This window comes from Rhodopseudomonas sp. NSM (assembly GCF_052445935.1).
In the GTDB taxonomy this organism is placed as follows: domain Bacteria; phylum Pseudomonadota; class Alphaproteobacteria; order Rhizobiales; family Xanthobacteraceae; genus Rhodopseudomonas.
The window spans coordinates 1-227,738 of sequence record NZ_JBQTCH010000001.1 but is presented as its reverse complement, the minus strand read 5'-3'; the positions used below and the strand labels follow the sequence as shown (position 1 = coordinate 227,738).

At 66.1% G+C, this 227,738-nt stretch carries 205 protein-coding genes, 1 other RNA gene, 1 pseudogene and 1 riboswitch; of the genes and pseudogenes, 121 read left to right on the top strand and 86 right to left on the bottom strand.

Features of this window, described 5'->3' with window-relative positions; genetic code table 11:
- Positions 1–152 precede the first annotated feature (152 nt).
- From ACTZWT_RS01035 to ACTZWT_RS00920, 24 genes are all read left to right on the top strand, one after another.
- Positions 153–572, top strand: a complete 420-nt coding sequence (locus tag ACTZWT_RS01035) for a YciI family protein (protein ID WP_444767868.1) — start codon at positions 153–155, stop codon at positions 570–572.
- A gap of 220 nt (positions 573–792) precedes the next feature.
- Positions 793–1,500: a TetR/AcrR family transcriptional regulator gene (locus ACTZWT_RS01030; RefSeq protein ID WP_444767867.1), complete on the top strand. Its 708-nt coding sequence runs from the start codon at positions 793–795 to the stop codon at positions 1,498–1,500.
- Between the two features lie 141 nt (positions 1,501–1,641).
- A complete protein-coding gene (locus ACTZWT_RS01025; protein ID WP_444767866.1) occupies positions 1,642–2,106 on the top strand; it encodes a DUF2852 domain-containing protein in 465 nt (154 codons plus the stop codon).
- Positions 2,107–2,262: 156 nt separating this feature from the next.
- Positions 2,263–2,730, top strand: coding sequence for a carboxymuconolactone decarboxylase family protein (locus tag ACTZWT_RS01020; RefSeq protein WP_444767865.1), 468 nt, complete (start codon positions 2,263–2,265; stop codon positions 2,728–2,730).
- Positions 2,714–3,613, top strand: a complete 900-nt coding sequence (locus tag ACTZWT_RS01015) for a sigma-70 family RNA polymerase sigma factor (RefSeq protein ID WP_444767864.1) — start codon at positions 2,714–2,716, stop codon at positions 3,611–3,613. The genes ACTZWT_RS01020 and ACTZWT_RS01015 overlap by 17 nt, the downstream gene beginning before the upstream one ends.
- 295 nt (positions 3,614–3,908) lie before the next feature.
- Positions 3,909–4,622 carry a protein TolQ gene (tolQ, locus tag ACTZWT_RS01010; protein WP_011440705.1) on the top strand — a complete coding sequence of 238 codons (714 nt, stop codon included), beginning with the start codon at positions 3,909–3,911 and terminating at the stop codon, positions 4,620–4,622.
- Between the two features lie 36 nt (positions 4,623–4,658).
- A complete protein-coding gene (locus tag ACTZWT_RS01005) occupies positions 4,659–5,132 on the top strand; it encodes an ExbD/TolR family protein (protein ID WP_444767863.1) in 474 nt (157 codons plus the stop codon).
- A 49-nt stretch (positions 5,133–5,181) separates the two neighbouring features.
- Positions 5,182–6,153: a cell envelope integrity protein TolA gene (locus ACTZWT_RS01000; protein ID WP_444767862.1), complete on the top strand. Its 972-nt coding sequence runs from the start codon at positions 5,182–5,184 to the stop codon at positions 6,151–6,153.
- Positions 6,154–6,223: 70 nt separating this feature from the next.
- Positions 6,224–7,558: a Tol-Pal system beta propeller repeat protein TolB gene (gene tolB, locus ACTZWT_RS00995; RefSeq protein WP_444767861.1), complete on the top strand. Its 1,335-nt coding sequence runs from the start codon at positions 6,224–6,226 to the stop codon at positions 7,556–7,558.
- A 187-nt stretch (positions 7,559–7,745) separates the two neighbouring features.
- Positions 7,746–10,079 (top strand): putative bifunctional diguanylate cyclase/phosphodiesterase, encoded by a 2,334-nt coding sequence (locus ACTZWT_RS00990; protein ID WP_444767860.1) that lies wholly within the window; start codon positions 7,746–7,748, stop codon positions 10,077–10,079.
- 149 nt (positions 10,080–10,228) lie between these two features.
- Positions 10,229–10,969: an N-acyl amino acid synthase FeeM domain-containing protein gene (locus ACTZWT_RS00985; protein ID WP_444767859.1), complete on the top strand. Its 741-nt coding sequence runs from the start codon at positions 10,229–10,231 to the stop codon at positions 10,967–10,969.
- A gap of 323 nt (positions 10,970–11,292) precedes the next feature.
- Positions 11,293–11,790, top strand: coding sequence for a peptidoglycan-associated lipoprotein Pal (gene pal / locus ACTZWT_RS00980; RefSeq protein ID WP_444767858.1), 498 nt, complete (start codon positions 11,293–11,295; stop codon positions 11,788–11,790).
- 167 nt (positions 11,791–11,957) lie between these two features.
- Positions 11,958–12,956 carry a tol-pal system protein YbgF gene (ybgF, locus tag ACTZWT_RS00975; RefSeq protein WP_444767857.1) on the top strand — a complete coding sequence of 333 codons (999 nt, stop codon included), beginning with the start codon at positions 11,958–11,960 and terminating at the stop codon, positions 12,954–12,956.
- Between the two features lie 53 nt (positions 12,957–13,009).
- The gene (gene tilS, locus ACTZWT_RS00970; protein WP_444767856.1) at positions 13,010–14,050 is read left to right on the top strand and encodes a tRNA lysidine(34) synthetase TilS; all 1,041 of its coding nucleotides are present in this window, start codon (positions 13,010–13,012) and stop codon (positions 14,048–14,050) included.
- A 210-nt stretch (positions 14,051–14,260) separates the two neighbouring features.
- Complete coding sequence (gene ftsH, locus ACTZWT_RS00965) at positions 14,261–16,177, top strand: ATP-dependent zinc metalloprotease FtsH (protein ID WP_444767855.1); 1,917 nt, start codon at positions 14,261–14,263, stop codon at positions 16,175–16,177.
- Positions 16,178–16,310: 133 nt separating this feature from the next.
- Positions 16,311–17,423, top strand: coding sequence for an Acg family FMN-binding oxidoreductase (locus tag ACTZWT_RS00960; RefSeq protein ID WP_444767854.1), 1,113 nt, complete (start codon positions 16,311–16,313; stop codon positions 17,421–17,423).
- A gap of 106 nt (positions 17,424–17,529) precedes the next feature.
- Positions 17,530–18,270 (top strand): AzlC family ABC transporter permease, encoded by a 741-nt coding sequence (locus ACTZWT_RS00955; protein ID WP_444767853.1) that lies wholly within the window; start codon positions 17,530–17,532, stop codon positions 18,268–18,270.
- The gene (locus ACTZWT_RS00950; RefSeq protein WP_322516320.1) at positions 18,267–18,584 is read left to right on the top strand and encodes an AzlD family protein; all 318 of its coding nucleotides are present in this window, start codon (positions 18,267–18,269) and stop codon (positions 18,582–18,584) included. Before ACTZWT_RS00955 ends, ACTZWT_RS00950 begins: the two co-directional genes overlap by 4 nt.
- 195 nt (positions 18,585–18,779) lie before the next feature.
- A complete protein-coding gene (locus ACTZWT_RS00945; protein ID WP_444767852.1) occupies positions 18,780–19,454 on the top strand; it encodes a TetR/AcrR family transcriptional regulator in 675 nt (224 codons plus the stop codon).
- Positions 19,455–19,602: 148 nt separating this feature from the next.
- On the top strand, positions 19,603–21,096 hold the full coding sequence (locus ACTZWT_RS00940) for an FAD-linked oxidase C-terminal domain-containing protein (protein WP_444767851.1): 1,494 nt from the start codon (positions 19,603–19,605) through the stop codon (positions 21,094–21,096).
- 172 nt (positions 21,097–21,268) lie between these two features.
- A complete protein-coding gene (locus ACTZWT_RS00935; RefSeq protein WP_444768440.1) occupies positions 21,269–22,510 on the top strand; it encodes an FAD-binding protein in 1,242 nt (413 codons plus the stop codon).
- Positions 22,507–23,820 (top strand): glycolate oxidase subunit GlcF, encoded by a 1,314-nt coding sequence (gene glcF / locus ACTZWT_RS00930; protein WP_444767850.1) that lies wholly within the window; start codon positions 22,507–22,509, stop codon positions 23,818–23,820. Before ACTZWT_RS00935 ends, glcF begins: the two co-directional genes overlap by 4 nt.
- Positions 23,821–23,892: 72 nt before the next feature.
- On the top strand, positions 23,893–24,810 hold the full coding sequence (locus ACTZWT_RS00925) for a hypothetical protein (RefSeq protein WP_444767849.1): 918 nt from the start codon (positions 23,893–23,895) through the stop codon (positions 24,808–24,810).
- 424 nt (positions 24,811–25,234) lie between these two features.
- Entirely contained in the window at positions 25,235–26,230 is a 996-nt protein-coding gene (locus ACTZWT_RS00920) for a TorF family putative porin (protein WP_444767848.1), read from the top strand.
- Between the two features lie 1,426 nt (positions 26,231–27,656).
- Here ACTZWT_RS00920 and ACTZWT_RS00915 read toward each other — a convergent pair.
- Positions 27,657–29,408, bottom strand: coding sequence for an ABC transporter ATP-binding protein/permease (locus ACTZWT_RS00915; RefSeq protein WP_444767847.1), 1,752 nt, complete (start codon positions 29,406–29,408; stop codon positions 27,657–27,659).
- A 269-nt stretch (positions 29,409–29,677) separates the two neighbouring features.
- On the opposite strand from ACTZWT_RS00915, the gene ACTZWT_RS00910 reads away from it, so the two are divergent.
- Positions 29,678–30,088, top strand: coding sequence for an META domain-containing protein (locus ACTZWT_RS00910; RefSeq protein WP_444767846.1), 411 nt, complete (start codon positions 29,678–29,680; stop codon positions 30,086–30,088).
- 196 nt (positions 30,089–30,284) lie between these two features.
- Here ACTZWT_RS00910 and ACTZWT_RS00905 read toward each other — a convergent pair whose 3' ends face one another.
- From ACTZWT_RS00905 to groES, 4 genes are all read right to left on the bottom strand, one after another.
- On the bottom strand, positions 30,285–31,820 hold the full coding sequence (locus ACTZWT_RS00905; protein ID WP_444767845.1) for a phytoene desaturase family protein: 1,536 nt from the start codon (positions 31,818–31,820) through the stop codon (positions 30,285–30,287).
- A gap of 332 nt (positions 31,821–32,152) precedes the next feature.
- Positions 32,153–33,343, bottom strand: coding sequence for a hypothetical protein (locus ACTZWT_RS00900; RefSeq protein ID WP_444767844.1), 1,191 nt, complete (start codon positions 33,341–33,343; stop codon positions 32,153–32,155).
- 341 nt (positions 33,344–33,684) lie between these two features.
- Positions 33,685–35,340, bottom strand: a complete 1,656-nt coding sequence (groL, locus tag ACTZWT_RS00895; protein WP_444767843.1) for a chaperonin GroEL — start codon at positions 35,338–35,340, stop codon at positions 33,685–33,687.
- 32 nt (positions 35,341–35,372) lie between these two features.
- On the bottom strand, positions 35,373–35,669 hold the full coding sequence (groES, locus tag ACTZWT_RS00890; RefSeq protein ID WP_322517904.1) for a co-chaperone GroES: 297 nt from the start codon (positions 35,667–35,669) through the stop codon (positions 35,373–35,375).
- Between the two features lie 296 nt (positions 35,670–35,965).
- Here groES and ACTZWT_RS00885 point away from each other — a divergent pair, with 296 nt between their 5' ends.
- Both ACTZWT_RS00885 and ACTZWT_RS00880 read left to right on the top strand, forming a co-directional pair.
- Positions 35,966–36,484: a hypothetical protein gene (locus tag ACTZWT_RS00885; RefSeq protein WP_444767842.1), complete on the top strand. Its 519-nt coding sequence runs from the start codon at positions 35,966–35,968 to the stop codon at positions 36,482–36,484.
- A gap of 41 nt (positions 36,485–36,525) precedes the next feature.
- Positions 36,526–37,734 (top strand): MFS transporter, encoded by a 1,209-nt coding sequence (locus tag ACTZWT_RS00880; RefSeq protein WP_444767841.1) that lies wholly within the window; start codon positions 36,526–36,528, stop codon positions 37,732–37,734.
- A gap of 81 nt (positions 37,735–37,815) precedes the next feature.
- On the opposite strand, the gene ACTZWT_RS00875 is transcribed toward ACTZWT_RS00880, so the two are convergent.
- Entirely contained in the window at positions 37,816–38,595 is a 780-nt protein-coding gene (locus tag ACTZWT_RS00875; protein ID WP_444767840.1) for a protein phosphatase CheZ, read from the bottom strand.
- 295 nt (positions 38,596–38,890) lie between these two features.
- On the opposite strand from ACTZWT_RS00875, the gene ACTZWT_RS00870 reads away from it, so the two are divergent.
- On the top strand, positions 38,891–39,676 hold the full coding sequence (locus ACTZWT_RS00870) for a L,D-transpeptidase (protein ID WP_444767839.1): 786 nt from the start codon (positions 38,891–38,893) through the stop codon (positions 39,674–39,676).
- Positions 39,677–39,749: 73 nt separating this feature from the next.
- On the opposite strand, the gene ACTZWT_RS00865 is transcribed toward ACTZWT_RS00870, so the two are convergent.
- The 6 genes from ACTZWT_RS00865 to ACTZWT_RS00840 all read right to left on the bottom strand — a co-directional run bounded on the left by ACTZWT_RS00865 (position 39,750) and on the right by ACTZWT_RS00840 (position 45,971).
- Complete coding sequence (locus ACTZWT_RS00865) at positions 39,750–40,589, bottom strand: DUF2076 domain-containing protein (protein ID WP_444768439.1); 840 nt, start codon at positions 40,587–40,589, stop codon at positions 39,750–39,752.
- A gap of 118 nt (positions 40,590–40,707) precedes the next feature.
- A complete protein-coding gene (locus ACTZWT_RS00860; protein WP_444767838.1) occupies positions 40,708–41,619 on the bottom strand; it encodes a ChbG/HpnK family deacetylase in 912 nt (303 codons plus the stop codon).
- Positions 41,616–42,659: a glycosyltransferase family 2 protein gene (locus ACTZWT_RS00855; RefSeq protein ID WP_444767837.1), complete on the bottom strand. Its 1,044-nt coding sequence runs from the start codon at positions 42,657–42,659 to the stop codon at positions 41,616–41,618. The genes ACTZWT_RS00860 and ACTZWT_RS00855 overlap by 4 nt, the downstream gene beginning before the upstream one ends.
- Before the next feature lie 110 nt (positions 42,660–42,769).
- Positions 42,770–43,747 (bottom strand): ATP phosphoribosyltransferase, encoded by a 978-nt coding sequence (gene hisG, locus ACTZWT_RS00850; RefSeq protein WP_444767836.1) that lies wholly within the window; start codon positions 43,745–43,747, stop codon positions 42,770–42,772.
- A complete protein-coding gene (locus ACTZWT_RS00845) occupies positions 43,744–44,901 on the bottom strand; it encodes an ATP phosphoribosyltransferase regulatory subunit (RefSeq protein WP_444767835.1) in 1,158 nt (385 codons plus the stop codon). Before ACTZWT_RS00845 ends, hisG begins: the two co-directional genes overlap by 4 nt.
- A gap of 317 nt (positions 44,902–45,218) precedes the next feature.
- Positions 45,219–45,971, bottom strand: coding sequence for a 16S rRNA (uracil(1498)-N(3))-methyltransferase (locus ACTZWT_RS00840; RefSeq protein WP_444767834.1), 753 nt, complete (start codon positions 45,969–45,971; stop codon positions 45,219–45,221).
- 545 nt (positions 45,972–46,516) lie between these two features.
- On the opposite strand from ACTZWT_RS00840, the gene ACTZWT_RS00835 reads away from it, so the two are divergent.
- The gene (locus ACTZWT_RS00835) at positions 46,517–46,915 is read left to right on the top strand and encodes a hypothetical protein (RefSeq protein ID WP_444767833.1); all 399 of its coding nucleotides are present in this window, start codon (positions 46,517–46,519) and stop codon (positions 46,913–46,915) included.
- Positions 46,912–47,862 carry a 4-hydroxybenzoate octaprenyltransferase gene (gene ubiA, locus ACTZWT_RS00830; protein ID WP_444767832.1) on the top strand — a complete coding sequence of 317 codons (951 nt, stop codon included), beginning with the start codon at positions 46,912–46,914 and terminating at the stop codon, positions 47,860–47,862. The genes ACTZWT_RS00835 and ubiA overlap by 4 nt, the downstream gene beginning before the upstream one ends.
- A 75-nt stretch (positions 47,863–47,937) precedes the next feature.
- Here ubiA and ACTZWT_RS00825 read toward each other — a convergent pair whose 3' ends face one another.
- The gene (locus ACTZWT_RS00825) at positions 47,938–48,462 is read right to left on the bottom strand and encodes a DUF6101 family protein (RefSeq protein ID WP_444768438.1); all 525 of its coding nucleotides are present in this window, start codon (positions 48,460–48,462) and stop codon (positions 47,938–47,940) included.
- Between the two features lie 296 nt (positions 48,463–48,758).
- Between ACTZWT_RS00825 and ACTZWT_RS00820 the strand changes: the two genes are divergently transcribed.
- From ACTZWT_RS00820 to ACTZWT_RS00785, 8 genes are all read left to right on the top strand, one after another.
- Complete coding sequence (locus ACTZWT_RS00820) at positions 48,759–50,156, top strand: TldD/PmbA family protein (RefSeq protein WP_444767831.1); 1,398 nt, start codon at positions 48,759–48,761, stop codon at positions 50,154–50,156.
- The gene (locus ACTZWT_RS00815; protein WP_444767830.1) at positions 50,143–50,958 is read left to right on the top strand and encodes a 3'(2'),5'-bisphosphate nucleotidase CysQ; all 816 of its coding nucleotides are present in this window, start codon (positions 50,143–50,145) and stop codon (positions 50,956–50,958) included. The genes ACTZWT_RS00820 and ACTZWT_RS00815 overlap by 14 nt, the downstream gene beginning before the upstream one ends.
- A 35-nt stretch (positions 50,959–50,993) precedes the next feature.
- Positions 50,994–51,239 carry a DUF4170 domain-containing protein gene (locus ACTZWT_RS00810; RefSeq protein WP_444767829.1) on the top strand — a complete coding sequence of 82 codons (246 nt, stop codon included), beginning with the start codon at positions 50,994–50,996 and terminating at the stop codon, positions 51,237–51,239.
- A 16-nt stretch (positions 51,240–51,255) separates the two neighbouring features.
- Positions 51,256–52,602, top strand: a complete 1,347-nt coding sequence (locus ACTZWT_RS00805; RefSeq protein WP_444767828.1) for a 3-deoxy-D-manno-octulosonic acid transferase — start codon at positions 51,256–51,258, stop codon at positions 52,600–52,602.
- Entirely contained in the window at positions 52,595–53,620 is a 1,026-nt protein-coding gene (gene lpxK / locus ACTZWT_RS00800; protein ID WP_444767827.1) for a tetraacyldisaccharide 4'-kinase, read from the top strand. Before ACTZWT_RS00805 ends, lpxK begins: the two co-directional genes overlap by 8 nt.
- 127 nt (positions 53,621–53,747) lie before the next feature.
- Entirely contained in the window at positions 53,748–54,752 is a 1,005-nt protein-coding gene (locus ACTZWT_RS00795) for a glycosyltransferase family 2 protein (protein WP_444767826.1), read from the top strand.
- On the top strand, positions 54,749–56,107 hold the full coding sequence (locus ACTZWT_RS00790) for a hypothetical protein (protein WP_444767825.1): 1,359 nt from the start codon (positions 54,749–54,751) through the stop codon (positions 56,105–56,107). The genes ACTZWT_RS00795 and ACTZWT_RS00790 overlap by 4 nt, the downstream gene beginning before the upstream one ends.
- The gene (locus ACTZWT_RS00785; RefSeq protein ID WP_444767824.1) at positions 56,104–56,829 is read left to right on the top strand and encodes a class I SAM-dependent methyltransferase; all 726 of its coding nucleotides are present in this window, start codon (positions 56,104–56,106) and stop codon (positions 56,827–56,829) included. The genes ACTZWT_RS00790 and ACTZWT_RS00785 overlap by 4 nt, the downstream gene beginning before the upstream one ends.
- A 7-nt stretch (positions 56,830–56,836) precedes the next feature.
- Here the strand turns inward: ACTZWT_RS00785 and ACTZWT_RS00780 are convergent, their stop codons facing one another.
- The gene (locus ACTZWT_RS00780) at positions 56,837–57,064 is read right to left on the bottom strand and encodes a DUF2093 domain-containing protein (protein ID WP_444767823.1); all 228 of its coding nucleotides are present in this window, start codon (positions 57,062–57,064) and stop codon (positions 56,837–56,839) included.
- Positions 57,065–57,257: 193 nt separating this feature from the next.
- Here ACTZWT_RS00780 and ACTZWT_RS00775 point away from each other — a divergent pair, with 193 nt between their 5' ends.
- Positions 57,258–58,085, top strand: a complete 828-nt coding sequence (locus ACTZWT_RS00775) for a dienelactone hydrolase family protein (protein ID WP_444767822.1) — start codon at positions 57,258–57,260, stop codon at positions 58,083–58,085.
- Positions 58,086–58,095: 10 nt separating this feature from the next.
- Here ACTZWT_RS00775 and xseA read toward each other — a convergent pair whose 3' ends face one another.
- A complete protein-coding gene (gene xseA / locus ACTZWT_RS00770) occupies positions 58,096–59,715 on the bottom strand; it encodes an exodeoxyribonuclease VII large subunit (protein WP_444767821.1) in 1,620 nt (539 codons plus the stop codon).
- 233 nt (positions 59,716–59,948) lie between these two features.
- Here xseA and purD point away from each other — a divergent pair, with 233 nt between their 5' ends.
- The 6 genes from purD to ACTZWT_RS00740 all read left to right on the top strand — a co-directional run bounded on the left by purD (position 59,949) and on the right by ACTZWT_RS00740 (position 64,407).
- Positions 59,949–61,232: a phosphoribosylamine--glycine ligase gene (purD, locus tag ACTZWT_RS00765; RefSeq protein ID WP_444767820.1), complete on the top strand. Its 1,284-nt coding sequence runs from the start codon at positions 59,949–59,951 to the stop codon at positions 61,230–61,232.
- Positions 61,233–61,366: 134 nt separating this feature from the next.
- The gene (locus tag ACTZWT_RS00760) at positions 61,367–62,269 is read left to right on the top strand and encodes an alpha/beta fold hydrolase (protein WP_444767819.1); all 903 of its coding nucleotides are present in this window, start codon (positions 61,367–61,369) and stop codon (positions 62,267–62,269) included.
- A 145-nt stretch (positions 62,270–62,414) separates the two neighbouring features.
- The gene (locus ACTZWT_RS00755; protein WP_011440761.1) at positions 62,415–62,714 is read left to right on the top strand and encodes a putative quinol monooxygenase; all 300 of its coding nucleotides are present in this window, start codon (positions 62,415–62,417) and stop codon (positions 62,712–62,714) included.
- A gap of 24 nt (positions 62,715–62,738) precedes the next feature.
- Entirely contained in the window at positions 62,739–63,038 is a 300-nt protein-coding gene (locus ACTZWT_RS00750) for a putative quinol monooxygenase (RefSeq protein WP_444767818.1), read from the top strand.
- A gap of 36 nt (positions 63,039–63,074) precedes the next feature.
- Complete coding sequence (locus ACTZWT_RS00745; protein ID WP_444767817.1) at positions 63,075–63,689, top strand: urease accessory protein UreE; 615 nt, start codon at positions 63,075–63,077, stop codon at positions 63,687–63,689.
- Positions 63,676–64,407, top strand: coding sequence for an urease accessory protein UreF (locus ACTZWT_RS00740; RefSeq protein ID WP_444767816.1), 732 nt, complete (start codon positions 63,676–63,678; stop codon positions 64,405–64,407). The genes ACTZWT_RS00745 and ACTZWT_RS00740 overlap by 14 nt, the downstream gene beginning before the upstream one ends.
- A gap of 190 nt (positions 64,408–64,597) precedes the next feature.
- Here the strand turns inward: ACTZWT_RS00740 and ACTZWT_RS00735 are convergent, their stop codons facing one another.
- Positions 64,598–66,169, bottom strand: a complete 1,572-nt coding sequence (locus tag ACTZWT_RS00735) for an AMP-binding protein (RefSeq protein WP_444767815.1) — start codon at positions 66,167–66,169, stop codon at positions 64,598–64,600.
- Positions 66,170–66,276: 107 nt separating this feature from the next.
- Here ACTZWT_RS00735 and ACTZWT_RS00730 point away from each other — a divergent pair, with 107 nt between their 5' ends.
- Together ACTZWT_RS00730 and ACTZWT_RS00725 are read left to right on the top strand one after the other, a co-directional pair.
- Entirely contained in the window at positions 66,277–67,239 is a 963-nt protein-coding gene (locus ACTZWT_RS00730) for an NAD(P)H-dependent flavin oxidoreductase (RefSeq protein ID WP_444767814.1), read from the top strand.
- 78 nt (positions 67,240–67,317) lie between these two features.
- Complete coding sequence (locus ACTZWT_RS00725) at positions 67,318–68,370, top strand: alcohol dehydrogenase (RefSeq protein WP_444767813.1); 1,053 nt, start codon at positions 67,318–67,320, stop codon at positions 68,368–68,370.
- On the opposite strand, the gene mobA is transcribed toward ACTZWT_RS00725, so the two are convergent.
- Entirely contained in the window at positions 68,371–68,997 is a 627-nt protein-coding gene (gene mobA / locus ACTZWT_RS00720; protein ID WP_444767812.1) for a molybdenum cofactor guanylyltransferase MobA, read from the bottom strand.
- Positions 68,998–69,116: 119 nt separating this feature from the next.
- On the opposite strand from mobA, the gene ACTZWT_RS00715 reads away from it, so the two are divergent.
- Positions 69,117–69,365 (top strand): sulfurtransferase TusA family protein, encoded by a 249-nt coding sequence (locus ACTZWT_RS00715; protein WP_444767811.1) that lies wholly within the window; start codon positions 69,117–69,119, stop codon positions 69,363–69,365.
- Positions 69,366–69,428: 63 nt separating this feature from the next.
- A complete protein-coding gene (locus tag ACTZWT_RS00710; protein WP_444767810.1) occupies positions 69,429–69,737 on the top strand; it encodes a DUF6496 domain-containing protein in 309 nt (102 codons plus the stop codon).
- 282 nt (positions 69,738–70,019) lie between these two features.
- Here ACTZWT_RS00710 and ku read toward each other — a convergent pair whose 3' ends face one another.
- Positions 70,020–70,904: a non-homologous end joining protein Ku gene (gene ku / locus ACTZWT_RS00705; protein ID WP_444767809.1), complete on the bottom strand. Its 885-nt coding sequence runs from the start codon at positions 70,902–70,904 to the stop codon at positions 70,020–70,022.
- Between the two features lie 131 nt (positions 70,905–71,035).
- Between ku and ligD the strand changes: the two genes are divergently transcribed.
- The gene (gene ligD / locus ACTZWT_RS00700; RefSeq protein WP_444767808.1) at positions 71,036–73,786 is read left to right on the top strand and encodes a DNA ligase D; all 2,751 of its coding nucleotides are present in this window, start codon (positions 71,036–71,038) and stop codon (positions 73,784–73,786) included.
- Positions 73,787–73,802: 16 nt separating this feature from the next.
- Here ligD and ACTZWT_RS00695 read toward each other — a convergent pair whose 3' ends face one another.
- Entirely contained in the window at positions 73,803–73,967 is a 165-nt protein-coding gene (locus ACTZWT_RS00695; protein WP_444767807.1) for a DUF3309 family protein, read from the bottom strand.
- A 170-nt stretch (positions 73,968–74,137) separates the two neighbouring features.
- On the opposite strand from ACTZWT_RS00695, the gene ACTZWT_RS00690 reads away from it, so the two are divergent.
- Positions 74,138–74,449: a polyhydroxyalkanoic acid system family protein gene (locus ACTZWT_RS00690; RefSeq protein WP_444767806.1), complete on the top strand. Its 312-nt coding sequence runs from the start codon at positions 74,138–74,140 to the stop codon at positions 74,447–74,449.
- A 212-nt stretch (positions 74,450–74,661) separates the two neighbouring features.
- Here ACTZWT_RS00690 and treY read toward each other — a convergent pair whose 3' ends face one another.
- The 6 genes from treY to ACTZWT_RS00660 are packed head-to-tail and all read right to left on the bottom strand — an operon-like array spanning position 74,662 to position 88,705.
- Positions 74,662–77,451 carry a malto-oligosyltrehalose synthase gene (treY, locus tag ACTZWT_RS00685; protein ID WP_444767805.1) on the bottom strand — a complete coding sequence of 930 codons (2,790 nt, stop codon included), beginning with the start codon at positions 77,449–77,451 and terminating at the stop codon, positions 74,662–74,664.
- Positions 77,451–79,214 carry a malto-oligosyltrehalose trehalohydrolase gene (gene treZ, locus ACTZWT_RS00680; RefSeq protein ID WP_444767804.1) on the bottom strand — a complete coding sequence of 588 codons (1,764 nt, stop codon included), beginning with the start codon at positions 79,212–79,214 and terminating at the stop codon, positions 77,451–77,453. Before treZ ends, treY begins: the two co-directional genes overlap by 1 nt.
- On the bottom strand, positions 79,211–81,286 hold the full coding sequence (glgX, locus tag ACTZWT_RS00675) for a glycogen debranching protein GlgX (RefSeq protein ID WP_444767803.1): 2,076 nt from the start codon (positions 81,284–81,286) through the stop codon (positions 79,211–79,213). The genes treZ and glgX overlap by 4 nt, the downstream gene beginning before the upstream one ends.
- Positions 81,287–81,288: 2 nt before the next feature.
- The gene (gene glgB, locus ACTZWT_RS00670) at positions 81,289–83,439 is read right to left on the bottom strand and encodes a 1,4-alpha-glucan branching protein GlgB (RefSeq protein ID WP_444767802.1); all 2,151 of its coding nucleotides are present in this window, start codon (positions 83,437–83,439) and stop codon (positions 81,289–81,291) included.
- Positions 83,436–86,738, bottom strand: coding sequence for a maltose alpha-D-glucosyltransferase (gene treS, locus ACTZWT_RS00665; protein WP_444767801.1), 3,303 nt, complete (start codon positions 86,736–86,738; stop codon positions 83,436–83,438). Before treS ends, glgB begins: the two co-directional genes overlap by 4 nt.
- 11 nt (positions 86,739–86,749) lie before the next feature.
- Positions 86,750–88,705, bottom strand: a complete 1,956-nt coding sequence (locus ACTZWT_RS00660; RefSeq protein ID WP_444767800.1) for an alpha-1,4-glucan--maltose-1-phosphate maltosyltransferase — start codon at positions 88,703–88,705, stop codon at positions 86,750–86,752.
- Positions 88,706–88,892: 187 nt separating this feature from the next.
- Here ACTZWT_RS00660 and malQ point away from each other — a divergent pair, with 187 nt between their 5' ends.
- Together malQ and ACTZWT_RS00650 are read left to right on the top strand one after the other, a co-directional pair.
- On the top strand, positions 88,893–90,869 hold the full coding sequence (gene malQ / locus ACTZWT_RS00655; RefSeq protein WP_444767799.1) for a 4-alpha-glucanotransferase: 1,977 nt from the start codon (positions 88,893–88,895) through the stop codon (positions 90,867–90,869).
- Positions 90,859–92,664, top strand: coding sequence for a glycoside hydrolase family 15 protein (locus ACTZWT_RS00650; RefSeq protein ID WP_444767798.1), 1,806 nt, complete (start codon positions 90,859–90,861; stop codon positions 92,662–92,664). Before malQ ends, ACTZWT_RS00650 begins: the two co-directional genes overlap by 11 nt.
- Before the next feature lie 11 nt (positions 92,665–92,675).
- On the opposite strand, the gene ACTZWT_RS00645 is transcribed toward ACTZWT_RS00650, so the two are convergent.
- From ACTZWT_RS00645 to pip, 8 genes are all read right to left on the bottom strand, one after another.
- Positions 92,676–93,488: a Cof-type HAD-IIB family hydrolase gene (locus ACTZWT_RS00645; RefSeq protein WP_444767797.1), complete on the bottom strand. Its 813-nt coding sequence runs from the start codon at positions 93,486–93,488 to the stop codon at positions 92,676–92,678.
- 4 nt (positions 93,489–93,492) lie between these two features.
- On the bottom strand, positions 93,493–93,981 hold the full coding sequence (locus ACTZWT_RS00640) for a gluconokinase (RefSeq protein ID WP_444768437.1): 489 nt from the start codon (positions 93,979–93,981) through the stop codon (positions 93,493–93,495).
- A gap of 28 nt (positions 93,982–94,009) precedes the next feature.
- Positions 94,010–94,756 carry a 6-phosphogluconolactonase gene (pgl, locus tag ACTZWT_RS00635; RefSeq protein ID WP_444767796.1) on the bottom strand — a complete coding sequence of 249 codons (747 nt, stop codon included), beginning with the start codon at positions 94,754–94,756 and terminating at the stop codon, positions 94,010–94,012.
- Positions 94,753–96,267, bottom strand: coding sequence for a glucose-6-phosphate dehydrogenase (zwf, locus tag ACTZWT_RS00630; protein WP_444767795.1), 1,515 nt, complete (start codon positions 96,265–96,267; stop codon positions 94,753–94,755). Before zwf ends, pgl begins: the two co-directional genes overlap by 4 nt.
- Positions 96,264–97,301: a phosphogluconate dehydrogenase (NAD(+)-dependent, decarboxylating) gene (gnd, locus tag ACTZWT_RS00625; protein WP_444767794.1), complete on the bottom strand. Its 1,038-nt coding sequence runs from the start codon at positions 97,299–97,301 to the stop codon at positions 96,264–96,266. Before gnd ends, zwf begins: the two co-directional genes overlap by 4 nt.
- 63 nt (positions 97,302–97,364) lie before the next feature.
- On the bottom strand, positions 97,365–100,217 hold the full coding sequence (locus ACTZWT_RS00620) for a bifunctional transaldolase/phosoglucose isomerase (RefSeq protein WP_444767793.1): 2,853 nt from the start codon (positions 100,215–100,217) through the stop codon (positions 97,365–97,367).
- 229 nt (positions 100,218–100,446) lie between these two features.
- Positions 100,447–101,118 (bottom strand): hypothetical protein, encoded by a 672-nt coding sequence (locus ACTZWT_RS00615; RefSeq protein WP_444767792.1) that lies wholly within the window; start codon positions 101,116–101,118, stop codon positions 100,447–100,449.
- A gap of 12 nt (positions 101,119–101,130) precedes the next feature.
- Entirely contained in the window at positions 101,131–102,120 is a 990-nt protein-coding gene (gene pip, locus ACTZWT_RS00610; protein WP_444767791.1) for a prolyl aminopeptidase, read from the bottom strand.
- Positions 102,121–102,242: 122 nt separating this feature from the next.
- On the opposite strand from pip, the gene ACTZWT_RS00605 reads away from it, so the two are divergent.
- From ACTZWT_RS00605 to ACTZWT_RS00585, 5 genes are all read left to right on the top strand, one after another.
- Positions 102,243–102,500: a DUF6894 family protein gene (locus tag ACTZWT_RS00605; protein WP_444767790.1), complete on the top strand. Its 258-nt coding sequence runs from the start codon at positions 102,243–102,245 to the stop codon at positions 102,498–102,500.
- A gap of 69 nt (positions 102,501–102,569) precedes the next feature.
- Entirely contained in the window at positions 102,570–103,967 is a 1,398-nt protein-coding gene (locus tag ACTZWT_RS00600; protein ID WP_444767789.1) for an amidase family protein, read from the top strand.
- A gap of 16 nt (positions 103,968–103,983) precedes the next feature.
- Entirely contained in the window at positions 103,984–104,460 is a 477-nt protein-coding gene (locus ACTZWT_RS00595; protein ID WP_444767788.1) for a glutathione peroxidase, read from the top strand.
- Positions 104,460–104,729, top strand: a complete 270-nt coding sequence (locus ACTZWT_RS00590; protein ID WP_444767787.1) for a DUF3297 family protein — start codon at positions 104,460–104,462, stop codon at positions 104,727–104,729. The genes ACTZWT_RS00595 and ACTZWT_RS00590 overlap by 1 nt, the downstream gene beginning before the upstream one ends.
- Positions 104,730–104,984: 255 nt before the next feature.
- Complete coding sequence (locus ACTZWT_RS00585) at positions 104,985–106,760, top strand: B12-binding domain-containing radical SAM protein (RefSeq protein WP_444767786.1); 1,776 nt, start codon at positions 104,985–104,987, stop codon at positions 106,758–106,760.
- A gap of 2 nt (positions 106,761–106,762) precedes the next feature.
- Here ACTZWT_RS00585 and ACTZWT_RS00580 read toward each other — a convergent pair whose 3' ends face one another.
- Entirely contained in the window at positions 106,763–106,993 is a 231-nt protein-coding gene (locus ACTZWT_RS00580) for a hypothetical protein (RefSeq protein WP_444767785.1), read from the bottom strand.
- On the opposite strand from ACTZWT_RS00580, the gene ACTZWT_RS00575 reads away from it, so the two are divergent.
- Positions 106,962–107,615: a glutathione S-transferase family protein gene (locus ACTZWT_RS00575; RefSeq protein WP_444767784.1), complete on the top strand. Its 654-nt coding sequence runs from the start codon at positions 106,962–106,964 to the stop codon at positions 107,613–107,615. The genes ACTZWT_RS00580 and ACTZWT_RS00575 overlap by 32 nt on opposite strands.
- An 807-nt stretch (positions 107,616–108,422) precedes the next feature.
- Here the strand turns inward: ACTZWT_RS00575 and ACTZWT_RS00570 are convergent.
- The gene (locus tag ACTZWT_RS00570; protein WP_444767783.1) at positions 108,423–108,716 is read right to left on the bottom strand and encodes a GIY-YIG nuclease family protein; all 294 of its coding nucleotides are present in this window, start codon (positions 108,714–108,716) and stop codon (positions 108,423–108,425) included.
- Positions 108,717–108,829: 113 nt separating this feature from the next.
- On the opposite strand from ACTZWT_RS00570, the gene ACTZWT_RS00565 reads away from it, so the two are divergent.
- From ACTZWT_RS00565 to ACTZWT_RS00550, 4 genes are all read left to right on the top strand, one after another.
- On the top strand, positions 108,830–109,177 hold the full coding sequence (locus ACTZWT_RS00565; protein ID WP_444767782.1) for a hypothetical protein: 348 nt from the start codon (positions 108,830–108,832) through the stop codon (positions 109,175–109,177).
- A 148-nt stretch (positions 109,178–109,325) separates the two neighbouring features.
- Positions 109,326–110,255 (top strand): SMP-30/gluconolactonase/LRE family protein, encoded by a 930-nt coding sequence (locus ACTZWT_RS00560; protein ID WP_444767781.1) that lies wholly within the window; start codon positions 109,326–109,328, stop codon positions 110,253–110,255.
- Between the two features lie 159 nt (positions 110,256–110,414).
- On the top strand, positions 110,415–111,029 hold the full coding sequence (locus ACTZWT_RS00555; RefSeq protein WP_444767780.1) for a GNAT family N-acetyltransferase: 615 nt from the start codon (positions 110,415–110,417) through the stop codon (positions 111,027–111,029).
- A 111-nt stretch (positions 111,030–111,140) separates the two neighbouring features.
- Positions 111,141–111,425, top strand: coding sequence for a hypothetical protein (locus tag ACTZWT_RS00550; protein WP_322517841.1), 285 nt, complete (start codon positions 111,141–111,143; stop codon positions 111,423–111,425).
- A 257-nt stretch (positions 111,426–111,682) separates the two neighbouring features.
- Here ACTZWT_RS00550 and ACTZWT_RS00545 read toward each other — a convergent pair whose 3' ends face one another.
- From ACTZWT_RS00545 to ACTZWT_RS00535, 3 genes are read right to left on the bottom strand one after another with little or no spacing between them, the layout of a single operon-like run.
- Complete coding sequence (locus tag ACTZWT_RS00545; protein ID WP_444767779.1) at positions 111,683–112,675, bottom strand: PDR/VanB family oxidoreductase; 993 nt, start codon at positions 112,673–112,675, stop codon at positions 111,683–111,685.
- Positions 112,676–112,685: 10 nt separating this feature from the next.
- Entirely contained in the window at positions 112,686–113,441 is a 756-nt protein-coding gene (locus ACTZWT_RS00540) for a GntR family transcriptional regulator (protein ID WP_444767778.1), read from the bottom strand.
- Between the two features lie 3 nt (positions 113,442–113,444).
- Positions 113,445–114,488 carry an aromatic ring-hydroxylating dioxygenase subunit alpha gene (locus ACTZWT_RS00535; protein ID WP_444767777.1) on the bottom strand — a complete coding sequence of 348 codons (1,044 nt, stop codon included), beginning with the start codon at positions 114,486–114,488 and terminating at the stop codon, positions 113,445–113,447.
- A gap of 268 nt (positions 114,489–114,756) precedes the next feature.
- On the opposite strand from ACTZWT_RS00535, the gene ACTZWT_RS00530 reads away from it, so the two are divergent.
- Positions 114,757–115,008 (top strand): hypothetical protein, encoded by a 252-nt coding sequence (locus ACTZWT_RS00530; protein WP_444767776.1) that lies wholly within the window; start codon positions 114,757–114,759, stop codon positions 115,006–115,008.
- A 147-nt stretch (positions 115,009–115,155) separates the two neighbouring features.
- Here the strand turns inward: ACTZWT_RS00530 and ACTZWT_RS00525 are convergent, their stop codons facing one another.
- From ACTZWT_RS00525 to ACTZWT_RS00515, 3 genes are all read right to left on the bottom strand, one after another.
- Positions 115,156–115,998: an AAA family ATPase gene (locus ACTZWT_RS00525; protein WP_444767775.1), complete on the bottom strand. Its 843-nt coding sequence runs from the start codon at positions 115,996–115,998 to the stop codon at positions 115,156–115,158.
- A gap of 105 nt (positions 115,999–116,103) precedes the next feature.
- Entirely contained in the window at positions 116,104–116,358 is a 255-nt protein-coding gene (locus ACTZWT_RS00520; RefSeq protein WP_444767774.1) for a GlsB/YeaQ/YmgE family stress response membrane protein, read from the bottom strand.
- A gap of 109 nt (positions 116,359–116,467) precedes the next feature.
- Positions 116,468–118,402 (bottom strand): sensor domain-containing diguanylate cyclase, encoded by a 1,935-nt coding sequence (locus tag ACTZWT_RS00515; protein WP_444767773.1) that lies wholly within the window; start codon positions 118,400–118,402, stop codon positions 116,468–116,470.
- A 170-nt stretch (positions 118,403–118,572) separates the two neighbouring features.
- On the opposite strand from ACTZWT_RS00515, the gene ACTZWT_RS00510 reads away from it, so the two are divergent.
- The 3 genes from ACTZWT_RS00510 (at position 118,573) to sseA (ending at position 121,292) form a co-directional block, all read left to right on the top strand.
- Positions 118,573–119,748, top strand: a complete 1,176-nt coding sequence (locus ACTZWT_RS00510) for a vWA domain-containing protein (protein ID WP_444767772.1) — start codon at positions 118,573–118,575, stop codon at positions 119,746–119,748.
- 147 nt (positions 119,749–119,895) lie between these two features.
- Positions 119,896–120,321 carry a rhodanese-like domain-containing protein gene (locus tag ACTZWT_RS00505; RefSeq protein ID WP_444767771.1) on the top strand — a complete coding sequence of 142 codons (426 nt, stop codon included), beginning with the start codon at positions 119,896–119,898 and terminating at the stop codon, positions 120,319–120,321.
- 113 nt (positions 120,322–120,434) lie between these two features.
- Complete coding sequence (sseA, locus tag ACTZWT_RS00500; RefSeq protein WP_444767770.1) at positions 120,435–121,292, top strand: 3-mercaptopyruvate sulfurtransferase; 858 nt, start codon at positions 120,435–120,437, stop codon at positions 121,290–121,292.
- Positions 121,293–121,305: 13 nt separating this feature from the next.
- On the opposite strand, the gene ACTZWT_RS00495 is transcribed toward sseA, so the two are convergent.
- Positions 121,306–122,295, bottom strand: coding sequence for a hypothetical protein (locus ACTZWT_RS00495; RefSeq protein WP_444767769.1), 990 nt, complete (start codon positions 122,293–122,295; stop codon positions 121,306–121,308).
- Between the two features lie 457 nt (positions 122,296–122,752).
- Between ACTZWT_RS00495 and ACTZWT_RS00490 the strand changes: the two genes are divergently transcribed.
- Entirely contained in the window at positions 122,753–123,964 is a 1,212-nt protein-coding gene (locus tag ACTZWT_RS00490; protein ID WP_444767768.1) for a L,D-transpeptidase family protein, read from the top strand.
- A 93-nt stretch (positions 123,965–124,057) separates the two neighbouring features.
- On the opposite strand, the gene ACTZWT_RS00485 is transcribed toward ACTZWT_RS00490, so the two are convergent.
- Positions 124,058–124,267: a hypothetical protein gene (locus ACTZWT_RS00485; protein WP_444767767.1), complete on the bottom strand. Its 210-nt coding sequence runs from the start codon at positions 124,265–124,267 to the stop codon at positions 124,058–124,060.
- A 233-nt stretch (positions 124,268–124,500) separates the two neighbouring features.
- Here ACTZWT_RS00485 and ettA point away from each other — a divergent pair, with 233 nt between their 5' ends.
- Positions 124,501–126,150 carry an energy-dependent translational throttle protein EttA gene (gene ettA, locus ACTZWT_RS00480; RefSeq protein ID WP_444767766.1) on the top strand — a complete coding sequence of 550 codons (1,650 nt, stop codon included), beginning with the start codon at positions 124,501–124,503 and terminating at the stop codon, positions 126,148–126,150.
- Positions 126,151–126,180: 30 nt separating this feature from the next.
- Here the strand turns inward: ettA and ACTZWT_RS00475 are convergent, their stop codons facing one another.
- Positions 126,181–126,441 carry a BrnA antitoxin family protein gene (locus ACTZWT_RS00475; RefSeq protein WP_444767765.1) on the bottom strand — a complete coding sequence of 87 codons (261 nt, stop codon included), beginning with the start codon at positions 126,439–126,441 and terminating at the stop codon, positions 126,181–126,183.
- Positions 126,425–126,727 carry a BrnT family toxin gene (locus tag ACTZWT_RS00470; protein WP_444767764.1) on the bottom strand — a complete coding sequence of 101 codons (303 nt, stop codon included), beginning with the start codon at positions 126,725–126,727 and terminating at the stop codon, positions 126,425–126,427. Before ACTZWT_RS00470 ends, ACTZWT_RS00475 begins: the two co-directional genes overlap by 17 nt.
- Positions 126,728–126,825: 98 nt before the next feature.
- On the opposite strand from ACTZWT_RS00470, the gene tam reads away from it, so the two are divergent.
- From tam to ACTZWT_RS00455, 3 genes are all read left to right on the top strand, one after another.
- A complete protein-coding gene (gene tam / locus ACTZWT_RS00465; RefSeq protein ID WP_444767763.1) occupies positions 126,826–127,596 on the top strand; it encodes a trans-aconitate 2-methyltransferase in 771 nt (256 codons plus the stop codon).
- A 119-nt stretch (positions 127,597–127,715) separates the two neighbouring features.
- Positions 127,716–128,309 (top strand): TIGR00645 family protein, encoded by a 594-nt coding sequence (locus tag ACTZWT_RS00460; protein WP_444767762.1) that lies wholly within the window; start codon positions 127,716–127,718, stop codon positions 128,307–128,309.
- 29 nt (positions 128,310–128,338) lie between these two features.
- Positions 128,339–129,544 carry a lytic murein transglycosylase gene (locus ACTZWT_RS00455; RefSeq protein ID WP_444767761.1) on the top strand — a complete coding sequence of 402 codons (1,206 nt, stop codon included), beginning with the start codon at positions 128,339–128,341 and terminating at the stop codon, positions 129,542–129,544.
- A 113-nt stretch (positions 129,545–129,657) separates the two neighbouring features.
- On the opposite strand, the gene ACTZWT_RS00450 is transcribed toward ACTZWT_RS00455, so the two are convergent.
- The 3 genes from ACTZWT_RS00450 to ACTZWT_RS00440 form a co-directional block, all read right to left on the bottom strand.
- Positions 129,658–129,942: a hypothetical protein gene (locus ACTZWT_RS00450; protein WP_322517819.1), complete on the bottom strand. Its 285-nt coding sequence runs from the start codon at positions 129,940–129,942 to the stop codon at positions 129,658–129,660.
- 222 nt (positions 129,943–130,164) lie between these two features.
- A complete protein-coding gene (locus ACTZWT_RS00445; RefSeq protein ID WP_444767760.1) occupies positions 130,165–130,467 on the bottom strand; it encodes a hypothetical protein in 303 nt (100 codons plus the stop codon).
- Between the two features lie 39 nt (positions 130,468–130,506).
- Entirely contained in the window at positions 130,507–130,845 is a 339-nt protein-coding gene (locus ACTZWT_RS00440) for a hypothetical protein (RefSeq protein WP_444767759.1), read from the bottom strand.
- 18 nt (positions 130,846–130,863) lie between these two features.
- Between ACTZWT_RS00440 and ACTZWT_RS00435 the strand changes: the two genes are divergently transcribed.
- A complete protein-coding gene (locus tag ACTZWT_RS00435; RefSeq protein WP_322517816.1) occupies positions 130,864–131,067 on the top strand; it encodes a (2Fe-2S)-binding protein in 204 nt (67 codons plus the stop codon).
- Positions 131,068–131,205: 138 nt separating this feature from the next.
- Positions 131,206–131,685, top strand: coding sequence for a bacterioferritin (gene bfr, locus ACTZWT_RS00430; RefSeq protein WP_444767758.1), 480 nt, complete (start codon positions 131,206–131,208; stop codon positions 131,683–131,685).
- A gap of 145 nt (positions 131,686–131,830) precedes the next feature.
- Here bfr and ACTZWT_RS00425 read toward each other — a convergent pair whose 3' ends face one another.
- The 4 genes from ACTZWT_RS00425 to ACTZWT_RS00410 all read right to left on the bottom strand — a co-directional run bounded on the left by ACTZWT_RS00425 (position 131,831) and on the right by ACTZWT_RS00410 (position 133,891).
- Positions 131,831–132,394: a hypothetical protein gene (locus ACTZWT_RS00425; RefSeq protein WP_444767757.1), complete on the bottom strand. Its 564-nt coding sequence runs from the start codon at positions 132,392–132,394 to the stop codon at positions 131,831–131,833.
- Positions 132,395–132,482: 88 nt separating this feature from the next.
- Entirely contained in the window at positions 132,483–132,929 is a 447-nt protein-coding gene (locus ACTZWT_RS00420) for a DoxX family protein (RefSeq protein WP_444767756.1), read from the bottom strand.
- Between the two features lies 1 nt (position 132,930).
- Positions 132,931–133,176 carry a DUF2188 domain-containing protein gene (locus ACTZWT_RS00415; RefSeq protein ID WP_444767755.1) on the bottom strand — a complete coding sequence of 82 codons (246 nt, stop codon included), beginning with the start codon at positions 133,174–133,176 and terminating at the stop codon, positions 132,931–132,933.
- A 91-nt stretch (positions 133,177–133,267) separates the two neighbouring features.
- The gene (locus tag ACTZWT_RS00410) at positions 133,268–133,891 is read right to left on the bottom strand and encodes an SOUL family heme-binding protein (protein ID WP_444767754.1); all 624 of its coding nucleotides are present in this window, start codon (positions 133,889–133,891) and stop codon (positions 133,268–133,270) included.
- Positions 133,892–134,036: 145 nt separating this feature from the next.
- Here ACTZWT_RS00410 and ACTZWT_RS00405 point away from each other — a divergent pair, with 145 nt between their 5' ends.
- Complete coding sequence (locus tag ACTZWT_RS00405; protein ID WP_444767753.1) at positions 134,037–134,303, top strand: DUF2277 domain-containing protein; 267 nt, start codon at positions 134,037–134,039, stop codon at positions 134,301–134,303.
- A 15-nt stretch (positions 134,304–134,318) separates the two neighbouring features.
- Here ACTZWT_RS00405 and ACTZWT_RS00400 read toward each other — a convergent pair whose 3' ends face one another.
- From ACTZWT_RS00400 to ACTZWT_RS00390, 3 genes are all read right to left on the bottom strand, one after another.
- Positions 134,319–134,957, bottom strand: a complete 639-nt coding sequence (locus ACTZWT_RS00400) for a collagen-like protein (RefSeq protein ID WP_444767752.1) — start codon at positions 134,955–134,957, stop codon at positions 134,319–134,321.
- Between the two features lie 56 nt (positions 134,958–135,013).
- Positions 135,014–136,195: a cytochrome P450 gene (locus tag ACTZWT_RS00395; protein WP_444767751.1), complete on the bottom strand. Its 1,182-nt coding sequence runs from the start codon at positions 136,193–136,195 to the stop codon at positions 135,014–135,016.
- A 140-nt stretch (positions 136,196–136,335) separates the two neighbouring features.
- A complete protein-coding gene (locus ACTZWT_RS00390; protein ID WP_444767750.1) occupies positions 136,336–137,361 on the bottom strand; it encodes a hypothetical protein in 1,026 nt (341 codons plus the stop codon).
- A gap of 1,108 nt (positions 137,362–138,469) precedes the next feature.
- Between ACTZWT_RS00390 and ACTZWT_RS00385 the strand changes: the two genes are divergently transcribed.
- The 3 genes from ACTZWT_RS00385 (at position 138,470) to ACTZWT_RS00375 (ending at position 141,651) form a co-directional block, all read left to right on the top strand.
- Positions 138,470–138,895 (top strand): hypothetical protein, encoded by a 426-nt coding sequence (locus tag ACTZWT_RS00385; protein WP_444767749.1) that lies wholly within the window; start codon positions 138,470–138,472, stop codon positions 138,893–138,895.
- Positions 138,896–139,367: 472 nt separating this feature from the next.
- On the top strand, positions 139,368–140,147 hold the full coding sequence (locus ACTZWT_RS00380) for a glycosyltransferase family 32 protein (protein WP_444767748.1): 780 nt from the start codon (positions 139,368–139,370) through the stop codon (positions 140,145–140,147).
- Positions 140,148–140,358: 211 nt separating this feature from the next.
- Complete coding sequence (locus tag ACTZWT_RS00375; RefSeq protein ID WP_444767747.1) at positions 140,359–141,651, top strand: flavin-dependent oxidoreductase; 1,293 nt, start codon at positions 140,359–140,361, stop codon at positions 141,649–141,651.
- Here ACTZWT_RS00375 and ACTZWT_RS00370 read toward each other — a convergent pair.
- Entirely contained in the window at positions 141,648–143,129 is a 1,482-nt protein-coding gene (locus tag ACTZWT_RS00370; RefSeq protein ID WP_444767746.1) for a hypothetical protein, read from the bottom strand. The genes ACTZWT_RS00375 and ACTZWT_RS00370 overlap by 4 nt on opposite strands.
- 401 nt (positions 143,130–143,530) lie before the next feature.
- Between ACTZWT_RS00370 and ACTZWT_RS00365 the strand changes: the two genes are divergently transcribed.
- Positions 143,531–144,043 carry a hypothetical protein gene (locus ACTZWT_RS00365; protein WP_444767745.1) on the top strand — a complete coding sequence of 171 codons (513 nt, stop codon included), beginning with the start codon at positions 143,531–143,533 and terminating at the stop codon, positions 144,041–144,043.
- Between the two features lie 310 nt (positions 144,044–144,353).
- On the opposite strand, the gene ACTZWT_RS00360 is transcribed toward ACTZWT_RS00365, so the two are convergent.
- The 6 genes from ACTZWT_RS00360 to ACTZWT_RS00335 all read right to left on the bottom strand — a co-directional run bounded on the left by ACTZWT_RS00360 (position 144,354) and on the right by ACTZWT_RS00335 (position 151,102).
- The gene (locus tag ACTZWT_RS00360) at positions 144,354–145,688 is read right to left on the bottom strand and encodes a YaaC family protein (RefSeq protein ID WP_444767744.1); all 1,335 of its coding nucleotides are present in this window, start codon (positions 145,686–145,688) and stop codon (positions 144,354–144,356) included.
- Between the two features lie 196 nt (positions 145,689–145,884).
- A complete protein-coding gene (gene thiC / locus ACTZWT_RS00355; protein ID WP_444767743.1) occupies positions 145,885–147,825 on the bottom strand; it encodes a phosphomethylpyrimidine synthase ThiC in 1,941 nt (646 codons plus the stop codon).
- A 180-nt stretch (positions 147,826–148,005) separates the two neighbouring features.
- A complete protein-coding gene (locus ACTZWT_RS00350) occupies positions 148,006–148,614 on the bottom strand; it encodes a thiamine phosphate synthase (protein ID WP_444767742.1) in 609 nt (202 codons plus the stop codon).
- The gene (locus tag ACTZWT_RS00345; protein ID WP_444767741.1) at positions 148,601–149,383 is read right to left on the bottom strand and encodes a thiazole synthase; all 783 of its coding nucleotides are present in this window, start codon (positions 149,381–149,383) and stop codon (positions 148,601–148,603) included. Before ACTZWT_RS00345 ends, ACTZWT_RS00350 begins: the two co-directional genes overlap by 14 nt.
- 406 nt (positions 149,384–149,789) lie before the next feature.
- The gene (gene thiS / locus ACTZWT_RS00340; RefSeq protein WP_444767740.1) at positions 149,790–149,987 is read right to left on the bottom strand and encodes a sulfur carrier protein ThiS; all 198 of its coding nucleotides are present in this window, start codon (positions 149,985–149,987) and stop codon (positions 149,790–149,792) included.
- Entirely contained in the window at positions 149,978–151,102 is a 1,125-nt protein-coding gene (locus ACTZWT_RS00335; RefSeq protein ID WP_444767739.1) for an FAD-dependent oxidoreductase, read from the bottom strand. The genes thiS and ACTZWT_RS00335 overlap by 10 nt, the downstream gene beginning before the upstream one ends.
- A riboswitch (TPP riboswitch) is annotated at positions 151,090–151,227 on the bottom strand. It overlaps the preceding gene by 13 nt.
- 139 nt (positions 151,228–151,366) lie before the next feature.
- On the opposite strand from ACTZWT_RS00335, the gene ACTZWT_RS00330 reads away from it, so the two are divergent.
- Positions 151,367–152,866 (top strand): hypothetical protein, encoded by a 1,500-nt coding sequence (locus tag ACTZWT_RS00330; protein WP_444767738.1) that lies wholly within the window; start codon positions 151,367–151,369, stop codon positions 152,864–152,866.
- A gap of 8 nt (positions 152,867–152,874) precedes the next feature.
- On the opposite strand, the gene ACTZWT_RS00325 is transcribed toward ACTZWT_RS00330, so the two are convergent.
- Together ACTZWT_RS00325 and ACTZWT_RS00320 are read right to left on the bottom strand one after the other, a co-directional pair.
- Complete coding sequence (locus ACTZWT_RS00325; RefSeq protein ID WP_444767737.1) at positions 152,875–154,185, bottom strand: ATP-binding protein; 1,311 nt, start codon at positions 154,183–154,185, stop codon at positions 152,875–152,877.
- A 26-nt stretch (positions 154,186–154,211) separates the two neighbouring features.
- Positions 154,212–154,934 carry a response regulator gene (locus ACTZWT_RS00320; protein ID WP_444767736.1) on the bottom strand — a complete coding sequence of 241 codons (723 nt, stop codon included), beginning with the start codon at positions 154,932–154,934 and terminating at the stop codon, positions 154,212–154,214.
- 168 nt (positions 154,935–155,102) lie between these two features.
- Between ACTZWT_RS00320 and ACTZWT_RS00315 the strand changes: the two genes are divergently transcribed.
- Both ACTZWT_RS00315 and ACTZWT_RS00310 read left to right on the top strand, forming a co-directional pair.
- Positions 155,103–155,654 carry a hypothetical protein gene (locus tag ACTZWT_RS00315; RefSeq protein WP_444767735.1) on the top strand — a complete coding sequence of 184 codons (552 nt, stop codon included), beginning with the start codon at positions 155,103–155,105 and terminating at the stop codon, positions 155,652–155,654.
- A gap of 229 nt (positions 155,655–155,883) precedes the next feature.
- Complete coding sequence (locus ACTZWT_RS00310; RefSeq protein WP_444767734.1) at positions 155,884–156,435, top strand: PRC-barrel domain-containing protein; 552 nt, start codon at positions 155,884–155,886, stop codon at positions 156,433–156,435.
- Positions 156,436–156,598: 163 nt separating this feature from the next.
- On the opposite strand, the gene ACTZWT_RS00305 is transcribed toward ACTZWT_RS00310, so the two are convergent.
- Together ACTZWT_RS00305 and ACTZWT_RS00300 are read right to left on the bottom strand one after the other, a co-directional pair.
- Positions 156,599–158,134, bottom strand: a complete 1,536-nt coding sequence (locus ACTZWT_RS00305) for a DUF4403 family protein (protein ID WP_444767733.1) — start codon at positions 158,132–158,134, stop codon at positions 156,599–156,601.
- 237 nt (positions 158,135–158,371) lie between these two features.
- Positions 158,372–159,088: a L,D-transpeptidase gene (locus tag ACTZWT_RS00300; protein ID WP_444767732.1), complete on the bottom strand. Its 717-nt coding sequence runs from the start codon at positions 159,086–159,088 to the stop codon at positions 158,372–158,374.
- A 269-nt stretch (positions 159,089–159,357) separates the two neighbouring features.
- On the opposite strand from ACTZWT_RS00300, the gene ACTZWT_RS00295 reads away from it, so the two are divergent.
- Both ACTZWT_RS00295 and ACTZWT_RS00290 read left to right on the top strand, forming a co-directional pair.
- On the top strand, positions 159,358–160,806 hold the full coding sequence (locus ACTZWT_RS00295) for a tryptophanase (RefSeq protein WP_444767731.1): 1,449 nt from the start codon (positions 159,358–159,360) through the stop codon (positions 160,804–160,806).
- Positions 160,807–160,987: 181 nt separating this feature from the next.
- Complete coding sequence (locus ACTZWT_RS00290) at positions 160,988–161,188, top strand: DUF3606 domain-containing protein (protein ID WP_444767730.1); 201 nt, start codon at positions 160,988–160,990, stop codon at positions 161,186–161,188.
- A gap of 94 nt (positions 161,189–161,282) precedes the next feature.
- Here the strand turns inward: ACTZWT_RS00290 and ACTZWT_RS00285 are convergent, their stop codons facing one another.
- Both ACTZWT_RS00285 and ACTZWT_RS00280 read right to left on the bottom strand, forming a co-directional pair.
- A complete protein-coding gene (locus ACTZWT_RS00285; RefSeq protein WP_444767729.1) occupies positions 161,283–162,119 on the bottom strand; it encodes an arsenite methyltransferase in 837 nt (278 codons plus the stop codon).
- Between the two features lie 94 nt (positions 162,120–162,213).
- Positions 162,214–162,531, bottom strand: coding sequence for an ArsR/SmtB family transcription factor (locus tag ACTZWT_RS00280; protein ID WP_444767728.1), 318 nt, complete (start codon positions 162,529–162,531; stop codon positions 162,214–162,216).
- 111 nt (positions 162,532–162,642) lie between these two features.
- On the opposite strand from ACTZWT_RS00280, the gene ACTZWT_RS00275 reads away from it, so the two are divergent.
- The 4 genes from ACTZWT_RS00275 (at position 162,643) to arsB (ending at position 165,256) form a co-directional block, all read left to right on the top strand.
- Positions 162,643–162,999: an ArsR/SmtB family transcription factor gene (locus ACTZWT_RS00275; protein ID WP_444767727.1), complete on the top strand. Its 357-nt coding sequence runs from the start codon at positions 162,643–162,645 to the stop codon at positions 162,997–162,999.
- On the top strand, positions 162,992–163,519 hold the full coding sequence (locus tag ACTZWT_RS00270; protein WP_444767726.1) for an arsenate reductase ArsC: 528 nt from the start codon (positions 162,992–162,994) through the stop codon (positions 163,517–163,519). Before ACTZWT_RS00275 ends, ACTZWT_RS00270 begins: the two co-directional genes overlap by 8 nt.
- Entirely contained in the window at positions 163,519–163,944 is a 426-nt protein-coding gene (arsC, locus tag ACTZWT_RS00265) for an arsenate reductase (glutaredoxin) (RefSeq protein ID WP_444768436.1), read from the top strand. The genes ACTZWT_RS00270 and arsC overlap by 1 nt, the downstream gene beginning before the upstream one ends.
- Positions 163,945–164,203: 259 nt before the next feature.
- On the top strand, positions 164,204–165,256 hold the full coding sequence (gene arsB, locus ACTZWT_RS00260) for an ACR3 family arsenite efflux transporter (RefSeq protein ID WP_444767725.1): 1,053 nt from the start codon (positions 164,204–164,206) through the stop codon (positions 165,254–165,256).
- Here arsB and ACTZWT_RS00255 read toward each other — a convergent pair.
- The gene (locus ACTZWT_RS00255) at positions 165,253–165,891 is read right to left on the bottom strand and encodes an HAD-IA family hydrolase (RefSeq protein WP_444767724.1); all 639 of its coding nucleotides are present in this window, start codon (positions 165,889–165,891) and stop codon (positions 165,253–165,255) included. The two genes, arsB and ACTZWT_RS00255, sit on opposite strands and share 4 nt — an antisense overlap.
- Before the next feature lie 242 nt (positions 165,892–166,133).
- On the opposite strand from ACTZWT_RS00255, the gene ACTZWT_RS00250 reads away from it, so the two are divergent.
- A complete protein-coding gene (locus tag ACTZWT_RS00250; protein ID WP_444767723.1) occupies positions 166,134–169,598 on the top strand; it encodes an autotransporter outer membrane beta-barrel domain-containing protein in 3,465 nt (1,154 codons plus the stop codon).
- A gap of 54 nt (positions 169,599–169,652) precedes the next feature.
- On the opposite strand, the gene ACTZWT_RS00245 is transcribed toward ACTZWT_RS00250, so the two are convergent.
- Positions 169,653–169,889 carry a hypothetical protein gene (locus tag ACTZWT_RS00245; RefSeq protein WP_444767722.1) on the bottom strand — a complete coding sequence of 79 codons (237 nt, stop codon included), beginning with the start codon at positions 169,887–169,889 and terminating at the stop codon, positions 169,653–169,655.
- Between the two features lie 213 nt (positions 169,890–170,102).
- Here ACTZWT_RS00245 and ACTZWT_RS00240 point away from each other — a divergent pair, with 213 nt between their 5' ends.
- Together ACTZWT_RS00240 and ACTZWT_RS00235 are read left to right on the top strand one after the other, a co-directional pair.
- Positions 170,103–172,058 carry a methyl-accepting chemotaxis protein gene (locus ACTZWT_RS00240; RefSeq protein WP_444767721.1) on the top strand — a complete coding sequence of 652 codons (1,956 nt, stop codon included), beginning with the start codon at positions 170,103–170,105 and terminating at the stop codon, positions 172,056–172,058.
- A gap of 117 nt (positions 172,059–172,175) precedes the next feature.
- A complete protein-coding gene (locus tag ACTZWT_RS00235; protein ID WP_444767720.1) occupies positions 172,176–173,438 on the top strand; it encodes an extensin family protein in 1,263 nt (420 codons plus the stop codon).
- Here the strand turns inward: ACTZWT_RS00235 and ACTZWT_RS00230 are convergent.
- Positions 173,435–174,088 (bottom strand): TetR/AcrR family transcriptional regulator, encoded by a 654-nt coding sequence (locus ACTZWT_RS00230; protein ID WP_444767719.1) that lies wholly within the window; start codon positions 174,086–174,088, stop codon positions 173,435–173,437. The genes ACTZWT_RS00235 and ACTZWT_RS00230 overlap by 4 nt on opposite strands.
- 178 nt (positions 174,089–174,266) lie before the next feature.
- On the opposite strand from ACTZWT_RS00230, the gene ACTZWT_RS00225 reads away from it, so the two are divergent.
- Both ACTZWT_RS00225 and ACTZWT_RS00220 read left to right on the top strand, forming a co-directional pair.
- Positions 174,267–175,499 carry an HlyD family secretion protein gene (locus tag ACTZWT_RS00225; protein WP_444767718.1) on the top strand — a complete coding sequence of 411 codons (1,233 nt, stop codon included), beginning with the start codon at positions 174,267–174,269 and terminating at the stop codon, positions 175,497–175,499.
- 133 nt (positions 175,500–175,632) lie between these two features.
- The gene (locus tag ACTZWT_RS00220; RefSeq protein WP_444767717.1) at positions 175,633–177,216 is read left to right on the top strand and encodes a DHA2 family efflux MFS transporter permease subunit; all 1,584 of its coding nucleotides are present in this window, start codon (positions 175,633–175,635) and stop codon (positions 177,214–177,216) included.
- A 7-nt stretch (positions 177,217–177,223) separates the two neighbouring features.
- Here the strand turns inward: ACTZWT_RS00220 and ACTZWT_RS00215 are convergent, their stop codons facing one another.
- From ACTZWT_RS00215 to ACTZWT_RS00205, 3 genes are all read right to left on the bottom strand, one after another.
- The gene (locus tag ACTZWT_RS00215) at positions 177,224–177,814 is read right to left on the bottom strand and encodes a DUF5680 domain-containing protein (protein WP_444767716.1); all 591 of its coding nucleotides are present in this window, start codon (positions 177,812–177,814) and stop codon (positions 177,224–177,226) included.
- 119 nt (positions 177,815–177,933) lie between these two features.
- An RNA gene (gene rnpB, locus ACTZWT_RS00210) (RNase P RNA component class A) lies at positions 177,934–178,409 on the bottom strand.
- A 70-nt stretch (positions 178,410–178,479) separates the two neighbouring features.
- Complete coding sequence (locus tag ACTZWT_RS00205; protein ID WP_444767715.1) at positions 178,480–179,346, bottom strand: N-acetylmuramoyl-L-alanine amidase; 867 nt, start codon at positions 179,344–179,346, stop codon at positions 178,480–178,482.
- A 499-nt stretch (positions 179,347–179,845) separates the two neighbouring features.
- On the opposite strand from ACTZWT_RS00205, the gene rsmH reads away from it, so the two are divergent.
- From rsmH to murB, 12 genes are all read left to right on the top strand, one after another.
- A complete protein-coding gene (gene rsmH / locus ACTZWT_RS00200; protein WP_444767714.1) occupies positions 179,846–180,859 on the top strand; it encodes a 16S rRNA (cytosine(1402)-N(4))-methyltransferase RsmH in 1,014 nt (337 codons plus the stop codon).
- On the top strand, positions 180,859–181,239 hold the full coding sequence (gene ftsL / locus ACTZWT_RS00195; protein WP_444768435.1) for a cell division protein FtsL: 381 nt from the start codon (positions 180,859–180,861) through the stop codon (positions 181,237–181,239). Before rsmH ends, ftsL begins: the two co-directional genes overlap by 1 nt.
- Positions 181,236–183,002, top strand: a complete 1,767-nt coding sequence (locus tag ACTZWT_RS00190) for a peptidoglycan D,D-transpeptidase FtsI family protein (RefSeq protein ID WP_444767713.1) — start codon at positions 181,236–181,238, stop codon at positions 183,000–183,002. Before ftsL ends, ACTZWT_RS00190 begins: the two co-directional genes overlap by 4 nt.
- Positions 183,003–183,233: 231 nt before the next feature.
- Positions 183,234–184,706, top strand: coding sequence for a UDP-N-acetylmuramoyl-L-alanyl-D-glutamate--2,6-diaminopimelate ligase (locus ACTZWT_RS00185; RefSeq protein ID WP_444767712.1), 1,473 nt, complete (start codon positions 183,234–183,236; stop codon positions 184,704–184,706).
- Entirely contained in the window at positions 184,703–186,142 is a 1,440-nt protein-coding gene (locus ACTZWT_RS00180) for a UDP-N-acetylmuramoylalanyl-D-glutamyl-2,6-diaminopimelate--D-alanyl-D-alanine ligase (RefSeq protein WP_444767711.1), read from the top strand. Before ACTZWT_RS00185 ends, ACTZWT_RS00180 begins: the two co-directional genes overlap by 4 nt.
- A 10-nt stretch (positions 186,143–186,152) precedes the next feature.
- Positions 186,153–187,238 carry a phospho-N-acetylmuramoyl-pentapeptide-transferase gene (gene mraY, locus ACTZWT_RS00175; protein WP_444767710.1) on the top strand — a complete coding sequence of 362 codons (1,086 nt, stop codon included), beginning with the start codon at positions 186,153–186,155 and terminating at the stop codon, positions 187,236–187,238.
- A gap of 181 nt (positions 187,239–187,419) precedes the next feature.
- On the top strand, positions 187,420–188,820 hold the full coding sequence (gene murD / locus ACTZWT_RS00170) for a UDP-N-acetylmuramoyl-L-alanine--D-glutamate ligase (protein ID WP_444767709.1): 1,401 nt from the start codon (positions 187,420–187,422) through the stop codon (positions 188,818–188,820).
- A gap of 353 nt (positions 188,821–189,173) precedes the next feature.
- On the top strand, positions 189,174–190,316 hold the full coding sequence (gene ftsW / locus ACTZWT_RS00165; RefSeq protein WP_444767708.1) for a putative lipid II flippase FtsW: 1,143 nt from the start codon (positions 189,174–189,176) through the stop codon (positions 190,314–190,316).
- A 4-nt stretch (positions 190,317–190,320) separates the two neighbouring features.
- Positions 190,321–191,421 carry an undecaprenyldiphospho-muramoylpentapeptide beta-N-acetylglucosaminyltransferase gene (gene murG, locus ACTZWT_RS00160; RefSeq protein ID WP_444767707.1) on the top strand — a complete coding sequence of 367 codons (1,101 nt, stop codon included), beginning with the start codon at positions 190,321–190,323 and terminating at the stop codon, positions 191,419–191,421.
- Between the two features lie 131 nt (positions 191,422–191,552).
- Positions 191,553–192,959, top strand: coding sequence for a UDP-N-acetylmuramate--L-alanine ligase (murC, locus tag ACTZWT_RS00155; RefSeq protein WP_444767706.1), 1,407 nt, complete (start codon positions 191,553–191,555; stop codon positions 192,957–192,959).
- Between the two features lie 17 nt (positions 192,960–192,976).
- Positions 192,977–193,456, top strand: a complete 480-nt coding sequence (locus tag ACTZWT_RS00150) for a DUF6653 family protein (protein WP_444767705.1) — start codon at positions 192,977–192,979, stop codon at positions 193,454–193,456.
- Entirely contained in the window at positions 193,456–194,385 is a 930-nt protein-coding gene (murB, locus tag ACTZWT_RS00145) for a UDP-N-acetylmuramate dehydrogenase (RefSeq protein WP_444767704.1), read from the top strand. Before ACTZWT_RS00150 ends, murB begins: the two co-directional genes overlap by 1 nt.
- 4 nt (positions 194,386–194,389) lie before the next feature.
- Here murB and ACTZWT_RS00140 read toward each other — a convergent pair whose 3' ends face one another.
- Positions 194,390–195,223, bottom strand: a complete 834-nt coding sequence (locus ACTZWT_RS00140) for a bestrophin-like domain (RefSeq protein WP_444767703.1) — start codon at positions 195,221–195,223, stop codon at positions 194,390–194,392.
- Between the two features lie 275 nt (positions 195,224–195,498).
- Here ACTZWT_RS00140 and ACTZWT_RS00135 point away from each other — a divergent pair, with 275 nt between their 5' ends.
- The 8 genes from ACTZWT_RS00135 to recN all read left to right on the top strand — a co-directional run bounded on the left by ACTZWT_RS00135 (position 195,499) and on the right by recN (position 206,587).
- Complete coding sequence (locus tag ACTZWT_RS00135) at positions 195,499–196,818, top strand: glycosyltransferase family 87 protein (RefSeq protein WP_444767702.1); 1,320 nt, start codon at positions 195,499–195,501, stop codon at positions 196,816–196,818.
- A 105-nt stretch (positions 196,819–196,923) separates the two neighbouring features.
- Entirely contained in the window at positions 196,924–197,913 is a 990-nt protein-coding gene (locus ACTZWT_RS00130) for a D-alanine--D-alanine ligase family protein (RefSeq protein WP_444767701.1), read from the top strand.
- 272 nt (positions 197,914–198,185) lie between these two features.
- Positions 198,186–199,190, top strand: a complete 1,005-nt coding sequence (locus tag ACTZWT_RS00125; protein WP_444767700.1) for a cell division protein FtsQ/DivIB — start codon at positions 198,186–198,188, stop codon at positions 199,188–199,190.
- Positions 199,187–200,512, top strand: coding sequence for a cell division protein FtsA (gene ftsA, locus ACTZWT_RS00120; protein ID WP_444767699.1), 1,326 nt, complete (start codon positions 199,187–199,189; stop codon positions 200,510–200,512). Before ACTZWT_RS00125 ends, ftsA begins: the two co-directional genes overlap by 4 nt.
- 94 nt (positions 200,513–200,606) lie before the next feature.
- On the top strand, positions 200,607–202,397 hold the full coding sequence (gene ftsZ, locus ACTZWT_RS00115) for a cell division protein FtsZ (protein ID WP_444767698.1): 1,791 nt from the start codon (positions 200,607–200,609) through the stop codon (positions 202,395–202,397).
- Between the two features lie 346 nt (positions 202,398–202,743).
- Complete coding sequence (gene lpxC, locus ACTZWT_RS00110; RefSeq protein WP_444767697.1) at positions 202,744–203,706, top strand: UDP-3-O-acyl-N-acetylglucosamine deacetylase; 963 nt, start codon at positions 202,744–202,746, stop codon at positions 203,704–203,706.
- Positions 203,707–203,983: 277 nt separating this feature from the next.
- A complete protein-coding gene (locus tag ACTZWT_RS00105; protein WP_444767696.1) occupies positions 203,984–204,889 on the top strand; it encodes an outer membrane protein assembly factor BamD in 906 nt (301 codons plus the stop codon).
- Positions 204,890–204,901: 12 nt separating this feature from the next.
- The gene (gene recN / locus ACTZWT_RS00100) at positions 204,902–206,587 is read left to right on the top strand and encodes a DNA repair protein RecN (RefSeq protein WP_444767695.1); all 1,686 of its coding nucleotides are present in this window, start codon (positions 204,902–204,904) and stop codon (positions 206,585–206,587) included.
- A 173-nt stretch (positions 206,588–206,760) separates the two neighbouring features.
- Here recN and ACTZWT_RS00095 read toward each other — a convergent pair whose 3' ends face one another.
- Positions 206,761–207,048 (bottom strand): GIY-YIG nuclease family protein, encoded by a 288-nt coding sequence (locus tag ACTZWT_RS00095; RefSeq protein WP_444767694.1) that lies wholly within the window; start codon positions 207,046–207,048, stop codon positions 206,761–206,763.
- A gap of 145 nt (positions 207,049–207,193) precedes the next feature.
- Here ACTZWT_RS00095 and ligA point away from each other — a divergent pair, with 145 nt between their 5' ends.
- Positions 207,194–209,338 carry an NAD-dependent DNA ligase LigA gene (ligA, locus tag ACTZWT_RS00090; RefSeq protein WP_444767693.1) on the top strand — a complete coding sequence of 715 codons (2,145 nt, stop codon included), beginning with the start codon at positions 207,194–207,196 and terminating at the stop codon, positions 209,336–209,338.
- 184 nt (positions 209,339–209,522) lie between these two features.
- Here ligA and ACTZWT_RS00085 read toward each other — a convergent pair whose 3' ends face one another.
- Together ACTZWT_RS00085 and ACTZWT_RS00080 are read right to left on the bottom strand one after the other, a co-directional pair.
- Positions 209,523–210,809, bottom strand: coding sequence for a multidrug effflux MFS transporter (locus ACTZWT_RS00085; RefSeq protein WP_444767692.1), 1,287 nt, complete (start codon positions 210,807–210,809; stop codon positions 209,523–209,525).
- 340 nt (positions 210,810–211,149) lie between these two features.
- Complete coding sequence (locus ACTZWT_RS00080) at positions 211,150–212,979, bottom strand: aminopeptidase P family protein (protein WP_444767691.1); 1,830 nt, start codon at positions 212,977–212,979, stop codon at positions 211,150–211,152.
- A gap of 176 nt (positions 212,980–213,155) precedes the next feature.
- On the opposite strand from ACTZWT_RS00080, the gene ACTZWT_RS00075 reads away from it, so the two are divergent.
- Positions 213,156–213,353 (top strand): hypothetical protein, encoded by a 198-nt coding sequence (locus ACTZWT_RS00075; RefSeq protein ID WP_322517744.1) that lies wholly within the window; start codon positions 213,156–213,158, stop codon positions 213,351–213,353.
- 3 nt (positions 213,354–213,356) lie between these two features.
- Here the strand turns inward: ACTZWT_RS00075 and ACTZWT_RS00070 are convergent, their stop codons facing one another.
- The gene (locus ACTZWT_RS00070; protein ID WP_444767690.1) at positions 213,357–214,247 is read right to left on the bottom strand and encodes a 50S ribosomal protein L11 methyltransferase; all 891 of its coding nucleotides are present in this window, start codon (positions 214,245–214,247) and stop codon (positions 213,357–213,359) included.
- 369 nt (positions 214,248–214,616) lie between these two features.
- On the opposite strand from ACTZWT_RS00070, the gene ACTZWT_RS00065 reads away from it, so the two are divergent.
- Positions 214,617–214,925 (top strand): hypothetical protein, encoded by a 309-nt coding sequence (locus tag ACTZWT_RS00065; RefSeq protein WP_444767689.1) that lies wholly within the window; start codon positions 214,617–214,619, stop codon positions 214,923–214,925.
- A 157-nt stretch (positions 214,926–215,082) separates the two neighbouring features.
- On the opposite strand, the gene ACTZWT_RS00060 is transcribed toward ACTZWT_RS00065, so the two are convergent.
- Complete coding sequence (locus ACTZWT_RS00060) at positions 215,083–216,693, bottom strand: phytoene desaturase family protein (protein ID WP_444767688.1); 1,611 nt, start codon at positions 216,691–216,693, stop codon at positions 215,083–215,085.
- Between the two features lie 287 nt (positions 216,694–216,980).
- Between ACTZWT_RS00060 and ACTZWT_RS00055 the strand changes: the two genes are divergently transcribed.
- Entirely contained in the window at positions 216,981–219,263 is a 2,283-nt protein-coding gene (locus ACTZWT_RS00055) for a spermidine synthase (protein WP_444767687.1), read from the top strand.
- A gap of 130 nt (positions 219,264–219,393) precedes the next feature.
- Here ACTZWT_RS00055 and ACTZWT_RS00050 read toward each other — a convergent pair whose 3' ends face one another.
- A complete protein-coding gene (locus ACTZWT_RS00050) occupies positions 219,394–220,155 on the bottom strand; it encodes a L,D-transpeptidase (protein WP_444767686.1) in 762 nt (253 codons plus the stop codon).
- Between the two features lie 261 nt (positions 220,156–220,416).
- Here ACTZWT_RS00050 and ACTZWT_RS00045 point away from each other — a divergent pair, with 261 nt between their 5' ends.
- Complete coding sequence (locus tag ACTZWT_RS00045) at positions 220,417–220,764, top strand: hypothetical protein (protein WP_444767685.1); 348 nt, start codon at positions 220,417–220,419, stop codon at positions 220,762–220,764.
- 106 nt (positions 220,765–220,870) lie between these two features.
- Here ACTZWT_RS00045 and ACTZWT_RS00040 read toward each other — a convergent pair whose 3' ends face one another.
- Together ACTZWT_RS00040 and ACTZWT_RS00035 are read right to left on the bottom strand one after the other, a co-directional pair.
- Positions 220,871–221,632 carry an ABC transporter permease gene (locus tag ACTZWT_RS00040; RefSeq protein WP_444768434.1) on the bottom strand — a complete coding sequence of 254 codons (762 nt, stop codon included), beginning with the start codon at positions 221,630–221,632 and terminating at the stop codon, positions 220,871–220,873.
- 2 nt (positions 221,633–221,634) lie between these two features.
- Positions 221,635–222,555, bottom strand: coding sequence for an ABC transporter ATP-binding protein (locus ACTZWT_RS00035; RefSeq protein WP_444767684.1), 921 nt, complete (start codon positions 222,553–222,555; stop codon positions 221,635–221,637).
- Positions 222,556–222,794: 239 nt separating this feature from the next.
- On the opposite strand from ACTZWT_RS00035, the gene ACTZWT_RS00030 reads away from it, so the two are divergent.
- Both ACTZWT_RS00030 and ACTZWT_RS00025 read left to right on the top strand, forming a co-directional pair.
- Positions 222,795–223,472 (top strand): hypothetical protein, encoded by a 678-nt coding sequence (locus tag ACTZWT_RS00030; RefSeq protein WP_444767683.1) that lies wholly within the window; start codon positions 222,795–222,797, stop codon positions 223,470–223,472.
- 2 nt (positions 223,473–223,474) lie between these two features.
- Positions 223,475–224,542 carry an XRE family transcriptional regulator gene (locus ACTZWT_RS00025; protein ID WP_444767682.1) on the top strand — a complete coding sequence of 356 codons (1,068 nt, stop codon included), beginning with the start codon at positions 223,475–223,477 and terminating at the stop codon, positions 224,540–224,542.
- 92 nt (positions 224,543–224,634) lie between these two features.
- Here the strand turns inward: ACTZWT_RS00025 and ACTZWT_RS00020 are convergent.
- Together ACTZWT_RS00020 and ACTZWT_RS00015 are read right to left on the bottom strand one after the other, a co-directional pair.
- Positions 224,635–224,853: pseudogene (locus ACTZWT_RS00020) on the bottom strand (hypothetical protein); the annotation flags it as partial.
- Between the two features lie 146 nt (positions 224,854–224,999).
- Positions 225,000–225,290 carry a type II toxin-antitoxin system HicB family antitoxin gene (locus ACTZWT_RS00015; RefSeq protein WP_444767681.1) on the bottom strand — a complete coding sequence of 97 codons (291 nt, stop codon included), beginning with the start codon at positions 225,288–225,290 and terminating at the stop codon, positions 225,000–225,002.
- Positions 225,291–225,370: 80 nt separating this feature from the next.
- Here ACTZWT_RS00015 and ACTZWT_RS00010 point away from each other — a divergent pair, with 80 nt between their 5' ends.
- Positions 225,371–226,153, top strand: coding sequence for a hypothetical protein (locus ACTZWT_RS00010; RefSeq protein ID WP_444767680.1), 783 nt, complete (start codon positions 225,371–225,373; stop codon positions 226,151–226,153).
- A gap of 1 nt (position 226,154) precedes the next feature.
- On the opposite strand, the gene ACTZWT_RS00005 is transcribed toward ACTZWT_RS00010, so the two are convergent.
- Positions 226,155–227,738: ATP-dependent helicase (locus tag ACTZWT_RS00005; RefSeq protein ID WP_444767679.1), on the bottom strand; the 1,584-nt coding region annotated here is incomplete at its 5' end.

The window sequence follows — 227,738 nt, the reverse complement described above, 5'->3', positions numbered from 1 at the left end:
GCGCGGCCCAGCGGGCCTCGAAGGATGAGCCGCAAGCACCTTGGCCGCATCCTTCGAGGCGCGCAAGAGCGCGCACCTCAGGATGACGACTCCGCACTCGAGAATGCCGCGTTGCTTCAATCATTCGATCAAGTGTTCAAAGGGAACCGACTATGCGATTCATGATGCTGATGATCCCGAAGGGCTACGAGACCGCCGCGCCGGGCACCATGCCCGACGATGCCGCCGCGATCGCGGCGATGATGAAATACAACGAGGCGCTGCAGCAGGCTGGCGTGCTGATCACCTGCGACGGCCTGCATCCGCCGTCGATGGGCGCGCGCGTCAGCTTCGCCGGCGGCAAGCCTCTTGTCACCGACGGACCGTTCGCCGAGGTCAAGGAAGTGCTCGGCGGCTACTGGATGATCGACGTCGCCTCGCGCGACGAGGCGATCGCCTGGGCCAGGCGCTGCCCGGCCGGTCCGAACGAGATCATCGAGATCCGGCAGGTGCAGGAGCTCGCGGACTTTCCGGATGAGATCCAAAGCGAGCTCGCCGGGTTCGCGGAGATGCAGTCCGCGGCGCGCGGGTGAGCCGAGTTCCGTGACTGGAACCCGGGGCTGGGGAGGCCCGCCTCGGGTTAGCCGCAATAAAATCGCTGCGGCAGTGGCAGCCGCAAGTTTGCCCCAGGTTTGCCGCAAGCAAAGCCGCCGAAATCGCCCCCGTTTCGGTCACGTCGAAGCGCCGTCGGCGTGCGCCGGCGTCCCGATCCGTTAGTGACCTTTACACCGCCCTCATGTAAAAGCCCTTCACATGAGCTGGCGCAAGGAAGAGCGCCGCGCCGAGCGCGGCTATCATCACGGCAATCTGAAAGAGGCGCTGCTGCAGGCGGCGCTCGGGCTGATCGCCGAGAAGGGGCCGGCCGGCTTCACTTTTGCCGATGCCGCGCGGATGGCCGGCGTCAGCCCGGCCGCGCCGTATCGGCACTTCCGCGATCGCGAGGAATTGCTCTCGATCATCGCCCAGCGCGGGTTCGAACTGTTCGAGCAGGTGCTCGCCAAGGCCTGGGACGACGGCCGTCCCGACGCGATCACCGCCTTCATGCGGGTCGGGCCGGCCTATCTCGCCTTTGCACGCAACGAGCCGGCCTACTACTCGGCGATGTTTGAATCCGGCGTGCCGGTCGACGCCAATCCGCTGCTGATGACGGCGTCGGAACGCGCCTTCAACGTCATCCGCGCCGCCGCCGAACGGCTCGCCGCGCTCACTCCGGCCGGAGTCACAAGACCGCCGGCACTGATGATGGCGCTGCACATCTGGTCGATGTCGCACGGCATCGCGTCGCTGTTCGGCCGCGGCGACGCCGCGCGGCGCAAGCTGCCGATGGCCGCCGAAGAACTGCTGGAGGCCGGCGTGCTGATCTATCTGCGCGGTCTCGGATTTCCCGCCGACCTCCGGTCGCAGCCGGAAAAGCCTGCAGAACCAAAGCGTTCTGGCCCGTGGGGCGCGGCCCCGCAATAGCCGCGCTCACCGCGATGTGAGTGCCGCGCGAAATTGTCGCCCCGACCGAATCCCGCTCCGCCTTGACAAAACCAGAGATTGGCTTAGGTATGTAAATGTTATTTACATTCACGCCGGCGGTTGCCGGTCATGGAGAGGCATATGGCGAACGCCGCTGACTACAATCGATGGGGCCCGACCCAACAGCGCTATCAGCCCGCGCCGCGGTCGTCCTGGAGCCCGGGTTGGATCCTGCTGACGGTGGCTGGCTTCATCGTCTGGTGGCCGATCGGGCTTGCACTTCTCTTCTACACACTCTGGAGCAGAAACATGGGTTGCTGGGATCGTGGGAGCCGCTTCTCCAACAAGATGGAGCGGATGCAGGACAAGATGGAGCGGATGCGCGAGCGCATGGACCGCGGCGGCTTCGGCTTCGGCCCGCCGTCGAGCGGCAACCGCGCCTTCGACGAGTACCGGATGGAGACGCTGCGCCGGCTCGAGGAAGAGCAGGTTCAGTTCAAGGACTTCCTGGATCGTCTGCGCCACGCCAAGGACAAGGAAGAGTTCGACGCCTTCATGGCGCAGCACCGCACCAAGCCGGCGCCGGACGCGCCGCAGCAGGGCTGATCGTCCCTTCGAATCTGTGACTTCCATCGCCATTGCCGCCCGCCTGAGACCCAGGCGGGCGGCTTCGTTTCGGGGTGGTCGAAAAATCTCCTCGCGACAATGTCACGCCACGCCGCGCCGTCTCGTCCTATCCTGATCCAACCGCAGGAGACGACGATGAAGCCCCGCCTGAACCCCGCCGCCGCCGCGCCCGATGCCTACAAGGCGATGGTCGCGCTCGAGACCACCATCAAGGCCAGCGGCCTCGAACCGGGCCTGATCGAGCTGGTGAAGATGCGCGCCTCGCAGATCAACGGCTGCGCGTTCTGCCTCGACATGCACAGCAAGGATGCCCGCGCCCATGGCGAGACCGAGCAGCGGCTGTATCTGCTCGACGCCTGGCGCGAATCGCCGGTCTACAGCGATCGCGAACGCGCCGCGCTGGCGTGGACCGAAGCGCTGACGCTGGTCGCGCAGACCCACGCGCCGGACGCGGACTACGCGCTGCTGACGCAGCACTTCAACGCGGCCGAACAGGCCAATCTCACCATGCTGATCGGCGCGATCAACACCTGGAATCGGATCGCGATCGGCTTCCGCCTGATCCATCCGGTCGCGGCCGCCGTCCATGCCAGGGCCTCCTGAGCCCACCATCAGCGACGACGCCGCAGCGAGCTTCGCGCCGCTGCGCGCGCGGCTGATCCGGGTCGCCTATCGCATGCTCGGTTCGGTCGCCGAGGCCGAAGACGTGGTGCAGGACGCTTACTTGCGCTGGCACCGGACCGATCGCGCCGAGGTGCGCGATCCCGCGGGGTTCCTCACGCGCGTCGTCACTCGGCTTTGCCTCGACGTGCTGAAATCGGCGCGGCTCAGGCGCGAAACCTATATCGGACCATGGCTGCCCGAGCCGCTGATCACCGCGCAGCCCGACGAGGACGGCGATGATATCACGCTGACGCTGATGCTGGCGCTGGAGCGGCTGTCGCCGCTGGAGCGCGCGGCGTTCCTGTTGCACGACGTGTTCGGCCTCGGCTTCGACGAGATCGCCCGCACCCTCGATCGCGACGTCGCCGCCTGCCGCCAGCTTGCCGCCCGCGCCCGCGGCCATGTCCGCGCCGAGCGGCCGCGCTTTCCGATGTCCGATGAGCGTGGCCAGGCCATTGCCGGGGCGTTCTTCGAGGCGTCGCGCAGCGGCGATCTGAAGGCGCTGACCGCGCTGCTCGCCGACGACGTCGTGTTCTACGGCGACGGCGGCGGCAAGCGGATCGCCGCGCGCAATCCGATCACCGGCATCGCCCGGGTGACGCGGTTGTTCGCCGGCCTGGCGCGGAAGTATCATCCGTCGATGTCCACGCTGGTCGCGGCCCGGTGGATCGACGGGCTGCCCGGGTTCATTTCCCGGGAGGCCGATGGGCTCCAGACCACGGCGCTGGCGGTCGAAAACGACCGGATCGTCGCGATCTATGTGGTCCGCAATCCCGACAAATTGCGCCATTTGCCGACGCCCGCGGTTCCCTCTCTGCAGTGATCGCGTCGCGGTGTGCCCGAGCCGCTTCGCCCGCGATCACGGGCATTTTCCCGAGCATCGTAACCCCTTCTTAACCCTGATTAGCGTTTGGTTAGGGGCGTCAAGAATGCACCTGCAGCCCTCGTTTTGACACGTTGGCAGGGGATTGAGGGCCCGGCTTTTGGACCGGCCATCCCAACTGACAACGCGAAACTCCGGCTGTGGCGCTTCTTGCCAGAACGGCGCGTGGCTGCGGGGAACCGGGGCCGGCGCCAGATAGGCTGCCGCCGCACCCTTGCGTGAGAGGATAACCGACATGAACCCGGCCGACGTGACTCAGTCAGCCATGCCGCTGGTGTCCGCCGACATGTCGCTGATCGGACTGTTCTGGCAGGCCCACTGGATCGTCAAATCCGTGATGCTGGGGCTGATCGGCTGCTCGGTCTGGGTCTGGGCGATCGCGATCGACAAGCTGATCCTTTATTCCCGCACCAAGCGCGCGATGGACCGCTTCGAGCAGGCGTTCTGGTCCGGTGAATCGATCGACGATCTCTACCGTACCCTGTCGGCCAAGCCGACGCATTCGATGGCCGCCTGCTTCGTCGCGGCGATGCGCGAGTGGAAGCGCTCGTTCGAAAGCCATTCACGCTCCTTTGCCGGCCTGCAGATGCGGATCGAGAAGGTGATGAACGTCTCGATCGCGCGCGAAGTCGAACGGCTGGAGCGACGGCTGCTGGTGCTGGCGACGGTCGGCTCCGCCGGCCCGTTCGTCGGCCTGTTCGGCACCGTCTGGGGCATCATGTCGAGCTTCCAGTCGATCGCCGCATCCAAGAACACCTCGCTGGCGGTGGTCGCCCCCGGCATCGCCGAGGCGCTGTTCGCCACCGCCATCGGCCTGATCGCCGCAATTCCGGCGACAATTTTCTATAATAAATTCACGTCCGAAGTGAACCGCCAGACCCAGCGTCTGGAGGGTTTCGCGGACGAATTCTCGGCCATCCTGTCGCGGCAGATCGACGAGCGCGCATGAGTCGGACGAAGGTGAGCGCAAGGTGAGCACCAGACCATGTCGATGAACCTAGCGTCAGGCGGCGGGGGTGGCGGCAGACGCCGCCGCGGCAAGCGCCCGGTGATGGCGGAGATCAACGTCACGCCGATGGTCGACGTCATGCTGGTGCTGCTGATCATCTTCATGGTCGCGGCGCCGCTGCTCACCACGTCGATCGACATCGACCTGCCGGTCGCCCGCGGTGGCGCGCAGATTCAGTCGAACACGCCGCCGCTGACGCTGTCGGTGAAGCGCACCGGCGGCGGCTGCAACTCGCAGGTCGAGCTCTATGTCGGCGACAGCCCGGTCGCGCCGGCGGAGATGGAGGCGAAGATCAAGGCGATCCGGACGACGCGGTCGGAGACCGACAACGTGGTCTATCTTCGGGGCGACAAGGACGTCTGCTATACCGACATGATGAAGCTGCTCGGCCAGATCCGGACCGCCGGCTTCAAGGCCAATATCGTCATCGTGCCGGAGCAGGGCTCCTGAGCGGGGAACCAGCGGGCGCCGTCGTGGGGATGGAGCGGGAATTCTGAAGGTGAAGATCGACAAGACATTGGCGGCGTCCGTGGCCTTGCACGTTCTCGTGCTCGGCGGGGCCATGCTGTCGTTCTCGTCGAAGGCCTTCGAGCTCGAGCCGCAGGATTCCGTCGCGGTCGATACGATTTCGGAGGATCAGCTCGCCAAGGTGATGGCCGGGATGCGCTCCGGCAAGAAGGAGAATCCGAAGCCGCTGGTCGAGAAGGTCGCCGAGGCCAAGCCGGTCGAGGACACCGTCGGCAAGATCGATGACAAGAAGCCCCCGGTGGTCACCGACACCTCGCCGCCGCCGCAGCCCAAGACCGAGGAAAAGCCGGTCGAGAAGAAGCCCGAACCGCCGAAGCCGGTGGTGAAGGAAGAGCCCAAGAAGGAAGAGCCGAAGAAGGCCGAGAAGAAGCCCGAGCCGGCGAAGGAAGAAGCCAAGGAAGCGGAAAAGAAACCGGAGCCCAAGGTCGATCCGATCGCCGAGGCCTTGAAGAAGGAAGAAAAGAAGAAGCCGCCGCAGACCGAGGCCGCCGCCAAGCCCGAGCCGCCGAAGCCGAAGGCCGAGCGGGTGTTCGATCAGTCGAAGATCGCGGCCTTGCTCGACAAGCGCGATCCGACCCGGCAGGCGGTCGCCGGCGACGCGCTGAATTCCAACGCGGCGCTGGGGCTGTCGAAGGGCAGCGCGGCGAACAATTCCGCGACCTGGGGCGCGATGTTCCAGTCGCAGGTCGAGCGCTGCTGGAAGAAGCCGTATGGCGGCATCGAGGCGCAGCGCGCCGAAGCCGCCTTCGTGATCCGGCTGAAGCGCGACGGCACCCTCGAGTCGATGCCGCAGCCCGAGGGCCACCCGGCGACGCCTTACCTGCGCGTGTATCAGGAGAGCGCGCTGCGGGCGATCATCGAGTGCCAGCCCTACAAGCTGCCGCCGGCGTTCTTCGACGAATGGAAATACTTCGCGCCCGTGTTCACCGACCGGCGGACCTGATGCGAAGCTTGCTGACGATCGCCGGCGCTCCGCCGCGTGCGACATCTGACTGACCGATGGATTGCCGAACATGCCGCTCCACCTGAATCGCAGACAAATGATCCTTTCCGCCGCGACGGCGGCAGGCGCGCTGGCGCTCGGACCGGCGCGCGACGCGTTCGGCCAGGCCAGGGTGCAGATCACCGAGGGCAACGTCGCGCCGCTACCGATCGCGATTCCGAATTTCGTCGCAGGCACGCCGTCGGACAACGAGGTCGGCGGCGGCGTCAGCCAGGTGATCACCAACAATCTGAAGCGCAGCGGCCTGTTCGCGCCGATCGACCAGGCCGCCTATGTCGAGAAGATCACCAACATCGACGTGCCGCCGCAATTCAAAAGCTGGACCAGCATCAACGCCCAGGCGCTGGTGACCGGCCGGATGACTCGCCAGCCCGACGGGCGGCTCAAGGCCGAGTTCCGGCTGTGGGACGTCGCCACCGGCCAGCAGCTCGCGGGTCAGCAATATTTCACCTCGCCGGAATACTGGCGCCGGATCGCCCACATCATCTCCGACCAGATCTACGAACGGCTGACCGGCGAGAAGGGATATTTCGACAGCCGCGTCGTCTTCATCGACGAGAGCGGTCCGGCGGACCGCCGCATCAAGCGGCTGGCGCTGATGGACCAGGACGGCGCCAATGTCCGCTATCTCACGCGCGGCAGCGATCTGGTGCTGACGCCGCGTTTCTCGCCGTCGACGCAGGAGATCACCTACATGGAGTTCGGGCAGGGCGACCCGAAAGTGTACCTGTTCAACATCGAGACCGGGCAGCGCGAAACCGTCGGCAACTTCCCCGGCATGTCGTTTGCCCCCAGATTTTCGCCGGACGGCCAGCGCATCATCATGAGCCTGCAGCAGGGCGGCAATTCGAACCTGTTCGTGATGGATTTGCGCTCGAAGTCGACGACGCGGCTGACCGACACCCCGGCGATCGACACCTCGCCGTCCTATTCGCCGGACGCCGCCCGGATCTGCTTCGAATCCGACCGTGGCGGCAAGCCGCAGATCTACGTGATGCCAGCCAGCGGCGGCCAGGCCCAGCGGATCTCGTTCGGCGACGGCAGCTACTCGACGCCGGTCTGGTCGCCGCGCGGCGACTACATCGCCTTCACCAAGCAGGGCGGTGGCCAGTTCGCGATCGGCATCATGAAGCCGGACGGCTCGGGCGAGCGCATCCTGACCTCGGGCTTCCACAACGAGGGGCCGACATTTGCACCGAACGGCCGGGTGCTGATGTTCTTCCGCGATCCCGGCGGCAATGCCGGCCCGTCGCTGTTCACCGTCGACGTCTCCGGCCGCAACGAGTTGCGGGTCCCGACTCCCGGTTACGCCTCGGACCCGGCCTGGTCGCCGCTGTTGTCGTAAATCGTTAAGGTTTCGTTGGCGACCGGGCGGCGACCGTTCAGCTCGTCGGCAGCGCGCGCGCAACGCCCTATGAAGCCGAAGAATTTCCGGGTTTCGATGAGACCGGTAACGACTCGCTAATCATCTTCACTCAGAAAGAGTTCATCTGCTCGGGTTATAACGGGGCTGAAAGGACCGCTTGCGCCTGATGCAGCTTGCCAGTCAAAAACGAGACGCCGATCCCGAGATGTCGCCGGCGATTCACGCCGGGCTGGTCGACTCGTTGTTCATGAATCCGGCGCCGATGATCATCGGAGCGTTCGGGCCCGGCATCGCGGCGTCCGTGATCGGTTTCGTCACCGGCAATATCTGGAACTGGCTGTTCGTTCCCCTGTTCGTTCTGGTCGGTATCGCGCGCGCATGGCAGATGCACCGCTACCGAAAGCGGAACGCACCCCTTTCTCAGCACGATGCCGATGTCTGGGAGCACCGATACCGCCTGGGCGCGATCAGTCATGGTATCGCGCTCGGCCTGTGGTCGTTGGTGGTCCTGTTGGACATCCACGACACCGGCGCGCACATGCTCTGCATCACCACGGTGGTGGCCTACACATCGGCAGGCGTCGGCCGCACCTTCGGACGGCCCAAGATCTTTCATCTGCAAGTGTTGTTGAGCTGCGGACCGCTGATCATCGCGATGATCACGGTGGGCGGCATCTACTATCTGGCATTGGCGCTGCTCAGCACGGTGTTCTTCATCGCCATCAGGCATGTGACATCGAGCTTGCAGCGGATCTATCTCGACGCCTGGATCGGGCGGGAGAGAGAGGCGGCGCTGGCGCACCAGTTCGATACGGCCCTGAACAACATGCCGCACGGCCTGTGCATGTTCCGCGGGGACGGCCGGCTGGCCGTCATGAACAATCGCTTCGCTGAAATGATGAGACTGGGCAATGCGCTCGCCGAGGGCTCGCCGAGCGCGACCGAGATCGTCGCGACCTGCGTGACGGTGGGCGCAATTTCGGCTTCGAGCGGCCGCTTGATCCTGTCCGAGATCGACAACTCGCTGGCCGGTGAAATCGTCACCGTCGGCGACGAGCCGGCGCCGCGCTCGTTGTCATGGACGTTCCAGCCGATGCCCGGCGGGGGCACGGTTGTGCTGGTCGAGGACATCACCGAACGCCGCAACGCCGAAGCGCGCATCGTGCATCTGGCACGTTACGACGAACTCACCACCTTGCCGAACCGGGTGCAGTTCCGCGACGAAATCGAACGAATTCTCTCGGCCGAGCACGGCCACGGCACGACGCGAATGTCGGCGCTGCTGTTCGTCGACCTCGATCAGTTCAAACAGGTCAACGATACCCTCGGCCATCCGCTCGGCGACCGGCTGTTGTGCGCGGTCGCCGACCGGCTGCGCGACATGCTGCGGCCCGAAGACTTCGTCGCGCGGTTCGGCGGCGACGAGTTCGTGGTTTTCCAGCAGAACATCCGGTCCAACGAGGACGCCGCAGTGCTGGCGCGGCGGATCGTCGAGCGGCTCAGCGACCGCTATCTGATCGACCATCACGTCGTCGAGATCGGGGCCTCGATCGGCATCGCGACGACCTCGCCGGGCATTCGCGCCGACATCCTGCTGAAGAACGCCGACATGGCGCTGTATCGCGCCAAGGCCGACGGCCGCGGCACCTTCTGCTTCTTCCGCGAGGAGATGGCCCACACCGTCGAGGCGCGCCGCATTCTCGAGCTCGATCTGCGCAAGGCGCTCGCCAACGAGGAATTCGAACTTTACTACCAGCCGCTGGTCAATCTGAAGACCGGCCGGATCACGACGTGCGAGGCGCTGCTGCGCTGGAATCATCCGGTCCGCGGCACGGTCTCGCCGATCGACATCATTCCGGTTGCGGAAGACATGGGCCTGATCGTCGATCTCGGCCGCTGGATCCTGCGCAAGGCCTGCATGGAATGCATGATGTGGCCTCAGCAGGTCAGCGTGGCCGTCAACTTCTCGTCGCAGCAATTCCATCAGCGCGATATTCTCAACGAGGTGCGCTACGCGCTCGAGGTTTCGGGCCTGCCGGCCAGCCGGCTCGAAATCGAGATCACCGAATCGTCGCTGCTACGCAATACGCAGTTCACCCATGACGCACTCGCGCAGTTGCATGCCGAGGGCGTCCGGATCGCGCTCGACGATTTCGGCACCGGTTACTCGAGCCTGAGCTATCTGCACACGTTCCCGTTGCAGAAGGTCAAGATCGACCGCTCCTTCCTCGAGGGCATCGACAGCGACCGGCCGCTCACGCTGCTGCGCGGCGTGGCGCGGTTGAGTGCCGATCTCGGAATGTCCGTCGTCGTCGAGGGCATCGAGACCAACGAGCAACTGGAACTGATCAGTGCCGACGGGACGGTCACCGAAGCGCAGGGCTATTTGTTCAGCCGCCCGGTTCCCGCGGCGCGCGTCCGGAAACTTCTGACGGCCTCGCATGGCCAGCGTCAGAAGGACGGCAAGGTCCTCTCGATTCCTCTCCGCTCCATCGCCTGACCACAGCCGCGGCGCCTCTGCCTCAATACAACCTTAGATTTCGCAGAGATGATTAACCCTAACGTTTCAAATGCTTTGCTTCATCGTTAAGGGTCCGTTAACGTTCGCTTATACGATCTTGCGTGCGGTTTTGGGGTAGGGGAATAGACATGGATGCCGCCCGGCAGGAACAGCAGGAGGGCCGCGTTGCCGTCCGCCGACGTGAACTGCTCGACAAGGTTGAGTACCGGCTTGCCGAGTCGGAAGCGGAGCGAGCCGCGATCTACCGGCTGCGTTACCGCGCCTATCTGAAAGAGGGCGCGATCGAGCCCAATCCCCTCGGCATCGTCACCGATCGCTACGACGACCTGCCGAATTCGTGGATATTCGGGATTTTCTTCGAGGGAGAACTGACCAGTTCCCTGAGAATCACGTTGGCGACGCCGGAAAATCAGGCTTGCCCGTCGATGGACGTGTTTCCGGATCTGCTGGAGCCGTGGCTGGCCAGCGGCAAGGTGATCGTCGATCCGACCCGGTTCGTCTCGGATCCTGATCGAACCAATCGCGTGCCCGAGCTCGCTTACCTGACCTTGCGTCTGGCCTATGTGGCCTGCGAGCATTTTCGTGCCGACATCGGGTTGGCTTCGGTGCGCGCGGAGCACCAGGCGTTCTATCGCCGTGTCTTCATGAGCGCGGTCTGCCCGCCGCGGGTCTATCCCGGCCTGAAGAAACCGATCGGGCTGATGGAAATCGATTTCCCCGTCACGCATATGAAGGTGTTTGCGCGCTATCCGTTCTTGCGCTCGACGTCGTTCGAACGACACAAGCTGTTCACGCGGACGACGGCGCGACCGGCGTCGCTCCGGCTCGCCGAATCTCCGCTCGCGACGAGCGGCCACCAGCACGTCTAGATCAGCTGGCATTCCTGAATTCCGGAGAGCCGGGGGCAATGCTGAGCCGATCGGGCGCGGTCGGGTCTGCCCACAGCGGATTGCGATCCGCATCCATTGATGCGCGGCAGCTGCCGAGGTGTCGTTGGAGGCACGGATTTGCGAGGCCCGCCTTCACCGTCGCGCCACATTTACACCCCATTAACCATTGCGATTGCTTTTCGCCGATCGGGGGCTTTTGATCGGAGCCGGCAAGGTCTCGTCAAGGTTGACGGAACGTTCGCTTAACCATCGCCCTGTAGACCGGATGACAGTCCGAATATCGCGAGCGTGGAGGCTCCGGAATGAAACATCAGAAGCGAATCCTCCAGGGATTGAAGCTGGCCGCGGTGCTCGCGGTGGCCCTGTCGATGGGGGCTTGCGCCAATAACAAGACCGGTCTCGGTGCCGACGGCGCGATGGCCAACGCGGCGACCCCGGGCAGCCAACAGGATTTCGTGGTCAATGTCGGCGATCGCGTGTTCTTCGAAAGCGATCAGACCGAACTGTCGCCGCAGGCGGTCGCGACGCTCGACAAGCAGGCGCAGTGGCTGCAGAGCTACAACCGTTACTCGTTCACGATCGAGGGCCATGCCGACGAGCGCGGCACCCGCGAATACAACATCGCGCTGGGCGCGCGCCGTGCGCAATCGGTGCGCAACTATCTCGCCTCGCGCGGCATCGATCCGTCGCGGATGCGGACGATTTCCTACGGCAAGGAACGTCCGGTCGCGGTCTGCAACGACATCTCGTGCTGGTCGCAGAACCGCCGCGCGGTCACCGTGCTGAACGCCGGCGCCTGAGCGCGCTCGGGTTCGATGTGATGGAGCGGCGCCTTCGGGCGCCGTTGCTGTTTGGAATCGTGTCGGCCTGCGACCGTCGGCCATCGCTCCAGTCACATTTTTGGCGTAGTCCGGGGATCAATCCGGCGCTACTAATCTGGCGCGCCATCCCCAACCGTCGGGCCCCAATGTCACCCATTCCTGCCCTTTCTGCGCGCAGCCTCGCGGTGTTCGCGTTGCTCGCTTTCGCCGCTCCCGCGCTGGCCCAGCAATATGGCGGCGAGGTCGATCCCGAAATCCGCATCCAGCAGCTCGAGGAGCGGCTGCGCACACTGACCGGCCAGAACGAGGAACTGCAATACCGCAATCGCCGCCTGGAAGACCAGGTCCGGCAATTGCAGGGCGGTGCAGGGGCTCAGCCGGCCGCACCCGGCAACGCCGCCGCGCCGCCGGCGGCCGCTGTGCAGCAACCGCCCGTCTATAGCCAGCAGCCGCAACCGCAGGCGCCGGTCTACGGCCAGCAGCCACAGGCGCCGATCGTGCAGGACCAGGCGGTCGCGCCTCCGGCGACCGGCCGCCGCCGGGGCGATGCGTTCGATCCGAGCCAGAACCCGAATGCGCCGGGCGTCCCGCGTGCGCTCGGTGGCGGACAATTGCCTGTTCCGGCCGAGCAAAGTGGGGTGGCGGGCGCGCCGCTCGACCTGTCGAACAATCCCGGCGGTCGCTATCCCGACGCCGGCGCGCCGCCGCAGCAGGCGCCGCGCGGGGCGGGTGGGTCAGGGCTGACCACGCTGCCGCCGTCGGCCAGCCCGCGCGACGAGTTCGATCTCGGCATCGGCTACATGCAGCGCCGCGACTACGCGCTCGCCGAAGAGACGATGCGCAACTTCGCGAGCAAATATCCCAACGACGCGCTGACGCCGGATTCGCAATACTGGCTCGGCGAGAGCTTCTTCCAGCGCCAGATGTATCGTGACGCCGCGGAGGCTTTCCTCGCGGTCACGAGCAAATACGACAAGTCGACCAAGGCGCCCGATGCGCTGCTGCGGCTCGGCCAGTCGCTGTCGGCATTGAAAGAGAAAGAGGCCGCCTGCGCCGCTCTGGGCGAGATCGGCCGCAAATATCCGAAGGCATCGGCCGGCGTGAAAAAGGCGGTCGACACCGAGCAGAAGAAGCTTAAGTGCTAGGCTGACGAGAGCCCCGGCCGAGCCGGGGCCTCGAGCCGAGGCTTGCGCTGCCGATGTCCGGGAATGACGAAGCGCCGATTTCGGCGCGTGAGGCTTCGGGCCTTTTCGCCGACTGGAAGGCGGTCCCCGCGATCGTGCTCGCGGTGTCCGGCGGACCGGATTCGCTGGCGCTGATGTGGCTCGCCGCGCGCTGGCGCAAGGCGCTGAAGCGCGGGCCCGCGCTGTTCGTCGTCACCATCGACCATGGCCTGCGGCCGGAAGCGGCCCGCGAGGCGCGGTCGGTCAAGGAGTTCGCGCGCACGCTCGATCTGCCGCATCGGTCGCTGCGCTGGACCGGCGACAAGCCGGCGACGGGACTGCCGGCAGCGGCGCGCGCGGCGCGCTATCGGCTGCTGGCCAAGGCGGCGAAGGCGGTCGGCGCGGCGCATATCATGACCGCGCACACCCGCGACGATCAGGCCGAGACGGTGCTGATGCGGCTGTCCCGCGGCAGCGGCATCGCCGGGCTGGCGGCAATGGCACGCGAGACCCGGCGCGAAGGTGCGGTGCTGATCCGTCCATTGCTGGACGTCTCCAAACGGCAGCTGATTGCGACGCTGACCAAAGCGAAGATCGACTTCGCAACCGACCCCGGCAATATCGACCCCCGCTTCACCCGCCCGCGGCTGCGCGAGCTGATGCCGCTGCTGGCCGCCGAGGGGTGCGATTCGCGCAATCTTGCGAGGTTTGCCGCCCGCGCCGCCCGCGCCGACGCTGCGCTCGAGCTGCTGGTCGATGGTGCGGAGCAGTTCCTGGCACTGCGCAGTACAGGACATTCAGAGCAGATCTACGATGCCTCGGCATTCTCTGCGCTGACGGCGGAAATCCGGATTCGGTTGTTGCTACGTGCGCTCGGGCGCGCTGGCCGGGAAGGCCGGCCCGAGCTCGGCAAGGTCGAGGCTTTGGCCGCCGCGCTTGAAGCCGCCGCGGCAAAGCGGGCGCCGAAACCGGGGCAAATCAAGCTGAAACAGACGCTTGCCGGGGCCGTGATCACGTTGACACGGGATTGCCTCGAAATTGCCCCAGCGCCTCCACGGCGACGAAATGCCGGCTGATCACGCCGCACCGGAGCTTAACCACCCCTGGAGAAGGCTGGGCTCTCCCGGATTTGAGCCGTCAGAACGTCGGAATGCGCTAAATAGTCCTGAATGGTTCTCTTGGCAGGCGGCCGTGTGACACCTAGATTGTGAATTGGCCGGTCCGAGGACAGTCTCGCCGCACCCGGGCCAAGGGATCGCGATCCGCGCGACCGATAAGGAAGATCGATGAACGCCAATCTGCGGAATTTCGCCCTCTGGGTCATTATCGTCTTGCTGCTTTTGGCGCTGTTTACGCTCTTCCAGAATCCCGGCCAGCGCGCCGCATCGCAGGACATCTCGTTCTCGCAGCTGCTCAGCGAGGTCGATCAGAATCACGTGCGCGACGTGGTCATCCAGGGCCAGGAAATCCACGGCACCTTCACCAACGGCTCGACCTTCCAGACCTACGCGCCGAACGATCCGTCGCTGGTTACGCGTCTCTACAACGGCAAGGTCGCGATCACCGCGAAGCCGCCGGGCGACAACGTCCCGTGGTTCGTGTCGCTGCTGGTGTCGTGGCTGCCATTCATCGCGCTGATCGGCGTCTGGATCTTCCTGTCGCGGCAGATGCAGGGCGGCGCCGGGAAGGCGATGGGCTTCGGCAAGTCGCGCGCGAAAATGCTCACGGAAGCCCACGGCCGCGTGACGTTCGAAGACGTCGCCGGCGTCGACGAAGCCAAGCAGGACCTGCAGGAGATCGTCGAGTTTCTGCGCGACCCCGGCAAATTCCAGCGCCTCGGCGGCCGCATTCCGCGCGGCGTGCTGCTGGTCGGCCCGCCCGGCACCGGTAAGACGCTGATCGCGCGTGCGGTCGCCGGCGAAGCCAACGTGCCGTTCTTCACCATCTCGGGTTCGGACTTCGTCGAAATGTTCGTCGGCGTCGGCGCCTCCCGTGTGCGCGACATGTTCGAGCAGGCCAAGAAGAACGCGCCCTGCATCATCTTCATCGACGAAATCGACGCGGTCGGTCGTCATCGCGGCGCCGGTCTCGGCGGCGGCAATGACGAGCGCGAGCAGACGCTCAACCAGTTGCTGGTCGAGATGGACGGGTTTGAAGCCAATGAGGGCGTGATCCTGATCGCGGCCACCAACCGGCCCGACGTGCTCGATCCCGCGCTGCTGCGTCCCGGCCGCTTCGACCGTCAGGTCGTGGTGCCGAACCCGGACGTCGTCGGCCGCGAGCAGATCCTCAAGGTGCATGTTCGCAAGGTGCCGCTGGCGCCGGATATCAACCTGAAAACCATCGCGCGCGGCACCCCGGGCTTCTCCGGCGCCGACCTGATGAACCTCGTCAACGAAGCGGCCTTGATGGCGGCCCGGCGCAACAAGCGCATGGTCACTCAGGCTGAGTTCGAGGACGCCAAGGACAAGGTGATGATGGGCGCCGAGCGCAAGTCGCTGGTGATGACCGAGGAAGAGAAGATGCTGACGGCCTATCACGAGGGCGGTCACGCCATCGTCGGCCTCAACGTCATCGCCACCGACCCGATCCACAAGGCCACCATCATTCCGCGCGGCCGTGCGCTCGGCATGGTGATGCAGCTTCCGGAGCGCGACAAGCTGTCGATGTCGCTGGAGCAGATGACCTCGCGCCTCGCCATCATGATGGGCGGCCGCGTCGCCGAAGAGCTGGTGTTCGGCCGTCAGAAGGTGACTTCGGGTGCGTCGTCCGACATCGAGCAGGCGACTCGCCTTGCCCGGATGATGGTCACCCGCTGGGGCCTGTCGGAAGAGCTCGGCACGGTGTCCTACGGCGAGAACCAGGACGAAGTGTTCTTGGGTATGTCGGTGTCACGCACCCAGAACGCCTCCGAAGCGACGGTCCAGAAGATCGACGCCGAGATCAAGCGGCTGGTCGAGGAAGGCTACAACGAGGCGACCCGCATTCTCACCGAGAAGCGCGCCGACCTCGAAGCGCTCGCCAAAGGCCTGCTGGAATTCGAAACGCTGACCGGCGACGAGATCACCGATCTCATCAACGGCAAGAAGCCCAACCGCGAATCGGTGCTGGAACCCTCGGGACCGCGCACCTCCGCGGTGCCGCCCGCCGGCAAGCCGCGACCGCGGCCCGATCCGGGCCTGGAGCCGCAGCCGCAGGCGTAATCGCCGGGCGACCGGTCGAGTTGAAACGCGGCCCTGACGGGCCGCGTTTTTGTTTGGTGTCGACGTCATTGACCAGAGACAATTCCGCCCGGATAGAGCTGTGCTGTTGTGCAGCCCCAGCGCGGAGCATGCGATGAACCGCCGGTCGATCGTGATAGGAGGCGTTGCAACTGTTGCAACTGTTGCAGCCGCTGCCACTGGCGCCGTGCTGTGGTCGAGGCAGGGCATCGGTCAATGGCGCGAAGCCGCAGCGGGGATTCGGCGGCCGTTGAACGCGGACCTCTCCGGCACGGCGGCGCTTGCCGAACTGGTCCGCTGTGCCACGCTCGCGGCGAGCAGCCACAACACCCAGCCGTGGCGCTTCGCACTCGGCGACTCCGCGCTCACCATCGTTCCGGACTTTTCCCGACGCTGTCCGGTGGTTGATCCGGATGACCATCATCTGTTCGCGAGCCTCGGTGCCGCCGCCGAAAACATCGTGCAGGCAGCAGCGGTGTTCGGTCTGTCCGCGACAGTGCGGTTCGCCGATGAAGGCGACGACGGTCGGGTGAGGATCGATCTCGCGCCGGGTGCCTCCGCGGCCTCGCCACTGGCGGCGGCAATCGTCGGACGCCAATGCTGCCGCGGCCTGTACGACGGACGTGGTATCGCCCCGGCCGATCTGGATTTGCTCGCCGCGGCCGGGCGCGGCGACGGCGTCGATATCGTGCTCTTGACCGAGCGTCCGGCGATCAATGCCGTTGCTTCGCTGATAATTGCCGGCAACACGGCCCAATTCGCCGATCCGACGTTCCTTGCCGAATTGAAGCACTGGCTTCGCTTCGGCTATGCCGACGCGGTCGCGACCGGCGACGGGCTGTTTTCCCTGACGTCAGGCAATCCGGCGTTGCCTGCGCCGGTGGGTCGCGCGCTGTTCGACTACGTCGTTTCGGCGGCATCCGAGAACGCCAAATGTCGCGCTCAGATCGCCAGTTCGGCGGGCCTTGCGGTGTTCGTCTCGGAGCGCGACGATCGTCGGCATTGGCTCTCGGCCGGGCGCGCCTACCAGCGCTTTGCGCTACGCGCCACTGCGATTGGTATCAAGCAGGCGTTCCTGAACCAGGCCGTCGAAGTGCTGCCGCAGCGGCGGCGCCTGGCCGAACTTCTCGGTCTCGGCGCGCGACGTCCGGATTTCGTCGTGCGCTTCGGTTACGGAGCCGATATGCCCTGGTCGCTGCGGCGACCGGTTGCCGAGGTAATTGCGTAGCGCGTCGCACTTGCCGACGTCGTGCGACCGCATAGCCCCATGAGCGCCGATGACTTGACGTGGACGCGCGCAGCCATCAGGCAGGGCTCGCAAGGCGGACCCCATCATGACGACTCATCTTCCCAAGGCGCCGGCCTATTGGTCGCGTGACGCGATCTGGCCTGGCATCGTCGCGATCGGGCCGATGCTGCCGGGCACGCTGGCCTTCGGCATGGCGTTCGGCGCGCTGTGCGCGCAGAAGAACTTCTCGCTGGCCGAAGTCGAAGTGATGATGGCGACGGTCTATGGCGGGCTGTCGCAGTTCGTCGCGGTGCAGTCGTGGCCGGCGACGCTGACGCCGTCGACGATCGCGACGCTGGCGCTGCTGACCACGACCGTCAACATCCGCTTCTTCCTGATGACCGCGTCGATGCGGCCGTGGTTCGGCACGCTGCCGGCCTGGCAGGCCTATCCGGCGATGCTGCTGGTGACCGACGGCGGCTGGCTCGCCGCGATGCGCTATCGCGAGCACGGCGGCGCGAACGCATGGTTCTACGTTGCCGGCGGCATCGTTCTGTATTTCGTCTGGCTGGTCTCCGCGATACCCGGCTATCTGCTCGCCGAACAATTGTCCGATCCGAAGAAATTCGGGGTCGATCTGGCGATGCCGGCGTTCTTCGCCGCGATGCTGGTGCCGGCCTGGAAGGGACCGCGTCGTGCGATCCCATGGGCGGTCTCCGGCGTGGTCGCGCTGACCGTGCATTGGCTGATTCCGGGCTATTGGTTCATCATCGCCGGCGCGCTTTGCGGCGCGCTGAGCGCCGGGCTGATGGACGAGCCGCCGCCGCGTCCCGAGCGCGCGGCATGAGCGAGTTCTTGCGCAGCGACGTGATGATGGCGTTCGCCGTGATGACGGCGGTCACGGTCGCTTCGCGGCTCGGCGGCTTCTGGCTGATGCGCTATGTCGACGTCACGCCGCGGGTGCGGCGGATGCTCGACGCGCTGCCGGGGTCGATCATTGTCGCGGCGGCGCTGCCGGTCGCGGTCAATGGCGGGCCCATCGTGATGTTTGCGCTCGCCGCGGCGATGGCGGTCAGCATCATCCGCCGCAACGACTTCATCGCGGTGATTACCGGTATGACCGTAGCGGCACTGGCAAGAGCGCTCGGCTTCGGCGGGTAGTTGCGTTCTCACTGTTCACTTCATTGCGGTAGCGGCCTGGCTGTAAGGGCTTGCCTTCGTCTCTGAATAGGTGTTCACTTTTTTCACTGATTTGGGGCCGGCGCTTTCGACGTGCCTGTTCCCAAGATCTTGATGAGCGGCCACTTTCCGACCCCGTCCGGAGTCGGGAGCGCTCGATCCCGAGACGAGAGCGCCATGGTTTATCGGCGGACCAATCAGGTCGTGAAGCGACTGGCTGCACGCCGCAGCGCCATTCTTGCTGCCGCGCGCGAGACCGCAGTCGAAGGCGGGATGGCGGCGGTGCAGATCGCGCCGGTCGCGAACCGCGCCAGCGTCGCGGCTGGAACCGTTTACCGTTACTTCCCGTCCAAAGCCGATCTGATCTCCGAACTGATCGCGGACGTGTCCCGCGACGAACTTGCCGCGATCCGGCGCGCCGCCGACGCTGCGCCGGGCCCGTCTTCGGCGCTCGCAGCTGCCGTGACGACGGTCGCGGTGCATGTGCTGTCGCATCGCAAGCTTGCCTGGGGGATTCTTGCCGAACCGGTCGATGTCGACGTCTCCGCGTCGCGGCTCGCCAGTCGGCAAGAGATCGCGGGCGAGATCGAATCCCGGATCAGCGCCGCGGTGCGCGCGGGGCATCTGCCGGCGCAGGACACTGCGCTCGCCGCGACTGCTCTGCTTGGTGCGGTGCATGAATCGCTGGTCGGGCCGCTGGCGCCCGACAATCTCGACGACCCGGCCAAATTGCGCGATGCGGTGCAAACCGTGACGCTGCTGGCGCTCCGCGCCGTCGGGGTGATGGATGCCCGCGCCCGCGGGCTTGTGGTGCAGGCAGTGGTGCCGACCCGCATTCTGGTCGGCGCCTGAGACTTTCCGACGGCCGAAACCGTTTGCCGAATGGAATTGCTCTCAGTAAGGGTTGAGAGCGTATCCCGAACCCAGAACCGTTGTTCCGCAGTTGCGGGATACGCGCCAGCCACGCTCGATCTCGGCGGGCCGCGCAGGAGTATCTCGCATGACGATTCTGATGCCGGAGCCCGACCAGGCCGTGCTGGCGCGCCGCGACGAGATCGTCGCGGGGTTACGCAGGATCGTGCCGGGCGAGGGCGTGATCTCCAGCGCCGCCGAAATGAAGCCCTATGAGTCCGACGGGCTGATGGCGTATCGGCAGCCGCCGATGGTGGTAGTGCTGCCGAGCACGACCAAACAAGTTTCCGAGGTGCTGCGCTATTGTCACCAGAACGGCATCAAGGTGGTGCCGCGCGGCTCCGGCACGTCGCTGTCCGGCGGCGCGCTGCCGCTCGCCGACGGCGTGCTGCTCGGCCTCGGCAAGTTCAAGCGCATTCGCGAGATCGATTTCGACAACCGCGCCGTCGTGGTCGAGCCCGGCGTCACCAATCTGGCGATCAGCCAGGCGGTCGATCACATGGGCTTCTACTACGCGCCCGACCCGTCGTCGCAGATCGCCTGCTCGATCGGCGGCAACATCGCCGAGAATTCCGGCGGCGTGCATTGCCTGAAATACGGCATGACCACCAACAACGTGCTCGGCTGCGAGATCGTGCTGATGACCGGCGAGATCCTGCGGATCGGCGGCAAGGCCGCGGAGTGCGCCGGCTACGATCTGATGGGCGTGATCACCGGCTCCGAAGGGCTGCTCGGCGTCATCACCGAAGTCACCGTCCGCATCCTGCGTAAACCCGAGACCGCGCGGGCGCTGATGGTCGGCTTCACCGACGTCGAGGCCGCCGGCCAATGCGTCGCCGACGTCATCAGCGCCGGCATCATTCCGGGCGGCATGGAGATGATGGACCGGCCCGCGATCCACGCCGCCGAGGCCTTCGTCCATGCCGGCTATCCGCTCGACGTCGAGGCGCTGCTGATCATCGAGCTGGACGGGCCGCAGGTCGAGGTCGACGAACTGATCACCCGCGTAGAGGCGATCGCGCTCGGCTGCGGCTCGACCACCTGCCAGATCTCGACGTCGGAACAGGAGCGGCTGCTGTTCTGGTCCGGCCGCAAGGCCGCGTTTCCGGCAGTCGGCCGGATCTCGCCGGACTATCTGTGCATGGACGGCACCATCCCGCGCGCGCAACTGCCGCTGGTGCTGCGGCGGATGACGCAGATGTCGGAAAAATACGGGCTGCGCGTCGCCAATGTGTTCCACGCCGGCGACGGCAATCTGCATCCGCTGATCCTGTACGACGCCAACAAGCCCGGCGAGCAGGACCGGGCGGAGGCGTTCGGCGCCGACATCCTGCGGCTGTGCGTCGAGGTCGGCGGGGTGCTGACCGGCGAGCACGGCGTCGGCATCGAAAAGCGCGATCTGATGCCGGAGATGTTCTCCGACATCGATCTCAATCAGCAGCAGCGGCTGAAATGCGCGTTCGATTCCGAAGGCCTGCTCAATCCCGGCAAGGTGTTCCCGACGCTGCATCGCTGTGCCGAACTCGGCCGCATGCATGTGCACGGCGGCAAATTGCCGTTCCCGGATATTCCGCGGTTTTGAACCTGGTAGTTTGATGGTCGATGGACGAAGCACAACCTTTCTACGTCATTGCGAGCCAAGCGAAGCAATCCAGGAGCTCCGTGCACCGGGCCGCTGGATTGCTTCGTCGCGTCGCTCCTCGCAATGACGTGGCGTTGGCTATCTGAAATCCAATGAAGGACGCATGTCGCCCGTGGATACGCTGAAAGTACGCGACGCGCAGGAGGTCGAGGACGCGGTGCGCGCCGCGATCGCGGGCGAGCAGCCGCTCGAGATCATCGGGCACGGCACCAAGCGGCGGGTCGGCCAGCCGATGGCGACCAATGCGGTGCTGGAGCTGTCGGCGCTCAACGCCGTCGTCGGCTACGAGCCGAACGAACTGATCATCACCGTGCAGGCCGGTGCGCCGGTCGCCGATGTGCTGTCGCTGATCGATTCGAAGAATCAGCAATTCGCCTTCGAGCCGATGAACACATCGCTGCTACTCGGCACGGTCGAGACCGAAGGCACGATCGGCGGCATGATCGCCGCCGGGCTCGCAGGCCCGCGCCGGATCAAGTCCGGCGGCGCGCGCGACCATCTGCTCGGCGCGCATGCGGTGTCCGGTTTCGGCGAGAGCTTCAAGGCCGGCGGCAAGGTGGTGAAGAACGTCACCGGTTACGATTTGTGCAAGCTGCTGGCGGGTTCGTGGGGCACGCTGGCGGTGATGACCGAGGTGACGCTGAAGGTGACGCCGCGGCCGGAGAGCGAACGCACGCTGGTGCTGCGCGGGCTCGACGACGTCACCGCCAACAGGGCGATGACGCAGGCGGTCGGCTCGCCCTACGACGTCAGCGGCGCGGCGCATCTGCCCGGCTCGGCGCTGCGCACCACCGGTGGCGCGCTCGCCGACCTCGCGCAACCCGATCAGGCGCTGACGCTGCTGCGGCTGGAGGGCATCACCTCGTCAGCGAGTCATCGCGCCCAGTCCCTGCGCGAGGCGCTGAAGAGTTTTGGCGCGACCGAGTTGATCGAGGACGAAGCCTCGGCCGCGCTGTGGCGTGCGGTGCGCGACGTCGAGCCGTTCGCCGCTTCGGGCCCGCGCGCGTTGTGGCCGGTCTGGCGGATCGTCTGTCCGCCGGCGTCGGGCGGCGCGTTCGGTCAGGCGCTGCAACGCGAGAGCGGCGGCGAGGTTGTTTACGACTGGGGCGGCGGCTTGATCTGGGCGGCGCTGCCGCCGGCGGCAGATGCGCAGGCTAAGGCGCTGCGCCAGCGCGTCGCCGCGATCGACGGCCATGCCTCGCTGATCCGCGGCAGCGACGAGGTTCGCGCGCGGATCGACGTGTTCCATCCGCAGCCCGGCGGATTGGCCGCCCTCGGGCAACGGGTCAAGAACAGCTTCGATCCCCGGAACGTTCTCAATCGCGGCCGGTTGTCGCGAGGACCCGCAGTATGAAAACCGAATTCAGCCTCACCCAGCTCGCCGATCCGGACATCGCCGAGGCCGACAAGATCCTGCGGGCCTGCGTGCATTGCGGCTTCTGCACGGCGACGTGCCCGACCTATGTGCTGCTCGGCGACGAACTCGACAGCCCGCGCGGCCGCATCTACCTGATCAAGGAGATGCTGGAGAGCAATGCGCCGCCGACGGCGGACGTGGTCAAGCATATCGACCGCTGCCTGTCGTGCCTCGCCTGCATGACGACGTGTCCGTCCGGCGTGAACTACATGCATCTGGTCGATCAGGCCCGCGCCCGTATCGAGAAGGACTACACGCGGCCGTTCTGGGACCGGATCGTCCGCGAGGCGCTGTCGTGGATGATGCCGCATCCGGGCATGTTCCGGCTCGGCATGCGGGCGGCGCGGATCGTGCGCCCTTTCGCCAAGCTGCTGCCGGGCTCGCACGATCTCGCCCACCCGACGTTCCTGAGCCGGGTCAAGGCGATGCTGGCGCTGGCGCCGAAGCATCTGCCGGAGCGCGGACCGGACTCCGGGACCACGTTCCCGGCGATCGGGCCAAAGCGCGGGCGTGTGGCGCTGCTGCACGGCTGCGCCCAGCAGGTGCTGGCGCCGCGTATCAACCGCGCCGCGATCAATCTCTTGACCCGCCACGGCATCGAAGTGGTGCTGGCGGCTGACGAGGCCTGCTGCGGTGCCCTGATCCATCACCTCGGTCGCGATACGCGCACGCTGGAATACGCCCGCACCAACATCAAGGCCTGGCTCGCCGAGATCGACCGCGGCGGCCTCGATGCCATTCTGGTGACGACGTCGGGCTGCGGCACGGTGATCAAGGACTACGGCTTCATGCTGCGCGAGGATCCGCAGTTCGCGGCATCGGCCGCGAAGGTCTCGGCGCTCGCGAAGGATATCAGCGAGTATGTCGGCGAGTTGCAGCTGTCGGCGCCGCAGTCCCACGGCAATGTGGTCGTCGCGTATCACTCCGCGTGTTCGCTGCAGCACGGTCAGAAAATCACGCGGCTGCCCAAAGAATTGCTTTCCAAGACCGGATTCGTGGTGAAAGATATCCCCGAGAGTCATTTGTGTTGTGGTTCGGCGGGCACGTATAACATCCTCCAGCCTGACATCGCGACCAGATTGCGTGACCGCAAGGTCGCCAATATCGCTTCCGTCAAGCCGGACATGATCGCCGCTGGCAACATCGGCTGCATGGTGCAGATCGCCAGCGGAACGGAAGTCCCTGTAGTGCACACGATTGAACTTCTCGATTGGGCGACAGGCGGTCCCCGGCCTGCGAGTACCTGACTGCGCTGCAGGCCTGCTGGCGGAGAGCGTGATTGCCGAACCACAGGCGATCCGCACAACAGGAGGACGACAATGGCGAAAAGCACGAAGTCCAAGAAAACCAAGGCGGACAAGAAGGTCAAATCGAAAAAGGACAAGTCGAAAAAGGCCAAGCTTCCGTTGATGGCGAAGAAGTCCAAGAAGGGCGCCAAGTCGGCTTCGACCAAATCCGCAAAGACGAAATCCGCAAAGACGTCTGCCAAGAAGGCGGTGAAGGCCGGTTCGAAGAAGGCTTCGGTCAAGAAAGCTGCCAACAAGAAAGCTCCCAACAAGAAAGCCGGCAAGACCCAGAAAGCGACCAGGCCACCGGCGAAGAAATCCTCGGCCAAGACCTCGAAGAACGCTGTCGCCAAGAAGCCGCTAGCCAAGACACCGCTAGCCAAGACACCTCCAGCGAAGAAAGCGGTCGCCAGGAAGTCCGCCAAGGCTGCCGCGCCAATGGCGGCGCCGTCGGCAAACAAGATGCCGCCGAAGAAGGCCTCACCCAGGAAGGCTTCTCTCAGCCGGGCCGCGCCGAAAGCGAGCCCTCCGGCCGAAATGCTCGACCAGATCGACGCGGCTGCGCCCGCCGAAGCCGCGGCGCTCGCCGAAGCCGCTGTGCCGGCGAAGCCCGCCAGGCCCCGCAAGCCGCGCGCCAGCAAGCCTGCCGCGCCTGCTGCGCCCGAGGTGGACGAGGCGACGTCCGCGTCTCTGTCGTCGGAGACGAGCGAGGTCGAATCCTTCGAGGCTGACGCGCCTGAAGCCGAGCCGTCCCGGTCTCCGCCGCCCGATCCGTCCTTCGAGGAGGTCGTCGACGACGTCCCTGCCGAGCCGTTTCCGGCGCCCACAGTAACGAGCCATGAGGACAATACGCCGGTCGAATCCGTGCCGCCGTCCGATGGGGACGATGCCGACATCGAGGGTGATCGCGACCACCCCCATCCGCATCACAGGGCGCCCGATTCGATGTGACCTGCGACCACCCCGCGTTCAGGTCAAGATGATCCGGCAAGGCCGCGGCAACTGCTGCGGCCTTTGTTTTTGGGGCCGAATCCGATCGAAGCGCATTTCGGACACTTCGAAGCGACGGCGAATCGGTGAATGCGGCCCTCGCCACCATCCGTCACATCTCTGTCGCATTATCCGAAAGTGTTGCAGCGACAGCCAAATTCCGGGACGAGCGCTCAGAGTGAGTCGCAAAATAGTGCCGAAATTGCCACACTCTCGAACTACTCGTAACTGGAAGTGCGGATTTGCTTAAAAAAGCGGCAGCTGCATGTGTTTTTTGCTTCACGGTTCCCACTCGCCGCCGCAGATTGTGCGGGAGTTAACTAGCAGGTCGATATCGCGTCTCTGGACTCCGGGTCGGGCTGGTTTCAAAGCGATGGGGAACATCATGAAGAAGACAATTCTGTCGGTCGCGGCTGTGCTCGCTGTCGGCGTCACCTCGGCCTCCGCCGCCGATCTGCCCGCGAAGGTTTATACCAAGGCTCCGCCGATCGTGGCGTTCGATCCCTGGGATGTCGCGTTCGGTTCGGCGATCATGAGCGACTACGTGTTCCGCGGCATCACCCAGTCCAACCACAAGCCGTCGGTCAACGCCTATTTCGAGCCGCGTTACAACGTCAACCCGAACCTGCAGCTCTACGTCGGTAGCTCGTTCTCGAGCATCTCGTTCCCGAACCGCGCCGCTGCTGAAGTCGACATCTACGGCGGTATCCGGCCGACCTTCGGCGCCTTCGCGTTCGACTTCGGTGTGTTCGGCTACCTGTATCCGGGCGGAACCTGCCAGTACGGCGGCACCGGCGTCGATTTCGCCGGCAATTTCCAGGGCGCCGATTGCGCTGCCAACTTCATCACCAACGGCAACGTGATGAAGAAGGACGCGAGCTTCTTCGAAGGCTACGCCAAGGTGATGTGGACCGCGAACGAGATGTTCTCGTTCGGCGCCAACGAATACTACTCCCCGAACTTCCTGAACACCGGCGCCTGGGGCAACTACGCGTCGGTGACGGCCAAGTACACCGCGCCGGGTACTTATTTCGGCGGCGGCGTCGGCATGTACATCTCGGGTGAATACGGCCATCAGTGGTTCGGCACGTCCGACTCGTTCTACGGCGTTCCGGCTTCGCCGTTCGGCATCAAGTACGCCGACTACAACACCTGGAACGTCGGCATCGGCTTCAACTACAAGGTGTTCACGCTCGACCTGCGCTACTCGGACACCGACCTGTCCAAGGCGAACTGCAACGCCTTCACCAGCGACTACACCGCCACCCCGAGCGGCGACTTCTCCCCGATCAATCCGTCGGGCGTCGGTTCGAAGTGGTGCGGCGCCACGTTCATCGCCAAGCTGTCGGCTGACCTGACGCTGATGAGCAACATCAAGTAAGCTTTCCCCTTCCGGGGTACGACGGGCGGCAGAGCAATCTGCCGCCCGTTTTGTTTTGCGGAAGGGTCGATCGTCTGCCGACACGTCTCTCGTCCGCCAAGCCGTGTGGCGCTAGGCCGTTGCAACTTGCACCGATGACCTTCTCCGGCGGAGGATTCAGAATCGCAGGGCGTGCGTAGTGAGCGCACGACGAACCAACAAGCGCTCTGGGACTGGGTCGCCCGCCTGCGCGGGCGATGACGGCGGTGGGTCGGGCGAGCGCTGCGACCATCCCGACACCGCGATCCTGAGCCCTGCTACCATCCCGACGCCGTCATCTTGAGCCCCTGCCACCATCTCGACGCCGTCATCCTGAGGCGCTCGCCCGACAGGGCGAGCCTCGAAGGATGCGGAGACGCGGACCGTGCGCGCGGCGCATCCTTCGAGGCTCGCTGCGCTCGCACCTCGGGATGACGCGGCGTCAGTTGCGGTGCGGTGAAATACATACTGAGGTCATCCCCTGCGCATGCGGGGGATCCAGTATTCCAGAGTGTTCGCGGCGAGCGCACGGCGGATCAACGAGCGCAGTGGAATACTGGGTCGTCCGGTCAAGCCGGACGATGACGTGGCTGGGTGGCGCGAGCGCGCTGCCCCATCGCGACGTCCGCTTCAATTGTCAAACAGCCACGGCGATTTGGTCTCGCGGCGCCTAAGCGTCCGAGGTTTGCACCCGTCGCTGTCACAGCGAGGGGTGGGGGGGCGCGCCGAAAGGCGCGAAGGTGGTGAGTGTCGCGATGGCTTGCGACCATCGCGCAACGCCTGATCGGCGCGCCCACCGCGGCGGTTTTGGGCATCGGGACCGTTCTTCCGGGGACACAGCGGTGCGGGATCTCCCCGGCCTTGCTGCGCCCGTCCAGCCACGAAAGCGGCAGCCGCTCGTAGTAGCGGCGGACGGTGACCTCTGCCTCCCGGACGCGTGCTTGCGAGGCACGACGCGCAGGACGCCGCGTCCGTTCGACTCCGCCGGCCGAGCCGGCATTGCCAAACTATCATCGGGGCCGGTTGCCCAGCCCGTCCGATCTGTCCCGCTATCCGACGCCTCGCGAAGCGCCCCTCACGGACAGGACAGTGCGGACTATAATCATAATAGGATTATTGTCAAGAGGACTTCCACCTTCACGACTGTCATCACCCGCGCAGGCGGGCGATGACGGGGAGGGAGCGGACGTTGCTCCATCCCCTTGCTCCAGGCCGCCCGCCAGATCCGCCTCGTCGTGAGGAGGGAGGTTGTGCCCGTCGCCCATGGTTCGAGACGCATCGCTGCGCGATGCTCCTCACCATGAGGGCCGAGATTGTGCCTCCTCATGATTCGAGACACACGGGTCCGCTGCGCCGCGCGGGGCTTCTCACCATGAGGGCCGAGGCCGACGGCGTTGTGTGCTGGACGTCAGCTCGCCGCCGGCGCGGCCGTCCTCACCTTGTCCTGTAACGTGAAGCGGTCGCCGGAGCGGGTCAGGATCGCGTCGCGGTCGTGGAAGGCGTTGAGCGTCGAGCGATGGCCGATCGAGACGATGGTGGTGTCGGGCAGCTTGTGATCGAGCAGCCGATACAGCGCGGCTTCCGACGGCTCGTCGAGCGAGGCGGTTGCTTCGTCGAGAAACAGGTAGCGCGGCGCGTGCAGCAGCGCCCGCGCGAGGCCGAGCCGCTGCTGTTCGCCGAGCGACAGCGTCCGGTTCCAGTGGCCGTGCTCGGCGAGCCGGTCCGCCAGCGCCGGCAGCCCGACCTGCTTCACGACGTCGGCCACCTGCGCGGCGGTGAACGCCTCGGTCTCCGCGGGATAGACGATCGCGGCCTGCAGTTCTCCGACCGGGAAGTAGGGCCGCTGCGGCAGCATCATGATGGTGGCATCGGCCGGGATCGCGATCGCGCCCGAGCCGAACGGCCAGATCCCCGCAATGGCGCGGAACAGCGTCGACTTGCCGGCGCCCGACGGCCCGGCGATCAGGGTGCGCTGCTTGCCGCTGATCCGGAAATCGTCCGCACGCATCAACGGCTGGCCGGCGGGCAAAGTCAGTTCGAGGTCGTCGAGATCGATCGCATCGCCGGCTTGCGCGACCACGCGGCTGATGCCGGGATTGGCGCGCTGTGCGGTTGCGTTCCGGATCGCGACCTCGAAGCCGTCGAGCCTCGCGACCACCGATTGCCATTCCGCCAGCGTGCGGTAGGCGGTGACGAAGAACGACAGCGAGTCCTGAACGCTGCTGAATGCCGACGCGGTCTGCATCAGCCCGCCGAGCTGGACCTTCCCGGCGAAATAGGCGGGAGCGACCAGGATATAGGGGAAGATGATCGAGGCCTGCGAGTAGCTGGCGGTGAATGCCGTGAGCTTCTTGGTGCGAGTCATGATCCGCATGAAATTGTCGGCGACCAGCCCGAACCGCGACGACAGCTTGCCGCGTTCCGCAGGCTCGCCACGCAGTAAGGCGATCTGTTCGGAATTCTCGCGAGCCCGCACCAGGTTGAAGCGGAAGTCGGCCTCGAAGCGCTGCTGGCGGAAATTCAGATCGGCCAGCGGCGAGCCGATCCAGTGCGTCAGCAAGGTGCCGATGGCCGCGTAGATCAGCGCGCCCCACACCAGATAGCCCGGGATCGGAATGTCCCGACCGAACACGTGGAGCGGCGCTTCATTGGAAAGGCCCCAAAGGATGATGACGAACGAGAACAGCGTCACCACCGAATTCAGCAGGCCGATGCCCAGCAGCAGCGTGCGCTCGACGAACATCTGGGTGTCTTCGGCGATGCGCTGATCCGGGTTGTCGGCCGCGTCGCCCTGCAACTGCATCTGGTAGTGGTTGGCGTCGTGCAGCCATTCGCCGAGATAGCGTTCGGTCATCCAGCGACGCCAGCGGATCTGCAGCCACTGGTTCAGGTAGAGCTGATAGACCTTGATCGTGATGAAGATCGCCGCGAGCACGCAGAAATAGCCCAGCTGATAGGCGAAGACATTGTAGTCGCGCTCCTGCAGCGCGTTGTAGAAGACGTTGTTCCAGCGATTGAACAGCACCGCGAGGCCGACCGCGGCGAGTTCGATGACGACCACCGTCGCCAGCAGGATGCGTCCCATCCGGCCGTCTTCGGATTTGAAATACGGCACTGCGATGCGCCAGACGGTCGCCAGGGTCGATCGTATATTGGTCACGGATGAGCTTCTCCGGGTGCGAAGCCCTCGTCTGGAGGGCCGTTCGACAGAATGCAGGTTGACGACCTACGGCGCGCGCCCACTTGTCGCACCCTAGCATGATGGCCGCAGCGCGGAACCGGGTCCGCCCGGTTTCGCGCGTTTGTGAGTATCCGCAGGCCCCGGTTCACCTGATCGCGCGCGCTGTCGCCGATGCGGACCGATCACTGGCCAAGCCGGCCGCATCCGCGATAGACAGCACCATCGTCTCGAACAACAGCCGAGGAAAGATGCGTCCTTCACTGCTGACTTGCGCCGCACTGGCGGCAGCTCTCGTCGCCGCCGTCCCGGGCCCCGCGAAGGCTCAGTCGACCGGCGAATTTCCCTTCGGTCTCGAAATGACGCTGGAAGCGCCCCCGAAGCCGGGCTCGAAGCGGATTCCGAATCTCGAGATCGGCGACAAGGGCGAGGTCCGCCTCGAACTGTGGTGCAAGGGCGGCAGCGGCCAGTTCTCGGTCGCCGGCAACAGCGTGATCTTCGTGGCCGGCGCGCTGGAGGATCGCAATTGTCCGCCGGATCGCGCCGAAGCCGACGACGCGCTGATCGCGGCGCTGACGGCGGCGACCGGCTGGGCGCGGCAGGGCGACTACGTGACGTTCTCGGGCGGCGAGACGCTGCGGTTCCGGCTCAACAGCAATTAGAGCAGTTCTGCTTTTGACGAAATCAGAGCTCGCGATCCGATTGCCGCCGTCATCCTGAGGTGCCTGCCGGGCCGCGCTATGCGCGGCGCGGCGGGCCTCGAAGGATGGGCCGCAGGCACCTCGGGCCGCATCCTTCGATGCGCGCTACGCGCGCACCTCAGGATGACGATCCTGCACTTGAGAAGGCCGCATCGCTTCAATCAGTCGATGAAGCGCTATAACTCTTCGGGCCGTCGCGCAGGATGATGTCGGCGCATGCCGCCGCGGATTGCACGACGCCGCTGTAGCCGCCGACGCCCGCATAGGCCGAGGCGAGATACAGCCCCGGCAGAACCGTGCGCGGCGAACGATACGGCGCGCCGCCGTCGTCCGGCGGCAGCGGCGCGAAGCCGTAGACCGAGCCTTGCGGCACGTTGAGATATTGCTGCACCGACAGCGCGACGTTGAACGACGCCGCGGTCACCGCGCTTGCGATGCCGGGATAGATGCGGTCGAGGTGATCGACGATCGCCTGCTGCCAGCGGCCGCGCTTGGCGCGGTAGTCGTCCTGATCGAGGCCGCTCCAGTTCGCGATCTGGTCGGGGCCGACCACCGACAGCACAAAAGGCGGCGACGGCACGCCGGAGTCGATCGCGGCGTAGTCGGCGATCGCCAGCGGCGGCATCCGCTCCGCTGGCTCGCCCGCCATCAGCGCCTTGCCGTCGGCGTAGTCCGCGAGGTTGTTCATCCAGTCCGGCAGCAGCTGCGTCGAGTAGCTGGTGACGCCGAAGTCGCGGGGCGGCTTCGACAGGCCGAGCGTCAGCGCGAACAGCGACAGCGACAGCGCACGGCCGGCGTAGCTCTCGTTCAGTCGCCGGCCTTGCGCATCGGGCATCAGCGCCGCGAGCGCGCCCGGCGCGGCGTTGCCGATCACGGTGAGCGCGTCGACCGATTGCGGATCGCTGCCGTCGCGCGCGGTGTGGGTGACGCGATGGATCGCGCCGGGCTCGCCCATCTCGATGCCGCTGACGGCGCGTCGCAGGATCACTTCGCCGCCGTTGGTGCGGACGGCGCGGGCGAGCGCGCTCGACAGCCGCTGCGAGCCGCCCTGCACGTAGCGCGCGCCGGTCAGCAGGAAGCTGCCCTGCATCATCGCGAACGGCACCCACCACAGCGTGGCGGGGTCGTCGTGGAAGTAGGAGAGGTTGCCGGCGATCGCGCATTTGAGCGCTTCGTTGTCGCCGAACAGCGCCCGCAGCTTGTCGGCCAGCGACGACGACCAGTCCGGAAACTCCGGCGCCAGCGCGAACACGGCGTCGAGGCCGCCGTCGCCCGCCGCCGAAGCCAGTCGCTGCATCTCGCCGAGGAATTGTTCGATGCCGCCGCGGGCGTCGGGGAACCGCGCCAGCAGCGCGTCGCGGGCGCCGGCGAAATCATCCGGCAGCACGAAAGGCTGCGCGAGCGGGCCGCCGCGCATCTCGTACAGCGCGCCGGCGGGAACGAACTGGACTGTGTCGCGTACGCCGGCGCGGCCCAGCGCCGCGTGCTTGGGATCGCGCGGATGCTGCGGATCACCGGTGACGTGCAGCGAGCCTTCGACGAACAGATCGCCGACCTTGTAGCTCGACGCCGCACCGCCGACCGAATTGCCGCGCTCCAGCACCAGCACCTTGCGGCCTTCGCGGGCGAGGATCGCGCCCGCGGTCAGGCCGCCGAGGCCGGCGCCGATCACCACTACGTCAAAGCGCGTCATTCAACCGAACATCCTGCCGCCGGAGGGAAGCGCTTCATTGCCGCAATGCAGCGGCATGTCAAATCGCGCTCCTGCGGCAACGGTGGCCTCTCACCTCTCCCCGCACCGCGCGGGGAGAGGTCGACCGGCGAAGCCGGTCGGGTGAGGGGCGAGGCAGTGCCGATCCAGCAGCGTCGGTATCTGCGGGGAGGCCGCAGCCCCTCACCCCAGCCCTCTCCCCGCGAAGAGCGGGGCGAGGGAGCAGGCTGCGGCCGTCGAGAGGTGGTCACGAAGCGCCAGACTTGGCCGTGGCCTTGCTGTGACTGTATTCTTGGCGTGAGGAGCGGGACGTATTACTGCCAGGTCGCGCTCTCGGAATCCCAGCGCTGGCCCTTCAGTTCCTTCGCCAGCGCCGCGACTGCGCCGCCATCGCTGCGCGGTTCGGCTCCCTCTTCGCCGGCGGCGTCGTCATTGAGGTTGAGGCGGGGGCCGGCACTCTCGTCGGAGATGGTATCCGAGGGATTGCCGAGCCACAGCATCAGCTTGTCGGTCGGGCCCGGCCGGTCGGCGCTGACCATCGCCTCGACCTCGATGGTCTCGGTGAGCTGCAGCGCAGGCACCAGACCGCTCGGCCGCTTGAAAGTGAGCTTCAGCTTGCCGGTATCGTCGTTCCAGGCCGACGCGGCCAGCGTCGCGCCCAGCGTTTGCGACAGCACGCCGGCGACGGTGGTGGCGAGCTTGTCGCGGGCGACCCGGTCGCCGTCGCGCCAGCCGGCGGCGGGGAACAGGATGGTGCGGTCCATCTCGATGATGCCGTTGGTCCAGCCCGCCGCGAGCACGCCCGGGAACGTCTTCGCTTTGGCGATCACCGCTGCGGCGCGCGCCGGGTCGGTGGTCAGATTGATCACCAGCGTGCCGGCGCGCAGCGCGTCGCAGCCGACGCTGAGGCTCGACAGCGCCACCTGCAGATTCTGCCCCTTCAATGTCTTCAGGAAGTCTGATGCGGCTTCGAGATTGACCCGCACGCCGACCGCTTCCGGCGACACTTCGGTGAAATCCTTCGGCGCCGTCGCGATGCTGTCGTCGGCCGCCTGGGTCTCCAGATATTCCTTCTCGCTCAGGTCCGAATTGTCGCTCGACGTGACCTCGTGAACCGTCGTGCCGATGCTGATCTCGCCGGTGAAGTCGACGGTTTCGCCGCTCGGCTTGCGGGTCAATTTCACCAACACCGGCGCCTTGTCGCCTGTCGTCTGCGCGGTTCCGGTGAGGCTCTGGCCGCTGACCTGAAGATTGGCGACGAAGCGCTCCTTGTGGTCCGATCCCCTGGCCGGCGAGTAGCAGACGTCGAGCACCGCGCCGGTCACCGCCTTGCCCTGCCGGGTTTCCTTCAGGATGACATCGGCGCCGTCCAGGAAGCCGTCGAGGGCGGTGAAGTAGCGCGTCTCGCTGGCCGGCGCTGCCGCTTTCGGTGCGAGCTTGGTCTGGGCGACAGCGAGATCGGTCGCAGGCAGCAGCATCAGCAGGCTGAACAGGAGCGCGCGCATCGGGGACTTTCCTCGCAGGAATGGCAGCTTTCGCAGCCTTGTTGATTCGAATTGAATCCGAACCAAGGCTGACTAGCAAATCGCGGAGCCCGCGCCAAAAAACAAGCGCTAAGACACCTACGGCCGTCATCCCCGCGAATGCGGGGTTCCAGTATCCCGGAGCGCTTGCCGTTGAATTCCGCCGCACTGGAATACTGGGTCGCCCGCTTTCGCGGGCGATGACGGCTGAGAGAGTAACGACCGCCGTGCCATCGCGCGGTCTTGGCCATCGTAGCCCACAAAACAACAAGGCCGCCCGGAGGCGGCCTTGCGTGAGCGTTATCCGTGGGAGAGGCGGGGGCTCAGAAGCCCATGCCGCCCATCCCACCCATGCCGCCCATGCCGCCGCCGCCACCCGGCATCGCCGGGGCGGCTTCGCGGGGCAGCTCGGCGACCATGGCTTCGGTGGTCACCAGCAATGCTGCCACCGACGAGGCGTCCTGCAGCGCGGTGCGGACCACCTTGGCCGGATCGAGGATGCCCTTGGCGAGCATGTCGACATATTCCTCGGTCTGGGCGTCGAAGCCGAACGTCTCCGACTTGTTCTCGAGGATCTTGCCGACCACGATCGAGCCTTCGACACCGGCGTTCTCGGCGATCTGGCGGATCGGAGCCTCCAGCGCCTTGAGCACGATGTTGATGCCGGCCTGGACGTCGGCATTGTCGTTGTTGATGCGGCCGACCGCCTTCTTGGCGCGCAGCAGCGCGACGCCGCCGCCCGGCACGACGCCTTCCTGCACCGCGGCGCGGGTCGCGTTCAGCGCATCCTCGACACGGTCCTTCTTCTCCTTGACCTCGATCTCGGTGGCGCCGCCGACGCGGATCACCGCGACGCCGCCGGCGAGCTTGGCGAGGCGCTCCTGCAGCTTCTCACGGTCGTAGTCCGAGGTGGTTTCCTCGATCTGCGCCTTGATCTGCTGAACGCGGCTCTCGATGTCCGGCTTCTTGCCGGCGCCGTTGACGATGGTGGTGTTCTCCTTGTCGATCACCACCTTCTTGGCGCGGCCGAGCATCTTGAGCGTGACGCTCTCGAGCTTGATGCCGAGTTCTTCGGAGATCAGCTGACCGCCGGTCAGGATCGCGATGTCTTCCATCATCGCCTTGCGGCGATCGCCGAAGCCCGGCGCCTTGACGGCGGCGACCTTGAGGCCGCCGCGCAGGCGGTTGACGACGAGCGTCGCCAGCGCTTCGCCTTCGACGTCCTCGGCGATGATCAGCAGCGGCTTGCCCGACTGCACCACGGCTTCGAGCACCGGCAGCATCGACTGCAGGCCCGACACCTTCTTCTCGTGCAGCAGGATGTAGACGTCGTCGAGTTCGACGGTCATCTTCTCGGCGTTGGTGACGAAGTACGGCGACAGGTAGCCGCGGTCGAACTTCATGCCCTCGACGATGTCGACTTCGGTCTCGAGCGACTTGTTCTCTTCGACGGTGATGACGCCTTCGTTGCCGACCTTCTGCATCGCCTGGGCGATCATCTTGCCAATCGGCGCGTCGCCGTTGGCGGAGATGGTGCCGACCTGGGCGATCTCGGCCGAGGAGGCGACCGGACGGGCGCGCTTCAGGATGTCCTTGACCACGGCCTGGACCGCGATCTCGATGCCGCGGCGCAGATCCATCGGGTTCATGCCGGCGGCGACGGCCTTGGCGCCTTCGCGCACGATCGCCTGGGCCAGCACGGTCGCGGTGGTGGTGCCGTCACCGGCGAGGTCGTTGGTCTTCGAGGCGACTTCGCGCAGCATCTGCGCGCCCATGTTCTCGAACTTGTCGTCGAGCTCGATCTCCTTGGCGACGGTGACGCCGTCCTTGGTGATGCGGGGAGCGCCGAAGCTCTTCTCGATCAGCACATTGCGGCCCTTGGGGCCGAGCGTGACCTTGACCGCATTGGCGAGGATGTCGACGCCGCGCAGCATCCGATCGCGCGCGTCTCCACCGAATTTGACGTCTTTGGCTGCCATTCAATTTGCTCCTGATGTCTGTTGCGAGGTGATCAGCCGACCACGCCCATGATGTCCGACTCCTTCATGATCAGGAGTTCCTGGCCGTCGAGCTTGATCTCGGTGCCCGACCACTTGCCGAACAGCACGCGGTCGCCGGCCTTGACGTCGATCGGGATCAGCTTGCCGGCTTCGTCGCGGCCACCCGGGCCGACGGCGACGATCTCGCCTTCCTGCGGCTTCTCCTTGGCGGAGTCCGGAATGATGATGCCGCCCTTGGTCTTGGTTTCCGCGTCGATGCGCTTCACCACGACACGGTCATGGAGTGGACGAAAATTGAGCTTAGCCATCGGTGATCCTGTGCTGTTGCTGGAGGAGGTCGGCGTCGACTGCCGGGCCTGGTGCGCGGTTCAGGTTGTTGTCCGCGTTGTTGGCAATCGCGCTGCGAGAGTGCTAATTGTGGTTCCGGAATATGGCGTGGCGCTTGTTCTGTCAAGTTGAGGGCTTAATAGCTTGGTGAGGCGGATGTAGGATTCTCCGAAATCGGATCGGGGCACCGGCATCGTCGCCGACCGCATTGCCTGCCGCGGCATTTTGCGCTTGTGTGCCGCAAGGGCGCATGGGGATGTTCTCTCGGGGAGACGGTATGATCATGACAAGCAACGCACGCGCGCCGGTGAACCTGGCGATTGCGTCTCTGATGGCGCTGGGCCTCGGTGCGTGCGGCAGCTTCGGTGGGTTCGGCGGACTGGGCGGCTCGCAGCCGGCCGAGGTCGCAGAGCCTGCGCCGCCGCCGGAAGTGCCGGCGACGATTCGCGCCGATGAGATCGTCGGCCGCTGGGGCCTGGCGTCGTTCCAGAATCCGGCGGACCGTGCGCGCACCGAAAAGGCGGCGTTGTCGCAGTGCAAGAATCCCTACGTGATCGGCGCCGGCGCGAGCGGCGGTGTCGTCATGCATCTCGCCGATCAGGCGACGCCGCAGGAACTGCGGCTGAAGGGATCGCCGAGCGGCAAGAACTACATCGGCCCGGCCGGCCCGATCGGCGATCAGGATCGCGAAATCCTGTCGTTCGACGGTCGCACGCTGGTCACCCGGTTCATCGACAAGGATGCCGCGACCCGGTACGGTAACATGGTCTATGTGCGGTGTTCGCCGCGCGCCTGATATCCGACCGACCGATCGAGCCGAGCTGACGCCATGCCTTCATGACCGCGCTGCGTAATCTCGGGTTCGGACCCGGACGCGCGGTCGTCGTGCTGGCGATCACCCAGATCCTGTGCTGGGGAATCCTGATCTATCCCCCGGTGCTGACGATGCCGCATCTGACCGCGGATCGCGGCTGGTCGCTGGCTTTCGGCATGGCGGGCTTTTCGCTGGCGCTGGTGATCTCCGGGATCATGTCGCCGATCGTCGGCGGCCTGATCGACCGTCACGGCGGCAATGTCGTGATGGCGCCGGGTGCGCTCGCCGGCGCGCTCGGCCTGGCGCTGCTCGCCACCACCGATGCGCGGCCGATGTACTTCGTCAGCTGGGCGCTGATCGGCCTCTCGATGTCGTCAAGCCTGTACGATCCGGCGTTCGCGACGCTGGCCCGGCTGTTCGGCAGTTCGGCGCGGCGGCAGATCACCTTCGTCACCTTCGCCGGCGGCTTTGCATCGACGGTCGGCTGGCCCGCGACTCATCTGTTGCTCGAGCATGTCGGCTGGCGCGGCACCTATCTGGTGTTCGCTGCCGTGATGGCCTTCGTGGTCGCGCCGCTGCACGGCTTCGTATTGCCGCGGAAACCGTCCCCATCGCACGGCGCGGTCGTGTCCGGGCCGCATCCGGTGCCGGAAGAGCCGTTGCGGCCCGAAGGGCGGCCGTTTTTGTTGCTGGCGATGGCGTTCGCGCTGCATGCGCTGATCCTGTCGGGCGTCACGTCGAACCTGCTGTCGATGTTCGAACGCGGCGGGCTGAGCGGCGCCATGGTGGTGACGCTGGGCGCGCTGTTCGGTCCGGCGCAGGTGGTGGCGCGGCTGATCGATTTTCTGCTGGCCGGTCGCACCCATCCGCTGTGGATCGCGCGCGGCGCCATCGCGTTGATGGCGGTGTCGTTCGCGATGCTGGCGTTCTTCGGGGTGTCCGCGCCGGTCGCGGGGCTGTTCTGTATCGCCTTCGGCGCCGCCAACGGGGTGATGACGATCGCGCGCGGCAGCCTGCCGCTGCTGATGTTCGGCCACGCCGGCTATGGCAGGGTGATCGGGCGGATCGCGCGACCGGCGCTGTTCATTCAGGCATCGGCGCCGTTCGTGGTCGCGGCGGCGGTGGAGCGGTTCTCCGACGCCGCGGTGATCGAGGTCGGCATGGTGGCGGCGCTGGCCGGACTGGTCTGCTTCCTGCTGATCCGGCCGCCGCGGGCGGCGTCGCGGCGCTGAGAACCTGTCAGCAGCAAAGCAAAACGCCCCGGTCCTGATCGGAACGGGGCGCTTCGAAATGCCGGCGAGCGGTGCGGGCGATCAGTTGAACATCGCGTCGATGTCGTCCTGCGAGGCGTGGCCTTCGTCGTCGAGCTTCGGCCCGTTGAGCAGCCTGTCGTCGCCTTCGCGGTGGTCGACGATCGGCGGAGCGTGGGCCTTGATCGCGTCGACGCCGCCCCAGATGTCCATCATCGCGATGATGTGATGTTCGATGAACTTCATCGTGGTCATCACCTTGCTGATGCGCTGGCCGGTGAGGTCCTGGAAGTTGCAGGCCTCGAAGATCGCGATGACGCGTTCCTGAATCTCTTCGCTCAGCGCCTTCTGCTGATCCACCGACGTGACCTTGCCGAGCGCGGTCGCGGCCTGGTCGATCGCTTCGGCGGCTTCGAGGATCTGCTGGGTGGCTTCCTCGGTGCCGCCGACGACGGCGCCGAGTTCGCCGTTGACCTTGGCCATCTCCTCGCCGTTGAAGCTCTTGGTGTGCAGCACCGCGATCTCGCGCTTGGTCTGGTCGATCGCGTTGTGGATCAGGTCGAGTTCGACCCTGAGCTTCTCGAACTGTTCGATCTGGGCGCGGTAGGTCGCCAGCAGCGCCTTGGCTTCCGCGGCCTCCGCGGCTGCAGCGACGTTGATCTGCTGCGTGCCGCTGCCGGTGGCGACCGCGCCGCCGCCGCCGACGATCTGGGAGCGTATCTCGCGCAGCTCTGCCATGATGTCGTGGTGAGTCGGCCCCGCCTCGCTGTCGATCGGTGCGAGCGGGGGCGCGCTGCCGAGCGTGAGTTCTTCGATCCGGAAGCGCTTGCGTGGAAGTGACATCGGCTCATCCCGTTTTCAGGCAATTACTTGTTTGTAGTGCCATCTGTTTAACGGTGCGTTGCCAGTCCGGAACTCACCGGGGAATCGCCGGGACGCCGCCGCAACGCCGGGTTAACCATGCGTGCCGCGACTTCACCGAAAATAAACGCTGTCTTCGAGAACAGCGCTGTTTGCCGACGTGGTGAATCCACGCGGGGGCTGTTGTTTACCAAACCGATCCGGTTTTGGTTTCTGATCAGTTGCGTTCACCGGCGCCTTCGGGCGCGCCCACGACGAAACAGTTCAGAGTACGTCGATGTTCAGGAAAACCACCCTCGCATTGCTGACCAGCGTGTCATGTCTCGCCGCCGCGCTGCCGCGCGCGGCGGCCTATGAGACGTCACCCGTCCCCGAGCCAACGGTGATCTACGGGGCCCGCCAGGCGCCGCAGCCCGTGCCGGTCCGCACCGCTTCGGCACAACGCTCCAATATGGGCGGCGGCTTCATCGAATTCCTGTTCAGGGATGGCGGCGAGCCGCCGCAGTCGGGTTACTACGAGCCGCCGCCGTCCTACGAGCCGCGGCGCCAATATCTGCCGCCGATGGATCCGCAGGTCATGCGTCAGCCCGAGGCGATCGATCCGGCGCGCCCGGCGTTCGATCCGCGGTACGAGAAGCAGATCGTCGATTACCAGGGCAACGAGAAGCCGGGGACCATCGTGGTCGATACGCCGAACAAGTTCCTGTACCTGGTGCAGGGCGACGGTCGGGCGCTGCGCTACGGCATCGGCGTCGGCCGGCCGGGCTTCACCTGGTCCGGGGTCAAGACGATTTCCGCCAAGCGCGAATGGCCGTCCTGGACGCCGCCGAAAGAAATGCTGGCGCGCCGTCCCGATCTGCCGCGGCACATGGAAGGCGGCCCGGACAATCCGCTCGGCGCCCGGGCGATGTATCTCGGCTCGTCGCTGTATCGCATCCACGGCTCCAACGAACCGTGGACGATCGGCACCAACGTCTCGTCCGGCTGCATCCGGATGCGCAACGAGGACGTCATCGACCTCTATGGCCGCGTCAATGTCGGCGCGCGGGTGGTGGTGATCTGATCGCCGCCGCTGTCACGATAACGGCCGCCCGTGGGCGGCCGTCTTGCTCGGGGGAGTGGCGAAACTGATCGGTTCAGGCGAAGTCGCTGTCGCCGCCGTCGTCGAAGCCGTCCGAGTCGAGATCCATGTCGTCCTGGTCGTAGCCGGCGTCGGCCATGCGATCGTTGTCCGATCCCGGATCCATCACGCTCTGGCGCGACGCGGCATCATCAACCCCGCCGCGCTGCGAGCCGATGTCGCCCAGGCCCGCCTGCTGCGCGAGATTGCCGCCGGAGGAGTCACTGCCCCACGGACTTGCGCTGGCGCCGCCGAGGCCGGACTGATCGGCCATGCTTTGCTGTCCGCTGCCGCCGCCCATCATCCCGCGGATGCTGGAGAGCAGCAGCGAGCCGCCGACCACGCCGGCTGCGGCCGCCGCGGCGGTGCCAAGGAAGGAGCCGCCGCCGCCACCCATCGGCGAGGCCGCACCACCGCCGAACGGACCACCGAATCCGCCGCCCTGCTGCGGCGCGTATTGGCCGGGTGCCGGCTGCTGTCCCATCTGCTGTTGACCCAGCACCTGTCCGGTATTCCAGGCCGGCCGGCCGCCGCCAGTGCCGGGAGGCGGCACGTTCGGCACCGAACCGCGCTGCTGATTCTGACCGAAGATCGTGTCCCGCATGGTGTCGAGGAAGCCGCCGCCGCGATGAGAGTCGGCTTCGCCGTCGCTTTCCAGTTCCTGAATGCGCTCATGCGCCCGCTTCAGCGCCTCGTCCTGCACCAGCACGGTCTGCACCAGGCTGTAGATCGCGTTCGGCGCAATCCGCTGGCCCTGGGCGATTGCCGCGGCTGCGTCGGGATCGCGCGGGGCGGATTCGAGACGGGCGAGCCTTTCGAACAGATCGTCCACAAGCTGGCGTTCTTGCGGTGTCATGATGATCTCCCTGAGCAGCCGTGACCTCACGCGACGCGCGATCCGCCGAATGCGGCGCAGCGGGCGTGAGCCTCGAAAATGTAGGGAGGGTTTGGGCCGCAATAAGTCCCGGCCGGGATTAATTTTCTGTATGCGACAGAACGACCTGTGCCGGAGTGACCGCGGGCATGCTCGCCCAGGCCGCTTTGTTCGCCAACGTCACATTGTGCTGCGCGAGCAGCGGCAGGAAGCGGTCGCTGGCGAGAAACGCGTGCTCGCGTTCGCGCTGATCGGTGAACGGATCGAGACTGATCAGCACATCATCGACGAAGCCGGGATGACACATCACCAGCCCGCCGTCGGGCAGGCCGTCGAGAAACGACGTCAGCAGTTTTTCGAAATCGGTCTCGCGGGCAAAATCATAGGCGCCGGCGAATCCCGGATTGAAGGCGAGGCCGGCTTGCGCGGCGCGTCTGCGAAACGGGGCGCTCAGCACATCGAGCAGCAGCGGCTTCGGCGCGCCGAGCCGTTGCGCCAGCGGCTGCGCGCGGCCGCATTGCCGGACCCAGGCGTTCGGCGCGAGCGCCTTCACCACGCCGACGAAGGCGTCGCGGACCTGCGGAAACAGCTGCACGTGCTGATGGCCGTCGACATAGTCCGGCATCCGTCCGAAGCGCTCGGCGAAGGCTTCGAGCTGCGCGGTCAATTCCGCGGCGATCAGATGCGGGTCGTGCCGGCGCAGCAGGCTGCCACGCAGCTTGCGGCCGAGCGGCAGGAAGATCCCGCCATGCAGCGGCCGATAGTGCATCGTCAGGGGCGAGAACGGCGCGGTCAGTGTCGCGTGCAGGCCGACGGCGCAGGCTGGATTGGCGGCGGTGGCGTCGAGCAGCGCGCGGACGTCGTCGCGACTGATCGCCGGGGCCACCATCATCACCGACGTGGCGTTGATACGCCGGCGCTCGATCAGGTCGATGATGGCGCGGTTGACGCCGGGGCTGATGCCGTAATCGTCGGCGCACAGCCAGATCCGCCGCGGCGCAACTCCGCTCATTCGGCGGCGGACTGCTTGGCCGGGCCGACGTCGGCGGTCGGATCGGATTGCCGGACGCTGTGCTCGGCGACGAAATAGATCGGCCGCGCCTTCAGCTCGGACAGGATCTTGCCGATATACTCGCCGACGATGCCGATCATCAGCAGTTGCACGCCGCCGATCGTCATCATGCCGACCATCAGCGACGGATAGCCGGGCACCGACTTGCCGCCGACCCAGGTCTCCCACAGGATCGACAGTCCGAACAGGAACGCGCCGAGCGCCAGCGCCGCGCCGAGCAGGCTGGCGATCCGCAGCGGCGCCACCGAGAACGAGGTCAGGCCTTCGATCGACAGGCCGATCAGCCGGCCGGCGCTGAAGGTGGTGAAGCCGTGGGTGCGCGGCGCCGGCTCGTAGTCGACCCGGAACTGCCTGAAGCCGATCCAGCTCGCCAGCCCCTTGAAGAAGCGGTTGCGCTCGGGCAGCAGCTTCAGCGCCGCCGCCGCGCGCGGCGACAGCAGGCGGAAGTCGCCGGCGTCTTCCGGGATCTTCTGCCGCGCGCCCCAATTGATCATCGCGTAGAAGCCGCGCACCGCGGCGCGGCGCAGCCGCGGCTCGTTGTCGCGATGCGCCTTGGCGGTGTAGACGACGTCGTAGCCGTCGTCGATCCAGTGCGACACCAGCTTCTCGACCAGCTCCGGCGCGTGCTGGCCGTCGCCGTCCATGAACAGCACCGCGCCGCGGCGGGCGTGGTCGAGCCCCGCAAGCAGGGCTGCTTCCTTGCCGAAATTGCGCGACAGCGACACCACCTGGACGTCGATGCCATTGGCCGGCAGGTTGCGGGCGATGCTCAGCGTCGCGTCCGCGCTGCCGTCGTCGACATAAACCACTTCGCAGGCCAGCCCGTAGCGCTGCCGCAGCGTGGCCGCGAGCGTCGAGAGCCGGTTGTGCAGCGCCGGCAGTCCGGCGGCCTCGTTGAACACCGGAACCACGATCGACAGTCCCAGCGCAACGGAGCTCGCACCGGCATTCAGGCCTGACAGGTCACTCCCCAGTCTCATCGGTCGGTTCCGGCTTCGCTTGCTGTGTTGTTAGTTTACGCGCTCTGCTGACTGCATCATATGGTGGCGACGCGGCGCTGTCGCCACGCCGGCGGAACCATAACCCGGCATTATTGCCGCAGGAATGCTGCAAGTTTGCTGAACAGCGGATTGTCCTTGTCGAACACGTAGTCGAGCGAGGCGACCGACACCGTGTCGGCGCCGTGCTGGCGCAGGAAACTGCCGAGCCCGTAGAGCTGTGCCGGCGGGCAGTGCAGCGTCAGCATCCCCGACGAGGTCGGGCCGCCGAACGGCGACACCACGCCGAACCGGCTGTGCGCCTCGGCGAGCAGCGCGTCGTTGCAGCCTGCGAAACGGGTGCGGACTTCCTTGTATTTGGTGGCGCGCGCGCGCGAGGCGATCTGGTCGAGGATCACCCGCGCGGTCTCGCGCGCCTCATTCGACCAGTCGGCGTCGCGCGAGGCCACCAGATTGGCCTGGCTGCGCAGCATGATGCCGTCGTCGAGCACCTTGAGGCCGTTGGCGGCCAGCGTCGCGCCGGTGGTGGTGATGTCGACGATCATCTCCGCGGTGCCGACCGCGGGCGCGCCCTCGGTGGCGCCGGCGCTTTCGACGATGCGGTAGTCGACCACATTGTGCGCTGCGAAAAAGCCGCGCGTCAGGTTGATGTATTTGGTCGCGACCCGCATCCTTCGATTGTGCTGGGCGCGAAAGCCGGTGGTGACGTCGTCGAGATCCGCCATGGTACGCACGTCGATCCACGCCTGCGGCACCGCGACCACGACATTGGCGTAGCCGAAGCCGAGCCCGTCGATCATCAGCACGCGGCGGTCGGCGTCGGCAATGCTCTCGCGCAGCAGATCTTCGCCGGTGACGCCGAAATGCACCGCGCCGCGCGCCAGATTGGCGGCGATCTCGCTGGCCGACAGATAGGCGACCTCGACATTGTCGAGGCCGGCGATGCTGCCGCGATAGTCGCGGGCGCCGCCGGACTTCGACAGCGCGAGGCCGGCGCGGGCGAAGAAGGCTTCGGCGTTTTCCTGCAGACGGCCCTTGGACGGGACCGCCAGAATGAACGGCGCGGTCATGACGCGCTCCCAATGTTGGCGGGGCCGGACTGAATCATCGCCTCGATCCAGATCGAGAAGCCGACCGCGGGGATCGGGGCGCTCGCGCCGAGCTGGCTCATCAGCCCGTCATAGCGGCCACCCGCGACCAGCGGATCATCGCCATTGCCGGCGCGGTGCAGCTCGAATTCGAACCCGGTGTAGTAATCGAGGCCGCGGCCGAACGAGGTCGAGAACCGCGTCTTCGTCAGGTCGATGCAGCGCGCGGCCATGAAGCCGATCCGGCTTTCGAACTGATCGATCGCCGCATCGATCGCAAGCTGAGCGTCGGCGGCGAGCGCGCGGAGCTGTTGCAGCGCGTCGTTCGGATCGCCGCTGATGGCGAGGAAGCGCTGGATCTTCTGCAGCGCGTCGCGCGGCAGGGCGCCGCTCTTCAGCGTCGACTGTTCGAGGAAGCGGTCGGCGATCTCGGAGACCGCGCGGCCGCCGAGCGTGGTGGCGCCGGCGATCGACATCAGGTCGGTGACCAGCGCCAGCGCCGCCTTGCGGTCGGAGCCGGCCAGCGCCGCCAGCACGCCCTCGTATTCGTTGGCGCTCGAGGTCGCGAGCGTCAGCCGTTCGATGTCCTGCGCCAGGCTGGCCTGGCGGTTGAAGTCCTTCATCAGCCGCCGCCGCCACACCGGATACAGCCCGAGCGCATCGATCAGCGCCGAGAACAACGCGACGTCGCCGGTGCGGATGTCGATTTCAGTGAGGCCGAATGCGGAAGTTGCTTCCAGCCCGAGCGCCAGCATTTCGGCGTCCGCCGCGGCGCGGTCCTGGCGGCCGAAGGATTCGATGCCGGCCTGCAGGAATTCGCTCGGCTTGCCACTGCGCTGCCGGAACACCGGGCCGAGATAGCAGAACCCGGCCGGCTCGCCGGCGCCGGGCGAAGCGAGATAGTCGCGCGCGACGGGAATCGTCAGGTCGGGGCGCAGGCACAGCTCTTCGCCGCTGGAATCGGTGGTGAGGTAGAGGCTTTTGCGGATGTCCTCGCCGGAGAGGTCGAGGAACGGGTCGGCCGGCTGCAGGATCGCCGGCTCGGCCCGGACATAGCCGGCCTGGCTGAACGATTGCAGCAGCGCCTCCGCCCACTCGGCGGATCCGGTCGCGCGAGCGGCGGCGGTCTTGGTCATGGTCGAAATTCCTGCAATCCCGGGCAGGGGAGGGGCAAAAGGGTTGTCGGCGCAGCCCTTAACACGGCCGGATGACAGATTCGACCGTCATCAAAGAGGTGCGTGAAGGCCGTTCGGGGCCAATGGTTGAATGCCACTCTTCTCTGTCGTCCCCGCGCAGGCGGGGACCCATACGCCGCAGCATCTCGATGGAAGCCCGGTGGCAGAGGCCTTTCTGCACCTGAAAAGCCAGGGGTTATGGGTCCCCGCCTGCGCGGGGACGACTCGTTGCGGGTGTCGCGGCTGAACATTTGATTCATATGCGATAGCCCGACTGGCTACCCCGTCCAGTCACCCGCCACTGCCTGCACCAGCGCCAGTGCCGCGACTGCGGCGGTGTCGGCGCGCATGATGCGGGGGCCGAGCGCCAGCTGGAGGATGTTCGGCTGCCGCAACAAAAGCTCGCGTTCGTCGGCGGCAAAGCCGCCTTCGGGCCCGACCAAGAGGTCGATCCCCTGCGCCGCCGCGGGGCGGGCGGCCTGCAGTGCGGCGACCGGATCGGCGACCTCGGCGTCCTCGTCGCAGAACACCAGCAGGCGACTGCTTTCGGCCCGCGCGGCGAGCCAGCGCTCCAGCGCGACCGGTTCCTCGACACCGGCGAGGCTGAGGATGCCGCATTGCTCGGCCGCCTCGATCACATTGGCCCGCATCCGCTCGGTGTTCAGCCGATGCACCTGGGTGTGCCGCGTCAGCACCGGCTGCAGCCGCCCGGCGCCCATTTCGACGGCCTTCTGCGCCATATAGTCGAGCCGCGCATGCTTCAGCGGCGCGAATGCGTAGGTCAGGTCGGGCAGGTGGTCCTGCGGCCTTGTCTGCTCGGCGACTTCCAGTTCTTCCGGTCGCTTGCGGCCGGCCAGCACGGCGCGCCACTCGCCGTCGCGGCCGTTGAAGGCGAGCACCGGCGCGCCCGCGCCGAGCCGCAGCACATTGCCGAGATAGTTGCTCTGGTCGCGGTTCAGCGGCACCTGCACACCGGCGGCGAGGGCGGCGTCGATGAAAAGACGGGGGCTGCGGAATTCGTATCGGGACATGGCAGTGGGTTCCAGGAGCCGGTTCTAGTCCAAACGTCCAGCAAAATCAGCGGGTAAACGTGGCGAACCGCCGCGCTGCCGCCCTATTCCACGGGTTGTTAAGGGCATTCGGGAATCGTAAAAGGCCGAGGCGGCGAGAACATCGTCGCGCCGCGGGCATTCGGGGACTGTTTTTGGGGATTCTTGGGGACCATCGAACCTTTGCCGGAGGAGCAGCCTTGATCATCCCACGTTTGATAGTGCCGACGGTCGCCGCCGTCTTCACTTTGCACGCCGTGCAGGCGAATGCGCAAAGTGCATTTCCGGCACCGTTGCCGAACCAGGCTTCCACGTCCACGCAGACGACTGCTCCGACGTCGGCTTTTCCGGCGCCGTTGCCGAACCAGGCCGCTTCGGCGCCTGCGCAGTCCTCGCCGTTTCCGCCGGTCAATAGCGGCAGCGCGTTCGGGGCCGGTGCAGCTCCGCTCGCGGGAGGCGGAGGAGGTTTCGCGCCGCCGCCCCAGCAGGCCGCGCCGATGGGACAGCAGGCCGGCGGCGAAGAATGCATGAACGACTTCGTCAAGCTGCGGCAGGACGCCGAGAAGCGCGGCGCCGCGATTCAGGCGGCCGGCAAGCGGAAGGCTCCCGCAGCCGAAGCCTGCAAGCTGATCAGCGCCTTCTCGGTCGCCGAAACCAAGATGATCAACTACGTGACCACCAACGCCAAGAAGTGCGGCATCCCCGGCGAAATCGCCGACCAGCTCAAGAAGGGCCATCAGAACACCACGGGGATGCAGAAGAAGGTCTGCGACATCGCGGCCCAGCAGCAGCAGCGCGGTCCGGCCGGACCGAGCCTCGCCGACGTTCTCGGCTCGTCGGTCGCGGCACCTGAGGCGAATACGTCGGCCAAGAAATACGGCGGCACCACCTTCGACACGCTGAACGGCAACGTGCTGCAGAGATGACCGGCGTTCCGATCAGCGGCGCGACGGCGCCGGTTGCCGACTCGACCGGCAATTGGGTCGACAGCCATGCGCCGCAATGGTCGCGGCCCTATCTGCGTCTCGCCCGGTTCGACCGTCCGATCGGCTCCTGGCTGCTGCTGATGCCGTGCTGGTGGTCGGCGGCGCTGGCGGCCGGCATGGCGAAGGATCTCAGCCAGCTGCCGCTGTTCTGCGCGCTGTTCTTCGTCGGCTCCTTCGTGATGCGCGGCGCCGGCTGCACCTGGAACGACATCACCGACCGCGACCTCGACGGCAAGGTCGAACGCACCCGGTCGCGGCCGATCCCGGCGGGCCAAGTCTCGGCCAAGCAGGCTGCCGCCTTCATGGTGACGCTGTCGTTCATCGGCCTCGCGGTTCTGCTGCAGTTCAACAACTTCACCATCGCGACCGGCATCGCCTCGCTGATCATCGTCGCGGCCTATCCGTTCATGAAGCGGATCACCTACTGGCCGCAGATCGTGCTCGGGCTCGCCTTCTCGTGGGGCGCGCTGATGGGCTTCGCCGGCACCTTCGCACGGCTCGATCTGGTGGCGTTCGTGCTCTACGCCGGTTCGATCGCCTGGGTGGTCGGCTACGACACCATCTACGCGCATCAGGATGCCGAGGACGACCTGATGATCGGCATCAAGTCCACCGCGCTGTTGTTCGGCGACAGGACCCACGCCGCGCTGATGATGCTGTACGGGCTTTCGGTGACGTTGCTGGGCACCGCTTTGGTGCTGGCGGGCTCCGGCTGGCTCGGCTGGATTGGGCTCGCCGCTTTCGCGGTGCATCTGGCCTCGCAGATCGTCCGGCTCGACATCCACGACAGCAGATTGTGCCTGAAGCTGTTCAAGTCGAACCGCGATGCCGGCCTGCTGCTGTTCATCGGCCTGTCGTGCGACGCGGTCGCCCGGGCGACGGCGTAATCGTCGGCGGCTCATTCTCTGCGGATGGTGAAACCGCGCGTGCCGAACTCGCGGCGCGCGGCGTTCCTGAGGCCCTCAGTTTCGGGCGATGATCTCGCGCTCGCCGGCGTAGCTGCGCGGCGCGTCCAGCAGCGCACCGGTGCGCCGTCGCATCAGGAAGCGCGGCCGGCGGTGGCTGATCACGCTGTGGCGGCGGCGGCGTTGCGCGGGTTCGCGCGGCGTGTCGTCGGGCAGTTGCGGCAGCGCGAAGATCTCGCACCACAGCGCGCGGGCGCGCTCGATCTCGTCGTTGTCGTCGCTGATACACAGCGGCACCGACAGCGACGGATCGCGATGCACCAGCATCAGCATCCGGCCGTCGTCGAGACCGCGGCAGGCGATGCCGCGGAAGTCGCTGACGCGGACCTTGATCGCCATCCGCATGCCGGCGACGGCGCGGTGCAGGATCACGCGTTCGCGATGCAATTCGATTTGCCGGATGCCGCCGTCGGCACGAACGTCGTGCGCGTCGAAGCGGATCGGCAGTGAGAGGGGGTCGAGCCGCAGAGCGCGGCTCGACCCGGCGGAATTGCTCCCGCCTGTTGCTGTTTGACGCCTCACGGCTTTGTTCTCCCCGCCGGATTTATCTGTCCGGTCGATGGGTGAAGCTTGCCAGAGCGGCGTCCGGAATCGCTTAAAAAGGCTGGTTAATCGAAACTTGCGCACCTTGCTTCGCCCCGCATGATTGACAGAAGCTTGGCCAGCATGATTGACGGAAGCTTGCGGCAAAGCCGACAATGATTTGTTCCCGCGTCGCGCAAAGTGCTTGAAGTCCGCGCCGAACAGGCACATCTGTGAAATCTCGGGATGCGTTTCCGGGCTCGCCGTCATTGCTTTCAGCCTCAGGATTTCTGTTTGTGAACTCTTCACCAAGCGTCCGATCGCCGTCTTCGCCTTCCAGGGATCAAGACCTGCTCGATCAGTCGGCGTTGAGCGACCTGGCGCAACGGCTGGTCGAGGCGGCGATGCGCGCCGGCGCCGATCAGGCCGATGCGGTTGCAGTGCGCGGCGTCTCGCACGGCGTCGAAGTACGCGACGGCCGGATGCAGGAATCCGAGCGCTCCGAGGGTGACGACGTCGGGCTGCGCGTCCTTGTCGGCCGCCGCCAGGCGGTGGTCTCGACCAACGACATCACCGGCGACGGCGTGTCGAAACTGGCCGATCGCGCGGTGGCGATGGCGCGGGTCGCGCCGGACGACAAATATGTCGGCCTCGCCGATCCCGCGCTGCTGACTCGCGAATTTCCGCAGCTCGATGTGCTCGATCCGCAGACGCCCTCGACCGCCGAGCTGGAGCGCCGCGCGCGCGAAGCCGAGCAGGCGGCGCTGGCGGTCAAGGGCGTCACCAAGTCGGGCGGCGCCTCCGCCTCGTCGGGGATCGGCGGCATGGTGCTGGTGACCTCGACCGGCTTCCACGGCGCGTTCCTGCGCTCCAGCCACGGCATCTCGATGACCGCGATCGCCGGCGACGGCACCGGCATGGAGCGCGACTACGACTACACCACCGCGCCGCACGCAGAAGATCTGTTGTCGCCGGACACCGTCGGCCGCATCGCCGGCGAGCGCACCGCGGCACGTGTCGGCCCGCGCAAGGTCGAGACCTGCAAGGTGCCGGTGATCTTCGATCCGCGGGTCGCCGGCTCGCTGGTCGGGCATCTGGTCGGCGCCGCCAACGGCGCCGCGATCGCCCGCAAGACCTCGTTTCTGAAAGACCGGCTCGGCGACAAGCTGTTCCGCGACGGCATTCGCATCGTCGACGATCCGCTGCGCAAGCGCGGGCTGCGCTCGCAGCCTTTCGATGCCGAAGGCGTCGCGGTGAAGCAACTGGCGATCGTCGATGACGGCGTGCTGACCACCTGGCTGCTCGATTGCGCCACCGCGCGCGAACTCGGGCTCACCACCACCGGCCACGCGCATCGCGGCGTGTCTTCGTCGCCGTCGCCCGGGCCCTACAATCTGCATCTCGAAGGCGGCACGATGAGCCCGGCTGAACTGATGAGCGACATCAAGCAGGGCTTCTACGTCACCGATCTGATCGGCTCCGGCGTCAACGGCGTCACCGGCGACTACAGCCGCGGCGCCGCCGGGTTCTGGATCGAGAACGGCGAATGCACTTATGCCGTGAGCGAGGTCACCATCGCTGGCCATCTGATCGAGATGTACAAGACGCTGACGCCGGCCAATGATCTGACCTTCCGCTACGGCGTCAATGCGCCGACGCTGCGGATCGAGGGGCTGACGATTGCCGGGCGCTAGTCCGGATACGCGGCAGGGCGAGGTCGGATCGCGCGACGCGGCGCTGCTGGCCGCGACGGTGCGCGAGGCCGGCGCGCTGGCGCTGTCGATGTTCCGCACCGAGCTGCGCGAGTGGACCAAGGGCGGGTCGTCGCCGGTGTCGGAGGCCGACATCGCCGTCAACGATCTGATCCGCGATCGCCTGCAATCCGCCGTTCCCGACTATGGCTGGTTGTCCGAGGAGAGCGCCGACGATCCGGCGCGGCTGGAGCGGCAACGGGTGTGGATCATCGACCCGATCGACGGCACCCGCGCCTATCTTGCCGGGCGCGAGGACTGGTGCGTCTCCGCCGCGCTGGTCGAAAACGCCTCGCCGATTCTCGCGGCGGTGTTCGCCCCGGTCAGCCAGGAGTTCTTCTTCGCCACGCGCGGGGCGGGTGCGACGCTGAACGGCGCCCCGATTCGCGCGAGCACCGGCCGGGATCTGGAATTCGTCAAAGTCGCGGGGCCGAAACCGTTGATCGAGCGCCTCGCATTGCCGGACGGCGCTCACATTCTTCCGCGGATCGGCTCGCTGGCATTGCGTTTATGTGGCGTCGCCGATTGTCGGGTCGATGTCGCATTCGCAGGTGGACAAAGCCGCGACTGGGACCTTGCCGCGGCCGATTTGATCGTGCACGAAGCGGATGGTACACTAACAACCCTCGCGGGCGAAGCCATCGTCTACAACCGTCCCGAGGTCACGCACGGCGTTCTGGTGGCCGCGGGGCGCGATCGTCATGCTCGCATCGTCGAGCATTTTCGCAATCGTCCTGCGGGTTGAGCCTGCATCTGCCCGTTTGCCGCTGAGGAACCTCGATGCCCGACACTGCGCAGCAATTGCTTCATCTCGTCATCGGCGGCGAGCTCGAAGATCTCGAGAACGTCACCTTCCGCGACCTCGACAAGGTGGACATCGTCGGCGTGTTTCCGAGCTACGCCTCCGCCTTCACGGCGTGGAAGGCCAAGGCTCAACAGACCGTCGACAACGCCCACATGCGCTACTTCATCGTCCATCTCCATCGCCTGCTGGATCCCGGCCAGGACGCAAAGCCGGCACGTTGACGGGGATCGCGTGGCGATGACGAGCGCGTCACCTCCGCGGTGGCAGACGGCGCCTTCGCTGGCCGAACCGTTGCCGATGACGCTGCGCGTCTATCAGACGCTCACCGCCGGCATGGCCCCGCTCGTTCCGCTGCTGATCAAACGGCGGCTCGATCAGGGCAAGGAAGAAGCTGCACGGGTCGACGAGCGTCGCGGCGTCGCCGCGCATGTGCGGCCGAGCGGGCCGCTGGTGTGGATCCACGGCGCCAGCGTCGGCGAGGTGCTGGCCGCGGCCGGGCTGATCGAGCGGCTGCGCGCGCTCAATCTGCGCATCCTGCTGACGTCGGGCACGGTGACGTCGGCGGCGGTGGTGGCGAAACGGTTTCCGCCCGACATCATCCACCAGTTCATTCCCTACGACGCGCCGCGCTTCGTCGCGCGCTTCCTCGATCACTGGCAGCCGTCACTGGCGCTGTTCATCGAATCCGACCTGTGGCCGAACCTGATCCTCGCCTCGGCGGCGCGGCGGTTGCCGATGGTGCTGATCAACGGCCGGATGTCGCAGCGTTCGTTCCCGCGCTGGCGCCGCGCCTCGGCGACGATCGGCACGCTGCTCGGCAAGTTCGACATCTGCCTGGCGCAGTCGCGGATGGATGCGGAGCGGTTCTCGGCGCTCGGCAGCCGCAACGTCATCACCACCGGCAATCTCAAGATGGACGTCGATCCGCCGCCCGGCGATCCGGCGCGGCTGGAACGGCTGATGGCGGTGACGCGCGGCCGGCCGGTGATCGTCGCCGCCTCGACCCATCCGGGCGAGGAGGAAATCCTGCTCGACGTTCACCGCACGCTCACCGGCGTGTTCCCGACATTGCTCACCGTGATCGTTCCGCGGCATCCGCATCGCGGCGAACAGATCGCCGGGCTGATCGAGGGCGCCGGCCTGCACGCGGCATTGCGTTCGCGCGAGCAACTGCCGACGGCGGCCACCGCGATCTACGTCGCCGACACCATGGGTGAACTCGGGCTGTTCTATCGGCTGGCGCCGATCGTGTTCATGGGCGGCTCGCTGATCGAGCACGGCGGCCAGAATCCGATCGAGGCGGTCAAGCTCGGCGCGTCGATCGTGCACGGGCCGCATGTCTCGAATTTCAGCGACGTCTACCGCGCGCTCGACGACGAGGGCGGCGCCTTCACCGCGGCCGACGCCGCCGCGCTGGTCAGGCGGTTCGGCCAGTTGCTGTCCGACGCCAATGCGCGCCAGACCTCGATCGATGCCGCCACCCGCGTGGTCGACAGGCTCGGCGGCGCGCTGGACCGCACCGTCGCCGCGCTCGAACCCTATCTGCTGCAACTGCGCATCGAGCAGGGCGCCGCCGATGCGTGAGCCGGGCTTCTGGCACCGGCCACCCTCGTTGCTGTCGCGATTGCTGCTGCCGCTCGGCGCGGTGTATGGCGAAGTCGCCTCCTGGCGGATGCGCAAGGCCGGCATCGAGGCCGGGGCGCCGGTGATCTGCGTCGGCAATTATCATCTCGGCGGCGCCGGCAAGACGCCGACGACGTTGGCGCTGGTGCAACTCCTCCGTGATCTCGATGAAAATCCGGTCGTGCTGAGCCGCGGCTATGGCGGCCGGCTGAAGGGGCCGATCGGCGTCGACCCGCAACGCCACAGCGCGGCGGATGTCGGCGACGAGCCGCTGATGATGGCGCGCAGCGTGCCGGTCGTCGTCGCGCGCGACCGCGTCGACGGCGCAGCGCTGGCGCGATCGCAGGGCGCGAGCGTCATCGTGATGGACGACGGCTTCCAGAATCCGGCGCTGGTCAAGCACCTCTCGCTGATCGTGATCGACAGCCGGCGCGGCGTCGGCAATGCCTGCGTGTTCCCCGCCGGCCCGTTGCGCGCGCCGCTGCCGCTGCAGATCGAACGCACCGACGCGCTGATCATCATCGGCGACGGCGCGGCGGCCGATGGCGTCGCGGCGCAGATCGCAGCGCAGGGCGGCGTCGTTCTGCGCGCGCAGCTTCGGCCCGAGGAGGTTTCGGTGGAGCGGCTGAGGGGGCAGCGCGTGCTGGCCTTCGCCGGCATCGGCGACCCGGCGCGATTCTTCGCGACACTCCGCGCCAGCGGCATCGACGTGGCGGAAGCGCGGGCGTTCGCCGATCATCATCCGTTTACGGCGGACGACCTCGCGAGCCTCGCCGACACCGCCCGCCGCGACGGCCTGACGCTGGTGACGACCGAGAAGGATCTGGCGCGGATCGGCCCGGCCGCCGCGGCGACGCTCGGCCGCGCGGTTGTTTCGTTTGCGGTGACGTTGGCGGTCGACGATCCGGCAAGGTGGCGGGGCTTCGTGCTCGAACGGCTCAACCAGGCCCGCGCCGGTCGGTTTGGTCGGCGGAGATGAGCGATCCGCGATTGACTGCGCGGCCGATTTGACGATCCTGCCGTCATTGCCGGTTGTGCTCATCGATTGAATTGAGAGTTTCTCTTCCGCCGAGCGGAGACCGCCTCGCAACCCGAGGCGCCAGGGGATGGTGGCATTGGTGGATCGTCTGCAGATCGTCGTTCCCTGCTTCAACGAGGAAGAGGCGCTGCCGGAGACCGCGCGGCAACTCTGCGGCGTGATCGAATCCTGCATCGCGCGTGGACTGATCGCGAATTCGAGCAGCGTGCTGTTCGTCGACGACGGCTCCTCCGACAGGACATGGCGACTGATCGAGGCGCTGCACGCGTCGCAGCCGCAGCGTTACGACGGCATCCGGCTGTCGGGCAATTTCGGTCATCAGGCGGCGTTGTGGGCGGGGCTGTCGGCCTCGACCGCCGAGATGGTGGTGACGATCGACGCCGATCTGCAGGACGATCCGAACGCGATCGAGGCGATGGTGGCGCGCTATCACGACGGCGCCGACATCGTTTACGGCGTCCGTTCCGAGCGGCAGTCCGACACCTGGTTCAAGCGCAACTCCGCGAGCCTGTACTACAAGCTGCTCGGCCTGCTCGGCGCCGAGATTCTGCCGCAGCACGCCGACTTCCGGCTGATGAGCCGGCGCGCGATCGCGGCGCTGCTGCAATATTCGGAAACCAACCTGTTCCTGCGGTCGCTGGTGCAGCGGCTCGGCTTCGAGACCGCGCAGGTCGCCTATCGACGCACGCCCCGCGTCGCCGGCGCGACCAAATATCCGCTCGGCAAGATGCTGCATTTCGCGATCGACGGCATCACCTCGTGGTCGGTGGCGCCGTTGCGGGCGATCGGAATCATCGGCCTTGCGGTGTCGCTGCTGGCCTTCCTGCTCGGCGCCTGGACGCTGTGGGCCAAACTTTTCACGGATGAATCGATTCCCGGCTGGGCCTCGATCATGCTGCCGCTGATGCTGTTCCAGGGGCTGCAGTTCATCTTCCTCGGCGTGATCGGCGAGTACATCGGCAAGATCTTTCTCGAGACCAAGCGGCGGCCGCGATTCATCGTTCGCGAGACCGCCGCTGACGGTCGCGCCGCGCGGCCGGACCGGCGTGAGCGCGAAGGAGGCGCGCGATGACCGGGGCGTCGCTCGCCGTCGCGCCGCCGGCGTCGGATCGCTGGATCGGACTTGCCGGCCGCGCGCCGGTGCTGGCGCTCGCGGCGGCGGCCCTGCTGGCGATCTCGGTGAAGCTGTTCCTGGTGTTCACGCCGAACGAGATGGACGCGTTCTGGATCTACTCCTGGGCGGTCAATCTGGTCGATCACGGCATCCGCGCCGACCGCTTCTTCTATCCGAACGACCTGGTCGGCGGCACCTACGTGTTTTCGATGATCCCGACCGCGCTGATCGCGGCGGTGTACGCGATGATGGGCCACGGTTTCTGGACGGTGTTCGTCGCCAACGAGCTGTGGCTGCTGCTGATCCTCGCCGCGTTCTACGGCTTCCTGCGCGCCGAATTCGATTATCGTCCGGTGACGGCGCTGACGCTGGCGATCGTGCTGTGCCTGATGGAGCCGGTGCTGCGCGGCGTGGTCTCGCTACGCGCCGAGACGCTGTCGCTGGCGGTCACGCTCGCGGCCTTGCTGTGCGTGCGCCGGCCGCGTCTGGTCTGGCTCGGTGGCACGCTGGCGGTGCTCGCAGTGGAAATTCACGCCACCGGCGTGATCGGCGCCGGCTTCGTCGCGCTGCGCGTGCTGCTGGATCGCATGGGGCTGCGCGCGCTGCTGCACCTCGCGCTCGGCGGCGTTCTCGGCATGGCGTTGTTCTGGGCGCTGCATCCGGATATCGTGTCGCTGCGATGGCTGCACGACCTCGGCGGCCGCCAGGGCACCAACGGCATCCGCTCGCCGCTGGCCGCTTACTTCTGGCACGCGCAATACAAGCGCCATCTGCCGGAACTGATCGCGCTGGGTGCGGCGGTCTGGATCATGCTTCGCGGGCGCAGCGTGCCGCAGGTCTGGGTGAGGGCGCGCGAGCCGCTGCTGCAGGCGCTGCTGGCGGTGGTGCTGCTGGAACTGCTCGGCCGTGGCAGCTACCTCTACGTGGTGTGGATTTTCGTGCCGCTGTATTTCGCCATGCTGCGGATCGCGCCGCTGGCGCTGCTGCCGCTGCTGGCGTTTCACCTCGCGAGCTATCTGGCGCTGATGCTGTACAACGACGACTACAGCCACGCGCGGCTCGCCGCCGCCATCCGCGCGGTCGCTGTGCCGAACATGCTGGTGATCGGACCGCATCCGGCACTGCCCGGCGCGCCGACACCCGATCAGTACGTCTGGCTGCCCGAGGACGCCGACATCGCGCCGCAGATCCGCGGCCTGTCGCGCCCGGTGCTGGTGGTCGGCCGCACGGCGCGTCCGGATGTGACGCCGGTCAGCCGGGTCGGGAATTTTTCGATCGGCTGGCTGAAGAGTGCGAAGGGAGACACGCGATGACGAGCAGTCCCGACCGCAACGACGGCGCCGCCTCGCGCTGGGCCAGCGATCCGTATCCGGACTACGCGCCCGAGGTGAACCAGTCGATCAATTTCTCCGGCCTCGACCAGTCGTTCTTCACCCGCGGCAAGGCCGACAAGGTGGTCGAGAAGGTGAAGAGCCTCGGCCTTCCGCGACCGGCGCGGCTGCTCGATATCGGCTGCGGCCCGGGGCTGATCCACGGCTTCCTGCCGCCGTCGGTCTGCGAGGTGTCGGGCGTCGATGTCAGCCCGACGCCGCTCGACATCGCCAGGCAGCGGCATCCCGGCAACCACTATCAGCTCTATGACGGCCGCACGCTGCCGTTCGCCGATGCGAGTTTCGATCTCGCCGTCACCGTCTGCGTGATCCACCACGTCGCCGTTGCCGAATGGGTCGGATTTCTCGAGGAGGCGCGGCGGGTGCTGCGGCCCGGCGGGGCGCTGGTGATCTGCGAGCACAATCCGTGGAACCCGCTGACGCGGCTGGCGGTGCATCGCTGCGCGTTCGATCACGACGCCGTCCTGCTCAGCGCGCCGACGGCGCGCAGGCTGCTGGCTCAGGCCGGATTCGCGCCGCCGGAGATCGAGTACATCTTCTTCACGCCGTTCGAGAACGCGGCGGTCCGCAAGATCGAACACGCGATCCGCCGCCTGCCGCTCGGCGCGCAATATGTCGCCACCGCGCGCCGGCCGGCGAACTGAATGTGCGTCAGTCGAACCGCTTGGCGGCGATCGGATAATGCCGCTGCAGCACAGCGATCGGCGTGGCGTAGGCTTCCTTGAGATCGACGCTCCAGTATTTCAGCTCGTCGAGCGGAATCTGCACACCGGTCACCGCGCAGCGGACATAGGTGCCCGGCGAGATCACGCGGAAATCGCCATCCAGATATTGCACCTGCGCTTCGCCCGAGCCCGAGGGGCCAAATTTGTTCAGCACGGCTGATCTCCTGAGATACCGCACGCGGCGAGGCGTTGCCCCGGCCGCTCGCGGTCGATATCTCCCACAGATAGAACGGATGAGCCGCGTTGCAAACCACCGACTTGTGATGAAATCGCCGTTCTGGCGCATGATAATCTACATTGCGGTGGGCGCTCGCCGGCCGACCGGGATCACCGCCTGGACCTCTGCAATGCGCCTGCCTTTGTTTCTGTCGATTGCCATTCTGCTCGCCGCCGGACATGCGGCCATGGCGGCACCGGCGCCTGAAATGGTGGATATCTCCGGCCCCGGCGGCAAACTCGGCGCATGGTTGTACAGGCCCGACGGCAACGGCCCGTTTCCCGCGGTCGTCGCATTGCATGGCTGCGGCGGACTGGTCGGCAGGTCCGGAGCCATCAGGCCGCGCTACGCCGATTGGGCCGGACAATTGCTGAAATCCGGCCATGCCGTGTTGCTGCCGGACAGTTACGGTTCACGCGATCTCGGCCCTCAGTGCCACGCCCGAAGCCGCCGCTCGCCGGCGCGGCGGGAACGCCTGGCCGACATCGGAGCCGCGCGGCACTGGCTGGCGCAGCAGCCCTGGGTCGCGCGCCAGCGCATCGGCCTGATCGGCTGGGACAATGGCGCGAGTGCGCTGCTGTGGGCGGTGCGCCCGCAAACCGCGTTCGCCAAAGGCGAGCCCGAGTTCCGCTCGGCGATCGCGTTCTATCCGGATTGCCGGATCGCGGCGCGGCTCGGATGGAGCGCGCGGGTGCCGACGCTGGTGCTGATCGGCGGCGCAGACGACATCAGCTCGGTCCCGGCCTGCCGGGCGATGATCGACGGCGCCCGCGGCCGCAGCGCGCTGGCGCGGATCGTGGTCTATCCCGGCGCCTATCACGATTTCGACGCCGCCGGCGTCACGCCGCATCTCGCCGGCGCCGACGATCCGGAAGTGCTGGAGCAGGGCCATCGCGGCTTCGATGCGGCCGCGCGCAGCGATTCCGAGAGGCGGGTATCGCATTGGCTCGGGCGGTGAGTTGTGCCGCTTAAAACAGCGAGCCCTGGTCGATCGGCTTCGACACGCGCTTCGCCGCCGGCTTGGAAGAGGGGGCCGAGGAGGGCCTCGCCGCTTCGGATCTCGTGGCCCCGCCGCCATCGGCAGTGACGCCGACGCGGCCGTCGGCGAACTCGACGCTGAGTTGCGCGCCGGCATTCACCGCTGCTGCGGCGTGGACGGCGTGGCCGTCGGCATCGCGGACCAGCGCGAAGCCGCGCGCCAGCACGCCGCGATACGACAGCGCGGTGAGCAGCTTGCCTGATTGGGTGACGCGCGCCTGCTGGCGATCGAGCAGCGTGGCCAGCGCGCGTCGTGCGCGCTCGGCGAGCCGCAGCATCCGTTCGCGCTCGCGCGCGATCCGCATCCGCTGCGCCTGTTCGTTGGCGAGCTTCGAGGCCTGCAGCCGGATCGCCAGCCCTTCGAAGCGGTCGCGGCGATGGCGCAGCGTCGCGCGGGTGCAATGGCGCAGCCGCTCGCCGGTGATGCCGAGCCGCTGCGCGCTGTGGCCGACCTGCGCGCGCAGCACATTGAGCGTGATCCCCGCCGCGGCCTTCGCGTAGCGGCGATGATGGGCGTGGGTGTTGGCGCGCAGTGCGCGGGGCAGGGATGACGCAGCACCGTCGAGCCGCTGCCGCGGGATCGCGAGCAGTTCGCTTGCCGCGGGCAGCGCGCGGGCGGCGGCGCGCAATTCGTTGCGGCGCGAATCCTGGCCGCGGGTCCAGCACAGCATCATCCGCCGGGCATAGCTCTGCACCTCGACGAACAATTCGGCGCGCACCGGCACCGCCATTTCGGCCGCGGCGGTCGGCGTCGGCGCGCGCTTGTCGGCGGCGAAATCGATCAGCGTCACGTCGGTCTCGTGGCCGACCGCGGAGATCAGCGGGATCATGCTTTCGGCCGCGGCGCGAACCACGATCTCCTCGTTGAAGGACCACAGATCCTCCAGCGAGCCGCCGCCGCGTGCGACGATCAGCAAGTCGGGGCGCGGGATCGGGCCGCCCTCGGGCAGCGCGTTGAAGCCGTGGATCGCGGCGGCGACCTGTTCGGCCGAGCCTTCGCCCTGCACCTTCACGGGCCACACCAGCACGCGGCGCGGGAAGCGGTCCTCGAGCCGGTGCAGGATGTCGCGGATCACCGCGCCGGTCGGCGACGTCACCACGCCGATCACCTCGGGCAGCCACGGCAAGAGCTGCTTGCGCGCCTCGTCGAACAGGCCTTCGGCGCCGAGCTTGCGCTTGCGCTCTTCCATCAGCGCCATCAGCGCGCCGATGCCGGCGGGCTCGATAGCCTCAATCACGATCTGATATTTCGACGAGCCCGGATAGGTGGTGAGCTTGCCGGTGGCGATGACCTCGAGGCCCTCCTGCGGCTTGAACCGCATCCGCCCGTGCACGCCCTTCCAGATCACCGCCTCGATCTTGGCGCTCTCGTCCTTCAGCGCGAAATAGCAATGCCCCGACGAATGCGCGCCGCGAAACCCGGAGATTTCGCCGCGCACCCGGACGTGCCCATAGGTGTCCTCCACCGTCCGCTTCAGCGCCTGCGACAGCTCGGAGACGGTGAATTCGGCGACGTTGACGAGCGTGTCGGGTGCGAGCAGTCGGGCCATGCGATTCGCGAGTTGTTGGGACAGCCGGAAAATAGGGGCTTTCGCAGCCCACGCCAACCGGCCAGGCCATATTGTCCTGCCACGGCCATGCAACCGGATCGTGCCGCGTGCGCGCTGCAGCCGGTTTCCTGCCCGGTTTACGACATATCCACATCCGCGGCCACGCCCTCGTTGCCCGGAACCCCCGCCGTGTTACACCTCGCGAACATCCACGAGGCACGGTCAGGCTTGCGATGAACATTCTGTTGCTCGGTTCAGGCGGTCGCGAACACGCGCTGGCCTGGAAAATCGCAGCTTCGCCGCTCGTAACCAGGCTGTTCTGCGCGCCGGGCAATGCCGGGATCGCGCGCGAGGCAACCTGCATTGCGCTCGACGTCACCGACCACGCGGCGGTGATCGATTTCTGCAAGGCGAATGCGATCGAGCTGGTGGTGGTCGGGCCGGAGGCGCCGCTGGCCGCCGGCATCGTCGACGATCTCGCGGACGCCGGCATCAAGGCGTTCGGGCCGACCCGCAAGGCCGCGCAGCTCGAAGGCTCCAAGGGCTTCACCAAGGACCTGTGCAAGGCGCACGGCATTCCCACCGCCGCCTATGAGCGCTTCAGCTCGCCCGACGACGCCAAGGCCTATATCCGCGTCCAGGGCGCGCCGATCGTGGTCAAGGCCGACGGGCTCGCCGCCGGCAAGGGCGTCGTGGTGGCGATGACACTGGCCGAGGCGGAAGACGCGGTCGACATGATGTTCGGCGGCGGGCTCGGCGACGCCGGCGTCGAGGTCGTGGTCGAGGACTTCATGATCGGCGAGGAGGCGTCGTTCTTCGTGCTGTGCGACGGCGAGCACGCGCTGGCGCTCGCCACCGCGCAGGACCACAAGCGCGCCTTCGACGGCGACAAGGGGCCGAACACCGGCGGCATGGGGGCGTATTCGCCGGCGCCGGTGATGACCGACGCGATCTGCAAGCAGGCGATGGAGCGCATCATCGGCCCGACGCTGAAGGCGATGAAGGCGATGGGCGCGCCGTTCAAGGGCGTGCTGTTCGCCGGCCTGATGATCACCGAGGACGGCCCGCAACTGATCGAATACAACGTCCGGTTCGGCGATCCGGAATGCCAGGTGCTGATGATGCGGATGATGTCCGACATCGTGCCGGCGCTGCTCGCCTGCGTCGACGGCCAGCTCGCGCACCTCACGCTGCGGTGGTTCGACGAACCGGCGCTGACCGTGGTGATGGCGGCGAAGGGCTATCCCGGCGCCTACGAGAAGGGCACCCGGATCGCCGGGCTCGAACGCGCCGAGAAGATTCCGGGCGTGCAGATCTTCCACGCCGGCACCATGGCGTCGGGCGACTGGGTGCTCGCCAATGGCGGCCGCGTGCTCGCGGTCACCGCATCGGCGAACACGGTGGCCGAAGCGCAGCGCCGCGCCTACGAGGCGATCGGCGTGATCAACTGGCCCGAAGGCTTCTGCCGCCGCGACATCGGCTGGCAGGCAGTGGCGCGGGAACGCGGCGGGAAGTAATTGCGTTGTCGACCTCGCACCGTCATTGCGAGCGAAGCGAAGCAATCCAGAGGCGCCGGAACGTGTAGCTCCTGGATTGCTTCGTCGGCTTCGCCTCCTCGCAATGACGACAACAATCCAGGGAGAACCAGCCGATGCCCGATCTCGCCGATTTGTTTCCGGGCTTCGGCTCGGAATGGATCAACACCTCGTCCGGGCGAATCTTCGCGCGGACCGGCGGCGACGGGCCGCCGCTGTTGCTGCTGCACGGCTTCTCCGAAACCCATGTGATGTGGCACCGCGTCGCGCCGCTTCTCGCCGAGCGCTTCAGGCTGATCATCGCCGATCTGCCCGGCTACGGCTGGTCCGACATGCCGGAGAGCGATGCCGAGCATACGCCCTACACCAAGCGGGCGATGGCCGAGCAACTGATCGAGGCGATGGAACGGCTCGGCCATGTGCACTTCGCGCTCGCCGGCCACGACCGCGGCGGCCGCGTCAGCTATCGGCTCGCGCTCGATCATCCCGGCCGGCTGGCGAAGCTGGCGGTGCTCGATATCCTGCCGACCTACGAATACTGGATGCGGATGGACCGGGCCTATGCGCTGAAGATCTATCACTGGAGCTTCCTCGCCCAGCCGGCGCCGCTGCCGGAGACGCTGATCGGCGCGAGTTCGGATTTCTATCTCAAGAACAAGCTCGCGAGCTGGGCGAAGACGAAAGATCTGTCCTGCTTCGATCCGCGCGCGATGGAGCACTATCTCGCGCCGTTCCGCGATCCGATGCGGCTGCACGCGATGTGCGAGGACTATCGCGCAGGCGCCAACGCCGACTTCGCGCACGACAAGGCGGACGTGGAGGCCGGCCGCAAGATTCCGGTGCCGATGCTGGCGCTGTGGGGCGACGCCGGCATCGCCCAATCCGCCGCGACGCCGCTCGAGACCTGGAAGAACTGGGCGGACGACGTGCGAGGCGGTCCGGTCGATTCCGGCCACTTCCTCACCGAGGAAGCGCCCGGGCAGACCGCGCAGGCGCTGCTCGATTTCTTCGCGGCTTAGTACGGCGCCGGCGGCCGCGGCCGCGGCTTTCGGGTCGAGACCGCTGCTGCCGTCTGCCTCGCCGGGAATGGGCTTTGCACCCGCGTCCCCAGCGCCTAATGTCCGCGCGGCGCCTGCGCCAGAAAAACCACCGGGAGGAATATCCGTGATCTATGTCGTCGCCACCTTGACCGTGAAGCCTGAAATGCGTGCCGAACTGATTGCCGGAGCGAAGGACTGCATCGCCGAGACCCGCAAGGAGCCGGGCAACATCGCCTACGACATGCACGAGAGCGTCAGCGATCCGACCAAGATGGTGTTCGTCGAACAGTGGGAGAACGCCGAGGCGCTCGGCCCGCACGGCAAAGCCGAGCACTTCAAGGCGTTCGGCCGGATCGCCGCGAAGTGCCTGTCGGCGCCGCCGAAGATCGAGATCATCACGCCCGAAAAGGTCGACGTGAAGTAACAACAACAAGAAAAGGGAAACGCCATGATCTACGTCGTCGCCACCACGCAGGTGAAACCGGAGTCCCGCGAGGCCTTCATCGAGGGCGCCAAGGCCTGCATCGCCGAGACCCGCAAGGAGAAGGGCTGCATCGCCTATGACAGCCACACCAGCATCAATGATCCGAACACTTTCGTGGTCGTCGAGCGCTGGGAAAGCCGCGATGACCTCAACGCTCACGCCCGCGCTCCGCACATGAAGGCGTGGCGCGAACTATCCACCCCGCTGAAGGCTGCGCCGACGGTGATCGAGATCATCAGCGACGGCAAGGTCGAGAAACTGTAGCGCGTCTCACGCGCCTGGAACCGAACGAGAGCGAGCATGATCCGAGCCGGCAAAGTCCACGGGCAATATCACTGGAAGGAGCCGGCGGCCGACACCGTCGTGCTCGATTTCGACGACCGGCATCGCCGCCGCATGGCGATGACCGGCACCCGCGGGCTCGAATTCCTGCTCGATCTCGAGCACGCCACGGCCTTGCGCGGCGGCGACGCGCTGGTGCTCGACGACGGGCGCCTGGTCGAAGTGGTGGCTGCGCCGGAGCCGCTGCTGGAAATCCGCGGCCGCGACCCGCAGCACCTGGTGCGGCTCGCCTGGCACCTCGGCAACCGCCATCTGCCGACCCAGATCATGACCAAGGCGCTGCGCATCCGCCGCGATCACGTCATCGCCGACATGGTTACAGGGCTCGGCGGCAAGGCGGTCGAGATCGAGGCGCCGTTCGATCCCGAAGGCGGCGCCTATGCGCCGGCGCACGAAAGCGCAGCGCATCGTGATCACGGGCATCATGATCATGCGCATCATGACCATGAACATCACGACCATGCCCATCATGATCACGGCAAGCATGATCACGGCCACGAGCATCACGTCCACGACGAGCATTGCGGCCACGATCACGGGCACGGCCATTCCCACAAGCATGACCACAAGTGATCAGTCGCAAGTGACTGTCGCCGAGCCGCTGTCGGCGGAGCAGGGCGCGGCGCTGTACCGGCTGATGACCTGGCTGTCGCCGGCGTTTCCGGTCGGCGCGTTCTCCTATTCCAGCGGCATCGAATGGGCGGTCGAGGCCGGCGATGTCACCGACGCGGCGTCGTTGCGCGACTGGCTTGGCGCGATGCTCGAACACGGCGCCGGCTTTTGCGACGGTGTGTTCCTGGCGCACGCTTATCGCGCGGTCGTGCGCGGCGACGAGGCCGCGCTGCGCGACGTCGCCGAACTCGCCGCCGCGATGGTGCCGTCGGCCGAGCGCCATCTCGAAACCATGTCGCAGGGCCGCGCCTTCATCGAGATCGTGCGCAATGCCTGGGCGAGCGACGGGCTCGCCCGCGCGGTGAATGCCTGCGACGGCGCGCTCGCTTATCCGGTCGCGGTCGGCCTCGTCAGCGCCGTGCACGGCGTGCCGCTCGCCGCGACGCTGCACGCGTTTCTTCATGCCGTGGTCTCGAACTGGATCTCCGCGGGTGCACGTCTGGTCCCGCTCGGCCAGACCGACAGCCAGCGCCTGCTGGCGGCGCTGGAGCCCGCCGTGATCGCCACCGGCGACCGCGCGCTCAAGGCCTCGCTCGACGACCTCGGCAGCGCCACCTTCCGCGCCGACCTCGCCGGCCTGCGCCACGAGACGCAGTACACGCGGCTGTTCAGGTCGTAGCCTCTCGGCAGACTTGCAGCGCAAGCAACAAACGCAGTGTCATTCCGGGGCGCGCAGCACAGCTGCGCGAACCCGGAATCTCGACATTGGGTCGAAGAGAGATTCCGGGTTCGCGCGGAGCCTGTCATCGGGCCGGCCAGGGGCCGGACCCGGTGGCGCGCCCCGGAATGACGACGGAGAGGATGGTGGCCTAACCCACCATCCGGTCGCGGCCCTTCCAGAAATCCGCGCGCAGCACTTTCTTGTCGATCTTGCCGACGCCGGTCATCGGCAGTTCGGTGACGAATTTGATCTGCTTCGGCGCGTGCGCGGAGCCCTTGCGGCTCTTCACCAGTTCGATCAATTCCTGCTCGTCCGGCTTGCTACCTGCGCGGGCGACGACGATCGCGGTGACGGCTTCGCCCCATTTGTCGTCGGGCACGCCGACGACGGCGACCATCGCGACGTCGCGATGCGTCGACAACACGTCCTCGACCTCGCGCGGGAAGATGTTGAAGCCGCCGGACACGATCATGTCCTTCTTGCGGTCGAGGATGTACATGTAGCCGCGGTCGTCGCGCCGGGCGATGTCGCCGGTGTGCAGCCAGCCGTTCTTCAGCGTCTCGGCGGTCTGCTCGGGACGCTTCCAGTATTCCGCCATCACATGCGGCGCGCGGACGCAAATTTCGCCGGATTCGCCGGTCGCGACCTCCTGATCGTTCTCATCGAGGATCCGCGCATCGCAGGCGGCGATCGGAAAGCCGCAGGACAGGAACAGCTCCGGCTCCTTCGGATCGTGATCGGCCTTGCGCAGCACCGACACCGGATAGCACTCGGTCTGGCCGTAGAGCTGCGAGAACACCGGGCCGATCCGTTTGATGCCTTCGACCAGCCGCGTCGGCGACATCGGCGAGGCGCCGTACAGCACGAGGTCGAGCGAGGAAAGATCGGTGGCCGCGAGCTTCGGATGGTCGAGCAGCACGTAGATCATGGTCGGCACGAACAGCGTGAAGTTGATCTTCTCGCGTTCGATGGTTTGCAGCACGGCTTCGGGATCGAAGCCTTTCAGCATGTGCACGGTGCCGCCGCGCATCAGCGCCGGCAGCACCTTGGTGCCCGCGACGTGGCTGATCGGCGCGACGGTGAGATAGCGCGGATCGGCGGGGATTTCGAAATCGGCGAGGATCGCGGCCGCGAAGCCGGCGTTCTCGCGATGCCGGCGCAGCGCGCCCTTGGATTTTCCGGTGGTGCCGCCGGTGTAGTTCAGCACCGCGACGTCGTCGATCCGGGCGAAATCGCGCGGCGTGGCGGCGCCGGCCTTGTCCATCGCGGCCAGCAGATCGACGCCATAATCGGCGCGGCTGAGGGTGAAGACGTGGCGCAGCGCGCCGGCCCGCGCCGCGAGTTCGCCGCCGCGCTGCAGGAAGGCGGCGGCGTCGATCAGCAGGATCGCCGCTTCGGAATCCTCGATCTGGTCGAGCTGGTCCTGCAGCGATCCGAGCGGATGCAGCCAGGTGATCGCGAAGCGGGACAATTGCGCGGCGACGCCCGCGCACCAGCTCTCGGCGCGATTGGCGGTGAGCAGCGCGACGCGCGTGCCGGGCTCAGCGCCGAGGCCCATGAACACCTTCTGGATGCTGCCGATCGTGTCGACGGCGCCGCGATAGCTCATGCTGCCGCCCGGCCACGCGAACGCGTTGCGCGTCGGATAGCGCGACAGCGCACGCAGCGTCTGCGTGCCGGCGGTGGGAAAGGCGTTGAGGTCGGCGTTGATTTCGGTCATGGGCATTCTCCCGGATCTTTGTCATCGGCCATTGCGCGTGCCAATGTTCGGCGACGAACCTAGCACGCCGCTGCGCGGAAGATGCAAACAGAGCAGGAGGAACTGCCGTGGAATTATCCGATCGTCTCGTCCGTTTTCGGGGCCGGCTCGAACTGCCGCTGATCGCGGCGCCGATGTTTCTGGTGTCCGGCGTCGATCTGGTCGCCTCCGCATGTAGCAACGGCGTGATCGGATCGTTTCCGACGGTGAATTGCCGTAATACGGAACAACTCGAAAGCTGGATCGCCACGATCGCGCAGCGGTTGGCGGCGCATGAAGATGCGACAGGCCGGCGCGCGGCGCCGTGGTGTCCGAACCTGATCGTGCATCGCTCCAATGCGCGGCTCGCCGACGACCTCGCGGTGCTGCTGACGCACAAGCCCGAGATCGTCATCACCAGCGTCGGCTCGCCGGAGCCGGTGATCAAGCCGCTGCACGATATCGGCGCGATGGTGCTGGCCGATGTCGCCAGCATCCGCCACGCCGAACGTGCGGCTGCGGCGGGCGCCGATGGGCTGGTGCTGCTCACGGCGGGCGCCGGCGGGCAGACCGGCTGGCTCAATCCGTTCGCGTTCGTCCGTGCCGTGCGGCAGTTCTTCGATGGGGTCATCGTGCTGGCCGGCGGGATCAGCGACGGCGTCGCGCTGCGCGCGGCGATGACGCTCGGCTGCGACCTCGGCTACATGGGCACCAGATTCATCGCGACGCAGGAGAGCGCGGCCGATCCGCGCTACAAGGCGATGCTGGTGAATTCCTCCGCCGACGATATCCTGCTGACCAAAGCCTTCACCGGCCTGCAGACCAGCATGCTGCGGCCCTCGATCGTTGCCGCCGGGCTCGATCCGGACGCGCTGCCGGAGCGCGGCGCGATCGATATCGGCAAGGATATCGACGTCGGTGCGCGCGAGAATCGGCCGCAGCGCTGGCGCGATATCTGGAGCGCGGGCCATTCGACGTCGGGCGTCGGCGGCATCGTGCCGGTCGCGGAGCTGGTCTCGCAAACCGCGCACGAATTCCGCACTGCAGGATGAGCGCATTGTCGCGCCAGTCGACGGCTGTGCTGCGCCATGTCATATCTAGACGATAAGAAAAATCGGGGAGACCACGCCATGAAGAGCTTCCGCGTCTCGGGCTTCGGCCAGCCGCTCAGCGAAGAGAACCGGCCGACGCCGGAATTGACCGGCACGCAGGTGCTGCTCCGCGTCAAGGCCGCCGGCATCTGCCACAGCGATCTGCACATCTGGGAAGGCGGCTACGAACTCGGCCACGGCCGCAAGAAGCTGTCGCTCGCCGATCGCGGCGTCGCGCTGCCGCTGACGATGGGGCACGAGACCGTCGGCGAGATCGTCGCGGCAGGGCCGGACGCCAAGGACGCCAAGATCGGCGATGTCGTGCTGGTGTATCCGTGGATCGGCTGCGGCGAATGCGCGGTGTGCCGCGCCGGCGACGAGAACATGTGTCTCAAGCCGAGGTTTCTCGGCGTGTATTGCGACGGCGGTTACTCCGACGAACTGATCGTGCCGCATCCGCGCTACCTGCTTAGCCTCGACGGGCTCGATCCGGTGACCGCGGCGCCGTATGCGTGCTCCGGGGTCACCACCTACAGCGCGCTGAAGAAGCTCGAATTCGCGTTCGACGGCCCGATCGTGATGTTCGGCGCCGGCGGCCTCGGCCTGATGGCGCTGTCGCTGCTGAAGGCGATGGGCGGCAAGGGCGCGATCATGGTCGACATCGACGCCAGGAAGCGCGAGGCGGCCGAGCAGGCCGGCGCGATGGCGACGGTCGACGGCGGAGCGCCCGATGCGCTGGAGCAGATCGCCGCGAAGGCCGGCGCGCCGGTGCGTGGCGCGCTCGACCTGGTCGGCAACTCGCAGACCGCGCAGCTCGGCTTCGATTGTCTCACCAAGGGCGGCAAGCTGGTGATCGTCGGCCTGTTCGGCGGCGGCGCGCCATGGGCGCTGCCGTTCATTCCGATGCGGGCGATCACGATCCAGGGCTCGTATGTCGGCAATCTGCGCGAGACCCAGGAACTGCTCGATCTGGTGCGCGCCAACAAGATCGCGCCGATTCCGGTGACGCCGCTGCCGCTGCCCAGGGCCAACCAGGCACTGCTCGATCTGCAGCAGGGCAAGCTGGTCGGGCGCGCGGTGCTGACGCCGTAGTCAGTCCGGCGCGCGCGCGGCGAGCCGTTCGGCCTCGGCGAGGTCCTGCGGCGTGTTGGCGTTGAAGAACGGATCGAACGGCTCCGTCGGCCACTCCACGATCGCGCGCGGATAGCGCGCGGTGAAGCGATCGACCTTGCGGATGTCGTCGGCGAGCAGCGCGCGGCGCAGGTCGACGCGCAGGCCGATCGGCCACAGCGCGGCCACCGGATGCGAACGGCCGGCTGACGCCGCGACGGCGATGTCGGTCTGCTGATCGATCCGCGCCTGATGCAGCCGCGCGACCAGATCGCGCGGCAGGAACGGACAATCCGCCGGCGCGCTCAGCATCAATTCGGCCCCCGGCTGCGTTTCGGCGATCCAGTCGAGTCCGGCGAGCACGCCGGCGAGCGGGCCGCGAAAGCCATCGACCGGATCGGCGATGATCGGCAGGTCGTAGCCGGCAAAGCGCGCAGGATCGCCATTGGCGCTCAGCGCCAGCGCGCCGCATTGCGGCGCGAGGCGATCAATCACCAGCGCCAGCAGGCTGCGGCCGGCGATCATGCGCAGCGCCTTGTCGCCGCCGCCCATGCGCTGCGCGAGGCCGCCGGCGAGAATGATTGCAGGTGTGGCGGGGTGTTCGGCCATCGAGCGTTTTCCAACATTCAGGGGCACCCCAACGTGGTACAGGCGCAGGCGCGCGTCCGCAATAAGGCGAACGGCGAAACGATTGACGCAGGCGCTGCGCTTCGCCATCGTCCGCGGCCATGACGATCATCAAGCTCGATCTGACGGGGCTGAAATGCCCGCTGCCGGTGCTGAAGACGCGCAAGGCGCTGGCGACGCTGCGCGGCGGCGATCGGCTCGAAGTGCATTGCACCGATCCGATGTCGCTGATCGACATCCCGGTGCTGATCCAGCAGACCGGCGATCGCGTCGAAAGCGCGACGCGCAGCGACGAGGCGATCGTGTTCGTCATCGAGAAGTCCGGCGCCGCGGATCGCGCCGAGGACTGAACGCCGCCGGGAACTAATTATCATCCGGAACAATTGGTCTTCCTGTCAAAATGGGAGGACAGCATGGCCCGGAAGTATTCGAAGAAAGCGTCCGCCAAGGTCGCGCGCGCGATGAAGAAGCGAAAGGCCGGTACGCTGAAGAGCGGTGGCTCCGGCAAGACGGTGAAGAGCCGCAAACAGGCGATCGCCATCGGCCTGTCGGAGGCCCGCGCCGAAGGCAAGAAGGTGCCGAGCAAGAAGAGCACGAAGAAGGCGGGGGCGAAGAAGACGACGAAGAAGACGACCAAGAAAACGGCCAAGAAATCGTCGGCGAAAAAGACGTCGCGCAAGTCGTCGGCGGGCCGCAAGCGCAAGGCGTCGAAGAAGCGTTGAGGTCTGTGAAGGAGCTCCGTTAACAAACGTCCTTGCGTTCGTCATTCCGGGGCGCTCGCGCAAGCGAGCGAACCCCATAAGCCCTGACGTTCGTCAAGGCGGAGCGTCGAAAGGTTCTGCCGAACTACCTATGCCAGGGGGTATGGATTCCGGGTTCGCGCTGCGCGCGCCCCGGAATGACGGATGAGAGGTGAAAGCATGCGGCGGGCGCTGCGGCGACGTCCAGCACCTAACGCCAGCCGGTACTTGGCTCTCGCCTGCTTTCTCTTGCCGCCTTCAGCCTCAACCCGCCTTGCGCGACCGCGCCGCCGAGCGGTGGGCCTTCTTCGTCGCCCCGCCGCGTCCGCGCGTTGCGGTCGTGCGGCGCGGCGCCGGCTTGCCGCCCTTCCTGCCCTCGAGGCTCTGCTTCAGCGCGTCCATCAGGCTGACGACGTTGTCGGATTTTTCGTCCGGCTCGGGGATCTTGATCGACTTGCCGGCGGCCTTGCGCTTGACCAGCGCCTTCAGCGCGGTTTCGTATTCGTCCTTGAATTTCGACGGGTCGAAATGCGCCGCCTTGGTATCGAGGATGTGCCCGGCCAGTTCGACCATATCCTTCGAGATCTTCGGGCTCTTGATATCGTCGAAATAGTCCTCCGGGTCGCGCAGTTCGTAGGGATAGCGCAGCGTGGTGCCGAGCAGGCCCTTGCCCAGCGGCTCGATCGCGATGACGTGCTCGCGGTTGGTGAGCACGATCCGCGCCAGCGCAACGCGGCCCTTGTCCTTCATTGCATCGCGGATGACGGCGAAGGCATCGGCCCCGGCCTTGCCTTCCGGTGCGATGTAGTAGGGATGGTCGAGATAGCGCTTATCGATTTCCTCGGCAGGCACGAAGCTGTCGATCTCGATGGTGTGGGTGCTCTCGATCTGCACCGCTTCGAGCTCCTGCTTTTCGATCTCGACATAGCGGCCCTTGCGGACTTCGTAGCCGCGGCCTTTCTGGTCTTTCTCGACGACGTCGCCGGTGTCCTCGTCGATCATCTGCTGCTTCAGCCGATTGCCGGTCTCGGTATTGATCATGTGGAAGCGGGTTTTCTCGACGCTGGTCGAGGCCGGATACAGCGCCACCGGGCAGGAGACCAGCGACAGTTTCAGCGAGCCCTTCCAGTAGGCGCGGCGCGGGGCCATGATGATCTCCGATAGCGATATGAGATAGGCGGCGAGGACCGGACGGCGGCGTCCGATCGGGAACTTCAACCCTGCGGTGGGGTTTTGGTTCCGGTGCTGAGGTTGCCTGGGCGCCATTGCGGAGACGATGAATGGCGGTGAGCAAGACACTTTCCCTATACCGCAACAAGCGCGACTTCGAGCAGACCGCCGAACCGCGCGGCGACGCCGAGATCGTGCCCTCGAAGCGGCGGCGGTTCGTGATCCAGAAGCACGACGCGACGCGGCTGCACTACGATCTGCGTCTGGAATATGACGGCGTGTTCAAGTCGTGGGCGGTGACGCGCGGTCCCTCGCTCGATCCACGCGACAAGCGGCTCGCCGTCGAGGTCGAGGATCATCCGCTCGATTATGGCGACTTCGAAGGCACCATTCCCAAGGGGCAATACGGCGGCGGCACGGTTCAGCTCTGGGATCGCGGCTACTGGGATTGCGACGATCCCGAGCGCGGCTTCAGGAAGGGCGATCTCAAATTCACGCTGCATGGCGAGAAGCTGCATGGCAGTTGGGTGCTTGTCCGCATGCGCCACGACCGCAACGGCGGCAAGCGGACCAACTGGCTGCTGATCAAGCATCGCGACGACGACGCGCGCGAGGGCAAGGCCAACGACATTCTGGACGAAGACCGCTCGGTGGCGTCGGGTCGGCCGATGGCGCAGATCGCCGAGGGCAAGGGCAGGGCGCCGAAGCCGTTCATGACCGGCAAAGCCGCGCGGGTGAAGGCCGACGCGGTGTGGGATTCGAACGAGGGACTGGCGGCGGACGAGCGCGCGGCGAATGGTTCGGGCAAGGCAGCGGCGTCGGCGGCCAAGACGAAGCAGGCTGCCGCAAAGACCACCAAATCAGCAAGGGCGAAACCTGCGAAGGCCGCGCGCAAACCGGTGAAGGCCGCCGCGATGCCGGACTTCGTACCACCGCAACTCTGCACTTCGGTGGAGCGCCCGCCCGGCAGCGACGGCTGGGGCCACGAGATCAAGTTCGACGGCTACCGGATGCAGCTCCGCGTCGAAGGCGGCGAGGCCACGCTCAGGACCCGCAAGGGGCTGGACTGGACCGCAAAATTCCGGGCCATCGCCGACGAGGCGGCCGCGCTGCCCGACTCGATCATCGACACCGAAATCGTCGCGCTCGATCACCATGGCCATCCGGATTTCGCCGCGCTGCAGGCGGCGCTGTCGGACGGCGACAGCGACGATCTGATTTGCTTCGCGTTCGACCTTCTGTTTGCCGACGGCGAGGATCTGCGGGCTCTGCCGCTGTCGGAGCGCAAGCGGCGGCTGCACGATCTCCTGAAGGCCGCGCGCGGCCGCCGCAAAGAGGGCCTGATCCGCTACGTCGAGCATTTCGAGACCGGCGGCGATGCCATCCTGCAATCGGCCTGCAAGCTGTCGCTCGAAGGCATCGTCTCGAAAAAGCTCGAGGCGCCGTATCGCTCCGGCCGCAGCGACGGCTGGACCAAGGCGAAGTGCCGCGCCGGGCACGAGGTGGTGATCGGCGGCTGGAAGACCACCGCCGGAAAATTCCGCTCGCTGATGGTCGGCGTGCACCGCGACGATCATCTCGCTTACGTCGGTCTGGTCGGGACTGGATTCGGCCAGGACGTGGTGAAGCGTATCCTGCCCGAGTTGAAGGCGCACGAATCGAAGGACAGTCCGTTCGCCGGCAACAACGCGCCGCGCAAGACCAGAGACGTCCATTGGGTCACGCCGGAGCTGGTCGCCGAGATCGAATTCGCGGGCTTCACCGGCGCGGGCATGGTGCGGCAGGCGGCATTCAAGGGACTGCGCGCCGACAAGCCTGCGGACGAAGTCGTGGCGGAGACGCCGGCGAAGGTCGAAATCGCCCGGCCGAAACCGAAAGCCAAGTCGACCACGACGGCGAAACGGGCCTCGGCAAGGGCGGGTGCAGGGCGCGCCGGCGTGCCCGCGGCCACCTCCGGCCGCGCCGAAGTGATGGGCGTGACGATCTCCAAGCCCGACAAGGAATTATGGCCCGCGAGCGAGATCGGCGATGCCGTCACCAAGCTCGACCTCGCGCATTACTACGCGGCGGTCGGCGACTGGCTGATCGCGCATATCAAAGGGCGGCCGTGCTCGATCGTGCGGGCGCCGGACGGGATCGACGGCGAGCATTTCTTCCAGCGCCACGCGATGCCGGGGATGTCGAACCTGATCGACCTGGCGAAGGTCTCCGGCGATCGCAAGCCGTATGTCCAGATCGATCGCGTCGAAGGGCTGATTGCGGTGGCGCAGATCGGCGGCCTCGAATTGCATCCATGGAACTGCGCGCCGGGCGCCTACGACGTCCCCGGACGGTTGGTGTTCGATCTCGATCCCGCGCCCGATGTCGGCTTCGACGAGGTGATCGCTGCGGCGCGCGAAATGAAGCAGCGATTGGAGACGATCGGTCTGGCGACGTTCTGCAAGACGACCGGCGGCAAGGGGCTGCACGTCGTGGTGCCGCTGACGCCGAAAGACGACGTCGACTGGAAACAGGCCAAGATGTTCGCACAGACGGTGTGCGCGCAGATGACGGAGGACAGCCCGGAGCGCTATCTGGTGAACATGTCGAAGCAGCAGCGCAAGGGAAAGATTTTCCTCGATTATCTGCGCAACGACCGGATGTCCACCGCGGTCGCGGTGCTGTCGCCACGGGCGCGCGAGGGGGCGACCGTGTCGATGCCGCTGACGTGGTCGCAGGTGAAGGCAGGGCTCGACCCGAAGCGGTACACGTCGACCACCGTCCCGGCCCTGCTTCGCAAGACCAAGGCATGGGCGGACTACGAACAAGCAGCGACCCCGCTGAAGGCGGCGCTCGAGGCGTTGGCATCCAGCGGGGCTTAGATCGCGGGAAGTGGGATCAGATCTTGCCGAGCAGGAGCAGGATCACGAGGATGACGATGATCAGGCCGAGGCCGCCGCCGCCGTAGTAACCGGTACCGTAGAACGGTCCGCCGCCGATGCCGCTGAACCCGCCCAGCAACGCAATGATCAAAATGATCAGGATGATTGTGCCGATAGACATCTCGCTCTCCTTGTCGCGACGGGTCGCCCGATGCTCCGCCTGTCAAAGCGGAAACACGCGGCGACAGTGAAAGTTCCATAGATTGAACCGGTCGCGTGGCCCTGTTATTTCCGGCTGAGCGCCCTAAATACCGATCGACGCCAACGACCCGATGACGGAAGGAAATAGTGATGTCAGCTCCGCTTGTCGTATCGATACCTCATCGGCTGGGACGTGACGAAGCCACGCGCCGCCTGAAGAGCGGATTGGGCCAGGCGGCGGTCAGCGTGCCTGTGCTGAAGCTCGACGAGGAGATCTGGCAGGGCGACCGCATGATCTTCAGAGTGCGCGCGCTGGGTCAGGTCGCGGCCGGCCACGTCGATATCGCCGACGATCACGTCCTGCTGGAAGTGCGATTGCCGTGGCTGCTGCAGAAGTTCGGCGACGTCGCGCAGCAGGCGATTCGCAAGCGCGGTCATCTGCTGCTGGAAAAGAAGAAGTAATCTCTTGCCGCATCGCGACAGGGATTGCGTGCTGCTATGCAGCGAGTAAGCCATCGAATCTATTGCACCTGCGTCTTAAGGCGCACGTAACCGATGGCTGAGACCATCTCGATGCGGAGGAGGGAACCGATGGTGAGTCGGCACGAGATCCGCCAGGCCGTCCGGCGCGAGATCCCGGGCGGCTTCGCTTTGTGATCTTCCCGCGAGCCGTATCAGGCGTCTGTCTTCCTGCGCGGCCGCGCCGTGGCGGCGACGTCGCGCAGGCGGGCCTTTCGCACCGCGACCGGCAGATTGCGAAACAACTCCTTGAGTGTCAGCTTGCCGGCGGGCGTGCCTTCGACCGTGAACCCCGAAACATCGACGCTGGCGTCGAATGCGTCGCCGCGCGGCCATTGCCGGCCGTTGTCCGACAGCGGCGCGAAGTTCTTTCCGACCACTACGATCACGGCCTCTGCGCCGCGGGTGCGGGCGAAAGCGATCGCATGGTCGCGATGGGGGCCGGAGGCGTCGAGCGGCCGATAGTCGCCGTCGGTGAACACGTTGCGGAGTTCGTTGCGGATCGCGAGAAGCCGCCGCGTCCACGCGAGCTTGACGCGGCCGTCGCGCCATTTCAGCAGCAGCGCATCCCAGTCCGGCTCGGCGAGCGCGGCAAGCGCCTTCTCGCGGGCGGCGAAATCGACCGGGCGGCGATTGTCGGGATCGACCAGTGAGAAGTCCCAGAATTCGGTGCCCTGATAGAAGTCCGGCACCCCGGGCATCGTCGTCTTCAGGGTGATCTGGCTCAGCGAATTCAACGCGCCGATCACGGAGACGCGCTCCGAAAGGTTCTGAAGCGACTCCAGAAAGGCGCCGGACTGCGCCGGGTCGAGGATCCGGTCGATGAAAATGCGGATGCCTTCCTCGTAAGCGAGGTTGGGATTGATCCAGTTGGTTTCCTGCTTGCCCTCGCGCGCCGCTTTCAGCGCGTAGCCCTGAATCCGGTCGGTGAAGTCCGGGTCGGGTTCGAGCGGCCAGGCCCCCACAAGCCCCTGATACAGCATATATTCGAACGTCGCGGACGGGGCCCGCATGGTGCCGTCGGTCACCAGATGGGCTGCGTTCAGCATCTTCCATTTGGCGACGAGGCTCGCCCATTCGCCCGGCATCTCCGCCAGCGCCAGCAGCCGCGTTCGCGCGTCTTCGCCGCGCTTGGCATCGTGGGTCATGGTGGAGGTCATGCCATGCGGCCAATCCCGGGCGCGCGTCGTCATCAACTGATGAAAGGCATCGGGCGCCAGCGCATGAGCTGCGGGCTCGCCGCCGACCTCGTTGAGCGCAAGCAGGCGATGGTAGCGATAGAACGCAGTGTCCTCGAGCGACTTCGCCATCGTCGGCCCGGTGAATTGCTGGACCTTGAGCGCGAAGCGGCGCACCCGCGGCTTGCTGTGCGCGGCCCGGCCTTTCAGCAGGTCCATCGTCAGCGCGTCCTGCAGGAAGTCGAAAATGCCGTCGTCGGCGCCGAACCAGTCGGCGCGCGCTTTCTCGATGGTCTGGGCGATCAGTTCGCGATCGGGCCCGTTCGGGCCGGACCCGCTGATATAGGTGCGATATACCGGGAAGTGCAGCACGTAGAGTTCGAACACCTGGCGCAGATTGTCGGCGGAAAAGTCCCGCGTCGAATAGTGCCCACTGGCGATCCGGGCCAGCAGCCGCGTCAGCACGGTGAATTCGCTGAGCAGCAGCGTCTCCAGCACGCGGCGCTTGGCGCGCATCAGCACCGGCGGGAAATCCGGCGAAGTGTTGCTGACCTGCCGCCAGACTTCGTCGAGCGGCTGCAGCCCGGCGCCGTCGACCAGCGCCTGGGTGATCACATTCAGCCATTCGTAGCCGGTGGTGCCGTGGACGCCGGCGAAGCGCCGCAACGGCTCGCCTTCGCCGAGGATCTTCTCGATCACCATGTAGAGCGGCGCCGCGGCTGGCCCCTGCGCCGCCTCACGGGTGAGGCGGCGCAGCCGCTGGAAATATTGCGCAGGGTCGCGCAGGCCGTCGATGTGATCGAGCCGCAGCCCCTGCAACTGACCGTTGGCGATCAGCCGCTTGACCAGCGTGTGGATCGCCTCGAACGTGCCGGCATCCTCGACGCGCAGGCCGGCGAGGGTGTTGACGTCGAAGAAGCGGCGATAGTTGATCTCGCTCGCGGCGAGTTGCCAATGGCCGAGCTTGTAGTGCTGGCGTTCGAGCAGATTGTGCAGCGCCTGGATCTGCGCAGTGCGGCCTTCGCCGGCGCGATAGGCCGCGAGGCCCTTGTCGATCAGCTCGGCGCTGCCCGGAATAGCCTTCAACGCCGCCTTGAAGCCCGGCGCTTCCTTGCGATCCGGATGGCGCAATCCGCGATAGCGTGCGGCGAGCGCGAGGATCGCCTTGCCGGCAGGATGATCGGCGGCATCGGCCTCGCGCACGATCGTGCGCAGGATCTCGCTGTAGCGCTGCGGCGCGATCGGCAGCCGGTGCTCGAAGTACCACGCCGAGAAGCTGCCGTCGCCGGCATCGTAGCGCAGCTCGATCTCGCCGCTCTCCAGCGCCTTGCCGTAGGACGTGCCGATGATCGGCAGCAACACCCCGCCGCGGTTGCGGAACGGCAGCATCTCCCAGTCGATGTCGAACGAGGCGGCATGCGGCGACGCCGGGCCCCATTCCAGAACGTCCAGCCACCATGGATTGTCGGCGAAGTGCACGCCGACATGGTTGGGGACGAAATCGAGGATCAGCCCGATATCGTTGCGCTTCAGCGCTTCGGACAGTCGCGCGAACGCTTCTTCGCCGCCGAGCTCGGGGTTGAGCCTGGTGTGATCGACGATGTCGTAGCCGTGGGTCGATCCGCGGCGCGCCTTGGTGAAGGGCGAAGCGTAGAGATGCGAGATCCCCAGCGCCTTGAGATACGGTACGATCGCGGCCGCATCGTCGAAGCCGAAAGCGGCGGTGAGCTGGATACGGTAGGTCGCAGTCGGGATCGCGGGAGGCATCAGGACTCTTCGAGGCGCCAGGTCACCGCCCACGGCGGAATCATCCCGTTCCAATCGTCGCCCCACAAATTAGTTCCATCGGGCGTTGCCTTGAAGGCGACGTCGTGGTCCGACAGATTGGCGACGAGCTTCAGCGTCGCGCCGTCTCCGAGCCGCCAGCGGGCGCGGAGCACGCCGTCGTCGGCGATCTCGGCGTTGCCGAAGCGGGCGCCGGGCAGGCGCGGCACGATGCTGTTGCGCCGGATGTCGAGCAGCCGCTTCACGAGCGCCAGCCGCGCGGCGCCGCGGCCGTCGTCGCGCTCGCTCCAGTCGATGACCGCGCTCTTGAAGGTCGATTCGTCGAGCGGATCGGGGACCTCGTCGCCGTATTTCTCGTAAGCGCCGGCGAATTCCTTGCGGCGACCCTGACGGACGGCGTCGGCGAGTTCGCCGTGGAAATCGCAGAAGAACGGAAACGGCGCCTGCGAGCCCCATTCCTCGCCCATGAACAACATCGGAATCGTCGGCGCCAGCAGCGTGATCGCGAGCGCGGCTTCGACCGCCTTCGGCTTCGCCAGGCTTTCCAGCCTGTCGCCGAGCGCGCGATTGCCGATCTGATCGTGGTTCTGCAGGAAATTGACGAAGCCGAGCGGCGGCAGCTTGCCGCTCGGCTCGCCGCGCGGCTGGCCGCCGCGATGCCCGGACGGCTCGCCCTGATAGACGAAGCCCGAGCCCAGCGCGCGGGCGATGTTGGTCAGCGGCGCATCGGCGTAGTCGGAATAATACCCCTGCTTCTCGCCGGTCAGCGCGACATGCCAGGCGTGGTGATAATCGTCGTTCCACTGCGCGCGATATTGTCCGCGCGGCGGATCGACGACAGGATCGAGCACGGCGGCAATGTTGTCGTCGTTTTCGAGCACCAGGTGGATGTGGCGGCCGGTTTCCGCGGCGAGCTTGCCGACTTCCCGGCTCAGCTCGTAAAGCATCGGAATCTCGCCCTGATCGGGGATGGCGTGCACGGCGTCGAGGCGCAGCCCGTCGAAATGATATTCGCGCAGCCAGTACACGGCGTTCTCGATCGCGAAGGCCCGTACCTGTTCGACGTAGTAATTGATCCCGTTGCCCCACGGCGTGTGCGAATCCGAGAAAAACGGCGGCGCGTACTGGCCGATGTAGTTTCCTTCGGGGCCGAAATGATTGTAGACGACGTCGAGGAATATCATCAGGCCGCGCTCGTGCGCCGCGTCGATCAGCGCCTTGAGATCCTCCGGCCGGCCGTAGGCGCTGTCGGGCGCGTACCACAGCACGCCGTCATAGCCCCAATTGCGTCGCCCGGGAAAATCCGCCAGCGGCATCAGCTCCAGCGCGGTCACGCCGGTGTCGACCAGATGATCGAGCCGGTCGATCATCGCGCGGAAAGTCCCCTGCGGCGTGAAGCTGCCGACATGCGCCTCCAGCAGCACCGTCTCGTGCCACGGCCGGCCACGCCAATCGCCGGCGCGCCACGGATAGGCGGAATGATCGATCACTTCGCTCGGGCCCTGAATATCCTCGGGCTGGAAGCCGGATGCGGGATCGGGAACGTCGGTCGCGTCGTCGATGCGGAAGCGATAGCGCGTGCCGTCCCGCGCGCCTTCGATCTCGACCTTGAACCAGCCGTCCTTGTCGCGCTGCATCGCATGCGGACGATCGAGCATGACATCGACGCGATCTGCGTTCGGCGCCCACAGCCGGAATTCCACGCCGGTGGCGGTCAGCCGTGGGCCGAAACTGCGACCCTTCATGCGCCGGCTCCTGAAAACGCCAGCACGGAGCGCGGCGGGGCGGCGGTCTCGCCGCCCGCCGGCAGCGGCGCGACCTGGACGGTGTCCTTGGTGGTGTCGAACAACTGGTGCCAGTTTTGATATTCGGGCAATTTCGGCAAGTGGAACGTGATCGTCTCGACACCTGAATTGAGCACGATGAAGATCGCGTCGGCCTCGGGCTCCAGGGGACTGAGCACGTAAGCGAGGAACCGCCCGTCCGGAAACGCCCAATCCTGCTCCGTCATTTCGGTGGCCGACGGCGTCAGCCACAACACCCCATAGGACCCGTCGGCGCGTCGGCCGTCGAGCCATCGACGCGAACGGATCTGCGGGAAGCGGCGGCGGATCTCGCTCATCAGCCCGACGAACTCGACCATGTCGTCTTCCCGATTGAGTCCTTCCCAGCCGACCCAGCCGATCTCGTTGTCCTGGCAATAGGCGTTGTTGTTGCCGTTCTGCGAGTTGCCGACCTCGTCGCCGGCGAGCATCAGCGGAACACCCTTAGCGAGAAACAGGCAGGCGAGCTGGTTCTTGCGGAGCTGGCGGCGCAGCGCGACGATCTTCGGATCGTCTGTCGGACCCTCATGGCCGCAATTGTTGCTGTGATTGTCGCTGGAGCCGTCGCGATTGTCCTCGCCGTTCGCGAGGTTGTGCTTGTCGTTGTAGCTGAACAGGTCCGCGAGCGTGAAGCCGTCATGGACGGTGACGTGGTTGACGCTGGCGCGCGGCATCCGGCTGTCGTGGTTGAAGATGTCGGACGAGCCGGTCATGCGTCGCGACACCTCGCCGATCAGGCTGCCTTCGCCGCTCCAGTAGCGCCGCATCGCGCTGCGATAGCGGTCGTTCCATTCCGACCATTGCGACGGGAATGCGCCGACCTGATAGCCGCCCATGCCGAGGTCCCATGGCTCGGCGATCAGTTTCACCGAGGCGAGCACCGGGTCCTGACGGAGCGCGGTGAAGAACCCCGAATTGCGTTCGTAACCGTTCGGACCACGCGCCAGCGTGGTCGCGAGGTCGAAACGGAAGCCGTCGACGTGGCAGACCTCGACCCAGTAGCGCAGGCTGTCCATCACCATCTGCAGCACGCGCGGATGATTGAGATTGACCGAGCTGCCGCAGCCGGTGAAGTCGTCGTAGAATCGGGGATTGTCCGGCATCAGCCAATAATACGAGGCGTTGTCGATGCCGCGGAACGACAGCGTCGGGCCGAGGTGATTGCCTTCCGCGGTGTGGTTGTAGACCACGTCGAGGATCACCTCGATGCCGGCGTCGTGCAGCCGGGCCACCGTGGTGCGGAACGCGTCGAGCGGATTGTCCGGCGCGTAGCGCGGCTCCGGCGCGAAGAACGAAATCGTGTTGTAGCCCCAGTAATTCACCAGCTTCTTCTCGACCAGCGCCCGATCATCGATAAGCGCGTGGACCGGAAGAAGTTCGACCGCGGTGACGCCGAGACGCTTGAAATGATCGATCATCGCCGGCGCCGCGAGCCCGCCGAAGGTGCCGCGCAGGCCGGGCGGCACGTCTTCGCGCAATTGCGTCAGGCCCTTGACGTGGGCTTCGTAGATGATGGTGTCTTCCCAGGGAATGTTCGGCCGGTTCTCGTGGCGCGAGAAGCCGCCGGTCTCGTCGACCACCACCGCCTTCGGCATGCCGCGGGCGTTGTCGCGGCGATCGAACGACAGATCCTCGCGCGGGCTGCCGGCGCGATAGGCGAAGTGCGCATCGCTCCACACCAGCCGCCCGAACAGCCGCTTGGCGTAGGGATCGAGCAGCAGCTTGTGCGCGTTGAAGCGATGGCCGCGTTCGGGATCGTAGGGACCGTAGACCCGGTAGCCGTAGAGCTGGCCCGGCGAGACGTCGTTGAGGTAGCCGTGCCAGACGTCCTCGGTGCGTTCAGGCAGTTCGATCCGCTCCAGTTCGCGGCGGCCCTGACTGTCGAACAGGCACAGCTCGACCTTGTGGGCGTTGGCGGAGAACAGCGCAAAATTGGTTCCGCGGCCGTCCCAGGTGGCCCCGAGGCGCGAGCAGCTTCCGGCGGAGAGGCGCATGCTCAGTCTTCCGGCGTCAGAAAGATCACGGCGAGCGGCGGAATGGTGAGACTAAGCTCGGGCACCAGCCCGTCAAGCGTCCGGACCTCGCCGCCATTGCCGACATTGCCGCCGCCATAGGTCGCGGCGTCGGAATTGAACACCTCGCGCCAGCGGCCGGGGAACGGCACCCGGACGCGATAGTCCTGATAGACGTTCGGCGAGAAGTTCGCGATTACCAGGCAGCGCGCCCGGGTGTCGTTGCCCTTGCGCATCCATGCGAACAGGTTGCGCGCCGAGTCCTCGGTGATGACCCATTCGAAGCCGAACGGATCGCAGTCGAGCTGATGCAGCGCCGGAAGCTCGCGGTACAGCCTGTTGAGGTCGCGGACCAGCGCCTGGATGCCGGCGTATTTCGGCGTATCGAGCAAGTGCCAATCGAGCGAGCGGTCGTGATTCCACTCCCGCTCCTGGCCGAACTCGCTGCCCATGAACATCAGCTTCTTGCCGGGGTGGGCGTACATGAACGCGTAATAGGCGCGCAGATTGGCGAAGCGCTGCCACTCGTCGCCCGGCATCCGGCCGAGGATCGAGCGTTTGCCGTGCACGACTTCGTCGTGCGACAGCGGCAGGATGAAGTTCTCCGAGAATGCGTAATGCAGCCCGAACAGGATCTGGCCGTGGTGATATTTGCGGTGGATCGGATCCTTGCTGATGTAGTTCAGCGTGTCGTGCATCCAGCCCATGTTCCACTTGTAGCCGAAGCCGAGCCCGCCGAACTCCACCGGCCGCGAGACTTGCGGCCACGCGGTGGACTCCTCCGCCGCCGTGGTGGCCTGCGGAAATTTGGCATAGACCTCGGCGTTGAAGCGACGCAGGAATTCGATCGCCTCGATGTTCTCGCGGCCGCCGAATTTGTTCGGGATCCAGCCACCCGCCGGCCGGCTGTAGTCGAGATACAGCATCGAGGCCACCGCATCCACGCGCAGCCCGTCGATGCGGTAACGCTCCAGCCAGAACAGCGCGTTCGACACCAGGAAGTTCACGACTTCGGTGCGGCCGTAATTGTAGATCAGCGTGCCCCAGTCGAGATGCCGGCCCTGCAGCGGGTTGGCGTGCTCGTACAGCGCGGTGCCGTCGAAATTGCCGAGCCCGTGCGGATCGTCGGGGAAGTGCCCGGGCACCCAGTCGAGCAGCACGCCGATGCCGTGCTCGTGGCAGGCGTCGATCAGCGCGCAGAAATCCTCCGGCGTGCCGAACCGGCTGGTCGGGGCAAACAGTCCGGTCGGCTGATAGCCCCACGAGCCGTCGAACGGATGCTCGCTGACCGGCAGGAATTCGACATGGGTGAAGCCCATGTCACGGACATAGGCGGGCAATTGCTCGGCGAGTTCGCGATAGGTCAGCCACTGCTCGCCGTCCTTGCGGCGCCACGAACCCAGATGCACCTCGTAGATCGACATCGGCGCGCCGAGCGCATTGATGTTCTCCGGCGCCAAGCGTGGCAGCGGCAGACGGGTCTGATCCACCACGATCGAGGCGGTCTTCGGACGCACTTCGGCCGCGAACGCCATCGGATCGGACTTCTGCGGCAGCGTCTCGCCGTTCGGCCCGGTCATGTCGAATTTGTAGTGATCGCCGGCAGTCGCGCCGGGGATGAACAATTCCCAATAGCCGTTGCCGCGTACCCGCATCTGGTGCCGGCGCGGATTCCAGAAATTGAAATCGCCGACCACGCTGACGCGGCGCGCGTTGGGCGCCAGCACCACGAAGGCGACGCCGCTGACGCCTTCCAGCACCATCGGATGCGCGCCGAGCTTGTCGTACAGCCGCTGATCGGTGCCTTCGCCGAGCAGATACAGGTCGAACTCGGTCAGGATCGGGGGAAACCGATAGGGGTCTTCGAGATCGACGGTGGTATCGCCGAACCGGGCGCGGAGCTGGTAACGATGCGAGCCGTTCGGCAGCGGCCCGGCGAACAGACCGGCATCGTGAACGCGCTCGAGAGTGGCCGTCTCGCCGTGCTCGCCGACAGCCTCGACGGCGGTGGCATCCGGCAGCAGAGCGCGAACGACGACGCGGTCGTCCTCGGGATGCGGGCCGAGATAGCGGAACGGGTCGGCGTGGCGGCCTTCAAGCACCGCATAGGCGTCATCGGTCAATTGGGCGGTCATGAATTCTCCTCGGGCTGCCGAGTCAGGATGCGAAGAATGCCAGCCAGCGGCACGCGGAGCCAATCGGGACGATAGGCGAGTTCGTATTCGATCTCGTATAGCGCCTTTTCGATCAGGAAGAAGTCCAGGATCTGGTCGGCTGCAGCACGATCCGCAGGCCACACCGGACTGTCGGCCATCGTCTCGCGATAGGCGGCGAGGAAAGCCTCGGTCGAGCGCGTCCGCCAGACGTCGAGCGCGGCGGAGATCTTGCCGGAATCGTCCGCCAGTGTCCGCAGCGCTCGCTCCAGCGCGGCCGTGGTGGAGTAGTCGATCGAGCGGATCAGCCCGGCGACGTCACGCGCGGCCGGCGCCTTGGCGCGACGTTCGGCCTGCGATCGCCGGGGCTCGCCTTCGAAATCGATGATGTAGATGTCGTCCTTGACGATCAGCATCTGGCCGAGATGGAAGTCGCCGTGATGGCGGATGTTCAGCCCGCCGGCGCCGCCGAACAGGCCGTGCAGCCGTTCCAGCAAACCCTCGCGCTGTGCCAGCAGTTCGTCGACCATGGCCCGGTCGGCATCCCTCAGGCTGTCGCGCTTGCGGTCGAGTTCGTCGAGGACGCGCCCGGCGTATTCCGTCACGGTCCCGGACCTGCTGCGCGCGTCGTCGCCGTCGATCGGCTCCGGCGCGAATTCCGCGACCTCGGGGTGGCCCGCCAATGCGATATGCATCTCGGCGACGCGCCTGCCGGTCTGCTGCATGTAGCGCAGATACGGAGCCAGCTCCTCGCTGACGTTGTCGTCTTCCGTACTGATCAGCAGCCGCTGGTCGTCGACATAGCGGTCGAGATAGCCCGAGGTGACGGTCCAGCCGTCGCCCTGATTGGCGACGAAGTCGTGCACCACCGCGATCGCGCTGACCTTGTCGCCCTCGACCAGTTCGACGCTGCCGAGCAGGGAAGGCGTATTGGCGTATCCCGCAACCTCAGAGAGGAAGCGGCCCATCTCGATCTCGGGATTGATGCCGCTCTCCAGCCGGCGATACAGCTTGACGACGTAGCTCTCGTCGACCAGCGCGGTCGAGTTCGACTGCTCCGTGTCCACGGCGCGAATGTGGTTGTAGGGGCCGGCCGGCTTGTCGGCGAGTCGCGAGCCGGGCCGGAATTCCAGCCGGTCGCCGTCGTTCTCCACGACGAGGGATTCACGCAGATTGTCGAGCAGCAGCGTGGTGAATTCGGTGTCGGCAGCGACGTCGAGCAGCGTGCCCTCGCGCGCGCCCTGGCGGACCGCCGCGAAGGCTCGCGGATTGTAGCGCTCGCGATCGAACCGCACCCAGTCGATCTGCATCGGCAGCACGTAGCGGGCATTCACGCCGCGGACGGTGGCCTCGAAGAACGTCAGCCAGGGCCGGTTGTCATGCGTGATCGAGAAGGGAATCGCCGAGGTCAAATGCGGATGGATCGCCCGCGGCGAGCGCTCCGGGAACCACCGGGTTCGCGACAGATAGGCGGGCAGCACGTCGCGCTCGAACACGCCGCGGGTCCGCGCGAGTGTCATCCAGGTCGAACCCAGCGGCACGACAAGGGTCTCGAACTCCGGCACGGTCGCGGCGGGTGCGACGTGGTCCGAGGTGTCGCGCTCCTCGAGCTTGAACCAGTAGAAGCCGTAGGGCGCCAGCGTGATCATATAGGGCAGTTCGCCGATCGCCGGAAATTTGGTGCGGCCGAGCATCTCCTGCGGCACGCGATCCTTCCACGGCGACAGGTCGAGTTCGGTGGCCTGCGCCGAGCGCGACAGATTGGCGACACAGAGGATCACCTCGTCCTCGTACTGCCGGACATAGGACAACACCGACCGGTTCACCGGGCGGATGAAGGTCATGGTGCCACGCCCGAAGGCGAGGGTGGACTTGCGGACCGAGATCAGGCGCTTGGTGGCGCTGAGCAGCGACGACAGGCTGCGCGCCTGGGCCTCGACGTTGACCGAGGCGTAGCCGTAGACCGGGTCCATGATCGGCGGGGCGTAGAGCCGCGCCGGGTCCGCCCGCGAGAAGCCGCCATTGCGGTCCGACGACCATTGCATCGGCGTGCGCACGCCGTTGCGGTCGCCGAGATAGATATTGTCGCCCATGCCGATCTCGTCGCCGTAATAGATGATCGGCGTGCCCGGAAACGACAGCAGCAGCGAGTTCATCAGCTCGATCTTGCGGCGGTCGTTGTCCATCAGCGGCGCCAGCCTGCGCCGGATTCCGACATTGATGCGTGCGCGCGGATCGGCCGCGTAGGTCGTCCACAGATAGTCGCGCTCGACGTCGGTGACCATTTCGAGCGTCAGCTCGTCATGGTTGCGCAGGAACATCGCCCACTGGCAGTTCGCGGGAATTTCCGGCGTCTGCCGCATGATGTCGGTGATCGGGAAGCGATCCTCCTGGGCGATCGCCATGTAGATCCGCGGCATCAGCGGGAAGTGATAGGCCATGTGGCACTCGTCACTGTCGCCGAAATATTCCTGCACATCCTCGGGCCATTGATTGGCCTCGGCGAGCAGGACCTTGCCCTTGGCATAGGCGTCGAGCTCGGCGCGCAGCGTCTTGATGACGGCGTGCGTCTCGGGAAGATTCTCGTTGTTGGTGCCGTCGCGCTCGCACAGATAGGGGATCGCGTCCAGCCGGAATCCGTCGACCCCGGTATCGAGCCAGCGCTTCATCACCTTCACGACCGCGCCGACCACGTGCGGATTGTCGAAATTGAGGTCGGGCTGGTGCGAGAAGAAGCGGTGCCAGTAGTACTGGCCCGCTTCCGGATCCCAGGTCCAGTTCGACTTTTCGGTGTCGGTGAAGATGATCCGGGTGCCCTGATATTTCTGGTCGGAGTCGCTCCAGACGTACCAGTCGCGCGCGCTGGAGCCCTTGCCGCTGCGTCGCGCCCGCTTGAACCAGTCGTGCTGGTCGGAGGTGTGATTGATGACGAGCTCGGTGATGACGCGCAGGTTGCGCTTCTTGGCCTCGACGATGAAGCGGCGGAAGTCCTTCATCGTGCCGAAATCGGGATTGATCGAGCCGTAATCGGCGATGTCGTAGCCGTCGTCACGCTGCGGCGAGGGATAGAACGGCAGCAGCCACAGCGCAGTGACGCCGAGGTCCTGCAGATAGTCCAGCTTTTCGGTCAGGCCGGCGAAGTCGCCGATGCCGTCGTTGTTGCTGTCGGCGAAAGCCTTGACGTGAAGCTGGTAGATGATCGCGTCTTTGTACCACAGCTCGTCGGTGGCGTCGATTTCGGGCCTGGAATCGGCCGCATCGACAGGTGACATTACGTTCATGGGTGCGCTCCTCACGCCAGGCAGCGGAAAAGCAGTGCAGGATCGCGTTGCGGATCGATCCGCAGGGTCAATCCACCCCATTCCACGGCGTGCCGTTCGCCGGTGAGCAGGTTCTCGACCGCCACGACCGGGCGGCGCTCGCCGCCGACCTCGATCTGGGTGTCGCCGAGCGGAAACCAGAATTCATGGAAGTCGCGCGACAGCGCGATCGCGACGGCCACGACGTTGGTCAGGTCCGTCGTGTACTTGACGAAGCCGGTCACGTTGGGATCTTGAATATCGACAAAGCGCAGATTGCTCGTCTGTTGAAGCGCCGGATTATTACGGCGGGCCTGATTGATGTCGCGGATGTAGGGTTTGATGTTGCCGGGCTTGTCCCAGTCGCGCACCTTGATCTCGTATTTTTCGGAATCGAGATACTCCTCCTTGCCCGGTATCGGCTCGTGTTCGATCAGTTCGAAGCCGTTATAGATGCCATAGGTCGATGACAGCATCGCGGCGAGCGCAAGGCGGGACTTGAACATCCACGGCTCGCCGCCCTGCAGATGGAAGGGCAGGATGTCCGGCGTGTTGACGAAGAAATTCGGGCGATAGAAATCCCGCTCCGGATAGCCGGTCAGCTCGCGCAGATATTCCTCGATCTCCCACTTCTGGGTCCGCCAGGTGAAATAGGTATAGGACTGGCTGAAGCCGAGTTTTGCGAGGCCCTTCATCAGCTTCGGCCGGGTAAAGGCCTCCGCCAGAAACAGCACGTCGGGGTGGCTGAGCTGAACCTCGCGGATCATCCACTCCCAGAACCGCAGCGGCTTGGTGTGCGGATTGTCGACCCGGAAGATCTTCACGCCCTGGTCGACCCAGAACAGGATCACGTCGCGCAGCGCATTCCACAGCGAGCCGGCGTCCTCGCAGGTGAAATCCGGATTGACGATGTCTTCGTATTTCTTCGGCGGGTTCTCGGCGTATTTCATCGAGCCGTCGGGGCGGCGCTTGAACCAGCTCGGATGCTGTTTCAACCAAGGATGATCCGGCGAGCACTGCACCGCGACGTCGAGCGCGATTTCGATGTTCACCAGCTTGCAGGCCTCGACCAGCGCGCGGAAATCGTCGAGCGTGCCGAGCTCGGGATGCACCGCGTCGTGGCCGCCTTCCTCCGCGCCGATCGCGTAGGGACTGCCGGGATCGCCCGGCTCGGCCTTCAGCGAATTGTTGCGCCCCTTGCGGTTGACGCGGCCGATCGGGTGGATCGGGGTGAAATACAGCACATCGAAGCCCATCGCCGCGATGTCCGGCAGCCTTGCGATGCAGTCGCGGAAGGTGCCGTGCTGGCCGGGCACCGTGCTCTGGCTGCGCGGTACCATCTCGTACCAGGCGCCGTTGCGGGCGCGCTCGCGGTCGATCATCAGCGGCAGCACCGTGGAGCGGGTGACGTCGGGGCGGGCCTGACTCTCGCCCATCGCGTCGCGCAGCTCAGGGGCGAGCAGGGGAGCGACGTCTCCGGTCTGCAGATAGTCTTCGCATTGCCGCTGAATGACCGCCAGCGCGTCGCGACCGCCGTGAAGTGCCTTGGTCAGCATCCCGGCGCCTTCCAGCGCGTCGAGGGTGACGTCCTGCCCCGCCTTCTGCTTCAGCTCGATGCCGTGCCGCCAGGTCGCGAACTCGTCGGTCCAGGCCTCGATCGCATAGACATATCGGCCTATAAGGTCGGGCGTGAAGGAGGCGGTCCAGCGGTCGTTGACCACATGCCGCATCGGGACGCGCTGCCAGTCCTGATCCTGTTCGCGGCGCCAGATCAGGGCTGCGGCGATCGTCTCGTGGCCGTCACGATAGATGTCTGCCCAGACCTCGATTGGCTCACCGACGACCCGTTTGATGGGAAATCGGCCGCTATCGATAATCGGGTAGATGTCTTCAATATGAAACGCCCCGCCGGCCGCGACGGTCTGGATTGCTTGGGTCGATTGGTTCACGGTGATGCTTATAGGACTTCCGTCCCATTCCCTGGAAATCGAATACGGGCGGTCGTCCCGTAACAAAGCTTCTGGAACGCCAAAGTTCCCGGAACTCACCCTACGCAATCGCGTTGCAGACGACTATCCTGTTCGGAATTGGCGGATTCGCAGCGCACCCCGCGCGGCGATGCAGACAGCGTGCCTGATGGATTTATTTACCAAAGCTGCAGAACTCGGGATTCAAACCGAATTCTTCGATGGGCAGGGGCAACGCCACGTCACCCCGCCCGCCGCTCTCCAAATCATCCTCGATGCGATGCCGGCGCGTTCGACGCATCGATTGCTCGACCGGATCGCCATTGCACGGACCGGCGAGCAGACTGCTGCGCAATTGAGCGCTGCGGCGGTGCTGCCGGTGGCGTGGAAAATCGTCGCAGGCGACGACACCTGCATGGCCGAGGGCACGACAGCGGAACGCAGTGTCGTCTGGCCGTCGCATTTGCCGGTGGGCAGCTATCGCCTGCTTCTTGCGGATGCCGGTGGTCACACCGAGGAGGCGCCGCTGCTGGTGACGCCACCGACCGCCTTCCGCGGCGAGTTCGACCGCTCCTGGATCGTCGCGGTCCAGCTCTACGGTCTGCGTTCTCACCGCAACTGGGGGATCGGCGACTTCACCGATCTGGCGCGATTGATCGAGATTGCCGCCCGATGGGGCGCCGGCGGCATCGGCCTCAATCCGTTGCATGCGCTGTTCGACGATCGGCCGGGCGACTGCAGCCCGTATTCGCCGAACAGCCGGATGTTTCTCAACCCGCTGTATATCGACGTCGAGCAACTGCCCGAGTTCAAGCTCGCCGACCTGCCCGGCGCGGCCGAAGCGATCGCGAGGCTGCGCGACGACACACTGATCGACTATCCGGCCGTCGCCGCGCTGAAATGGCGTGCGCTCAGGACCGCTCACGCCGCGTTTCGCGCGGCCCCCGCGCCAGATCGCCGCGCCGCGTTCGAAGCCTTCCGCCGCGAGCGTGCCCCGCTGCTGACCCGGTTCGCCTGTTTCGAGGCGCTGCGCCATCAATTCGCAAAGCCGTGGTGGGAATGGCCGGACGAATGGCAGCATCCCGAGGATGGCCGCTGCGCGCAATTGCGCGACGGCCCGGACGGCGCCGAGATCGAATTCATCGAATACGTGCAGTGGTGCGCTGACGACCAGTTGCGTGCCTGCCACGACCTCGCTGCCGCGCGCGGCATGGATGTCGGGCTGTATCTCGATGTCGCCGTCGGCGTGCAGAGCGACGGCTTCGACGCCTGGAACGAGCAGGTCGCGATCTCGCGGCAACTGGCGGTCGGCGCGCCGCCGGACCAGTTGAATTCGGCCGGACAGAACTGGGGCCTCGCAGGCTTCAATGCGGCCGGGCTCGAACTGACAGGCTTTGCGCCGTTCCGCGAGATGCTGCGTGCCGCGATGCGCTATGCCGGCGCGATCCGGCTCGATCACGTGCTCGGCCTGAACCGGCTCTATCTGGTGCCGCACGGCTTCGCCGCCGACAGCGGCGTCTATGTGCAGATGCCGTTCGAGGCGCTGCTGGCGGTCACCGCGCAGGAGAGCGTCGCCAATCGCTGCGTGGTGATCGGCGAGGACCTCGGCACGGTGCCGGACGGCTTCCGCGAGCGCCTGGCGGCGTGGGGCGTGTGGTCGTATCGCGTGATGATGTTCGAGCGCGACTTCCATCAGGGTTGGTTCTTCGGCGTCGATCACTATCTGCCGGACGCGCTGGTCACCTTCAACACCCACGACCTCGCCACCTATTCCGGCTGGCGCGCCTCGGCCGACCTGCAGTTCAAGCATTCTGTCGGGATCGACCCGGGCGAGAGCGACGATGCCAGGCGATACGCGTTCGCCATGCTCGGCGACGCGCTGCGCCGACAGGGGATCGAACAGGAGGATATCTATGCGGTGCTCACCTTCCTCGCACGCACCCGCTCGCGGCTGCTTGCGATTTCGCTCGAGGATCTGCTCGGCGTGATCGATCAGCCCAATGTGCCCGGCACCGTGTTCCAGCATCCGAACTGGCGCCGAAGGCTGCCGCGCGCACTCGACGAGATCGCGTCGGCAATCAATCAGCAGGCGCTGCTTGCGGCAACCTCGGAGCGCCGGTCTGCGGTGAAGACCATTGCCGGGTAGGATCGAAGACTATGCGCTGATCGGCGACTGCGAGACCTCGGCCCTGGTCGGACGCGACGGCTCGATCGACTGGCTGTGCTGGCCGTCGTTCGATTCAGAGGCCTGTTTCGCCGCGCTGCTCGGCGATGAAAACTACGGCCACTGGCAGATCTGCCCGTCCCGAACGATCAAGGCGACGACGCGACGTTATCGCGGCGACAGCCTGATCCTGGAGACGCGGTTCGAAACCGAAACCGGCGTCGTCACGCTGATCGATTTCATGCCGCCGCGCGGCAGGGCGTCCGACATCGTGCGGCTGGTGCGAGGCGACGCCGGCAAGGTCGAGATGCGGATGCACCTGGTGCTGCGCTTCGGCTACGGCGTCAACATTCCCTGGGTGAAGCGCGGCGAGAAGCCCGGCGAACTGCTCGCGATCTGCGGCCCCGACATGACGGTGCTTCGGTCGCCGATCGTGACCCACGGCGAAGGCATGACGACGGTCGCCGAATTCGCGGTGAGCGAGGGCGACACCGTGCCGTTCGTGATGGCCTACGGTCCGTCGCACCTTCCGGTGCCGCAATCGATCGATCCGATCGCCGCGCTGCGCGACACCGAGGAATTCTGGTGCGACTGGACCGGCCGCTGCACCTACACCGGCGAGTATCGCGACCTGGTGATGCGCTCGCTGATTACGCTGAAGGCGCTGACCTTCGCGCCGAGCGGCGGCATCGTGGCGGCGCCGACCACCTCGCTGCCGGAAACGCTGGGCGGCTCGCGCAACTGGGACTATCGCTTCTGCTGGCTGCGCGACGCCACCTTCACGCTGTTCGCGCTGATGAACAACGGTTACACCGCGGAAGCCGCGGCCTGGCACGACTGGCTGCTGCGCGCAGCCGCTGGCGCGCCGGCCAAATTGCAGATCATGTATTCGATCTACGGCCATCGCCGGCTGCTGGAGTGGCAGGCCGACTGGCTCCCCGGCTACGAGGGCGCGCAGCCGGTCCGGATCGGCAATGCCGCGCACGCCCAGCTACAGCTCGACGTCTACGGCGAACTTATCGACGCCTTTCATCAATGGCGGATGGCCGGGATCGAACTCGACGGCGAATCCTGGGCGATGGAATGCGCGGTGCTCCAGCATCTGTCGACGATCTGGAATCAGCCGGACAGTGGTATCTGGGAGCGTCGGGGGCCTGCCAGACACTACGTGTTTTCCAAGGTCATGACCTGGGTCGCGTTCGATCGCGGCGTCAAGAGCGCGGAAAAATTCGGCCTGAAAGCTCCACTTGCGAAATGGCGCGCGCTGCGCGACGAGATCCATCGCGACGTCTGCGCCAAGGGTTTCGACCCGAAGCAGAACGCCTTCGTCGAGCACTACGGCGCGGACGTGCTGGATGCCAGCGTGCTGCTGATCCCTGCCGTCGGCTTCCTGCCGCCGGATGATCCGCGGGTACGCGGCACGATCGCAGCGGTCGAGACTCATCTGCTGCATCGTGGATTCGTTTTGCGCCACGATCCGCGCGAGACTCCGGACGAGCCATTACCGGTCGAGGGCGCGTTCCTCGCCTGCAGCCTCTGGCTCGCCGATGCTTATGTTCTGGCGGGCGACATCGACAAGGCCAAGGAGCTGTTCGACCGCGTCGTCGGCATCGCCAACGACGTCGGCCTGCTCGCCGAGGAATACGACTCCGATGCGGGCCGGCAGACCGGCAATTTCCCGCAGGCGCTGACCCACATCGCGCTGATCATCACCGCCGACAATCTCAGCGCGGCGAGGTCCGCAACCGGCAAGCCGGCGGTGCAGCGCTCGAAATAGACGCGTGCCGCTCAGGCTTGCGCGTTGCGGGCGAGGATGAAGTCGATCGCGGCTGCGAAACCGTCGTCCTCGTTCGAGGCCGTGACGTGCGACGCCAGCTGCTTGACGTCGTCGGTGGCGTTGCCCATCGCGATCGGCAGGCCGCTGACCCGGAACATCGCCAGATCGTTCTGCATGTCGCCGAGCGTGGCGATCGCATCGGTCGGGATGCCGAGGCGCTTGGCCATGGCCTGCACGAAAGTGCCCTTGTTCTGGCCGGGCGGCGTGACATCGAGGTAGTAGTCCTGCGAGCGGATCGCCAGCGCGGCGTCGCCGAGCGCCGCCTGCAGTTCCTTCTCGCAACGTGCGAGCAATGCGAAATCCGGGCTGGCGCCGACGATCTTGCAGGCCTTGTCGGCCAGCGGCGTGAAGTCGTCGAGCCGCGTCGGATCGAACCGGATGGTGCGCTGTTCGTGCGGCACGTATTTGCCGTCGTCGCGACGGATGTACCAATTGTCGTTGGTGAAGATCCAGGCGTCGATGCCGTAGCGATCGAGCAGATCGAGGCTGGTCTTCACCGCCGCAGCGGGAATGAGGTGCTGCTCGATCACCGCGAGCGACGGCTCGACGATCGAACTGCCGTTGAATGGCCCGAGCGGCAGCGTGATGCCGAGCGGATCGCTGAACATCCGCATCCCGACCGGCGGCCGGCTCGACGTCAGCGTGAAGCCGATGCCGGCCTGCTGCAGCTTCGCGACCGCGGCGCGGGCCTGGTCGGTCAGGCGCTTGTCGGACGTCACCAGCGTGCCGTCGACATCGGAGATCACCAGCGCGATGCGGCTCATCGGTTCAAGGCCTGTTGCTGTGGAGTTGGGCGACGATGGCGTCGACGATCTGTTCGATCGAGGCGTCGATGCTGACCGTGATCGGGCGTTCGTCGGCGCCGGGCTGTTGCAGCGTCGCGAACTGGCTGTCGAGCAGCCCGCCCGGCATGAAGTGATTCTTGCGCCCGGCCATCCGCTGCGCGATCAGCTCGCGGCTGCCGTCGAGATAGACGATGCGGACGTCGTCGCGGCCATGCACGAGAATATCGCGATACGCGCGCTTCAGCGCCGAGCAGCCGATCACAGCATGGCGGCCTTCGCCGGCGATGCGATCGATCTCGGCGGCGATCGCGCGCAGCCACGGCCAGCGGTCGTCGTCGGTCAGCGGCTGCCCGGCGCTCATCTTCGCGACATTGGCCGGAGGATGGAAATCGTCGCCGTCCCGGTAGGTCCAGCCGAGCCGTTCGGCGAGTCGTTCGCCGATCGTGCTCTTGCCGGAGCCGGACACGCCCATCACGATCAGGACTCGCGGCTGCGGATCGTCAGCGGTCACGGACCGCCTCCGGCAGCGCGTCCTCGGTGATCAGCCACGTCGTCTCGCCATTCGAGCGGGCGCGGCCGGCCGGCAGATCGGCGCCGGCGAAGATGCGGCCGACGATTTCGCGTTTGGCCGCGCCGTGGACGAGGAACAGCATCTCGCTACACGACGCCAGCGCCGGAAAGGTGAGGGTGATGCGCGGCACGAACGGCGCGACATGCGCCGTGTCGACCCCAGCGGCCCAGCGATCGGTCACCTCGAGCTGCGGCCAGCCGGGAAACAGCGACGCGGTGTGGCCGTCCGGTCCGACGCCGCCGAGCACCAGATCGAACAGCGGCCGCGCCGGATCGAGCGCCGTGGCGCCGTAGAACGTCTGCAGGTCGCGCTCGCAGCGCTGCGCCGCCTCGTCCGGCGAGGCGCTGTCGCCGGCGGGAATCGCGTGGATGTTGTCCGGCGGCGCGCGGCCGTCGAGCAGCACGCGCCTGATCGTGCCCATGTTGCTCAGCGGATCGTCGAACGGCACGAAGCGCTCGTCGCTGATGAACCAGTGCACGCGCGCCCAGGGAATCCGGTCGGCGAATTCGGTGGCGAGAAGTTCGAACATCCGCTGCGGCCCGGAGCCGCCGGTCAGGCAGATGGCCGGGCGCTCGCGATGCAGCTCGATGCGAGCAATCAGGCGCTGCGCCGCGAGCCGCGCCAGCGCCTCGGCGTCGGCGGCGACAACGATCTGGCGACGGTCGCCGACCTTCATTTTGCCGGGCTCCGCCAATTGCGGCCGTCCCGGGTCAGCAACGCATCGGCGTCCTCCGGGCCCTCGCTGCCGGCCTTGTAGGTCTGCAGCCCCTCGGCGCCGGCCTTCTCCCAGGCATCGAGGAACGGCTGCACCGCGCGCCAGCCCGCCTCGACGCCGTCGGCGCGCTGGAACAGGATGTTGTCGCCGATCATGCAATCGTGCAGCAGCGTCTCGTAGCCGTTACTGGGCGCGACCTTGAAGTAGTCCTTGTAGCGGAAGGTCATCTCGACGCCGTCGATCGCGATCGCCGGGCCGGGGATCTTGGTGTTGAACTGCAGGGAGATCCCCTCGACCGGCTCGATGCCGATCACCAAATAGTTCTGCGACAATTGCTCCACCGGTGTGCAGCGGAACATCGCGAACGGCGCCTGCTTGAACTTGATTGCGACCTCGGTGCGCTTGGCGCCGAGCGCCTTGCCGGTGCGCAGATAGAACGGCACGCCGGCCCAGCGCCAGTTGTCGATCGTCAGCTTGAGCGCCGCATAGGTTTCGGTGGTGCTGCCCGGCGCGACATCCTTGACGCTGCGATAGTCGGGGATCTCGGTGTCGCCGACCTTGCCGGCGATGTATTGCGCGCGGACCGAATTGCGCAGCGCTTCCTGTTCGCTCTGGACCTGGATCGCGGTGAGCACTTCCGCCTTGGCGGAGCGCACCGAATGCGCGTTGAAATGCGCCGGCGGCTCCATCGCGACCAGCGACAGCAATTGGAACAGATGGTTCGGCACCATGTCGCGCAGCGCGCCGGTCTTGTCGTAGAAACTGCCGCGATGGCCGACGCCGAGCCTCTCGTCCACGGTGATCTGGATGTGTTCGATGTGGTCGCGATTCCAGATCGGCTCGAACATGCCATTGGAGAAGCGCAGCACCAGGATGTTCTGCACCGTCTCCTTGCCGAGATAATGATCGATCCGGTACAACTCGTGCTCGGTGACGATGCTGAGCAGATGATCGTTCAGCGCCTTGGCCGAGGCGAGATCGGTGCCGAAAGGCTTCTCGACCACCAGCCGGCGCCACGCCTTGGTGTCTTCCTCGAGCAGGCCGGCGCGGCCGAGCTCGGTCGCGATCGGCGCGAAGGCGTCGGGTGGCGTCGCCAGATAGAAAAGCCGGTTGCCGCCGGTGTTGCGGTTGGCCTCGAGCTTTTCCAGCCGCTCGCGCAGCCGGTCGAAGGATGGCGGATCGGCTGGATCGGCGCTGACCGCGGTCACGCAGTACAACAGCTTGTCGGCGATGTCCTCGTTCACCGGCCGCGTCGCGAATTTGCGCAGGCCGTGCATCAGGCTGGCGCGCAGATCCTCGCTCGACATCTCCGAGCGAGTGATGCCGACCACGCAGAATTTTTCCGGCAGCAGATTGGCTTCGGCGAGATTGTACAACGCCGGAATCACCAGGCGGTGAGTGAGGTCGCCGGTGACGCCGAAGATCACGAAGGCGCAACCTTCGGGCACCTGGGGATTGACTTGAGTGGTCACGCGCGCTCCGCTTTCGGCTTGAGGATTGCTGGCGCGGCCTGATGCTCGGCATCGGGATGTTGCTGCGGCTCCTTGTGGCCGCCGAAGCCGGCGCGCATCGCCGAGAGGATCTTCTCCGCGAAGGTGTGCTCCTTGCGCGAGCGGAAGCGCGCGAACAGCGCCGAGGTCAGCACCTCGGCGGGCACGGCTTCCTCGATCGCGGCGTTGATGGTCCAGCGGCCCTCGCCGGAATCCTCGACGAAGCCGGAGTAGGTGTCGAGCTCGCCGTTGCGCGTGAGTGCGGAGGCGGTGAGGTCGAGCAGCCAGGACGGAATCACGCTGCCGCGGCGCCACACTTCGGCGATGTCGGCGATGTCGAGATCGAACCGGTGCTCACTCGGCAGCGCGTCGATATTGGCGTTCTTGAGAATGTCGAAGCCTTCGGCATAGGCCTGCATCAGGCCGTATTCGATGCCGTTGTGCACCATCTTGACGAAGTGCCCCGAACCGACCGGGCCGGCATGGATGTAGCCCTGCTCGACGCGCGGGTCGCGGTCGTCGCGGCCGGGCGTACGCGGGATGTCGCCGATCCCCGGCGCGAGCGTGGCGAAGATCGGATCGAGCCGGTCGACGACCGGTTTGTCGCCGCCGATCATCATGCAGTAGCCGCGTTCATAGCCCCAGATGCCGCCGGAGGTGCCGACGTCGACGTAGCTGACGTTGTTCTCCCTCAGCGTCCGGGCGCGGCGGATATCGTCCTGCCAGAAGGTATTGCCGCCGTCGATGATGACGTCGCCCGGCGCCAGCAGCTCGCCGAGCGCCACGATCGTGGTTTCGGTGATCTGGCCGGCCGGCAGCATCACCCACACCGCGCGCGGCGCGTCGAGCTTTCGGACCATATCTTCCAGGCCCTGGGCGCCGGTCGCGCCTTCGGTCGTCAGGGCGTCGACCGCTTTGGGATCCCGATCATACACCACGGCGTGGTGGCCATCTTTCATCAGGCGGCGAACGATGTTGCCGCCCATTCGTCCGAGGCCGACCATGCCGAGCTGCATGAAGGATCTCCTATGTGTCCGGGCCCCGCTTGAATGCGGAGCCTCGTTGTCGTCGTTCAGTCGTCAGTTCAGCGCGTCGCGGATCGCCTGATCCAGCGACTTCAGTCCGGCGTCGAGGTCGCCCTTGAGATGGACGCGCAGCGCGCGACGGCCACGTTCCGTGAGCACGTCGAAATCGCCGCGGGCCTGCGCCGCCTTGATCACGCCGAAACTGGCGCTCTGGCCGGGGACAGGGAGGTCGTTGGCGTCGTCGGCGGTGATCTGCAGGAATACGCCGCTGTCCGGCCCGCCCTTGTAAGCCTGGCCGGTCGAATGCAGGAAGCGCGGGCCGAATTCGGCGCAGGTCGCCAGATGCCTGGCGTCGCGCACCGCCATCCGCATCGTCTGCAGCGCGTCGATATGCGCCGCATTGCGCTCGATATAGGCCAGCAGCGCCACATAGTCGCCACCCTGCGTGCGCGCGAGATGCGCCTTGATCCACGATCCGAGCGTGCCGTCGGCGCCGGCCTTGCGCAGCGCCGCGGCGTTGGACTCGTCGGTGTAGAGGTCGGCTTCCGGCGTGGTCAGCGCGGCTTTCTCGGGCGGCAATGCGCCGGAGGTCTCGAACGCCGCGGTGAGTTCGCGGGTCTTGATCTTGGCGGATTCGACGTCCGGCTGGTTGAACGGATTGATACCGAGGATGGAGCCTGCCACGGCGGTGGCGAGTTCGAAGCGGAAGAACTCCTGGCCGATAGCGTCGGGTGATTTCAGCACGATCCGCACCACCGGATGTCCGGCCTGTTCGAGCGCGGCGAGTTTTGCGTCATGCGCGGCGTCGCTCTCGCTCGCGGTGCGCAGGTCGATGAACAGCCGGTCGTTGCCGTAGATCGATGGCTCCGCCAGCGGCTCACCATCGATCGGGATCAGGCCCTTGCCGTCCTTGCCGGTCGATTCGGCGATCAGCTGCTCGGCCCAGGCACCGAAATCGGCGATCGCCTTCGACGAGGTGATCGTCACCTTGTCGCGGCCTTCGAGGCCGGCGCAGCCCATCGCGAGGCCGAGCTGAACGCCGGGATTCTCCTGCGGCGGCACGTCGGGCCCGCAGGAGCGGACCATCGCCAGCGTCAGATCGAGCAGCCTGCCGAGATCGATTCCGGCCGCGGCGGCCGGCACCATGCCGAACGGCGACAACACCGAATAGCGGCCGCCGATGGTCGGATCGCCGTGGAAGATGCGGGCGAACTTCGCTTCGGTCGCGACCTTTTCCATCGACGAGCCGGGATCGGTCACCGCGACGAAATGCTGGCCGGCCTTGTCGGCGCCGACGGTCTCGCCGACGCGCGCGAAGAAGTAGTCCTTCATCACGTTGGGCTCGGTGGTGCCGCCCGACTTCGACGACACGATGAACAGCGAGGTCCCGAGCGTGACGCTGTGCTCCAGCGTGCGCACCTGCGCCGGATCGGTGGAGTCGAGGACGTGCAGCTTCGGGAAGCCCGGCTGCTGTGCGAAGGTCTTGGCCAGCACTTCCGGGCCGAGGCTCGATCCGCCCATGCCGAGCACGACGGCGTCGGTGAAGCCGCGCGCCTTCACCCATTTGGCAAAGTCGGCGTAGTCGGCCAGCTTGGCCTTTTCGGTAGCGGCCGCATTCAGCCAGCCGAGCCACTTGTCTTCATCGGTGCCGGTCCAGACCGATTTGTCGCGATCCCACACCCGCCGGATCTTGCCGGCGTTGCGCCAGTCTTCGCCATGGTCCTTGACGGCTTTCGCGAGATCGGGAGCGAGCGCGAGCTTCTGCGTATCGATGCCTTCGGCCAGCACGGTCTGGCGCTTGTGCGCGACCGCGCCGAGCAGCTTGTCGAAGGCGTCGGCGAACAATTGCACGCCTTCGGTGACCAGTTTCTCGGTGATCGCGTCCAGCGAGATCCCGACGCTGTCGAGGTCCTTCAACACAGCGCGGGCGTCGTCGACGTTTTCCTCGAGGCTGGCGCGCGGCTTGCCGTGATCGCGGAAGGCGTCGAGCGTCGCCGGCGGCACGGTGTTGACGGTGTCGCGGCCGATCAGCTCTTCGATGTAGAGAACGTCGCTGTAGGCCTTGTTCTTGGTGCCCGTGGATGCCCACAGCAGCCGCTGCGGCTTGGCGCCGCAGATTTCCAGCTTCTTCCAGCGATCGCCGGAAAACAGCCGCTTGTAGTCCTGATAAGCGAGCTTGGCGTTGGCGATCGCGATCTTGCCCTTCAGCTTTTCCAGCCGGGCCTTCTCGGCCGGATCGTTCGCCTTGGCGATCTTGTCGTCGAGCTCCTTGTCGACCGCGCTGTCGATCCGGCTGACGAAGAAGCTGGCGACGCTGGCGACGTGCGCCGGGTCGCCGCCGTTCGCGATCAGCGCTTCGAGCCCCGACAGATAGGCTTCCGCGACCTCGACATAGACCTTCTGCGAGAACAGCAGCGTGACGTTGACGCTGATGCCCTTGGAAACGAGATGCTTGATCGCCGGCAGGCCCTGCCGCGTGGCCGGGACCTTGACCATGAGGTTTTCGCGCTTGACCGCGCCCCACAGCCGCTCGGCCTCGACGATCGTCGCCTTGGTGTCGAGCGCCAAATAGGGCGACACTTCCAGGCTGACGAAGCCGTCGCGACCTTTCAGCTTGTCGTAGGTCGGGCGCAGCACATCGGCGGCGTGCTGGATGTCCTCGACCGCGACCGACTCGTATAACTCGCCGACCGAGCGGTCGCCCTGCGCCAGGGCCGCGCCGATCGCGCCGTCATACTCGTCGGACGAGCCGATTGCCTTCTCGAAGATCGACGGATTGGATGTGACACCCTTCACGCCGTCGTCGTCGATCAGCTTTTTCAGGTCGCCTTTGGCGATAAAGCCGCGGGCCAGGAAATCCAGCCAGATTGCCTGGCCGTGTTGTTCGAGCGCTTTGACGGGGTTCATGTGCCTGGTCTGTTCAATTCGGTGCGATGAGGCCTCGCGGGCATTTCCGTCCGGGACGAGAGGCTTGTCAACTCATCCTCAGTGCCAGCTTGCTCGGTGCAAGTCTGCGTGCGCGTGCCGGGCAGCCGTGTGAGCCATCGCGCTGAGGCAAATACGCTTGAACTGCCATCCGGTTCCCGGCCGATCCCTATCCCAATCATGTGATGCTGGAATTACAGCATCGTTCGGGTCAACTGCCGAGCTCGCTTTTCGACAGGTCCCACAGCAGTTTGTAGACCCCGGCGGCGACCACGGTCGAACCGTTTTCTGCGACGCTCCGGTCGAAACGTCCGGCCGTGGTCTGCACGGCATCGACGCCGGTGCCATCGATCAGCACGAACCAGTCCGCCGCCCCGGGACTTGTGACGCCGGGCGGGTCGGTCAACGGCTTCGACAGCGTCGGGTCGTTTTCCAGAAGGTGCATCGAAATGAGGCCGTCGCACGGCAGCGGGTCGAGCTGCCCGACGATGGCCGCGCGCAACGCCGCCTCGCCGCCGGGGGCGGGGCGTATCCGGACCAGGCCGAGCACGGCGCCGCGACCCTGGCCGCGGCTCGCGGTGATCCGCGCGACGCCGCGGATCATGTTCCGGAATCTGGCGATGTTGCGGTTCGACCATTCGGTCTGATTGGCGAGCGCCGTGCGATAGGCCGGGCTGCTCAGCACCTCGAATGTTCGGGTCGAATACAGGCCGAGATATTTCGGGGAGGCGTCGTGCGCGACGTAGCGGCGCGCTTCGAGGAAACCGTCGATCGCGACCCGCTCGGCGATGTGCTCGCGGTCGTACCAGCGATTGAAGTCGGCCTCGTCCGCCGGATCGACGTCCATCGACGTCAGCAGCATTCCCTGTCCGGCGAGCGGCATCCGCCAATGTCCTTACGTTGTTATCTTGCCTGCGACGTCGTTGATCGCGGCGATCACCGCCTCGCGAATGCCCGGGTCGTACAAAAGATGCCCGGCGGCATCGACGATGCGGAGTTCGGCGTCCGGCCACACCGCGATCAGCCGGTGCGCGGTGGCGGGCGGACACAGCAGATCGTAGCGGCCCTGCACGATGATGCCGGGGATGCCGGCGAGTGCGTGCGCTCCCTGCATCAACTGATCGGGGCGCATGAAGCAGTCATGGGCGAAGTAGTGCGCTTCCATGAACGGTGTCGACGGCATCGGCCGGTCGCTGGCTTTGGCGTTGATTTCGAGCCGGTGCCGCTTCGGCCCGATCTGCGACATGATCGCCTCGGTTTCACCCCAGGCCCGCGCCGCGGGGCCATGCACCGCCGGATCGGGATCGAGGATGCGCCGCCAATAGGCGTCGAGTGGTGCTGCGCGCTCGGCTTCGGGAAGCACGCCCAGAAAATCGGCAGAAAGCTCCGGATAGAACCGCGGCAGGCTGGACAAAAATGCACCTTCGAGTTCGGCCCGCGTTCCGAGAAACGTCGCGCGCAGCACGATGCCGCTGACGCGATCCGGATGCGCCTGCGCATAGGCCAGCGCCAACGTCGCGCCCCACGAACCGCCGACCACCAGCCAGCGCTCGATGCCGAGCGTGGTTCGTACCAATTCCATGTCCGCGATCAGATGCGGCAGCGTATTCGCTTCGCGCCCGCCTTTCGGCCGGCTGCGTCCGGCACCACGCTGATCGAACAGCACCGCCTGAAATCGTTGCGGATCGAACAGCCGCCGCTGGTCGGGCTGACAACCACTTCCGGGTCCGCCATGCAGATAGACAGCGGGAAGACCGTCGGCGTTGCCGTTGGTTTCGACATAGAGCTCGTGGCCGTCGCCGACCGCGAGCATGCGAGAGCTCACCGGCGCTGCGGCCCTGGTGCTGTCGTCGGATCGGAGCTCGGATTTTGCGTCGGGTGCCATCACATTTCGTTACAGGGAAACTGCAACGCTGGCGAGCGGACGATGAGGCGTCATGCGGGAGACAGGGTTGCGCATCGCGATGCTTGCCCTCACCTTGTATGAAGACAATACGGAAGCCATCGATGCCGAGATATTTCTTCAACACACGGATCGGTGAGGAACTGATCCCCGACCCCGAAGGCGAGGATTTGCGCGATGCGGATCACGCCTGGCAAGTCGCGCGCGCGACGATCAAGGAAATCGTCAAGACCGAGGCCACGCAGGTCGATCTGATCCGCGCCAGCCTCGAGGTCACCGACGAAGGCGGCGACGTCGTGCTGGATTTTCCGTTCAGCGAAGCGCTGATCGACATGCCCCCCTTGCCGCGGAACAGGCATTGACGCTCTTCGATTCACGGTAGCGCGGTATCGGGCGTCGCGCTATCACGTGATTGTCAACCGGGGGGAACCATGCAGGAAATCTGGCGATTGTCCGCGGCCGAACTCGCCGCGTTGATCCGTACGCGCAGCGTGTCGGCGCGCGAAGCAGCTCAGGCGGCGCTCGATCGGCTGGACGCCGTCAATCCGGCGATCAATGCGGTGATCGATCATCGTCCCGACGCCGCGCTGGCCCAGGCCGATGCGGTCGATGCGGCATTGAAGCGCGGCGATGACGCAGGCCCGCTGGCCGGAGTGCCCGTCACCGTCAAGGTCAATATCGATCAGGAAGGTTTTGCGACGACCAACGGCCTGACGCAGCAGCGCGACCTGATCGCGACATCCAGCAGCCCGGTGGTCGACAACTTGCGCAAGGCCGGCGCGATCATCGTCGGCCGCACCAATACGCCGGCGTTCTCCTATCGCTGGTTCACGTCGAACAAACTTCACGGCGAAACGCTGAATCCCCGCGATCCCTCGATCACGCCGGGCGGCTCGTCGGGTGGTGCCGGAGCGGCGGTTGCGGCCGGCATCGGCCATATCGCGCACGGCACCGACATCGCGGGCTCCGTCCGTTATCCTGCCTATGCCTGCGGCGTGCATGGTCTGCGGCCGACGCTCGGGCGGATCGCCGCCTACAACGCGTCGTCGCCGGAGCGGCCGATCTGTCCGCAAATCAGCGCCGTGTCGGGTCCCTTGGCACGAACGATCGGCGATCTGCGGATCGCGCTCGCGGTGATGTCGCAGCCGGACGCGCGCGATCCCTGGTGGGTGCCGGCGCCGCTGGACGGTCCGCCGATGCCGAAGCGCGCCGCGCTGTGTATCGCGCCCGATGGACTCGAGGTTGTTCCCGAGGTCCGCGACGCGGTGGTCGACGCCGCGCGCCGGCTGGAGCAGGCCGGCTGGACCGTGGAAGAATTGACGAGCACGCCGCCGTTGCGCGAGGCTGCCGATCTGCAGGCGCGGCTGTGGCTCGGCGACGGCTATCAGGCGATGCTCGCGGCCGCCGAGCGCGAAGGTGACGAGGGGGCGCTGGCCTGCCTCAACGGCAATCGCGATCGCGAAATTCCGGACGCCGCGGCCTATTCGAAACTCCTCACCCGCCGGGCGACGCTGACCCGCGACTGGCAGCTGTTCTTCGAGCGCTACGCGGTGCTGCTGATGCCGGTGTCGGGCGAATTGCCGTTTCCGCAGCGGCTCGATCTGAAGGACGAAGCCTCGTTCAAGCGGGTGTGGGCGGCGCAGATGCCGCAGGTCGGCATTCCGTTCATGGGGCTTCCCGGGCTGACGGTCTCGACCGGGCTGGTCGGTCGTGTGCCGGTCGGCGTGCAACTGGTCGCCGGCCGCTATCGCGAGGATCTGTGCCTGCTCGCGGGCGAGGCGATCGAGGCCGGCGGCACGCCGGCGTCGCCGATCGATCCGGTGCGGTGAGCAGAGGCGAACGGCGATGACGTCGATCTATGACTTCTCGGCCAGGACGCTGGCAGGCCAGGAACTGCCGCTGAAACAGTTCGAAGGTCAGGTGCTCCTGATCGTCAACACCGCCAGCGCCTGCGGATTCACGCCGCAATACAAGGGCCTCGAAGCGCTGCAGCAGACCTATGGGCCGCGCGGATTTTCGGTGCTCGGCTTCCCCTGCAACCAGTTCGGCGCGCAGGAATCCGGCAGCGAGGCGCAGATCGCGCAATTCTGCTCGGTCAATTACGGCGTCAGTTTTCCGATGTTCGCCAAGATCGACGTCAATGGCGCGCAGGCGCATCCGCTGTACAGCTTCCTCAAGGACGAGAAGGGCGGGCTGCTCGGCGCGGCGATCAAGTGGAATTTCACCAAATTTCTGGTCGATCGATCCGGCCATGTGATATCGCGGCACGCGCCGACGACCACGCCGGAGTCGCTCGCGAAAGACATCGAGACGCTGCTATGATGACCGACAAGCCCACGACCACTGCCAACGCCGTCGAAATGCCGGACCGGCTGTCGACCGAGCCGAACAGCCCCTACTACAACGAAGCGCTGCTGGAGCTCGACGTCGGCATCCGCTTCAAGGGGCAGGAGAAGACCAATGTGATCGAATATTGCGTCAGTGAGGGCTGGATTCGCGTCGCGGCCGGCACCGCCAAGGACCGCTTCGGCAATCAGCTCGCGATCAAGGTGCACGGATTGGTCGAGCCCTATATCCGCCCGCGAAGCTGACACCTGCATCGCGCGGCGCACGCGGCGAATTTGCTACTGATTGCGTCTTGATGACGGCCTGATGTTTCTTCCGTTCTGTTTTGGCCTCAAAGTTGCGTCATTTCCGCAACTTTGAGGCGCGACATTGAAGGTTTGCGCCGACGTCCGCCGATTGCGCTTGCGGCCGCGCGGCATTACCGGCAGCATCCGACCGAATTTGTTTGTTCTCCGCCCGTCAGACTTCATGTCACGACTACGTTTGCAGGAGGATAGCTGGTGTCGATCGCCGAGAGCTGGCCGAAGCGGCGTTTTCAGCTCCTGCTGATCAAGCCCTCGCACTACGGCGACGATGGCTATGTGATCCGCTGGTGGCGCGCCACGATCCCCTCGAATTCGCTGGCCAGCGTCTATGGCATCGCGCAGGAAAGCGCCGCGCGGCAGGTGCTCGGCCCCGACGTCGAGATCGACATCGAGGCGATGGATGAGTTCAACACCAGGATCGATATTCCGAAGCTGCTGAAGCGGCTCGCCGCGCACGGCAATTTCGGCATGGTCGGCCTGATCGGCGTGCAGTCGAACCAGTACCCGCGCGCGCTCGACATTGCGCGGCCGTTCCGGGACGCCGGCATTCCCGTCGCGATCGGCGGCTTCCATGTCTCGGGCTGCCTGTCGATGCTGGACGGCAAGGCGGTCGATCTCGACGCCTGCCGCGATCTCGGCGTGTCGATCTTCGCCGGTGAGGCGGAAGGTCGGATCGATCTGCTGCTGCAGGACGCCGCGAAGGGACGATTGCAGCCGCTGTACAACTACCTCGACGATCTGCCCGGCATCGAAGGCACGCCGGTGCCGTTCCTGCCGCTCGCGAACGTCAAGCGCACGATGGGCCTGTCGACCTCGTTCGATGCCGGCCGCGGCTGCCCGTATCAATGCTCGTTCTGCACCATCATCAATGTGCAGGGCCGCAAGTCGCGCTATCGCTCGCCCGACGACGTCGAGGCGCTGGTCCGCGCCAACTGGCAGCAGGGTGTCTCGAAGTTCTTCATCACCGACGACAATTTCGCCCGCAACAAGGACTGGGAAGCGATCCTCGACCGGCTGATCTGGCTGAAGGAAGAGCAGGGCATCCCGCTCGGGCTGATGATTCAGGTCGACACGCTGTGTCACAAGATCCCGAATTTCGTCGAGAAATCCAAGCGCGCCGGCGTCACCCGCGTCTTCCTCGGGCTCGAAAGCATCAACCCGGAAAACCTGCTGCAGGCCAAGAAGCGGCAGAACAAGATCACCGAATATCGCGCGATGCTGCTGGCATGGCGGGCACAGGGGGTGATCACGCTGGCCGGCTACATCCTCGGCTTTCCCGCCGACACGCCGGAGAGCATCCTCGCCGATCTCGATATCATCAAGCGCGAACTGCCGATCGACATTCTGGAGTTCTTCTGCCTGACGCCGCTGCCGGGCTCGGAAGATCACCAGACGCTGTGGAAGGCCGGGGTCGCGATGGATGCCGACCTCAACAAATACGACATCGAGCACGTCTGCACCGCGCATCCGAAGATGTCGCGGCAGGCGTGGGAAGATGTCTATCAGCAGGCCTGGCGGGACTATTACGAGCCCGCTCATATCGAGACGCTGCTGCGCCGCGCCGCAAAGAGCGGCATCAAGCTCGGCAGCATGGTCAAGCTGCTGCTGATCTTCTCGCTGGCGGTGTCGCTGGAGAATGTTCATCCGCTGCAGAGCGGCGTCTTCCGGCTGCGGCATCCGTCGGAGCGGCGGCCCGGCCTGGCGCGCGAGAACGCGCTCGTGTTCTGGCCGCGGCTCGCGCTGGAGCTGGCGCGCAAGACCGGTGTGATTGTCTCGACCGCGTTCGGGCTGAGCAAGGTCGGCTACCGTGTGGCGCGCGATCCGATGCGCCACGGCTACATGGATGCGGCGCTGACGCCGGTGGCGGACGACGACGAGACCGAGCTCGCGATGTTCACCCAGACCGCCGCGGCAAAGCAGGCGGTGGTGCACCGGAACAAGGTGTTGAGCCTGACGCGCGGCACCGCGTAGCATCAAGGCGCGGCAGCGGCGGGCGGCTCTGACGCCGAGGCGATCTCCAGGCAGCGCGCCATGCCGAAAATCGTGACCTGATGTGCCGCGAGATCGCGTCGGACGAAATCACCATGAAACAATCGGTGGCTAAGCACGGGCGGGGTTTGGCCGGGCCGCGAGGCGCCGGGTCGCGGCGCGACGAGTTCTCTGGAGACAATGATGGCGAAGGCCACGCTGACGATCAGCAGCAAGAACTACTCATCCTGGTCGCTCAGAGGCTGGCTTCTCACCAAATTCTCGGGACTTGATTTCGACGAGATCGTCGTCCCGCCGGACGATGCCGCGGCGCGGGCCGAGATCCTGCTGTTGTCCTCGTCGATCCTGGTGCCGTGTTTGCGCCATGACGGCGCGGAGATCTGGGACACGCTGGCGATCGCCGAATATCTCCACGAAGTCAGGCCCGATGCCGGATTGCTGCCGGCAGAGCGGATCGCGCGGGCGCATTGCCGCTCGATCTGCGGCGAGATTCATTCCGGATTCACCACGCTGCGCGCCTCGCTGCCGGTCAATCTGAAGGGACATTTTCCCGGTTTCAAGATCTGGCCGCGCGCGCAGGCCGATATCGACCGGGTCTGCACCATCTGGCGCGAATGCCTGAGCAGATCGGGCGGGCCTTTCCTGTTCGGCGTGCGGACGACGGCGGATGCGATGTACGCGCCGGTGGTGACCCGGTTCATCACCTACGACGTCAAGCTCGATTCGGATCTTTCGAGCTACGCCCGAACGATCATGGAGATGCCCGAGATGAAGGAATGGATCGCAGCCGCGCAGAATGAACCGGCCGAGATCGAGGAATTGGCGATCTCGCCGTGATGGTGTCGCCGCGTTTGCCGCGAACTGAATCCAGCGATGACCATCGGGCCGCCCGTTAACGATTCAACGGCTTTACAGTGGGAGCGTGGTTTGCGGGACGGCAGATATCGCGCCGCGATCGTGATCGTCACCGAGATGTGGGGCGTGAACGGCCGGAACAGCCGATTCGCAGTGATTCGGCCCCGCTTCGTTCCGCCCGCGTTCCAGAAGTTAAGATCAGTCAGTGAAGCTGTCGCAACCCGGGACACCGAGCTCCGGAAACCAGCGCGTCGCCATCCGCGCGCTCGCAACCGAACAGCTGCGGACTAGCATCCGTTTCCAGCCGGCGGCCGTTTAACGAATAGCAGAGCATTAAACCGAGTTCTGCCACCAGCGCGAGCAAGGTCTTGTAGGCACATCCGTCGAACGGGCCGATATCTTGGGCGTGAACGGCGGGAACAGCCGATTCGCAGTGATTCGGCCCCTTTTCGTTCCGCCCGCGTTCTGGAAGTTAAGATCGGTCAGGAGGGCTGTCACAACCCGGGACAACTCATTCTGGCCCGTGCAAGGCGCTCGCTGCTGGAGCTCGGCGCGGCCAGTAACCTCTCTCCGCGCCTCCTTAACGAATTTACGGGTTTCCACCATTGAAGTCAGCTCATCGATGCCAGCGCGCTTGTGGGCGTGACGTCTGATCGTGTCGATATCTTGGGCGTGAACGGCCGGAACGGCCGATTCGAAGCGATTCGGCCCCGCTTCGTTCCGCCCGTGTTCCAATCGTTAAGACACGTCAGCAGGACTGTCGCAAACCGGTACAGAACCTCGCCGCGCTCAGCCCTGCAGGCCTTGCGCCCTGGCGGCGAGGCCGCGGCGGAAGGCCCGGTCGCGCTTCAGGTGCCATTCACGGCTCATCGCGTCCTGCCGGCGGGTGAAGCGTTCGCTGTGGAGCAGCACCCAGCTCCGGCCGCGCGTCGAGCGGGCGCCGGTGCCGGCGTTGTGCTGCGTCAGCCTGCGGTCGAGGTCGAGCGTCCAGCCGACATAGGTCAGGTATCGGCTCGGGCCGGCGCAGCCGAGCACATAGACGAAGCATTCTTCGACGAAACATTCTTCGACAGGATCCTGCATCCGGCGAAATTCGCACGCGGCGGCGAGTCCGGCAATCCGCCGCGGCTTCCGCGCGTTGACAGCGGCGCGCCGAGCCCGCTTGCTGGCTTCACAAACTGCAGATGGAGAACACGATGACCGGCCGAACGATGATGGTGGCGATGCTGATGATGCTGGGCTGGGGCAGCGTGGCGGCCGCGCAGGACGTGCCCGGCATCGAAATCTGCACCGCCGAGAGGACCATGGAGCGCCGCACCAGCTGCCTGCAGAGCAACGTCGATTTCCTGCACAAGACGATCGACAAGACGCGGCTCGATCAGCAGCAGAAACTCGACGCCGCCAACCGGCAGATCGAGGCGCTGAAGACCGCGCTGGCGGCGATGCAACAGACCGTCGCGCAATTGCAGGCGGGGTCCAAGAAGCCCGAGCCGGCGGCCGCGCCGGCCAAGGACGGCGCAACGCCGAAGTCCGACGCGAAGTAGTACGCAAGGCACGATTCCGTTCGGCGGAATTCCGCCGCGCGGCTCGGCTTGGCAATACGGGTAGATATGACCTAACATCGCCTTCCAAAGAGCAGTGTGTGCGGCACTTCAATCCGCCCTGCAATAATAACAACCATCGGGAGGATCCATGTCCAACATCCGCGTTCTCGCCACCGACCTGGCGTTTCCCGAAGGCCCGGTGGTGATGCCCGACGGCTCGGTGGTGCTGGTGGAGATCCGCGCGCAGCAGCTCACGCGGATCTGGCCCGATGGCCGCAAGGAGGTCGTCGCCAAGGTGCCGGGCGGCCCCAACGGCGCGGCGATCGGACCCGACGGCCAATGCTACATCTGCAACAATGGCGGGTTCGGCTGGTTTCCGTCGCGCGGCACGATGATGCCCGGCGCGCCGGAGCCGCACGAATATATCGGCGGCTCGATCCAGCGGATCGATCTCGTCAGCGGCAGGGTCGAGACGCTGTTCGACAAATGCGGCGAGCATCCGCTGAAAGGGCCGAACGATCTGGTGTTCGACAAGCATGGCGGGCTGTGGTTCACCGACCTCGGCAAGCGCCGCGCCCGCGACCTGGATGTCGGCGCGGCCTACTACATCAAGCCCGGCATGACCGAGATCACCGAGCAGGTGTTCGGTACGCTGCCGCTGAACGGCATCGGCCTGTCGCCGGACGAGATCACGATGTACGCAGCCGAAACACCGACGGCGCGGCTGTGGGCTTTCGACATCGTGTCGCCCGGCGAGGTGAAGCCGCGCGACGTGATCTATCGTGGCGAGAAGGGCAAGCCGATCGCGGGGCTCGGCGGCTATCAGATGTTCGACTCGCTCGCGGTCGAGGCGGGCGGCAATGTCTGCGTCGCGACGCTGGTGTCCGGCTGCATTTCGGTGATCGCGCCGGATGGCACGCTGGTCGAGCAGGTGCCGACCGGCGACCGCGTCACTACCAACATCGCGTTCGGGGGCCCCGAGCTCAAGACCGCCTACATCACACTGTCCGGCAAGGGCGAACTGGTCGCGATGGACTGGCCGCGCCCCGGCCTTCCGCTGAATTTCCTGAACAAATAGTCGCCCCGTCGGGACGCGGCGTCTCCGACACCATGCCGGACCCGCCCCGAGACGCGCCTATTGTTTCAGCACGTCGCTCCTGAATTCACCGTCGTTCATCGGGACAAGCCCGGTCGTCGCGGAGTAAGGGAGGGCGGCAAATTCATCAAGGAAATGGCAATGCCCTGGCTCGAACCCGTCACCCTCAGCGGCCCTCACGCCACACTGGAGCCGCTTCAGCCAGCGCATCGCGACGGGCTGATCGAGGCGGTGCAGGACGGCGAGCTGTGGAAGCTTTGGTACACGGCTGTGCCGGCGCCGGACCGGATGGAGGCGGAGATCGCCCGCCGGCTGGCGCTGCAGGCGCAGGGCGCGATGCTGCCCTGGACGGTGAAGGACGCCGACGGCCGGATCGCCGGCATGACGACCTATATGAATGTCGACGCCGCCAACCGCAGGGTCGAGATCGGTTCCACCTGGTACGCGCAACGCGTGCAGCGCACCGGCCTGAACACGCAGTGCAAGCTGTTGCTGCTGCAGCACGCCTTCGAGGCGCTCGACTGCATCGCGGTCGAATTCCGTACACATTTCTTCAACCATCAGTCCCGGCGCGGAATCGAGCGGCTCGGCGCCAAGCTGGACGGCATTCTGCGCAATCACCAAATTGCGCCGAACGGAACGTTGCGCGATACCGTAGTGTACTCGATCATCGCTGCGGAGTGGCCGACGGTGAAGGCGCACCTCAACTACCAGCTCTCCGGCAAGCCACGGTCGGCCGCGTCCGGCGCCGGTTGATATCGATCAAGTTCCGGCGTGCTAATTGCCCGTCGAAAGAATGATCGACGAAACAGCCTTTGTTTGATCTACATCATTCTGTGATGTGCCCAACGCCGCCATCTTGCTGCCATGCCGTTTTATCGCTTCCACGTCCGTGACCCGATCAACCGCGTCGATGGCCCGGGCCACGACGGGGCGGCGCTGGCTGACGATATCGACGCCACCCTGTTCGCCGCCGGCGTGATCCAGCGGCTGGTGCAATTGCAGCCGACGGTGCCGCTCACCTGGTCGATCGAAATCATGCAGGACCAGCGCAAGGTCTGTGCGCTACCGTTCGACAAGGGCTGCCAGGTGATGCTGCGGCCGGAGTGGGTGTGCGATCAGCCGACCGACGTGCACGAAGGCTGGCGCTGAGTCTCCGCAATTAGCTCCGGGTGGTGCGTCACCTCTCCCCGCGCGCGGGGAGAGGTCGGCTCGGCGCGTAGCGCTGAGCCGGGTGAGGGGGCGCTTCCGCGGGTCTGAGCTTTTCGAATTCGTAGTGCGGTGTGGGTGAAAAGGCTGGCGCTCGGCTGCGGGGTGACGCCCCCTCATCCCACCCTTCTCCCCGCGCGCGGGGAGAAGGAGCAGGCTGTGCCTGGTGCGACTTACCTCGTCACAGAAGAACTCTCTCCCTACGCCGCCGCACCGGGCAAGCGGTCCGGCCGGTACAGCGTATCGATCGTCACCGTGCCGCGGGCGCGGGAGACGCAGGGGCAGATCTTGCCGCTGTCATGCTTCTGGTCGGCGCTGAAGAACACGTCGCGATGGTCGATCTCGCCGTCCACGCCAGCGACGTCGATGGCGCAGACGCCGCATTCGCCGCGCTCGCAATCGGAAATCACCTCGAAGCCGGCGGCGTTCAGTGCATCCAGCATCGAGCGGTCGCGCGGCACCACGATCTCGTTGCCGGTGGCGGCGATGCGGACGCGGAATTCGGTGGTCGGCAGCCGGCCGCTGGAGCCGAAGGTCTCGAAGCACAGGTCGCTCGCCGGCCGGCCGGCCTGATGCCAGGCGAGCCGCGCCGCCTCCAGCATCCGCAGCGGACCGCACAGCACGGCGATCGCGTCGGGCGGCAGTGCGCGGAAGGTGGCGTCGAGGTCGAGGCGCGCGCCGTCATCGCCGGCGTGGACGGCGAGCCGGTTGCCGACCAGGGCGGCGAGTTCGTCGAGCAGCGCGGCATCGCGGCGGGACTTTACCGCATAGTGCATCGTCGGCGCGCGGCCCTTGCGCGCCAGCGCGGCGGCGATGCCGAGCATCGGCGTGACGCCGATTCCGCCGGCGATCAGGCAGTAGGTCTTGCGCGTCCAGTCGATCTCGAACAGCGAGGTCGGATTGGTGATCTCCAGCCGGTGACCTGCCTGCAATGTCCACATCGTGCGTGAGCCGCCGCGGCTGTCGTCGGTGAGGCGGACGGCGATGCGCAGCATCCCATCCGCCCCGCAGGGGATCAACGAGTAGCTGCGCCGCTCCGGCCGCCCGTTGATCAGCAGGGAGACGTTGATGTGGCTGCCGGGCGGCCATGTCGTGGCCGGCGCATCCGGTTTCAGCACGATCTCCCGGATCGTCGGCGCAAGATCGCGCGTCGCCATCACGGTGGCGGAGCTCCAATGTTCTGCGAAGCGCATGCGACCTCCGTTACTTGTCCGCGGGCGACGTCAGCAGCGTCAGCGCCGGCAGCAGATCGAGATGGGTACGGTTGCGCAGCGCGAGGCGCAGATTGCGCGCCGCCAGCCGGGCGTGCTCGCGCATCACCGCCTCGGCGCGCGCGCCTTCGCGGTTCTCGATGGCGTCGACCACGATGCGGTGGTGATCCTGCGCGATCATCAGAATCTGGTGCGCCTCCGGCAGCGCCGACTGCGCCATCACGAATCCGCTGGGCGACGCGAAGGGCAGGGCGGCGACGCGGTCGATCTGTCGCATCACCGGGGAGGAGCCGGACAACTCGTTGAGCAGCGCGTGGAACCGCGCGTTCAACGTGACATAGGACGAAAATGCCTCCACCGAGACCGGATCCTGTTGCACCAACTGATCGATGTCGGCGAGGCATTCCTTCAGCGGCTCGAGTTGCCGGGCGCTGACGCCGCGCTCGGCGGCGAAGCGCGCGGCGAGGCCTTCCAGCGTGCCGCGTAGTTCGATCGCGTCGAGGATGTCGCGCTCGGAAAACGCCTTGACCATGAAGCCGCCGGACGGGATCGCCTGCAGCAGGCCTTCGTCCTCGAGCCGCACCAGCGCCATCCGCACCGGCGTGCGCGACACGCCGGTGATCTCGACCGCCTGCAATTCGGAAATCCGTTCGCCGGCGCGGAGCCGGCCGGACAGCAGCATGTCGCGCAGCGCGAGTTGCGCCCGCACCGTCTGCGACATCGCGCGGTCGGCGACCTTCTCGTTCATCGCTTACTCCGCCGCCTGCAGTCGCGGCGCGGCTTCCTTCGCCGCCAACCGGTCGATCAGTCGGCGCGACCATATCGCGCCGGCGTCGATGTTGAGATTGTAGAACACGCGATCGGGATTTTCGGTCATCGCCCGCTGCTGGGCTTCGAGGATGATCTCGTCCTCGCGGAAGATGCCGGAGACGCCTTCGCGAATTTCGGTCGTGAGCCGCTGATCGCCGAGCCGATAATTGCGCACGAACGCCCAGAAGTAGTGACAGGTGGTGTCGGTCTCGGGCGTCATGGTGTTGAGGACGAAGCCGTTGACGCCCTGCGAGCGGTCGCCTTCCGGCGCCCCGCTGTCGGTGGGCGCCACGCCGACGTCGATCGTCACCGTGCCGGGCGCCTCGAAGCGGATGATCTGCCAGCGGTCGACGAGGCCGGGCTTGCGCAGCTGCGCCGCCCAGAACGGCGGCGCCTCGATGCCGCGCATCCAGCGCGTCACGGTGACAGTCCTGTCGCCATGCGTGACGTCGAATGGCGCCTCGGCCACGGCCTCGTTGCCGATCGAGGAGCCATGCACATAGGTCTCGTGGGTGAGGTCCATCAGATTGTCGACCACCAGCCGCCAGTCGCATCTGGCGTGGATGGTCTTGCCGTCGCCGGCCCATTCCGGATCGTCGTTCCAGTGCATGTCGGGGACGAGCGAAGGATCGGCCAGCACCGGATCGCCCATCCACAACCAGACGAAGCGATGCCGCTCGACCACCGGATAGGAGCGCACGCAGGCCGACGGATTGATCGTCTCTTGCGACGGCATGTAGGTGCAGCGGCCCTGCGGATTGAACTTCAGCCCGTGATAGCCGCAGACCACGGTGTCGCCTTCGAGCCGGCCCTTCGACAGTGGCACCAGCCGGTGCCAGCAGGCGTCCTCCAGCGCGGCGACGCTGCCGTCGGCCTTACGATACATCACCACGTGTTTGCCACAAATCGTGCGCGGCAACAGCGCGTGCCTGATGTCGGCGTCCCACGCCGCAGCGTACCAAGCGTTGAGCGGAAAGGCGGGCATCGTGGCCTCCCTGAATGTTATCGCTGAGTCCAAACTGTATACATAGAAGGTAAAATGACAAGGAATTTCGGCGAAAACCGGGGCGGTGGTTTGTTAATGTATACAGTCTTAGGGTGGTCGCTCGCTCTCACGAACGTCCTTAACAATTTGCATTCAACTAAAAGTAGGCCCTTCCCCCTGGGAACTTCTCTCCCCATCTTTTGGATCGCTGGGGCTTCTAAAAAGGGAGTTTAACGTGGGTAATCCGTGGGGGCGCTTGGGAGCGCCAATGATCCAGCCGAAAAAGGATGAGCTTAGGGAGTGGCTTGCCGAAGCGCGTGATGAAGCAAAGCAGCAACGACGACTCCGTCGGGCTGCGGAGTACAAGCTGTTACTTGCAAAACGAAAGCTCGGTGAACTCGTCCTTGAAGGCAAGATTGCCGTGTCAGCAGAGAGACTTGGCGAGCTCGTTCTTGAAGATTTAATCGAAGAAGAGGTTCAGGTGAGTCCATTGATTCGCCAGAAACTGATTGCGAGATAGACATAGCTCGCAAGAGCTTGGCGACATGTGGAAGCCTGCATGTCGCCAAGCTTATGCAGGAATCCGCAGTGCCGAAGAACGGTCTGCAATAATCTTGGATTCCGGGTTCGCGCTACGCGCGCCCCGGAATGACGACGTGAGAGATTGCTACACTTCCCGCCGGCTCAGAAACGCCAGTCGTTCGAACAGATGCACGTCCTGCTCGTTCTTCAGCAGCGCGCCGTGCAGCGGCGGGATCAGCTTGCGCGGGTCGCGTTCGCGCAGTTGCTCCGGCGACATCTCTTCATTCAGCAGCAGCTTGAGCCAGTCGAGCAGTTCCGAGGTCGACGGCTTCTTCTTCAGACCCGGCACGTCGCGCACCTCGAAGAAGATCTTCAGCGCCTCGGCCACCAGCCGTTGCTTGATGCCGGGGAAGTGCACGTCGACGATCGCCTGCATGGTGTCGGCGTCGGGGAACTTGATGTAGTGGAAGAAGCAACGGCGCAGGAACGCGTCGGGCAATTCCTTCTCGTTGTTCGAGGTGATCATCACGATCGGGCGCTTCTCGGCCTTGACGGTCTCGCCGGTCTCGTAGACGTGGAATTCCATCCGGTCGAGTTCGAGCAGAAGGTCGTTCGGGAATTCGATATCGGCCTTGTCGATCTCGTCGATCAGCAGCACCGGGCGCTGGCCGTGGGTGAACGCTTCCCACAGCTTGCCGCGCTTGATGTAGTTGGAAATGTCGGAGACGCGCGGATCGCCGAGCTGGCTGTCGCGCAGCCGCGACACCGCGTCGTATTCGTAGAGGCCCTGCTGCGCCTTGGTGGTCGACTTGATGTGCCAGGTCAGCAGCGGCGCGTTGAGCGCCTTGGCGACTTCCTCGGCCAGCACGGTCTTGCCGGTGCCGGGCTCGCCTTTCACCAAGAGCGGCCGTTCGAGGACGATCGCCGCATTGACGGCGACCTTGAGATCGTCGGTCGCCACGTAATCCTTGGTGCCGGTGAATTTCATGCGTTTTCTGCCTCGTCTGTCATCAGGCGCGCGCGCCGTTCTTGTTGCTTTTGTCGTGAGCGCGCGGCCGCGGACGGCGGCCGCACATCGCTGTAAACTTTGGTATCAGGCTCTGCGGATCATGGCCAGCAGCACCAGGACGATCACCGCGCCGATCGACGCGTTGATGATGGCGCGGAAGATGCCGGTGCCGAGATTGACGCCGAGGAACGGCAGCAACCAGCCGGCCACCACCGCGCCGACAATGCCGATCGCGATGTTGCCGATCAGGCCGAACCCGCCGCCGCGTACCAGCAGTCCCGCGAGCCAGCCCGCGATCGCGCCGACCAGCAGCCAGACGATGATGGAATCGATCCCCATGACAACCCCCAAGTGATTCTGTGTTCAGCCGGCCATATGAGGCCAAGCCCGGGGACTTTAGTCGAAAAACCCGCGAGGTCTAGGCAGTGAAGCCGGCGGCCGGGTCGGCTCAGGCGGGCGTGCCGGTCCGGGTGGCCGCGTCGGGGACCAGCGACCCGGCGTCGCCGACATAGGCAGGCGCCACGACGCTGCAATCGCGGCCGCGCCGCTTCGCCTCGTAGAGCGCGATGTCCGCACAGCGGAGCAACGTCGCCGGGTCGCAGGCGCCTGCGATCTTGCCGGCGATGCCGATGCTCACGGTGAGTTTGCCGCGCGTCGCGCTGGGGTTGACGATATCGAGCGCCCGGACGGCCGCCTGTAGTTCCTCGGCGAAGCCGATCGCGGCTGCCATTGCGGTGTCGGGCAGGACGATGGTGAATTCTTCGCCGCCGTAGCGCGCAGCGAAGCCCTCTGCGCCTGCCGCCGTCCCGGCCAGCAATCGACCGAGTTGCCTGAGAGCGTCGTCGCCGGCGTGGTGCCCGAGATGGTCGTTGAAGCCTTTGAAGTCGTCGACGTCGATCATCAGTACCGACAGATCTTGCCTCGCCTCGAATTCGCTGGCGATGAAATCGTCGAGCGCACGGCGGTTCGGCAGGCCGGTGAGGGCGTCGGTTCTGGCCATTTCCGCGAGGCGGGAATTCAGCGCCTCGACTTCGTCCTCCATCTCCTTGCGCCGGGTGACGTCGCGCAGCGTGCAGACGATATTCCGCTGCGGCCTGTCGTCCTGGCGGGTGAATCTGAAATTGGCCTCGAGCCAGACGAGCGTGCCGTCGGCCCGTTCCATGCGGAATTCGGCGCGCAGGCCGTTGGGGGCATGAGGCAGACGCTTGCCGATCGACCGGAGTCCCGCGACGTCGTCGGGGTGCATCATGTCGAGATAGACGCGGCCGAGCATCTCCTCGGGGCTGAAGCCGAGCACCGTCTCGACCGACATCGACACGAAGGTCAGGACGCCCTGGCCGTCGAGCACAACGACCACGTCGCCGATGTTCGCGTCGATCAGGCGATGGCGCGCGTCGCGCTCGCGCAGCAGTTTCTCGAAGCGCTCGCGGTTGCGCAGTTGTACCGCGAGCCCGGCAGCCAGCAGCACGATGCAGGCGAGCACCGCCGTCGCCACCACCGCGTCGGAGCGGACCGCCTCGCGCCAGTCCGCCAGCACCGACATTTCGGTGCGTGCCACCGTGACGACGAGCGGATAGCGGGAGAGTTGCTCGTAGGCATAGTATTTGGTGAGGCCGTCGAACGGAGAGGTTGCGAGATTGTATCCGACGGGGCTGTGCGGCAGCAGACTCTCGAACAACTGGCTCTTCGACAGGTCACGCCCGTCCTTCGTCGGCGGCCAACGAACCACGACCTTGCCGTCGCTGCTGGACAAAGTGATTCCACCGCCGGCGCCGAGATTGAAGGTCTGGAAGAATTCGTTGAAATAGTCGCTCTCGATGGTCGCGATCACAATTCCGGCGAAGGCGCCGTCGCCGTCTTCCAGACGCCGCGTCACCGCAATCACCGGTTGGCCCGACACGCGCGAGACGATCGGGCCGGTGATCCGCAGCTTGGGGTCGGCATGATCCCGGTGGTAGACGAAGTAGTCGCGGTCGGCACTGTTGATAGCGGGAGACGGCGTGATCGACGCGTATTCGACGTCGCCTTTCGCGTTCAGGGTCGCCAGTTCGTTGATCTGCTGCAGCTTGTCCGAAATCTCCCGCAGCCGCGCATTGAACGATCCGCGATCGGGAAACGGCTGGAACCGAAGAAAGGCGACGATATCGTCCATCACGACGTCGGCCGCCTGAATCGTGTGGGTGGCGTGTTCGGCGAGCGAATGCGCCAGATTGCGCATCTCGGTCTCGCTCTGGGCCAGCGCGTTGCGTCTTGCGTCGTAGCCCTTCCAGACCACGAGCGCGAGCACGCAGGCGCTCATCGCCAGCACGAACATTGTGACGATCAGCGCCGGCGTCGACAGCCGGCCGGTCGGATTGGACGATGGAAGGATGCGGGAGATCATCGGCCTGTGGGGGCTTCGTTGCGGGCACAGCAGTGCACCGGCGTTGATTACCCAACCGATAATCCGATCGGTCCGATTGAGGGCATTCGCGGTTCCTGGCGGAGTTTTCAACAACCGCTGCGAATGTATTGCACCTTGACGAGCGCGCAGGGTCGGGCAATCTGTCGGCCATGTTCCTTCAGTTTTTCACGTCGCTGCGCGACGCCCAGGTCCCGGTCACGCTCCGCGAATATCTGACGCTGATGGAGGCGCTCGACGCCGACCTGGCGGACCAGAGCGTGGAGAATTTCTACTATCTGTCGCGCTCCGCGCTGGTGAAGGACGAACGCAATCTCGACAAGTTCGATCGCGTCTTCGGCAGCGTGTTCAAGGGACTGGAGAATCTGCTCGACGCCATGGAGAAGGCGGAGATTCCCGCCGAGTGGCTGAAAAAGCTGGCGGAGAAATATCTCACAGAGGAAGAGAAGAAGCAGATCGAGGCGATGGGCTGGGACAAGCTCATGGAAACGCTGCGCGAGCGCCTGAAGGAGCAGAAGGAGCGGCACCAGGGCGGCAACAAGTGGATCGGCACCGCCGGAACCTCGCCGTTCGGCGCCGAGGGCTACAATCCGGAAGGCGTGCGGATCGGCCAGGAAAAGAGCCGCCATCAGCGCGCGGTCAAGGTGTGGGACAAGCGCGAGTTCAAGGATCTCGACGGCAATGTCGAGCTCGGCATCCGCAACATCAAGGTGGCGCTGCGCCGCCTGCGCAAATTCGCCCGCACCGGCGCGCCGGACGAACTCGATCTCGACACCACTATTCGGGAGACCGCCAATCACGGCTATCTCGACGTGCACATGCGGCCGGAGCGGCGCAACGCCGTCAAGGTGCTGGTGTTCTTCGATATCGGCGGATCGATGGATTCACACGTCGCCCAGGTCGAGGAGCTGTTCTCGGCGGCGAAGAGCGAATTCAAGCACATGGAATATTTCTACTTCCACAACTGCCTCTATGAAGGCGTGTGGAAGCAGAACAAGCGGCGCTTCACCGACCGGACGCCGACCTGGGACGTGCTGCACAAATTTCCCCACGACTACAAAGTGGTGTTCGTCGGCGACGCCTCGATGTCGCCTTACGAGATCATGGTCCCCGGCGGTTCGGTCGAGCACGTCAACGAGGAGGCGGGTTCGGTCTGGCTCGACCGCGTGCTGCGGACCTATCCGCACGCCGTCTGGCTCAATCCGGTGGCGCAGCGGCACTGGGACTACTCGGAGTCGACCACGATCATTCGCCGCCTGTTCTCGGAGCGGATGTATCCGATCACGATCGAGGGACTCGAAGGCGCGATGCGCGAACTGGTCCGCTGAGAGACAATCTTCCAGGCGTCATTCCAGGGCGCGGGCGCCAGCTCGCGAACCCGGAATCTCTGCGATCACAACAGCGAGATTCCGGGTTCGCGTTTCGCGCCCCGGAATGACTGAGCGAACCGATAAGAAACGACGCAAGGAACGACCATGCCCCAGACCATTACGCGCGGTATCAAGTCGCTGCTCGACGAGGCCAACGCCCAGATCGAAACGATCGGCACCGCGGACGCGATCGCGCTGCATCAGGCCGGCCCGGGCAGCGACGTGGTGATCGTCGACATCCGCGATCCGCGCGAGATCGAACGCGACGGCCGCATTCCGGGATCGTTCGCCTGCACCCGCGGCATGCTGGAATTCTGGATCGATCCGGAAAGCCCCTATGCCAAGCCGGTGTTTCAGGGCGACAAGAAGTTCGTGTTCTATTGCGCCGGCGGGCTGCGCTCGGCGCTGGCGGCGAAGACCGCGCAGGACATGGGGCTGAAGCCGGTCGCGCATATCGAAGGCGGCTTCGCCGCGTGGCGCGACGCCGGCGGGCCGGTCGAGGCCTGGGTGCCGAAGAAGCCGAAAGGCTGAGACGAAGCGGCGCGCTCGGGCTTGACCGGGACGGCGGTTTTCTCAATGACCATGCGGTGCCGGACAGCTTCCGGCGTTGCTGTCTTTCTTGCGCCTGCGGCGGAGACTTCCCGATGACTGCTACCGACGACCCGCTGGTCTCCACCGAATGGCTTGCCGCGCATCTCGGTGATCCCAGGGTGAAGGTGCTCGACGCCTCGTTCAAAATGCCGGGCGTGCTGCCGCGGCCTGGGGACGACTATCTCGCCGCGCACATTCCCGGCGCGATGTATTTCGACGTCGAGGAGGTCTGCGATCGCGCCGATGCGCGGCCGCATATGTATCCGGACGCCGCGCAGTTCGCACGCGACGTCGCAGCGATGGGCGTTTCGTCCGGCGACACCGTGGTGGTGTACGATGCCGGCGGCTGGGTTGCGGCGCCGCGGGCATGGTGGATGTTCCTGTCGTTCGGCCACGCCGACATCCGCATCCTCGAAGGCGGATTGAAGAAGTGGCAGGCGGAAGGCCGACCGACCGAGTCCGGCAGGCCGTCGCCGAAACCCGGCACATTCAACGCAAAACTGGATCCGAACTATCTGCGCAGTCAGGAGCAGATGGTCGCCAATCTCGACAGCGGCGCCGAGCAGGTGATCGACGCCCGCGCCGCTGATCGCTTCGAGGGCCGCGTGCCGGAGCCGCGCCCCGGCCTGCGGGCCGGGCACATCCCGGGCAGCCGCAATCTGCCGTACAATGAATTGTTCGACGCAAGCACGGGTCTGATGAAGTCGCGGGACGAATTGCGCCAGGCCTTCGCCCGCGCCCGCGTCGATCTCGGTCGTCCGATCGTCACGAGCTGCGGCTCCGGTGTATCTGCGTTGGTGTTGACGCTGGCGCTGTATCGGCTCGGCATCCGCGGCACCGCGCTGTACGACGGTTCGTGGTCGGAATGGGGCACGGCCGATGGTCCGCCGATCGCCACAGGGCCGGCGTGAGTTGAGGGCTTTGTCAGGTTGGGGGCAGTCCGAACGGCGATTGCTCCGTTGACGGGCGGGTGGCCACCGGGCGCGCACGCCGCCCCTCGACCTGCCGGCGCCGCTTGACCTTGCCCTTGGCCTGCGCCGGATTGCCGGCCTTCGGCCCTGTCGCCGCCGGCTGCTCCGCTTTCGATGCAGACTCGATCGAGCCGGTCGATTCCGGGGTGCCGGACTTCGCGGCTTGATCTGCCGCCTCGGTTTCAGGTTTGGCCGGCTGCTCGAATGACTGCGCGACCGGCTTGGTCGGAGCTCGCGGATCGGGCTTGGGAGTCGGGATCGGGCCGGTGAGCGCTGCGACCTGCGGCAGATCGAGCGCCACGGGCTCGCTCTTGGCCGTCTCCGGCGTCGCAACGTCGGTGGACGCGTGCGGTGGGTCTTGTTCGATCGCCGTCGCGGGCGCTGCCGGCTTTTCGGCTTCCATCGCGGCGGCTTCCGAACGGGCCGGCTCCGGCCTGGTCGCGGTCTCGGGGACATTCGCCGGGGCGGCCGCCTCCTGCGCTGCCGTAGCCGCCGGTCCAACTTGTTGGCCGGCATCCTGCGGCCTGTCCTGCTCGGCCATCGCCGGCTTGGCCACGGTCTGCTCGGTCATAATCTGCTCGGTCGCGGACAGGGCAGGCTGATCCGGCGCGTTGGTCTCGGGTCGCTTCGGCTCGGCCCCGGGCAGCGCCGTGATCGTATCCGGTAGGGCCGGCCCCGCAGCTTCGGATGCGCCAAGATCGGCGGCTTGCAGCGATGGCTCCGTCGCCTGCATGGCCGGTGCTGCCTTCGGCTGTTCGTCCTGCCTTGTCGGCTCGATCGCCTGTGGTTCGACCCGCAACAGGCTGAGTGTCGGCATCGCTGGTTCGGCCGTCCTCATGGCCAGCGCGATCTGAGCCGGCCGGATCGACCGGACGTTGGCAAACTGCTCGTGAGAGGCGCGCAGCAACGCCGCGGCGCCAAGCCCAAACACCAGCAGCGACACCGCAAGCGCAACCGCCGCGAACAGGAACCGGACTCCGGGAAGCATCTCGGGTTCATTCCATCTTCGGCACCGAGCGCGCGAAGACACTTGAGCAACACCAACGCGGCGACCACACGACCCCTGACCGCCAGGCACGCAATGCCGGCGGCGAATCAGAGCAGATCGAGAATAGCGCAATGGATTCTCAGCACCGCGCGAAAATTTGCGTCGCGCGACCTGGCGTCGAGTCCGCGGCTCGCTTGTCGGCCGGCTGGTCGAAGCAGTCCGCAATGATCGGAAAAGCCTGCAAACCCTTCGGTGGGTGGACTTCGACGCATCAATACGCGACAAATGCAGCACAGACCTTCAAATAGGGTCGAATTTGGCGTGATTGTGCCGGTCTTGTCTTGAATGTGCCGTGATCCTGCGGCATCTGCCCGATGACGATCCGGTCTCGGCTTCGATTTACAAACGGGCGATGATGAACAATCGAATCTTGACGTTGTTGGCGACGGTTGCGGCGATCTCGGTCGGAACATCGATGGCGCATGCGCAGAGTTATCCTGCCGCGCCTGGATCCTACGCGACATCGGCGCCGGGCGACTATCGTCAGGAGATGCCGAATTTCGACAATATCGACGACGAGGACGGCGCCGGGCCCTCCGCGGCGCTGCCGCCGCCCGGTCCGGTGACGCTGCAGGACGATTCGCGCTATGGTCGCCCCCTGGGCGCGCCACCTGCCTATTCGGATCGCGCTCCCGTGCCGCAAGGTCCGGTGATGTCGCCGGACGATCCGCGCTATGGCCGCCCGATGGCCGCGCCGCCTGTTTATTCGGATCGCACGCCCGCGCCGCAAGGTCCGGTGATGTCGCCCGATGATCCGCGCTACGGCCGGCCCGCCGGTCCGCCGTCGGTGATCTATTCCAATCGCGGCGACGGTTCGCTGCGCCCGCCCGAGGGTGTCGGCGCCGGACAGCCGGGCGTTCCCCAGGTTGCGACCGGCTCGGTCCCGCCGGCTCCCCAGATTGGCGCCGATGGACGGCCGCTACAGGTGGCCGCACTGCCGCCGGAAGAGCAGCCGGACGCCGATCAGGAGTTCCAGCTGCCGCCGCATCTGCGTCGTCAGGAGGTCGCGTTCCAGACCAAGGAGCCGGCCGGCACCATCGTCGTCGATACCAGCAACACCTATCTGTATTACGTTCTCGGCAACGGCCGTGCGATGCGCTACGGCGTCCGCGTCGGGCGCGACGGGTTCACCTGGAACGGCGTGCAGAAAGTCAGCCGCAAGGCGGAATGGCCCGATTGGCATCCGCCGACCGAAATGATCGAGCGCCAGCCTTATCTGCCGCGCTTCATGGCCGGCGGCCCCGGCAATCCGATGGGCGCCCGGGCGATGTATCTCGGCTCGACCGTGTACCGAATCCACGGCACCAACCAACCGTCGACGATCGGCAAGTTCGTGTCGTCAGGCTGCATCGGCATGCTGAATGACGACGTCAGCGACCTGTTCGAACGCGTCAAGGTCGGCACCCGCGTGGTCGTGCTGCCGGGCGGCGCGCCGTCGACTCCGACCGCCAGCGCGCAGCAGCCGGTCGCGTCGGCCGCGTCCGCGCAACAGTCGCAGATGTCCATCCCCGGCGCACAGCCGACCTCGGTGGCGCCGCTGCCGGCGCCCGTCACGATCCGCTGACGTCTCGCCCGATCATCAACAGAACGCCCGTACAGAACAATCTGTGCGGGCGTTCTGCTGTTTGCTGAGCCACCAGCCTGCGGCGGGGAGTTTTCAGGTCTGGCGCGGCGGCCCGATGTTGCCGTGCTTGGCGCGCCAGGCCGGTCCGGGACCGCGCATGTAGTGCAGCTCGGGGCGGTAGGGGCTGAACGCCTGGACGAAGAACTGGCGCCAAAACGCGAGGATTTCGCTCATCCACCCCGCACGGCTCCGCCGGCCGACAGCGTTGGGCTGGGCAGACGCGCTTGATGGTAGACTTGCCATGGGGCTCCCCGGCTTCAGCGCCATTGAGGCGAAAGGGCGCATCGGCGCAGCCTTCACGGCGAGTGTTCGCCGGGGTCATTAAGACTTTGTGCGAATTGTCGGATTCCGAGCCCAATGGCGCGGACAGGCTGAATGATTGCTTAACGTTCGGCGCGCTCGGGTTGCCCTTTGCCGGACGCACCGTTACATCAGCCACAACAAATCCCCCGCAAGCACCGCTTTCAAGGACCATGATGGCTCGCCAGTTCGTTTACTTCATGCAGGGCCTGACCAAGGCCTATCCGACCCGCAAGGTGCTGGATAACGTTCATCTGTCATTCTATCCCGACGCCAAGATCGGTGTGCTCGGCGTCAACGGCGCCGGCAAATCGACCCTGCTGAAGATCATGGCGGGGATCGACAAGGAATACACCGGCGAGGCCTGGGTCGCCGAAGGCGCCCGCGTCGGTTATCTCGAACAGGAACCGCAGCTCGATGCCGCGCTGAACGTGCGCGAGAACGTCATGCTCGGCGTCGCCAAGCAGAAGGCGATCCTCGATCGCTACAACGAACTGGCGATGAACTACTCCGAGGAGACCGCCGACGAGATGACGGCGTTGCAGGACCAGATCGAGTCCGCCGGGCTGTGGGACCTCGACAGCCAGGTCGATCAGGCGATGGACGCGCTGCGCTGCCCGCCGGACGACGCCGACGTCACCAAACTGTCGGGCGGCGAGCGTCGCCGCGTCGCGCTGTGCAAGCTGCTGCTCGACCAGCCCGAACTGCTGCTGCTCGACGAGCCGACCAACCATCTCGACGCCGAGAGCGTGTCGTGGCTCGAGAACCATCTGCGCAACTATCCGGGCGCGATCCTGATCGTCACCCATGATCGTTACTTCCTCGACAACGTCACGTCCTGGATCCTCGAGCTCGACCGCGGCAAGGGTATTCCCTACGAGGGGAACTACTCGTCGTGGCTGGTTCAGAAGCAGAAGCGGCTGCTGCAGGAAGGCCGCGAGGATGCGGCCCACCAGAAGACGCTGGAGCGCGAGCAGGAGTGGATCGCCTCATCGCCCAAGGCTCGGCAGGCCAAGTCCAAAGCGCGCTACCAGCGCTACGATGAGCTGCTCGCCAAGGCCAGCGAGAAACAGACCCAGACCGCGCAGATCATCATCCCGGTCGCGGAGCGGCTCGGCAACAACGTGGTCGATTTCGAGCACCTGACCAAGGGGTTCGGCGATCGCCTGCTGATCGACGACCTGACCTTCAAGCTGCCGCCCGGCGGCATCGTCGGCGTGATCGGCCCGAACGGCGCCGGCAAGACCACGCTGTTCCGGATGATCACCGGGCAGGAGAAGCCCGACCAAGGCACCATCACCGTCGGTGAGACCGTGCATCTCGGCTATGTCGATCAGTCTCGCGACGCCCTCGACGGCAAGAAGACGGTGTGGGAGGAGATCTCCGGCGGCAACGAGCAGATTCTGCTCGGCAGGAAGGAAGTCAATTCGCGCGGCTATTGCTCGTCGTTCAATTTCAAGGGCGGCGACCAGCAGAAGAAAGTCGGCTCATTGTCCGGCGGTGAGCGCAACCGCGTCCACCTCGCCAAGATGCTGAAGTCCGGCGCCAACGTGCTGCTGCTCGACGAACCGACCAACGACCTCGACGTCGACACGCTGCGTGCCCTGGAAGAGGCGCTGGAGGATTTCGCCGGCTGCGCCGTGATCATCAGCCATGACCGCTGGTTCCTCGACCGTATCGCCACGCATATCCTGGCGTTCGAAGACGACAGCCACGTCGAATGGTTCGAAGGCAACTTCCAGGACTACGAGAAGGACAAGATGCGCCGCCTCGGCCAGGACGCCATCATCCCGCACCGGGCGAAGTACAAGAAGCTGACGCGTTGAGGCGCGTACTGAGAGAGGTGGGGGCGCGCGCTATCCCACCTTCTCGCTGAGCCACATCTTGATCAGCGACTGATACGGCACGTCGCGCTTGTTGGCCGCGACCTTGATCTGCTCCAGCAATCCGACAGGGAGGCGGAGCGAGATCGAAACCGTCGACGGCTTCAAGTTCGGGAAATTGACCCGGACCGCCTTCGACAGGTCGAAGTAATCCGCGGTGTCGTGCGTTTCCCAGAATTCGCGTTCCTCGGCCTCGCTGGCGAAGTTCGGGACCTGCTTAAACTTCTTGGCCATATCGCGCGCGCTCCCTTGCGCTCATCGGTCGGGCAGATATCACTCGCAACAGCGCGCCATCCTGGCGCAGTGTGAAGCTGATCTGGATAAGGCGTCCGGCATCCGTCTTGCCATAAGCGTGGTATCTCGCTTCTGATCGGCTGTGCGCCGGGTCGTTGACCAGCAGCAGCGGCGTGTTGCCGAAGACCTGCTCGGCTTCCCCGCGGGTGACCGCGTGTTTCCGGGTGCTCTTGCTCGAGTTGCCCTCGTCCCAATCGAACCCGACGACGCCGTTCAGATCGACCATCTGTATATGCCACAAATATACAATCATCCGAGGATATTGCAAAATCCCGCCGGATCAATAGGTTTCCAGCCGACTCGGGGGCACGAGGGTGGAGTTGAATGGCCGACTGGAATGCCGAGCAGTATCTGAAGTTCGAGGACCAGCGCACCCGGCCGGCGCGGGAGCTGCTGGCGCAGATCCCGGTGACGGCACCGCGCAAGGTCGCCGATATCGGCTGCGGGCCCGGCAACTCGACCGCGCTGCTGGTCGAACGCTGGCCTGAGGCCCCGGTGATCGGCGTCGATACCTCCGCCGACATGCTGCGCCAGGCCCGTGAGCGGCTGCCGCAGCATAAATTCGTCGAGGCCAACGTCGCACACTGGGCGCCGCCGCCCGAAACCGACGTGCTGTTTGCCAACGCGGTATTTCAGTGGGTGCCGGATCATCTGAAGCAGCTGAAGCGCTTGTTGGCGGGACTCGACGAGGGCGGTGTCCTTGCGGTGCAGATGCCGGACAATCTCGACGAGCCGTCGCACGTCATGATGCGCGAGGTGGCGTTTCAGGAGCCATGGCGACACCAGCTCTCCCAGGCCGCCGAACTACGCGACCTGCTGCCCAAGCCGGGCGCGTATTACGATGCGCTACGGCCGCTGTGCAGCCGGCTGGACATCTGGCACACGGTCTACAACCACGTGCTCGACGACGCGGCTGCGATCGTCGAATGGGTCAAGGGCACCGGCCTGCGGCCGTTCATCGACCCGCTCGATCTGCACGAGCGTAAAGCCTATCTCGCCGCCTACACCGCGCGGGTCGCCGCCGCCTATCCGCCGCAGTCCGATGGCAAGGTGTTGCTGCGGTTTCCGCGAATATTCATGGTCGCAATCAAGTAACGGCCCGCGCATTCGCGATCGTCGGCTGCGGTTAATCGCCGCTCCCAGGCGTCTCGACAGAATCGAACGGAGTTCCCACTTGAGAGGTCCCCAATCTTGCCCGCCTGGAGCTTCCCCACATGTCGATGACGCCCGAGACGCCGCTGCCGCCGAAAGGCATGGGGCTGCGACCGATTCCCATGTTGATCTTCGGCTCGCGCTGGCTGCAATTGCCGCTCTATATCGGGCTGATCGTCGCCCAGGGCATCTACGTCGTGCTGTTCTTGAAGGAGCTGTGGCACCTGTTCCAGCACTCCTTCGACTTCAGCGAGCAGCAGATCATGCTGGCGGTGCTGGGGCTGATCGACGTGGTGATGATCTCCAACCTGCTGGTGATGGTGATCGTCGGCGGCTACGAGACGTTCGTGTCGCGACTCAACCTGCAGGGCCATCCGGACGAGCCGGAATGGCTCAGCCACGTCAATGCCAGCGTGTTGAAGATCAAGCTGGCGATGGCGATCATCGGCATCTCCTCGATCCATCTGCTGCGCACCTTCATCGAGGCGGGGACGCTCGGCGCGCCGGGCCGGGTCGGCGGCTACACCGAGACGGGCGTGATGTGGCAGACCATCATCCACACCATCTTCATCCTGTCGGCGATCGGCATCGCCGTGGTCGACCGGATATCGAACCAGGCGATCGACGAAGCGAAGGCTCATTCCGGGAAGCACTGACGAAGCGTGCCGTTGCCGCTGTCGCCACTATGGGCGCGGCGCTGTGGTTGACGCTGGCACCGGCCGCGCAGGCGGCCGATGCCGGCTTCACGCGCTTCGTCGCCTCGCTGTGGCCCGAGGCGCAGCAGGCCGGCGTGTCCCGCGCGACGTTCGATGCCGTAACGGCGGGGCTCGAGCCGGACTACAAGCTGCCGGACCTGATCCTTCCGGGGCGGCCGAAAACCGGGGCGCCGTCCCAGGCCGAGTTCGTCCAGGTGCCGGCCGATTATCTCAAGGAATCGCGGATCGAGAGCCTGGCCGCACACGGCCGCGGCTTGCTGCGGAAATATCGCCCCACGCTCGGCGCGATCGAGCAGCGCTTCGGCGTGCCGGCGACGGTGGTGCTGGCGATCTGGGGCCGCGAGACCGACTACGGCCGCTACAGGCTTCCCTACGATGCGGTGCGGGTGATGGCGACGCAGGCCTATGTCGGCCGGCGCAAGGAGCAGTATCGCACCGAGTTCATCATGGCGATGAAGGTCATCGATGACGGCGCTGTGACACGTCAGGGGATGCGTTCGTCATGGGCGGGAGCCACCGGACTGACGCAGTTTCTGCCATCGGAATACTACAAGCACGGGGTCGATCTCGACGGCGACGGCAAGGTCGACATCTGGCATTCGGTGCCGGACGCGCTCGCCTCGGCGGCACAGCAGCTCGTCAACAAGGGCTGGAAGCCGGGTGTTCGCTGGGCCTATGAGGTGCGGGCACCGGCGAATGCCGATTGCACCAGGGGTGTGCCCGAGGTCAGCCAGCCGATCGGGCAGTGGCTGCGTGACGGATTCACGCTGGCCCGCGGCGGCAAGCTCGACGCCAGCGAACTGGCGGAGCCCGCGTCACTGCTGCAGCCCGAGGGCATCTACGGCCCCGCCTTCCTGACGACGAACAACTACTTCGTCATCAAGCAATACAACTTCTCCGATCTCTACGTGCTGTTCGTCGGTCATCTCGCCGACCGCATGACCGATCCGCGACCGTTTGCGACACAATGGTCAGCGACGAAGCAGCTCCGCACCACCGATGTCGAAGCGATGCAGCGCGGGCTGACGCGGCTCGGTTTCTACAACGACAAGATCGACGGCAAGGCCGGCATGCTGACCCGCGCCGCGCTGGGCGCGTATCAGAAATCCGCGCGGCTGAAGCTCGATTGCTGGCCGAGCGAACCGGTGCTGCGCTCGCTCGAGGCGACACGCTGAATCGGCTGACGCAACACCCACCAAAAGCAGAACCCGGCCGATCGCTCGGCCGGGTCGATGAACTCTTGTGGCAACGACTTTAGAATTCGCGTGGCGCGGTCAGGTCAGGCCGATCAATCGCAGACTTCGACCGGGCGCGAACGCCAGACGCCGCGATAGTCGTCCCAGAAACGCTGGCGGACGATGCGGCAGGCCGGCTCCTCGACATACACCGGCGCCGGCGCGCCATAGGCCGGACGGCTGGCCGCAATCGCGCCACCGAGCAGAGCGCCGCCGATCAGGCCGCCGGCAACGCCGGCTGCGATCCGGCCACCATCCGCCTTCGCGTCCGGAACCGCCGTCATGAGCGAGCCAGCGAGGGTCGCGACCGCAACCAGGATCGAAACAGTCTTCTTCATTTGTCTCTCCAGAGTAGCGCCGCGACCGGCGCGCGTTGATGTAACTCGCAAGGCCGACCGCACAGCGCCAGGAAAGCGCAATGCCGTCAATCGTCGCAGATTAGCTGCCGATCACTGTCCCTCAAAAACGGTCTTTTTCGGGCCACCCCAGGGCAGAAGCCCCCAGCCCGATTCGGGGAAGTGGAGTTTGGTTAGTCGGCGCAGGTGCCTGAAGGTTCAATCTTATTCGCAGACGCGGACCTGTCGGAGCCGCCAGGCATAGCCGTCCCAGAATCGCTGCTGCTGCCAGTAACAGCCGCCATAATAGCCGGGTTCGACCACATAGGCAGGGGCCGGCCGGTAATAGCGGGGTCCGTATCCGTAATAGCCGGGGCCGGCGACCGCGCCGCCGACAATGGCGCCGCCGAGAAGCCCGGCGGCAAGTCCCACGCCGAAGCCGTCATGCGCCTGTGCCGGGGCCGGCGAGCCGACCGATGCGATCCCCAGCGCCGCCGCTGCGGCCAGCACCATCAATGGTTTCCTCATGGCGTCACCCTTCGATCTCCGTCCGTCGCGACGGGCACTCTACGTCACCGTCGCAGGCAGAAGGTTCCACGATACTGTTGAACGATCGATGAATGGAGCAGTCCCGGAGTGGCCATGTTTTCGGCTTGGATGCTGCAGCGCGTTGTGTCGGTCAACGTCCGAACCTGGGCCCGCTGCAGCGCAGACCAGTTGTGGAACGCGATGATGATGGTCCATGATCTCTCCTGAACTAAACTTGTCGCGCCGATCGAAGCGGTGCGCCGCAGGCGTTTGAGAGAGATCAAGACGGCTCATGGAGTTTGGAATAGCTTCAAAACAGCCGTTTTCCTTTTGCTTCGGACCTATCTCTTCACTATCGAAAGCTCGCACCGTCATCATTGGGACTGCTGAAATTCCATGATCGTCTGTTCCTGCAACGTCCTCACCGATCACGACGTCCGTAGCGCGTTGAATCCCGACGGCGGGAACGCACGCAGCGCCGGCGAGGTTCATCGTTGCCTCGGCTGCAGCCGCCAGTGCGGCCGCTGCATGCACACCATCAGGAAGATCATGAACGATACCGGCTGCCCGGCCGGACACGCGCACGCCCACGTATCCTGAACCCTGCAAACGCGTTAGGCCCCTGCAATCGCGGGGATTGCGATTCGTTGGGATTCTGATCTAGAATTATTCCAATTCTAAACTGGAATGGCGCGCCGGTGAATTGCCGGGCTGCGCAGTTGTGCGACAGGAGAAGTCATGAAGGGCGATGCCAAGGTCATCGAATATCTCAACCGCGGTCTGCGGAGCGAGCTGACGGCGATCAGCCAGTACTGGTTGCATTACCGTTTGCTCGACAATTGGGGGCTGAAGGACCTCGCCAAGGTCTGGCGCAAGGAATCCATCGAGGAGATGGAACATGCCGACAAGCTGACCGATCGGATCATCTTCCTCGATGGCTTCCCCAACATGCAGGTGCTGGATCCGTTGCGGATCGGCCAGAACGTCAAGGAAGTGCTGAACTCCGACCTGCAGGCCGAGATCGGCGCTCGCGAACTGTATCAGGAAGCGGCGACCTACTGTCACAGCGTCAAGGACTACGTTTCGCGCGACCTGTTCGAGCAACTGATGAAGGACGAGGAGCATCACATCGATTTCCTCGAGACCCAGATCGAACTGGTCGGCCGGATCGGCGTCGAGCTGTATCAGCAGCACCACATTGGCGAACTCCACGACTGATCGAAAGCATCGGCGCGTATCCCGTTTCGGGGTGCGCGCCGTATCCGGTCGATCCCGGGTCACATCGTCCGGGTCACAGGAGCCTTGATCGGGCAGCCTTCATCGAGTTGCCTTGATAACTCCCTTGATTTGATAACTCCCTTGATCAAGTCGTCCGGCGCGCGGGGGGCGGCGACAGCGGACAGTCCGCATAAGCAGCCTCGATCGCCGGCTCGGCGCCGGCGACGTTGAACTCCACCGAACTGACGCCTGCATTGAGTGAGCGGATCCGGACGTAGAGTCTCGTCGAGCCGCGCAGATCGTCGATGAATTGCTGTAAGGCGGCGGCGTCTTCGATGACGATGACCCTGTTACCGAACAGAACGCGGGACTCGACGGCGTCACGTCCTGGCTTGTCGTCGAAGCGGTAGCCGAGGCTGGTGTTCCGGTCGGAGCCGATCCTGAAGGCGAAAGCGATCTTCGCGATCGGACGCTTCTCGAAACAGGTGAGTTGCAGGCTGGCGTGACGGATCGCCGAGTCGGTGCTGTTGGTCGCGCCCCAAACCCGCGTGAACGCGCCAGAGACCGGCGTACCGGTAATCCGATCTGGCCTCTGATCGATCAGCCAGCTTCCGGACCGGGACGTCCCGGCGTCGGTGACGCATCCGGCCAGTATCGCGACTGCGCCATATGCCGAAACCCGCAACAGGATACGCAACGAACCACGCAACGCAGCCTCCCACCCTGGTTCCATTCTGCAACCATGACGGGTAGTAAGCAAGGGGATTTGAAATCTGGTAGTATCGTCCGCGCCGCGGTCAGGCTTGCCGGCGCCGGAACGGCCAGTCAACGACGCCAGCGGCATACAAAGATGCCCAGATGATCAGCGGCTGCGCGACGAGTCTCGGGCCGTGATACCACCAACTGCTCGGCAACCCCGGGATTTCGATACCGCTGATCGCGTGGTTGATGTTCGCCGGCCAGACGCACAGCGAATAGAGCGCAAACGCAATCCCGGCCCACCAGCGCAGCGGCCGCGTCACCAGCGCGATCGCGCCGGCCAGTTCGCATAGCCCGGTGAGCAAAATCACCTGCGGTGCGAACGGCACCCAGTCCGGCGTCATGGCGAGCAGTTTGCCGGGCACGGCGAGATGCGCCACGCCGGCGGCGGCGAAGAACGCCGCGAGGATCCAGCGCAGCACAAGGCGCGGCAGGTCGGGCTGCGAGACGTCCGGACCCGCCGGCGAACGCAATGACGTCGTCACACTAGGTCTTGTCCACGATCGCAGTCGCCGGTCGATCGTTGCCGGCCGCGGTCTCCTCGTGCCATTTGCCGGATTCATCCTCGTACTGAATCACTTCAGTCGAGCCCGGCACGCGCTGCTCCTCCGCGGCCCGGCGGGCGGCGGCGGCTGCCGCGTCGTGCGTCGGGTAGGGTTCCGAAAAAACGCCGTTGGCGGTGTAGGCCCAGCCGCCGTCGTGTTCGACGATCGCATAGGTGATTTTGGTCATGACGGCCTCGCTGATGAACCCCGTGAATCGTCCGACGCGATCCGGCGCGTCGATGCACCAACCGCCCCCGGCCACCACTGTTCCACTTCGCTCATCGCGCCGTCACCGTGACCGCCGCTTCATTGCGGCGCAGGAAGGGGATGGTGAACGGCGCGTCGTAGAACAGGCCATAGGGCTGGCCGGCGGGTTGCCAGCGCGATTTGTCGAGCGCCGCGATCAGTTCCTGCTGGCGTTCCGCGAGGTCGCGGCCGGTCCAGGTGAAGCGCAGCGTCGCGACGGTTTCCTCCGGCACGGCGACGATCTTGACGCGGTCGTCGGTCGGCTTCGGCGCGGTTTCGGGCGTGAGCTTCGCCGGCAGGAAGAATCGCATCCGGATCGCGCCGTTGCTGCGCTCGGTCTGCACCGGCGCGGTCATTGCTATCTTCTCGGGCCGTGCCACGTCGACCGGCGACGTCATCGCCACGCGCTCCGCTTCGCCGGCGGCGTTGCGGTTTGCGCCGGCGATGTAGTTGAACAGCAGCGTGAAGGCGCGGCCGCCGTCGCCCTCGCGATCGAGCGCGACCTCGGCGGCGACGCGCGGCGCGTAGCGGCGGATCTCGATATTGTCGGCGGGGCGGTCGAGCACCGTATAGGCCGGCTGCTCGTAGAGCCGCAGCCCGAACACGCCGAGAGCGGTTTCGAACACCAGCACGGTGTAGTACCAGATCGCCGACATTCGTGTCCTCGCAGCATTCGAACTGCAGTCTCAGCTAATCACCGGGACGGCGATCACAAGGGCTGCAAGTCCGGAGTTCCGCGTTGCGCGCCAGGCGATCGGCGTTACCATCGGGTAACAGGCTGACAACGATCGAGGGTCGAGCATGTGCCGGAATATCAAGACGCTGTTCAATTTCGAGCCGCCGGCGACCGAGGATGAAATCCGCGCCTCGGCGCTGCAATTCGTCCGCAAGCTGTCGGGGTTCAATACGCCGTCGCAAGCCAACGCGGCGGCGTTCGAACGCGCGGTCGACGACGTCGCCGATATCGCGCGCAGGTTGCTGGCGTCGCTGCAGACGCAGGCCGAGCCGCGCAATAGGGACGTCGAGGCAGAGAGGGCGAGAGAGCGCTCGCGCGCGCGGTTCGGTTAGCGCGCGCGACTTCACTCAATCCTTGTGCTTGCGCTTCTTCTTTTTCTTGCCGTCGGTCCGCTCGTCATCGTCCTCGCGGTCGTCGTTGTCGGCGTGCTCGGATTCGTCGAGCGCTGCTGCGACCTCGCGCTCGGCGGCTTCGCGTTCGATCGCCTCGCGTGCCTCTGCGGCCTCGCGCTCGGCGCGTTCGCGCGCTTCCTGCTCGCGCTTCGCCTTGTAGTCCTCATAGGCGTCGAAGATCAGGTGCAGCCAGGGCATCACCTGCTCGATCGAGGGGAGAGCGCCGGCAGGGCCGGGCTCGCCGCGCGGACCCTGATCGCCGCGCAGACCCTGTTCGCCGCGGGGGCCTTGCTCGCCGCGCGGGCCTTGCGGGCCGGCCTTGCCGTCGGCACCGATCGGGCCGGCCTTGCCGTCGGGGCCGGGCTTGCCTTGCGGACCCTGCGGCCCCGGCTTGCCGTCGGCGCCGGGCTTGCCTTGCGGGCCGGCCTTGCCTTGCGGACCGGGTTTGCCGACCGGCCCCGGCTTGCCGCGCGGGCCTTCCGGTCCCGGCCGTCCCGGATGTCCCTGCGGTCCGGGACGTCCCGGTTCGCCTGGACGTCCGCGTGGTCCTTGCGGTCCCGGACGTCCACGGCGGGTCACTTCTGTATCGGCCACACGCGCCCCCAAACGATTCCTGTCCTCTCACCCTTAGCAGAGGTGAGGTGACGGCATCAATTCGGCGCGGCGCTGTCCCAGACCACCGGCAGATTGAGCAGGCCGCGAAACGCCCAGCCGCCGATCCGCACCGGCTGCTGCGGATCGAGCCGCAATTCCTGCAGCCGCGCGAACACGCTCGGCAGCGCGACGTCGGCGACCATCGCGCGGGAGGCGAAGGCGCCCGCGCAATAATGCGGCCCGGCGCCGAAGGCGATGCTCTTGGCGTGGTCGCGGCCGACGTCGAACACGTCCGGATCGCTGAAGCAGGCCTCGTCGCGATTGGCCGAGCCGAACATGAAGAACACCCGGTCCTCCGGCTCGAAATCGACGCCGCGATAATGAAACGGCTGCGCCACGCGGCGCGGCGACATCCCGATCGGCGCGATCCAGCGGGCGTATTCCTCGAACACGTCGAGCCAGCTCGCTTCGCCCGCGACCACCTTCGCGTATTCTTGCGGATGCGTCAGCAGCGCCCAGACGCAGCCCGCGATCGCGTCGCGCGGCTCGTTCTGCCCGCCGGAAATCGCGAGCTTGATGTTGGCGCGGATCGACTCCATCGCCATGCCGCCGGCGATCAGCACGCTGAGCATCGAATGGTTCGGATGCTTGCCGACGACCGGCGCCATGTCGTCGATCGCGGCGTCGATCCCCGCGGTCGCCGCGTGGCAGCGCTGCTCGACCGCCTTGTCGCCGGTGTAGTTGGCGATGCCGTCGATCATCGCTTGCGACCACGCATCCATCTCCTGATAGCTGATATTGGTCAGGCCGGTGATGTCCTTCAGACATTCGCCCGACAGCGGCAGCGCGAACGCCTTGACCAGATCGGCGGCGCCCCGCGGCGCGAGGTCCTCGAGAATGCGATCGGCATGGGCCTGAAACTGCCTGCGCCAGACCTCCTTCACCGTGCGCGGCGACACCGCCGGAAACAGCGCGGTGCGTTCGGCGATGTGCGCGTCGCCATCCTTGCGCATCATGTTGTGGCCCATCAGCCGGTTCATCAGCCCGGCCGGCTGGTGCGACGAGAACACCTCGATGCGCTTCTCGTTGACGAAGATGTCGTCGCGCCGGGTGAAGATGGTCGAGCCGAGCTGCGGTACGAAGGCGATCGGTGCTTCGGCACGCATCCTTGCGAGGGCGGGATAAGGATCGGCCCAGAACGCGGCGACGTCGATGTCGAAATGCGGAGCGTTGCTCATGCGATGATCTGCTGCAGTGCGGGAAATACCGGCGGGCACTGCAAGCGTGATCAAGCGCGGCGCGGCTGTCAAACCGAAACCATGTGGCGCCGCAGCATGGTTTCGCGGGGGATTTTCGAATCTCTATGCGTAATTCGCTGCTACTCGGCCGCGTCGCTACGTGGCGGCGCGGCTGCCGGAGCGCTGCTTGCGGGCAGGAACACCAGGCCGTCGTCCTTGCGGCAGATGCCGTAGGTGCCGGCGCTGTTCGAGGTCAGCACGATCGCCGGCTCGCTGCAGGTTTCGCAGACCAGGCTGCCGGCCGCGTTGAAGTGGCCGGGCAGGCGGTCCTGCTTGCTGATCAGCGTGCATTCCTGCCCGAGCGGATCGATGCTCACCTTGGCGCCGCAGGAGAAGCAGAACCGCGTCTCCGACTGCTGCTTGCCCTGGTCGATATTCGCCGGGATCTTGCTCGAACACACGGGGCAGTTCACCGACACCGCGCGGGTGAATTGCGAGGCGCCGGGCATCCGCAGGAAGATGTTGCCGGTGGTCGAGCGATGGGCGTGGAAGCGCTGGCCGCAATGCGGGCAGGTCGGCTTGGCGCTGTCGCCGGGCAGGCTGCCGATCTGGAATTCGACCGCCTTCTTGCAGGCCGGGCAATTCTCGGTCTCGGTGGCGAGCTTGCGCTCGGGGGCGCGCGCGTCGGTGATATGCGCCTCGATATGCAGCGTCTCGCGCGCGGTCAGCATTTCGATCACGTCGAACGGCAATTGCCGCCCGGTGATCTCGCCGATCTCGTGGGTGACGCCGATCAGATTGTCGATGCACTGCTCGATCTGCGCCAGATACACCGCCGAGGGCAGCGATTCGTCGCGGCCGCCCTTGATCGATTTGTGGATCTGGCTGATCGAGGTCTCGAGCTGGCGCGCCAGAACGTTGAGATGGGCGGCGGTCCGCGCCTCGGCGGCGCGCTGGCGTACGGTCCAGACCACTGCGAGCGTGGCGAGGCTGGCGCCGAAGATCGCCGAGATCTGGCCCCAGAACCACACCCAGCCACTCTGCGTGCCGAGCGCGAAGCCGAGCACGATCATGAACAGACCCGTGCAGGCGGCGATGGTCTCGACCGGATGGGCCGAGAACACTTTCATGAAAGCTTTGCGCAGCACCGCGAGTCCCCACATCATGGTTGCCCAACCTATCGTCAAACCTGCGCCGCCGGAAGCCGCAGCTGCGTCCCGAGGCGGGTTTTACCCATCGATCATTGCTGCACGGCGCGAACAAATGACCGCGAGCGGCGGCGCGGCTTTGACCTGCATCAAGGACGGATCGGTGCGGATGGCAAAGCGCCGACTCGGCTGGCGGCGCGCGCGTCGCGAATGAGGATGGGGATGCTGTCGCGCGGTGCCACAGAGTTTGCGGCCATCGCCCGCGCCGGACGATGACGGGGAGTGAGTGGGGCGAGCGCTGCCACATCCCGGCGCCGTCATCCTGAGGTGCTCGCCCGAAAGGGCGAGCCTCGAAGGATGCGGACACGGGTGCGTGCGGCCCATCCTTCGAGGCTCGCTGCGCTCGCACCTCAGGATGACGCTGTGCATGTTGATCGACATATCAAACACCCACAGCGAATTGCTCTCGCGGCTCGCTGAGCCCGAGCTGTGCACCCGTCGCTGCAAAGCGAGGGGTGGGGGCGCGCCGGTCGGCGCGGGTTGGTGGTGGTTCTCGCGATCACTTCTTGCGAAGGACCGCGCAACGCCGTTCCGGCGCGCCCACCGCGGCGGTTTTGGGCATCGGGACCGTTCTTCCGGGAGCACAGCGGAGCGGGATCTCCCCGGCCTTGCTGCGCCCGTCCAGCCACGAAAGCGGCAGCCGCTCGTAGTAGCGGCGGACGGTGACCTCTGCCTCCCGGACGTGCGGGTGCGAGCCGCAACGCGCAGGACGCCGCGTCCGTCCGACTCCACCGGCAACATGCCGGCGTCATCGAACCATCGTTCCGGACCGGTGACCCGGCCCGTCGATCTGTCCCGCTATCCGACGCCTCGCGAAGCGCCCCTCACGGACAGGACGATGCGGACTATAATCATAATAGGATTATTGTCAAGGGGTGCAGCCAGCCCTTCCACCTGCACAGCCTCATCCCAAGGAGCGCGCTGAGCGAAGCATCCTCGGGGCGCTGCGTTCGCCGGGCGTTGCGGCACCGCGCGCTCTGCTATGGTCGCGCCACGAATCGTCGCGGCGTCGCGGCGCGATCGTGTCGCCGGTCGCCGACCGGCTCGTCATCCGCAGGAGAGACCGATGCGTCGATTGTTTGGAGTTGCGTTCGTCGTGATGCTTGCGATCGCCGGCACCACCGCCGCGCGGGCGGCCGAGGGCCGCATCGCGCTCACCATCTTCAAGGGCGGCTGGATCATCGGCGGCTCGGGCGGCTCCGGCATGCTGACCTTCAACGGCCGTCGCTACCCGCTGTCGATCGGCGGGCTGTCCTACGGCCTGGTGTTCGGCGGCTCCAAGGCCGATCTCGTCGGCCGCGTCAGCAACATCCGCTCGGCGCGCGACGTCGCCGGCATCTACGGCGCCGCCGGGGCCGGCGCCGCGATCGGCGTCGGCGCCCGCGCCATCGTGCTGCGCAACGAGAAGGGCGCGGTGCTCGAACTCTCCGGCCGGCAGGTCGGCCTGATCGCCAACCTCGACCTCAGCGGCCTCGCGATCGGGCTGAGGTAGCGCGCCTCGCGTCGTCAAGGGCGTCGGTACGGAATAGCCGCTCCTGCTATCAAGTAACTGTCCGACGCCCAGCGTCTTTTGCCGGTATTTGACGCGAGTCAAATCACCGACGGTGTACCTGTTATATAATTGTTTAGTTGCATGTTGAAATTTTCTATTGTTGCCCCACGGGTGGTGGCAGTTGCAGTGAATTGCCGAAGCGCTAGTCGGTAGCGCTAATCGGTCATTAGTCCGGTCGTAATAACTGGCGCGCGTGCTCGGCAAACCGGGGAAGACCGGGGCCGAATCGATGCTGGCTGCGTCGCGGATCTTGGCGACGCGATACAGCCGCCGCTGAGCGCGGAGCGTGCAATTCAGCAGAATGCACCAGCTTCCCAACGAAGGGATTCGCACCGTGTCCCATATTCCCACATTTGATCTCGGATCAACAATACCTAGGGTAATTCATCAAATCTACTTTTCGCCGACTCCAATGCCGAAGGTTCTGACGGAGAACGTCGATCACATTAGGTCGATGAATCCCGACTGGGAGCATCGACTGTATGACGGTCGAGCGATAGACGAGTTCGTCCTTGAGCACTACGGCACCGACGTCGCCGATCTCCTTCACCGAATCAATCCGCTATACGGAGCGGCGCGCGCCGATCTGTTTCGCTATCTTCTCATGTACAAATGCGGCGGAGTGTACCTTGATATCAAGAGTACGACTAACAAATCGCTCAATTTGTCGATTCGAGAGGACGATCAGTTCATCTTGTCGCATTGGCGAAACGGCCCCGGCGAACCGCATGCTGGCTGGGGTCTGCAGAGAGAATTCGGGAACGATCTGAAGCGCGAATTTCAGCAGTGGCATATCATTTCCGCGCCGGGGCATCCGTTTCTGAAAGCCGTGATTGAGCGCGTCCTGTCGAACATTCAGAGCTATCGATCGTGGGTGTTTGGTGTCGGAAACAGGGGGGTCTGGAAGACCACCGGGCCTATTCCGTACACCTTGGCGATAGAACCTCTCATGAGTGGCAATCCTTATCGATTGATAGCCGACGAGACTGCGATGTTCTTACAGTTCAATATATTCAAAGATTCAGGTCATTCGAATCTCTTCGGTACATACTATGGATTGTTATCGGAGCCTGTCGTTCAGATGGACGGATGGATGTCGCCTCCACTACATCGCGTCTATGCTCAGGCGCGCCGGTGGTACCGTACAGCTCGTGAATGGCGAAGGCTTGGAGTCGTGCCAATGCGCGGATGACCATCGGATTTCAGTTCGGTTGGGAAAAGCTGCGACATTTTCAGTCGTCGCGAACTGGGTGACAACGAAACGAGGTCCGCGTACGGAATCGGCCAAGGTTGCGATTTCGCTGTGCGGAAGCGCTCCCTGCCAACCGGGTCGCCGCGGGGTTGCGCCCGTCGCGCGCGCTGGATAGAGCAGGCCCGGGCTTTTCCAGCAGCGAGCGCAAATCATGAGCGACAAGGTCATCATCGCCGGCGGCGGCATCGGCGGGCTGGCGACGGCGCTGACGCTGCATCAGATCGGCGTGCCCTGCGTGGTCTATGAGGCGGCGCGCGAGATGCGGCCGCTCGGCGTCGGCATCAATCTGCAGCCCAATGCGGTGCGCGAGCTCGGCGACCTCGGCATCGGCGAGGCCGCGCTCGACCGCGTCGGCCTGCCGGCCAGGGAATGGGCGCTGGTCGGCCTCAACGGCAACGACATTTATGCGGAGCCGCGCGGCCAGCTCGCCGGCTATGCCTGGCCGCAATACGCCGTGCATCGCGGCGCCTTCCACATGCTGCTGCACGACGAGGTGGTGAGGCGGCTCGGCGCCGACGCGGTGCAGCCCGGCTGCCGTGTCGCCGGCTATAGCAACACCGCCGACGGCGTCAGCGTCCGGATCGAGCACGTCGACGGCACCACGTCGGAGGATCGCGGCGCGCTGCTGATCGGCGCCGACGGCATTCACTCCGCCATTCGTGCGCAGATGCATCCGGAGCAGCCGCCGATCCATTGGGGCGGCGCGGTGATGTGGCGCGGCACCACCTGGGGCAAGCCGACCCGCACCGGCGCCTCGTTCATCGGGCTCGGCACCCATCGCCAGCGCGTGGTGATCTATCCGATCTCGCATCCCGATCCTTCGACCGGGCTGTCGATGATCAACTGGATCGCCGAAGTGACGCTCGACAATTCCGAGGGCTGGAAGCAGCAGGGCTGGTTCCGGCAAGTGCCAACCAGCGATTTCGCGCATCATTTCGACGGCTGGGTGTGGGACTGGCTCGACGTGCCGGCGCTGATACGCGAATCCACCAGCGCGTTCGAAAATCCGATGATCGACCGCGACCCGGTGTCGACCTGGCGCGACGGCGCGGTGCTGCTGATCGGCGACGCCGCGCATGCGATGTATCCGACCGGCTCCAATGGCGGCAGCCAGGCGATCATCGACGCCCGCGAACTCGGCGCCGCGATGGTCGCGCACGGCGCGAACGAAGCGGCGCTGGCGGCGTTCGATACCAGGATGTGCGGCCCGATCTCGCAACTGATCCTGCGCAACCGCGGCGCCGGCCCGTTCGGCCTGTTGAACCTCGTCGACGAGCGCTGCGGCGGCACCTTCGACGATATCGACGAGGTGATCCCGGCGGAGGAACGCGCGGCCTTCATGGCCGGCTACAAGGCGGCGGCGGGCTTCGCGATCGAGACGCTGAACGCCGCGCCGCCGACGATTGCGCCGGGGGCGAGGGTAAGGCAGGCCGTGCAGGCCTAGCGCGCGGCTGCGGGAGCCGCCCATTTCAGAACGTTCAGCTCCGCCGGCGGGCGGTCGATCTTCAACAGCTTTCCGCCGCAGATGGCTTCGGCTTCAGCTTCGCGCGCGAGCCGCGTCAGCGCCTGCTGGTCGAGGCGGTCGGCGACCACGAAGGTGGTGCGACCGCCGTGGTGCAGAGAGCGCCAGCGCGCGTTGCTGATCCAGTCCCAGGGCTCCAGCGCGGCGCCCACCTGGACCAGATTGTGGCGTCGCCCGGTGCCTTCGAAGACGATTTTGGCCGGCCAGTATTGGGCGGCGATCGAGGAGCCGGGCCGATCGGCCGCGTCAATGCAGGCGATCTCGTCGCGATAGGGCGACAGCGCCGACGACGGCTTCAGCCCGACGACCGTCAGCGCTGCTCCGACGCTCGCGGCCGCCGCCACGAGCAGCGTCGCTTCGCGCTTTGCCGGGACGTCGGCGACGATGTCGAGCACCAGCACGAGCGACACCGGCACCAGGATCGCCAGATAGCGAAACGCCGACAGGTCCTTCATGAGTCCCGCGACCGCCAGCGCCGCGAGCATCACGAGCAGTGACAGGTAGAGGATCAGGCTGCGCCGCGACAGCGCACCGCGAAGCCGCAGCACCAGCACCAGCGCCGTCGGCACGATCATCAGGCCGATCATGCGCGCCGCGACCTGCCACGATCCCAGCTCCACCGGCGTCGCGGCGCTCTCCCGGATATGGACGCCGAGCGAGGGGTTGAGCAAATACGAGCCGGCGAACACCGCGGCGGACAGGCCGCCGACGGCGACCACGGGCAGCAGCAAAGCCCGGGATCGTGACACCAGCAACGCCGCCGCCAGCATCGCGCCGAAATAGACCGCGAAGAAAAAGTCCGACGCGGTCAGCAGCGCGACCGCGACCAGCGTCGCCGGCAGATGCTCCCTGAGCAACCTGAAATCATCGTCGCAGGCGACGACGGCCAGCAGCGTCGCGCAGATCGCCGCGAAGCCGTGGTAGTTCAGGATGAACAGCGGCTGCACGGCGAAATATCCGAACGGATAGAACGCAGCGCCGTACAGCAGCACGACGAACGCCGCGCCGATCGCGAATGCCAGCATCGTCCGGTCGAACGGTCGCCGCTGCGTCCGCGCCAGCCGGGCCGACAGCGCAACGCCGAGCACGACGATCTGCACCGGCGCGGCGGAGAAGTAATAAGCGCGCGGGCCGGGGACGATCGCCGCGATCGGCAGCGCGGCCAAGAGATCGGGCACCGTGAACGGGATCGCCGACAACGTCCAGCCGCGCAGCGACTGAAACGCGATCAGATCCTTCGCCTGCGAATAGACGTAGAGCGCATCCGAATTGTAGCCGCTGGGCAGCGTCACCGCGACCGACAGGCCGATCAGCAGCAGCAGCGCGGCGAGGACGCGCATGGCTGGCGCGAGGCGAGCGGCCCGGGCGAGGAACAGGCTCGGCGGAGCGAGGGCAGGCACGCGGCGGGGCTCCCGTCGGGGCGATCAGCGGTGAAACGGGTGTGCCACGCCGCGCGGCGGCACGCCATCCTCGATGTGCCGCGGACGCGCGGATCACCCCGCCACTCGACAGCGTCATCCGCGGGCTCGACCTACGGCTGTCAGCCGAAGACGTCACCCGCCGAGCGACTGAGCTTGTGCCGGAGAAATGGCGGATGACGCTGCGCTGATCCGCCCGACGGGCTGCAGCATGCGCGTGGGTCACGCCAGGAAGGGGTGACGCAGATCGACCGCGGCGAGATCGGCGCGACCACGCCGGCGCTGTCGGCTCGCTGCGACCTTCGGCGATCATGCACCCGGATCAATGCCGCGGCCGGCGGCCTTGCTAGGTTGCCGCCGCTGTCTCGGATTCGGAGGGTGTGATGATCGCGCGTCGTCGTCTGTTTGGCTTGGCTGTCGCGCTGCCGGCGCTGGTCGCGGCGGCGCTGGCGCCGTCGTCCTCGGTGCGCGCCGGGGACGGGTTGGAGCCGTTTGCGCCGCTGCTTGTCGAGCTGCCGGGCTGGAAAGCCAGCAGACTCGGCGGCATGGCGATGCAGGACGGCGGCAGCCGGATCGTGGTGGTGCAGCGCGGCTACGCGCGCGGCGAGGTGCATGTCAGCGTCCAGCTGCTCGCCGGCCCGCCGGCGCAGAGCCGGCTGGCGTCCGGCGGCGCCGGCATGAAGACCGAGGCCAGCCACGGCCCGGTCAGCACCGCGACCATCGACGGCTTCAAGGTGACGCGGACGTTCCAGCCGAGCGACAAGTCCGGCACCATCATCGTCGCGCTCGGCCCCGCCGCCGCGCTGTCGCTGGCGTTCAAGGGCCTCGGCGAAGACGAAGCCCTGACGACGGCGAAGAGCTTCGACTGGAAGGCGATGCGGGCGGCGGTGAAGTAGCGACGTAGCCGGCAGGCGCGCAGTGCGTAGTGCGTAGGGTGGCGAAGCGTGCCCACCAGCTTGGCGTTGAAGCGCAACGCGTGGGCACGGCGCAAGCGCGCCTTTGCCCACCCTACGCTTGCTGGAACAAGACCCTATGCGCATTCTACGCCCACCTCAGAGCCCGAGGCTACGCACACAACTACGTCCTCGTCGCCTGCGCTCGCAAGCTCCTCATCTACGCAAACACCGTCGTCAACCGCGGCTCCCCATGGGTCGAAAAACAATCGCGGTTTAATGGTTGTTACGGGCTGCATTCAATGGTTGGCAATCAAGAACGTTGGATGGAAACATAGGGGACGCAACGGGACATTGATCTCAGGACAATAATGAAGAACTTGCGCTGTAGTGACGAAAAATAGTGTCGTGTGAGAAGAGATACGCCGGAAGATACTTCGTTGGTGAGGACGCTACCCCATTCGTCCGGGCGGTAGCGCATGATATTCGAAAACATATTCGTTATGAGGAAGTGAATACAGACTTCTGGCAAGATCACAGGAAAGAACGGATTGTCGATGAACCAGAAATTCCCGTAGATGTCTGAATAAATGCACGCTTTGATTTGGTGAGCCTCGGTGGCGGGAATGGTGACCACAATTTTCCCGTGCCGTTCTGCTGTCGCAAAACCAGAGAATGAATTTTCCACAATCTCTGGCCGAGGTTTCGATTCTCCGTCCCCAATGTGAAACTCCCACTTTAAAGTCCGTGCATCATTCGCGTTGATTATTTCCAAGGGGTAGCAGCGGCTATGCTTCCTTGTCGTGAGCTTATAGTAGTCGGCCATTTCGGGGACGAGGCTTAGCAATGTCCCTAGGCTGACACTGTGTCTTATTTCGTAGAACTTCTTCAACGAATCCCGACAATCTAGATTAATCTCTAGGCCTCGAGTTTTGACAAGTTGAGTTGGAAAGGCCGTCGCAAGATCGCTGAAAGTGCCTCGCGGAGTATCCCCTCCAAATTGAGCTTGAATATCGGTCGGCGAATACGCTAGCCCATGAGAGCCGGGAAGATTGTCTTTTCGAAAGCGTAGTGGATTATTGAGTACTATTATGCCATATGCATACGCAGTCAAAGCGTAGAAGAAATTCAACGGCTTCACCATAAGTGATCCGTTCTTGCCGGCTATGTATAGCTCTCTGCCTTGAGAGAAGCAGTTCTTCAATCGTCCCGCTTCTTCCAGATTTATCCCGCCTTTCTTGTCTCTACTGACTGTCTTCTTTCTCAGCTTATACAATTCGCGAATGTCGGCTACATTCTCCAGGCTCTCTGCAAGTTCCAGTACTGAATCGTCGAAATCAATCGCGTCAATTGGCAATAGTCGTAGATCGTCGGTCGAATTCAAGCGGGCTTCGACTTCTTTGGTGACGAGATAGAGATTTCGAGCTGGCTGTAGGTCCGGAGACTTCAGATTCGGAAGTCCTTTCTCTGTCTCAAAACTACTTAGATCGCCAAGTCGTGTTTTTTCTTGCTTTGAGAGATTGTCCCATTCGGTCTTTATCAGCTCGCGAGTTCTGATTAGTGCTTCGTAGTCAATTGCGGTATCAAACATGGCTTGGTTGGATGCTCCCGTTGCCGCAACTTCATCTTTTGCAATTTCATCCAACATGAAGATTCTCCAAATGATTTTGGAGTTCCTACCCTTTTCCGTATTCAACCTCAATGCATAGTGTGGCTAAGGTCGTGGCTGTATCGATAATGCGTAAAGGCGAGCAGCGGCCGGGCTTTTCGCACGGCGGTGCTGTTCAATTGGATGCCCGGGTCGAGCCCGGGCATGACGTTGTGCGTGGGGAGAGCCCGCCGCCTTACGACAGCGCCTTGTTGCTCTCCTTCACCTTCTCCGCGTCGAGATACAGCTTCTCGCCCATATCCCGAAACTTCTCGCTCATCTGCGCCATGCCGTCTTCGATCACGCCGGACATCGTCATCCCGACGCTGCCGAACGAGCCCGCGCCGGCGAGGTTCAGCGCCGCCTTCTCGTTGTCGCCCAATCCGGCCGCGTAGTCGCGGACGTCCTGGGTGATCTTCATCGAGCAGAATTTCGGGCCGCACATCGAGCAGAAATGCGCGACCTTGTGGGCTTCCTTGGGCAGGGTCTCGTCGTGGAAGGCTTTGGCCGTGTCCGGGTCGAGGCCGAGGTTGAACTGGTCCTGCCAGCGGAAGTCGAAGCGGGCGCGGCTCAGCGCGTCGTCGCGCAGCTGGGCGGCGGGGTGGCCCTTGCCGAGGTCGGCGGCGTGGGCGGCGATCTTGTAGGTGATCACGCCGGTCTTGACGTCGTTGCGGTCGGGCAGGCCGAGGTGCTCCTTCGGCGTCACGTAGCACAGCATCGCGCAGCCGAACCAGCCGATCATCGCAGCGCCAATGCCCGAGGTGATGTGGTCATAGCCCGGCGCGATGTCGGTGGTCAGCGGGCCCAGCGTATAGAACGGCGCCTCGCCGCATTCCTTGAGCTGCTTGTCCATGTTGATCTTGATCTTGTGCAGCGGCACGTGGCCGGGGCCTTCGATCATTACCTGGCAGCCCTTGGCCCAGGCGATCTTCGTCAGTTCGCCGAGCGTCTCCAGTTCGGCGAACTGGGCGCGGTCGTTGGCGTCGGCGATCGAGCCCGGGCGCAGGCCGTCGCCCAATGAGAACGACACGTCGTATTTGCGCATCAGGTCGCAGATCTCATCGAAATGCGTGTAGAGGAAGCTCTCCTGATGATGCGCCAGGCACCACTTCGCCATGATCGAGCCGCCACGGGACACAATGCCCGTCACGCGATCGGCGGTGAGGTGGATGTATTGCAGCCGCACGCCGGCGTGAATCGTGAAGTAATCGACGCCCTGTTCGGCCTGCTCGATCAGCGTGTCCTTGTACAGCTCCCAGGTCAGCTTGACGGGGTCGCCTTCGCACTTCTCCAGCGCCTGATAGATCGGCACGGTGCCGATCGGGACGGGCGAGTTGCGCAGGATCCATTCGCGGGTGGTGTGGATGTTGCGGCCGGTGGAGAGGTCCATCACCGTGTCGGCGCCCCAGCGGATCGCCCACACCATCTTGTCGACTTCCTCCTCGACCGACGAAGTAACCGCCGAGTTGCCGATATTGGCGTTGATCTTGGTGAGGAAGTTGCGGCCGATGATCATCGGCTCGAGTTCGCCGTGATTGATGTTGGCCGGAATGATGGCGCGGCCGCGCGCGATCTCGTCGCGGACGAATTCGGGCGTGATGAACGCCGGCACGCTGGCGCCGAAGCTCTCGCCGTCGGCGAGCGCGGCTTCAGCGCGCGCCAGTTGCTGCTTGCGGCCGAGGTTCTCGCGCTCGGCGACGTAGATCATCTCTTTGGTGATGATGCCGCGGCGGGCGAATTCGTATTGCGTGATCGGCGCGTCGCCGATGCCGCGCAGCGGCTGGTGATGCGCAGTGAACGACTTCGCCGCATGCGCGGCGCCGACATTGCCGTTGTCTTCGGGCTTGATGTCGCGGCCTTCGTATTGCTCGACGCCGCCGCGCTCCTTGACCCACGCCGTGCGGGCGCGCGCGAGGCCCTTGTTGACGTCGATGGTGACGCTGGGATCGGTGTAGGGGCCCGAGGTGTCGTACACCGGCAGGTTCGGCTCGCCGGCGCCTTCACTTAGCACGATCTCGCGCAGCGGCACGCGCAGATCCGGCGCCGTCGCCGGCACAGCATAGATCTTGCGGGAGGAGGGCAGGCCGCCGGTGGTGACGGCGGGACGCGTGGTGTCGGGATTGGAGCGGATATTCATGCCATCCTCCTGTTTGTGTTGTTATTCGGGCCGCTTGGTCAGTCCGCCATCCTGAGGTGCGCGCCCTTGCGCGCCTCGAAGGAAGACCGCAACGAATTCAGTGCTCCCGCCGTCGCCCTTCGAGGCGAGCCGAAGACGGCTCGCACCTCAGGGTGACGGCGACATCCTTTGTGCCGCGGCTCACGCCTTCTCCGCAACATAGTCCAGCCAGGCGCGCACGCGCGCGTCGGGGTCTTCGTTCTGCGTCACGTCGCTGACCACCGCGATCGAGTCAGCACCGGCGGCGAAGATCTCCTCGGCGTGTTCGAGCTTGATGCCGCCGATCGCGACCAGCGGGATGTTGCCGACGCGCTGCTTCCATTCGGTGATCTTCGGGATGCCCTGCGGCGCGAAGCGCATCGATTTCAGTGTGGTCGGAAAAATCGGTCCGAGCGCGATGTAGTCCGGGTTGGCGGCCAGCGCGGTCTCCAGCTCCGAATCGTCGTGCGTCGAGAGGCCGAGGGTGAGCCCGGCGCTGCGGATCTCGTGCAGGTCGGCGGTCGCGAGGTCTTCCTGGCCGAGATGCAGATGCCGCGCGCCGGCGACGATCGCGGCGCGCCAGTAATCATTGATCACCAGCTTGATCTCGGTGCCCTTCACCGCATCGAGCGCGTCGGTGACGAGCTGCAGCGCGGCGCCGTCGTCGAGGTCCTTGGCGCGCAGCTGCACGGTGCCGACGCCCAGCGCGGCGAGGCGTTTGACCCACGCGATGCTGTCGACGACGGGATAGAAACGATCAGGATACGGCATGCCAGAACGGGGTCCCGATCACAGGGGTTGAGGGGGAGGCGAAATCGCGGGCGCCCATCAGCCCGGCTTCAAAGCCGGTGCGGCCGGCTTCGACCGCGAGCCTGAAGGCGCGGGCCATCGCCACCGGGTCTTCGGCCCTGGCGATCGCGGTGTTGAGCAGCACGGCGTCGTAGCCGAGCTCCATCGCCTCGGCGGCGTGGCTCGGCGCGCCGAGACCGGCGTCGACCACCAGCGTGATATCGGGCAGGCGGTCGCGCAGCAGCTTCAGCGCGTCGCGATTGACGATGCCGCGTGCGCTGCCGATCGGCGCCGCCCACGGCATGATGACGCGGCAGCCGGCATCGACCAGCCGCAGCGCGACGCTGAGATCCTCGGTGCAATAGGGAAACACCTCGAAGCCGTCCTTGATCAGGATCTGGGCGGCCTCGACTAAACCTACGACATCGGGCTGCAGCGTGTCGTTGTCGGCGATCACCTCGAGTTTGATCCAGGAGGTCGCAAACAATTCGCGCGCCAGCTTCGCCGTGGTCACCGCCTCGCGCACGCTGCGGCAGCCGGCGGTGTTGGGCAGCACGGTGACGCCGAGCTCGCGGATCAGCGACCAGAACTGATCGCCGGCCTTGCCGCCGGCGGCCTCGCGCCGCAGCGACACGGTGACGATGTCCGCGCCGCTGTCGCGGATCGCGTCCTGCATGATCGCCGGCGACGGATACAGCGCGCTGCCGATCAGCAGGCGGGAGGAGATCTCGCGATCGTAGAATTTCACCATGAAGCATCTCCAGTGCCGCGGCGCACTCCCTCTCCCCGCGTGCGGGGAGAGGGTTGGGGTGAGGGGGCGTCTCGGCGAGTCTCAGCCTCTCGGCTGCGCGGAGGCGCCCCGTCACCCGAACGCTTCGCTGCGCTCATCGTCATCCCCGCGAAAGCGGGGATCCAGTAGTCCAGGGCGGCGGTGATGGATCGCAGGCGCTCTGCGATACTGGGTCGCCCGGTCGAGCCGGGCGATGACGGCGGGACGTGGCGAGCGGCACTGCCCGTCATCCTGAGGTGCGCGCTTGCGCGCCTCGAAGGATGACGTGCCGCGAAGAAGGTGCCTGCGGCCATCCTTCGAGGCGCGCCCAAGAGGGCGCGCACCTCAGGATGACGTCGGGAAGCGCGGAGGGCATTAGTCATCATCCTCATCCGCCCTGCCTCGGCGTCAGGATCTCGATCTCGTCGCCGGCGTTCACGGCGGTCTCGTCCCATTTGCCGCGGGGGACGACGTCGTAGTTGATCGCGACCGCGTAGTGGCCGCCGGTGCAGTCGAGTTCGCTCATCAGCGCGGCGACGCTGGTCGCAGTCACCTCGCGCTGTTCGCCGTTCAGCGTCACAAGCATCGCATCACCTGATTGTCGACGACGCCGCGCTCGACATAGGCCAGCATCTTCTCGGCCAGCGCCGGCGCCAGCAGGAAGCCGTGGCGGTACAGGCCGTTGGTGGCGATGCGGCGGTTGCCGATGGAAATGCGCGGCAGATTGTCGGGGAAGGCCGGGCGCAGCCCGGCGCCGATCTCGACGATATGCGCCTCGCCGAACGCCGGATGCACCGCATAGGCGGCGCTGAGCAGCTCCAGCGCCGAGCGCACGGTGACGAGTTCGTCTTCGCTCTCGATCGAGGTCGCGCCGAGCATGAAGTGATTGTCCTCGCGCGGGATGACGTAGAGCGGCCAGCGCGGATGCATCAGCCGCACCGGGCGCGACAGCGTCACCTCGGTGGTCTTGATCACCACCATCTCGCCCTTGACGCCGCGCAGCTCCGGCGCCTTGTCGCGCGCGGCGAGGCCGCGGCAATCGATCACCAGGCCGTCGAGTTCTTCCGGGGTGATTTCCGATTCGAAATGGATCGCGCCGCCGGCCTCGACCAGGCGCTGGTGCAGCCGCGCCAGCACCAGCCGCGGCTCGACATGGCCTTCGTCGGGGAAGTACAGGCCCTCGCGGAAGCGGCCGGCCAGCGCCGGTTCCAGTTCGGCGACGCCGTCGGCGTCGAGCCGCTTGTGGCCCGCGGTCATCTTGGCGAAGCGCTCGAAATCGGCGCGGTCGCGCGCATGCGCCACCACCAGCGAGCCGTTGAACGCGGTCTCGGGGAATTCCTTGCGCCACATCTCCAGCGAGCGCATGCCCATCAGGCCGACCATCGGCTCGGCGGTCTCGGCCTCGCAATACGGCGCCAGCATGCCGCCGGCCCAATGGCTGGTGGCCTGGGTCATCTCGCGGTCGCCGCGCTCGTACAGCGTGACGTTGCGGCCGGCGCGCGCCAGCAGCAGCGCCTGCCAGGCGCCGGCGATGCCGGCCCCGATCACCGAGACCGGCGCGTCCTTGCGCAGGTCCGGCGGCGTGCCGCGCAAGGCGGCAGCGGCCTCGTCGGTGGCAACGGATGCAATGGCGTCCTGATCGATAGCTATATGATGATGCGCGGAATCGGCCCCGCGCTGGCCTTCGATGGTCTGGTACATCCCTGTCCCTTCGCCGGCATGACCCGGATCAGGTTCAAAGGGTCACCGCGGTCCCGCTCAACTTCAACAGAAGCGGCGAGCTTGCGGTATCTCAGCTCCTCGTCGGAGCCCCCCTCGGAACGGACTCAATGTAGGCCGATCGCCCCCGGTGTCAACGTGCCTTTGGGCGAGGGCCAGTTCCATCGGCCCGGCCCTGCGGTTTACTTCAAATTATCCGGCCGCGTGTTTGATCGCGGAACCTCGACCCGCGACCGGACACCGCCGATGACGATCCTCACCGCTGATTCGAGCGACCTCGCCGGCGCGCGGCGCAGCGCGCTGCCGCTGTGGATCGGGGTCGCGGTCTACGCCTTCCTGCTGGTCGCGGGCGACCGGCTGCTGAACGACCCTGATACGCTGTGGCAGGTGACGCTCGGGCAGTGGATCATCGACCATCGCGCGGTGCCGCAGACCGACGTCTATTCCTTCACGATGGCCGGCCAGCCGTGGATGTCGACGCAATGGCTGTCGCAGGTGCTGCTGGCGGCGAGCTACCAACTCGCCGGCTGGGCCGGGCCGGTGGTGCTGTCGGCCGCGGCGCTGGCGGCGACCTTCATGCTGTATGCGCGCTGGCTCGGCCAGCGCCTGCGCGGCAGCACCACGCTGGTGTTCGTCGCCGCCGCTGTGGCGCTGATGGCGCCGCATATGCTGGCGCGGCCGCATGTGCTGGCGATGCCGGTGATGGTGGCGTGGGTCGGCGCGCTGATGGCGGCGGCCGATCGCCGCGCCGCGCCGTCGTTCTGGCTGCTGCCGCTGATGGCGCTGTGGGCCAATCTGCATGGCGGCTTCGTGCTCGGCATCGCGCTGGTGGCGCCGATCGCGCTCGACGCGGTGCTGGCGGCGGCGCCGTCGCGCCGGCTGTCGCTGCTGCTGCGCTGGGGCGCGTTCGGCGTTGCGGCGCTGATCGTGAGCTGCGCCAATCCGTATGGCTGGAACGCGATCCTGGCGTCGCAGCGCATCCTGTCGCTCGGCGGCGCGCTGGCGACGATCGGCGAATGGGCGCCGGCGAATTTCTCCCAGATCGGCGCGTTCGAAGTCGCGCTGCTGGGAGGTCTCGGCCTGGCCTTGTGGCGCGGCGTGACGCTGCCGCCGGTGCGCATCCTGATGCTGCTCGGCCTCCTGCACATGGCGCTGAGCGCCAACCGCAACATCGAAGTGCTGGCGCTGCTGGCGCCGCTGATCATCGCGGCGCCGCTGGCGCGGCAGATCGGTGGCGCGGTCGCAGGCGAACAGGGGCCTGCGCGCGGGTCGGCCGCCGGGTCGCTCGGCGCGGTGGCGGCGGCGGTCGCGCTCACGCTCGGCGGCACGCTGGCGTTCGCGTCGCTGCATCGCTTCGCGCCGCATCCGGCGAATTCGCCGGCGGCGGCGGTGACCGAGCTGAAGACGCTGGGCGTGCAGCGGGTGTTCAACGATTACGATTTCGGCGGCTATCTGATCGCGAACGGCGTCGCGCCGTTCATCGACGGCCGCACCGAACTGTACGGCGAGTCCTTCGTGGTCGAGCAGAACGCCGCGGTCCGGCTGAAGCCGCCGGAGAAACTGTTCCGGCTGCTCGCGGACTACAACATCGACGCGACGCTGCTGCGCACCGAGGATGCGGCCACCCATCTGCTCGATCACATCGACGGCTGGCAGAAGATCTATTCCGACGACGTCGCGACGATCCATCTGCGCAGGCCGGGCGCCGTGCACAGCGTCGAGCCGAAGGTCACGCCGGCGAACTGAGCGCGTCGCTACGCCTGCGCGGGCAAGTCGAGCCGCACGATCAGGCCGTGCGGCTTGCGGTCGTTCAGCGTCAGTTCGCCGCCGTGGTTCTGCGCGATGGTGCGGGCGATCGAGAGGCCGAGGCCGAAGCCGGAGGTCTCGTCCATGTTGCGCGCGTCGTCGCCGCGCACGAAGGGCTCGATCACGTCGGCCCTGCAGCTTTCGGGAATCCCGGGGCCGTCGTCCTCGACTTCGATCGTGACGCGCCCGGGCGATGCCTCCAGGCGGACGATGACGTCCTGGCCGTAGCGAACCGCGTTGTCGACCAGATTGGTCACGGCGCGGCGGATATCGTCCGGCCGCGCCAGCAATTCGGCATGTTCGGGCCCCAGATAAGTCACCTTGTGGCCAAGATCGGCGAACTGATCGGTGATCAATTGCAGCGTGCTCGCCAGATCGATCCGCGTCATCGGCTCCAGCGCGCGACCGGTGCGCAGGAACGACAGCACCGCGTCGAGCATCGCCCGCATCTGGTCGAGGTCGCGAAGCATGTTGTCGCGCTGGGTGGCGTCTTCGATGAATTCGCTGCGCAGCCGCAGCCGCGTGATCGGGGTGCGCAGATCGTGGCCGATCGCGGCCAGCGTCCGGGTGCGGTCGTCGATCAGCGCCGTGATCCGGTTGCGGGACCGGTTCATGGCCCGCGCAAGTGCGCGGATCTCATCCGGGCCGCTTTCCGGCAGCGGCTCGTCGGTGCCGTCGAGCTTGAAGCTCTCCGCGGCCCTGGCGAAGCCCGACAGCGGCGTCGACAACGCGCGATCGGCCCACAAGCCGAACATCGCCAGGCTGATGATCACGCCGAGGAACGCGCTCAGCCACGGCCCGCTGGAGATCGGCGGCCGGCCGCGCATTTCCGGAATCGCGGTGGCGATCGCGGTGCCGTCCGGCAGCGCGATGCCGACCTGCGGCGTCTGCCCGCCGGGCAGCGCGAACACCCGTGCCAATGGCCCGAGCGCGCGCGCCACTTCGCGGATTTCCGGCAGGTCAAGGTCGGACCGCGGCGGCACCTCGGCGGCGTCGAGCAGGCGGAGTTCAAGGTGCGGGAAAGTTCTGGTAATCTGCTCGACGAGTTGCGGCCTCTGCTCCTCGGGCGTCGCCGCGATCAGAAGGACCGAGATTTCAAACTGGGCGCGCCGATGTTCGGGCGGGCCGAACCGGTCCGGCCCGCGCAGCAGGAAGGTCGCCATGATCAGCAACTGGGTGCCGATCAGCGAAGCGATCACCAGCACCGCGATCTGGCTGCGAATCCCGCTGAAACGAAACCGGCCGAGCCGCTCGAGCATGAAGCCTCCGGCCGCAGCGGCCTCGATCAAACCGTTTCGACGGCGGGCGTGAACATATAGCCGCCGGAGCGCACTGTCTTGATGATGCTGACGCTCTGCGGATCGGGCTCGATCTTGCGGCGGATCCGGCTGACCAGCACGTCGATCGAGCGCTCGAACGAGCCGGCGTTGCGGCCGTGGGTGAGATCGAGCAGCGCTTCGCGCGACAGCACCCGGCCAGGCCGTTCGCAGAACGCCTGCAGCAGGTCGAACTCGGCGCTGGTCATCGCCACCAGCGCGCCGTCCGGATTGCGCAGCTCGCGCAACCGGAAATCGATCCGCCAGCCGAGGAAAGCCAGTGCGGTCGCCCCCGAGGTGGCGCTGGCCGTCTGGGCCAGCGACTGCCGCCGCAGCACGGAGCGGATCCGCGCCAGCAATTCGCGCGGATTGAACGGCTTGGCGAGGTAGTCGTCGGCGCCCATCTCGAGGCCGAGAATACGGTCGACGTCCTCGCCACGCGCCGTCAGCATGATGATCGGCAGCGGCGAGGCGGCGCGCACGCGGCGGCACAGGCTGAGGCCGTCCTCGCCCGGCAACATCACGTCGAGGACGACGAGATCGACGCGCTGGTCGGCGAGCCGGCTATCCATCTCGCGGCCGTCCTGCGCGGTCACGACATGACATTCGTTGTTGCGCAGGTATTTCGCGATCAGCGCGCGGGTCTCGCGGTCGTCTTCGACGACGAGAATGTGGGGTGGGGCGATGCTCATGAGGCCGTTTACCGAGAATCCCCGCGAAGCTGAAACGGGTTTTTTGTTTCCGGACATGTCCCGCCGGAAGGCCGCAACATTCCGCAATCAAGCCGTGAGCGATCAAAAGGTCTCGTTAATTCCGTTAACCATATCGTGGCGCGCGATCAAAGCACTCCGGAGCTTGTCATGACCTCCATCTCCGCCACAAGCAGTTATCTGTCACCGCTTCAGCAGCTCCAGAAGGAACTGGCGTCAGAAGTCTCCGCCGGCCAGGTCAGCTCGACGGATGCGACCGCGCTGTCGTCGGCGCTGACCGAGATCAACTCCGCGCTGCAGGGCAGCCGGACGAGCGGCTCCGGCAGCGGCACGCGATCGTCGCCCGATGATATGAAGTCCAGGATCGACGATCTGATCGCCGATCAGGTCTCCAGCGGCAACCTGACCAGCGAGCAGGCCGAAGAACTGAAGAGCGTTTTCGAGAATGCGTTCGCCGGCGGCCCCGGTGGCGCCGGCGGTCCTCCACCGGGGCCTCCGCCGGACGACAGCACGTCGACGACGTCGACCGACTCGACCTCGGGCACGTCCAGCTCCGGCACCGACATCAGCGATGCGCTGCAGGAGTTCCTGAAACTGCTGCAGGAGCAGCAGGCATCGTCTGCGAGCAGCTACAGTTCCAGCGGAACCAGCAGCGGCAGTTCGACATCTCTCTCCGCGCTGGTCGTCAACTACCAGACCTGACTGTGTGACGCCGTCAGGACCAGCGAGCATCCTCGCCGCCTCGCGGCGGGGATGCTTTGCTGCGTGTTGCCGCCGCGTCGTAACGTCACGCGATGGAACTCGAACGTGTCCGGCTGATGCGAACAGTTGTCGTGCGTAGTTGACGCAATAAAACGATCCACCTTCGGAACTGTGTGCAGACTCGCTCGTTTGTCCGGGACCATTCGACAAACATGGAGGGTACTACACAATGAAAACCAATACCGTTCTGGCCGGCCTGCTCGGCACCACGCTTCTCGCGACCGCCGCTTTCGCGCAGTCCCCCGCCACCACCGACAATTCCACCACGATGTCGAAGTCGACCACGGCGCCGTCGCCGGCCTCCGACACTGGCCAGTGGCGTACGTCGAAGCTGATGGGGCTCGACGTTTACAACCAGGCCAATGAAAAGCTCGGCGACATCAACGAAGTGCTGATCGACAACTCCGGCCGGGTCCAGGCCGTGGTGATCGGCGTCGGCGGCTTCCTCGGCGTCGGCGAGCGTGACGTCGCGGTGTCGTTCGACAAGATCAAGTTCGTCAACACCCCGGTATCCGGCAATACCGCGATGAACCGGACCAACAACAACATGGCGTCCGGCACGACGGCCGCTCCGGGAACGGCAGCCGCTCCGGCGACGACGACCGGCTCGGCGGCGACCACGGCCAACACGACCGATCGCTGGTATCCGGACCACGCGGTGTTCAACGCCACCAAGGACCAGCTAAAGTCGATGCCGGAGTTCAAGTACAACAAGTCGTAAACAGCAGGATCTAAGCCCGGACGCGATCGACGCGTCCGGGCGGCTGTCTGCGAAGCCTTGTTTGCGTAGCGAAGTTCGCCTGGTGGCTCGGAGCCGCCGGGCAAATTTTGTTGCGAGCAGCCGCAGTTTTTCGCCGCCGGATATCGCGCAAACAGCGCGCTGCTCAGGGCGCCTTCAGCTTGGTGAGCGTGACCTCGAGGATGCCGTTGGCCTCCGCGGTCACCCGCAGCATGCTGGAATCGAACGCCACCTCGGTCAGCCGCAGGCTCGAAATCTCCGAGGAAATCCGCAGGCCGTCCTCGTTGCGCTGATACGCCGCGATCACCGCGCCGATCCGGCGCTGCACGTTCAGCGATTCCGGCTTGAGATCGATCACCGCCCGTTCGGCGATCGCTTTTTGCAGATAGGGCACGGCTGCGCGCGCGGCTTCGCCGAGCAGGCCGAACGCCGCCTCGGACTCGACGGCGAGCTGCATGTCGGACAGCCGCAGCGTCTGATCCTCCTGGTTCAGCACCGGCCGGCCCCAGATGTGCAGCGTGGCTTCACCGCCGAAGCCGAACAGGCTTTTCTGTTCTTTCGCATCCACCAGCATCGAGATCAGCAGGCGGTCGCCGCTGGCGGCGACGTTGACGCGCTTCACCGTGACCGCGGCGGCTCCGCCGTTCTCGGGGAAGGTGCGGCCGACGAATTGCGGCTCGATGACGCGATCGAGCTCCTTGAACGGAATGTCGATCGGCACCGCGACCTTCACGCCGGTGCTGTCGGGGGCGACCATTTCGAGCTGCGCCGGGAACGGACATTCCGGCTTGGTCGGCGCGGTGGTGATGCGGCTGTCGGCGACGATGCCGAGCGTCAGCACGACCGTCGCGGCGTCGAATTGCGGTTGCGCGGCCAGCGCCTTGGTTGGACGCAGTTCGAGCCAGAAGCCGTTCGGCACGCCGGCGCCCTGCAGCGGAATCGAGCGGCAGATCCGCGCCCATTCGCGCCGCGCGCTGCGCTCCAGCGCGCCGTCGTTGCGGATCGTCTGCTGCAGCCGGGCGAGCTGTTCGTTGACGGCCTTGTCGATCACCGGCTTGACCTGCGCCGGGACGTCGATCCTTGCGCCGCCCATCGAGACATTGGAGTCGGACAGGATCACCTGCGCGGTGAGATTAGGGTCGACGTGCCAGTCCGGCAGCACCTTCGGCCGCGCACTGATCGCGACGACGCCCTTGATGTCGCCATTGGCGCTGAACGACTTGATGTTGACGCCGACCTGCTTGGCGACTTTGTCGCCGAACAGCTTGCCGAGGGTGTCGCCGACCTTGCTCTGGGCGCTGCTCGAGAGCGAGCCCCGTGCGGAGAGCGTGCCGGTGAGCGGCGCCGTCACCGTGACCTGTTCGGGCGCGCCCTTCGCCGCAACGGCGCCGCGCGCCACGGTCCAGCTGATATCGGCATTCTGCACCAGCTGCGGCATCGGGTTGTCGACCTTGCCGGAAAAGTTGCGCGGCGCGGTCCGATCGACCAGATCGCGGATCGCGGTCAGCGGCACGATCACCGGCACGACGACCGAGGATTGACGGATCGCCGGCAGCGGCGGCAACGCCTGCAGCGACGGCGGACTGACCGCGCGCGGCGACAGCCAGTCGAACGCCTTCAGCGTGACGCCGAACGAGATTGCAACGATCGCCAATGCGACCAGGACGGTCTTGAAACGCATCAAATCCCCGGGGGCAAACGAGCCGGACCATACAGGTCCGCGCCGGCAGGCGCCAGCAGAGGCGGGACGCGAACCGGGCGGCGCCCGTGAAATCGCGACAATGCATGCGCGCGGCCGCAGCCGCTGTGTCACAAGGGACACGCCGGCAACGATACGACACCCCATAACGATACGACACAACATAATGGCGCGGTCGCCCGCGCCATTCGCCCTTCGTTACGCTGTCGGTCCCGTCCGCTAACCGCGGCGGCCTTTTGCATTGTCGGCGCGGCGGCCGTCGGGCAGCACGATCACCTTGGCGCCGACGCTGACCCGCGCATACAAATCGGTAACGTCGTCATTGGTGAGCCGGATGCAGCCCGACGAAACCTGGGTGCCGATCGTCGACGGCGCATTGGTGCCGTGGATGCGATAGATCGTGCCGCCGAGATACATCGCCCGGGCGCCGAGCGGATTGCCCGGGCCGCCGGCCATTTGGCGCGGCAGATAGGGCTGGCGCGCGATCATCTCCCGCGGCGGGGTCCAGTCCGGCCACTCCGCCTTTCGGGTGATCGACTGCACGCCCGACCAGGTGAAGCCGTCGCGGCCGACGCCGATGCCGTAGCGGACCGCTCGGCCGCTGCCGAGCACGTAGTAAAGATAGGTGTTCGGGGTATCGATGACGATGGTGCCCGGCGCCTCGCGGGTGGCGTAGCTGACGATCTGGCGCTTGAGCCGGGCCGGCAGCTGGGCGGCGGTGCCGTCCTCGTCATCCTGCGGCGCCGCCTGGGGCTGCGGTGCGGCCTGTTCGACCGGGGCGTAGGCCAGCGGCTGCATCGCCACCGGTTGCGGCAGCAGCGGCAGGAACGGGAAGGGAAGCGGTTGGGCCGCCTGCGCCGCGCCCGTCATGGCAACGGCCACGATCGCGAATGCAGCGACCGCGGAGGCGCCGCGGATCAGCCGGAAATGGGTCATTGTCGGTCCCCTGTTTTGAAACGCCCTGTGTCGCGCCTGCGCCGTTTTGGCGACTTGTTGGCGTTATCAGTACCCGCCGAACCGTTTCAGGAGGTTTTCGTCGACCACCGAATTTGGTTTCATCGCGGTAGGGATTTGTTTCTCCTGTGGTCTTCCCGCACCGTTCGTGAATGCGACCGGTGCCCCGTTTGATCGGGCGCAATTCGGATTTCCGGGCCGCTCGATAAGCCCAAGGCCCCGCGCGGTGCGGGCCTTGGGGAAAGCACGACATGGCGACAGTGAAGTTCTACGGCAATGAAACGGTGCCGCTCGAGATGCACAAGGTGCGGATCGTGCAGAAGCTCAGCCTGCCGCCGATCGAACGCCGCCTCGAGAAGATCACCGAGGCCGGCAACAACACCTTCCTGCTGAAGAACGACGACGTCTTCCTCGACATGCTGACCGACAGCGGCGTCAACGCGATGAGCGACCGCCAGCAGGCGGCGATGCTGGTCGCCGACGATTCCTACGCCGGCAGCGCCACCTACACCCGGCTCGAGGACAAGCTGCGCGAGATCTTCGGCATGCACTATTTCCTGCCGACGCATCAGGGCCGCGCCTGCGAGCACATCCTCGCCAAGGTGTTCGTCTCGCCCGGCAAGGTGGTGCCGATGAATTATCACTTCACCACCACCAAGGCGCACATCACGCTGCAGGGCGGCGCGGTGGAGGAACTGGTGACCGACGCCGGCCTCGAAGTCGTCAGCGTCAACCCGTTCAAGGGCAACATGGACATCGCCAAGCTGCGCGCGGTGATCGGCAAGCACGGCGCCGACAAGATCGCCTTCGTGCGGATGGAGAGCGGCACCAATCTGATCGGCGGCCAGCCGTTCTCGCTGCAAAACCTCGCCGACGTCAGCAATGTCTGCAAGGAGCACGGCGTGCCGCTGGTGCTGGACGCCAGCCTGCTCGCGGACAATCTGTACTTCAACAAGACCCGCGAGGATCACTGCAGGGCGCTGTCGATCCGCGAGATCACCCGCCGCACCGCGGATCTGTGCGACATCGTCTATTTCTCCGCGCGAAAACTCGGCTGCGCCCGCGGCGGCGGCATCTGCATCCGTGACCGGGCACTGTACGAGAAGATGCGGCCGCTGGTGCCGCTGTACGAGGGCTTCCTGACCTATGGCGGCATGTCGGTCCGCGAGATGGAAGCGCTCACGGTCGGTCTCGAAGAGACCATGGACGAGGAGATGATCAACCAGGGGCCGATGTTCATCGGCTACATGGTCGAGCAATTGCAGGAGCGCGGCGTGCCGGTGATCACCCCGGCGGGCGGGCTCGGTTGCCATATCGACGCCAAGCGCTTCGTCGACCACATCCCGCAGTCGCAATATCCGGCCGGCGCGCTGGCGGCGGCATTGTACATCGCTTCGGGCATCCGCGGCATGGAGCGCGGCACGCTGTCGGAGCAGCGCGAGCCGGATGGCAGCGAGATTTTCGCCAATATGGAGCTGGTGCGGCTGGCGATGCCGCGCCGCGTGTTCACGCTGTCGCAGGTCAAATATGCGGTCGACCGCATCGCCTGGCTGTACGCCAACCGCCGGATGATCGGGGGCCTGACCTTCGTCGAGGAGCCGGAGGTGCTGCGGTTCTTCTACGGCCTGCTCGAGCCGGTGTCGGACTGGCAAAACAAGCTGGTCGCCAAATTCCGCGAGGATTTCGGCGACAGCCTGTAAGTTTCGTCATTGCGAGCGAAGCGAAGCAATCCAGCATCGTGCACGAGCCGGATTGCTTCGTCGCTTCGCTTCTCGAGAGACGTTGGTTATCACGCAGTGATTCGTTCCACTGTGCGGCGCATTTCTCCGGAACCTGCGAATCCTCGGCGCGTTGCTCCGTCGGCAACATCAGGAGGACACGATGGCTGCGAAGAAGACCACCAAGACCAAGACGACGCGCGGGCGGAACCAGGATCGGGCCAGAGTCGCCGGCGGCCAGAAGCACGAAGTCAGCTACGAGGCCAAGAAGACCGGCCGCTCCGCGACGGCGGTGAAGAAGGCCGTCAAGAAAGTCGGCAACGCCCGCAAGAAGGTGGAAAAGCGATTGGCGAAGAAGGGCTGATCGGTCGTCGTTTTCCGCGCCGGCCCTGTCGTGCGGCGAATTCGTGGTGCGTGACTGGCGCGCCGGTCGCGAGATCGGCGCGCCATCGCGATGATCACGAGCCGGAACAGCAGCCGGTGGACGTCCCCGCAACGCCCGGCTTGGTCGCCCGCACGAAGCCGCTGAAGAATTTGCCGTCGATCTGTGGCGCGATCGCGTCGACGTCGAGGCCGCGGCCTTCGAGGAAGTCGCGGGCGTCTTCCACCTTGTAGATCCGGGTGGGTTCGATCGAAATGCCGTCGAAGCCTGCGGCCGCGAGCTTCGCGATGTAGTCGGCCTCGTCGAGCGCGCCGGCGAGGCAGCCGACCCACAGCAGGACATCGCTGCGCAGCGCCTCCGGAATCTCGCCGCGCGTCACCACGTCGGACACCGCGAAGCGGCCGCCGGGCCTCAGCACGCGGAAGGCTTCGTGCAGCACGCGATCCTTGTCGCCCGACAGGTTGATGACGCAGTTCGAGATGATCACGTCGACCGAATTGTCCGGCAGCGGGATCTGCTCGATCTGGCCTTTGAGGAATTCGACGTTGTCTGCGCCGGCCTTGCGCTGGTTGTCGCGCGCCAGCGCCAGCATCTCGTCGGTCATGTCGAGGCCGTAGGCCTTGCCGCTCGGCCCGACGCGGCGCGCCGACAGCAGCACGTCGATGCCGCCGCCGGAGCCGAGATCGAGCACGGTCTCGCCCGGCTTCAACTCTGCCAGCGCGGTCGGGTTGCCGCAGCCGAGCGACGCCAGCATCGCTTCGGCGGGCAGGCCCTGGGCCTGGGCCGCATCGTAGAGGTTGCTGGTGATCGGGCTGACATGGTCGAGGGCAGGGGTGCCGCAGCACGAGCCGGCGCGGGTGGCGGCCGCGGCGTATTTCTCGCGCACGATTTCGGTGATCTCGGTGGTCGACATCGGAGCTCTCCTCACGGTTGATTTGCAGGGCGATGGTACGGACTGTCGATAATTCGATCAGGCTAGAAGTATCGAATTAGCGGCCGGAAAAAGATCAGGCGGCGGACCTGGTATCCTTGAGTTCGACGGCGTCGGCGCAGCACTCCGCGACCATGAAGTCCATCAGGCCGCGCATCACCTCGTAATTGGCGTGGCAGTTCAGCGTGGTGGCGTCGCGGACCTGGCGGATCAGCCCGGCCGCAACCAGCGTCTTGAGATGATGCGACAGCGTCGAGGGCGCGATCTTCAGCCGCTCCTGCAGCCGGCCGACCGGCGTACCAGCCTCGCCGGCCCGCACCAGCGCCCGGTAGATCTTCAGCCGGGTCGGATTGCCCAGCGCCTCGAATTTGGTGGCGGCGTCGTCGATCTTCATGGCGTCATGGTGCGATCGAATCCCTTCTCCGTCAATCGATAATTCTAGGATGATAGAAATACAGATGCGGTGCCGCTTGACTTCCGCATTAATATCGATAAATCTGGATTTATGGAATCAGAGAACGCAATCCTGGCCCTCGGGGCACTGGCGCAATCGACCCGGCTGGAGGCATTCCGGCTGCTGGCCGCGCACGAGCCGGAGGGCCTCGCGGCCGGGGCGATCGCCGACGCGCTGGCGGTGCCGCAGAATACGATGTCGTCGCATCTGGCGATCCTGGCCCGCGCCGGGCTGATCGCTTCGCGCCGCCAGAGCCGCTCCATCGTGTATCGCGCCGACCTCAAGCGGTTTCAGGAAATCGCATTGTTTCTGATCAAGGATTGCTGCGGCGGCAGCCCGGAATTGTGCGCGCCGCTGGTCGCCGATCTTCAACCGTGTTGTGTTCCCAAGGAGCCCGCCGATGTCTGACCGCATCTTCAACGTGTTGTTCCTCTGCACCGGCAACACCGCCCGCTCGATCCTCGCCGAGAGCATCCTGCGCAAGGACGGAGCCGGTCGCTTCAACGCCTTCTCCGCCGGCAGCAAGCCGAGGGGCGTGGTCAATCCATTCGCCCTGAAGGTGCTCGAAGCGAGCCAATATCCGACCGAGGGCCTGCGCTCGAAGAGCTGGCAGGAATTCGCGGAGCCGGACGCCCCGGTGATGGATTTCGTGTTCACCGTCTGCGACAACGCCGCCGGTGAAGTCTGCCCGGTGTGGCCGGGCCAGCCGACAAGCGCGCATTGGGGTATCGACGATCCCGCCGCGGTCGAGGGCAGCGATATCGACAAGGAGCGCGCGTTCGTCCAGGCGTTCCGCTTCCTGAAAAACCGGATCGACGCCTTCACGGCGCTGCCGATCAAGCGGCTCGATAGCGTCGCGCTCGGCGCGGTGCTGCAGGAGATCGGCCTGTTCGCCGGCGTCAGCTTCGGTCGTCCGAAAGTGGCGTGATGGATGTCGTCATCTATCACAATCCCGCCTGTGGCACCTCGCGCAATGCGCTCGGCATGATCCGCAATGCCGGCATCGAACCGCATGTGATCGAGTACCTGAAATGCCCGCCCGGCCGGGCGCTGTTGCAGCAACTGATCGCGCGCGCAGGGCTGACGCCACGCGCCTTGCTGCGCGAAAAGGACACGCCCTACGCCGAACTGAAGCTGAATGATCCGGCGTTCGGCGACGACGATCTGCTCGACGCCATGATGGCGCATCCGATCCTGATCAACCGCCCGCTGGTGGTGACGCCGAAGGGCGTGCGGCTGTGCCGCCCGTCCGAAACCGTGCTCGACCTGTTGCCGCCGCAACGGGGCGAATTCGTCAAGGAGAACGGCGAGCGCGTGATCGACGAGACCGGCCGGCGCGTGGCGACGGCGTAAGTGACATCGAGTTTGTAATGAGGCGGAGCGCGGCAACGCGCCACCACGTCATCGCCCGGCTTGACCGGGCGACCCAGTATCCCAGAGCGCGGCCCGGAAGGCACAGCTAAGCCGCCGTTCGAACGCCGGCGCTCCGGGATACTGGATCCCCGCATGCGCGGGGATGACGGTTGTTGTTCTTGTGGTTTTGCCGATCGGGATGACGGCTGATCTTGTGATTTCGCCGAGCATAGATGAAGTAACGAGGAAGAGACGTCCCATGTCCACCTTCGAACGCTATCTGACACTTTGGGTCGGGCTGTGCATCGCCGTCGGCATCGGGCTCGGCCATGTCGTGCCCGGCTTGTTCCAGACGGTCGGCGCAGCAGAAATCGCCAAGGTCAATCTGCCGGTCGCGGCGCTGATCTGGCTGATGATCATTCCGATGCTGGTGAAGATCGATTTCGCCGCGCTGGCGCAGGTGCGCGAGCATTGGCGCGGCATCGGCGTGACGCTGTTCATCAACTGGGCGGTCAAGCCGTTCTCGATGGCGGCGCTGGCCTGGCTGTTCATCGGATATCTGTTCCGGGATTATCTGCCGGCCGACCAGATCAATTCCTACATCGCCGGGCTGATCATTCTGGCCGCGGCGCCGTGCACCGCGATGGTGTTCGTGTGGTCGAACCTGACCAAGGGCGAGCCGCATTTCACGCTGAGCCAGGTCGCGCTCAACGACACCATCATGGTGTTCGCCTTCGCGCCGATCGTGGGACTGCTGCTCGGGCTGTCGGCGATCACCGTGCCGTGGGACACGCTGGTGCTGTCGGTGGCGCTGTACATCGTGGTGCCGGTGATCATCGCGCAGGTGCTGCGGCGGAGCGTGCTGGCGACCGGCGGCGAGGCGGGCCTGCAAAGGTTGCTCGGCGTATTCCAGCCGCTGTCGCTGGTGGCATTGCTGGCGACGCTGGTGCTGCTGTTCGGCTTTCAGGGCGAGCAGATCATCAAGCAGCCGCTGGTGATCGCGCTGCTGGCGGTGCCGATCCTGATCCAGGTGTATTTCAATTCCGGGCTGGCCTATCTGCTGAACCGGCTCGCCGGCGAGCAGCATTGCGTCGCCGGCCCGTCGGCGCTGATCGGCGCCAGCAACTTCTTCGAGCTCGCGGTGGCGGCGGCGATCAGCCTGTTCGGCTTCGAATCCGGCGCGGCGCTGGCCACCGTGGTCGGCGTGCTGATCGAGGTTCCGGTGATGCTGACGGTGGTGTGGATCGTCAACCGCTCGAAGGGCTGGTACGAGGGCGAGGCGCGCGCGCCCGTCACCACCCGACCGGGCTAGCTGGTCCGCAACTTCAGGCCGGTCGCGGCTTCCAGTTCCGCGATCGCCTGATCGGCGCTGACCACCTTGATGGTGGTCATGCCCATCTCGCGCGCCGGCTTCAGGTTGACGCCGAGGTCGTCGAGATAGACGCAATTGGCCGGATCGACGCCGAGCGCGTCGGTCATCATGCGATAGATTTTCGGATCCGGCTTGCGCAGCCCGATTTTCGCCGACTCGATGATGTGATCGAACAGCGCCATCACTTCGGCGACATACAGTGTACGGCCGGACGCCGAGCCGATCGCGTTGGCGGGCAGATTGTTGGTGATGCAGCCGGTCTTGAAACTCCCGCCGACGATCCGCAGTGCCTCGACCATCTCCGGTCGCAATTCGCCGAACAGCAGCGGCAGCACGTCCTTGCCGCGAACCTCGGCGCCGAGCACCAGCGATTCCGCCGCGAACAGTTCGTCGAAGGTGTCGAGATCGACCTCGGCGCGCTCGAACTTCGCCCAGGCGTTCTCGAAATGATTGGCCGCATTGGTACGGCGGATGATGTCGGCCGGCAGCCCGCGTTCGGTCTCGTAGCGCGCGAACGCCTCGAATGGCGAGGAGGTGAGCACCCCGCCGAAATCCCAGATCACCGCCTCGACCATCGCGTTCCGTCTCCCGCTGTTGCTTGGCCGAACGGCTAGCACGCGTGCGTGGCCGCGGCCAGTTCTGCCCGGTTCCAGCCATTCGCCTCGTGCATGACCCGTATTCGGATACGGAATTGTTCAATATAGCACTGCGTCTTTAGGTTGCGCATCGGGACGAGTCCGTCGACGACTCGCGTTGGAAATGGGGTGGGCGTTTGCAGGACGGACGGAGTGTCTGGCGCGCATGGTCGCGATCGGCAGTGTGCAGTTTGGTTTTCGGGCAACGGGCCGACCAACGCCGAAAAATCCTGCTGGCGTCGTTGCTGGCGTCGACGGCGTTGGTGGGCGTTGCAATTCCAGCCGCCGCCCAGCAAGTCTGGACCGGCGGGACGGACTCGGATTTCGGCACGGCATCGAACTGGAGCAGTCCAGCCACGGTGCCGGGCTCGTCCGCAACGGCGGTGTTCACGAACAACGGCGCGCCGGTCGCGGTGACGCTGTCCGGCAATTTCGGCGTCGGCGGATTCACGTTCGACGCGGCCGCGCCGACTTACACGCTCTCGCTGGCGGCGGCCGCCCGGCTGGCTGTGCAGGGCGTCGGCATCGTCAACAATTCCGGCGCTCCGCAGAATTTTGCCGTGGGCTCCGGGGCGGACATCGACTTTCGCGGCACCAGCACGGCCGGCAACGCGACGATCAACGTGGCTTCGGGCGGCGCACTGGTGTTCAGCGAGAACGCGTCCGGTGGCACGGCGCAGGTCGTGAACAATGGAACTCTCTACTTGCGGACCGACATCGGCACTGTCGAGATCGGCTCGCTCTCCGGCGGCGGGACGGTCGCCGCATTCCTCGGCACGACCGGCACCGTGCAAACCCTGAATGTCGGCAGTCTGAATACCTCCACAACGTTTTCCGGCTCGATGATCGACGGCGACGCGCCGCTGGTGCTCGGCAAGGTCGGCACCGGCACGCTGACGCTGACCGGGATCAACAGCTACACCGGCGGGACGATCATCTCCGCGGGCACGCTGCAGATCGGCAATGGCGGCACCAGCGGATCGATTGCCGGCAACGTCGCCAACAGTGCGACGTTGGCGTTCAATCGTTCGGATGCGACGAGTTTCGGCGGCGTGGTGTTCGGAACGGGCAATCTGGTCAAGCTGGGCACCGGCACGCTGACGCTGACGGGTAGCAACAGCTATCTCGGCGGCACGACGATCTCGGACGGTACGCTGCAGATCGGCAATGGCGGCACCACCGGTTCGATCGTGGGCGACGTCGTCAACAACGCCACGCTGGCGTTCAATCGCTCCGACGCGATCGGCTTCGGCGGCGTGATCTCCGGCACCGGCAGTCTGTCCAAGCTCGGCACCGGCACGCTGACGCTGACGGGCGCCAACACCTACACCGGCGGCACCACGATCTCCGCCGGCACGCTGCAGATCGGCGATGGCGGCACCGCCGGCTCGATCACCGGCGACGTCACCAACAACGCCACGCTGGTGTTCAATCGCTCCGACGCGATCGGCTTCGGCGGCGTGATTTCCGGCACCGGCAGCGTCACCAAGCTCGGCACCGACGCGCTGCTGCTGTTCGGCGACAACACCTACACCGGCGGCACGACCATCAGTGCCGGTTTCTTGCAGGTCGGCAGTGGCGGCACCACGGGATCGATCGTCGGCAACGTCGTCAACAACGGGACGCTGGAGTTCGCCCGCTCGGATGCCCATGCGTTCAGTGGCGCGATTTCCGGCACCGGCAATCTGATCAGCTTCGGCGGCAGCGTCGGCAGCGGCGTTTTCACGTTGACCGGGACCAATAGTTACACCGGGGGCACGACCGTCTCCACTGGCACATTGCAGATCGGCGACGGCGGCACGTCGGGTTCGATCGTGGGCGATGTCACCAACAACGCGACGCTCGCGTTCAATCGATCCGACGCCACGAGCTTCGGCGGCTCGATTTCCGGCGGCGGCCAGGTCGTCAAGCGCGGCGCCGGCAATCTGACGCTGTCGGGGCTCAGCACCTATACGGGCGCCACCACCGTCGAGGCCGGCACCTTGAGCGTCGACGGCTCGATCGACTCGTCGTCGCTGACGACGGTGAACGCCGGCGCGGCGCTGGGCGGCACCGGCATCGTCGGCACCACGCTGATCAACGGCGGCGCGCTGTCGCCGGGCAACTCGATCGGCACGCTGAGTGTGAGCGGCAACCTGACCTTCACGGCCGCCTCGAGCTACATGCTCGAAGTCTCTCCGACCACCGCCGACCGCGTCAACGTCACCGGCATCGCGACGCTCGGCGGCGCGACGGTGAACGCGTCGTTCGCCAGCGGCGGCTATGTCGAGCGGCAGTACACCATCGTCAACGCCACCGGCGGCGTGGTCGGCACTTTCGGTGCGCTGGTCAACACCAACCTGCCGTCGGGCTTCAAGTCCAGCCTCGGCTACGACGCCAACAACGCCTATCTCAATCTGGTGCTGGACTACACGCCGACGCCGCCGACCCCGGAGCCATCGCCGACGCCGCCCGTCATCAATAGCGGCCTCAACGGCAACCAGACCCAGGTCGCCAACGCGCTGAGCGGTTACTTCGCCCGCAACGGCAGCATCCCGATCGTGTTCGGCGCGCTCGGCCCGGCCGGGCTGAGCGCTGCGTCGGGCGAGACGCCGACCGGGGCCCAGCAGTCGACGTTCAACGCGATGACCATGTTCATGGGCGTCCTGACCGATCCGTTCAGCAACGGCCGCGGCCGCATGGATGCCGCGCCGGGCGCGATGTCCTACGCGGACGGTGGCGCGGGTGATCGCGGCGGCGCGCTGCGCGGCGCCCACGCGATGTTCACCAAGGCAGGCGTCAAGCCGGCGTTCGAACCGCGCTGGGTCAGCTGGGCGGCGGGCTTCGGCGGCTCGCAGACCACCGACGGCAACGCCGCGCTGGGCTCGGCCACCTCGACCAGCCGGCTCTACGGCATCGCGGCCGGCGCCGATTACTGGCTGTCGCCGCAGACCGTGGCCGGCTTCGCGATGGCCGGCGGGGCGACCAGTTTCGGCCTGTCCGGCGGCCTGGGATCGGGACGATCCGATCTGATCCAGGCCGGCGGCTTCGTCCGCCACAGCGTCGGCGCCGGCTATCTCACCGCCGCAGCCGCTTATGGCTGGCAGGACATCACCACCGAGCGGACACTCGGCATCGGCGGGATCAATCAGTACCGCGCCAGTTTCAGCGCCAATGCGTTCTCGGCGCGCGTCGAGGCCGGTCACCGCTGGGTCGCCCCGATCGTCGGCGGCGTCGGGCTCACGCCCTACGCGGCCGCGCAAGTCACTGCATTCGACCTTCCCGCTTACGCCGAGCAGGCGGCGAGCGGCAACGGCGTGTTCGCGCTCGACTATGCTGCGAAGACCGCAACCGCAACGCGCAGCGAGATCGGCCTGCGCAGCGACAAGTCGTTTGCGCTGGATGGCGCGCTGCTGACGCTGCGCGGGCGGGCCGCCTGGGCGCACGATTTCGACGTCGAACGCTCGATCGCGGCGACGTTCCAGGCGCTGCCCGGTGCGAGTTTCGTGGTGAACGGCGCGCGGCCGGCGCGGGACGCGGCGCTGACGACGGTGTCGGCGGAGGTGAACTGGCTGAACGGCTTCTCGGTCGCGGCCGCCTTCGAAGGCGAATTCTCCGACGTCACCCGCAGCTATGCGGGCAAAGGCGTGCTGCGCTACGCCTGGTGATCGCTCGAACCCCTGTCATTGCGGCGTCGGAGCCCGGCGTCGATCCGCACCTCCTCAGTGCATGGTCTTGCTGCTCTTGAGAAACGGGCGGCGGGCGGATTCGTGCTTTTCGTAGAGCTCGAGCCAGCGGCGATCCTCGGGACGGTGCCACTGCTCATTGCCGCCCGGTGGCGGCCCACTCTTGCTGATGATCTCGTCCAGCCGGAAGAACTCGGCGGTTTCTTCCGACGTGAGGCCGATCAGCACCCTCTTGCCGGAGGGATCGAGTTCGTAGTCGTCGTCCTTGATCATGCCGCCAGTTGACCATCGGCGCCGGCACGGTCAACGCAAATACGCGCTTAACCTAACTGATCAACCTTACCGGCCGCTCTCGCGTCGGGTTCAAGCAACGCCCGGCCGTAATACCCAATTCGTTAATACAATGTTTTACCTCTCGAACTACAGGATTACCGGGTATCGGCCGGCGCGGCGGCGTGCGGCGATGCCGGGCAGGGGGACCTTCAAATGTTGAGATCGATTTCGGCGCGGATGATCGTGGCGATTACGCTGGTGGCCATCGGATCGTGCGCGATGCTGGCAGGCTTCAGCTTCTGGCGGCAGCAAGCGACCATCGATGTTGCGCTGGAGCGAGAACTTCGCTCGGACTACGCCAATCTGTCCGGCGCGATCGAGGCGGAAACCCGCACGACGCTCGCGATCAGCGAAACCATCGCCGCGATGCAACCGGTCAAGGATGCGGTTCGTTCCGGCGATCGCGACGTCACTTTGAAGCTTCTGAAGGAAGCCCACGGCAAGCTCGCGCCGCGCGGCCTCGATCTGATCACCATCCAGGTGCTTCCGGCCACGACGTTCTTGCGGATCCACAAGCCGGACACCTTCGGCGACAACGTCGCCAATCGGCGCAAGATGGTGGTCGATGCGCTGACGAATGCGCGCGCCGAAGGCGGCATCGAGCCCGGTCGCGACAACCTCACCGTGTTCGGCACGGCGCCGATCGTCGACAGCAAGGGGCTGGTCGGCACGATGGATATCGGCGCGCCGTTCGGCAAGAATTTCGTCGAGCGCATGAAGTCGCGGTTCGGAGTGGACGTTGCGATTCTGCAACCTGCAGGCGAGAAGACCAATATCATCGCCTCTTCGATCCCCGGCCTGACCCCGGACGCCGATGCGGTTCGCCGCGCGATGTCCGGCGAGCTGGTGATCCGCAAGGAAGAACTCGGCGGCAAGGCCACCGGGGTGAGCTTCGGCCAGATCAAGAATTTCTCCGGCAACCCGGTCGCGGTGCTGCAGATCGTACGCGACGCCAGCGCCTATGCGGCGTTGACGGCGAGCGCGATGCAATGGCTCGGGCTGGCGACGCTCGGCGCCGCCCTGGCCGCGATGGCGATCGCATTCTGGCTCGGCCGCGGCATGGCGAAGCCGATTCAGGCGCTGGAAGGAGCGATGCGCGAGATCAGCCAGGGCCACCACGCGGTCGAAGTGCCCGGCTGTGCCCGGCGCGACGAAGTCGGTTCGATGGCCCGCACCGTCGAAGTCTTCAAGGAAAGCCTGCTCGAGACCGAGCGGCTGCGCGCGTCGCAGGATCAGCAGCGCGTCGCCCACGAGAACGAACGACGGCAGGCAATGCTCGAACTGGCGGCGCGGTTCGAGTCGAGCGTCGGCAGCGTGGTCGAGCTGGTCAGTTCGGCGGCCACCGAGCTGCGCGGCACCGCCGACTCGATGGCCGGCACGGCGAAGGAATCCGAACAGCGGATCGTGGCAGCCACCGCCGCCTCCTCGCAGGCGACATCGAACGCGCAAGCGGTCGCCGCTGCAGTCGAAGAACTCGACGCCTCGATCAACGAAATCGGCAAGCACGTCGATCAGTCGGCGCAGGTGGCCAGCGAGGCGGCCAATCAGGCCGGCCGTACCAACGAAGAAGTGAAGGGGCTTGCGGAAGCGGCGCAGAAGATCGGCGAAGTGGTGACGCTGATCAGCGACATCGCCGCGCAGACCAATCTGCTGGCGCTCAACGCCACCATCGAGGCGGCACGCGCCGGCGACGCCGGCCGCGGTTTCGCGGTGGTCGCCGCCGAGGTCAAGGCGCTCGCCGAACAGACCTCCAAGGCGACCGACGAGATCTCCTCACAGGTCGGATCGATTCAGACCGCGACGCAGAGTTCGGTGACGGCGATCGAGGGCATCACCACCATCATCGGCCGGGTCAACGAAATCGCCACCGCGATCGCCAGCGCTGTGCGCGAGCAGGGCGTCGCGACACGCGAGATCGCGCACAACGTCGCCGAGGCGGCGCGGTCCACCACCGAAGTTTCGAACAATATCGGCGGCGTCCATGACGCCGCGCGCGAGACCGGCGTGGCCGCCGGCCAGGTCGTCGACTCCGCGACGGAACTCTCGCGATCCGGCGAGACCCTGAAGACCCAGGTCGACACGTTTCTGCGCGAAGTTCGCGCCGCGTGATCGGCTGATCGCTGTCAGCAGCAAAGCGGGGGCTTCGGCCCCCGCTTTTGCATGGTTAAGCGAAGCTGAACCGATACCGTTCAATTCTCTTTAATCAGATTGATGGACTGTGCGCGGATGACGCGCGGAGTTCGTTTGTATCTCGTCGGCTCCTTGGTCCTTGTGTCGCTTGCCGGTTGCGGACGCGGGTTGTTTCAAACCGCCGAACGCGAACCGTGGCGAACCGAGGCCGAAGTCGCTTGTCTGAAATCCGGCGCCGTCAAGGAGAGCCCCGAACTGGTCCGGGTCGATCCGATCTCCGGCCCCGGGGTCTGCGGCGCCGAGTTCCCTCTGAAAGTGGCTGCACTCGGCGAAGCCGGTGCGATCGGCTTTGCCGACGATCTGCGTCCGCCGGCGGCGATCGGAGGTCGCGCGAGCCAGCCGCGCTGGCCGGGCGCGCAGCCGTCCTATGCCGCACCGGCGCGCAACTATCCGCCACAGCAAATGCAGCAGCCCGCCAATGGCAGATCCGCGTCCTCCGGTTATGGCGGTTCGAACCCAGGCTATGTGAATTCAAGCGCGGGCTATGGCGGCGACAACGGCCCGGTGTCGCTGACGCCGCCCGGCGTCGGACCGGCCGGCCGCGACATCGATCTGCCGGACGACGGCGCGCTACCGCCGGCCGATCGTCCTCCGGCGGAGCACGTCACCGGCTATTCGCGCGATCCGGGCTACGCACCGGCGCCGGCCGGCCGCATGCCGGACGATGCGCAGCGGCCGCTGCCGCGGCTCGGTCCGGCGCAGCAGGGCAACATCACAGGCTCGGTCGGGCCGGTCGCCCTCAAGCCGGTGGCGACGCTGGCCTGTCCGATCGTCTCAGCTCTGGACCGCTGGCTGGCGGAATCGGTGCAGCCGTCGGCGCTGCGCTGGTTCGGCGTGCCAGTCGTGGAGGTCAAGCAGATCTCGGCCTATTCGTGCCGCGGCATGAACGGCAATCCGAACGCCCACATCTCCGAACACGCCTTCGGCAACGCGCTCGACATCTCCGCCTTCGTGCTGGCCGACGGCCGGCGCATCACGGTGAAAGGCGGCTGGAAGGGGCTTCCGGAAGAACAGGCGTTCCTGCACGACGTGCAGAATTCGGCGTGCCAGGTGTTCAACACCGTGCTGGCGCCGGGCTCGAACATCTATCACTACGATCACATTCACGTCGATCTGATGCGCCGCAAGAGCCAGCGCAGCGTCTGCAAGCCTGCCGCGGTGCCGGGCGAAGTGATCGCGCAGCGGCTGCAGCAGCGCAATCCCTATGCCGCGAGCAACTGGAATGGCGTCACCGGCTCGATCGGAAAAGGCCCGCTGCGGTCGAAGGCAGTCTCCCGCGACGAAGCCGAAGACGATTAGTCGGCTGTTGCGTTCGGCGCGGCCCGATAGGCGGCGAGGAACATCCGGGTGGCGCTGTCCACCACTTCGGCGATCCGCGCCGGCGAGGGCGTCTCGGTCATCTGGAAGATGTACGGCAGAAACAGCGTCGCCTGGCACAGTTTGGTGAATTGCGCCGCGGCGAGCTGGCAGTTCTCGATCTGCAGTTCGCCGGCCTGCACCTGCAGTTCGAGATAGCGCGCGAACCGGCCGAGCGAATTGGCGATCACCCGCTCGTAATAGCGCTGGCCGATCTCCGGCATCCGTTCGGCGATCGCCATCACCGTCCGGATCGCCGACGCCCCGTGCGGATTGCACAGCGCCTGGATATAGGCGGTGCCGAACGCCTCGAGGGTGGTCTCGACGTCCCGCTCCGGGTTGAAGTCGAACGCCAGCATCCCCTGGGCGAGACTCTCCTGCTCGATGATCTCGCAGAACAGCGAATTCTTGTCGGCGAAATAGACGTACAGCGTCCCCTTGGAAACGCCCGCGGCGCGGGCGATCTCGCCCATGCTGGCGCCGTCGAAACCGTGCTCCAGAAACACCGCGCGCGCGCCCTTGACGATCTGACGGCGCTTGGCGCTGTCGTCGTCGGGATGCAGAGCCTGGGCGGCGGTGGCGTTTGCAACCATTGGTTCAGCGTGTCCGAAAATTCTGGCGGCCCCTGTCACAAACACGGGACCGCGCTGCTAAGCTCTATAACGAAATCTATCTTGACCGAACCGTTCGGTCAATTTATTTGAGAACAGCTGTCAGGACGGGTGGTCCGGGCAAGCGCTCACGATGATGAGCCAGTCAGGAGGAAGCCCGATGTCCGGACGCGACCAAGCTGCCCGCGTTCTCAGGTCCGAGCCGGTGCAAGAAACCGATGCGCGGGCCGCCGCGCCGGCGCAAGGCGCGCGGTTGCCGGACGATCCGTCGACGCTGAAACTCGCCGAGCCTGCCGGGCGCGAAGCCGAGTCCGAGCCGGTCGCGCCGGCGACCGCGCCCGCGGTCGCGGCGAAGAAGCCCGGCCGGAAGCGGCTGGTGCTGGTCGGTGTCGGTATCGCGGCGCTGGCCGCGGTGGCTTACTTCGGTATCGACTACATGCTGGTCGGCCGCTTCATGGTGTCGACCGACGACGCCTATGTCCGCACCAACAACACCACGCTCGGCGCCCGCGTCGCCGGCCACATCGCCGCAATCGTCCCGGGCGACAACACGCTGGTGAAAGCCGGCGAGGTGGTGTTCCGGATCGACGACGGCGACTACAAGATCGCGGTCGCCTCCGCCCGCGCCAGGATCGCCACCCAGCAGGCGACGATCGAACGGATCGGCCGGCAGGTCATTGCGCAGCAGAGTGCGGTCGAGCAGGCGCAGGCGCAGCGCGACTCCGCCGAAGCCTCGGCCAGGCGCGCCGCGCTCGATTTCGATCGCCAGCAGGCGTTGAGCACCAAGGGCTTCGCCTCGCGCGCCGTGTTCGAGACGTCGCAGGCCAGCCGCGACCAGGGCGCGGCCTCGGTCGCCGCCGCCAAGGCGGCCTATGACGCCGCGCGCGACAATGTCGAGGTCACCAGGGCGCAGCAGAACGAGGCGCGCGCCCAACTCGTCGAACTGCAGAGTTCGCTCGCCAAGGCAGAGCGCGATCTCGACTTCACCAATGTCCGCGCCCCGGTCGACGGCGTGTTCTCCAACCGAATGGTCAACACCGGCGACTACATCAATGCGGGCCAGCGGCTCGGCAACATCGTGCCGCTCGACGGCGTCTATATCGACGCCAATTTCAAGGAAACGCAATTGGCTCGCCTGAAGCCCGGGCAGACCGTCGACATCTCGGTCGACGCTTACTCCGGCCGCAAGATCGAGGGCACGGTCGATAGCCTGTCGCCCGCGGCGGGGCAGGTGTTCACGCTGCTGCCGCCCGATAACGCCACCGGCAATTTCACCAAGGTCGTGCAGCGCGTGCCGGTCCGCATCCGCGTGCCCGCCGACGTGGCACGCGAGAACCTGCTGCGCGCCGGCATGTCGGTCTATATCCGGGTCGATACGAGGACCGGGAAGTAAGCGAAACCAGTCCCCGTCATTGCGAGGAGCGAAGCGACGAAGCAATCCAGCTCAGCGCACCGAGCCCTGGATTGCTTCGCTTCGCTCGCAATGACGGATAGCCCATTTCAGGTTGGCCCCTAAGGAACTGCCGATGGCTGCATCGACCACCATGACGGGCGCGGCGGTGCCGCAGGCGCCGTCGGAACACGTTCCGGCCAGCCGGCTGATCGCGTTCCTGATCATGGTGTTCGGGATGTTCATGTCGATCCTGGACATCCAGATCGTCTCGGCATCGCTGTCCGAAATCCAGGCCGGCCTGTCGGCGTCATCGTCCGAGGTCTCCTGGGTGCAGACCTCGTATCTGATCGCCGAAGTGATCGCGATCCCGTTGTCCGGCTTCCTGTCGCGCGCGCTCGGCACGCGCAACCTGTTCGCGATCTCCGCGGCCGGCTTCACCTTCGCCAGCCTGATGTGCGGCCTGACCTCGTCGATCACCGAGATGATCGTGTGGCGCGCGATCCAGGGATTTCTCGGCGCCGGCATGATCCCGACCGTGTTCGCCTCGGCCTATACGGTGTTTCCGCGCAGCAAGTTCAATCTGGTCGGGCCGATCATCGGCCTGGTCGCCACGCTGGCGCCGACCATCGGCCCCACGGTCGGCGGCTACATCACCGACCTGATGTCGTGGCACTGGCTGTTCTTCATCAACGTCGTGCCGGGAATACTGATCACCATCGGCGTGCTGGCGCTGGTCGATTTCGACGAGCCGCATTACGAGTTGCTCGATCATTTCGACTGGTGGGGGCTGGGCTTCATGGCGGGCTTCCTCGGCTCGCTCGAATACGTGCTGGAAGAAGGCCATCGCAACGACTGGTTCAACGACGAGTCGATCCTGATCTTCGCGGTCGTCTGCGTGGTGTGCGCGATCGGGTTCTTCTGGCGGGTGCTGACCGCGCGTGAGCCGATCGTCGACATCCGCGCCTTCACCAACCGCAATTTCGCGTTCGGCTGCCTGTTCTCGTTCTGCGTCGGCATCGGCCTGTACGGCCTGACCTACATCTATCCGCGCTACCTCGCCGAAGTCCGCGGCTACAGCGCGCTGATGATCGGCGAGACCATGTTCGTCTCCGGGATCGCGATGTTTCTGTCCGCGCCGCTGGTCGGCCGGCTGATGACGCTGATCGACATGCGCATCCTGATCGCGATCGGCCTGCTGCTGTTCGCCACCGGCACCTGGCTGATGACCGGGATCACCCGCGACTACGACTTTTACGAGCTGCTGTGGCCGCAGATCTTCCGCGGCGTCGGCATGATGATGGCGATGGTGCCGGTCAACAACATCGCACTCGGCACGCTGCCGGCCGAGCGCGTCAAGAACGCCTCCGGCCTGTTCAACCTGACCCGCAATCTCGGCGGCGCGCTCGGGCTGGCGCTGATCAACACCATCCTCGACGGCCGCACCGATTTCCACATCTCGCGGCTGCACGACAAGGTGAATTGGGGCAATGCCCAGGCGGTCGACTTCCTCAACATGCTGACGCAGAAATTCCAGGGCATGGGCGACGCCTCGATGATGGCGCTGAAGCAGTTCAACCAGATCGTCCACCGCCAAGCCGTGACGATGAGCTTCGGCGACGCGTTCTTCCTGCTGACGATCTTCTACGTCGGCCTCAGCACGCTGGTCGTGCTGGTTGCCAAGCCGGCGAACCCGGCGGCAGCGGGGGATGGGCATTGAGGGAGGGCTATCGCAATAGTCCGCCGCTGTAGTGCAGCGCGTAGACCTTGCGATCGTTGCAAGAGATCGTCTCTTGCCCATGAAAGCGAGAGAGCGTTCCGACCGCGTTGTTGTCGTAGGCGAGTCCTCCGTCGCGGACGTGCCGCGGCCCGCGGAAAGGCAACGCCGGATCGACCGCAGCCAAGGACCGACGCAAGAACGCGTAGATCGCGCGCAACGTGGCGACATCGGTGATGTCGTCTTGCGCGCCGCCGCTGTAGGCCATCGACCAGACCACCTGATCGTCGACCGACACGGTTTCCTGCCCCACGAAGAAACCCATCCCGAAGTAGATGTCGCGATAGGCAAACGGCGACGCGCGATGTTCGAGTTGCTTCGAGCCGCGCAGCACCGGTGACGCGATCGTCGCGTCATCGTCGAGCCCGGCGTAGGTCTGCCGCTTGGCCTCGACGAGAAAGTCCGTCAATCGAACGATATCCATTGCTCGCCTCGCGATCGGATTGAGGGAGGATGAGACTGTAGCAACGGATTTGCTTTTTGACACGTCGTGCCCGCGCTTGTCGCGGGCATCCACGCCTTGCGGGCCGACAGTGGTCACAGACGTCGATGGCCGGGACGAAGCCCGCCATGACTCCGGTCCCCGTTCGGGATTGACGGCGGGCGCTGTGAATCGAATGGCGAAGGGCCCGGCGTTTCCGCCGAGCCCTTCATTCAACGAGTATCAGTCGGCCTGTAAGCCGGGTTCTGGAGGGCAGCGCCCGAAGACGCTACGTGACGGCCATTCCTCTGGGACGCTGTTTGCACAGCGCCTCGAGCAACCTACCCGGACGGCGGGTTTGACATCACCCTGCGGAGTTATCGCCCGAGAGCGAACTGTCCACTATGCCGTCCCTATTCGGTTTTGCTCCCGGTGGGGTTTACCATGCCGTCGCCGTTGCCGGAGACGCGGTGCGCTCTTACCGCACCTTTTCACCCTTACCCGCCGTCGCAGCTTGCGCTGCTATGGCGCGGCAGGCCCGAGGGCTTGTCGCGCCGAAGCCCCGAAGGGGCGTAGGCGGGCGGTTCGTTCTCTGTGGCACTTTCCCTGGGGTCGCCCCCGCCGGACGTTATCCGGCACCGTATGTCGATGGAGCCCGGACTTTCCTCCCCCGCAGCCTTTCGACCGTAGCGGGAGCGGCCGTCCGGCCGACTGACGCGACAGCCATGCGGGCTGCGGACGGCGGCGTCAAGGCGGAAGGTCGGGCGGGGCCCGCGGCGTTGTTGTCAGCCCAGCGCGGCGGTGGTGCGCACGTCGACCGGCAACTCGCCGAGCAGTGCGTGCAGGGTCGCCAGCGTCGAGCCGTCGGCGATGCCGTCGACCTTTTCGGGCCGGAAGTGGCGCTGGAAGGCGGTGACGACCTCGAAGGTGGCGTGATCGAATTTGCCGGTGACCGCGATGCCGTAGCCGTAGTCGGCCAGCGCCTGCTGCATCACCTGGACCTGTTCGCCCTCGGCGCCGTGCCGCAACACCGCGCCGGCCTCGATCCGCGCCGGCTCGATCCAGTGGCCGACGCCGGAGGCGGCCAGCGCCCGCCACGGAAACTTCTCGCCGGGGTCCTTCTTGCGCGCGGGGGCCACGTCGGAATGGCCGAGGATGCGGTGGGGCTGCACGTTGCGGCGGATGATGATGCCGCGGCACAGCGCGATCACCGCGGCGATCTGGCGGAGCGGATAGTCCGGATAGCCCCAATCATGGCCGCGATTGATGATCTCGATGCCGATCGAGCAGGAATTGACGTCCGCTTCGCCGGCCCATTTCGCCACGCCGGCGTGCCAGGCGCGCTTGCTTTCCGGCACGCATTGCAGGATCCGGCCGTCCTCGAGCACGACGTAGTGCGCCGACACTTCGGTGCCGGCCTTGCACAGCCGGGTCAGCGCGCCCTCGACATCGGGCATCCCGGTGTAATGCAGCACGATCATGTCGGGCTGGCGGCCCTTGTTGCGCTCACCGAAATTCGGCGACGGGATCACGTCCGAGACGACCGACGAATCAGGCGTAAAGGTCTGCATGGCCACGATGCCCTTGGGCAGTGGGACGACACGTCGACGTTTCGACTCCGAACCTGCAGACGCGAACGAACCTGACAACATCAGACGATCCAAACCCGGCAGGAGAACGGCGGAGGCGCGAATGCAGCCAGCCGGAGCGCCCGCCTACTATCCGGGTGATTACCATCGGTCGCAACGCGGCTGTTTCACGAATTTGCCATTTTCTGTGGACTGTGGACGAGCCGCACCACTCCTGCCGCACTGCAACCGGGTGCGATCGCCGGTGTCGGGTCAAGCTGTGTGGGCTTCATCAACGTTTTCTTAAGCCTAAGGGACGTTACTGAGGGATGAAGAGTCGAACCGCCGGGGACGGCCGGAACTCCCTCTGACAACCCATAAGCCGATGGAAATCCAACCGATTCCAGCCGGGACGCCGGGTTCGCCAGTGTGGGCCGGCGGCCGACCGGCTGGACCCGCCGTGGAACCGGGAGTTTCGAAGGACGATGCACCCGTTGCCGCCGATATCGCAGCCGAACCGCGCCGCAGCCGGTGTCCGCACGCCGCGCACCGGGCGGACGGCCGCGCCGGCGAGGCAGGGCGCATGAGCGAACTGCGACCGCACCATATCCCCGTGCTGGGCCCCGAAGCCGTCGAGTTGCTCGCGCCGCGCGACGGCGGGGTCTATGTCGACGGCACCTTCGGCGCCGGCGGCTACACCCGGCTGATGCTTGGCGCCGCCGATACGCTGGTGATCGCGATCGATCGCGACCGCAGCGCTATCGCCGGCGGCTTCGATCTGGTGCAGAGCGCAAACGGCCGGCTGACCCTGGTCGAGGATCGCTTCTCCAATCTCGCGGAGGTCTGCGAAGCGCAGGGCGCAGCAACCGTCGACGGCGTAGTGATGGATATCGGCGTGTCGTCGATGCAGGTCGATCAGGCCGAGCGCGGCTTTTCGTTCCGGCAGGATGGGCCGCTCGACATGCGGATGGGCACCGACGGGCCGACCGCGGCCGACGTCGTCGCGCATGCGTCGGAAGCCGACCTCGCCAACATCATCTACATCTTCGGCGAGGAGAAATTCTCGCGCCACATCGCCCGCGCCATCATCGCCGCGCGCAAGGAGGCGCCGATCGCCACGACCCGGGCGCTGGCCGAGATCGTCGGCAGCGTGGTGCGCAGCAAGCCGGGCCAGATCCACCCCGCGACGCGGACGTTCCAGGCGCTGCGGATCTTCGTCAACGAAGAGCTCGACGAATTGTATCAGGCGCTGGCGGCGGCGGAGCGGGTGCTGAAGCCGGGCGGCCGGCTCGCGGTGGTGACGTTCCATTCGCTGGAAGACCGCATCGTCAAGACCTTCCTGACCGAGCGCAGCCGCACCGGCGGCGGCTCGCGGCATCTGCCGGCACCGGACTTGCCGGCGCCGAGCTTCACCGTGCTGACCAAGCGCCCGATCATCGCCGACGATGCGGAGGTCGCCGCCAATCCGCGGGCGCGCTCGGCCAAGCTGCGCGGCGGCGAGCGCACCGATGCGCCGGCACACCGGCCCGACGATCTGCCGGGCTGGCCGACGCTCGCCAGTGTGATGAAGGCAGGCGTGATGAGGGCCGGCCGATGATGCGCCTCATCCATGTCGTGGTGATCGGAATGCTGGTGTTCGCCGCGGCCTATGTCTACCGGATCAAGATGGATTCGACCGTGCGCACCGAGAAGGTGCTGCAGCTCCATGCCGAAGTGCGCAAGGAGCGCGAGGCGATCGCGCAGCTTCGCGCCGAATGGGCGAAGCTCGACGCGCCGGGCCGGCTGCAGGGCATCGCCGAGCGGCACCTCAAACTGAAGCCGATCACGGCGCGCCAGTTCGACCAGTTGAAGAACCTGCCGGCGCGGCCGCCGAGCATCGTCAACCCGAACGATCCCGATCCGATCGCCTCGATGATCGAGAAGATCGACCCCGACATCGTCACCGGCGCGCTGCCGGCCAGGGAGGCCGCGCAGTGATCGAACCCTCGGTTCCGCTCGTCGGGCATCACGTCAACTGGCGCCAGCGGGTGATCCGCAGCCTGATCTACGGCCGCGACGTCGATCGCGACGCCAAGGCACGCGCCCGCGTCGGCCTGGCGATGCTGGCGTTCGCTGCGGTGTACGGCGTGATCGCCTTCAAGCTGACGTTCATCGCGGTGGTCGGCGACAGCCACGGCACGCGGCGCACGGCGTCGCAGGATGCGATCGCCACCGCGCGGCCCGACATGGTCGACCGCAACGGCACCATCCTGGCCACCGACGTCAAATCGCCGTCGCTGTTCGGCGAGCCGCGCCGCATCATCGATCAGGACGAGGCGGTCGAACTCCTGACCGCGACGTTGCCGGACCTCGAGACCCAGGAGGTCCGCGATCGGCTGGCCTCGAAGAAGGGCTTCGTCTGGCTGAAGCGCGAGATCACGCCGCGGCAGCAGGCCGACATCAAGAAGCTCGGCGTTCCGGGGATCGGCTTCCTGCGCGAAAACAAGCGGGTGTATCCGACCGGGACCGAGGTGTCGCATCTGATCGGCCTCGTCAACATCGACAACCAGGGCATCGCCGGCATCGAGAAATGGCTCGACAACAACGGACTGGCCGATCTGCATCGCGCCGGCTTCGCCTCCGACCGGCTGCAGAGGCCGGTCGAACTCGCGGTCGACATCCGCGTCCAGCACGCGCTGCGCGATGAACTGCTCAAGGCGAAGGACAAGTACAAGGCCAAGGCGGCGTCGGGTCTGGTTTCCAATGTCAACACCGGCGAGATCGTGGCGATGGTGTCGCTGCCGGATTTCGACCCCAACAATCCGCGCGAGGCCAACGACCCCGACCGCATCAACCGGCTCACCACCGGCGTCTACGAGATGGGCTCGACCTTCAAGACGCTGACGCTGGCGATGGCGCTGGACAGCGGCAAGGCGACGCTGAACACGATGTACGACGCGCGCGGGCCGCTGCGCTACGGCAAGTTCGCGATCCACGACACCCATCCGCTCGGGCGCGCGATCTCGCTGTCGGAAGTGTTCACCTTCTCGTCCAACGTCGGTGCGGCGCGGATCGCGCTGGCGCAGGGCGTCGAGGCGCACAAGGCGTTCCTGAAGAAGGTCGGCCAGCTCGACCGGCTGCGCACCGAACTGCCGGAAAGCGCGTCGCCGATCGTGCCGAAGCGCTGGGGCGAACTCAACACCATCACCATCTCGTTCGGCCATGGCGTCGCGGTGGCGCCGCTGCAGGCGGTGATGGGCATCAACGCCATGGTCAATGGCGGCTATCTGATCCCGCCGACCTTCCTCAAGCGCAGCGAGGAAGACGCGCTGAAAATGGCCAAGCGCGTGGTCAAGAAAGAGACCAGCGACAAGATCCGCTATCTGATGCGGCTGAACGCCGAGATCGGCACCGCCAGGACCGCCGACCAGATCGCCAAGGGCTACTACATCGGCGGCAAGACCGGCACTTCCGAGAAGGTGATCAACGGCCGCTACGCCAAGAAGCAGGTGCTGAACTCGTTCACGGCGGTGCTGCCGGCGGACAATCCGCAATTCCAGGTGCTGGTGATGCTCGACGAGCCCAAGCCGCTGCCGGAGACCCACGGCTTCATCACCTCGGGCTGGAACGCGGTGCCGACCGGTGGCAAGGTGATCGAGCGAATCGCGCCGCTGCTGGGGATCGAGCCGCGGTTCGATCTGCCGCCGCCCGACCGCCTCATTCTTGCGTCATCGAAGACGGCTCAGGCTGAATCGCGCTAGCCAAGTTGCGCCGGCTCGTGCGTGTGCTTAAAGGCCGGTTCACGTTGGAAGTTTTCCGAACGGCCGGGCTTCCGCTCGGCGTCCCGAGGAATCAATGACTCGCCACGTCATTGCGAGCGAAGCGAAGCAATCCAGAGCGCAGTGCAATGAACTGGATTGCTTCGTCGCTTCGCTCCTCGCAATGACGAACTTGGTGGGCGAATTGTTAGTCAGATCGGCCAGACCGCGACCATGAAGCTCATTGACCTCTTCAGCGACGCCGCCACGAACGTCGCGCCGGGTCTGGCGCCCGATGCCGCCGATCTCGACGCCGGCGGCCTCGCGGTCGACAGCCGCGCGGTGAAACCGGGCGATGTGTTCTTCGCGCTGGCCGGGGCCAAGACCGACGGCGCGCGCTTCATTGCCGCTGCGATCGAGGCCGGCGCCATTGCGGTGGCCGGCGATCATCCGCCCGCGGGTGAGCTTGCCGTGCCCTTCGTTCGCCTGACCAATCCGCGCCGCGCGCTGGCGCTCGCCGCCGCGCGGTTGTTTCCGCAGCAGCCGCAGACCATCGCCGCGGTCACCGGCACCAGCGGCAAGACTTCGGTGGCAGCGTTTACGCGGCAGATCTGGCAGCGGCTCGGCCATGCCTCCGCCAGCATCGGCACGATCGGACTCGTGACGCCGACGCGCAGCGTCTACGGCTCGCTGACGACGCCGGATCCGATCGCGCTGCATCGCTCGCTCGACGAGATCGCGCGCGAGGGCGTCACGCATCTGGCGCTCGAAGCCTCGTCGCACGGGCTCGATCAGTTCCGCCTCGACGGCGTCCGCGTCGCCGCCGGCGGCTTCACCAACCTGTCGCGCGACCATATGGATTACCATCCCGACGTCGCGCATTATCTTGCGGCAAAGCTGCGGCTGTTTCGCGACCTCGTTGCCGCAAGCGGCGCCGCGGTGATTTCGGCCGATCACGACTGCTCGGCGCAGGTGATCGAGGCGGCGCGGACGCGGGGCCTGCGGCTGATGACCGTCGGCCGCAACGGCGACGCCGGCGACGGCATCCGGCTGATCGAGGCCGCGATCGACGGCCTCGCGCAGACGCTCACGCTCGAACATGCCGGGCGCAACTACCAGGTCCGTCTGCCGCTGGTCGGCGAATTCCAGATCGAGAACGCGCTGGTCGCGGCCGGGCTCGCGATCGGCACCGGCGGCGATCCGGCTTCGGTGTTCGCCGCGCTCGATCATCTCGAAGGCGCGCCGGGCCGGCTGGAGCGGGTCGGCGCGCGCAATGGGGCGCCGGTGTTCGTCGACTACGCACACAAGCCCGACGCTCTGGCCAAGTCGCTGCAGGCGCTGCGGCCTTATGCGAAGCGCAAGCTCGTCGTGGTGTTCGGCGCCGGCGGCGATCGCGATGCCGGCAAGCGGCCCTTGATGGGCGCGATCGCGGCCGGGCAAGCCGACGCCGTCATCGTCACCGACGACAATCCGCGCAGCGAAGATCCCGCGGCGATCCGCGCAGCGATCCTCGCCGCCGCGCCGGGCGCCCGCGAGATCGGCGATCGCGCCGAGGCGATTCGCACGGCGATCGCGGCGCTCGAGCCCGGCGACGCGCTGCTGATCGCCGGCAAGGGCCATGAAACCGGGCAGATCGTGCAGGGCACGGTGCTGCCCTTCAGTGATCACGAAGCCGCCGCGGCGGCGCTGTCAGCGAGCGCGGCATGAGCAAACAACCGCTGTGGACGTCCGAGGCGATGGTCGAGGCGATGCACGCCGCGATCAACGGCACGCCGGCGCGCGACGTGTTCGGCATTTCGATCGACAGCCGCACGCTGGCGCCGGGCGACGCTTACTTCGCGATCAAGGGCGACGTCCATGACGGCCACGCCTTCGTCGAGGCGGCGCTGAAGGCCGGCGCGGCGCTGGCGGTGGTCGAGACGGCGCAGCGCGGCAAGTTCGCCGCCGACGCGCCGCTGCTGGTGGTCGACGACGTGCTCGACGGCTTGCGCGATCTCGGCCGCGCGGCGCGGGCGCGGCTCGACGCCAAGGTGATCGCGGTGACCGGCTCGGTCGGCAAGACCTCGACCAAGGAGGCGCTGCGCGGCGTGCTGGGCAGCCAGGGCGAGACCCACGCTTCGGTGGCCTCGTTCAACAATCACTGGGGCGTGCCGCTGACGCTGGCGCGCTGCCCGGCCGACGTGCGCTACGCGGTGTTCGAGATCGGCATGAATCACGCCGGCGAAATTGAACCGCTGGTCAAGATGGTGCGACCACATCTGGCGATCATCACCACGGTGGAGCCGGTGCATCTCGAATTCTTTGCCGGCATCGAGGCGATCGCCGACGCCAAGGCGGAAATCTTCGCAGGCCTGGAGCCCGGCGGCATTGCAGTGCTGAACCGCGACAATCCGATGTTCAAACGGCTCGCCGCGAGCGCCCGCAAAGCCGGAGTCGGACGCATCGTCTCGTTCGGCGTCCACGCCAAGGCCGATGCGCGGCTGCGCGACATCGCGCTGCATGCGGATTGCTCAGCGGTGGATGCGAGCATCCTCGGCCACGACGTCACCTACAAGCTCAACATCCCCGGCCGCCACATCGCGATCAACTCGCTCGCCGTGCTGGCCGCGGCGGAACTGGTCGGCGCCGACCTCGCGCTGGCCGCGCTGGCGCTGGCGCAGGTTCAGCCCGCCGCCGGCCGCGGCGTCCGCCGCGCGATCGAACTCGGGCAGGGCGAAGCGACGCTGATCGACGAGAGTTACAATGCCAATCCGGCTTCGATGGCGGCGGCGCTGGGCGTGCTCGGCAGCGCCGAGATCAGCGGGCAGGGGCGGCGCATCGCGGTGCTCGGCGACATGCTGGAACTCGGACCCGCCGGGCCGGAGCTGCATCGCGGCCTCGCCGAGGCGGTGCAGACCAACGCAATCGATCTGGTGTTCTGCTGCGGGCCGCTGATGCGCAATCTGTGGGACGCCCTTTCCTCGGGCAAACGGGGCGGCTATGCAGAGAGCGCGGCCGCACTCGAATCTCAGGTGGTGGCGGCGATCCGGACCGGCGACGTGCTGATGATCAAAGGCTCGCTCGGTTCGCGCATGAAAACGATTGTCACCGCGCTCGAGAAGCGCTTTCCCGGCAAGGCCGCGCTCGACGACGCTGCGGTGTGAGGCGGCTTCAATGCTCTATTGGCTGATCGATTTTTCCAGCTCGTTTCCTGCCTTCAACGTCTTTCGCTACATCACCTTCCGCACCGGCGGAGCGGTGGTGACGGGCGCTTTGTTCGTGTTCCTGTGTGGGCCGTGGATCATCGACAATCTGCGGCTGCGCCAGGGCAAGGGCCAGCCGATTCGCAGCGACGGCCCGCAATCGCATCTCGTCAGCAAGAGAGGCACGCCGACGATGGGCGGCCTGATGATCCTGTCGGGGCTGACGGTCGGCACGGTGCTGTGGGCCAACCTGCTCAACCCCTATGTCTGGATCGTGCTGGCGGTGACGCTCGGCTTCGGCTTCGTCGGTTTCTACGACGACTACATGAAGGTGACCAAGCAGACCCATGCGGGCATTTCCGGGCGCAGCCGGCTCTTGATCGAATTCGCGATCGCGGGCCTGGCGTGCTTCGCGCTGGTTTGGGTCGGCCGGGGCACGCTGTCGAGCGCGCTGGTACTTCCGTTCTTCAAGGAGGTCGTGCTCAATCTCGGCTGGTACTTCGTGATCTTCGGCGCCTTCGTGATCGTCGGCGCCGGCAATGCGGTCAACCTGACCGACGGCCTCGACGGCCTCGCCATCGTGCCGGTGATGATCGCGGCCGCGAGCTTCGGCATGATCTCCTATCTGGTCGGCAACGCGGTGTTCGCCGAATATCTGCAGATCAACTACGTCGCCGGCACCGGCGAACTGGCGGTGCTGTGCGGGGCGCTACTCGGCGCCGGCCTCGGTTTTCTGTGGTTCAACGCGCCGCCGGCCTCGATCTTCATGGGCGACACCGGCTCGCTGGCGCTCGGCGGCATGCTCGGCTCGATCGCGGTGGCGGTGAAGCACGAGATCGTGCTGGCGGTGATCGGCGGCCTGTTCGTGCTCGAGGCGGTGTCGGTGATCGTGCAGGTGGCGTCGTTCAAGCTGACCGGCAAGCGCGTGTTCCGGATGGCGCCGATCCATCACCATTTCGAGCAGAAGGGCTGGACCGAGCCGCAGATCGTCATCCGATTCTGGATCATCGCGGTGATCCTGGCGCTCGCCGGCCTCTCGACGCTGAAGCTGCGGTGAGGGTTTTCATGCTGGACCATTGCCGCCGCCGCAGCGTCATCCTGAGGTGCGAGCTCTTGCGAGCCTCGAAGGATGGCCACGGGCACACGCCGCCATCCTTCGAGGCTCGCCGAAGGCGGCGAGCACCTCAGGATGACGCTGTGCTGGTTGCGGGCGAGGCGCTTGTGGTCGGAGCGCGCCGATGATCCCCGTCACCTCCTTCGCGCGGCAATCCGTCGCGGTGTTCGGGCTCGGCGGTTCCGGACTGGCGAGCTGCCACGCGCTGCGTGCCGGCGGCGCCGAAGTGATTGCCTGCGACGACAATCTCGACCGCATGGTCGAAGCCGCGCAGGCGAATTTCATCACCGCTGATCTGCGCAACCTGTCGTGGAGCAATTTCGACGCGCTGGTGCTGACGCCGGGCGTGCCGCTGACGCATCCGACGCCGCACTGGAGCGTGCTCAAGGCGCGCGAGGCCGGCGTCGAGGTGATCGGTGACGTCGAGCTGTTCTGCCGCGAGCGGCGGCTGCACGCGCCGACCGCGCCGTTCGTCGCCATCACCGGCACCAACGGCAAGTCGACCACCACGGCGCTGATCGCGCATCTGATGCGGCAGGCCGGCTACGACACCCAGATGGGCGGCAATATCGGCACCGCGATCCTGTCGCTGGAGCCGCCAAGCGCGGGCCGGGTGCATGTGATCGAGATGTCGTCCTACCAGATCGACCTGACGCCGTCGCTCGATCCCAGCGTCGGCATCCTGCTCAACGTCACCGAGGATCACATCGACCGCCACGGCACGATCGAGCACTACGCAGCGGTGAAGGAGCGGCTGGTCGCCGGCGTGCAGGACGGCGGCACCGCGATCATCGGCGTCGACGATGGTTTTGGCCGCGACGCCGCCGACCGGCTGGAACGCGCCGGCAAGCGCGTGGTGCGAATTTCGGTGAAGCAGCCGCTGGCCTCCGGCATCACCGCCGATCGGGAGACCATCGTGCGCGCCGATGGCGGCGCATCGCATGAGATTGCAAAGCTCGGCGGCATCGGCTCGCTGCGCGGCCTGCACAACGCGCAGAACGCGGCGGCGGCCTCGGCTGCGGCGCTGGCGCTCGGCGTCAGCGCCGAGCTGCTGCAGAAGGGGCTGCGCAGCTTCCCGGGCCTCGCGCACCGGATGGAGCAGGTCGGCAGGCAGGGGCTGACGCTGTTCGTCAACGACTCCAAGGGCACCAATGCCGACGCCACCGCGAAGGCGCTGTCGTCGTTCGGCGAGATCTTCTGGATCGCCGGCGGCAAGCCGAAGACCGGCGGCATCGAAAGCCTCGCCGAGTACTTTCCGCGCATCCGCAAGGCGTATCTGATCGGCGAGGCGGCGCAGGAATTCGCCGCGACGCTGGAAGGGCGGGTGGCCTACGAGATCAGCGAGACGCTGGACAATGCGGTGCCGGCCGCCGCACGCGACGCCGCGGCGTCGGGGCTGCCGGAGCCGGTCGTGCTGCTGTCACCGGCCTGCGCCTCGTTCGACCAGTTCCGCAATTTCGAAATCCGCGGCACCAGGTTCCGCGATCTGGTGACGGCGCTGGACGGCGTCGTGCCGGTGGTGTGAGTCGCTGACTTAACCTCGCCCCGCTCTTTGCGGGGAGAGGTCGACCGGCGTAGCCGGGCGGGTGAGGGGCCAGGCACGGGATTGCCACGCGGGCTGAACTCTCGGTTAGCGCTGGCTCTTCCGCTGCAGGCCCACGGATGGGCCTTCCTTGTTGATCGGCCGTGCCTCGCCCCTCACCCGGAAGTCCCGCTGCGCGTGACTTCCGACCTCTCCCCGCAAAAGGGCGGGGCGAGGTTCAAGGTTCGCTACGGCTCTTGGTCCGGTGTTCACAACCTCGATTCCTTCCCTTTCCATTAACCTCTTGGCAACCACGCGGGCGCACCAATAAGCCGACCTCTGGCCCAGGATCGCCGATGATTTCCCGTGAGCAACGCACCCCGTTCAGCGAATGGTGGTGGACCATCGACCGCGTGCTGCTGGTGGCGCTGATCGCGCTGATGCTGGCGGGCGTGATCCTGTCGCTGGCGGCGTCGCCGCCGGTCGCGACCCGGATCGGGCTCGACCCGTTCCATTTTTTCAATCGCCATGTGCTGTTCCTGGCGCCGTCGCTGATCGTGCTGATCGGCGTCTCGTTCCTGTCGCCGCGGCAGATCCGGCGCACGGCGCTGATCGTGTTCGCCGTCAGCATCGTGCTGATCGTGGCGACGCTGATGTTCGGCCCGGAAGTGAAGGGCTCGCGGCGCTGGATCACGCTGCTCGGCCTCAACATCCAGGCCTCGGAGGTCGCCAAGCCGTCCTTCGTGGTGCTGGCGGCGTGGCTGTTCTCGGAAGCGGCGCGGCGGCCGGAGATGCCGGCGACCTCGATGTCGATGGCGCTGCTGCTGACGCTGGTAGCGCTGCTGGTGATGGAGCCGGATTTCGGCCAGACCATGCTGGTGCTGATGGTGTGGGGCGCGCTGTTCTTCATCGCGGGGATGCGTATCGTCTGGGTGTTCGGGCTGGCCGGCGTCGCCGCAGGCGGTCTGTTCGCGGCCTATCTGTTCGTTCCGCACGTCGCCGGCCGCATCAAGCGCTTCATGAATCCGGCGTCGGGCGATACGTTCCAGGTCGACATGGCGAGCGAGGCGTTCAGCAATGGCGGCTGGTTCGGTCTGGGGCCCGGCGAGGGCATCGCCAAACGCAGCCTGCCGGACAGCCACACCGATTTTGTGTTCGCGGTCGCCGGCGAGGAGTTCGGCATCATCCTGTGCCTGGCGCTGCTGGCGCTGTTCACCTTCATCGTGCTGCGCACGCTGTCGCGTGCCTACAAATCCGACGACATGTTCGCGCGCTTCGCTGCGTCCGGGCTGGCGATCCTGTTCGGCATCCAGGCTGCGATCAACATGTCGGTCAATCTGCAACTGATCCCGGCCAAGGGCATGACGCTGCCGTTCATCTCCTATGGCGGCTCCTCGATGGTGTCGCTGGCCTATGGGGTCGGCATGATGCTGGCGCTGACGCGGCAGCGGCCGAAGACCGAGGTCAATGCCATCGGCGCCGCGCCGGGCTACGCGTGACGCCATGACCGACGCGCCCCTCATCCTGCTCGCGGCGGGCGGCACCGGCGGGCATCTGTTCCCCGCCGAGGCGCTCGGCGTGGTGCTGATGAAGCGCGGGCTGCGCGTGCGGCTCGTCACCGACAGCCGCGCGATGCGCTACAGCGGGCTGTTCTCCGCCGACATGATCGACATGGTGCCGAGCGAGACGGTGCGTGGCAGGACGCCGTGGGCGCTCGGCCGCACCGGGCTTGTGCTCGGCGCCGGGACCGCAAAGGCGCTGGCGCTGATGCTGCGGCTGAAGCCCGCCGCGGTGGTCGGCTTCGGCGGCTATCCGACGCTGCCGCCGCTGTTTGCGGCGCGGGCGTTGCGGATTCCGACGCTGATCCACGATTCCAATGCGGTGATGGGCCGCGCCAACCGGCTGCTGTCGAAGGGTGTCACGGCGATCGCGACCTCGCTGCCGGGCGTGCTCGACCGCGATCCGGCGCTGGCGGCGAAGACCACCACCACCGGCACGCCGATGCGGCCGGCGATCCTCGCCGCCGCCGCGGTGCCGTTCGCGCCACCCGCTGCGGAGGGGCCGCTGCGCCTGCTCGTCGTCGGCGGCAGTCAGGGCGCTCGGGTGATGGCCGATATCGTGCCGGGCGCGATCGAGCAGCTCGATCCGGCGCTGCTGCGGCGGATGGTGCTGACGCAGCAGGTCCGCGACGAGGACATGGCGCGGGTGAGGGCGGTCTACGATCGGCTGGAACTGAGCTGCGAACTCGCGCCGTTCTTCTCCGATCTGCCGGCGCGGCTGGCCGCCAGTCAGCTCGTGGTATCCCGGTCCGGTGCCGGCACCGTCGCCGAACTCGGCGCGATCGGCCGGCCGTCGATCCTGGTGCCGCTGCCGGGCGCGCTGGATCAGGACCAGTTCGCCAATGCCGGCGTGCTGGCCGACGCCGGCGGCGCGATCCGGATCGCGCAGGGCGATTTCACTCCGCAGCGACTGGCCGCCGAGATCGCGGCGCTCGCCGCCGATCCGCACAAGCTCGGCGCGATGGCACAGGCGGCCCGTACCGTCGGCCGGCTCGACGCGGCGGAGCGGCTGGCCGATATGGTGACGCGGGTGGCACGGATTTAAGCGATTTCAAGCCTAATTTACGCTTGTCAGCGTGAGCGGAAGCGGGGCATCCAAGGGGACGCAGGCCGCCCGAATCGGGCCGCCGCGCCGATCTGCCGTCCGCTCCGGACGATGATTTCAGGGAACTGCCAATGAGACTGCCGCGCGAGATCGGACCCATCCACTTCGTCGGGATCGGCGGCATCGGCATGAGCGGCATCGCCGAGGTGCTGTGCAATCTCGGCTACACGGTGCAGGGCTCCGACGCTTCCGAGAGCGCCAATGTCAACCGGCTGCGCGAAAAGGGCATCCAGATCCATGTCGGCCATCAGGCCGACAATGTCGCCGGCGCCGACGTGCTGGTGGTGTCGACGGCGATCAAGCGCGACAATCCGGAACTGCTGGCGGCGCGGGCGCAGCGCATCCCGGTGGTGCGGCGCGCCGAGATGCTGGCGGAACTGATGCGGCTGAAGAGCTGCGTCGCGATCGCCGGCACCCACGGCAAGACCACGACGACCTCGATGGTCGCGGCGCTGCTCGACGCCGGCGATTTCGATCCGACCGTGATCAACGGCGGCATCATCAACGCCTACGGCACCAACGCCCGGCTCGGCGCCGGCGACTGGATGGTGGTCGAGGCCGACGAGAGCGACGGCACGTTTCTGAAGCTGCCGGCCGATGTGGCGATCGTCACCAATGTCGACCCGGAACATCTCGATCACTTCAAGACTTTCGATGCGGTGCAGGACGCATTCCGCAATTTCGTCGAGAACGTGCCGTTCTACGGCTTCGCGGTGATGTGCATCGATCACCCGGTGGTGCAGACTCTGGTCGGCAAGATCGAGGACCGCCGCATCATCACTTACGGCGAGAATCCGCAGGCCGACGCGCGGCTGCTCGACCTCAAGCCCTCGGGCGCCGGCTCCACATTCAAGGTCGCGTTCCGCGATCGCAAGGCCGGCACCGCGCACGAGATCGCCGATCTGATGCTGCCGATGCCGGGGCCGCACAACGCGCTGAACGCCGTGGCGGCGATCGCGGTGGCGCACGAACTCGGCCTGTCCGACGACACCATCCGCAAGGCGCTGGCGGCGTTCGGCGGCGTGCGGCGCCGCTTCACCAAGACCGGCGAGTGGAACGGCGTCACCGTCATCGACGATTACGGCCATCATCCGGTCGAGATCGCCGCGGTGCTGAAGGCGGCGCGACAATCGACCGACGGCAAAGTGATCGCCGTGGTGCAGCCGCATCGCTTCACGCGGCTGCAATCGCTGTTCGAGGAATTCTGCACCTGCTTCAACGACGCCGACAGCGTCATCGTCGCCGACGTCTATCCGGCCGGCGAGGCGCCGATCCAGGGCATCGACCGCGATCACTTCGTGCTCGGCCTGCGCGCCCACGGCCATCGCAACGTCATCCCGCTGCAGGATTCCGGATCGCTCGCCGGCGTCGTCGCCGGCGTCGCCGGCAGCGGCGACTACGTCGTCTGCCTCGGTGCCGGCAATATCACCCAATGGGCCTATGCACTGCCGGGCGAATTGAAGGCGCTGGGTAGCTGACGCAAGAGGAGGCGCCGATGGCTGTCCTGAGCGACGAGACCTGGAAGCGGCACGCGAATCCATGGAGCGTATGGACGCGCTACGCGGCGTTCCCGGTGCTGATCGCGGCGATCTGGAGCCGGGCGTGGCTCGGCTGGTGGGCGCTGGCGCCGATCGGGCTCACGATCGCCTGGCTGGCCTATAATCCGCGCGCGTTTCCGCCGCCGGTCTCGACCGACAATTGGGCCTCGAAAGCCGTGCTCGGCGAACGGATCTGGGTCGCCCTGCAGCGCGACGAGGTGCCGGCCCGGCATCGCATTGTCCCCGGCGTCGCCGCCGGCATCTCGATGGCGGGCCTGCCGTTGCTGGCGTGGGGACTGATCGTGTTCGATCTCGCCATCACCGCATTGGGGGCGGTGGTGGTGATGCTCGCCAAGACCTGGTTCGTCGACCGGATGGTGTGGCTGTTCGAGGACATGAAGGATCAACGCCCGGAGTATCGCTCTTGGCTGTACTGATGTCTTCCGCTCTCGCCGCCGATCTCAAAGCCGCGATGCCCGAACTACGCGGCCGGCTGCTCGGCAATGAGCCGCTGGCGCCGCTGACCTGGTTTCGTGTCGGCGGCCCCGCGCAGGTGCTGTTCACCCCCGCGGACGAGGACGATCTCGGTTACTTCCTGTCGCTGCTGCCGGCGGAGGTGCCGGTGCTGTGCATCGGGGTCGGCTCCAATCTCATCGTGCGCGACGGCGGTCTGCCGGGCGTGGTGATCCGGCTCGCGCCGCGCGGCTTCGGCGAAGCGCGCAGCGACGGCGAGATCGTCCATGCCGGTGCGGCCGCGCTCGACAAGCGCGTCGCCGAGACGGCAGCGGCGGCGAAACTCGGCGGACTCGAATTCTATTTCGGCATTCCCGGCACGATCGGCGGCGCGCTGCGGATGAACGCCGGCGCCAACGGCCGCGAGACCAGGGACGTGCTGATCGACGCCACCGCGCTCGACCGCGCCGGCCGCCGCCACATCATCGATGGCGCGGGGATGCAGTTCAGCTACCGTCATAGCGGCGCGGATCCGTCGCTGATCTTCACCTCGGCCCGGTTTCGCGGCACGCCGGCATCGCCGGACGCGATCCGCGCCAAGATGAACGAGGTGCAGGCGCATCGCGAGTTGGCTCAGCCGGTGCGCGAGAAGACCGGAGGCTCGACCTTCAAGAATCCGCCGGGCCACAGCGCCTGGAAGCTGATCGACGCCGCGGGCTGCCGCGGGCTGCGCATCGGCGGCGCGCAGGTTTCCGAGATGCACTGCAACTTCCTGATCAACACCGGTGACGCCACCGCGGCCGATATCGAGACGCTGGGCGACACCGTGCGCGAACGCGTCAAGGCGCAGTCCGGCATCGAACTGCAATGGGAGATCAAGCGGATCGGCGTCGCCGCCGGGACGGCAGGCTGAGCGATTACTTCGGCGCGGCGGAGGGCGGAGCCGTCGCAGGCGGTTGGGCGGGCGCGGGCGGCGCCACCGTGTCGGGCAGCGCGAGCAGCCGCTCGATCGGCTTCGGCGATACCCGGAACACGCCGCCGAACGGATCTTCCTGCAGCGCGATCATGCCGAGCGCGACGATCGCCCCGGTGCCGAACACCGTTAGCGCCGCGAGCATCGCGCGCGGCTTGTCGAGGTGCACCAGCGTCAGCGCCACCTGGGTGATCACGCCGAGCAGCAGCACCGAGATCCATTTCAGGTCGCTGGTGCGATCGGTCGACAGGCTGAGCCTTGCATTGCGGGCGGTGCCGACCCGCACCGCGGCGCTGAGCATCGCCACGTGGACCGCGGCGCTGGCGTCGCGACTGATCGCGGGCTCGCTCAGTTCGTTGAGCAGTACGTCGTAGGCCGCATTGGTCCGCGGCGCGCTCTCGCCATGCGCGGCCGGCCATTCGTCAAGCAGGACCGACGAGGCATAGCCCTTCAGCGCGATGCGGATATCGCGCATGTCGGTGACGGAGGCGACGCTGAGCGTATACAGGTTCTGCAGTTCGCCGGCCTCGGCCTGCACCGCGCGGGAGGCCTGCCGATTGCGCTCGGTGACGTCGTAGCCGAGGAAACCGGTGAGCAATCCGAACAGCACCGCGACCGATGAGAAGAACGGCGCGACGATACCGTTCAGCCTGGAGACCGGTCCGCGCAGCGGCGAGGCGCAGGTCAGGACGACCAGCGCCAGCGCGACGCCGTAGTACAACAGCGCCAGCGTGACGAAGGTGCCGTAGGTGGGAAGGTCGAGCCACGCCCTGATCATCTTGATTCCCAGTATCGATCGTTGTGTCCCCGGCGCCACGGTCGTTGCCGAATCGGGAGCCTGTCCGATGCCTTGCGCGGTGGACCTTGACCGGTTCTGCCGGGTCCGTCCACCGAGCGGCGCGGTCGCGCCGGGACTGCCCCTTTACAAGCGTCGCGAAGGCGGGCCTGCTGTCGGGTCTGTCTTGCCTCACCTACACGGCCAGCAACGCACGCGCCATTGTTCCGCCCCGCCGGGGTGCCATTCACGCCGAAAATTCGACTGGAGCGATCTCGTTGCAACGACAATTCGCGCCGCGGCTGCGGCAATTGCACTGGTACGAGATCGCGCTGATCGCCGCCGTCGCGCTGGCGCTTTGCGTCTATCTGCCGATCGTGGTGAAGCGATCGGCGGTGCACGGGTTCGGCGACGTGCAGGTGTTCTTCCGCGCCGGCTGGGCGGTGTGGACCGGCTACCCGCTGTATGAAGTCGCCGACCATCACGGCTGGACCTATCACTACCCGCCGTTGTTCGCGCTGCTGATGGGGCCGTTCGCCTATCCGCTCGACGGCTATCCCAAGCCGGCCTGGGCGCTGCCGCTGCCGCTGTCGGTCGCGGTCTGGTACGCCCTCAGCGCCGCCGCCGTGCTGATCGCGATCGACTGGTGGGCGAGGGCGCTCGAACGCAGCGCGCCGCCGCTGCTCCGGCAGACGGACTGGAATGGCTGGTGGATGCTGCGGATCGGGCCGCTGGCGACGCTGCTGCCATTCATCGGCGACGGCTTCGGCCGCGGCCAGCCGAGCGCGCTGGTGCTGCTGACGATGGTGGCATTCCTCGTGCTCTATGTGCAGGGCCGGGTCTATGCGGCGGCGTGCGCGCTGGCGATCGGCTTCACCATCAAGCTGTTTCCGATCGCGCTGCTGCTGTTTCCGCTGCTGCGGCGGGACGTCAAGACGGTGCTGGCCACGGCCGGTTTCAGCCTGGTGTTCCTGTTCGTCGTGCCGATGCTGTGCCTCGGCCCGTCCGAAGTGGTGAAGCTCTACACCGCGATGTGGAGCGAGCATCTCAGCGGCATTCTCACCGGCGTGCCGAACGCCAAGATCGCCGCCGAAATCACCTTCACCTCCTACGACATGCTGAGCATCGGCGCGATGCTGACGCGGATCGGCGCCGGCGGCCTGCCCGTGGCCGACACGCTGCCGGCCTTCGCCACCGCAGGACAGATGGCCTTCAACGCCGCGTTCGCGGCGGCGCTGCTGTGGATCGGCCACGGCCGGTTCTGGCGCCTGACGGGGCCACAGCCGCCGCCGTCCGAAGCGCTGCTGATCGGCGGCGCCATCCTGTGCGCGGCGTTGCCGGTGATCCTGTCGGTGTCGCAGCCGAACTACGTCGCCTTCGTCGCTCCGCTGGTGGCGGTGGTGCAGCTCGATGCGTGGCGCCGCAGCGGCGAGGTCAGGATCGTGCCGCTGCTGATCGCCTGGGCCGGCGTGGTGTGGCTCGGCATGGTCGCGACCGAAGGCGGGCTGTGGCAGCCGCTGCGCGTGATCGGGCTGGTGACGCCGGCGATCGTGGCGCTGCTGGGCTGGGGTCTCGTCTGCCTGCGGCGGGCGCGATAGCGCGGCTTCTCCGAATCAGCCAAATCGGGGAGATTGCGCCCGCGCCGGCCCGTGCCGCTTCACGCACCATCGATCGAACAGGGACCCGCACGGCGGACCGAATTCATGCGACAGACAATTCTCTTCGGCGGCACCAGCAAGGAGCGACTGGTGTCGGTCGCCTCGGCGCAGGCGCTGCACGCCGCGCTGCCCGACGCCGAATTGTGGTTCTGGAACGACGACGACAGCGTTCATGCCGTGACCGCGGAGGCGCTGCTGGCGCATGCGCGGCCGTTCGAGGAGGCGTTTCAGCCCGCCGGCGAGACCATCGGTCCGCTGGTGCGCGCGCTCGATCGCGCAGCGTCCGAACAGCGGCTGCTGGTGCTGGGTCTGCACGGCGGCGTTGCCGAAAACGGCGAGTTGCAGGCGATGTGCGAATTGCGCGGCGTGCCGTTCACCGGCTCCGGCGCGGCGGCGTCGCATCTCGCTTTCGACAAGGTGGCGGCGAAGCGCTTCGCCGCGATCGCCGGCGTGCGTGCGCCGGCCGGCATCGCGCTCGCGGACGCCGAGGCGGCGCTGGCCGCCCACGGCCGCCTGATCGCCAAGCCGGCCCGGGACGGGTCGAGCTACGGCCTGTTTTTCATCAATGCGAAGCAGGACCTGGTCGCGGTGCGCAACGCGGCCAGAACCGAAGACTATCTGATCGAGCCATTCGTGTCCGGCATCGAGGCGACCTGCGGCGTGCTGGAGCAGGCCGACGGCTCGCTGCTGGCGCTGCCGCCGATCGAGATCGTACCGGCCGACGGCGGCTTCGACTACACCGCGAAATATCTCGCGAAATCGACCCAGGAGATCTGCCCCGGCCGGTTCGCGCCACAGATCTCGGCGACGATCATGGACGATGCCGTTAAGGCGCACCGGGTGATGGGCTGCCGCGGCTATTCGCGATCCGACTTCATCGTCGCCGCGGACGGTCCGATCTTTCTCGAGACCAACACGCTGCCCGGCCTGACCAAGGCGTCGCTCTACCCCAAGGCGCTGCAGGCGCAGGGGATCGCCTTCGTCGATTTCCTGCACGGCCAGATCGCGCTCGCGGAACGCGGTGTCCGGCGTTAACGACTTTCGTCGGGTTCCCGCATATCGCGCTGCAAAAATGCCGCGCGCGCTCGCAAATCCCTCAGCAAACGTAACAATTCCCGGCCTGAACCGGGTGTCTTTACTTTTTGTTTACCAGGAGAGCCGAAGGTTAACGCTGGCCGCGCATTCTGACGCTCGGCTGCGGCGGCGTGACCGGGCGGATTCTCCGCGACGCGATCCCGTGCAGCATCGAGCCGTCACTTGCGCCTGAGCCCGGTTGGTTGCGGGCACAACGAGTATGAGCGCAAGCAATGCATGGTGGAGGGCGCCTCGCCAAGTCGTCGCGACTGTCGGGGATTCAGTCTGATCTGAAAGCGGTCGCCGTCGCGGCCGTCGCGCTGCTGCGCCATCGGATGGCCCGCCGCAACCGGCCGCAGCCGCAGCCGCGCCCGACCAGGCGGCTGGCCCGGCCCGAGCCGCAACGCGGCATCATCGCCCTGCTGGAGAAGTACACGCCGCGCCGGATCGGCGTCGTCGCCACCATGCTGATATTGCTCGGCAGCGCCGGGCTCGGCATCGTCAAGGGCGGCCATGTCGATGAGTTCGTTCAGGGGGTGGACGACGCCCGCAACGCGGTCGCCAACATCGCCGGCTTCCGCATCGAGCAGGTCGCCATCAGCGGCCGCAAGCAATTGACGCAGGACGAGATTCTGGCGATCGGCGGCGTCACCGGGCGATCGTCGCTGCTGTTCCTCGACGCGGCGGCGGTGCGTGACAAACTGAAAGCCAACCCGTGGATCGCCGACGCCACGGTCCTGAAGTTCTATCCGAGCGAATTGCAGATCGACATCGTCGAGCGCACCGCCTTCGCGCGCTGGCAACTCGACGGTCGCACCTCGGTGATCGCCGAGGACGGCGCCGTGCTGGAGCCGTATGTGGCGCGCCGCTTCCTGTCGCTGCCGCTGGTGGTCGGGAAGGGTGCCGGCGAACGCGCCAAGGATTTCCTGGCGCTGCTGGCGCGCTATCCGCAGGTGCAGTCGCAGACCCGCGCGGTCGCGCTGGTCGGCGAGCGGCGCTGGAATGTCTGGCTGAGCAGCGGCCTGGTGATCCGGCTGCCGGAGCACGAGGTCGGCAATTCGCTGGCGATGCTGAGCAAGCTCGACCAGGACGACAAACTGTTTTCGCGCGACATCACCGCGATCGACATGCGGCTGCCCGATCGCCTGACCGTGCGGCTGTCGGACAATGCCGCGAAGGCGCGCGAGGAGCAGTTCAGCAAGGACAAGAAGTCCAAGAAGAAGGCTGGTGACGCGTGACCGGCTTCGATCGCACCCAGACGCCGAAGACCCGCCCGATGCCGCCGCATCGCACCGCGATGGTGGCGTCGCTCGACATCGGCACCAGCAAGATCGCCTGCATGATCGCGCGGCTCAAGCCGTGCCCGCCGAAGGACGCGCTGCGTGGCCGCAGCCACGCCGTCGAACTGGTCGGCTACAGCCAGATCCAGTCGCGCGGCGTCAAGGCCGGCGCCGTGGTCGACATGGTCGAGTGCGAGAAGGCGATCCGCCACGCCGTCGCGCTCGCCGAGCGGATGGCCAAGGTGCGGGTCGAGTCGGTGCTGCTGTCGGTGTCGGCCGGCCGGCTGCAGGGCCAGCTGATCGAAGCCGCCGCCGATATCAGGGGCGGCGCGGTCACCACCGACGACGTCGGCCGCGTCACCTCGACCGGCATGCACCACGCCACCGCGCCGGGCCGCGCCGTGCTGCACGCGCTGCCGATCGGCTACACGCTCGACGGCGTCAAGGGCATCCGCGATCCGCGCGGCATGGTCGCCCGTCAGTTCGGCGTCGACATGAACGTGGTCACCACCGACGCCACCGTCGCCAGGAACCTGATGCTCGCGGTCGAGCGCTGTCATCTCGAGGTCGAGGCGATGGCGGCGAGTCCTTATGTCGCAGGCCTGTCGGTGCTGACCGACGACGAAGCCGATATCGGCGCCGCGCTGATCGAGATGGGGGCGGGGACGACGACGATGGCGATCTACTCGGCCGGCCGCTTCGTCCACGCCGCCGGATTTGCGCTCGGCGGGCATCACATCACGATGGATCTCGCGCGTGGCCTCGGCGCGTGCATTGCGGATGCCGAGCGAATCAAGACGTTATATGGCACGGTGCTAACCGGCGGTTCTGATGCGCGCGAGCTGATGTCGATCCCTGCCGCCGGGGACAATGAGCGGGATACTCCGCAAGTGATCTCCCGCGCGACGATCGCGAACATCATCCGGCATCGCGCCGAGGAGATTTTTGAGATGGTCCGGGACCGGCTGGCGGATTCGCCGTTTGCTGCAGAGCCGCGCGCGCGCGTGGTGCTGAGCGGCGGCGCGTCGCAGCTCACCGGCATTCCCGAACTCGCGACGCGCATTCTCGGCCGCCCGGTGCGGGTCGGCCGTCCGCTCGGCTTCGGCCGGCTTCCCACCGAGGCCAAGAGCGCATCCTTCGCCGTTCCCACGGGGCTGCTGGTGTATCCGCAATACGCCCACCTCGAACACATCGAGCCCAGGCACTCCCGCCAGGTCCGGACCGCCGACCACCCCGGTTACTTCGGCAAGGTCGGCCGCTGGCTGCGCGAGGGCTTCTGATGACTCTTTTCCGCCCCCTTCCGCTTTCACAAATTGTCCAGGCCGATCGCCCGGGACTTCACGAACCAACGCGCGCGTAATCGAGAGGCAACTCATGACCATCAATCTCAACGTTCCTGACATTCGCGAGCTGCGGCCCCGGATCACCGTGTTCGGCGTCGGCGGCGCCGGCGGCAACGCGGTCAACAACATGATCACCGCCGGGCTCGATGGCGTTGATTTCGTCGTCGCCAACACCGACGCGCAGGCGCTGACGATGTCGAAGGCGCAGCGGCTGATCCAGATGGGCACCCAGGTGACGCAGGGCCTCGGCGCCGGCTCGCAGCCCGATGTCGGCTCCGCTGCGGCGCAGGAAGTCATCGACGAGATCCGCGATCATCTCACCGGCGCCAACATGGTGTTCGTCACCGCCGGCATGGGCGGTGGCACCGGCACCGGCGCGGCCCCGGTGATCGCCAAGGCGGCGCGCGAGATGGGCATCCTCACCGTCGGCGTCGTCACCAAGCCGTTCCACTTCGAAGGCGCGCGGCGGATGCGGACCGCCGAGACCGGCATCGCCGACCTGCACAAGGTCGTGGATACGCTGCTGATCATCCCGAACCAGAATCTATTCCGCGTCGCCAACGAGAAGACCACCTTCGCCGACGCCTTCGCGATGGCCGACCAGGTGCTGTATTCGGGCGTCGCCTGCATCACCGACCTGATGGTCAAGGAAGGGCTGATCAACCTCGACTTCGCCGACGTCCGCGCCGTGATGCGCGAGATGGGCAAGGCGATGATGGGCACCGGCGAAGCCTCCGGCGAGAAGCGCGCGCTGACCGCCGCCGAAGCCGCGATCGCCAACCCGCTGATCGACGATTCCTCGATGAAGGGCGCCCGCGGCCTCCTGATCTCGATCACCGGCGGCAAGGACCTGACGCTGTTCGAAGTCGACGAAGCCGCGACTCGTATTCGCGAGGAAGTCGACCAGGACGCCAACATCATCGTCGGCGCCACCTTCGACGAGAGCCTCGACGGCATCATCCGGGTTTCGGTCGTGGCCACCGGCATCGAGCAGGCGCAGTTGTCGCGGAACGCAGCCGCAGCCGGCGCGGCTTCCAATGCTGCGCCGGCTGACAGCCGTCTGGCTGAACTGACCGCCAAGCTGCGCGCCGACAACCAGCGCATCGCCGAAGCCGCCGCCGCCCGCGCGGCGCAGGTCCCGGCGTCGCCGGCGCCGGCCGCCGCCCCGGTGGCGCGCGCCGCCAATGTCGAGCGCGCTGCGCTCGCCGCGATCGCCGCCGCCGTCAGCAACGAGCAGATGCCGGCCCAGCAGGTCGCTCAGGCGCCCGTCCAGTCCGCGTCCTATGGCGACGTCACCGTCCGTCCGATTCCGCAGAAGCCGTCGCTGTTCCCCGACGTCGAGCCGGCGCGCGCGGTGAACGAGGAGCCGGAGACCCCCGACGCCTTCATTCCGCAGCAACCCGACCGCGCCGCGTTGCGCGCGCCGCGGATGCCGCGGTTCGACGAACTGCCGGTGCCGGCCCAGAACGAGATCCGTCAGGCCGCGCGCGGCGAGATCGACGACGAGCCGCAGAAGACCCGGCTGTCGCTGCTGCAGCGTCTCGCCAATGGCCTCAGCCGTCGCGAAGACGAATCCGAGCCATCCGCCCCGGTCCGGAGCGCCGCCGCGCCCGCCATGCCGCAGATGCCGCCGATGCCGGAGCGTCGTCCGCAGCGCAGCATCGCCGACCAGATGGCCGCTCACGACCCGGTCTCGGAATATGCCAAGCGTCCGGCGCCGCAGGGCCTCGACGTTCACGGCCGCCCGGCACCTGTTGCCCAACAGCCACAGGGCGACGACCATCTCGATATCCCCGCCTTCCTGCGGCGTCAGGCGAACTGATCCGATGCCTCATTTCTGACGATGACAGGACCCCGGAAGGCAGCTTCCGGGGTCTTTTTTTGGGTCCCCGCGAAGGCTGTGATCTGCCGATAAGTCGTTGTTCTAAAGAATAGAAAAATAGAACGTCACAATTTGGAACGGGTCCGGCCCTGCCATGATTGAGTCCGAAATCGAGGAGCCCGCGGCGGTAATGCGGCGGAGTTGGGGTAACAATCCGTAAAAAAGCGTGAGTTGGCGCTCTTTGAGGCAGTGCTATGGTTTCCGGGACTTGGGGACGCACGGTCGAGTCGCCCCGGACAAATCGTCCGGTGCCGACTGACAGGTGGTCATTGGTGGGCAATAACGCATGAAATTCAGCCGGCAGACAACGCTGCGATCGCAAGCCACGGTCACGGGCGTAGGTGTTCATTCCGGTCGGCCGGCCAGCCTCACCATCGGACCCGCATCCATCGACGCGGGTTATATTTTTGTCCGCAGCGGTCTCGACGGCGGCGATCGCGAAATCCAGGCCAACGCCAAATCGGTGGTCGCCACCGAACTCGCCACCGTGCTGGGCGACAGCGACGGCCCGCTGGTTTCGACGGCCGAGCACGTCCTCGCCGCGCTGCGTGGCATGGGCATCGACAATGCCACGATCGAAGTCGACGGCCCCGAAGTTCCGATCATGGACGGCAGCGCTGCTCCCTTCGTTGCCGCGATCGATCAGGCCGGCATCCGCGAGCAATCGGCGCCCCGCCGCTTCATCCAGGTTCTCAAGCCGGTGCGCGTGTCGCACGGCGACTCGTTCGGCGAGCTTCGCCCCTATACCGGTGGGTTCCGTGTCGAGGTCGCGATCGACTTCGCCAATCCGGTCATCGGCCGGCAGAATTACACCCTCGGTGTCGAACCGGAAGCGTTCCGCCGTGAAATCGCCCGCGCCCGCACTTTCGGCTGCATGAGCGACGTCGCCCGGCTGTGGGAGATGGGCTACGCGCTCGGCGCGTCGTTCGAGAATTCGGTGGTGTTCGACGACGAGCGGCTGCTCAATACCGAAGGCCTGCGCTACGCCGACGAATGCGCCCGCCACAAGCTGCTCGACGCGATCGGCGATCTGGCGCTGGCCGGCCTGCCGATTCTGGGCGCCTATCGCTCGATGCGCGGCGGCCACAAGCTGAATCATTCGGTGCTGACCGCGCTGCTGGCCGATCGCACCAATTTCCGCGTGATCGAAGCCGAGCCGGCGCGCCGCCCGGTCCGGGGACATGCCGAATCCGTCACCCGCCTGGCCGGTGGCATGGTGGCCCCGGCCTACGGCCCGGATCGGTCCTGATCCGACGGACCTGCCGTCGATTGCGTGACGCCTCGCTGCACATCATCCGCCGCAATGCCATCTCCGGTCGTCCGGCGACTTGGCGGAGTCAGACCGGCTGCCGTCCGATCGCCTTATTCCCGGCGAAATGCCTGCGTACCCGGTTGGTCCAGTAACCTTTTTCGGCTACACAGCCGGAGGTCGACTCCATGCTTCGGGGACAGGTCGGTGGCTTTTGCCATTGCGGCCTGATCGGATGCCGGGGCGCACCGTTCTCCAGTATGTCAGGTTGGAATTGATGTCGGCACAGAGGCTCGGACTGCGAAACAGGCTGGTCTTGCGCAGAAGCGATCGGTTCTGGCGCAGCCTTCCCTTGGTCGCCAGCCTGATGATGCTGGCGCTGCCGCTCGGCGGCTGCGGCACCGGGGCGATCTGGGACAAATTCCTGGCCAAGGACGAAGACAAGTTCAACGACGAGCCGGCGGACAAGCTCTACAATGAGGGCTTGTACCTGATGAACAAGGAGAAGGATCCGAAGGCGGCATCGAAGAAATTCGAGGAAGTCGACCGCCAGCATCCTTATTCCGACTGGGCGCGCAAATCGCTGCTGATGTCGGCCTATTCGTTCTACCAGGCCGGCGACTACGACAGCTGCATCGGCTCCGCCACGCGCTATGTCACGCTGCATCCGGGCAGCCCGGACGCGGCCTACGCGCAATATCTGATCGCGGCGTCGCATTACGACCAGATCCCCGACATCTCCCGCGATCAGGGTCGCACCGAGAAGGCGATCGCAGCGCTCGAGGAGGTCATCCGCAAATATCCGACCTCCGAATACGCCACCCAGGCCAAGCAGAAGCTGGAAGGCGCCCGCGACCAGCTCGCCGGCAAGGAGATGGATGTCGGCCGCTATTACATGGAGAAGCGCGATTACGCCGCGGCGATCAACCGCTTCAAGACCGTGGTGACGCGCTATCAGACCACCCGCCATGTCGAGGAAGCGCTGGCGCGCCTGACCGAGGCCTATATGGCGATCGGCATCGTCGGCGAGGCGCAGACCGCCGCCGCCGTGCTTGGCCACAACTTTCCTGACAGCCGCTGGTACAAAGACGCTTATAATCTTGTAAAGTCCGGCGGACTCGAACCCACCGAGAACAAGGGCTCCTGGATCAGCAAGTCCTTCAAGAAGCTCGGTCTCGGATAGGACTTTTCTCGCATGCTTTCGCGCCTGTCGATCCGCGATATCGTGTTGATCGAGCGGCTCGATATCGAGTTCTCCCGTGGCCTCGCCGTTCTGACCGGCGAGACCGGGGCGGGCAAATCGATCCTGCTCGATGCCTTTGCGCTGGCGCTGGGCGGCCGCGGCGATGCCGCGCTGGTCCGCCACGGCGCCGAGCATGGCCAGGTGACCGCGACCTTCGACCTCGCCAACGGCCATCCCGCTTTCGCGATACTGTCCGCCAACGGCCTCGACGACCGTGATGTCGAAGATTCCGGCGAACTGATTCTGCGCCGGGTTCAGCTCGCCGACGGCCGCACCCGCGCTTTCATCAACGACCAGTCGGTCAGCGTGCAGACCCTGAAAACGGTCGGCGCGACGCTGGTCGAGATCCACGGCCAGCACGACGAGCGGGCGCTGGTCGACGCCGCCACCCATCGCCGGCTGCTCGACGCCTTCGCCGGGCTGGAGAAGGACGTCATCGCGCTGGAGACGCTGTGGGAGGGCCGGCGCAGCGCCCGGGCCGCGCTCGATGCCCACCGCGCCGGCATGGAGCGCGCCGCGCGCGAGGCCGACTATCTGCGCCACGCCTCCGACGAACTGAAGAAGCTCGCGCCACAGGACGGCGAAGAGACCGCGCTGGCCGAGCGCCGCACCGGCATGATGCAGGGCGAGAAGATCGCCTCCGATCTGCGCGAGGCGCAGGAGGCGGTCGGCGGCCATCATTCGCCGGTGGCCGCGCTCGCCGCCGCCGTGCGCCGGCTGGAGCGCCGCGCCGGCTCCGCGCCGCAACTGGTCGAGCCGGCGGTGCGGGCGATCGACGCCGCCATCAACGCGCTGCAGGAAGCCGACCAGCACCTCAACGCCGCGCTCGCCGCCGCCGATTTCGACCCGCTCGAACTGGAGCGGATCGAGGAGCGGCTGTTCGCGTTGCGCGCCGCGGCGCGCAAATACTCGACGCCGGTGGACGGGCTCGCCGCGCTCGCCGCGCAATATGCCGCCGACGTGGCGCTGATCGACGCCGGCGCCGATCGACTCGTTGCGCTGGAGAAGGCCGCCGGCGAGGCCGATGCGCGCTACAGCGCTGCCGCGGCGAAGCTCTCCGCATCGCGCAGCAAGGCCGCCGACAAGCTCAACAAGGCGGTCAACGGCGAACTCGCGCCGCTGAAGCTGGAGCGCGCCAAATTCATGACCCAGGTCGAGGCCGATCCGGCGACGCCGGGGCCGCAGGGCATCGACCGCGTCGAATTCTGGGTGCAGACCAATCCCGGCACGCGGCCGGGGCCGATGATGAAGGTCGCCTCCGGCGGCGAGCTGTCGCGGTTCCTGCTGGCGCTGAAAGTGGTGCTGTCGGACAAGGGTTCGGCGCCGACGCTGGTGTTCGACGAGATCGACACCGGGGTCGGCGGCGCCGTCGCCGACGCGATCGGCGGACGCCTGGCGCGGCTCGCCACCAAGGTGCAGGTGATGGCCGTGACCCACGCCCCGCAGGTCGCGGCCCGCGCCGACCAGCATCTGCTGATCTCGAAAGCCGCGCTCGACAAGGGCAAACGCGTCGCCACCCGCGTCGCCGCCCTGGAACAGGACCACCGCCGCGAGGAAATCGCTCGCATGCTCGCCGGCGCGGAGATCACCGCCGAGGCAAGGGCGGCGGCGGACCGGCTGATCAAGGCGGCGGGGTAGGGTTCGTACATCCGCAGTGCCACGACGGTCGAGATTCCGGGTTCGTCCGCCGCTACGCGGCGGTCGCCCCGGAATGACTCGTTGAGAGGTGGGAGCCACACACGCCGTCATTCCGGGGCGCTCGCGAAGCGAGCGAACCCGGAATCCCGAGATTCAGGGCACCTCGATCCCGATCATTGAACGATCGTGTCGAAAAGGTCCTCCCACCCCGGATTGTCCCGCTCGATCAACGCAACCTTCCACGCCCGCCGCCACTTCTTCAGCTCCTTCTCCCGCGTGATCGCGGAAATCGGGTCGTCGTGGATTTCGAACCACACCAGTCTGGCGATGTTGTATTTCGACGTGAAACCCGCCACGGCTTTGGTTCGATGCTCGTACACCCGGCGAACGAGGTCGTTGGTCACGCCGATATACAACGCCCCGTCTTTCCGACTGGCGAGCAGATAGACATAATAGGCCACCGGCGCCTTGCGCGCGGCGAGATTCCGGGTTCGCTTGCGTGCCGCAAGCGCCCCGGAATGACTCGCGGTAGAGTTCGTAACCCAATCACCTCGGTCATTCCGGGGCGCGAGCGTAGCTCGCGAACCCGGAATCTCAAGTGCGAAGATGACTGCAAAAAGCAAACCCGCCCCCGACATCGCCACCCTCACCAAAGCGAAAGCCAAGGTGGAGGCGATGCGGTTGCGGCTCGAGATCGAGCGGCACAACAGCGCGTACTACCAGCACGACGCGCCGACGGTTTCGGACGCGGAGTACGACGGGCTGCGACGGCGGCTCGAGGCGATCGAGGCGAAGTTTCCCGAACTGGTCAGCGATTCGTCGCCGACGCAGACCGTCGGTGCCGCGCCGGCGCGCGGTTTCGCCAAGGTGCAGCACGCGGTGCCGATGCTGTCGCTCGGCAATGCGTTCGCCGACGACGAGGTGACCGAGTTCGTCGAGCGTGTGCAGCGCTTCCTGCGGCTCGACGACGTGCCGGCGATCGTCGCCGAGCCGAAGATCGACGGGCTGTCGCTGTCGCTGCGCTACGAGCGCGGCGAACTTGTGCGCGCGGCGACGCGCGGCGACGGCTTCACCGGCGAGGACGTCACCGCCAATGTGCGGACCATCAAGGATATTCCCAACGAACTGCGCGTGAGCCGTCCGCCCGCCGCCTGCGAGTTGCGTGGCGAAGTCTATATGCTGAAGCAGGATTTCCTCGCGCTCAACAGGCGGCAGGAGGAAGCCGGCGACACCGTGTTCGCCAATCCGCGCAATTCCGCCGCCGGCTCGCTGCGGCAGAAGGACGTCGCGGTCACGGCGTCGCGGCCGCTGAAATTCTTCGCCTATGCCTGGGGCGAGATGAGCGACTATCCGATGGACGAGCCGACGCAGTTCAAGATGCTGGCGTGGCTGAAACAGGCGGGCTTCGTCGTCAATCCCGAGATCACGCTGTGTACCAGCGTCGACGACGCGCTCGCGTTCTATCGCCGGATCGGCGAGCAGCGCGCGTCGCTGCCCTACGACATCGACGGCGTGGTCTACAAGGTCGACCGGCTCGATTATCAGGAACGCCTCGGCTTCGTCTCGCGCAGTCCACGCTGGGCGATCGCGCATAAATTCGCCGCCGAGCAGGCGACCACGGTGCTGGAGAAGATCGACATCCAGGTCGGCCGCACCGGCGCGATGACGCCGGTGGCGCGATTGCAGCCGGTGACGGTCGGCGGCGTCGTGGTGCAGAACGCGACGCTGCACAACGAGGACTACATCAAGGGGCTCGGCAATGACGGCTCGCCGCTGCGCGACGGCGTCGATATCCGCGAGGGCGACACCGTGGTGGTGCAGCGCGCCGGCGATGTGATTCCGCAGATCGTCAGCGTCGTGCTCGACAAGCGGCCGGCCGACTTGCCCAAGTACGAATTTCCGCACAAATGCCCGATCTGCCACAGTCACGCGACGCGCGAGGAGGGCGAGGCGGTGTGGCGCTGCACCGGCGCGCTGATCTGCCCGGCGCAGGCGGTGGAGCGGCTGAAGCACTTCGTCTCGCGGCTGGCCTTCGACATCGACGGGCTCGGCGAAAAGCAGATCGTGCTGTTTCACGAGAAGGGCTGGGTGCAGGAGCCCGCCGACATCTTCACGCTGCAGGCGCGCAATGCCGAGCTGAAGCTCGAAGAGCTCGAAGGCTATGGCGAGACCTCGGTGCGCAACCTATTCGCGGCGATCGACGCGCGGCGCACCATCGAACTGCACCGGCTGATCTTCGCGCTCGGCATCCGCCATGTCGGCGAAGGCAACGCCAAGCTGCTGGCGCGGCACTACGGCACGCTGGATGCCTTCCTGGCGGCGATGCGCGCCGCCGCGGAAGGGCAGACTGAGGAAGGCAATACGTCGGAGGCGTATCAGGATCTCGACAATATCGCCGGCATCGGCGAGGTCGTCGCTGCCGCGGTGGTCGAGTTCTTCGCCGAGCCGCGCAACATCGCGGCGCTGGGTGCGCTGCTCGCGGAGTTGAAAGACGTGCTGCCGGCCGAGCAGGCGCGGCGCGACACCGCCGTCGCCGGCAAGACCGTGGTGTTCACCGGATCGCTGACGAAGTTCACCCGCGACGAAGCCAAGGCGGCGGCGGAGCGATTGGGCGCCAAGGTCGCCGGCTCGGTGTCGAAGAAGACCGACTACGTCGTCGCCGGCGAGGACGCCGGCTCGAAGCTGACCAAGGCAAAAGACCTCGGCGTCGCGGTGCTGACCGAGGACGAGTGGCTGGCGCTGATCGGCTGAAACGTTCCTGCGCGTGCTCCGTCATCCTGAGGCGCCGCCGCGCAGCGGCGGCCTCGAAGGATGGGCCGCGCATACGACCCGTCGCCGCATCCTTCGAGGCGCGCCGAAGAGGGCGCGCACCTCAGGATGACGGTGCTGTGCTTGGTGCTTGGGGTGGTGTGCTCGGCTGAGCGAGAGCCACTCCTCACATCACCGGCGGTTCCTCGCCTTCGGCCTTCTCGATCAGCTCTTCGGTCGCGACAAGATTGCTGCGCGGGACCAGGAAGATCATCGACGCGGCGCAGGCCAGTGCGAGGGCGGCGACGGCGATGTTGAGCGGCAGCGGCGTGGCGAAATGGCCGCCGAGATACGCGCCGAATTGCGAGCACAGCGCGCCGAAGCCCATCTGGGTGAAGCCCATCAGCCCGGACGCGGTGCCGGCCGCCTGCGGCCTTATGCTGATCGCGCCGGCGGTGGCGTTGGCCATTACGAAGGCGTTGCCGAACATGATGATCATGTGGGTGGCGAACAGCCAGCTCGGTACCTGATTCCAGCCGAGCACGCCCCACAGCAGGTTCAGCGCCGCGCCGCCGATCTGCATCGCCAGCCCGAACCAGATCAGTCTGTCGAGCGAAGTGCGCGGCGAAAACCGCACGCAGAACAGGTTGCCGAGCAGATAGGCGAAGCCGGAGCTGGCGAACCACGCGCCGTATTCGGCCGAGCTGCGGCCCATCTGCGTCACCACGACGTAAGGCCCGCCGCCGGCGAAGGTGAAGATGATCGCCGAGGCCAGCACCTGGCACAGCACATAGCCGATGAAGGCGCGGCTCCGGAACAGGCTGCCGACATCGCCGCGGAAGCCGCCCGCGGCGGGGCCGTGACGGCGGCGGGTCTCGGGCAGCGCCAGCGCGATTGTCGCGGTGACGGCGATCGCGCCCGCGGTGACGACATAGAAGATCGCGCGCCAGCCGAGCGCGGTTTCGATCACGCCGCCGAACAGCGGGCTCAGCATCTGCGCGATCATCATCACCGCGATGACGAGGCTGAGCATGCCGCCGACGCGGTCGCGGCTGTAGAGATCGCGGATGATGGCGCGGCTGATCACCATGCCGGAAGCGCCGCCGAGCGCCTGCAGGAACCGCGCGGCGATCAGTTGCGGCAGGGTCTCGGCGAAGATGCAGCCGACGCTGGCGGCCACCATCAGCGTCAGCCCGCCGAGCAGCACCGGGCGGCGGCCGAACCGGTCCGACAGCGGCCCCATGATCAGCTGCGAGCAGGCCAGCCCGACCATGTAGAGCGATACCGTCATCTGCGCGACCGAGATGTCGCTGCCGAAATCGCCGGCGAGCACCGGCAGCGCCGGCACGAAGATGTACAGCGCGATCGGCGCCGCGCCGTTCATCAGCACCAGCAGCAACAGCAGCAGCTTCGACGGCGGCCGGTCGATCCGGCCGGGGTCGATCGCGAAGGTTCTGCCGGTCTTGCCGTGCATGCGGGGGCGGTTCCGACCGGTCAGCAAATGACGATGTGCGGTGTGAGAAGACTGTAGCGCGCCGCAGGATCGTTCACAGGCCGTTTTCGACATGAGGCCATGCGGAGAGCGCGAGGGGCTGGCCGATGGTCCGGCACACCACCTTGGAGTTCGTCATTCCGGGGCGCGCGCAGCGCGAGCCCGGAACCATATCCCCTTGCGCCGGCGATTGGTTGGGGCGGTGCAGCCGTTGGGTCTCGCCGTGAGTCCAGGGGCTATGGATTCCGGGCTCACGCGCTACGCGCGTGCCCCGGAATGACTCGGGGAGAGGACGCGCTCCAGTGTCTCAAGCGCTCGATGCTCAGCGCTGCAGCGGCGCGGTGGCGGCGTCGAGCCAGGCTTGGGTCGGGCCGTCGAGATGCGGGCGGACTTCGGCGCGCACGCAAGTGTGGTAGTCGTTCAGCCACGCCAGCTCCTTCTGGCTCAGCATGTCGAGGTCGATCAGCCTCCGGTCGATCGGCGCCAGCGTCAGCGTCTCGAAGCCGTTCATCGGCTTCTCGGCGCCGTCGATCTGTTTCTCGATCACCAGTTCGAGATTCTCGATCCGGATGCCGAAGCCGTCGGTCTTGTAGTAGCCGGGCTCGTTGGACAGGATCATGCCGCGCTTCAGCGACGTGGTGCCGAGCTTGGAGATCCGCGCCGGGCCTTCGTGCACCGACAAATAGCTGCCGACGCCGTGGCCGGTGCCGTGGTCGAAATCGATTCCGGCCTGCCACAGGAATTGCCGCGCCAGCGTGTCGAGCTGCGCCCCGGTGGTGCCGTCTGGAAATACCGCGCGGGCGATCGCGATGTGGCCGCGCAGCACACGGGTGAAGCGGTCGCGCATTTCGGCGGTCGGCTCGCCGATCGCAATCGTGCGCGTGACGTCGGTGGTGCCGTCCTGATACTGCGCGCCGGAATCGATCAGCAGCAGGTCGCCCGGCTGGATGCGGCGGTTGCTCTTGCGGGTGACGCGGTAATGCACGATCGCGCCGTTCGGGCCGGTGCCGGAGATGGTCGGGAACGAGACGTCCTTCAGCGCGCCGGTGTCGCGGCGGAAACTCTCCAGCGCCTCGACGGCGTCGATCTCGGTCAGCGCGCCGGCCGGCGCCTCGCGGTCGATGAAGGCGAGGAACCGCGCCAGCGCCACCGCGTCGCGGCGATGCGCGGTCTTTGTGCCTTCGATCTCGGTCGCGTTCTTCACCGCCTTCAGCAGCGCCACCGGATCGGCGCCGCGCAGCGGCTTGCCGCCGGCATCCCTGATCAACCGCGTCAGCGCATCGGCGGCGGTGGCGCTGTCGAGCGCGATGGCTGCGCCGGTGGCGGCGAGCGCCTGCAGCGCCGGCGCCAGTGCCGCGGGCTCGGCGACCTGGGCGGAATGTTCGAGGTGGTCACGCGCCGCGTTCGACAGCTTGCGGCCGTCGATGAAGATGGTCGGGCGGCCGTCCTTCGGCACCAGCGCGTAGGACAGCGGCAGCGGCGTGTGCGAGACGTCGGCGCCGCGGATGTTGAAGGTCCAGGCCACCGCGTGCGAATCCGACAGCACCAGCGCGTCGGCCTTCAGCCGCGCAAGCTCGCCTCGGATCCGCTCGAGCTTGGCGCTCTCGCTTTCGCCGGAGAATTCGAGCCCGTGGATGCTGACCTGGCCCAGTGGCGACGCGGGACGTTCGGTCCACACCCCATCCACCGGGTTGCCGTCGACGGGAACCAGCTCCGCGCCGGCCTTGGCGCAGGCGGCCTGCATCCGCTCGACTGCCGAAGAAGTGTGCAGCCATGGATCAAATCCGAGGCGGTCGCCCGGTTTGAGATGCTGTTCCAGCCATCGTTCCGGCGGCGGTTCCACCAGCGACTCGATCGTCCAGGCCCTGGTGTCGACCTGCTTGGCAGCCTGCAGCGTGTAGCGGCCATCGACGAACAATCCTGCTTCGCGGACCAGCACGATCGCCAGGCCGGCCGAGCCGGTGAAGCCGGTGAGCCAGGCCAGCCGCTCGTCGCAGGCCGGTACATACTCGTTTTGCTGCTGATCTGCGCGCGGGACGACGAAGCCGCTGAGCTTCTTCCGCGCCAGCTCTTCGCGGAATGCGGCGAGCCTTGCAGTGAGGGCGACGCCGCCTTCCGGCTCCTCGAAGGTCTGGAACTGCGCTTCGAACATCGGTGCCCTTCCTCATTGTGCGCGACGCGCCGGTCGTCTGCGAAAAGCTTCTCTCATGGCACGAGTTATGCTTGATTTATCGGGCCTGCAAGCAACAGGCCCGAGTGCCGACGCACTCTGATAACGCGTCCGGGAGAAACCCGGGAGTGTCTCAACTCAACGATGAGGGGATACACATGCCTGCATTTTCGTTCGAGAAGATTTCCGCGCCCGTTCGTCCGAACCCGAACCCAGGCGCGAATGTCGAACCCTCCGACAAGAAGCAGCGCGGCGTCATCACTCAAATGCTGGATCGGCTGGCCGGGGCGCGCGGCAAGCGCGCGGTGCCGAAGGACGGCGTCTATGTCCGCTTTCCGAAGCCGCCCGGGAAGTAGTTCTCAGAACGTCTTGGCCAGCAGCAGGCTGCTCCAGCCCTCGATCACGATCTGCCGCAGGAGCACGCAGCCGCGCGCCCGATAGGCCGCGATCACGCTCTGCGCCTGCGGCTGCAGCAGGCCGGACAGGATCACCAGCGCCGACGGCGCCAGGTGTTCGGACATCGGCTGCGCCAGCGCGCGCAGCGGGTTGGCCAGAATATTCGCCAGCACCAGGTCGAACGGCGCATGGGCGGCGAAGGCCGGCGAGGCGAAGCCGGTGGCCCATTCGGCGTGCACCAGATTGCCGACGCCGTTGAGCCGCGCGTTCTCCCTGGCGACCGCGACCGACTGCTTGTCGATGTCGGTCGCCAGCACCGGCTGGCGCAGCGCCTTGGCGGCGGCGATCGCCAGCACGCCGGTGCCGGTGCCGAGGTCGAGCACGCTGCGCGGCGGGCCGGCGCGCAGCACCAGATCGAGCAGCGTCAGGCAGCCGCGGGTGGTGCCGTGATGGCCGGTGCCGAAGGCGAGCGCGGCCTCGATCTCGATGCCGAGCTTGTTCGGCGGAATGCGGGCGCGGTCGTGCTGGCCGTGGACCACGAAGCGGCCGGCGGCCACCGGCACCAGCCCCTCGAGGCTCGCCGCCACCCAGTCCTTGGCCGCGATGGTCTCGACGCTCATCGCCTTCGCCGCGGCGTCGCCGGCGGCCTGGGCGACCAGATCGCGGATGCCGTCGAGGTTCGGCAGCTCGCCGAAATGCAGCGCGATCTCCCAGCTCCGGTCCGGCCGCTCGAACGCCGCGATCGCCATCTCGGCCTCGTCGAAGCACTCGCCGAGCAGGTCGGTGACCCGGCGCGCGGTGGCCTCGTCGCCGATCACGAAACTGGCGCGGGTGGTGGGAGCGGGATCAGGCATGGCAGGTCCGATGGTTGGCGGGGCGGGCGCCGTTTGATGTAATGTCTCAACGCGATGTCCACAGCTTCTGCGCCCGAAAGCCGGTGTTTGTCCACGACTTACCCACAGGCTTGAAGGTGGCGCTTGCGGTATCTTGGGAGTGGTCATTGGACTTTCGAGTGGTAAATTGAGATGCGGCCGGTAACCAAAAAGCCATATTTGTGTCCCAAGGGACACAGGGTAGGGATCGGCCTGACGATTCCTGCTTTAAGAACCCCCGGAGGAGTGGTGCGGACTGGGCCAATGACGTGCCCGTGTCCATGACTGCTGGATTGAGCATCGGCGCCCCCTCCCGCGCTCGGCATGAGCGCAAAGGAAAGTTGAGGGCGAATGATCAATACCGGCGAAGTTATATTCACAAAGTCGACCCGCAGCGGCGGCATTTGCGCGGTGGTTGCGGTGTGCCTGGCCGGCTCCTGGGCCGGCACGGTCGAGGCGGTCGCGGAACAGCAGCCGTTGTATCAGCCGCAGTCCTTGCAGCAGCAGCAGTCCTTTGCGCCGCCCGCGGCCAATCTCGATTGCGCTACCATCCGATACCATGTCGCCGAACACGGCAAAGCCAAGTCGATCGCCTGGGCGGTCAAGAACGGCTATTCCTGGGCCCAGATCAACCAGGCGCGGCGGTGTCTGAAGGGGTGAGGGCGCGAGCTGTCCCGTCCCGGAGGCGCGGATTGATGCCTCGTTTGCGGTAGCCCATCCACAGCTTTTCCCCGCGATTCACACCGTGCTTCAACAGATTCGCGCACAGCTTTAACGGCCACTTTTCCACAGCCTGTCCACAGGCTTCCACACAGTCTTATCCACGCTTTGTGAACAGGCTGCGGTGATCTGCGAGGATCGCCGCCGCGGCGTTGTGGCCGGGGGCGCCGGTGACGCCGCCGCCGGGGTGGGCGCCGCTGCCGCAGTGGTAGAGACCCTTCAGCGGGCCGCGGTAGTCGGCGTGGCCGAGCATCGGCCTCGCAGAGAAGAGCTGGTTCAGGCTGAGCGCGCCGTGAAAAATGTCGCCGCCGAGCAGGCCGAAGTCGCGCTCGAGATCGAGCGGCGACAGGATCTGGCGGCCGAGCACGCTGGCGGCGAAGCCGGGGGCGTAGCGGTCGACGGTCGCGATCATCAGGTCGGCGACCTCGTCGCGGCGGTCGTCCCAGGACACGCCGCCGGGCAGTTGCGGCGCGACGTGCTGGCAGAACAGGCTGGCGACGTGCCGGCCGGGCGGGGCGAGGCTGTCGTCCAGCGTCGAGGGGATCAGCATCTCGACCACCGGCTCGCGGCTCCAGCCATGGGCGCGGGCGTCGCTCCAGGCGCGGTCCATGTAATCGAGGCCGGGGGCGATGATGATGCCGGCGGTGAGGTGGTCGCCGGTTCCGGGCAGCGCCTTGAACGAGGGCAGGCCGGACAAAGCGACGTTCATCCGGAAGGTGCCGGAGCCGTTCTTCCACGCCTGCATGCGCCGGCGGAAGTCGACCGGCAGCGCATCCTTCGGCAGCAGCCGGGTGTAGAGCAGCTTCGGATTGACGTTGGCGGCGACGTATTTCGCCCGCAGGCTGCGGCCGTCGTCGAGGGTGACGCCGACCACGCGATCCTTCTCGACCAGCACCTCGCGGACCCCGGCCGAGGTCTCGATCTCGGCGCCGGCGGCGCGGGCGGCGGCCGCCATCGCTTGCGAAATCGCGCCCATGCCGCCGATCGCGTGTCCCCAGACGCCCTTTTTGCCGTTCACCTCGCCGAAGGCGTGGTGCAGCATGACGTAGGCGGAACCGGCCGCATAGGGGCTGGCGTAATTGCCGACAATGGCGTCGAAGCCGAACAGCGCCTTGACCAGATCGTTCTCGAACCGCGCGTCGAGCATCTCGCCGGCCGAGCAGGTGAACAGATCGAGCAGCAGCCGCTGCTGCTCCAGCGTGAGCGCGCGCAGCCGGTTGGCGGTGCCGAGCGCGGCAAAGCCTTCGCGGATCGCGCCCGCGCCGAAGCGCTCGACCAGATTCGGCGGGGCGCGCAGCACGAAATGCCGCAGCACGTCGGCGATGGTCTCCAGCTCGGCAGTGAAACCGTCGATCGTCGCCGCGTCGCGCTTGCTGAGATGCGCCACCGATCTGGCGGTATATTTAGCCCCGGTCAGCAGGTATTTGCCGCCCGGCGCCGGCAGGAAATTCTGCGCCCGGCGCTCGACGATGCGCAGCCCGTGCTCGGCGAGCTTCAGGTCGGCGATCACCTTGGGGTTGAGCAGGCTGACGGTGTAGGCGGCGACCGAGTTGCGGTAACCGGGGTGAAACTCCTGCGTCACCGCGGCGCCGCCGACCACGCTGCGGCGCTCGACGACCTTCACCTTCAGCCCGGCCTGCGCCAGATAGGCGGCGCAGGTGAGGCCGTTGTGACCGGCGCCGATGATCAGCACGTCGGGATCTGACATGGGTGTTCCAGGAGGGGCGGGCGGCGGCTCCTTGGCCGCGCCGGCCACACGGAGTCCACACTCCGTTATCAGGGATTGAATATCAAAGACCCGGCGACCGGCACAAGGGTCGCCCCGGAGCCACGGCACAACGTCGCGGTGGCCTGATCCGAGTGGATGGCGGCGTCCGGTTCTGCGATGGTCGGACGCGGCCGCGCCGCATCGGGCCCGCCTGGGGGCGCCCATGCGCCCCCGCGACGTCCGATTGTCTGCGCCGGCATCGCCGGGGCATCCTGGCTGGAGACCGTATGACCGACTCGATGCCGCCCGTTGCGGCTCACAATTCCGAGGCGCGCAATCGGGTGATCCTGATCGTCTACACCGCCGCGATCTTCACCAGCGCGCTGCTGCTGTTCTCGGTCCAGCCGCTGTTCACCAAGATGGTGCTGCCGCGGCTCGGCGGCTCGCCGGCGGTGTGGTCGGTGGCGATGGTGTTCTTCCAGTCGCTGCTGCTCGGCGGCTACGCCTATGCGCATTACATCAGCCGCTTCCGCAACCGCGCCGTTCCGGTCGCGATCCATCTGGCGCTGCTGGTCGCGGCCTTGCTGATGCTGCCGCTGTCGATCGCGAGCGGCTGGGGCACGCCGCCGTCGAGCGGCTATGCGTTCTGGCTGCTCGGCCTGTTCGCGGTCTCGATCGGCCTGCCGTTCTTCGCGCTCGCCGCCAACAATCCGCTGCTGCAGGCATGGTTCGTGCGCACCGGCCATCCCAACGGGCCGGATCCGTATTTCCTTTATGCCTCGTCGAATATCGGCAGCTTCCTGGCGCTGCTGTCCTATCCGGTGCTGCTGGAGCCGGCGCTAACGCTGCGCGTACAGAACATCGTCTGGACCGGCGGCTACGGCCTCCTGATCCTGCTGATCGGCGGATGCGGCTATCTGTTGCTGCGTTCGCCGCGGATGGACATCAACGCCAGCACCGGTGAGGACGATGCGGGTGCGGTCGCGCCGTCCTGGACGACGCTGGGCCGCTGGATCTTCCTCGCGGCGGTGCCGTCCGGCCTCCTGATCGCGGTGACCGCCCACATCTCGACCGACGTCGCGGCGGCGCCGCTGCTGTGGGTGCTGCCGCTGTCGCTGTATCTGCTGACCTGGGTGCTGGTGTTCCAGTCGCGGCCGCTGCTGCCGCACAAATGGATGCTGGCGGCGCAACCGCTGGCGATCGCGGTGATCGCGGTGCTGCTGGCCTATTCCGGCACGCCCAATCTGCTGGTGATCCTCGGCGGCCATCTGCTGTCGTTCTTCATCATCGCGATGGCCTGCCATGGCGAGTTGGCGCGGACGCGCCCGGACGCGCGCCATCTCACCGGCTTCTATGTGGCGCTGTCGTTCGGCGGCATGGTCGGCGGCCTGTTCGCGGGGCTGGTGGCGCCCTACAGCTTTTCCTGGATTGCCGAATATCCGATCCTGCTGGCGCTGGCGGTGCTGTGCCGGCCGCAGGCCGCCGAGCGCGTGCCGGCCTGGACGCGGTGGTACTGGGCGTTTCTCGCCGCGCTGGCGGTGGTGCTGATCGCGCCGGCGTTCAGCTCCGGCCAGGTGTTCGAATGGCTCAGCATCAACCGCGTGCTGCTGGTCGGCGACGTCGCGGCGGTGGCGGCGTTCGCGGCGCTGGCGCTGCGCGCCAATCGCTGGAAGGTGTTCGCCACGGTGGTGCTGGCGCTGACGCTGGCACGGCTGTATCCGCCGGACGACGGGCGGGTCGACACCGTTCGCAGCTTCTTCGGCGTCCACAAGATCCAGGTAACATCGAACGGCCAGTATCACGTGCTGTTGCACGGCACCACGATCCACGGCGCGCAGAAGATGCTGAACGATGACGGCTCGCCGGTCACCGGCCGGCCCGAGCCGATCACCTATTACGACAAGGACGGCGGCATCGGCCGCGGGATCGCCGCGATCCGCGGCCGCAAGGCCGGGCCGCTCCGCGTCGCGGTGATCGGGCTCGGTGCGGGGTCGCTGACCTGCGCGGCGCAGCCCGGCGAAAGCTGGCGTTTCTTCGAGATCGACCAGTCGATGGTCGACACCGCGCGCGACCCGAAATACTTCACCTATGTCAGCCAATGCGCGCCGGACCTGCAGCCGGTGATGGGCGACGCGCGGCTGACCTTCGCAAGCGAGCCGGCCGGCACCTACGATCTGATCATCGTCGACGCCTATTCCTCGGATGCGATCCCGATCCACCTTGCGACCCGCGAGGCAATGGCGATCTACAAATCGAAGCTGGCGCCGGAGGGCGCGGTTCTGATGCACGTCTCCAACCGGCATCTCGAACTGTCGAGCGTGGTGGTCGGCATCGCCGCTGCCAATGGCCTGAAGAGCTGGGCCTATGGCGACGATCCGGAGCGCGATGCGGAATACATCTTCGCCACCTCGGTGGTGATTTCGGCGCGTGAACCGGAGGATGTCGGCGACATCGCGTCGTCGCCCGACTGGACATTGACGACGCCGCGTCCCAATCAGCGGGTCTGGACCGACGACTATTCCAACGTCCTCGGCGCAGTCTGGCGTCGGCTGCGGGAAGGCTCCGAATAAAGCGTTTGCGAGCGAAGCGGGCAGGCCGTTCGCGTCAAGACCACGCGCCGCAACCGGGACTGCGCCGACGCGAGGCAAAACGCGTGCCCACCGGAGCGGACGCGCGTTCCAAGCTCACGATCAGTTTCGATCAATAGGCCGAGTAGCCGCCGTAATAGCTGCGCGGCTGGTAGTAGCGCCGGGGTTGGTAGACCTGCGCCGCGTAGGCGTCTTCATCCGAGTACTGGTACTGCGGCTGAGCGTAGCCTCGGCGATAGCCGGGAGGGGCCGGGTAGCGGCGGCTGTCGCTGCCGTCGGCCGGATAGATGTAGCCGTCGTCGGCGACCTGCGGCGCGACCACACGCGGCTGCGCGCGCGGCGCCAGTTCGACCGGCTCGCCGGTGCCGTCATAGCCGGGCGCCGGCGCGCGCCGAGCCGCCGCGGTGGCCGTCCGGTTGGCCGGCTGTCGCGCCAGCGCCACGCGCGAAGATCCGGTGAGGGTGACGGTGGTGTTGAGCACGCCGTCCTTCTCGACCAGCGCATAGAGCTTCGAGGCGTTCTCGCGCGACAGCCGCACGCAGCCATGCGACACCGGCACGCCGAGCTTGCCGGCGGCGTCGGTGCCGTGGATGGCGTGGCCGCGTTTGGTGAAGAAGATCGCGTGCGGCATCGGCGCGTCGTCGAATTCCTTCGAATAATGGTCGGGCTCCATCCGGAAGGTGCGGAACGAGCCGTTCGGCGTTTCGTGCGACGGGTTGCCGGTCGAGACCGGCCAGCGATAACGCTCGACGCCGTCGACCGCGACGGTCATTTGCTGATTGTCCTTGTCGACGGTGATCGCGACTTTCGCCTGGGCGGCGCCGGTCGCCGCCAGCAGGATCAGACCGGTGAGGGAAACGAGATACGAACGCATTCTTGACGGCCTCCTCGGCCCGATCCTTCGACTTCACAACCCGTCCCCGACGGTAATATGCATAGTGGCTTCCACAGTTTCCAGTGGCGGCGTCGCATCGGGAAAACCGCGGGCATCGTTAACTCGCCGCTGCGCCGGGCGGGGCCAAGACCGAGCTGCGGCGAAACCGGGGCCGGATGGAACTTATGCGGCGGTCGCGGGTTATCGTGTCACAACTGCTCCGACGCTCGATCGGGGGACATATCCCGAAGGATGGACACGATGAAAACGACAACCAAGACGCTCGCCATTCGCGCGGACCAGTCGCCGCTGAAGGCGATGCTGGCTGCCGCCGCGCTGGCGCTGGCGCTGCTGGCGATCCCGACGATCGGCCATGCCCAGGGCATCGTCCGCGGCGCGCAGGAAGGCTCGCGCGAAGGCAACCGCGCGGCGGGTCCGGTCGGTGGCGTGGTCGGCGGCGCGATCGGTGCCGGCGTCGGTGGTGCGGTGGGCGCCGTGAACGGCGTGCTCGGTCTGCCGAACAACGGCCCGCGCTATCGCTATCACCGCGGCCACCGCTGCAAGGGCTACTACACCCGCAGCGGCAATTTCCGCTGCTATCGCCGCTGACCCGGCGGACATTCCAAAAAAGGCGCGGCCGTTCGGGCCGCGCTTTTTTCTTTGGCCGATCGCAGCCTCTTTGGATCGCAGCGTCGGCCGATCGGCGATTTGAGGATCAGGCTTTCAGCCGGTAGCCGGTCTTGAAGATCCACCACACCACAGCCATGCAGAACAGCAGGAAGCCGAGGGTCGCGGCGACGCTGATGCCGATATCGACGTCGGAAATCTCGTAGAAGCTCCAGCGGAAGCCGGAGACGAGATAGACCACCGGATTGAACAGCGCGATGGTCTGCCAGATCGGCGGCAGCATCGAGATCGAATAGAAGCTGCCGCCGAGAAACGTCAGCGGCGTGATGATCAGCAGCGGCACCACCTGCAGCTTCTCGAAGCCGTCCGCCCAGATGCCGATGATGAAGCCGAGCAGGCTGAACGCCACCGACGTCAGCACCAGAAAACTCAGCATCCAGACCGGATGCGCGACCTTCAGGGGCACGAACAGCCAGGCGGTGGCGAGAATGATCAGGCCGAGGATGATCGACTTGGTCGCCGCGGCGCCGACATAGCCCAATGCGATTTCCAGAAACGACGCCGGCGCCGAGAGGATCTCGTAGATCGTGCCGGTGAACTTCGGAAAGTAGATGCCGAACGAGGCGTTCGCCACGCTCTGCGTCAGCACGCTGAGCATGATCAGGCCGGGCACGATGAAGCTGCCGTAGCTGACGCCCTCGACCTGGTCGATCCGCGAGCCGATCGCGGCGCCGAACACGATGAAATACAGCGAGGTCGACAGCACCGGCGACACCACGCTCTGCATCAGCGTGCGCCAGGTCCGCTGCATCTCGAACAGATAGATCGCCCTGACCGCCCGGTGGTTCATGCTCATGCCCTCACCAGGCTGACGAAGATCTCTTCCAGCGACGACTGGCTGGTGTCGAGATCGCTGAAGTGGATGCCGGCGGCGCGGATGTCGCCGAGCAGCGCGGTGATGCCGGTGTGGCCGGCGCGGGTGTCGTAGGTGTAGACCAGCCTGCGGCCGTCGTCGGCGAGCGCCAGATCATAGGCCGCCAGTTGCGGCGGGATCGCGCCGAGCGCTTCGTCGAGATACAGCGCGAGCTGCTTCTTGCCGAGCTTCCGCATCAGCGCGGCCTTTTCCTCGACCAGGATCAGTTCGCCGTTGTTGATGACGCCGACGCGGTCGGCCATCTCCTCGGCTTCCTCGATGTAATGCGTGGTGAGGATAATAGTGACGCCGGTCGCCTTCAGCGCGCGCACCACTTCCCACATCCCCTTGCGCAATTCGACGTCGACGCCGGCGGTCGGCTCGTCGAGGAACAGGATCTGCGGCTCGTGGGAGAGCGCTTTTGCGATCATCACCCGGCGTTTCATGCCGCCGGACAGCGTGATGATCTTGCTGTCCTTGCGGTCCCACAGCGACAGGTCGCGCAACACCTTCTCGATATGCGCGGGGTTCTTCGGCTTGCCGAACAGCCCGCGGGAAAAGCTCACCGTGTCCCACACCGATTCGAACGCGTCGGTGTGCAGTTCCTGCGGCACCAGCCCGATCATCTCGCGCGCCGCGCGATAGTCGTCGACGATGTCGTGGCCGTCGACGCTGACCTTGCCTTCTGAGGCGTTGACGAGGCCGCAGATCGTGCCGATCAGCGTGGTCTTGCCGGCGCCGTTGGGGCCGAGCAGCGCGAAGATCTCGCCGCGCATGATGTCGAGATTGACGCCGTTAAGCGCCTTGCGGCCGGTGCCATAGGTCTTGCTGAGATTCTGGACGGAAATGATCGGGGCCATGCGGGCTCGTCGTCGGTGGGGCGCAGGGGCAGGGCTGCGGGCGCAGCCGGTCGCGCGGGTCGGTTACATAAGGACGAAGGAGGCGGGGCGCAACCGACGGAGGAGCGGGCAGCCGCTCTACCCGATCTGCCCGCATTTGCATCGAGTTTCTCAGAAAGCCTCTGAATCAAGCCACAAACTACTTGGCGTGCCAGTTTTTTTGTGCTCATATGAGGTAGAAAAAACTGACAGGGGCTGTCATGCCGGCGGTGATCTTCAGAGATTCCAGAGAAGTGGATGGGCGGCTTTCTTCGCTCGGCGTCACCCGCGAGCAGCTCATGGACGTCGTCCAGGCGATGGTGGCAGCTAGGGCTGCTTGCACTGAAAACGACCCTCCTGCTGCCCGAGGCTGGTCCTCTTGGCGGTTTGGCATTCGTCGTTCCCGCGAGATTTTGCGCCCCCATGGCTGGCTCAAGGATGATAGCGATCAGTTGTCGTGCATTGTGAACCACAAGCTTGGCATGCGGATCGCGGTAGCGAACACCGATGAAGCAACGGGTATCGCTCTGCCAGCTTCTGTTCCACAGAACTGTTCAAAGAAAGGTGCGGCGACAGATCGGGCGATTGACGGCACTCAACATACTCTCTTTGGCCTTGAGCCGGCGGCGAGTGACGACAGGGTTGTCTTGTTCAAGCCCAAAGCTAGCCACTCGTCGGGCTATGCAACGTTCTACGTTTGCGTCTTCAACGAGGGGGATATCGTACGGGCAGAGTTCTCCTGTCCGATCTCAGTCGAGAATGGATACTTCACTGGCTTCAGCGAGAGAATCATTCTAGTCGGACCTGGTGATTGGCCGCCCGAAGTGAAGGTTCGTAAAGACGCGCCGCAATCTGACTCAGATGGGTCTGAGTTCGATATCCCGGTTCGCCGCAAGTAAACATGGAACGAAAATTCAATGGAAGTAGGTTCGGCATCGCCCGGAAACGGCGACTGCTGAATAAGCGTCAACTTGCCGACGCACTTGGTGTCAGTGAGTATACGGTTCTTCGTTACGAAGCTGGGAAGACAGCGCCTGCGGAGGAGGTCTTGCCGATACTGGCGAAAACGCTTCGCTTCCCGGTTGAGTTCTTTTTTGGTTGCGATCTGGACGAGCCATTGGCTGACAACGCCAGTTTCCGCAGTCAAGCTGCTATGACAGCCGCAATACGGGATGCTGCACTTGCTGCAGGTTCGATCGGATTCTTGATCGCTGACTACGTTGAGGCGCGCTTTGATCTTCCTAAGGTCGTCGTGCCTGATTTGAGTTTTTACTCTCCAGAGGCGGCGAGCAGGGCCTTGCGCGAAGAGTGGGCGCTCGGTGAGCGGCCGATCTCCAATATGATTCATCTTTTGGAATCCAAGGGAGTTCGTGTGTTCTCTTTGGCGGAAAACTCGCTGAAGGTGAATGCGTTCTCTTTATGGAGGGCGGGGAAGCCTTATGTTTTCCTAAATACGATGAAAAGCGCTGAGAGCAGCCGCTTTGATGCTGCTCATGAATTGGGGCACCTTGTGCTTCATCAGGATGGAACGCCGAAAGGGCGCGAGGCGGAAGACGAAGCTAACAGATTTGCATCTTGTTTTTTGATGCCTGAAGCAGATGTTCTCGCGGAAATGCCCCATGTCTATTCGCTCGACCATATAGTTCAGAGTAAGGCTAGATGGAAGGTGTCTGTGGCGGCTCTTAACTATCGTCTCCGGAGACTCGGAGTTACTTCAGAGTGGCAGAATCGAAATCTTTGTATTCAGATTTCTCAGCGCAGATTCAACAAGGAGGAGCCGCTCCCAATGCCACGCGAAATGTCTGTGGTGTGGGAGAAGGTACTAAAGTCTCTTTGGGCGGACCGTATTACGCGTGCGGAGATTGCTCGCGATCTCCATCTTCCTGCCAGTGAAGTTGAGTCACTAGTGTTTGGAGTGTTGGGTCAGTCTACGCCAAGGCCAGAAGCGAGAAAGCTCACTGCTATCTAGCTTTGTCTCTGTGGAGGCCGTCTTCATATCTATTTTCTTGCCAATGTGGGCCACGCTTGCTCGGTGGAGGCGTGGCGCGCAAAAATGCGTCTTCAGGTGGTCAAGACCAAGTATCGCCACACCCGCTCCACGAAACTATCGATCGCCTTCTTCTCGCCGGCCTTGTCGAACACGATGGTGAGTTTGCGGCCGTCGATCTTGGTGACCTGGCCGTGGCCAAACTTCTGGTGGAAGACCCGGTCTTGCAGCGAGAAGGCCGACTGGGTGCCGGTGGATTTAGCGACCAATTCGCTCTCGTGGTGAAGTGGCGCCGAACCTCAGCGCGTCGTCGCTTCGTGGCGCCGACCTCACCGCGTCATTGCGAGGCGGCGAAGCCGCCGAAGCAATCCAGAGCCCCAGTGCACTGAGTTTCTGGATTGCTTCGCTTCGCTCGCAATGACGGGGAGAAGCGGTGCGATCACTCCGCCGCGTGGGCGCGGGTAGGTGTTTCGATCAGCGCGACGATGTAGTTCCGAATGTCGTCGGCGACTTCAGGGTCGGCCTTCAGTTCGGTCAGCGAGCGCGGCTTGGGCACCGGCTTGCCGTCTTGCTCGACCTGCTCAAGGTACAGCTCCAGTGCCTCCGGCGCATTGCGCAGCGCCTCGTCGATATCGTCGCCCGCCGAGACGCAGCCCGGCAGATCGGGAAACCACACCCCGACCGCGACCCCCGGTCTGGCGTCTTCGATGATGGCGATGTAGTGGGTCATGGCGGACCTTAGTCGGTGATGACGTGACCGCCCCCAAATGAAACGGTAAGGACAATGTTCAGCAAAGGCGAGAGTTTACAATGGTCCCGGAGATTTCTGAGTTTTCATATGGCTTCGCATTGACGCACGAACTGGCAAATCTTGCCGGTGTTGGTCTTAAGGCCGCTCCTATTTTCCCGAGTCTAATCGAGGAGGGAAAGTCTGGAGGGGGTTACGACGTGAAGTTGGACTGGGTCGGTATTCCGGTCTTTCTTCAATTCAAAAGAGCAGATTGCATGAAATTGGCAACGGCTAAACCCGTCAATACTGGAGCGGCGCTCGATTTGCCGTTTTATCGGTTTCCAATAACCCCTAATTGGAAGTCTGCTCAGCACGACATGCTTCTTTCCCTTGATCAAGGGGCAAACGAAGTTTTCTATGTCGCGCCACGCTTTCATCTAGTCCGCGAATTCAACGACGCTTACATCGCGACGAGTATTGTGAATCGCTCATTCTTCATAAGACCATCGGCTATCGGACCTCTCGGTGACGGAGATCACCATGTCGCTTATGATGATAAAACCCATTTGGTCTGTTCGGAGCCACGCCGAATAGAGGCCTTCACCGGAGACGCTCTGCTGCGCAGGATTGCCGAGCGACTTCATCAGACCGAAGAGTCGTTGAGCTCAGTTTTGTCGAATGTTGAAGGTGGGTTAAGGAGTATTTTGAAAGAGCAGTTAATTGAACCAACTGAGGTTGATCTGGGGCGGTCCGGAAAGTCACCCGAACAGGCGGAGCTCAGGCGCATTGCGGACTGGGCACTCAGATACTTCAATCTTCAGTTCTTTGTTGTTCAGAGTACGACCCAGACAATTCGTGCATAGCTTACACCCGCTGCACGAAACTATCGACCACCTTCTTTTCGCCGGCCTTGTCGAACGCAATGGTGAGTTTGTTGCCGTCGATTTTCGTCACCTGGCCGTAGCCGAATTTCTGGTGAAACACCCGGTCGCTGACGGTGAAGTCGGAGTCGGTGCCGGTGGATTTGGCGACCAGCTCGCCTTCGATGGTGAAGGGCGCGCGGCGGGGGCTGCCGCCGAATGGTGAGCCGCTTTCGCTGAAGCCTGCGCCGCCGCTGCGGCCGCCGCCGTTTTTACGTTGGGCCTGCGCCCGCTGCCAGCCCGGGGTCGAATAGGTCGAGCCGAAGGATTCGACATTGTCGAAGCGCGACGGGCCGTAGCCGCTCATGCCGCCCCAGCCGGAGCCGCCTTTCGACTCGGTGATCTCGACATTGGCCTGCGGCAGTTCGTCGAGGAAGCGCGACGGGATCGTGGTGTTCCAGGTGCCGTGGATGCGGCGGTTGGTGGCGAAGTACAATTTGGCCCGTCGCCTCGCGCGCGTAATGCCGACATGGGCGAGGCGGCGTTCTTCTTCCAGCCCGGCGCGGCCCTGATCGTCGAGCGCGCGCTGATGCGGAAACAGGCCTTCCTCCCAGCCGGGCAGGAACACCGTCTCGAATTCCAGGCCCTTGGCGGAATGCAGCGTCATCACGCTGACGGCGTCCTCGTCGGCGGCGCCATCGCGGTCCATCACCAGCGAGATGTGTTCGAGGAAGCCTTGCAGGTTCTCGAACTCCTCCATCGAGCGGACGAGTTCTTTCAGGTTCTCCAGCCGGCCGGCGGCGTCGGCGGAGCGGTCCTTCTGCCACATCTCGGTGTAGCCGCTCTCGTCGAGCACGATCTCGGCCAGCTCGGTATGCGACAGCGCGTTGCGCTGGACCTGCCAGCGCTCGAAATTCTCGATCAGCCCGCGCAGCGAACTACGCGCCTTCGGCTTCATTTCGTCGGTGTCGATCACCAGCCGCGAGGCCTCGAACAGCGGGATGCGGCGCTTCCTGGCATGGTCGTGCAGCATCTGCACGGTGGCGTCGCCGAGGCCGCGCTTCGGCACATTGACGATGCGCTCGAAGGCGAGATCGTCGGCCGGCGAATTGATCACCCGCAGATAGGCCAGCGCGTCGCGGATTTCGGCGCGCTCGTAGAATCGCGGCCCGCCGATCACCCGATAGGGCAGGCCGAGGGTGACGAAGCGGTCTTCGAATTCGCGCATCTGGAACGAGGCGCGCACCAGGATCGCGATCTCGTTGAGCTTGTGGCCCTGGCGCTGCAGCTGCTCGATCTCCTCGCCGATGCCGCGGGCTTCTTCTTCCGAGTCCCAGGCGCCGGTGACGGTGACCATCTCGCCATCGACGTCCTCGGTGCGCAGCGTCTTGCCGAGCCGGCCTTCGTTATGCGCAATCAGGTGCGACGCTGCGGCCAAGATATGCCCGGTCGAGCGATAGTTGCGCTCCAGCCGGATCACCTTGGCGCCGGGGAAATCGTGGTCGAAGCGCAGGATGTTGTCGACCTCGGCGCCGCGCCAGCCATAGATCGACTGATCGTCGTCGCCAACGCAGCAGATGTTCTTGAG

Bases quoted from the DNA above. Each gene is read 5' to 3' on its own strand.
- ACTZWT_RS01035 (WP_444767868.1), top strand. From the start codon at position 153: ATGCGATTCATGATGCTGATGATCCCGAAGGGCTACGAGACCGCCGCG.
- ACTZWT_RS01030 (WP_444767867.1), top strand. From the start codon at position 793: ATGAGCTGGCGCAAGGAAGAGCGCCGCGCCGAGCGCGGCTATCATCAC.
- ACTZWT_RS01025 (WP_444767866.1), top strand. From the start codon at position 1,642: ATGGCGAACGCCGCTGACTACAATCGATGGGGCCCGACCCAACAGCGC.
- ACTZWT_RS01020 (WP_444767865.1), top strand. From the start codon at position 2,263: ATGAAGCCCCGCCTGAACCCCGCCGCCGCCGCGCCCGATGCCTACAAG.
- ACTZWT_RS01015 (WP_444767864.1), top strand. From the start codon at position 2,714: ATGCCAGGGCCTCCTGAGCCCACCATCAGCGACGACGCCGCAGCGAGC.
- tolQ (WP_011440705.1), top strand. From the start codon at position 3,909: ATGAACCCGGCCGACGTGACTCAGTCAGCCATGCCGCTGGTGTCCGCC.
- ACTZWT_RS01005 (WP_444767863.1), top strand. From the start codon at position 4,659: ATGTCGATGAACCTAGCGTCAGGCGGCGGGGGTGGCGGCAGACGCCGC.
- tolB (WP_444767861.1), top strand. From the start codon at position 6,224: ATGCCGCTCCACCTGAATCGCAGACAAATGATCCTTTCCGCCGCGACG.
- ACTZWT_RS00990 (WP_444767860.1), top strand. From the start codon at position 7,746: ATGCAGCTTGCCAGTCAAAAACGAGACGCCGATCCCGAGATGTCGCCG.
- ACTZWT_RS00985 (WP_444767859.1), top strand. From the start codon at position 10,229: ATGGATGCCGCCCGGCAGGAACAGCAGGAGGGCCGCGTTGCCGTCCGC.
- pal (WP_444767858.1), top strand. From the start codon at position 11,293: ATGAAACATCAGAAGCGAATCCTCCAGGGATTGAAGCTGGCCGCGGTG.
- ybgF (WP_444767857.1), top strand. From the start codon at position 11,958: ATGTCACCCATTCCTGCCCTTTCTGCGCGCAGCCTCGCGGTGTTCGCG.
- tilS (WP_444767856.1), top strand. From the start codon at position 13,010: ATGTCCGGGAATGACGAAGCGCCGATTTCGGCGCGTGAGGCTTCGGGC.
- ftsH (WP_444767855.1), top strand. From the start codon at position 14,261: ATGAACGCCAATCTGCGGAATTTCGCCCTCTGGGTCATTATCGTCTTG.
- ACTZWT_RS00960 (WP_444767854.1), top strand. From the start codon at position 16,311: ATGAACCGCCGGTCGATCGTGATAGGAGGCGTTGCAACTGTTGCAACT.
- ACTZWT_RS00955 (WP_444767853.1), top strand. From the start codon at position 17,530: ATGACGACTCATCTTCCCAAGGCGCCGGCCTATTGGTCGCGTGACGCG.
- ACTZWT_RS00950 (WP_322516320.1), top strand. From the start codon at position 18,267: ATGAGCGAGTTCTTGCGCAGCGACGTGATGATGGCGTTCGCCGTGATG.
- ACTZWT_RS00945 (WP_444767852.1), top strand. From the start codon at position 18,780: ATGGTTTATCGGCGGACCAATCAGGTCGTGAAGCGACTGGCTGCACGC.
- ACTZWT_RS00940 (WP_444767851.1), top strand. From the start codon at position 19,603: ATGACGATTCTGATGCCGGAGCCCGACCAGGCCGTGCTGGCGCGCCGC.
- glcF (WP_444767850.1), top strand. From the start codon at position 22,507: ATGAAAACCGAATTCAGCCTCACCCAGCTCGCCGATCCGGACATCGCC.
- ACTZWT_RS00925 (WP_444767849.1), top strand. From the start codon at position 23,893: ATGGCGAAAAGCACGAAGTCCAAGAAAACCAAGGCGGACAAGAAGGTC.
- ACTZWT_RS00920 (WP_444767848.1), top strand. From the start codon at position 25,235: ATGAAGAAGACAATTCTGTCGGTCGCGGCTGTGCTCGCTGTCGGCGTC.
- ACTZWT_RS00910 (WP_444767846.1), top strand. From the start codon at position 29,678: ATGCGTCCTTCACTGCTGACTTGCGCCGCACTGGCGGCAGCTCTCGTC.
- ACTZWT_RS00905 (WP_444767845.1), bottom strand. From the start codon at position 31,820: ATGACGCGCTTTGACGTAGTGGTGATCGGCGCCGGCCTCGGCGGCCTG.
- ACTZWT_RS00900 (WP_444767844.1), bottom strand. From the start codon at position 33,343: ATGCGCGCGCTCCTGTTCAGCCTGCTGATGCTGCTGCCTGCGACCGAT.
- groL (WP_444767843.1), bottom strand. From the start codon at position 35,340: ATGGCAGCCAAAGACGTCAAATTCGGTGGAGACGCGCGCGATCGGATG.
- groES (WP_322517904.1), bottom strand. From the start codon at position 35,669: ATGGCTAAGCTCAATTTTCGTCCACTCCATGACCGTGTCGTGGTGAAG.
- ACTZWT_RS00885 (WP_444767842.1), top strand. From the start codon at position 35,966: ATGATCATGACAAGCAACGCACGCGCGCCGGTGAACCTGGCGATTGCG.
- ACTZWT_RS00880 (WP_444767841.1), top strand. From the start codon at position 36,526: ATGACCGCGCTGCGTAATCTCGGGTTCGGACCCGGACGCGCGGTCGTC.
- ACTZWT_RS00875 (WP_444767840.1), bottom strand. From the start codon at position 38,595: ATGTCACTTCCACGCAAGCGCTTCCGGATCGAAGAACTCACGCTCGGC.
- ACTZWT_RS00870 (WP_444767839.1), top strand. From the start codon at position 38,891: ATGTTCAGGAAAACCACCCTCGCATTGCTGACCAGCGTGTCATGTCTC.
- ACTZWT_RS00865 (WP_444768439.1), bottom strand. From the start codon at position 40,589: ATGACACCGCAAGAACGCCAGCTTGTGGACGATCTGTTCGAAAGGCTC.
- ACTZWT_RS00860 (WP_444767838.1), bottom strand. From the start codon at position 41,619: ATGAGCGGAGTTGCGCCGCGGCGGATCTGGCTGTGCGCCGACGATTAC.
- ACTZWT_RS00855 (WP_444767837.1), bottom strand. From the start codon at position 42,659: ATGAGACTGGGGAGTGACCTGTCAGGCCTGAATGCCGGTGCGAGCTCC.
- hisG (WP_444767836.1), bottom strand. From the start codon at position 43,747: ATGACCGCGCCGTTCATTCTGGCGGTCCCGTCCAAGGGCCGTCTGCAG.
- ACTZWT_RS00845 (WP_444767835.1), bottom strand. From the start codon at position 44,901: ATGACCAAGACCGCCGCCGCTCGCGCGACCGGATCCGCCGAGTGGGCG.
- ACTZWT_RS00840 (WP_444767834.1), bottom strand. From the start codon at position 45,971: ATGTCCCGATACGAATTCCGCAGCCCCCGTCTTTTCATCGACGCCGCC.
- ACTZWT_RS00835 (WP_444767833.1), top strand. From the start codon at position 46,517: ATGAACGACTTCGTCAAGCTGCGGCAGGACGCCGAGAAGCGCGGCGCC.
- ubiA (WP_444767832.1), top strand. From the start codon at position 46,912: ATGACCGGCGTTCCGATCAGCGGCGCGACGGCGCCGGTTGCCGACTCG.
- ACTZWT_RS00810 (WP_444767829.1), top strand. From the start codon at position 50,994: ATGCCCGACACTGCGCAGCAATTGCTTCATCTCGTCATCGGCGGCGAG.
- ACTZWT_RS00805 (WP_444767828.1), top strand. From the start codon at position 51,256: ATGACGAGCGCGTCACCTCCGCGGTGGCAGACGGCGCCTTCGCTGGCC.
- lpxK (WP_444767827.1), top strand. From the start codon at position 52,595: ATGCGTGAGCCGGGCTTCTGGCACCGGCCACCCTCGTTGCTGTCGCGA.
- ACTZWT_RS00795 (WP_444767826.1), top strand. From the start codon at position 53,748: ATGGTGGCATTGGTGGATCGTCTGCAGATCGTCGTTCCCTGCTTCAAC.
- ACTZWT_RS00790 (WP_444767825.1), top strand. From the start codon at position 54,749: ATGACCGGGGCGTCGCTCGCCGTCGCGCCGCCGGCGTCGGATCGCTGG.
- ACTZWT_RS00785 (WP_444767824.1), top strand. From the start codon at position 56,104: ATGACGAGCAGTCCCGACCGCAACGACGGCGCCGCCTCGCGCTGGGCC.
- ACTZWT_RS00775 (WP_444767822.1), top strand. From the start codon at position 57,258: ATGCGCCTGCCTTTGTTTCTGTCGATTGCCATTCTGCTCGCCGCCGGA.
- xseA (WP_444767821.1), bottom strand. From the start codon at position 59,715: ATGGCCCGACTGCTCGCACCCGACACGCTCGTCAACGTCGCCGAATTC.
- purD (WP_444767820.1), top strand. From the start codon at position 59,949: ATGAACATTCTGTTGCTCGGTTCAGGCGGTCGCGAACACGCGCTGGCC.
- ACTZWT_RS00760 (WP_444767819.1), top strand. From the start codon at position 61,367: ATGCCCGATCTCGCCGATTTGTTTCCGGGCTTCGGCTCGGAATGGATC.
- ACTZWT_RS00750 (WP_444767818.1), top strand. From the start codon at position 62,739: ATGATCTACGTCGTCGCCACCACGCAGGTGAAACCGGAGTCCCGCGAG.
- ACTZWT_RS00745 (WP_444767817.1), top strand. From the start codon at position 63,075: ATGATCCGAGCCGGCAAAGTCCACGGGCAATATCACTGGAAGGAGCCG.
- ACTZWT_RS00740 (WP_444767816.1), top strand. From the start codon at position 63,676: ATGACCACAAGTGATCAGTCGCAAGTGACTGTCGCCGAGCCGCTGTCG.
- ACTZWT_RS00735 (WP_444767815.1), bottom strand. From the start codon at position 66,169: ATGACCGAAATCAACGCCGACCTCAACGCCTTTCCCACCGCCGGCACG.
- ACTZWT_RS00725 (WP_444767813.1), top strand. From the start codon at position 67,318: ATGAAGAGCTTCCGCGTCTCGGGCTTCGGCCAGCCGCTCAGCGAAGAG.
- mobA (WP_444767812.1), bottom strand. From the start codon at position 68,997: ATGGCCGAACACCCCGCCACACCTGCAATCATTCTCGCCGGCGGCCTC.
- ACTZWT_RS00715 (WP_444767811.1), top strand. From the start codon at position 69,117: ATGACGATCATCAAGCTCGATCTGACGGGGCTGAAATGCCCGCTGCCG.
- ACTZWT_RS00710 (WP_444767810.1), top strand. From the start codon at position 69,429: ATGGCCCGGAAGTATTCGAAGAAAGCGTCCGCCAAGGTCGCGCGCGCG.
- ku (WP_444767809.1), bottom strand. From the start codon at position 70,904: ATGGCCCCGCGCCGCGCCTACTGGAAGGGCTCGCTGAAACTGTCGCTG.
- ligD (WP_444767808.1), top strand. From the start codon at position 71,036: ATGGCGGTGAGCAAGACACTTTCCCTATACCGCAACAAGCGCGACTTC.
- ACTZWT_RS00695 (WP_444767807.1), bottom strand. From the start codon at position 73,967: ATGTCTATCGGCACAATCATCCTGATCATTTTGATCATTGCGTTGCTG.
- ACTZWT_RS00690 (WP_444767806.1), top strand. From the start codon at position 74,138: ATGTCAGCTCCGCTTGTCGTATCGATACCTCATCGGCTGGGACGTGAC.
- treY (WP_444767805.1), bottom strand. From the start codon at position 77,451: ATGCCTCCCGCGATCCCGACTGCGACCTACCGTATCCAGCTCACCGCC.
- treZ (WP_444767804.1), bottom strand. From the start codon at position 79,214: ATGAAGGGTCGCAGTTTCGGCCCACGGCTGACCGCCACCGGCGTGGAA.
- glgX (WP_444767803.1), bottom strand. From the start codon at position 81,286: ATGCGCCTCTCCGCCGGAAGCTGCTCGCGCCTCGGGGCCACCTGGGAC.
- glgB (WP_444767802.1), bottom strand. From the start codon at position 83,439: ATGACCGCCCAATTGACCGATGACGCCTATGCGGTGCTTGAAGGCCGC.
- treS (WP_444767801.1), bottom strand. From the start codon at position 86,738: ATGAACGTAATGTCACCTGTCGATGCGGCCGATTCCAGGCCCGAAATC.
- malQ (WP_444767799.1), top strand. From the start codon at position 88,893: ATGGATTTATTTACCAAAGCTGCAGAACTCGGGATTCAAACCGAATTC.
- ACTZWT_RS00645 (WP_444767797.1), bottom strand. From the start codon at position 93,488: ATGAGCCGCATCGCGCTGGTGATCTCCGATGTCGACGGCACGCTGGTG.
- ACTZWT_RS00640 (WP_444768437.1), bottom strand. From the start codon at position 93,981: ATGGGCGTGTCCGGCTCCGGCAAGAGCACGATCGGCGAACGACTCGCC.
- pgl (WP_444767796.1), bottom strand. From the start codon at position 94,756: ATGAAGGTCGGCGACCGTCGCCAGATCGTTGTCGCCGCCGACGCCGAG.
- gnd (WP_444767794.1), bottom strand. From the start codon at position 97,301: ATGCAGCTCGGCATGGTCGGCCTCGGACGAATGGGCGGCAACATCGTT.
- ACTZWT_RS00620 (WP_444767793.1), bottom strand. From the start codon at position 100,217: ATGAACCCCGTCAAAGCGCTCGAACAACACGGCCAGGCAATCTGGCTG.
- ACTZWT_RS00615 (WP_444767792.1), bottom strand. From the start codon at position 101,118: ATGCCGCTCGCCGGACAGGGAATGCTGCTGACGTCGATGGACGTCGAT.
- pip (WP_444767791.1), bottom strand. From the start codon at position 102,120: ATGGCACCCGACGCAAAATCCGAGCTCCGATCCGACGACAGCACCAGG.
- ACTZWT_RS00605 (WP_444767790.1), top strand. From the start codon at position 102,243: ATGCCGAGATATTTCTTCAACACACGGATCGGTGAGGAACTGATCCCC.
- ACTZWT_RS00600 (WP_444767789.1), top strand. From the start codon at position 102,570: ATGCAGGAAATCTGGCGATTGTCCGCGGCCGAACTCGCCGCGTTGATC.
- ACTZWT_RS00595 (WP_444767788.1), top strand. From the start codon at position 103,984: ATGACGTCGATCTATGACTTCTCGGCCAGGACGCTGGCAGGCCAGGAA.
- ACTZWT_RS00590 (WP_444767787.1), top strand. From the start codon at position 104,460: ATGACCGACAAGCCCACGACCACTGCCAACGCCGTCGAAATGCCGGAC.
- ACTZWT_RS00575 (WP_444767784.1), top strand. From the start codon at position 106,962: ATGGCGAAGGCCACGCTGACGATCAGCAGCAAGAACTACTCATCCTGG.
- ACTZWT_RS00570 (WP_444767783.1), bottom strand. From the start codon at position 108,716: ATGCAGGATCCTGTCGAAGAATGTTTCGTCGAAGAATGCTTCGTCTAT.
- ACTZWT_RS00565 (WP_444767782.1), top strand. From the start codon at position 108,830: ATGACCGGCCGAACGATGATGGTGGCGATGCTGATGATGCTGGGCTGG.
- ACTZWT_RS00560 (WP_444767781.1), top strand. From the start codon at position 109,326: ATGTCCAACATCCGCGTTCTCGCCACCGACCTGGCGTTTCCCGAAGGC.
- ACTZWT_RS00555 (WP_444767780.1), top strand. From the start codon at position 110,415: ATGCCCTGGCTCGAACCCGTCACCCTCAGCGGCCCTCACGCCACACTG.
- ACTZWT_RS00550 (WP_322517841.1), top strand. From the start codon at position 111,141: ATGCCGTTTTATCGCTTCCACGTCCGTGACCCGATCAACCGCGTCGAT.
- ACTZWT_RS00545 (WP_444767779.1), bottom strand. From the start codon at position 112,675: ATGCGCTTCGCAGAACATTGGAGCTCCGCCACCGTGATGGCGACGCGC.
- ACTZWT_RS00540 (WP_444767778.1), bottom strand. From the start codon at position 113,441: ATGAACGAGAAGGTCGCCGACCGCGCGATGTCGCAGACGGTGCGGGCG.
- ACTZWT_RS00535 (WP_444767777.1), bottom strand. From the start codon at position 114,488: ATGCCCGCCTTTCCGCTCAACGCTTGGTACGCTGCGGCGTGGGACGCC.
- ACTZWT_RS00530 (WP_444767776.1), top strand. From the start codon at position 114,757: ATGATCCAGCCGAAAAAGGATGAGCTTAGGGAGTGGCTTGCCGAAGCG.
- ACTZWT_RS00525 (WP_444767775.1), bottom strand. From the start codon at position 115,998: ATGAAATTCACCGGCACCAAGGATTACGTGGCGACCGACGATCTCAAG.
- ACTZWT_RS00520 (WP_444767774.1), bottom strand. From the start codon at position 116,358: ATGGGGATCGATTCCATCATCGTCTGGCTGCTGGTCGGCGCGATCGCG.
- ACTZWT_RS00515 (WP_444767773.1), bottom strand. From the start codon at position 118,402: ATGATCTCCCGCATCCTTCCATCGTCCAATCCGACCGGCCGGCTGTCG.
- ACTZWT_RS00510 (WP_444767772.1), top strand. From the start codon at position 118,573: ATGTTCCTTCAGTTTTTCACGTCGCTGCGCGACGCCCAGGTCCCGGTC.
- ACTZWT_RS00505 (WP_444767771.1), top strand. From the start codon at position 119,896: ATGCCCCAGACCATTACGCGCGGTATCAAGTCGCTGCTCGACGAGGCC.
- sseA (WP_444767770.1), top strand. From the start codon at position 120,435: ATGACTGCTACCGACGACCCGCTGGTCTCCACCGAATGGCTTGCCGCG.
- ACTZWT_RS00490 (WP_444767768.1), top strand. From the start codon at position 122,753: ATGATGAACAATCGAATCTTGACGTTGTTGGCGACGGTTGCGGCGATC.
- ACTZWT_RS00485 (WP_444767767.1), bottom strand. From the start codon at position 124,267: ATGGCAAGTCTACCATCAAGCGCGTCTGCCCAGCCCAACGCTGTCGGC.
- ettA (WP_444767766.1), top strand. From the start codon at position 124,501: ATGGCTCGCCAGTTCGTTTACTTCATGCAGGGCCTGACCAAGGCCTAT.
- ACTZWT_RS00475 (WP_444767765.1), bottom strand. From the start codon at position 126,441: ATGGCCAAGAAGTTTAAGCAGGTCCCGAACTTCGCCAGCGAGGCCGAG.
- ACTZWT_RS00470 (WP_444767764.1), bottom strand. From the start codon at position 126,727: ATGGTCGATCTGAACGGCGTCGTCGGGTTCGATTGGGACGAGGGCAAC.
- tam (WP_444767763.1), top strand. From the start codon at position 126,826: ATGGCCGACTGGAATGCCGAGCAGTATCTGAAGTTCGAGGACCAGCGC.
- ACTZWT_RS00460 (WP_444767762.1), top strand. From the start codon at position 127,716: ATGTCGATGACGCCCGAGACGCCGCTGCCGCCGAAAGGCATGGGGCTG.
- ACTZWT_RS00455 (WP_444767761.1), top strand. From the start codon at position 128,339: ATGGGCGCGGCGCTGTGGTTGACGCTGGCACCGGCCGCGCAGGCGGCC.
- ACTZWT_RS00450 (WP_322517819.1), bottom strand. From the start codon at position 129,942: ATGAAGAAGACTGTTTCGATCCTGGTTGCGGTCGCGACCCTCGCTGGC.
- ACTZWT_RS00445 (WP_444767760.1), bottom strand. From the start codon at position 130,467: ATGAGGAAACCATTGATGGTGCTGGCCGCAGCGGCGGCGCTGGGGATC.
- ACTZWT_RS00440 (WP_444767759.1), bottom strand. From the start codon at position 130,845: ATGATGACGGTGCGAGCTTTCGATAGTGAAGAGATAGGTCCGAAGCAA.
- ACTZWT_RS00435 (WP_322517816.1), top strand. From the start codon at position 130,864: ATGATCGTCTGTTCCTGCAACGTCCTCACCGATCACGACGTCCGTAGC.
- bfr (WP_444767758.1), top strand. From the start codon at position 131,206: ATGAAGGGCGATGCCAAGGTCATCGAATATCTCAACCGCGGTCTGCGG.
- ACTZWT_RS00415 (WP_444767755.1), bottom strand. From the start codon at position 133,176: ATGACCAAAATCACCTATGCGATCGTCGAACACGACGGCGGCTGGGCC.
- ACTZWT_RS00410 (WP_444767754.1), bottom strand. From the start codon at position 133,891: ATGTCGGCGATCTGGTACTACACCGTGCTGGTGTTCGAAACCGCTCTC.
- ACTZWT_RS00405 (WP_444767753.1), top strand. From the start codon at position 134,037: ATGTGCCGGAATATCAAGACGCTGTTCAATTTCGAGCCGCCGGCGACC.
- ACTZWT_RS00395 (WP_444767751.1), bottom strand. From the start codon at position 136,195: ATGAGCAACGCTCCGCATTTCGACATCGACGTCGCCGCGTTCTGGGCC.
- ACTZWT_RS00390 (WP_444767750.1), bottom strand. From the start codon at position 137,361: ATGATGTGGGGACTCGCGGTGCTGCGCAAAGCTTTCATGAAAGTGTTC.
- ACTZWT_RS00385 (WP_444767749.1), top strand. From the start codon at position 138,470: ATGCGTCGATTGTTTGGAGTTGCGTTCGTCGTGATGCTTGCGATCGCC.
- ACTZWT_RS00380 (WP_444767748.1), top strand. From the start codon at position 139,368: ATGCCGAAGGTTCTGACGGAGAACGTCGATCACATTAGGTCGATGAAT.
- ACTZWT_RS00375 (WP_444767747.1), top strand. From the start codon at position 140,359: ATGAGCGACAAGGTCATCATCGCCGGCGGCGGCATCGGCGGGCTGGCG.
- ACTZWT_RS00365 (WP_444767745.1), top strand. From the start codon at position 143,531: ATGATCGCGCGTCGTCGTCTGTTTGGCTTGGCTGTCGCGCTGCCGGCG.
- ACTZWT_RS00360 (WP_444767744.1), bottom strand. From the start codon at position 145,688: ATGTTGGATGAAATTGCAAAAGATGAAGTTGCGGCAACGGGAGCATCC.
- thiC (WP_444767743.1), bottom strand. From the start codon at position 147,825: ATGAATATCCGCTCCAATCCCGACACCACGCGTCCCGCCGTCACCACC.
- ACTZWT_RS00350 (WP_444767742.1), bottom strand. From the start codon at position 148,614: ATGCCGTATCCTGATCGTTTCTATCCCGTCGTCGACAGCATCGCGTGG.
- ACTZWT_RS00345 (WP_444767741.1), bottom strand. From the start codon at position 149,383: ATGGTGAAATTCTACGATCGCGAGATCTCCTCCCGCCTGCTGATCGGC.
- thiS (WP_444767740.1), bottom strand. From the start codon at position 149,987: ATGCTTGTGACGCTGAACGGCGAACAGCGCGAGGTGACTGCGACCAGC.
- ACTZWT_RS00335 (WP_444767739.1), bottom strand. From the start codon at position 151,102: ATGTACCAGACCATCGAAGGCCAGCGCGGGGCCGATTCCGCGCATCAT.
- ACTZWT_RS00330 (WP_444767738.1), top strand. From the start codon at position 151,367: ATGACGATCCTCACCGCTGATTCGAGCGACCTCGCCGGCGCGCGGCGC.
- ACTZWT_RS00325 (WP_444767737.1), bottom strand. From the start codon at position 154,185: ATGCTCGAGCGGCTCGGCCGGTTTCGTTTCAGCGGGATTCGCAGCCAG.
- ACTZWT_RS00320 (WP_444767736.1), bottom strand. From the start codon at position 154,934: ATGAGCATCGCCCCACCCCACATTCTCGTCGTCGAAGACGACCGCGAG.
- ACTZWT_RS00315 (WP_444767735.1), top strand. From the start codon at position 155,103: ATGACCTCCATCTCCGCCACAAGCAGTTATCTGTCACCGCTTCAGCAG.
- ACTZWT_RS00310 (WP_444767734.1), top strand. From the start codon at position 155,884: ATGAAAACCAATACCGTTCTGGCCGGCCTGCTCGGCACCACGCTTCTC.
- ACTZWT_RS00305 (WP_444767733.1), bottom strand. From the start codon at position 158,134: ATGCGTTTCAAGACCGTCCTGGTCGCATTGGCGATCGTTGCAATCTCG.
- ACTZWT_RS00300 (WP_444767732.1), bottom strand. From the start codon at position 159,088: ATGACCCATTTCCGGCTGATCCGCGGCGCCTCCGCGGTCGCTGCATTC.
- ACTZWT_RS00295 (WP_444767731.1), top strand. From the start codon at position 159,358: ATGGCGACAGTGAAGTTCTACGGCAATGAAACGGTGCCGCTCGAGATG.
- ACTZWT_RS00290 (WP_444767730.1), top strand. From the start codon at position 160,988: ATGGCTGCGAAGAAGACCACCAAGACCAAGACGACGCGCGGGCGGAAC.
- ACTZWT_RS00285 (WP_444767729.1), bottom strand. From the start codon at position 162,119: ATGTCGACCACCGAGATCACCGAAATCGTGCGCGAGAAATACGCCGCG.
- ACTZWT_RS00280 (WP_444767728.1), bottom strand. From the start codon at position 162,531: ATGAAGATCGACGACGCCGCCACCAAATTCGAGGCGCTGGGCAATCCG.
- ACTZWT_RS00275 (WP_444767727.1), top strand. From the start codon at position 162,643: ATGGAATCAGAGAACGCAATCCTGGCCCTCGGGGCACTGGCGCAATCG.
- ACTZWT_RS00270 (WP_444767726.1), top strand. From the start codon at position 162,992: ATGTCTGACCGCATCTTCAACGTGTTGTTCCTCTGCACCGGCAACACC.
- arsC (WP_444768436.1), top strand. From the start codon at position 163,519: ATGGATGTCGTCATCTATCACAATCCCGCCTGTGGCACCTCGCGCAAT.
- arsB (WP_444767725.1), top strand. From the start codon at position 164,204: ATGTCCACCTTCGAACGCTATCTGACACTTTGGGTCGGGCTGTGCATC.
- ACTZWT_RS00255 (WP_444767724.1), bottom strand. From the start codon at position 165,891: ATGGTCGAGGCGGTGATCTGGGATTTCGGCGGGGTGCTCACCTCCTCG.
- ACTZWT_RS00245 (WP_444767722.1), bottom strand. From the start codon at position 169,889: ATGATCAAGGACGACGACTACGAACTCGATCCCTCCGGCAAGAGGGTG.
- ACTZWT_RS00240 (WP_444767721.1), top strand. From the start codon at position 170,103: ATGTTGAGATCGATTTCGGCGCGGATGATCGTGGCGATTACGCTGGTG.
- ACTZWT_RS00235 (WP_444767720.1), top strand. From the start codon at position 172,176: ATGACGCGCGGAGTTCGTTTGTATCTCGTCGGCTCCTTGGTCCTTGTG.
- ACTZWT_RS00230 (WP_444767719.1), bottom strand. From the start codon at position 174,088: ATGGTTGCAAACGCCACCGCCGCCCAGGCTCTGCATCCCGACGACGAC.
- ACTZWT_RS00225 (WP_444767718.1), top strand. From the start codon at position 174,267: ATGTCCGGACGCGACCAAGCTGCCCGCGTTCTCAGGTCCGAGCCGGTG.
- ACTZWT_RS00220 (WP_444767717.1), top strand. From the start codon at position 175,633: ATGGCTGCATCGACCACCATGACGGGCGCGGCGGTGCCGCAGGCGCCG.
- ACTZWT_RS00205 (WP_444767715.1), bottom strand. From the start codon at position 179,346: ATGTTGTCAGGTTCGTTCGCGTCTGCAGGTTCGGAGTCGAAACGTCGA.
- rsmH (WP_444767714.1), top strand. From the start codon at position 179,846: ATGAGCGAACTGCGACCGCACCATATCCCCGTGCTGGGCCCCGAAGCC.
- ftsL (WP_444768435.1), top strand. From the start codon at position 180,859: ATGCGCCTCATCCATGTCGTGGTGATCGGAATGCTGGTGTTCGCCGCG.
- ACTZWT_RS00185 (WP_444767712.1), top strand. From the start codon at position 183,234: ATGAAGCTCATTGACCTCTTCAGCGACGCCGCCACGAACGTCGCGCCG.
- ACTZWT_RS00180 (WP_444767711.1), top strand. From the start codon at position 184,703: ATGAGCAAACAACCGCTGTGGACGTCCGAGGCGATGGTCGAGGCGATG.
- mraY (WP_444767710.1), top strand. From the start codon at position 186,153: ATGCTCTATTGGCTGATCGATTTTTCCAGCTCGTTTCCTGCCTTCAAC.
- murD (WP_444767709.1), top strand. From the start codon at position 187,420: ATGATCCCCGTCACCTCCTTCGCGCGGCAATCCGTCGCGGTGTTCGGG.
- ftsW (WP_444767708.1), top strand. From the start codon at position 189,174: ATGATTTCCCGTGAGCAACGCACCCCGTTCAGCGAATGGTGGTGGACC.
- murG (WP_444767707.1), top strand. From the start codon at position 190,321: ATGACCGACGCGCCCCTCATCCTGCTCGCGGCGGGCGGCACCGGCGGG.
- murC (WP_444767706.1), top strand. From the start codon at position 191,553: ATGAGACTGCCGCGCGAGATCGGACCCATCCACTTCGTCGGGATCGGC.
- ACTZWT_RS00150 (WP_444767705.1), top strand. From the start codon at position 192,977: ATGGCTGTCCTGAGCGACGAGACCTGGAAGCGGCACGCGAATCCATGG.
- murB (WP_444767704.1), top strand. From the start codon at position 193,456: ATGTCTTCCGCTCTCGCCGCCGATCTCAAAGCCGCGATGCCCGAACTA.
- ACTZWT_RS00140 (WP_444767703.1), bottom strand. From the start codon at position 195,223: ATGATCAGGGCGTGGCTCGACCTTCCCACCTACGGCACCTTCGTCACG.
- ACTZWT_RS00130 (WP_444767701.1), top strand. From the start codon at position 196,924: ATGCGACAGACAATTCTCTTCGGCGGCACCAGCAAGGAGCGACTGGTG.
- ACTZWT_RS00125 (WP_444767700.1), top strand. From the start codon at position 198,186: ATGCATGGTGGAGGGCGCCTCGCCAAGTCGTCGCGACTGTCGGGGATT.
- ftsZ (WP_444767698.1), top strand. From the start codon at position 200,607: ATGACCATCAATCTCAACGTTCCTGACATTCGCGAGCTGCGGCCCCGG.
- lpxC (WP_444767697.1), top strand. From the start codon at position 202,744: ATGAAATTCAGCCGGCAGACAACGCTGCGATCGCAAGCCACGGTCACG.
- ACTZWT_RS00105 (WP_444767696.1), top strand. From the start codon at position 203,984: ATGTCGGCACAGAGGCTCGGACTGCGAAACAGGCTGGTCTTGCGCAGA.
- recN (WP_444767695.1), top strand. From the start codon at position 204,902: ATGCTTTCGCGCCTGTCGATCCGCGATATCGTGTTGATCGAGCGGCTC.
- ligA (WP_444767693.1), top strand. From the start codon at position 207,194: ATGACTGCAAAAAGCAAACCCGCCCCCGACATCGCCACCCTCACCAAA.
- ACTZWT_RS00085 (WP_444767692.1), bottom strand. From the start codon at position 210,809: ATGCACGGCAAGACCGGCAGAACCTTCGCGATCGACCCCGGCCGGATC.
- ACTZWT_RS00080 (WP_444767691.1), bottom strand. From the start codon at position 212,979: ATGTTCGAAGCGCAGTTCCAGACCTTCGAGGAGCCGGAAGGCGGCGTC.
- ACTZWT_RS00075 (WP_322517744.1), top strand. From the start codon at position 213,156: ATGCCTGCATTTTCGTTCGAGAAGATTTCCGCGCCCGTTCGTCCGAAC.
- ACTZWT_RS00070 (WP_444767690.1), bottom strand. From the start codon at position 214,247: ATGCCTGATCCCGCTCCCACCACCCGCGCCAGTTTCGTGATCGGCGAC.
- ACTZWT_RS00065 (WP_444767689.1), top strand. From the start codon at position 214,617: ATGATCAATACCGGCGAAGTTATATTCACAAAGTCGACCCGCAGCGGC.
- ACTZWT_RS00060 (WP_444767688.1), bottom strand. From the start codon at position 216,693: ATGTCAGATCCCGACGTGCTGATCATCGGCGCCGGTCACAACGGCCTC.
- ACTZWT_RS00055 (WP_444767687.1), top strand. From the start codon at position 216,981: ATGACCGACTCGATGCCGCCCGTTGCGGCTCACAATTCCGAGGCGCGC.
- ACTZWT_RS00050 (WP_444767686.1), bottom strand. From the start codon at position 220,155: ATGCGTTCGTATCTCGTTTCCCTCACCGGTCTGATCCTGCTGGCGGCG.
- ACTZWT_RS00045 (WP_444767685.1), top strand. From the start codon at position 220,417: ATGAAAACGACAACCAAGACGCTCGCCATTCGCGCGGACCAGTCGCCG.
- ACTZWT_RS00040 (WP_444768434.1), bottom strand. From the start codon at position 221,632: ATGAACCACCGGGCGGTCAGGGCGATCTATCTGTTCGAGATGCAGCGG.
- ACTZWT_RS00035 (WP_444767684.1), bottom strand. From the start codon at position 222,555: ATGGCCCCGATCATTTCCGTCCAGAATCTCAGCAAGACCTATGGCACC.
- ACTZWT_RS00030 (WP_444767683.1), top strand. From the start codon at position 222,795: ATGCCGGCGGTGATCTTCAGAGATTCCAGAGAAGTGGATGGGCGGCTT.
- ACTZWT_RS00025 (WP_444767682.1), top strand. From the start codon at position 223,475: ATGGAACGAAAATTCAATGGAAGTAGGTTCGGCATCGCCCGGAAACGG.
- ACTZWT_RS00015 (WP_444767681.1), bottom strand. From the start codon at position 225,290: ATGACCCACTACATCGCCATCATCGAAGACGCCAGACCGGGGGTCGCG.
- ACTZWT_RS00010 (WP_444767680.1), top strand. From the start codon at position 225,371: ATGGTCCCGGAGATTTCTGAGTTTTCATATGGCTTCGCATTGACGCAC.